Raw genomic sequence first — 223669 nt, 5'->3', positions numbered from 1 at the left:
GCCGTCAGGACCCCGGCAAGACCTTCAAGAACAAGAAGATGCCCGGTCACATGGGCGTCGACCGCATCACCACGCTCAATCTGCGCGTGGTTTCGACCGACGTCGAGCGCGGCCTGATCCTCGTCGAAGGCGCCGTTCCCGGCTCCAAGGGCGGCTGGATCTCGGTGCGCGACGCGGTCAAGAAGCCGCTGCCGAAGGACGCCCCGAAGCCCGGCAAGTTCAAGGTTGCAGGTGGCGAAGCTGCCGAGGCTGTGGCCGAGCAGGAGGGCGTGTGAGATGGAATTGAAAGTCACGACCCTTGAAGGCAAGGACGCCGGATCCGTCGAGCTCTCGGACGCGATCTTCGGTCTCGAGCCGCGCGCCGACATCATCCAGCGCTGCGTGCAGTGGCAGCTGAACAAGCGTCAGGCCGGCACCCACAAGGCCAAGGGCCGCGCCGAGATCTGGCGCACCGGCAAGAAGATGTACAAGCAGAAGGGCACCGGCGGCGCCCGTCACGGCTCGGCCCGCGTGCCGCAGTTCCGCGGCGGTGGCCGTGCGTTCGGTCCGGTCGTTCGCTCCCATGCGACCGACCTTCCGAAGAAGGTGCGCGCGCTCGCGCTCAAGCATGCGCTCTCGGCCAAGGCCAAGGACGGCGGGCTGATCGTGATCGACAATGCGCAGCTCGAGGCCGCCAAGACCAAGGCGCTGCTCGGCCACTTCTCCGGCCTCGGACTGACCAACGCGCTGATCATCGACGGCGCCGAGCTGAACGCCGGTTTCGCGACCGCGGCCCGGAACATTCCGAACATCGACGTGCTGCCGATCCAGGGCATCAACGTCTACGACATTCTCCGCCGCCAGAAGCTGGTGCTGACCAAGGCTGCGGTTGATGCGCTGGAGGCGCGCTTCAAATGAAGAACATCGATCCGCGCCACTACGACGTCATCATCTCTCCCGTCGTGACGGAAAAGGCGACGCTCGCCTCCGAGCACAACAAGGTGATGTTCAAGGTCGCCGGCAAGGCGACCAAGCCGCAGATCAAGGAAGCGGTCGAGAAGCTGTTCGACGTCAAGGTGAAGAGCGTCAACACTCTCGTTCGCAAGGGCAAGACCAAGGTGTTCCGCGGCAATCTCGGCTCGCAGTCGGACACCAAGCGCGCGATCGTGACCCTGGAAGAGGGCCACCGCATCGACGTGACTACCGGACTATAAGGCGCAACGACGATGGCATTGAAAACCTACAATCCCACGACGCCGGGCCAGCGCCAGCTGGTCATGGTCGATCGTTCGGCGCTCTACAAGGGCAAGCCGGTGAAGACCCTGACCGAGGGCAAGCTCGGCAACGGCGGTCGCAACAACACCGGTCGCATCACCGTGCGTTTCCGCGGCGGCGGCCACAAGAAGGCCTACCGCACCGTCGACTTCCGCCGCGACAAGGTGGACATGCCGGCGGTCGTGGAGCGGCTCGAGTATGATCCGAACCGCACCGCGTTCATCGCGCTGATCAAGTATCAGGACGGTGAGCTGGCCTACATCCTGGCGCCGCAGCGTCTGGCGGCGGGCGACACCGTCGTCGCCGGCAACTATGTCGACGTCAAGCCGGGCAACGTCATGCCGCTCGGCAACATGCCGGTCGGCACGATCGTGCACAACATCGAGCTGAAGATCGGCAAGGGCGGTCAGCTGGCGCGCTCCGCCGGCACCTACGCCCAGATCGTCGGCCGCGACCAGGACTACGTGATCGTCCGCCTGAACTCGGGCGAGCAGCGTCTGGTGCACGGCCGTTGCCGCGGCACGATCGGCGCGGTCTCCAACCCGGATCACATGAACATCTCGATCGGCAAGGCCGGTCGTACCCGCTGGCTCGGCTGGCGTCCGCACAACCGCGGCGTTGTCATGAACCCGATCGATCACCCGCACGGCGGTGGTGAAGGTCGTACCTCGGGCGGTCGCCACCCGGTTACTCCGTGGGGCAAACCGACCAAGGGCAAGAAGACCCGCACCAACAAGTCGACCAACAAATTCATTCTCCTCAGCCGCCACAAGCGGAAGAAGTAAGGAACGCCGGACATGGTTCGTTCAGTCTGGAAAGGCCCGTTCGTCGAGGGTTCTCTGCTCAAGAAGGCAGATGCCGCGCGCTCGTCCGGCCGTCACGACGTCATCAAGATCTGGAGCCGCCGCTCGACCATCCTGCCGCAGTTCGTCGGCCTGACGTTCGGCGTCTATAACGGCCACAAGCACGTGCCGGTGGCAATCAACGAGGAAATGGTGGGTCACAAGTTCGGCGAGTTCTCGCCGACCCGGACCTTCCACGGCCATTCGGGCGACAAGAAAGCCAAGAAGGCTTGAGGATTAACCGATGAGCAAACCAAAGCGCGAACGTAGCCTCGCGGACAATGAGGCTAAGGCCGTCGCCCGCATGCTGCGCGTCAGCCCGCAGAAGCTCAACCTGGTGGCGCAGCTGATCCGCGGCCGCAAGGCGTCCGCTGCGCTCGCCGACCTGCAGTTCTCGCGTAAGCGGATCGCGGTCGATGTCAAGAAGTGCCTGGAATCGGCGATCGCGAACGCCGAGAACAACCATGACCTCGAGGTTGACGATCTGGTCGTCGCCGAGGCGCATGTCGGCAATGGCATCGTGATGAAGCGTTTTGCTCCGCGCGGCCGTGGCCGTTCGGGCCGTGTGTTCAAACCGTTCTCGCACCTGACCATCGTGGTTCGTCAGGTCGAGGCCGAGGCAAGCGCCTAAGAAGGGCGCAGGAGAAGACGATGGGTCAAAAGATCAATCCAATCGGGCTGCGTCTCGGCATCAACCGGACCTGGGACTCCCGTTGGTTCGCCGGCAAGCAGGAATACGGCAAGCTGCTGCACGAGGACGTCAAGATCCGCGAGATCCTGCACAAGGAGCTCAAGCAGGCGGCCGTCGCCCGCATCGTGATCGAGCGTCCGCACAAGAAGTGCCGCGTGACGATCCACTCGGCCCGTCCGGGCGTCGTGATCGGCAAGAAGGGCGCCGACATCGACAAGCTGCGCAAGAAGGTTGCCGACATCACCTCGTCGGACGTCGTGATCAACATCGTCGAAATCCGCAAGCCTGAGCTCGACGCGACCCTGGTCGCTGAATCGATCGCCCAGCAGCTCGAGCGCCGCGTCGCGTTCCGCCGCGCCATGAAGCGCGCCGTGCAGTCGGCGATGCGTCTCGGTGCCGGTGGCATCCGCATCAACTGCTCGGGCCGTCTCGGCGGCGCCGAAATCGCGCGCATGGAGTGGTACCGCGAAGGTCGCGTGCCGCTGCACACGCTGCGCGCCGACGTCGACTACGGCGTTGCCACCGCGTTCACGACCTTCGGCACCTGCGGCGTCAAGGTCTGGATCTTCAAGGGCGAGATCCTCGAGCACGATCCGATGGCCCAGGACAAGAAGATGGCCGAAGGCGACAGCACGCCGCGTTCGCGCCGCGACGCCGCTTGAGGCAAAGCAGGAATTTGAGGGCTTAAAGCCATGATGCAACCTAAGAAAACGAAGTTCCGGAAGGCGCATAAGGGCCGTATCCACGGCGTTGCGACCTCTGGCGCGACGTTGGCGTTCGGCCAGTTCGGCCTGAAGGCGATGGAGCCTGAGCGCGTCACCGCCCGTCAGATCGAAGCCGCCCGCCGCGCGCTGACCCGTCACATGAAGCGCGCCGGCCGCGTCTGGATCCGCGTGTTCCCGGACGTGCCGGTGTCGAAGAAGCCCGCCGAAGTCCGCATGGGCTCCGGCAAGGGTGCCCCGGAATTGTGGGTGGTCCGGATCAAGCCGGGCCGCGTGATGTTCGAGATCGACGGCGTGCCGGTGCAGACCGCGAAGGAAGCGCTGTCGCTCGCCGCCGCCAAGCTGCCGATCAAGACGCGCTTCGTTGCGCGCATTGCGGAGTAATCGCCATGGCCGAGATGAAAGTTGAAGACATTCGCGCGATGAGCGACGACCAGCGGGAAGACGCGATCCTGAATCTGAAGAAGGAACGCTTCAACCTGCGTTTCCAGCGCGCCACCGGGCAGCTGGAGAACACCTCGCGGATGCGGGAAGCCCGCCGCGATATCGCTCGTATCAAGACCATCGCTGCCCAGCAGCGCGCGAAGAAGAAGTAAGGGGCCAGCTATGCCGAAACGTACTCTGCAGGGCGTGGTCGTCAGCGACAAGCAAGCCAAGACCATCGTGGTGCGCGTCGATCGCCGCTTCACCCACCCGATCTACAAGAAGACGATCCGCCGTTCCAAGAACTACCACGCGCACGACGAGAACAACCAGTTCAAGCCGGGCGACATGGTCTGGATCGAGGAATCGAAGCCGATCTCGAAGCTGAAGCGCTGGACCGTGGTCCGGGGCGAACACAAGAAAACGGCCTGATTACTTCGGCTTGGCCGAGGAAATTCAGGGAAATTTTGAGCGCGCTAAAGCGCAGAAAGAGGACGAGGTGCATCAATGATTCAGATGCAGACCAACCTCGACGTGGCCGATAATTCAGGCGCACGCCGTGTCATGTGCATCAAGGTTCTTGGAGGTTCCAAGCGCCGCTATGCCACCGTGGGCGACGTTATCGTTGTGTCGATCAAGGAAGCCATTCCGCGTGGCAAGGTGAAGAAGGGCGACGTGATGAAGGCCGTCGTGGTCCGGGTCCGCAAGGACATCCGCCGCGCCGACGGTTCGGTCATCCGCTTCGACCGCAACGCCGCCGTGCTGATCAACAATCAGTCCGAGCCGGTCGGCACCCGTATCTTCGGGCCGGTGCCGCGCGAGCTGCGCGCCAAGAACCACATGAAGATCATTTCGCTCGCGCCGGAGGTGCTGTGATGGCTGCCAAGATCCGCAAGGGCGACAAGGTGATGGTGCTCACCGGCCGCGACAAGGGTCGCACCGGCGAGGTGTTCGAGGTGCGTCCGGACGAGAACAAGGCGCTCGTTCGCGGCATCAACATGGTGAAGCGTCACCAGAAGCAGACCCAGACCCAGGAAGGCGGCATCATCTCCAAGGAGATGCCGATCGACCTTTCGAACATTGCGTATGTCGGCAAGGACGGAAAGCCGACCCGCATCGGGTTCAAGATTCAGGCCGATGGCAAGAAGGTTCGTGTTGCCAAGAGCTCGGGAGCAGAGATCGATGGCTGATACAGCTTACACGCCGCGTCTGCGCGCGGAGTATGACAAGAAGATCCGCGGCATGATGACCGAGAAGTTCGGTTATGCCAACGTGATGCAGGTGCCGCGCCTCGACAAGGTCGTGCTCAACATGGGCGTCGGCGATTCGGTCAACGACCGCAAGAAGGCCGAGACCGCCGCTGCCGAGCTGACCCAGATCGCCGGCCAGAAGGCGATCGTGACCTATTCGCGGATCGCGATCGCGACCTTCAAGCTGCGTGAGAACCAGCCGATCGGCTGCAAGGTCACGCTGCGCAAGACCCACATGTACGAGTTCATCGACCGCCTGGTGAACGTGGCGCTGCCCCGCGTCCGTGACTTCCGCGGCCTGAACCCGAAGAGCTTCGACGGCCGCGGCAACTATTCGCTCGGCATCAAGGAGCACATCATTTTCCCCGAGATCGACTTCGACAAGGTCTCGGAAGCGCGTGGCATGGACATCACGGTCTGCACCACCGCCAAGACCGACGACGAGGCGCGCGCCTTGTTGACCGCTTTCAATTTCCCGTTCCGGCAGTGAGTAGCTGAACCAAAGCCACTCAAACGCGGATACCCAGGAGCCAAGCATGGCAAAGAAGAGTTCAGTCGAGAAGAACAACCGGCGCAAGCGGATGGCGAAGAACGCTGCTCCGCAGCGCGCGAAGCTGAAGGCGATCATCGCCGACAAGACCAAGCCGATGGAAGAGCGCTTCGCCGCGACGCTGAAGCTCGCCGAGATGCCGCGCAACTCGTCGCCGACGCGCATCCGCAACCGTTGCGAGCTGACCGGGCGCCCGCGCTCGAACTATCGCAAGAACAAGCTCTCGCGCATCGCGCTGCGTGAACTCGGCTCCAAGGGCCTGGTTCCCGGCCTAGTGAAGTCGAGCTGGTAAGGAGGGTCGGAACCATGTCTACGCACGATCCGATCAGCGATCTCATCACCCGCATCCGCAACGCGCAGATGCGCTCCAAGTCCAAGGTCTCGACCCCCGGCTCGAAGATGCGCGCCAACGTGCTCGAGGTGCTGAAGTCCGAGGGTTACATCCGCGGCTACGCCAGCGTCGAGCATGCCTCGGGCCGCAGCGAGCTCGAGATCGAACTGAAGTATTTCGACGGCGAGCCCGTCATCCGCGAGATCGAGCGGGTGTCGAAGCCGGGCCGCCGCGTTTACGCCTCGGTGAAGAACCTGCCGCGCGTGAACAACGGTCTCGGCATTTCGGTGTTGTCGACGCCGAAGGGAATCATGGCTGACCACCAGGCGCGCGACGCCAACGTGGGCGGCGAAGTTCTCTTCACGGTGTTCTGAGGAAGGATTTTACGATGTCACGTATCGGCAAAAGGCCGGTGGCGATCCCGTCGGGTGTGACGGCGACCGTCGAGGGCCAGACCGTCAAGGTGAAGGGGCCGAAGGGCCAGCTTCAGTTCGTCGTGCATGACGACGTCGAGGTGAAGTTCGAGAACGGCCAGGTCAAGGTCGCTCCGCGGATCAAGACCAACCGCGCGCAGGCGATGTACGGCACCGCGCGCGCGCAGGTCGCCAACCTCGTCGAGGGCGTCACCAAGGGCTTCGAGAAGAAGCTCGAGATCACCGGCGTCGGCTACCGCGCCGCGATGCAGGGCAAGAACCTGCAGCTCGCGCTCGGCTACAGCCACGACGTGGTGTACGCGATCCCGGAAGGCATCACCATCGCGGTGCCGAAGCCGACCGAGATCACGATCACCGGCAACGATCCGCAGCGCGTCGGCCAGGTCGCCGCCGAGATCCGCGCCTACCGTCCGCCGGAGCCCTACAAGGGCAAGGGCGTGAAGTACGCCAACGAATTCATCTTCCGCAAGGAAGGCAAGAAGAAGTAACGGAGCCGGTCATGTCACTCAAGGTTACGAATGCCCGGCGCAAGCAGCGCGTGCGCCTTGCGCTTCGCCGCTCGGCAGGCGGCCGTCCGCGGCTGTCGGTGTTCCGCTCGTCCAAGCACATCTACGCCCAGGTCATCGACGACCAGAAGGGCGAGACGCTCGCTTCCGCCTCGTCGCTGGAGAAGACCATGCGCGACGCCGGCAAGACCGGCGCCGACATCGATGCGGCAAAGGCGGTCGGCAAGCTGCTCGCCGAGCGCGCGGCGCAGAAGGGTGTCAAGGAAGTCGTGTTCGATCGCGGCGCCTACATCTATCACGGGCGCGTCAAGGCGCTCGCGGATGCGGCGCGCGAAGGCGGATTGAGCTTCTAAACTTTACGAACGATGACGAGGAAAGAGGCGCAAGGCCTCCTAGAGATTGGAAAACACCATGGCAGGTGAACGCGAACGCGGCGGACGCGAACGGAGCAGGGAGCGCGAGGAGCGCGACAGCGAGTTCGTCGACAAGCTCGTCCACATCAATCGCGTGGCGAAGGTCGTCAAGGGCGGCAAGCGCTTCGGCTTTGCGGCGCTGGTCGTGATCGGCGACCAGAAGGGCCGGGTCGGTTTCGGCCACGGCAAGGCGCGCGAAGTTCCGGAAGCGATCCGCAAGGCGACCGAATCGGCGAAGCGCAACCTGACGCGCGTCGCGCTTCGCGAAGGCCGCACGCTGCATCACGACATCGCCGGCCGTCACGGCGCCGGCCGCGTCTACCTGCGTGCCGCTCCGGCCGGTACCGGCATCATCGCCGGCGGCCCGATGCGCGCGGTGTTCGAGACGCTCGGCATCCAGGACGTGGTGGCGAAGTCGATCGGCTCGTCGAATCCCTACAACATGGTTCGCGCGACGTTCGACGCGCTGAAGCATCAGGACTCGCCGCGCTCGGTGGCGGCACGCCGCAACATCAAGGTCTCCACCCTGCAGTCGCGCCGCGTCGGCGGCGACGCCGAAGTGGTGGCGGAATAACAACGCGCGCTTCTCGAAGCGCTATTCGGAGTTACTGTCATGGCCAAGGCCAGCAAGACCATCAAGGTCGAGCAGATCGGCAGCGCAATCCGCCGCCATCACTCGCAGCGTTCGACGCTGATCGGCCTCAAGCTCAACAAGATCGGCCGGGTTGCCGAGCTGCAGGATACCCCTGAAGTTCGCGGCATGATCAGCAAGGTTCAGCATCTCGTCCGCGTCGTCGGCGAGTAAGCAGAGATAAGGAGAAGGGCGATGAAGCTCAGCGATATCGCCGACAACGCCGGCTCGCGCAAGAAGCGCATGCGTGTCGGCCGTGGCATCGGTTCCGGCAAGGGCAAGACCTCGGGTCGCGGCGGCAAGGGCCAGACCGCGCGTTCGGGCGTCCGCATCAAGGGTTTCGAAGGCGGCCAGATGCCGATGCATCGCCGTCTGCCGAAGCGCGGCTTCAACAACATCTTCCGGCTCGACTTCGCCGAGATCAATCTCGACCGTCTGCAGGAAGCGATCGACAACAAGCTGGTCGATGCGAGCGCGACGGTGAACGCCGAATCGCTGGTCAAGGCCGGCGTGCTGCGCCGCGCCAAGGACGGCCTGCGGCTGCTCGGCCGCGGCGAGATCAAGACCAAGCTGACCATCGAGGTGCACGGCGCTTCCAAGTCGGCCATTGCCGCGGTCGAGAAGGCCGGCGGCTCGGTCAAGATCCTGGCCCCCGCCAAGGAAGAAGGCGAGGCGGCGTAACATCTGCGTCATTGCCCGCGACGCGCGGGCAATCCGCAGATCGAATGATGGACTTATCGAGGCCGAGCACCAGATAATGTCCGGTGTCTGCCGGCGCCCAGGGAATTGATCTCTTTGGGGGCGCCGGCGAATGGGGCTCCGGGAGAAAGCCGAAACATGGTCTCAGCAGCCGAACAACTTGCCGCCAACCTCAATTTCGGACAGCTGGCGAAAGCCGACGAGCTGAAGAAGCGCATCTGGTTCACCCTGGGTGCGCTGCTTGTTTATCGGCTCGGCACCTACATCCCGCTGCCCGGCATCGATCCCAACATCTGGGAGCAGGTGTTCCGCAGCCAGTCCGGCGGCATCCTCGGCATGTTCAACATGTTCGCCGGCGGCGGCATCCACCGCATGGCGATCTTCGCGCTCAACATCATGCCGTACATCTCGGCATCGATCATCGTGCAGCTGCTGACCACCGTGTCGCCGCAGCTCGAGGCGCTCAAGAAGGAAGGCGAGGCGGGCCGCAAGACGCTGAACCAGTACACCCGCTATCTGACCGTGATCCTGGCGCTGTTCCAGTCCTATGGCATCGCGATCGGCCTCGAAGGCGCCGGTAATGTCGTCAGCGACCCCGGCATGTTCTTCCGGATCTCGACCGCGATCACGCTGACCGGCGGCACCATGTTCCTGATGTGGCTCGGCGAGCAGATCACCTCGCGCGGCATCGGCAACGGTATCTCGCTGATCATCCTGTCCGGCATCGTCGCCGAGCTGCCGTCGGCGCTCGCCAACATGCTGGAACTGGGCCGCCAGGGCGCGATGTCGACCGGCCTGATCCTGATCGTCATCGTGATGGCGGTCGCCGTGATCGCCTTCATCGTGTTCATGGAGCGCGCGCAGCGCCGGCTTTTGATCCAGTATCCGAAGCGCCAGGTCGGCAACAAGATGTTCGAGGGCCAGTCCTCGCATCTGCCGCTCAAGCTCAACACCTCGGGCGTGATTCCGCCGATCTTCGCCTCGTCGCTGCTGCTGCTGCCGACCACGGTCGCGAACTTCAACGCCGGCAAGGGGCCGGAATGGTTCCAGTGGATCACGACCCAGCTCAGCCACGGCCGGCCGCTGTTCCTGTTCATGTATCTCGCGCTGATCGTGTTCTTCGCGTTCTTCTACACCGCGATCGTGTTCAATCCGACCGAGACTGCGGACAACCTGAAGAAGCATGGCGGCTTCATCCCGGGCATCCGGCCCGGCGAGCGCACCGCCGAGTACATCGACTATGTGCTGTCGCGCATCACGGTGCTCGGCGCGGTCTATCTCGCGATCGTCTGCCTGATTCCTGAAATTCTGATTTCCTACGCATCGGTCCCGTTCTACTTTGGCGGCACCTCGCTGTTGATCGTCGTCAGCGTGACGATGGATACGGTGTCGCAGGTGCAGGGCTATCTGCTCGCTCATCAGTATGAGGGGTTGATCAGGAAGTCGAAGCTCAGGGGAGGCCGCCGCCGCTGATCGCGGCTTGGCTTCGAACTCAAAACACAGGTGTGCGGACGTCGCCCACCTAGCCGGGGGGCGAAACAGATATGAGATTGATCCTTTTGGGGCCGCCGGGCTCGGGCAAGGGAACCCAGGCGCAGCGGCTGGTGCACAAGCACGGCATCGTCCAGCTCTCGACCGGTGAGATGCTGCGCGCTGCGGTCGCCGCGGGCACGCCGGTCGGCCTACAGGCCAAGGAGATCATGGCCAATGGCGGCCTGGTTCCAGACGAGGTCGTGGTGGGAATCATCGCCGACCGGATCGAGGAGCCCGATGCCAAGAAGGGGTTCATTCTCGACGGCTTCCCGCGCACTGTGCCGCAGGCCGAGGCGCTCGACGATCTGCTCCGGAAAAAGCACCTCAAGCTCGACGCGGTGGTTGAGCTCCGCGTCAACGAGAGCGCGCTGCTCGCCCGCGTTGAGAAGCGTGCCGAGGAAACCCGCACGCGCGGCGAGGAAGTCCGCCTCGACGACACGCCGGAAGTGCTGACCAAGCGCCTGGCGCAGTACCGTTCGCTGACGGAGCCGCTGATTCACTATTATTCGGAGCGGCGGAAGCTCCTGACGGTCGATGGCATGATGACCATCGAGCACGTCACCCGCGAGATCAACCGGATCCTGACCGCGCTCGGCGCGCTGGAACCCAGGGAACACGAGGATCGCGTCCCCAAGACGGCTAAAAAGGCCGCCAAGGCGGCCATGAAGGCCAGCAAGAAGGCAGCTAAACCAGCCCAAAAGGCCGCTAAATCGGCCCGGAAGGCTGCCAAGGCGCCCTCCAAGGCCAAAGCGGCCAAGAAAACCGTGAAGAAAGCCGCGAAGAAGGCGGTAAAGAAGGCCGCCCGCGCCGCGAAAGCCCGCAAGGGAGCAAAGACCGCCAAAAAGGCGGCAAAAAAGCTCACGAAAAAGCGAGCTAAACGCTAGGAGCGGTTGACGAAACCGACATGAATCCTTTAATAAGCCCCGCATCCAAGTTGGATAGTTTGATGACGATGCCGGGCCCCGAAGGACATGAGGGGAGGGCGTCGTGTTCGCGTTTGTGGACACAAGCCCGAGAGAGCAAGCACTTGAGAAGCCCGTATCCGTGATGGATCGGCGACAGGAGAGAAGTCCGTGGCCCGTATTGCCGGCGTCAACATTCCTACCAACAAGCGCGTCCTGATCGCGCTTCAGTACATCCATGGCATCGGCCAGAAGAACGCGGCCGACATCATCGAGAAGGTCAAGATCCCGCTGGACCGTCGCGTCAACCAGTTGACCGACCAGGAAGTCCTGCAGATCCGCGAAGTGATCGACCGCGACTATCTGGTCGAGGGCGACCTCCGTCGTGAGGTCGGCATCAACATCAAGCGGCTGATGGACCTCGGCTGCTACCGCGGCCTGCGTCATCGCCGCGGTCTGCCGGTGCGCGGCCAGCGCACCCACACCAATGCGCGCACGCGCAAGGGGCCGGCCAAGGCGATCGCCGGCAAGAAGAAGTAAGTTTTGCGAATTGCAGGTGGGGAGTAGCGAATGGAAATTCGCTACTCGCCATTTGCGTTTTGAGGTGTAGCCGCTGGCACTACGGCGGCGTCGAGATCACAGGAAAGGTTTGAAATGGGCAAGGAAGCCACCCGCGTACGCCGCCGCGAACGCAAGAACATCGCCTCCGGCATCGCGCACGTGAATTCGTCGTTCAACAACACGACCATCACCATCACCGACGCGCAGGGCAACACCATTGCCTGGTCGTCGGCCGGCACCATGGGCTTCAAGGGCTCGCGCAAGTCGACCCCCTATGCCGCGCAGGTCGCGGCGGAAGACGTCTCCAAGAAGGCGCAGGAACACGGCATGCGCACGCTGGAGGTTGAAGTGGCCGGCCCGGGTTCGGGCCGTGAGTCGGCGCTCCGTGCGCTGCAGGCTGCGGGCTTCACCGTCACCTCGATCCGCGACGTGACCACCATCCCGCACAATGGCTGCCGTCCGCGCAAGCGTCGGCGCGTTTGATCTGTAAGTCGTGGGCGGCCTCTGGCCGCCCTGCGATGGTTTTTGGAATTGACCGCGCGGACTGATCCGCGATCTCCAACGCCGGGTTCGGCCATTCGATTTGGCCCTGTGACCGGCAAATGGGTGAAACAGTGACGATCCAGAAAAATTGGCAAGAACTCATTCGACCGAACAAGCTGCAGGTGACGCCGGGCTCGGACGCGAGCCGGTTCGCCACCGTGGTCGCCGAACCGCTCGAGCGTGGCTTCGGCCAGACGCTCGGCAACGCGCTGCGCCGCATCCTGTTGTCCTCGCTGCAGGGCGCGGCGGTGCAGTCGGTGCATATCGACGGCGTGTTGCACGAGTTCTCCTCGATCGCCGGTGTCCGTGAAGACGTCACCGACATCGTCCTCAACATCAAGGACATCTCGATCAAGATGCAGGGCGAAGGCCCGAAGCGCATGGTCGTGAAGAAGCAGGGCCCGGGCGCCGTCACCGCCGGCGATATCCAGACCGTCGGCGATGTCACGGTGCTCAACCCCGACCTGCAGCTCTGCACGCTGGACGACGGCGCCGAGATCCGCATGGAGTTCACGGTCACGACCGGCAAGGGCTATGTCGCCGCCGAGCGCAACCGTCCCGAGGATGCTCCGATCGGCCTGATCCCGGTCGACAGCTTGTTCTCGCCGGTCCGCAAGGTCTCCTACAAGGTCGAGAACACCCGCGAGGGCCAGATCCTCGACTACGACAAGCTGACCATGACGATCGAGACCAACGGCGCGATCACGCCGGAGGACGCGGTGGCCTACGCCGCGCGCATCCTGCAGGATCAGCTCAACGTGTTCGTCAACTTCGAAGAGCCGCGCAAGGAAGTCACGCAGGAGATCATCCCCGATCTCGCGTTCAACCCGGCGTTCCTCAAGAAGGTCGACGAGCTCGAGCTGTCGGTGCGTTCGGCAAACTGCCTGAAGAACGACAACATCGTCTACATCGGCGACCTCGTGCAGAAGTCGGAAGCGGAAATGCTCCGTACTCCGAACTTCGGCCGCAAGTCGCTGAACGAAATCAAGGAAGTGCTGGCCCAGATGGGTCTGCACCTCGGCATGGAAGTGCCGGGCTGGCCGCCGGAGAACATCGACGAGCTCGCCAAGCGCTTCGAGGATCACTACTAAGCTTTGGTCATTCCGGACGTCGCGAAGCGGCGATCCGGAATCTCGAGATTCCGGGTTCGGCTCTGCGAGTCGCCCCGGAATGACGTCCGGGCGAACGCAGGATGCCCACCTGCAAAACTTGTCGCTGAACCACCGCGGCAGAATTGAAGAAGGAAGAAGTCAATGCGTCACGGCAAGGTTCATCGGAAGCTCAACCGCACCGCCGAACACCGGCGTGCGATGTTCGCCAACATGGCGGCCGCGCTGATCAAGCACGAGCAGATCGTCACCACGCTGCCGAAGGCCAAGGAGCTGCGGCCGATCGTCGAGAAGCTCGTCACCCTCGGCAAGAAGGGCGGCCTTGCCCTGCGCCGTCAGGCGATCTCGGAGCTGCGCGACGTCGACCAGGTCAAGAAGCTGTTCGACACGCTGGCGACCCGCTACAAGGACCGCCAGGGCGGCTACACCCGCATCATCAAGGCCGGCTTCCGCTACGGCGACAACGCGGCGATGGCCGTGATCGAGTTCGTCGACCGCGACGTCGACGCCAAGGGCCAGGACTCCGGTCCGGCGCAGGACAAGGAAGCCGAGGCGGCGTAAGCCCCGCTTCGCGCCAGGATTTGAAAGCGGCGCCTTCGGGCGCCGTTTTTATTTGGTGGCCACGCTCCATCCCCGTCGTCCTGGCGAAAGCCAGGAGGTGGATTCACATTCGAAGTGCAACACTTGAGCAAAGGACGCGGCAGGCGTGCGGTAGTCAAGGCATTTGCGCGGGGTGTTGTTGTAGGCGGCGATGAACTGGCGGAACCTGGCGGTCGAGAGGGTTAGAAGATCCGTCTTGCGGGGAATAAAGCGGCGCATCCTGCCGATGGCGTTCTCGATGCCACCCTTCTGCCAGGGGGCATGGGGATCGCAGAAGAAGGTCGCGATCGAGAGGCGGTGCAGCGCCAGGTGACCGGCGAACTCGGTGCCGTTGTCGAAGGTAACGCTCTGGCGCAGCTCTTGTGGAAGGGGCGCGAAGAAGCCCACGAGATGGCGGGCGACACCGCGCGCGACCTTGCTGGCAAGGCGGATGCCGAGCAGCAGCCGCGAGGTGCGCTCGTGCACGGTCAGCACGGCCTGACCGTATTTCGAGAACATCATCAGGTCGGCCTCCCAGTGTCCGGGCACGCTGCGGTCGGCCGCTTCGAGCGGCCGATTTGCCAAGGGTACACGGCCTTCGATGAAGCTTGCGGGGCTGCCGCCCCGCTTGCCGCGGCAGCCGCGCTTGCTCTTGGCGCGCGGCAGATAGCGCCGCCAGTTGAAGTCCGTGGTGCGCCTGAGTTGGCCATAGATGAAGCGGTAGATGGTCTCGTGGGAGATCACCTTGCGCCCGTGCTCGCGGGCCAGCCGGCCAGCGACCTGCTCGGGCGACCAGCCGCGGCGAAGGCGTTGCAACACCGCGCGGCGCAGGCCGGGCTCCCGTTCGAGGCGTCCGCCCGTCCAGCGCCGCGCTCGCATCTGGTGCTGGGCATAGCTCGGCTTGTAGCCGACCTGGCTCCCCCGATTGCGCCTCAGTTCCCGAGAGATCGTTGATGGCGAGCGATCCAGAGCTGCCGCGATTTGCCGGACCGAGCTGCCATTGGCCGATAGGCAGGCAATCTCGCATCGGTCGTCCAGAGAGAGCTGCTTGTAAGTCCGCCCCATGGCAACACCTCCTCAAGGAAGTGTTGCACTTCGTTTGTGAACTCAGGGGACCCATTACCCCAAATCTAAATTGTTGCGCGACGCTGGGGCTCAAATCCTTCTCATAATCACCTGCGGTGGTAATGGGTCCTGGCTTTCGCCAGGACGACGAGGTGTGTTCTATTTCCTCACGCATCGGTGAGATGCAATTGCGGCGCTGCATGCCGCGCCCGATATGTCCGTCGACATCAATGGAGATGACAGATGAAAATCGACCTTTCCGGAAAGACTGCGCTGGTGACCGGCTCGACCGCGGGCATTGGCAATGCCATCGCAAGGGGGCTGGCCGAGACCGGCGCCGAGGTCGTCGTCAACGGCCGCGGTCAGGCCAAGGTCGATGCCGCGATTGCCGCGATCACGAAGGCAGTACCGGACGCAAAGCTCCGCGGCATTGCCGCCGACGTCTCGACCGCGGCGGGCTGCAAGGCGCTGCTCGCGGCGCTGCCGGACGTCGACATCCTCGTCAACAATGCCGGCATCTTCGAGCCGAAGCCGTTCTTCGACATTCCCGACGAGGACTGGAGCCGCTTCTACGAGGTCAATGTGATGTCGGGCGTCCGGCTGTCGCGCGGCTACATGCAGGGCATGCTGAAGCGCAACTGGGGCCGCATCGTCTTCATCTCCTCGGAGTCCGGCCTCAACATTCCGACCGAGATGATCCATTACGGCATGACCAAGACCGCGCAGCTTGCGATCGCGCGCGGGCTCGCCGAGCTGACCAAAGGCACCGCCGTGACCGTCAACTCGGTGCTGCCCGGACCGACCATGTCCGAAGGCGTCGAGACCTTCGTCAAGGATCTCGCCAAGCAGAACGGCCAATCGGTCGAGGAGGCGGCCTCCAACTTCGTCAAGCAGCACCGGCCGACCTCGCTGCTGCAGCGCTTTGCCAGCACCGAGGAGATCGCCAATCTCGTGGTCTATGTCTGCTCCAGGCAGGCATCCGCGACCAACGGCGCCGCGCTGCGCGCCGAAGGCGGCATCGTCAACACCATCGCATGAGGCCGCATGCCGGCCTATGTGATCTCCGAGGTCGAGATGCGGGACGCCGCGGCGTTCGAGGCCTATCGCACGCTGGCGGCGAACACCATCGCAAAATATGGCGGGCGCTACGTCGTGCGCGGCGGCACAGTCGAGGTGGTGGAGGGCGGTCCACCACCGAACGCGATCGTCATCGTCGAATTTCCGACCATGGCGCGCCTGCGCGAATGGTATGCGTCACCGGAATATGCCGAAGCGTTGAAGCTTCGCGCAACCGCGCTGGAGCGACGCCTGCTGTTCGTCGAGGGCGTGCCGCCGACCTAGCTATCCCTTCGCGCCGTCGAGAAACTCGCTGAAGCCTGCGGGACGGTAGGGACCGAAGCAAATCTGCTCCAGAACGCCGATCCCCGTCCGGCTGCCCTGGCGGGCGCGGACCACCTGCTGGACGTGCACATTCTCGCGGGCCAGCGGATCCAGCGTCGATGGATCGAGCGACTCGCCGCCGATCTCGAGCTCGCCCTTCCACATGCCCTGGCCCCATTGCGGATGGCCGTAGCCGAGGCCCTTCATCTGGAATTTGAGGATCGGGTCGAGCGCGATGGTCGTGGTGTGGCCGTCGATATCGACGAGGTCGATTTCAGCCGACTGCGCCAGCCGGGTGTGCGGCACGTATTTGACGCGATGCCGCGCGGTCGCCATGCGGCGGTCGAGGCCGTCGACCACGCCGGGAATCTCGGCCTCGCATCGGTAGAGCGGCGCGGTGATGCCCTCGCGGACCAGCGCCTCGCCCTGCGTCCCGTCGAAGAAGATCGCGTGCGAAATGTGGTCGTCCCAGACCAGCGGCGCCCAGAGGAAGAACACGCTCGGCGGCGGCATCGGCGCGCCTCCGACGTCGCGTTCGCCGACATTGCGCACGCCCCAGGAGCGATCCTTGGTGCCGTAGCAGGTGCGATCGTCGACCTTGATCCCGCCGTCGGGGTGGCTGATGACACCGCTCCAGCGGCCGAACTGGTCGAACCGGGTCGAATCCATCGCGCGGCGGCCGCCCGACCAAAGCGTCTGGCGCGCTTCCTGGATCGCGGCGGTGCGCGCGGAGAAGGTCAGGTCGCAGGCGAGGCCCGTCGCATTGTCGTCGAGCACGACCCGGGTCCGCAGCATCGGCTCGAGCACTTCGAGCCTGAACGGACCGACCTGCATCTCGGTGCGCTCGAGCGGGGCGCGCCGCGAGCCGTAAAAGCAGTGCTGCCGTCCGCCGCGTTCCACGACGCTGAAGGCGCAATCGAGGATCTTGCGGTGCGGGTAGATCGCAATGCCGATCCCGAAATAATACGCGCCGTCGGCGGTGTAGCCGTTGAACCAGGTCCGGTCATAGACATTGCGGTCGCTGGTCGAGGGAACCGCGATCGGCTCCGGCGTCTGGTGGATGGGGAAATCGTCCAGTTTGTTGAGCACGCCGATCCCTTTCGCTGTCAGTCCTTCCAGTATGAAAAGCTGTCGTGGTCCAGGGCTTGCGCGCAGGCGCCGCGGGTCATTTTCAGGAACAGCGCGTCGCCGCGCTCGGAGCGCTGGACGCTGAGCGCGGAGACCACGCCCATCATGATGCCGTGCAGCGTGTAGCGCCGGTAATCCTGCCAGCAACGATCCCAGTCGTAGTCCCGCACGCCGCGCCGGATCAGTTCCGAATGATAGAACCGCACCAGGTCGGCTTCATGAAGCCGCCGTTCGATCGGGTCGATGCCGGCCGAGAGGAAATAGGCGACGTCGACGATTCCTGGGCCCACTGTCAGCGTCTGCCAGTCCAGCGTCGCCATCGGATGGGTATTGCCGCGGACGTCGAACAGCATGTTGTCGAGCCGGAAATCCGCATGCTGGAGGGTTCGCGGCGCCGATCGATCGGACTGGTAGCGCAATAGCGCGTCCGGAAGCCGGTCGATCAGATCAAGGAATTCAGGCTCGATCACGCCGCGATATCGCTCCTTGTAGTGACCGATGATGCCGGGCAGCACCGAGCGAAGGTCTCTGCGCCGGCTTGCGGCCATCACGAAGCATTGCACCGCATCGAGGCTCGGGTCATTCCATCGCGGCGCATGCAACGCCGCGGCCTCGGTCATGGCGATCTGGCAGTCGGCGATCGAGCATCCGGCGAGCTGATCGCCCGGACGTGCGGGCGCGAGGTCCTCCAGGATCAGGGTGAAGTCGTCGGTCGCCGGATCAATCTCGGCAAGAATCGGCCGGGGGGTGTGAATGGCGACGGTGGCGGCCAGCTCGCGATAGAATGCGACCTCGCGGACGTAAAGCGTGTGCGCGGAACCGGAGCGGCGGCTGTCGGGATCTGCGGCCGGGAATTTGCCGACGACGCTCAAAGGAGCGTTCGGCTCGTCACCGTCATAGGTCACACGAAATCGATAGCTGTCGCCGACGAGGCCATTGCCGACCGGCTTGCAGGCGAGATCGACGACCCTGACCTGGTCGATCACACCGGCTTCGCGCAGCGCCCGCGTCATCCACTCCGGATCGATCCGCGACGGATCGGCCGTGAGCAAACTCATCGGTTTCCTCCCATCCCCGTGGGCGTCACCACCGCTCCGGCCGCGTCCTGCGCGGCCGGATTGAGGACGGGGTGATCGTTGCGCAAATCATACAGGCGCTGGCGGCTTTGGCAAAAGCCACCCGCCGGCCTGTGGGGATATCATGCCCGGGATGTTGCCTGGGCATGAGGAAGCGGACGTTAGGAGCCTTACCAGCCCTCGAGCACGATCTTGCCGCGTGACTTGCCGCTTTCCAGCAGAGCGTGGGCGCGCTTGAGGTTGGCGGCGTTGATGGTACCGAAGGTCTGGTCGAGCGTGGTGCGCAGCACGCCCTTGTCGATCAGGTCGGCGACATCGTTGAGCAGATGATGCTGCGCGATCATGTCGGGTGTCTGGAACGAGGAGCGCGTGAACATCGATTCCCAGTGCACCGAGACCGCCTTGCCCTTGAACGCGGCGACGTTGAATTCCGGCGGATCGTCGATCAGGCCGAACTTGCCCTGCGGCGCGATGAAGTCGGCGATCGACTTGTAGTGCTGGTCGGTGAAGGTGAGGCTGGCGACGAGGCCGACCGGCGGCAGCCTCAAGCTCTCGATCTGCTCCTTCATCGGCTGCGAGTGGTCGATCACCGCATGGGCGCCGAGATCGCGGCACCACTTTTGCGACTCCGGCCGCGTTGCTGTCGCAACCACGGTCAGTCCGGTCAGGCGGCGCGCAAGCTGGATCAGGATCGAGCCGACACCGCCGGCGCCGCCGATGATCAGAAGCGTGCGCGGATCGAGGCTCTTGCCCGGCACCGCGCCGAGCCGGTCGAACAGCAGCTCCCACGCGGTGATCGAGGTCAGGGGCAGGGCGGCGGCCTGCGCGAATGACAGCGACGCCGGCTTGTTGCCGACGATGCGTTCATCGACCAGATGAAATTCCGAATTGGTGCCCTGGCGCAGGATCGAGCCCGCGTAAAACACCTCGTCGCCGGGCTTGAAGAGCGAGACGTCGGGCCCGACCGCGTCGACCACGCCGGCCGCATCGAAGCCGAGGATCTTGTATCCGCCGTCGGTCGGCGCCGCGCGCTTGCGCACCTTGTAGTCGACCGGATTGGCCGAGATGGCCTTTACCGCGACGCGGATGTCGCGCCCCTTCGGCTCGGGCTTGGCGATCTCGAAATCGACGAGCGAATCCGCCGCCTCGATCGGCAGCGATTTTTGGTATCCGACGGCCTTCATGCCTGGTCTCCGTGGTGGGCGATTGCCTGCCGATTAACTGTCGCGCTGGCTTCCATTTGGCAAGTACTGTAAAAACAGGGAACTAGTCCCTGTTTGTATACTATTGGGAAAATACTGGATGAAACGGAAGAATTTCGCGCGCCGGCCGGGCTGCGCGGTCGAGGCGGCGCTCGACCTGATCGACGGCAAGTGGAAGGGCGTGATCCTGTACCACTTGCAGGCCGGCACCCAGCGCTTCGGCGAGTTGCGGCGGCGGATGCCCGGCATCACCCAGCGCATGCTGACCAAGCAGCTGCGCGCGCTCGAGGACGACGGCCTCGTGATCCGCAAGGTCTATGCCGAGGTGCCGCCACGGGTCGAGTACACGCTTTCCGAACTCGGCGAGAGCCTGCGCCCGGTGATCGATATTCTGAAAGCCTGGGGCGAGGGCCATCAGGAGCGGCTGTCCTGCGCGCCGGCGCCGGAGGTTGTTGTGAAGAAGTCGAAGCGCGCGGCCTGAAAGCATGTTCGCGCGACGCGCTCCGCTTCACCTCGCCCCGCGTGCGGGGAGAGGCATAGGCCGCCTACGGCGGCCGTTCTCAAGAACGCCGAAGCGGTGCTTCGGCTATGACGCATCGTCAGATGCGTTCCGGGTGAGGGGGAGCCTCAGCAAGCGCAGCTGCTGCCGAATACGCGGAGAGGGCCCCTCACCCCAACCCTCTCCCCGTAAGAACGGGGAGAGGGAGCGCGGCGCCGTCCTGTCAATATTCGACCGATCTCATTCAGCTAGAAACGCGTGAACCAAACGCTCGATGAAAACGGCCGGAGCGATGCCCCGGCCGTCTATGAGTTGGTCTCAGCTCCGATCAGCTCAGAACGCAACCTGCGTACGCAGCGCGACCGCGTCGAACTTCGAGCCGACGTCCGCAGCCGAGGTCGCCGAGGCCTGCTTGGCGATATCGCCGTGCAGGTAGTTCAGCATGAAGCGGACGTTGTTGTTGACGTACCAGTTCAGCGCGGCGGTGTAGACGGTCTGCCGTCCGCCCGCGATGCCGACCGCCTGCGCGATCTGATCGTTGAGGTCCATCGTGCTGACGCGGCCGGCGATTTCCCAGGCGCCCCAGCCGCCGCCGGCGAGCGAGAATGGATCGTGCGGCTTGATCCCGCTATAGGAGGCCGTCGCCGGATTGTAGGCGTGATTCTCGCCGGTCAGCACGTAGCCGACCTGCGCGTAACCGCCGTCGAACTTCAGGCTCGGCGCGCCGAACGGCGGCAGTCCGGTGTTCGCGGAGCGATCGACATTGAACCAGTAATATTCGCCCTGCGCGATGAACGGGCCATAGGTCGCTGCCGCCTCGACGCCGTACACCTGCGCGCCGGAGACGTTGGCGATCGCACCGGTCGAGATCAGTGTTGTCGGATCGATGCGCAGCTCGGGCCGGTCGCTGAGCGTGAGCGTCTGCGCCTGCGTGAGCTGGTTGCGCGGCGGCTGCACCAGCCATTCCGCATCGGCGCCGATGTGCACCGAATAGTTCTTGCCGCTGATCGGATTGCCGGCGACGCGGATGACGCCGCCATACTGCTCGGACGTGCCGGCCGGCGAGGCGGAGGACGCGGAGTGGATGGCGCCCGACGTCGGTCCGGTGACATAGCCGCCGATCCAGAACTGGTCGTTCCACCAGCGGGTGCCGGCGGCCGAACGGAAGTCACCGGCGGCGATGTTCTGGGCGATGATGCCGACCGAGGCGCGCTCCATGAACAGGATGTCGTTGGAGCTGGTCGCTTCGTCGAGCGTCCACGGCACGTCCATGATGCCGCCTTCGATCGCCATCTTGCCGCCGAACGGCTTGAAGCCGGTGTAGCTCAGATACGCATTCTCGATGCCCGAGGTGCCGCCGCCGGGCAGTGATCCCGGAGCCGCGCCGCCGAAGCCGTCGGACGAGCCGCCGAAATCGTAGATCAGCGAGTAATTCCAGTCGCCGAAGAATTTGCCGACGATGCCGATGCGTGCGCGGCGGACGTTCTCGCCGCTGTCGAGCTTTTGCGGCGAGGTGCCTGCGGTGTTCGGACGATAGTCATAGCCGCCGACATCCCAGTGCACGCGACTCGTGATCGCAACGCAGTTCTGTTCGTCCGCGGTGCAGATCGTCGGCCGGTTGTTCGGCATCGTCACCACGACGCCGGACGGCGCGACCGGGCCCTTCACCGGGATCGCGGCGTTGGCGGTCGCCACCCGCGCGGCCTTGGCATCCGCCGCCTTCGCATTGGCGTTTGCGCTGGCTGCGCTTGCGGTATTGGCGTTGGTCTGCTTCTGCAGTTTGTCGAGCTTCTGCTCGAGCATCTTCAGCTGCTGCTTCAGCAGCGCGATCTCCGCATCGCTGCCGCCTCCGGCCGATTGCGAATAGGCCGGCGAGGCGGCAAGCGCCCCTGCCAGGCCTATGGCGATTGCACTGACTTTTGTTGCACCCATTGTGCACCCCTGTTGTGTTTGAATTCCCCACTCACTCACTGAACGGTCCTAGGAGCGTATCGTGACTGACGCACGACAGTGCTTCCGGGCATCGCAGTTCCGCTTGTGGTCCGCAGGCAACAAGCGGAGCGGCGCAGTGAGATGACAGCCATCATAGAAGCTTGGCGGCGCGCTTCAACGCGGCCGCTGCGGGTTGTGCACCGGTACGGCGGGGGGCCAGTTATCCGGCCGGGCGCCCTTCAATTGCCCGGCGAACACGCCTATATTCCGGCGTTTCCACGAGAGGTGAGAATGCTCCGACCTGTCCGCTTTGCTGCCGTATCCGCTCTGTGCACGTTGGCCTTCATGGGGAATCTTTCCGCAGCCGCGGCCCAGGACCGCCGCGTGCCGTCCTCGCAGGCCGAGCTGCAATTGTCCTATGCGCCGATCGTGCAGCGGGTGCAGCCGGCGGTGGTCAATGTTTACGCCGCCAAGACCGTGCAAAACCGCAATCCATTTCTGGATGACCCGATTTTTCGCCGCTTCTTCGGCGTGCCGGGACAGCAGCCCGAGCAGATGCAGCGCTCGCTCGGCTCCGGCGTGATGGTCGACGGCTCCGGCCTCGTAGTCACAAACAATCACGTGATCGAGGGCGCCGATCAGGTGAAGGTCTCGCTCGCCGACAAGCGCGAATACGAGGCCGAGATCGTGCTGAAGGACAGCCGTACCGACCTCGCGGTGCTGCGCCTGAAGGACACCAACAAGGAGAAGTTCGCGACCCTCGACTTCGCCAATTCCGACCAACTGCAGGTCGGTGACGTCGTGCTCGCGATCGGCAATCCGTTCGGCGTCGGCCAGACCGTGACGCACGGCATCATCTCGGCCCTGGCGCGCACTCAAGTCGGGATCACGGATTATCAATTCTTCATTCAGACCGACGCCGCGATCAATCCCGGCAATTCCGGCGGCGCGCTGGTCGACATGACGGGCCGGCTCGCCGGCATCAACACTGCGATCTTCTCGCGCTCCGGCGGCTCGCAGGGCATCGGCTTTGCGATCCCCGCCAACATGGTGCGCGTCGTGGTGGCCTCCGCCAAGAGCGGCGGCAAGAATGTGAAGCGGCCATGGCTCGGCGCGCGGCTGCAGGCGGTGACGCCGGAGATTGCCGAGACGCTCGGGCTGAAGCTGCCGTCTGGCGCGCTGGTCGCCAACGTCGCGCCGAACAGCCCGGCGGCGAAGGCGGGCCTGAAGCTCTCCGACCTGATCGTCGGGATCGACGGCACGCCGATCGACGATCCCAACGCGTTCGACTACCGCTTCGCGACCCGTCCGCTCGGCGGCAACGCGGAGATCGAGGTGCAGCGCGCCGGCAAGCCGGTGAAGCTCACCATACCGCTGGAGACCGCGCCCGACACCAACCGCGACGAGATCGTGCTGACCGCGCGCTCGCCGTTCCAGGGCGCGAGGGTCGCCAACATCTCGCCGGCGCTGGCCGACGAACTGCATCTCGACGCCGGTGCCGAGGGCGTGGTGGTGACTGATCTCGCCGGTGACGGCACCGCGGCCAATGTCGGCTTCCAGAAGGGCGACATCATCCTCGCGGTCAACAACGAGAAGATCGTGCGGACCAGCGACCTCGAGAAGGCATCGAAGACGGGGACGCGGGTCTGGCGCATCACGCTGGTGCGCGGCGGCCAGCAGATCAACGTGACGCTCGGCGGATGAGCCCCAAGCAACCGCGAGAGGCCGGCAACCTCTTTGCTGCGGCGGGGATGGAGCAGGACGCGCCGCACCCGCTGCCGGACCGGCTGCGTCCGCGCACGCTGGCCGATGTCGTCGGCCAGGATCACATCCTCGGCCCTGACGGCGCGCTGACGCGGATGCTGGAGACGCGCACGCTGGGCTCGCTGGTGTTCTGGGGACCGCCCGGCACCGGCAAGACCACGGTGGCGCGGCTTCTGGCCGACGCCACCGAGCTGCATTTCGAGCAGATCTCCGCGGTGTTCTCCGGCGTCGCCGATCTCAAGAAGGCGTTCGATGCCGCGCGTGCCCGCCGCGAGACCGGCAAGGGCACGCTGCTGTTCGTCGACGAGGTGCATCGTTTCAATCGCGCGCAGCAGGATTCCTTCCTGCCCGTGATGGAGGACGGCACGGTGGTGCTGGTCGGCGCCACCACGGAGAACCCGTCCTTCGAGCTCAACGCGGCGCTTCTGTCGCGCGCCCGCGTGCTGGTGTTTCACTCGCTCGATACGGCGGCGATCGAGAAACTGTTCGCCAATGCCGAGAAGATCGAGGGCAAGCCGCTGCCGCTCGATGCCGAAGCCCGCGCCGTGCTGGTGCGGATGGCCGATGGCGATGGCCGCGCCTCGCTGACATTGGCCGAAGAGGTCTGGCGCGCCGCCCGCAAGGGCGAGGTGTTCAACGCCGAGCAGTTGCAGGCCATCCTGCAACGCCGGGCGCCGATCTACGACAAATCGGCCGACGGCCATTACAATCTGATCTCGGCGCTGCACAAGTCAGTGCGCGGCTCCGATCCGGATGCGGCGCTGTATTATCTCGCGCGCATGTTCGATGCCGGCGAGGATCCGCTGTTCCTGGCGCGGCGCGTGGTGCGCATGGCGGTCGAAGATATCGGCCTTGCCGATCCGCAGGCACTGGCGGTGTGCAACGCCGCCAAGGATGCTTACGATTTCCTCGGCTCGCCGGAGGGTGAGCTCGCGATCGCGCAGGCCGTGGTCTATCTCGCCACCGCGCCGAAATCGAACGCGGTCTACACCGCGTTTGGTGCTGCGATGCAGACCGCAAAGCAGGGCGGCTCGCTGCTGCCGCCGAAGCACATTTTGAATTCGCCGACCAAGCTGATGAAGTCGGAGGGCTACGGCTCCGGCTATCAATATGATCACGACATGCCGGACGCATTCTCCGGCCAGGACTATTTCCCGGAAGCGCTGGGCCGCCAGACCTTCTACGATCCGCCCGACCGCGGCTTCGAACGCGAGATCCGCAAGCGGCTGGATTACTGGCAGCGGCTGCGCAAGGAACGGGGCGGGAGCTAGGGCAAGACGAGATTGGGCCGTGGCCGCGAATAACGCACGTTCCCGTTTCCACCTGCGGCGTGAAAGCGTCAGTTGCGGAGGCTCGCCAATGCCATATGCAACACCTTCAGGCGAGGAATACTTACGTAACTTCGGAATATTAGAAATATATTCCTGATTTGCCCGACGTGTCAAGTTGCTTGGTGCCACGCCGATCGCCGCCGGCTCCTTTGCATGGGGTTGTTCTCGATATTTTGCCAGCGCCCGCTGCAACGGCCCATAACCTCATATTGCGCTGGCGCGTCACTTGACGCTCTTCACGAACTCCAAAATCTCGTCCGTCAGCCGCGTGTCCGGCGTGTTGATCGCATAGACCTCCGACATGTGGCTGTGCTGCGGCAGCATGAAGCTGCGGGCGCAGCCGCTCGGCCGCTTGCAGCTGGCCTGCTTCATGAGCTCGAACTGCTCGACGAAGCGCGGCGGATCGAGCTCGGCCGCGGTGATTAGGAACGGGATCGGGCTCGCGACCAGCCCTTGCAGCGAGGAGCGTTCGGCATAGCGCGAGGGATCGGAGCCGTAATAGGCGAGCTCTGCGTCACCGGCCGGCGAGGCCGTCAGATCATAGATGCCCGACACCATGATCGCGCCGGCAAGCCCGCCGCCCTTCACCTTGTGGAATTCGCCATGGGAGACATAGCTCGCGACATGGATCGCGCCGGCCGATTGGCCCATCAGGAAGATGCGCCTGGGCTCGCCGCCGCGGGAGGCGATGTTTTCCGCAACCCACTGCACGATCGCACCGATGTCCTCCGGGCCTGCCGGCCACGGAAAGGCCGGCGCCAGGCGATAGGTGGCATTGACGCCGACGAAGCCGTTCTTCACCGCCCACAGCATGATGTTGTCGTAGAACGGGCTGCCGGGCGCGCGCTTGTTGCCGGCAATGAGTCCGCCGCCATGGATGTAGATCAGCACGGGCCGTGCCGGCGCCGCCGTCTCCGGCGTGAACACGTCGAGCAGATGGCGGTCGGCGGAGCCGTATTTGAGGTCGCGCTCGACCTTGACGCCCTGATAGGGCTCCTTCTGTTGCAGCGGCGCGTAGAGTGCAGCGGTCTTGGGTGGGTCGATGACGCGGCCGAGTTCCAGGAGCTTCCAGGCCAGATCTTCCGGCATCGCGGCTTCGGGCATCGGGCTTTGCTGGGCGAGCGCAGGGTCCGTGAGCATCAGGGCCGCCGCCAAAGCCGATATCGCCAGTCTCATTCCAGGGCCCCCGTCGATTGCCGTATGCGGCCGAACATGGCCGATGTTGCACCGGATTCACACCGATTTCGCCGTGACGATTCGCGGCATTTGCGCTAGGCACAATGCAGGTCTGGAGCCGAAAAATCACCATGAGCCGCCGCATCAAGAGAACTACATCGCCGGGCGACCGCGCCAAAGGGCGCGACAAGGGCCGCGACCGGGACCGCGCCGGCGATCGCGGCAAGGATCGTGGTAAGGATCGTGGCAAGAGCGGATCGGCGGAGCGCACCCGCAAGCCGGACGATCGCAAGTTCGGTGAGCGCAAGTCTGGAGAGCGTCCGTTCGCGCATCGTGCGGCCGGAAAGCCGCCGCGCTTTGCCGAGTCGCGTCGCGACCGGCAGGAGCGGGCTGAGCCCGCCGCTACGAAGCCCGCGGCCGAGCAGCCGCTGCCGACCAAGGTGCAGACCGTCGTCGTCACCGCCGACGAGAACGGCATGCGCGTCGACCGTTTCCTCGAGGCACGCTTTCCCGGCCTGTCGTTCTCCCACATCCAGCGCATCGTCCGGAAGGGCGAACTCAGGGTCAACGGCAAGCGCGCCGATTCCAAGGACCGGCTGGAGGAGGGCCAGAGCGTGCGCATCCCGCCGCTGCGGCTCGATACGCCGAAGACATCAGGCACGCTCTCCGAGGCCGAGGCGAAGACGCTGCAGGCGCTGAAGGACATGACGCTGTACGAGGACGACGACGTGCTGGTGCTGAACAAGCCGGCCGGTCTCGCCGTGCAGGGCGGCTCCGGCATGACGCGCCATGTCGACCAGATGCTCGAGGTGATGCGCGACGCCAAGGGGCAGAAGCCGCGGCTGGTGCATCGGCTCGACCGGGAGACCTCGGGCTGCCTTCTGGTCGCCAAGACGCGTTTCGCCGCCACGCATCTCACCGGCGCATTCCGCCATCGCTCCGCGCGCAAGATCTACTGGGCGCTGGTCGCCGGCGTGCCGAAGCCGAAGCAGGGCCGCATCTCGACCTATCTCGCCAAGGAGGAGAGCGAGGAGGACAGCATCATGCGGATCGCGGAGCATGGTGACGAGGGCGCGAGCCACGCCGTGACCTATTATGCCGTGGTCGAGACCTCGGCGACCAAGCTCGCCTGGGTCTCGCTCAAGCCGGTGACCGGCCGCACCCATCAATTGCGCGCCCACATGGCGCATATCGATCACGCGATCGTCGGTGATCCCAAATATTTCAACAAGGAGAACTGGCAGCTGCCCGGTGGCCTGCAGAACCGGTTGCATCTGCTTGCCCGCCGCATCGTGATTCCGCACCCGAGGGGCGGCGTGATCGATGCCACCGCGCCGCTGCCGCCGCACATGCTGCAATCCTGGAATCTGCTCGGGCTCGAGGCCGACCGCTTCGACCCGATCGAGAACGCGCCCGAGGAGTGACGGACGGGCGCCGATATCCGGCGCGGACAGCAACAACGATCAAACGGCTCCGCGCTTTGCGGCTATCTTCGCGCGCCGGCCTTTGCCGGCCTGCAACGGAGACTCTCCATGATCGGCACCTGGCTGCGCGTCACGCTTTTCCTGATCGGCTCGGCTGTCGCCTCGATGACGGCGCAGGCCGAGACCATCGTGCTCCGCGGCGGCACGCTCTACGCATCGGCCGATGCGCAGGCGCTGCCGGATGCGGTGATCGTGATGAGCGACGGCGTCATCAGCGCGGTCGGCAAGTCCGGCGACATCCAGGCGCCGCCGGATGCCCGCGTGATCGATTGCAGCGGCAAGACCATCGTCGCCGGCTTCTGGAACAGCCATGTCCATTTCACGCAAAAAGTCTGGCGCAATTGCGGCGCAGCGCCGGCCGCGGCGCTGACGCAGCACATGCAGGAGATGCTGACGCGCTGGGGTTTTACCACGGTCTGGGATCTCGGCTCCGATCCGAGCGACACGTTGCCGCTGCGCAAGCGCATCGTCGCGGGCGAAGTCGCCGGCCCCAACATCCTGCTCGCCGGCAACATCTTCCCGAAGGGCGGGCACCCCGTCTACATCCCGCGCGAAGTGCAGCTTCCCGAAGTTGCAACGCCGGAGGAGGCAACGAAATGGGCGCGCGACTGGCTCGGCATGGGTGAGGACGGTATCAAACTGTTCACCGGCGCGTTCATGGGGGACAAGCCCGTCGTCAACATGGACCCTGCAATCGCCAAGGCGGCTGTCGACGTCGCGCATGCGCAGGGCAGGCCGGTGTTCGCACATCCGCAGAACAAGGTCGGCGTCGAGACGGTGATCGAGTCCGGCGTCGACGTGCTCGCGCACACCACGCCCGGCGAACCCAGCTACACCGCGGATCAGCTGGCGCGGTTCAAGGCACAGGGGACTGCGCTCGTTCCCACACTGTCGCTGTTCACCACGGTGGTGCTCGATCAGAATGTCACCAACCGTCTGGTGGCTTCGACCGTCAACCAGCTCAAGCAATTTTCGGAGAATGGCGGCACGGTGCTGTTCGGCACCGATGTCGGTTTCACCACGCTGTACGACACCACGCAGGAATTTCAGCTGATGCACCGCGTGTTGTCGGAGCGGCAGGTGCTGGCCTCGCTGACGACCAATCCGGCGCGGTTCTTCAAGGCCGCGAAGAAGGGACGGGTCGAGCAGGGCTTCGACGCCGATCTCGTGGTGCTCGACGGCGATCCGCTCGGCGACGTCGGCAATCTTGCGAAAGTGAGCAGCACGATCCGTGCCGGTCACGTGATCTACCAGAAGCCGTAACGATGGCGGGGAACTCGCATTTCGGGGGCAGCATTGACGCTTGGTGCGTTCACTTGAACCGTTGCTGCCGCGTCACGACATATAGGCTATGAAGCGATCCCTGATTGTTGCCGGCATTCTGCTCTGGGCCATCGGCGCGGCAAGCGCGCAAATTCTTGCGCCCGGCCGCTCGACGTGGGATCCGCCGGTCCCTCAGCCTCCGCCTCCGCCGCGGATCGAGGTGCCGGCGATCCCCAGGATGGACGCGCCGACGCAGCCGAGCCTGCGTTCGCGGCCGCGCAGCTCGTTCGGCGACCGCGTCAGCCGGTGCCTCGACGAGGCCGCCGCCGCCGGCCTGAACCAGGCCGAGCGTGCAGCCTATTCGCGATCCTGCGCCAACCACCGCGATTAGAACCTCGACAGCGGAATAGGGCGGCACCCGATGCCGCTTGGACCGATATCGGTCCTGATCCGAACATCTGACATCCTGCTTGGCGCAAAATGAAATCCGCCGGCCTTTGGGCCGGCGGATTGTTGTGTGGCGAGGTACGTCTTCAGTGGTTCCAGTTGCCGCCCTGATCGTTGCCGTCACCATGATGATGGCCGCCACCGTCGAAGTCGAAGAAGTCGAACAGGTCGCTGATCGCCGGGCTGTTGACCGGAACATAGGGATTGCCGGGTGTCGCAACCGGGTTCGGGAAGTTGTCGCGGCTGCGATGCGTGATCGGCTGCAGGTCCCAGTTCCGCTCGATGAATTTGATGATCGAGACGTGATCGGAATATTCATGCGAGATATGGCCCTGCCGCGCGAACGGCGACACCACGATCAGCGGAATACGCGTGCCGTCGCCGAAGTAATCGAGCGGCTGCACATAGCCTGAGTCGAAGTAGCCGCCGCCTTCGTCGAAGGTGATGAAGATCGCGGTGTCCTTGGCGTAGTCGGAGCCCTCGACCTGGTCGACGATCTTCTTCACGAAGCCCTCAAACAGGTTGAGCTTGGACGACGCCGGGTGGCCGTCGGTGAAGCCGCTCGGCTTGACGATGGAGACCGCCGGCAGCGCGTGCTTGGAGAGGTCGGAGTACAGATCAACCGAGTCCTTGATATGGGCTGCGACCTGCTCCGGGTGCGTCATGATCGAGGTGTCGTACTGGAACGGATTGCAGATGTTGCAGTACTCGTCGGCGTTCGGTCCGGCTACGCCCCAGTTGAGCTGGTAGGGGTCGTTGACGTAGTTGTTCCACTGGTCGCCGTAATACTTCCAGGAGATGTTGCGCTCGTTCAGGCTGTCGCCGATGCTCTTGCGGGTCGACGGCGGGATCGTGAACGGCGTGTTGGAGGGATTGGTGTCGGTGTAGGCGTTCTTGCCGTTGCCGAAATAGCCCGGGTTGTAGTTGTTCAAGAGATAATAGTGGCCAGGTTCGCAATTCGGATTGATCCGGAGTCCCTTCAGATAGTCGAGGATCGGCTTGACGCCGGGCTGGCCCGGATCCGAGCAGTCGCTGTAGGAGCCGCCGCCGGACACCGGATTGGTCTGGTAGGGCGGCGCGAAGCCGCCATTGCCGCCAGCGCCGTAACCGTCCTCGGTGTACCAGTTGTTGGTACCCATGGCCGGATTCGGGTTCTCGATCTGATGCACGATGCCGGCGTCGGGCGTGCCGCCGAACACCTGCACGCCGTTCGGCGGCACGGCGGCGTTGCCGTAGGTGTCGCTGAAGTAAAGCATGTCGGCATGGCCGAACATGATGTGATTGGCACCGGTGCCGCCGTTGACGGACTGGTGGAAGTTGTCGCTCATCGCATATTTCTGCGCGAGCGAGGTGAAGTAGGGCGCGTCACCCTTCTGCACATTGTAGAAGCCGAGCGCGGTCGAACCCTCGCCCGTGGTCGTTGCCGTCGGCGAATAGTCGGTGGAGAAGTTGGAGGGCTGTGCCGCGCCGTTGGCGCCGGCGCCGACGGTGACTTCAACCCAGGCGAACAGATTGTTGCCGCAGCCCGACGGATTGTCGCGGCTGGCCGCCGAGTGGTTGCAGTTCAGCTGCTGCCACATCTGGTAGAAGCGATGCACCGGGCTCGCCGCATAGGCGTCGTAGGGCATGGCATCGTTGTTGGTGAGCTGGAACGGACCGGCCGGCAGCGCGCTGACATTGGTGATGCGCTGGTCGGGGGTCTGCGAGGTTTGGCCGGTGCCGCCGGTCAGCAGATACTGGTAGTATTCGGACGGCAGGCCGGATTCCGACTGCTGCGCCAGCGCCAGCGATGCCTCGCACGTGGTGATCGGCGAGCTGCCGCATTGGTTCGGGATGTAGGAGACCTTGGGGCCGCCGACCAGCGGAGCCGGCAATTGATCCCTGGGGAAGTCCTGCTTCGGCGGGCTCAGCAGGAACGCATCGTTCAGGCCGGTATCGGTCGCGGCCTGCTGATGCGCCTTTTCGAAGTTGGGCCCGGGGATCGCGTTCTTGTTGGCATCGAGCTTGACGATGCCCTGCGACAGCAGGTTGAACACGCTTTCGCCGCGCCGTTCAGGCACGTAGGTCGCGAACACGTGGTCGAAGCTGCGGTTCTCGCCGATGATGACGATCACGTGCTTGATCGGCGACCGCGCCTCGTGTCCACCGTGATGATTCCAATCCTCCGCAAGCACCGGGCCGGCGGTGAACTGGCCTAGCGCAAGCGCGCTGAGGGTAAGGCGGCAACCTTGCAGCCAACGTGACTTGTGCCTGTCGCGCATTAGAGCTCTCCTTTTTGCTGATTGGGCGGCTTGATGGAACTTGCGGCGTCTCGCGGCACGACCTTGATCCGTCCCATCATGCCGCCGTCCTCATGCTCGAGGACGTGGCAGTGGTAGACGAAGGTGCCGACGATGTTGGGATCGCGGAAATCCATGCGCAGGCGCACGCTCGGATATTTCAGCATCCGGCTGTTGTAGTAGGGCACATTGACGGTATCGCGCAGGAACGGCTCGTTGACGGCGACGCCGGACCAGTCGAGCAGCTGGAAGTGAAGCTGATGGATATGGAAATCGTGCAGCTCCATCGAGCGGTTCTCGATGATCCAATCCTCGACGTCGCCCTGCTGCACGGTGATGTCGGGCACGTCAGAATGCGGATCGAACGGCTTCGGCGTCTCGCCGTCGAGGGTCATGAAGAACCTGGTCGGGCTGTTCGGATCGTTCGGGTTCTCCGGCTGCTCGGAGAAGAACAGTTTCCTGACGCGCACCGGGGCGACGTTTCCGAGCCACGGCCGCTCGGAGCGGGGCAGCGGCTCAGCGTGCGCGGCCAGTGCGGCCTGCGGTTCGCTTGCATCGGCTGATGCCGTGATCGCCACCAGCGCGCGGTTGGGGTCGTTTTCGCCGGCGGGCCCGGTGTCGACCGCGCGCGTCACCAGCAAGGCCTGTGCGCCGGCCGGCGGTCCTTCGACGATGAACTCGGCGCGCGAGCCCGGCGGCAGGCCGATATGGTTGACCCATTGCACCGACGGCGATGGGCTGCCGTCGAACTGCAACGGCACGCCATCGAGCCCGACGATGCCGATTTGCTGCGGCGCGCGGCCGACCAGCAGCACGAGGTTGAGATAGGTGATCGCGGACGCGTTCAGCACGCGCCAGAGCTGCCGCTCGCCGGGCTTCATCGTGAGCCTGGCCGGCGGATAGTTCGGATAGGGCACCGGCACGAAATTGACGGAGAGATCCTTCGACGGCTTGCCGAAGCCGGTGCCGGAATTGGCGACGTCGCCATCATTGTCGAGCTGGCTCTTGGTCATAACCGGCTCGAATTTTGACGGCGGCGCGTCGGGACTGACCAGATCCTGGTCGCGGATCACGAGCACGCGCTCGGGCAGGCCGGCGAGCTGTGGATCGGCGCGCTCGATGCCTTCGACGATGATGGCGCCGGAAGCGCCGCCGAGCACCTGCGTCTTGCTGTGGCCGTGCAGATGCGGGTGATACCAATAGAGGCCGGGCGGCGCGTCGCCCGGAATGCGCAGGCGATAGTCGAACGGCGCATCATCAGGCTGGATCGAGGTGTTCAGCACCTCATCCTGGTGGCAGACCGGCGGCACGGTCAGCCCGTGGAAGTGCAGATTGGTCGAGACTGGCGTCATCGCGCCGCTCTCGCAAATGTCTGCCGGCTTTTTCGCCGTGCAGATCGGCGCGCCGGCGAGCGGGCGGTCGATCGCAGGCGTTGCCGTGTCGAGGTCGACGAGGTCGTTCTTGAGATGAATGACCAGCTGATCGCCGGGCCTCACGCGCAGCGTCGGCGACGGTTTGCCGTCCGGCGTCAAATAGCAGTAGCGGCTCGTGCCATCCGGCAGTTTCTGATCGTGGATCGTGAGGCCGGTTTCGAGAACGCCGTCGCGGCTGCGCAATTCCGCCGGCTCCGCGATCGCGCTTCCGGGTTCGGGCCGCGCACACACGTCCTGCTGCATGCGCGGCGCATCCTGCAAGCCCGTCGCGCCGAGCCATGCCGTCATGCCGCTCGCGGCGAGCCCGAGGCAGGCCGCGACGATGACACAACAAACGGTCGAAAGTCGTCGTGCCACGCCGCCCCGCCAATACGCCGCCACAGGCGCGCAAGCGCGCTACCGGCGCCACGCGTGACGTCGGTCCACGTCTTGCGACCGCAAGGGTCGGCAAATGCTTCTGTTTGGTGCCGTGAGGCTAGCGGTGCGTTGTTGCCGGAATCTGGCAGGTTTTTAACACGCAGATGACAGAAACTTGCGGCACTTCGACGCAGAAATGGGCGCGACGTTCAAACCTGCTGAGCGATCAATCGGATGGGCATTCACCGACTGAATTGCGGAGATACGGCGACGCGCAGGCAATCGACGAAAATTTTTTCGGTGTGCCGATCCTGCCACCTGTTCGCGGTCCTGCGCCAACCGTCGGACGACGGCGGGGCATGGTCTGATCGACGCACCGTGTCGATGCACGAGACGTGCGGGCCACGGCAACCGGCGGAACTCGCGTCGTCATTCACGACGGCAGGGCCTCACGTAGTGACGGTCCTGCATTCCCCTCACGAAGGCGAGCAGTCCTCCGAACAAAACGGAGGAAATTGTTATCGCGCCGGTGCGAGTTCGAACGGGCAAGCGGCATCGGCCGGCGAAGGCGCGGCGATCCGGTTCAGGGCTGTCGAAATTGCGAATCTGTCTGGCTATCCAAACGGACCGCTTTGATTTCGTCTCATGATCTTGAGCGTGAGCAGGGCCGCTCCGAGCACAAGAAGCAGGACACCGACGACAATTGTGCTTGTCGATTCGAATGTCACACCGACTGCTGTCAGCAAGCAGCCAACAAGGATAGCAATAAGCCCACCAAGCTTCTTTACCAACAGAAGCTGTCCGTCGCTTGCGCGCGCCACCATGATCAACCTCACTCTGCAAGTGATGCGGTCATTCCACCGTCGCCGCGGGCCGGTGTTGCTTGGACAAGCGGCGGGCTCACATCCGCACACGATGATCGTACTCTCGCGTGCCAATGATGGAAATCGCTCGTTGCTGCCATGATGACTTCTCTTTTGATTCAATTGCGCCGCGGGCGATTGGACAATCTTGCTTACCTAGCCGCGCCGAAACGTCGCATGACTGTATCGAATGTGCATCGCGCAACGGCGCTGCGATTCCGCGATACGCAATGCGTTCAGCGCATTTGTCGTAAAGTGTTCTGGACCAACGCAAGCATTGCAAAGGCTGCGGGAGCGGATCGTTGACTCCGTGGATTTTTGGGCGCCTACTTCTGGTTGCCGACTAGAAGACCTGAAGCAATAAGGTCGAAATCCGGAAGGACAGCCAATGCGGCCGCCTTCGATCGCGGAACAAGCGGAGCGGCCCTACATCTCGACCGGGCACTTGCCCGAACCCGAGATGGTGCAGGAGCTCGTGTCTCAAGCGCATCAGCGCTTCAAGTCGAACAGCGAAGGGACCAATTCGCAGGTTTATCCGGCCCTGGCCAGGGTGCCGAGTGAACTGTTCGGCGTCTGCGTGGCCGGTACCAGCGGACGTGTCTACGGCGCGGGCGATACCGAATACGAATTCTCGATCATGAGTGTATCGAAGCCATTCGTATTCGCATTGGTGTGCGAGGCCATCGGCCCTGAAGAGGCTCGTGCAAAACTGGGCGCGAACGCGACCGGGCTGCCGTTCAATTCACTGGCGGCGATCGAGCATGGAGCCGGGCGCACCAACCCCATGGTGAACGCAGGCGCGATCGCGACCACAAGCCTTGTGCCGGGCTCGAGCGCTGACGAGCAATGGCGGTTCATCCATGACGGTCTCTCGCGCTTCGCGGGCCGCAAGCTTTCGCTCAACGAGGAAGTCTACGCATCGGCATCCAAGACCAATTTTCGCAATCGAAGCATCGCGCGGTTGCTGGAGAGCTACGACCGGATCTACTGCGACGCCAGGCAGGCGACCGATCTCTACACCCGGCAGTGTTCGCTGAATGTGAGCGCCAGGGATCTCGCCGTGATGGGTGCGACGCTGGCCGATGGTGGCGTGAATCCGGTGACCCGGCAGCGGGTGGTCGATGCGGCCGTGTGCCACTATGCATTGGCGGTCATGGTCACTGCCGGACTGTACGAGACGTCGGGCGACTGGCTGTACGACATCGGTCTGCCCGGCAAAAGCGGCATTGGTGGAGGCATCGTCGCGGTGTCTCCGGGAAAGGGTGGTTTCGGCACTTTCGGGCCGCCACTGGATGCGGCCGGCAACAGCGTGCGAGGGCAGCTCGCCGCGAAGTTCCTGTCGCAAAGACTGGGCATGGATCTGTTCGTGTCCCAACCGGACGAGTGAACAAGAGGCACTGAAGATCGGTCGAGCCGTGGCCCGATCGATCGCAACGTCGGGCAGGTTGGAGGACGCGATGGCAACGCAAGCAATCTCGATCGGCGACATTCATCAGGAAGAGCGCGCATCATGGGTGCCCATGGTCGCGATTGCGTTCGGCCAGATGATCATGTCGTTCAACGTCGCGTCGTTGCCGGTTGCGATGGGGGGAATGGTGGCCAGCTTCGGCGTGCCGCCGACCACCGTCGCGACTGGAATCGTGGCTTACTCGATGCTTGTCGCCGGGTTCGTGATGCTTGGCGCCAAGCTCGCCCAAAGGTTCGGGGCGGTGCAGGTATTTCGTGCCGCCGTCGTGCTTTTCCTGATAGCGCAGATTGCGATGACGTTCAGCCCCACGGCCTCCGTCATGATTTCCGCTCAGGCGCTTTGCGGCGCTGCGGGCGCGGTGATCGTGCCCTCGCTCGTCGCGCTGATTGCCGAGAATTATGCCGGACGCCAGCAGGCGACGGCCCTTGGCGCGCTTGGCTCGGCGCGGGCTGCCGCCGGCGTGCTGGCATTTGTCGTCGGCGGGTTGCTCGGCACCTATATCGGCTGGCGCCCCGCGTTTGGAGTTCTCATCGTTGCCTCGGCGATCGCTTTCGCTCTGAGTTTCCGCCTGCGGCCGGACCGCGGTCGCGCGGATGTCCAGATCGACCTGATCGGGGTCGCTCTTGCCGCGAGCGCGATCATCTTCATCAGCTTCGGATTCAATAATCTGAACAGTTGGGGCGTGATCCTGGCGACCGCTAACGCGCCATTCGAATTGCTGGGCGTCTCGCCGGCGCCGGTCCTGATCGTGCTTGGCATTGTGCTCGGGCAGGCATTCCTGATGTGGACCCATCGCCAGCAGGCCGCGGGGAGGACGCCTTTGCTGGCGTTGGAGGTGATCGATTCACCGGAGGAGAGGAGCGCCGTCTACGCGCTATTCGCGGTCGTGGCGCTCGAGGCCGCGCTGAACTTCACGGTGCCGCTCTACATCCAGATCGTGCAGGGACGTTCACCAATCGCGACGGCGATCGCGATGATGCCCTTCAATCTGACCGTTTTCCTCTCGGCGATGATGATCGTCAATCTCTACGACAAGCTGACGCCTCGCCAGATCGGACGCTTCGGCTTTGGCCTCTGTACCGTCGCGTTGCTGTGGCTCGCGTTCGTCGTGCGCAACGACTGGAGCGAGATTCCCGTTCTGCTCGGACTGGTGCTGTTCGGCATCGGCCAGGGCTCGCTGGTGACATTGCTGTTCAACGTTCTGGTCACGGCCTCACCCAAGGCATTGGCCGGGGACGTCGGGTCGTTGCGCGGAACCACACAGAATCTGGCGGCCGCAGTCGGCACCGCGGTCGCCGGAGCTCTTCTGGTCGGTCTTTTGAGCACGATCGCGCTCGGCAGGATTGCGGCCAGTCCGGTGCTGACCAAGGAGCTTCAGAGCCAGGTTGATCTCGGCAACATCACTTTCGTCAGCAATGACCGGCTGCGCAGCGTACTCGAAGGCACGAGCGGTACGCCACAGCAGGTCGAGGAAGCCGTCCGGGTCAACACCGAAGCGCGCCTGCGCGCTTTGAAGATCGGGTTGCTGATCATGGCCGGCCTCGCACTGCTTGCGGTCATTCCCGCGGGACGGCTGCCGAATTATCGGCCAGGCGAAATACCGGACGACGGAGCGACCGGCGAGCGCGAGCGATCGACCTGATCGGATGTCGGGCGCCGCGGGGCAAGAAGGTCTCTGCAAGAACGAGGTGCCAGATATGGATGAACTCGATCGTCGCATCGTGCTCAGGAAAATGCTCGGCGGCGTCGCAGCCGTTGGTCTCGGAACCGGCTTGCTGACGCAGGCGGCCAAGGCGCTGCCACTCGTCCCTGAAGATGCCCTCGTCGCGAAGACGGGTGGTCCCGTGCGGCCGCTTCATATGGTCGTCGCCCGACCACCACCGCGCCCGCGTCCTCCGCCACCGCGCCGCCGCTGGCATCGCCGGCGCCGCTGGGTCTGTTGGTGGCACAGAGGTCGCCGCCGCTGTGGATGGCGCTGGTGAGGGCAGGCACAAGCTCCGGCAGCTCGAGTGGCCCGGTTGCGCGCGACCGGGCCATGGCTGCCTGGGATCAAGGAGGACGACATGGCTACCTATGAGAACAGTTCCACGATGCTCCGCGGCCTGCCTGGCCCGCCCTTATGGGTCTGCGTGCTGCTGGGCCTCGTTATGATCGCCGCGGGCCTTCTGGTCCTGGGAGATGTCGTGCTTTTCACCGTGATCAGCGCCATCTTTATCGGCTGGACGGCCATTGTTGCCGGCGGGTTCGAAATCCTGCACGCCTTCTGGACCAAGGGCTGGGGTGGATTCGTGTGGCAGCTTGTGCTGGGGGTGCTCTACCTTGCCTGCGGAATCGTTCTGCTCAGTCAACCGGTGGCGAGCGCGCTGCTCCTGACCTATGCCCTCGGTCTCATGCTTTTAGTCTCCGGGATTGTGCGCATGCTGGTCGGCATCGGCCATTGGCAGCAGTCCGGCTGGATCATGCTCGCATCCGGGCTGTTTGGCGTTCTGGCCGGCCTCGTCATTCTGACGGGATTTCCGGCGACCGGGCTGTGGGTGCTCGGGCTGCTGCTGGGGATCGATCTGCTGTCTCATGGCATCGGATGGCTGACTTACGCTTTACAGCCTGCCGCCAGAGCGGCTCAATAGGCCGTCGATCCTCCAGGGAGCAGCAGAACTCTCATTAATCGTCTGAAATCAAGTCGGCTCCTCGCGAGATCAATGACGGTCTCGCGCGATGAGCCATCGGCGGAGAGTGGACATGTCAGGTTTGAGGAAGGGCGTGAGAGTTTCGGCGCTGGTTGCGTCGATTGTGATGAGCCTCATCGCCTTGCTGCCAGCGCAAGCTCAGCAGGATGGTGGCGTACTGTTTCAGAACGTGCGCATTTTCGACGGCAGGAATGGCGCGCTGTCCGGGCCGTCCAATGTGCTGATCCGGAACAACAAGATCGAGAAAATTTCGACTGGGCCGATTGCGGCCGACGCTCAGGTGATTGCCGGCGACGGACGGGTGCTGATGCCCGGGCTGATCGACGCGCACTGGCATGCATTGCTGGTACGCCCGACGCCGGCGGCCGTGATGGCCAGCGACATCGGTTACATCAATCTTCTTGCGGCCGCCGAGGCAACGGCCACCCTCATGCGTGGCTTCACCACCATTCGCGACATGGGCGGGCCGGCCTTTTCCCTCAAGCGGGCGATCGACGAAGGTCTCGTCGTCGGTCCCCGCATCTACCCATCCGGTGCCATGATCACCATCACCGGCGGCCATGGCGACTTCCGGCCGCTGTCCGATCTGCCCAGAACAATCGGCGGCATGCTCAGCCGCATGGAGAGGATAGGCGGCGCCATGGTCGCGGACAGCCCGGATGAAGTTCGCGTGCGCGCGCGCGAGCAGCTCATGCAAGGGGCTACGCAGGTCAAGCTCACGGCGGGCGGTGGGGTGGCGTCGCCGTTCAGCCCGCTCGATGTGTCCACGTTCACTGAACCGGAGTTGCGCGCCGCGGTCGAGGCTGCGGAGAACTGGGGTACTTATGCCGTCGTACACGCCTACACGCCGGTCGCGATCCAGCGATCGATCGCAGCGGGGGTCAAGTGTATCGAGCATGGTCATTTGATGGACGACGCGTCGGCCCGCCTGATGGCCGAGAAGGGAATTTGGCTGAGCACCCAGCCCTTCCTCGATATGTCGGGCGCCAGCGCCCTTGGACCTGCGGAGCAGGACAAGATGCGGCAGGTTGTTGCCGGCACCGACCGGGTCTACGGCTTTGCCAAGAAGTACAAGTTGAAGACGGCCTTCGGTACCGACGTTTTGTTCTCGAAGGCACTCGCCGACCGGCAAGGCGCCATGCTGTCAGCCCTCACGCGATGGTACACGCCGGCTGAGGCGCTCATCATGGCGACATCGACGAATGCAGAATTGCTCGGTCTGTCCGGGCTTCGAAATCCATATCCAGGCAAGCTGGGCGTGGTGGAGGAAGGCGCGTTCGCCGACCTTCTGCTGGTCGATGGCAATCCAATCGACAACATCAAGCTGATCGAGGATCCGGCGAAGAACTTCTTGGTCATCATGAAAGATGGGAAGGTCTACAAGAATCTTCTTGGTGGTGACCGGAACAGGTAGGCGGACATGATCACGAGGCGGGCCAAGCGGCAGCGTCCAAGCATAAGCTTGTAGCCGATATGGCTGCCGACTTTTGGCCGGTGGAGCAGCGATCGCCGGAAGGGCAAGGGCAGTCTCCTACCGCCGAAACTGCGTCAGAAACGTCCGCAAGGAATCGTGCGGGCTCTCGACATCCGAAATCACCCAGCCGTCGGGACCGTTGACGACGATGAAGTTGAGCGTGACGGCGCGGCCTTCATTGTCGAATGTCACCGTCACGTCGGTCTTGTCGAACTGCCGGCGCGGGATTGCGATCGAGATCGGGCCGAGCCGCCAGGTCGGGCTCTGCACCAGAAAATCGTAGGGCGCATCGTGCAGCGCGGTCCAGGCACCGCGCAGGGTGGGATCGAAGAATCGGCGAGCCGTTTCCTCGTCGCGCGGCAGGCCGTTGGAATATTCGGCGCTGCCTCGCCCATAATGGGCGTAGACGTTGCGGATCAGGGATTCCGGCGAACGGAACCCGGCACAGGCTGTGGCGGCGGCGAAAACCGCCGCAACCAGCGAAAAACCCGCAAGGAATTTGCCGCGTCCCATCAGCTTTATTTGCCGTTGCCCCTGACATATCTTGCAGGGAAATCCCTTTGAACGAAAGCTACCCGGCGCGATGCGCGAACTTTTCGACGATGTCCCAGAACAATCTCCGTTCGATCCGCAGGAGGCGGTGCGGCGCCACATCCGCACGCCCCAGCGCAAGCGGTTCTACACCAGCGCCGGCGTCGCCGAGGCCGATGGCGGATTTTCGATCACCCTCGACGGCAAGCCGATCCGCACGCCGTCCGGCAAGCCGATCGCGGTGCCGACGCGGGCCATTGCGGACGCGGTTGCGGCGGAATGGAATGCGCAGGGCGAGACCATCGATCCCATGACCATGCCGCTGACGCGGCTTGCCAACAGCGTGATCGAGGGGGTGATCGATCGCGTCGACGAGGTCGCCGACGATGCGGCCAAGTTCCTCGGCAGCGACCTCTTGTTCTATCGCGCCGGCCATCCCGAGACGCTGGTGGCGCGCGAGGCCCAACACTGGGATCCGATCCTGTTCTGGGCCGCCGACGCGCTCGGCGCCCATTTCGTGATGGCCGAGGGGGTGATGCATGTCGGCCAGCCCGAGCCTGCGATCAAGGCGGCGCGGGCGGCGTTCCCGACCGACCCATGGTCGGTCGCGGCGCTCCATGTGGTGACGACGCTGACCGGCTCGGCGCTGCTGGCGCTGGCGCTGGCGCATGGCGTCCGCGACGAGGACCAGGTCTGGGCCGCCGCCCATGTCGACGAGGACTGGAACATCGAGAAATGGGGCGTCGACGAGGAGGTCGCCGCCCGCCGCGCCGCCCGCCAGCTCGATTTCAAGGCCGCCGCCGGCGTGCTCAGGGAGCTCAAGCCGGCCGCCGGTTAACGAGGGGTTTACGGCGCCGGGCTAGCCTGCGGCACGTTCCTCGCGCAGGGCCGAGACCTCCGACATGGCACTCGCCATCAATCCCGTGCTGCCGGTGCTCGCCTCGAAGGAGGCGGACAGCGTTGCGCCGGACCTCACGCTTGAGGCCGGCAGCGTCGTCAATGCGCGGGTGCTGAAGGTGCTGTCCGCCGATCTGGTGCGGATCGCGATCGCGAGCCTGTCGATCGACGTCCAGACCGAAGTGCCGCTGCAGCAGGGCCAGAACCTGCAGCTCGCGGTGTCGCAGACCAATGACGGCATCCGCCTGCAGCTGGTCGGGCAGGGCCCTGACACCGGCGATGCCGTACGGCTGTCGCCGGCAGCGGCCAACACCATCGATGCCGCCCAGCCGATCGCCACGGCACCGAAGGCTGTATTGACGCCGCTGGAGCGCGTCACCATCACCGCGACGGCCCAGACCGCGGCTGCGGCGCAGGGCAGCCAGGCGCCGCTGTTTGCGAATCTCGCCGCGGTCGCCTCCGCCAATCTGCCGCCGAAGCTGCAAGCTGCGATCGCGCAGGTACTGGCGCAGCAGACCGGCCTCGACGACGGTCTGAGCGGTGATGCCGTGAAAGCCGGCTTCCAGAAATCCGGCCTGATGTTCGAGGCGACGCTCGCGGCGGGCATTGCACCCGCGAGCGGCAGCGCGCCCGATCTGAAGGCCGCGCTGATCGTGCTGCGCCAGGCGCTGACCTCGCTTGGCGCCGGTGATGCCGGCAGACCGGCGTCCACCACATCGCTCCAGCAACCGGCGCAGGCCAGCGCCGCCACGGCGCCGAGCCTCGTGCCATCCGGCACGCCAGACCTCGACGTTCAGGAGATCCTGCTGCCGCAGGCTCGCCTGCCGGTCGCCGAGGATGTCGGCCGCGGCACCACAGGGCTCGCAGGGGCGCTCGCCGATGCGCTCGATGCCGGCCCGTCCTCCGGCGGCGCGCTCAATCTCATTCAGGAAGCGCTGCACGAGCTCGGCAACCCCGCACGGCAGGGCGCTGTGCCGAGGGAGCTGCTGCCGGGCGAGGTGTCCGTACGCGGCAACACACCGCCACCGCCGTTTCACGGCGCGTTGCCGTCGGCGCAGGCCGTCGCCGGGCCGTCGATCGCGCCAAACACGCCGCTCGCGACCGCCGCGCATCGCCTGCTGGAAAACACCGACGCCGCGCTGGCGCGGCAGACGCTGCTGCAGGTCGCCTCGCTGCCGGACCGCGGCGACGGGTCGCGCCCGCAGCTCGACGCCATGCTGCCGCGCTGGAATTTCGAGATCCCGTTCCTGACCCCGCAGGGCACGGCGATGGCGCAGTTCGAGATTTCCCGCGATGGCGGCGGCAATGAGGTCGAAGCCGCCAAGCGGGTGTGGCGCGCGCGCTTCACGCTCGATGTCGAGCCGGCCGGCCCGGTGCACGCGTTGGTCTCGCTGAACGGCGAGCGCACCTCGGTGCGGATGTGGGCCGAGCGTCCCTCGACCGCCGCGCAACTGCGCGCCGGCGTCTCCGAGCTGAGCCAGGCGCTGACCAGGGCCGAGCTCGCGCCCGGCGATATCGAGATCCGCGACGGCACTCCGCCGCAACCTGCGCCCGCGCGCGCCGGCCATTTCCTGGACCGCGCATCGTGAGCGACGCCAACAACCAGCTCGCGGTCGCGCTGCATTACGACCACGCCGGCGCGCCCCGCGTGGTGGCAAAAGGCAAGGGCGCGATCGGCGCCAAGATCATCGAGGTTGCCAAGGCCAACGACATCCCGATCGAGGAGAACGAGGTGCTCGCCGGCGCGCTCTCCAATGTCGAGCTCGGCGACGAGATTCCGGCCGAGCTCTACAAGGCCGTCGCCGAGGTGCTGGTGTTCGTGCTGCGGATGTCGGGCCGGGCGCGCTAGCGGGCGCGTTTTCGAGCGAAGCGGGCACCGGTTCGCGTGAAGAAAACGCGACAGACAAGTGAGTCTTCTTGCCATCCTTTCACCACGATGGCATCCACCATCGTCGTCAACGCGAACCTGCCCAGGACTTGTCGTGATCCATCGCCGTCATGCGCTCGGTCTGCTTGCTGCCGCCACGATCCTGCCGTCGCGCAGCTTCGCCAACGTGTCCTATCAGCGCAGCGAGTTTCGCGAGGAGCTGCAAAAGCGCTTCTTCGAGCTCGGAACCGAGGGCACCTTCGTCGGCTACAAGGTCGAGGACTATCTGATCATCGCCAGCGACAAGGTCCGCTCGGGCGAGGGCAAATTGCCGGCCTCGACCTTCAAGATCGCGAACGCGCTGATTGCGCTCGATACCGGCGTGGTGCAGGACCCCGACAAGGACGTCTTCAAGTGGGACGGCACAACCCGCAGCATCGAGGCCTGGAACAAGGACCACACGCTGCGCTCCGCGCTCGCGGTGTCGGCGTTTCCGGTGTTCCAGGAGATCGCCCGCCGCATCGGCGAGGAGCGGATGAAGAAATATCTCGAGATCATCGACTACGGCAACCGCGACATCGGCGGCGGCATCGACCAGTTCTGGGTGACCGGCAATTTGCGGATCGATCCGGTGCAGCAGATCGATTTCCTCGACCGGCTGCGCCGCGGCGTGCTGCCGGTCGGCAAGCGCAGCCAGCAGCTGGTGTGCGACATTCTCCCGGTGACGAAAGTCGGCGAGACCGTCATCCGCGCCAAGACCGGCCTCACCGACAAGGAGCACGGCTCGCTCGGCTGGCTGGTCGGCTGGGCCGAGAAGGGCACCGACATCACCGTGTTCGCGATGAACATGGACTGCAAGACGCAGGCGCAGACCGACGCGCGGATGAGCGTCACGCAGCAATGCCTCACCGATATCGTCGCGCTGTGACGGGCTGACCTCCGCGCAAACGCTTTGCGTTTGTCGCGCGCGACGCCATGCTCTAGCATCCTCCGATAAATCAAAGCGGAGGAATCATGCATTCAGCAACAGTCTGGCTCTCGTCGCTCACGCTGGCCGCGGCCGGCGGCTGGCTTGCGGCAACGGTGTTTTCAGCGCCGGCCACCAGCAAGGAGCCGCGCTTCCCGCAGCTCACGATGGAGCAGCTCAGCGACCTGCAAAAACCGCTCGGCGAGCAGATCATGAAGGTGTCGAGCGTCGGCATCGGTGGTCCCTACAATCCGATGATCCGGAGCCCGGTGCTCGGCCAGCGCCTCTACGATCTGTTCTATTATCTGCGCTGGCAGACCTCGGTACCGACCAGGCTGAACGAGTTCGCGATCCTGATCATCGGCCGGCAGTGGCGCTCGCAGGTCGAGTGGTTCGCGCACGCGCCGCTCGCTGCCAAGGCCGGCCTGCCGCCCGACGTCATCGCCGAGCTCAAGGCCGGCAACCGGCCGTCGAAGATGGCCGACGACGAGGCGGTCGTGTACGACTTCGTCACCGAGCTCACCACGACCAAGAAGGTCTCCGACGAGACCTATGCGCGGGCCAGGAAGATTTTCAACGATCAGCAGATCGTCGACCTCACCGCGGTCGCCGGCAATTACGTGATGGTGGCGATGATCCTGGCGATGGCCGAAGAGACGGTGCCGCCGGGCAAGGAGGAGCCGTTCAAGGTGGGAGAGAAGTAGGGGCGGCGCGGACTCCGTTCACCTCGCCCCGCGTGCGGCAGGGGTGTCCGGGGAAATTCAGGCATAGCGGAGCTCCATCTGGTCAGGTGAGATGGTTGATTTCCGACGGCTGGGGTTGATGGGCGGAGGTTTGTCGATGGCAGCGAGGGATCGACGCGTGAGCAGGAGCTGGCCGACGAGTTCGGCGAACCTGAGCGGGAGCATTTTGATGCAGTTGGTGTGAGCGGCGATGCGCAGCAGCAGGTAGGCAATCATCGCAGCGAGCACCTGAAGGCGGATCGCGTTGTCGTTGGCGCCGAGGAACTTGCGAATATCGAGATGCTGCTTGATCCAGCGGAACAGCAGCTCGATTTGCCATCGGCTCTTGTAGAGGGCGGCGATCTCGACGGCGCTACGGACAAGGTCGTTGGTCAGGAGTGTGATCTTGCCGCCTTTCTCGCGTCTGATCTTGATGCGGCGGAGCGGGATTGGAAGGCGCGAATCGCCCTTGCTGGTGAGCTTCACCTCGTCATCGGCAAGGATTTCGAAGCCATCCCCGTTACGCTTGCGGATGGCGCGATGCCTGAGCGAGCGAAGACGGATGCTCGTCTTCGCCCGGGTAACGAAGAAAGCCTTGCTATCATTGATCTTCTGCCACCAGTCGAAACGGCAATAGCCCTTGTCAAACACATAGGTGGTGGCGGGCTGGATTGGGGTCTGTCGGCCGATCTCGATGTCATTGACGTTCGCGGCCGTCATCTCGACGCAGGTCGGGACATCGCTCCTTGGGTCGTAGACGACATGCCGCTTCATGCCGCGGATGCGGCCGTTCCACGTCGCCCAACTGCAGACCTTGCCGAGCGGGATCGGACTGGCGTCGATCAGACGCACCATCTCCATGCCTTCACTCCGCAGCTGGCGACGCGCCATCGCCGACAGCGCCGCAAAGGTTTGCGCGAAAATGCCGATCGGACGGCGGGCATTGGCATCGGACAACGTCGAGCGCGACAGCTTGCCGGTTCCCAAGTGATAGTGATGCTGCGAATTGGCGTTGAAGCCAGTCACCACCCCGCGCAGACTGCTGTTGCCGCTAAGCTGGGCATAGATCAGCGCCACCAGATGATCCCAGCTCCTGAACGACTTGTCGTAGGCATCCCCGTCCAGACGATCCACAACCGTCTGAAACTGCCGTCGATTGATCGGTTCAAGCAGCCTTCCAAAAATGCTACCGCGATATCGCATGCTCGGCCCTCTGTGTCTCGACAACCAGAAAAGACCGATTTGCCTCGGTCCTGCCGAGCATGCACCGCGACACAGTGAATCATTCCCCGGACACCCCTGCGCGTGCGGGGAGAGGTCGGAACGCATCGCAGATGCGTTCCGGGTGAGGGGACTCTCCTCAGGCACAGCTATCACCGTGCAAGAGGAAGCAGCCCCTCACCCCAACCCTCTCCCCGTAAGAACGGGGAGAGGGAGTAGGGCGCCGTCGCTATTGGCGCCCGATCGCCCGCTGCAAGGTCGACATCAGTTTCGGGTCGCGGCATTGCGCGACGTTGAAGCGCATGAAGGCGGCGGCCGTCTGCGAGGCGCTGAACACGTTGCCCGGCGCCAGCACGACATTGTCCGCGAGCGCCAGCCGCGCCACATCGGCGGAGTCGCACCCGTCGGGCAGATGGCACCACAGATAGAAGCCGCCGCGCGGCATCAGCCAGGGTGTAACGCCGATGCGCTGCAGTTTGTCGCCGACGTCGCGGCGGGCGCGGGCAAGGCGCCGGCGCAACTCCTCGACATGCTTGCGATAGAAACCGCTCGACAGCACGCCGGCGATGATCTCGGTGGCGACCGCGCTGGGGCCGCCGAAACCGGTCGCGACCTGGAGATCGACGAGATCCTCGATCCAGTCCGCTCGCGCCGCGATGAAGCCGGAGCGCACCGATGCCGACAGCGTCTTGGAGAAGCTGCCGATCCGGATCACGCGGCTCAGGCCATCGAGCGCGGCGAGCCGCGCCGAAGGCCCCGGCTCGAAGTCCGCAAAGATGTCGTCCTCGACGATGGTGAGATCGTAGGCTGTCGCAGCATTCAGCACGCGGTGCGCGGTCTGCGGCGACAGCGTCGCACCGGTCGGATTATGCAGCGCCGAGTTGGTGACATAGAGCCGCGGCCGCTCGGCGGCGAGTGTCGCCTCGAAGCTGGCGACATCGGGGCCCGATGCCGTGTAGGGCACGCTGACGATGCGAACCTGATGCGCGCGCAGCAGCGCCCGGAAATTGAAATAGCAGGGATCGTCGACCAGCACAGTGTCGCCCGGCCGCAGCAGGAAGCGGCAGACGAGATCAATCGCCTGCGTGCCGGACGCGGTCAGCAAGAGTTGCTCGGGCGGCACCTCGAGGCCCTCGTCGGCAAACCGCGCCATCAGGATCCGGCGCAGCGTGAGCGAGCCGCGCGTCGCGCCATAGTCGGAGAGCACGGCGTCGTCGGCCCGCGCGAGGCCGCGCAGCGCGCGCCGCAGCGCCTCGGTCGGCATCCACTCGGCGGGCAGCCAGCCGCAGCCGGGTTTGAGCGCGCCGGTCTCGGCATCGAGCGATTGCCGCGACACCCAGAACGGATCCACCGCGCGGTCGCGCTGCGGCTGGTCCTTTGCGAGCGCGAGCGGCGGCAGCGCCGCGGACGAGACATAGAAGCCGGAGCCGGGCCGGGCCCGGATCAGGCCCTCGGCGACGAGGCGGTCATAGGCCTCGACGACGGTGGAGGGCGAGACGCCCATGGTCGCGGCGAGGCCGCGGATCGAGGGCAGGCGGTCGTCGGCGACCAGCGCGCGGCTCGCCACCTTGGCGCGGATCGCGTTCATCACCTCGGTGGTCCGCATCGCCTTTGGCGCATCGGATTGCTGTTGCAAGTGTATGCCTACCTTTGCCCATACAGTTTTACGATATTGTACCGATCTGTAGCTGCCTTGGCGAGCCTCCGCCGGCTATGGTCGGTGCGAGGTCGGACTCGGCTTCACCTCGCCCCGCCTGCGGGGAGAGGTCGGAACGCATCGCCAGATGCGTTCCGGGTGAGGGGGAGTCTCCACGAGTTCGGCCGTTACCGAGTATGCGGAGCCGCCCCTCACCCTAACCCTCTAAGAGCGAGCTTCGCTCGTCTCGGCCCCGCAAGAGCGGGGTGAGGGGGCGCAGTTACGTTTTGGGAAGCAAAGTACGATGGACAAGGCTTCGATCGACGGCTGGGGCAGTGGCCTGCTCGGCGTGATTATCTTCAGCGGCTCGCTGCCGGCGACCCGCGTGGCCGTGGCAGGGTTCTCGCCGCTGTTCTTGACTTCGGCGCGGGCGGCGATCGCGGCGCTGCTCGGCGCCGCGCTGCTGGCGGTGCTGCGCCAGCCCTGGCCGCAGCGCAAGGATCTGGTGTCGCTGACCATCGTCGCACTCGGCGTCGTGATCGGCTTTCCGCTGCTCACCGCGCTCGCGCTCCAGCACATCACCTCGGCGCATTCGATCGTGTTCATCGGGCTGCTGCCGCTGTCGACCGCCGTGTTCGGCGTGCTGCGCGGCGGCGAGCGGCCGCAGCCGCTGTTCTGGCTGTTCTCCTGCATCGGCAGCGCGACGGTCGGCGCGTTCGCCTTGTCGAGCGACGGATCGGCGTCGCTGACCGGCGACCTCCTGATGGTCGCCGCCATCATCGTCTGCGGCCTCGGCTATGCCGAAGGCGCGGCGCTGTCGCGGCGGCTCGGCGGCTGGCAGGTGATCTCCTGGGCACTGGTGCTGTCGGCGCCGGTGGTGCTCTTGATGACGATCATGACGCTGCCGCCGAGCTGGCAGGGCATCGGTGCGCCGGCCTGGCTCGGGCTCGCTTATGTCTCGATCTTCAGCATGCTGGTCGGCTTCGTGTTCTGGTATCGCGGCCTTGCGATCGGCGGCATCGCCAGCGTCGGCCAATTGCAGCTGCTGCAACCGTTCTTCGGCCTCGCGCTGGCCGGCCTGTTGCTGCACGAGCAGGTGCCGTGGTCGATGATCGTGGCGACCATGCTCGTCGTCGTCTGCGTGGTGTTCGCGCGCCGCTTTGCTTGACGTCTGTCTCTCCTCACGGAGAGGAGCGCGGAACGCGCGTCTCGAACCATGAGGCCACAGGCGGGCCTGCATCCTTCGAGACGCCAGCAATCGACGCGCACGCTGTCAATTTGACCGGCCGTGCGTGACGTCAGGAAGCGGGTGCTAGGCGGGCTCCTGCGCTTTCCCGATCCGCCCGAGATGGGTGAAGCCAAAGCCTTTCGAATACTTCAGCCCGTAGCCGAGCGCGCGGTCGATCCCGATATGGGCGAGCCAGATCATCGCGATCGACAGCACCAGCGGCGCCGCGGCGGCAAAGCCCAGCGTCATCAGCGCGACCGGCGCCAGATAGCTGTGGGCGGCGTTGTAGACGATGGCGCCGACCCGCGGGCCGGCGAGATAGGCCGCGAAACTCAAATCCGGCACCAGGAACAGCAGGACATAGACCAGCCACGAGCCCTCCCATTGGGCATAGAGCACGGTCATGCCGAGGAACAGCACGAGGCCCTCCAGCCGGAGCAGGGTGCGCACCCCGCCGGTCGGTGCGCCGGTCTCGACCGTGGCCGTGCTCGTGTCGGTCATCGCCATCTCCCCAGATATCGGAAAATCCTACCGTTTTTGCGCCCGAACCCGTCCACAACCGCCTTTCCGGTTCCGAAATGGCCGTGCTAAGCCATTTCCGAACGAAGCGGACCTCGGCTCGCGCCGGGACGCGGACTGTAGCTAACACGGGCGGAAACAAATGAAAGATATCCTCGATACCCTCGAAGAGCGGCGCGCCGGCGCCAAGCTGGGCGGCGGCGAAAAGCGCATCGAGGCGCAGCACGCCCGCGGCAAGCTGACCGCCCGCGAGCGGATCGAGCTCCTGCTGGACAAGGGCTCGTTCGAGGAGTTCGACATGTTCGTCGAGCACCGCTCGATCGAATTCGGCATGGAGAAGACCAGGATCCCCGGCGACGGTGTCGTCACCGGTTGGGGCACGGTCAACGGCCGCAAGACGTTCGTCTTTGCCAAGGATTTTACGGTGTTCGGCGGCTCGCTTTCCGAAACCCACGCGCTGAAAATCACGAAACTTCAGGACATGGCGATGAAGGCGAGGGCGCCGATCATCGGTCTCTATGACGCCGGCGGCGCGCGTATCCAGGAGGGCGTCGCTGCTCTGGCGGGCTATTCCTACGTGTTCCGCCGCAACGTGCAGGCCTCGGGCGTGATCCCGCAGATCTCTGTCATCATGGGCCCCTGTGCCGGCGGCGACGTCTATTCGCCCGCGATGACCGACTTCATCTTCATGGTGAAGAACACCAGCTACATGTTCGTCACCGGCCCCGACGTGGTGAAGACCGTCACCAACGAGGTGGTGACCGCGGAAGAACTCGGCGGCGCCTCGGTGCACGCCACGCGCTCCTCGATCGCCGACGGCGCGTTCGAGAACGACGTCGACGCGCTGCTGCAGATGCGCCGCCTGATCGACTTCCTGCCCTCGAACAACACCGACGGCGTGCCGGAATGGCCGAGCTTCGACGATATCGGCCGGGTCGACATGTCGCTCGACACGCTGATCCCCGACAATCCGAACAAGCCCTACGACATGAAGGAATTGATCCTGAAGGTCGTCGACGAGGGCGACTTCTTCGAGATCTCGGAGACCTTTGCGAAAAACATCGTCACCGGCTTCGGCCGCATCGCCGGCCGCACCGTCGGCTTCGTCGCCAACCAGCCGATGGTGCTGGCGGGCGTGCTCGACAGCGACGCCTCACGCAAGGCCGCGCGCTTCGTCCGGTTCTGCGATGCCTTCAACATCCCGATCGTCACCTTCGTCGACGTGCCGGGCTTCCTGCCGGGCACCGCGCAGGAATATGGCGGCCTGATCAAGCACGGCGCAAAGCTGCTGTTCGCCTATTCGCAGTGCACGGTGCCGCTCGTCACCATCATCACCCGCAAGGCCTATGGCGGCGCCTTCGACGTCATGGCCTCGAAGGAAATCGGCGCCGACATGAACTACGCCTGGCCGACCGCCCAGATCGCCGTGATGGGCGCCAAGGGCGCGGTGGAGATCATCTTCCGCTCTGACATCGGCGACCCCGACAAGATCGCCGCGCGCACCAAGGAATACGAAGACCGCTTCCTGTCCCCCTTCATCGCCGCCGAACGCGGCTACATTGACGACGTCATCATGCCGCATTCGACCAGGCGGCGGATCGCGCGGGCACTGGCGATGCTGAAGGACAAGAAGGTCGAGATCCCCGCGAAGAAGCACGACAATCTGCCGTTGTGAGGAGAGCGTAGGGTGGGTTAGCGCAAGCGTGACCCGCCGCGTTCGCTCCGCACGATCCGTGGCGGGCCTGACCCGCCCGACAGGTCCGAACCTGATGACCGAAGACGAGCCGACCGACGAGATCTCCGAGATCGAGGCGCAGATCGAGGAGCTTGCCGAGAGCGCCGAGCGATCGCGGCGGATCATTCTCGGCTCGAAGATCGCGATCGCAGGCGGGTTCGGATTGTTACTCATTGCGCTGCTCGGCCTGTTCGGGGCCGGTCAGACCGCGGCACTCGGATCGATCGCGCTGGTGCTCGGCGGTATCGTGTCGCTCGGATCGAATGTCAGCACGTTGCGGCAGACCGAGGCTGCGATCAGCACCGCCGAGGCGCGGCGCGCGCGTTTGATCGGCAATATCGACCTGCGGCTGGTTCACGACGCGCCGCTGAAGCTGATGTGACGGAGTATCGATCTCTCCTAATTGTCGACGGGATCGCGCGCCCGTTTAGATGCCCTGCGAGCCTGGGCAGCGACGCCGGCCCTGCTTGTTCGATACAACGGGCCAATTGTTGCAGTTGTGCAACGGCTCGCTGAATAACCGGCTTCCCGTTCATGCCATATCTTTACTTAGGCTGCGTGGTTTGATCTGCTCAACCTGGGGTGGATATAATCAATGAATTTTCATCGTGGTTTGCTGATTTTGTCAGCCTGCATTTTCGCGTCGGCGTGCGCGTATCCGACCATCAATCGGGAGCGTGTCGTCGAAGTTAGGCACTTTGTAGAGATAGTCGAATGCGAATTGCGAGCAGTTCGCCGTTTCCTTCCAGCGGAGGTGAACCCGAAAATTCCGGACGTGTGGGACATTGGCTCGACGCTCGACTTGACGTTAGTCAGTCGGGTCGATGCTGACGGCAAGGTCTCCTGGGCTATTCCAGTCGACTATTCGCTGACGCCGAGCGTTGGCGGGCATGCTCAGGATACGATCACGGCGCACCTTGCGTTCTCGACGGACCTCGCAGCGGTCTTGTCGACGCCGCCGCCCGCTTGGTGCCAGCCCAAGGATATCGATCCATCGGGTACTGGGCTTGGTCTGGCCGCTTGGATTGAAACGGTGTTTACGGCGATTCCCAGAGACAGCAATGGCGGTCTTACTTATACAAAAATTCTGGAATTGCAGGCGAACGCAGGAGCGCGATTTGGCTGGGTGTTCGCTCCGATCAATTTGGATGTCGGCGCCTCTGTTCAAGGCACGAAAACCAACCAGCTCGTAGTAGGGCTGTCTCCTCATGTGGGTCCTCAAAAAGTAATCATTGTTGGTGACACAACGCACAAGGTCGGAGCCGCATCTCGAATAAGTTCATCGGCGACGCGTACTTTCAGTAATCCCAACTTGAACACTCTGCTGCAACGCCAAGCACCGGTCAGGTTACTTCCTGGCCAGACGCTGCGATAGGAATTAGATCGCGCGGCGCCCGAGACTTGATCCGCGCGACACAACTCGGTATCGCGACGTCTATCATCGGGGCGCACATTTATTGAACGATCCGCTGGCGCGGACCATGTTTTGATTTGGCCGGGGCGCAAATCAAATCCGGACGAATGCAAACTCGGACAAATCATGTCGCGAGAAAGCGGGCGCGCATATCCTCATGCTGTTTGATATGTGAATCGGCTTCTATCCTTGGGTCGTCCCGGCCAAGCGCAGCGCGACCCGGGACCCATAACCACAGCTCGATCTTGTTGCACGACGTTGGGGCCACAGCTTGCTTCAACAACGCAACGCGGTGGTTATGGGTCCCTGCTTCCGCACTAGGGCATGCACACATTTCTGAGGCTCCATCCGAGAGCGACGGCGCGGAAGTAATCGAGACCGTTTTTGAAGGTGATGGGGCCTGGTGGCTTGGAGGACGGATAGCCGTCCCATCCTCCAATGCGGCCGATAATCCAGGCCGCCCAGGCAAGACGATCGGACGGATGCGGGTTCTTCAGTCGTCTGTTCCTGGCTTCAAGCTGCTGATTGAGGGCGGTCAACGCATCGATCTCGCTGGGATTGAAGGCAACGTGAAGCGACTGCTGGCTCCCGTTGCGCGCTTGCAGGAGCTGGATGGTGATGATCGCGGCCTTGGCAGCGATGGCAACCAATTTGAGAAGCCGGCCGGCGGTGCCGATCTGGCTATCCTCGAGCTTGAAGCCCTGCGTCTTGAGGACGCGGAAGAACTGCTCGATGATCCAGCGCTGCTTGTACCAGGCGACGATGCGCCAGGCATCGTCTGAACTGGTGACCTCGTGAGAGGTGAGAAGACGCCAGTGCAACGGCTCGACGTTGGGATCGGCATTGATCTCGCGGACGTCAACGATGGCCAGATGCAGGCTTTTCGGCAAATGGCGCAGGAACTTGCTTTGCGGCCGGGCCAGCTCGATTGCGCCGAAGCGAAGTTCGAGGTCCATCGGACGTGCAGGCCGCCCCGCACGCGCAGGCAACTCGATGATGCGACGCTCTACCGCCGTCATGGCGTCGATCGCCGCATACAAACCCGTCGTGTCGGCCAGCTTGCGATCATGCATGCTGCGGGCGATCACGCGGTAGTCTTGCTCGGCTGCGCTGGCATAAAGAGCAAAGATGTCGCTCTCGCGGTCACCAAGCAGGGTCACCATTGCAGCACCGGTAAGCAGCGGCTTGGCCGCAAGGGCGGTGGCAATCCAGCGCTGCGATTCCTTGTCCGACAGGTCGCGGCTGTCATGCGAGACGCTCCGAGGGCCTTCACGCGTCCACACCTCGCCGCTCAAAAGTCCCAGGCAGGTGCCATTGTCCGCATCCACCGCCAGCATCGGGTGCAGCAGCACGCCGTGGTGATTGCCCTTGCCGATCTCCCCGAGCCCGCGCCGGCGTTGCGGCGTGGTGTTGAAGTGGATCTCGCTGGTGTCCTGGATCGCCAAAACATGGCGGCCTGTAACCGCCGCAGCCGTGCTTTCGCTCCAGCTTTCGATGATGCGCTCCTTCGTCACCTTGGAGTTACCGAGAAAGCGGTTGAACCGCACCTCCAGCGCGCGGTCTCCCTTGGAAAGCCGCCGAAGGCATACATCCTTGCCCGCGACCATGCGTCCGATGAGCGCCGCCCCCCTTTATCGAGACGACCATCCTCGAACCGGCCCAACGTCCAGTCAATCCGCGACAACATGCTGGCACCTCCGCCCAAGCCGAAGTGCCGTAATAGAAGTCACCGAGACCCCCGATTCTGGAATCCCCAATCTCTGACCCGAGTCAATCCGTCGCACCAGATGTGTGCATCCCCTAGTGCTTCCGCAGGGACGACGGCGGAGCAAGCGACGCGTGTCCTCAGCCTGCCGCCAGCGGCACGTAGTCGTATTCGCCGACGCCTTGCAGGATCAAAAAGGTCAGCGACGTCGTGCCGGCATTGGTGACGAGGTGAGGGCGGGTCGGGCGGACGGCGTAGACTTCGCCGACCTTCAGGTTCACTTCCTCCTTGGGCTCCTGCAGGAACAGCCGCATCTGGCCCTCCAGCACATAGAAGGTGTCGGAGATGTTGCTGTGGGTGTGCCACGGCACCTTCTGGGTCGGCGAGAGTTGCAGCTCCATGATGCGGAAGCCGGGTCGGGCGGCGTGCTGGGCGCGGCGCTCGACTTCGTAGAGATGGCTGGCGTCCTTGACCGGTTGTCCTGGCTTCATGGCGGCCTCCCTGTGGTGTTGTCCCGTCGGGCGGGAAGGCGATGATGCTAGTCCTGTTCTGCCGCGCGCGGAACGGCCGGAATGGTTATGGCGGGCGCGCACGGTGCGTAGGGCGGGACAGCCGTAACGCGCCGCCCGGCAAGACCTCACTTCATCCCCATGCAGTTCGCATAGAATGTGGTCGTCGCCGGCCAGTCGGAGAACATCGCGCGGACGCCGACCTGTCTTGCCAGCACGTCGAGCACGGTCAGCGTGTCGCCGTCGCGGTCGATCGCAGCCTTCACCGACTTGTGGTAGAACGCACCGCCTCGGTTGAGCGGCCCGTCGCGCTCCAGCGACCAGCCGATCAGATCGAGGCCGGCGGCCTTTGCCGCCCTGGCGTAAGCCGACGGGACGATCTCGCCCTTGTCGTTCAGCGCCAGCATCGCGAAGATCGGCGGCCCCAGGATCGCGACGCCGGAGGCCTTCAATTCCTGCATCGACGGCTTCCAGGTCTCCGGCCGGTTCGGATCGAGGCCTGCTTTCTCGTAGCGGTCCTCGAGATAGAGCGCCTGGCCGGCAAAGTCGGGTTCGGTCTTCACCCAATAGAGGATGTCCTTGAGGCTGAAGCTCTGCGGGAACACGTCGCTCGGCGGAATGCCGGCGGCCTTGTAGGCGGCGAGCATCTGGCTCGCATATGTTTCCTGGGTGTAGTCGCCGTCGAACGGCATCGCCACCTCCGGCGCCTTCAGCTCGGGCGTGAATTTTGCGCCGAGACTTTTGATCAAGGCGATGCTCTCGTCATGGCTCATCAGCGTGCCGGAATTGGCGTAGAGGTCGGTGCGCCAGCGCGGCGTGCCGTTCTGGTACCCCTCGGGCGTCCTCGCATCCGGATTGAAGCCGTCCATTTTCGCGGTGAGCCGCTTGAATTCGGCGAGCGTGATGTCGCTGGTGCAGCATTTCGCCGAGGCCTTCCTGCCGGCGGCCGGATCGGCCGGGCTGAAGGGTTGCGTGCATTTTGCGGCGAGATCCGGCACCGTCAGGATGTTGGTCGTGGTGTGCAGGTCGCATTGCGAGTGCCGGCACACCAGCTGGCGATCCCGCGTGAAGGTGACGTCGCATTCGATCACGCCGGCGCCCATCCGCGCGGCGGCGAGATAGGATTCCCGGCTATGCTCGGGGAATTGCAGCGCGGCGCCGCGGTGGCCGATCGAAAAGTCGGTCTTGTGGAACGGCCCGGTGCATTGGCTGAGCTGCTGCTTCAGGGGCCCGTCCTTCATCCTGTCGACCAGATAGAACGGGCGCGGCCCGAGCTGTGCGTCGCGCGGTAGCGCGATCTCCCCGGCGGCAGCCGGCAGCGCGGCGCCGAGGGCGAGCAGGAACGAGAGCAGCGCGGTGCGGTGACGGGCAAGCATGGGTGATCCCGCTGATTGGGCATTGTCAGCAGGCCGACATATCACGGAGCATGTGCCGGCCGCCTGTGCGAAATGAAACCATGGAGAGGAAAACCAATGCCGGCAGCCTATTTCGTCGTCCGCGCCACCGTCACGGACGCCGCCCGGCGTGCCGCCTTCGACGCCTGGTATTCGCGCGCGCATCTGCCGGACGCGATGAAATCGTTCGGCGCCGAGCGCGCCTGGCGATGCTGGAGCCTGAGCGATCCCTCGCTGCACCAGGCGACCAGTCAGTTCGCCGACGAGAAGGCGCTCGAGCGCGCGGTGAGCAGTGAGGACATGAAGCGGCTGGTCGCCGACTTCAACCGTGACTGGCCGGAGGTGACGCGCACGCGCGATCTCCTGGTGCTGGCGGAGGAGGCGACGGCGGCATGATGGTTGCGTGACGTCACGACGTCGACAACCCTCGAGTTCCATGAAACGTGAACGCGCGGTTCAGCGAGCGTTCAGCTCGCGAGGCAAAAACTCGCTGCTGCAGTTGGTCCAACTCAGCAACAAAGGGAACGCTCATGGAACGCCGGGATTTTCTGAAGATGGCCTTCGGTGTCGCCGCCGGAGCCGTCACCTTCGCAGCGCCGGCGCAGGCGGCGCCGCTCGCGCCGCTTCCTCTCAACCAGGATGCACGCGCGCCGGCGGCTGGCGACGCGCATCCGGCCGTCACCACGGGTGACGAGGTCGGCCGCATGAAGCCCGAGGAGGTACGCTGGCATCATCGCCATTGGGGTTGGCGTCACCGGCACTGGCACCGCAGGCATTGGGGCTGGCGTCGCCACCATTGGCGCCGTCATCACTGGCGCCGCTGGTGATGTCGACTCCATGACGAAAAGAAAAACCCCGCGCCAGGCGGGGTTTTGTTAGTTCGGAATCTGCCGCGATCAGATCGGGCGGCAACGGCCGTAGCGCCAGACAAAGCCGTACGGGCAGGCGCGGACACGCGGCGCCACCACGACGGGGCGCTCGACCACGACCGGCGGGCGCACGACAACGGCCCCCGGCGCGACGACGACGCCGCGATTCCTGACGCAGCCGCCATAGGGGCCACGGTGCCAGCCGGGGCCGCAGCCACCGGCCGCATCAGCGGCGCTGATGCCGGCGAATGCGGTCGTCACCAGAACTGCTGCAGCAAAAAGATACTTCATGTCTTCTCCTTTTTTATTTTGGGCCGCGCTGCGGCACCGCAACAAACTTTCGTCTACCGATTCGCCCGGCCGGATCATTGCAGAAGGCGTGCCCGATGTCGCCGACCATAATGTTGCGGCCTGAATGCGACATGAATGTTGCAGCTCACAGCTGCGTCAGCACGCCGCAAGCCGGCTCAGCATCACTTCGAAATATTTCGCGGACGCGGGCAGCCGCGCGCTCATGGCGAGCGTACGAAAATACATCGGAAGGCGAGGCAAGCGAGACCGGCGGTTCATCGACGCTTGCCCGAAGGCGCGCCGCTATTGGTCCGGGCCGAACAGCGCAGCGAATCGCTTCTCGCCGTTGCGCGAAAAATTGACCACGCGGCTGCCCGGCGCAGGGTCGCGTGCGGCCCATTTCAGTTCGGTGAAGCGGTCCATCATGGCAGCACCGAGCGTGCCGGCGAGATGATGCCGTCGCTCGCTCCAGTCGAGGCAGGCCTTGCACACCGGCCGGCGCGGATGCGTCAGCGCATCGGCGTCGATCTGCAGCTCCTCGGCCATGAAGCGCTTGCCTTCGCCGGTGAGCTCGATCGCTTGCTTGCTCTGGCGGACCAGCTTCTGCCGCTTCATGCTGTCGAGCATCTGCACGCCGAGATCGCCGGCGAGATGGTCGTAGCAGATGCGGGCGCGGCGCAGCGCCGGATCCTTCGGCCCGGTGCGCACCCGCATATGGCCGGCGCGAGCGGCAATGCCCTGCAGGCCTTCCAGCACGTCGGCGACGTCGGGGTCGGAGAGGCGGTAGTAGCGGTGGCGGCCCTGCTTCTCGGGCTCGATCAGCCCGCCGACCTCGAGCTTGGAGAGATGCGAGCTCGCCGTCTGCGGCGTGATGCCGGCCTCCTGCGCCAGCTCGCTCGCGGTCAGCGCGCGGCCGGTCATCAGCGCGGTCAGCATGTTGCAGCGTGCGGGATCGCCGACCAGAGCGGCGATCCGGGAGATATCGGGTCCTGCTTTCATAGTTCGATGATAGACGAAGCATCGAGGTCGGACAAGCCGCTATTGTTCACCGTGCCGTCATTGCGAGGATTGCTTCGCTGACGCTCGCAACAACGGAAACATGACCGGAGGCCATCAATGACCGTCACCGTTTTCATCCGCTACCAGCTCGATCCATTCAAGCGCGCGATGTTCGAGGAGTATTCGAGAAACTGGCTCTCGATCATCCCGCGCTGCGGCGGCGACCTCATCGGCTACTGGATGCCGCATGAGGGAACCAACAACATCGCCTTCGCGCTGATCTCGTTCGACAGCCTTGCCGCCTATGAGGCCTATCGCGCACGGCTGCGCCAGGACAAGGAGGGCGTGGCGAACTTCAACTTCGCGGAAGAAAACCGCTTCATCCTCGCCGAGGAACGGACATTTCTCCGCAAGGTCGAGGTATAGTAGGGCCACAACAGCAATGTGCGGGAGGCGCCCATGATCGCAGTGATCTTCGAAGTCTGGCCCAAGCCTGAGCAACGGGATCTCTATTTCGACCTCGCCGCCGAGCTGAAGCCGATCCTGCAGGAGATCGACGGCTTCATCTCGGTCGAGCGGTTCGAGAGCATTACCGAGAAGGGCAAGTTCGTGTCGCTGTCATTCTTTCGCGACGAGGCTGCGGTGGACGCCTGGCGCAACACGATCGAACATCGCCGGACCCAGGCCAAGGGCCGCGCGCGGATTTTCGAGAACTACCGGCTGCGGGTGGCAAGCGTGATCCGTGATTACGGCCTGAACGAACGCGATCAGGCGCCGAAGGACAGCCGCGCGGCGCATGAGCCGCACTAGCGAGCGGATGCGTGGGTGCCTATCTGTGCGCGGCCAATGACTCTAGGGAGCGACCAATGCCACTGCCAACTGCTGACAAACGCGCCGCCTTCAGGAAGCTGCATGAGAGCGGCTGCTTCATCATTCCGAATCCGTTCGATGTCGGCAGCGCCCGCGCCTTGCAGCATCTCGGCTTCAAGGCGCTGGCGTCGACCAGCGCGGGCTTTGCATGGACCATCGCCAAGGCCGACAACCGCGTCACCGTCGATGACGTCTGCGACCACCTGACCGCACTGTGCGCGGCGGTCGATATTCCCGTCAATGCGGATTTCGAGGGCGGCTTCGCGGTCGAGCCCGACAGGGTTGCCGCCAATGTCGCGCGCGGCGTCAAGACCGGCGTCGCCGGGCTTTCCATTGAGGATTCCACCGGAGACGCCGCCAACCCGCTGTTCGAGCACAAGCTTGCGGTGGAGCGCATCAAGGCGGCGCGCAAGGCCATCGATGCCGACAACAGCGGTGTGTTGCTCACCGGCCGCTGTGAGGCATTCCTGTGGGGCAAGAAGGACCTCAATCTGGTGATCGAACGGCTGCAGGCCTATTCGGAAGCAGGAGCGGACGTCCTTTATTCGCCGGGCATCGCGACCAAGGAGGAGATTTCCGCGGTTGTGAAGGCGGTGGCGCCAAAGCCGGTCAATCTGTTGATCGGCGGCGCGTCGGAGCTGACGCTGCAATCGGTCGCCGATCTCGGCGTGCGCCGGATCAGCGTCGGCGGAGCGCTTGCTCGGATGGCCTGGACCGGCGTGATGAAGGCGGCCAAGGAGATGGCCGAGAAGGGCACCTTCACGGAATTCGCCAACGGCTATCCCGGCGGCGAGCTCAACAAGATGTTCAAGTAGACTCACACGCAAAAAAGCAGCGGGCCGCCGGGGCCCGCTGCTTCGTCGCTCACGATAGCGAGCGGATTACTTGTTCTTGTCGCCGGTCGAGTCGGACGGCGCCGCCGAGCGGTCGATGTCCTGTCCGGTCGGCTTGTTGGCCGACGGAGAGGCCGGCTGCGCAGGTGCCGCGCCCGTGGTCGTGCCGGGCTGGCTGTTCGGCTTCGGCGTCACGTCGCGCATGCCCGGAGGCGGCGCGGCCGGATTGGCCGGCTGCTGCTGCGCGGTCTGCGCTGACGGCGTGGTACCCGCCTCATGCACCGAGGTATTGTTCAAGCCGTAGAACAACGCACCGAGCACCACGGCCACCGCGACTGCGAACATCGCGATCTTGGTGGTGCTGGCCGGTCCCTCCTGGAGTTCCGGGTCCGGCTGCAGCTCGTTGTCCAGGCTGTTGAAGCGCGCCTGACGGCGCATTTCGTCCTCGGTCAGGTTGGCGCGATACGGATCGTCAGGTTGATGGGTCATTGCAAAGTTCCTCCGTTAGCACCTGAAAGCTAAACGCAGAGGACAATGGCTGGCGCGCGAGGATGTTCCGCGCCAATGTTGCAACCTGTTCATGCAGGAACCGCCGATTCCTCGGGTTCCAACCTGTTTCATGAGGCCTTTTCAATGTGGACCATGCCGCCCACCGATTCGGTGCTGCACTTGCTCTCGTTCATTGCGGTTGCGGCGCAGTCGATGACGGCGGCGCTGGCGGCAGGCAGGCGCAGCATGGACTGGGCCGGCGTCTGCATGCTCGGCGCGATCACCGCGCTCGGCGGCGGCACCATCCGCGACGTGCTGCTCGGACATTATCCGCTGCTCTGGGTCGCGCACCCGATCTACCTTGCGGTCGCCGCGGCGGGCGCCTTCGCCACCATCCTCCTGGCGCGGCTGGTGCACCGGCTCAACCTCGCATTCCTGGTGCTCGATGCGATCGGACTTGTGGTGTTCACCATGGCCGGTTGCGACGTGGCCTCGCAAATCGACGTCCCGCTGCCGATCGTGATCGTCGCCGGCATGATCACCGGCTGCGCCGGCGGCGTGCTGCGCGACATCCTCTGCAACGAGGTGCCGCTGTTGTTTCGCAGCGAGCTCTACGCCAGCGTCTCCGTGGTGACCGGACTGTTTTATGTGACCGGCTCCGGGCTGCAGGTGAACGCCCAGCTCTGGACCGCGCTGACCTTCGCACTCGGGCTGACGTTCCGCATGCTCGCGATCCGCTACCGATGGGAGATGCCGAAATTCGTGTTCAGCGACGAGGAGCGCTGAACGGCTATTTCGCCGTCCGCGCCTTGGCGACCTCGTCCGCGGTGACGGCCGGCGCCGCGTTGCCCCAGGCATTGCGGATGTAGGTCGCAACGTCCGCGACCTCCTGGTCGGTGAGCTTGGGATAGGCCGGCATCGAGCCGCCGTTCGGGGCGCGCAGCGTGGTCACGGTCTGTGCGCCGTCGAGGATGATGCGCAGCGTGCTTGCCGGATTGGCCGATTGCAGATTGGCGTTGCCGGGCAGCGGCGGATAGATCCGCGGCGCGCCGGAGCCGTCGAGCTCATGGCAGGCGATGCAGGCCCCGCGGTAGATGCGTTCGCCATTGCTCATCTGCGCCGGCGAGGGCGGGGTGACCTCCGGCTCCGGCGCGCCGGCGGGCAGGTCCTTCAGATAGACCGCAATGGCGCGCACGTCGGCGTCGCTCATCTTCGAGGTCGAATTGAGCACCACCTCGGACATCAGGGGGCCGGCATGGCTGTGCACGTTGCGGCCGCTCTGCAGATATTCGGCGATGTCAGCGACGCTCCATGATTTCAGCCCGCTGCGCGCTGCGCCATCGAGCCTTGGCGCGAACATGCCTTGCACCGTGCTGCCACTGAGCGCCTGGTCACGCCTGTCGGCGCCGAAGGCGTTCTTGGGCGTGTGGCAGGCGCCGCAATGGGCGAGGGCCTCGACGAGATAGCGTCCGCGATTCCATTCCGTACCCTTGCCCTGGTCCGGCTGGATGATGCCCGGCGTGAAGAACAGTGCGTTCCACGCCCGCATCAGCACGCGGTAGTTCAATGGCCAGCACAGCTCCGGCGGCGGCGCCTTGTTGCTGACCGGCGCCAGCGTCGCGAGATAGGCACGGATCGCCAGGATGTCGTCGCGGATCAGCTTCGTGAAATAGGGGTAGGGGAAGGCGGGATAATAATGCGCGCCGCTCGGCGCGACGCCGATCCGCAGCGCGCGCAGGAAATCGTCGTCGCTCCAGCCGCCGATGCCGGTATCGCGGTCGGGGGTGAGGTTCGGCGAGAACACCGCACCGAACGGCGTGTCGATCCGCTTCCCCCCGGCAAAAGGCTTTGCCGGATCGGCCGTGTGGCAGCTGGCGCAGTCGCCGGCGATCGTGAGCGCCTTGCCGCGGGCGATGACGTCGTCGGTCGGCGCGGCGGCACATTCGCGGGTCGCGAGCGCGCCGCACAACAGCGCTGCAACCAGAATCGCACCCGTCGTTCGAAATCGTCGCCGCATCCGATCACCTTCCGGTCCACAAGACGCGTCACGCCATTTCGCCACGGGCCTGTCCTGCGACAGAAACCGAAACGGCCCTGCAATATTCCCGGCACGAAATTGCGATTTTTGAGCGATGGGCCTGGTCGCCCAGAATTGTGCTGCGCGGGCCGGAAAATCCGACATAGACTGGTTCTAACAAGCTCGGATGACTAGCTAAAAGCAGTCGTCGCGACCAGCGAAAAGAGGGCTAAATGGGAATCAACCAAGGGCCTATCAGCCTCGACCAGAAATACACCCAGGACACCGGCCACGTTTTCATGACCGGCATCCAGGCGCTGGTCCGCCTGCCGATGGCGCAGATCAGGCGCGACCGCGCCGCGGGCCTCAACACGGCAGGCTTCATCTCCGGCTATCGCGGTTCCCCCCTCGGCGGCTACGACCAGCAGCTGTTCGCCGCCCGCAAGCATCTCGAGCAGTACAACATTAAATTCCAGCCCGGCGTGAACGAGGACCTCGCGGCCACCGCGATCTGGGGCTCGCAGCAGCTCGCCCTGTCGCCGGGCGCCAAATATGATGGCGCGGTCGGCATTTGGTACGGCAAGGGCCCCGGCGTCGACCGCTGCGGCGACGTGTTCCGCCACGGCAATGCGGCCGGCTCCGCCAAGCATGGCGGCGTGCTCTGCCTTGCCGGCGATGACCATGGCGCGAAATCCTCCACCGTCCCGCATCAGTCCGACCACGCCTTCATCTCCGCGCTGATGCCCTACCTCTACCCCTCCAGCATCCATGAAATGATCGAGATGGGCCTCCTGGGTATCGCGATGTCGCGCTACTCCGGCTGCTGGGTCGGCATGAAGGTGATCACCGAGACGGTCGAGACGACCGCCGAGATCGACCTCACCGACGAGATGACGCCGTTCATCATTCCGACCGATTTCGAATTGCCGCCGGGCGGCCTCAACATCCGCTGGCCCGACGACCGCTTCGAGCAGGACCGGCGGTTGCAGGACTACAAGGGCTTTGCCGCGATCGCCTTCGCCCGCGCCAACAAGGTCAACCGCGTCACGATGGATTCGCCGAACGCGCGCTACGGCATCATGGCCTCGGGCAAGAGCTACGAGGACATCCGCCAGGCGTTGCGCGAGCTCGGCATCACGCCCGAGATCGCCGCCAAGATCGGCATCCGCCTCTACAAGATCGGCATGCCCTGGCCGCTGGAGCCGGAAGGCGTGCGCAACTTCGCGGTCGGCCTCGAGGAGATCTTCATTGTCGAGGAACGCCGCGAGATCGTCGAGAACCAGGTCAAGCAGGAGCTGTTCAACTGGCGCGACGACGTGCGTCCGCGCATCGTCGGCAAGATGGACGATCACGACAAGCGCTTCCTGACCTTCGCCGCCGAGCTCAGCGTGGCCTCGCTTGCGAGCTCGCTCACCGAACGGCTGCTTCGACTTAATCTCAATCCTGAAATCGCCGAGATGCTGCGCGCCAAGGCCGACTGGTTCAACGGCCGTCAGTCGACGCAGATGCAGGCGACCGCGCCTGTCAGCCGCACGCCGTATTTCTGCTCGGGCTGCCCGCACAACACCTCGACCAAGGTGCCGGAAGGCAGCCGCGCGCTGGCAGGCATCGGCTGCCACTTCATGGCACTGTGGATGAACCGGTCAACCGAGACCTTCACCCATATGGGCGGCGAGGGCGTGCCGTGGGTCGGCATCGCGCCGTTCACCAACGAGAACCACATCTTCGCCAATCTCGGCGACGGCACCTATTTCCACTCCGGCATTCTCGCGATCCGCCAGTCGATCGCTTCCAAGGCCAACATCACCTACAAGATCCTGTACAACGACGCGGTCGCCATGACCGGCGGCCAGCGCCACGACGGCGATCTCTCGCCGCAGCAGATCACCTTCCAGCTCCATGCCGAAGGCATCCGCGAGATCTATCTGGTCTCGGAGAATCCGGACGCCTATCCGGCCGATACGATCGCGCCCGGCGTCAAGCTGTATCACCGCGACGAGCTCGAGAACGTCCAGAAGATGTGCCGCGACACCAAGGGCACGTCGGCGATCGTGTTCGTGCAGACCTGCGCCGCCGAAAAGCGCCGTCGCCGCAAGCGCGGCCTGATGGAGGATCCGCGGCGCCGCGTGCTGATCAATCCCGCGGTCTGCGAAGGCTGCGGCGACTGCTCGGTGCAGTCGAACTGCATCTCGGTCGAGCCGCTGGAGACGGAGCTCGGGCGCAAGCGCACCATCAACCAGTCGACCTGCAACAAGGACTATTCCTGCCTGAAGGGTTTTTGCCCGTCCTTCGTCACGGTCGACGGCGGCAAGCTCAGGCGGCGCGCGCCGCCCGAGCTCGGCAGCATCGATAATCTGCCCGAGCCGGCCTCCAAGCCCGCGCTCGACCGGCCCTACAACATCGCGGTCGGCGGCGTCGGCGGCACCGGCGTGCTGACGATCGGCGCGCTGCTCGGCATGGCGGCCCATATCGAGGGCAAGGCCTCGATGATCCTCGACATGTCAGGTCTCGCGCAAAAGGGCGGCGCGGTGCTGAGCCACGTCCGGCTCTCCGAGCACACCGCCGACGTGACCTGCTCGCGCATCGTGACCGGAACGGCCGATCTGGTGCTTGCGGCCGACGAGGTCGTGGCGGCGTCGAAGGACACCATCACGCTGTGCGATGCGAGCCGCACCGTCGGCATCATCAACAGCCACGTGATCCCGACCGCGGACTTCATCCTGAACCGCGACTTCAACTTCCAGAGCCGCAAGGTCAACACCGTGCTGGAGACCGAGCTGCGCAAGGACTCCGCCTTCTTCGACTTCACCAAGCCGGCCGAGGCGCTGCTCGGTGACTCCATCGCCACCAACATCATGATGATGGGCTTTGCCTATCAGCGCGGGTTGCTGCCGCTGTCGGCGGAGGCGATTCTGCAGGCGATCGAGGTTAACGGCGTCTCGATCAAGATGAACACGCAGGCGTTCCAGCTCGGTCGCCTGGCCGCGGCCGATCCGGCGCGCCTCGCCGCGATGATGAAGGGGCAGGATGACGACGTAGCCCCGGTCAAGTCGCTGGATGCGATGTCGCTCGACGAGATCATTACTCACCGTATCGCGCTTCTGACGGACTATCAGAGCGCGCGTTTGGCAAAACGCTACCGCAAGCTGGTCGACCAGGTGCGCGATGCCGCCACCAAGGGCGGCTATGGCGAGGCGCTGCCGCGCGCGGTCGCGATCAACTACGCAAAGCTGCTCGCCTACAAGGACGAGTATGAGGTGGCGCGCCTGTTCACCGACGGCCGCTTCGAGAAGCAGCTGCGCGATCAGTTCGAGGGCGAGTTCAAGTTCAACTTCAATCTGGCGCCGCCGATCCTCGGCGGCGGCCTCGACGCGCAGGGCCGGCCGAAGAAGCGCGCCTTCGGTTCGTGGATGATGTCGGCCTTCAGGGTGCTGGCAAGATTCCGCTTCCTGCGCGGCACGCCGCTCGACATCTTCGGCTACAACGCCGACCGCAAGCTGGAGCGCGATCTGATCGCGGGCTACGAGAAGGATGTCGCGACCGTGCTGAACCTGCTGTCGCCACTCAACCACGATATTGCGGTCGAATTGCTGGCGCTGCCCGATCGCATCCGCGGCTACGGTCCGGTGAAGGACATGGCGATCAAGGAAGCGAAGGTTCGCTACGCGCAACTCGCCGCCGACCTCGCCAACCCGCCGCCCGCGCCGCGGCAGATGGCGGCGGAGTAGGGGGTGTTCACAGCGCTCGATGCTGCTCCGGAGCGGCTCGACAAACACGAGCAGAACTTCGTCGAGCGGATCCGACGACATGGTTGGTTCGGTACGCATGTCGCATCGGACGACGTAGGCCCGGGCTTCTCGTACACCACCGGATTTTGGCTGAAATTCAAGCTTCCGGAATTGATCCTGTTCTCAATGTCGATGGAGAACGCCCAGGATACATTCTGGCACATCTATCGCGAACTCGAGGCTGGACGACGGTTTCCCGTTGGCGAGCTAACGGAAGAGATATTCGAGAATGCCTCCGCGGTGCTGCTCCCGGTCGCTGTCGAGCATTATCGATCCCATCTCGGGTGGAGCAGATGGTTTTACGGAAACGACAACTTTGAATGCCACCAGATCATATTCCCGGATCGAGGCGGAGAGTTTCCGTGGGCGCCGGGGTCATCGGACGAGTTTAGGTCGGCGCAGCCGGACTTGACCGCTGGCAATCGGTCCGGGCTGCGCGATCGATAGCGTGCCACAAATTCGGTGTCGTCCCGGCGAAGGCCGGGACCCATAACCACCGTCGTTCGCTGTTGCGCGACGATGGGGCCACAGCGCACTCTCACCACACAATCCTGTGGTTATGGGTCCCGGCCTTCGCCGGGACGACAACTGTGTTTTTGGCGCGCGCACTGTGCACATGCTGCAGTCTCGCCTGACGGAATATTTCCGCGCTTGCCAAGGTCGCGTCGTCGGTTCAGAAAAACGCTCGAGCGAAGAAACGCCAGCGGAGAGCGATTTGACCATCAAGGGCAAGGCCTACATTGCCGGGATCTACGAACATCCCACCCGGCACGCACCCGATAAATCAACAGCACAGCTGCACGCCGAGGTCGCCAAGGGCGCGATCGAGGATGCCGGGCTCACCAAGGACGATATCGACGGCTATTTCTGCGCCGGCGACGCGCCGGGCGGGCTGTGGCCGATGGTCGATTATCTCGGCCTCAACACCAAGAAGCTGCGTCATGTCGACTCCACCGAGACCGGTGGCTGTTCCTATCTGATCCATCTCGGCCACGCCGCCGAGGCGATCGCCGCGGGCAAATGCTCGGTCGCGCTGGTCACGCTGGCGGGCAAACCGCGCACCGGCCCGATGCCGCCGCGCGCGTCGGGCGCCGAGGCCGATTTCGAATCCGCCTACGGGGCTACCACGCACAATGCCTATGGCATGTGTGCCATGCGCCATATGCACGACTACGGCACCACCTCCGAACAGCTCGCCTGGATCAAGGTCGCCGCCTCGCATCACGCGCAATACAATCCGCATGCGATGCTGAAGGAGGTCGTCACCGTCGAGGACGTGCTGAACTCGCCGATGATCTCCGATCCGCTGCATCGCATGGATTGCTGCGTCGTCACCGACGGCGGCGGCGCGATGATCGTCACGACGCCCGAGATCGCCAAGAGCCTGAAGAAGCCGCTGGTGCGCCTGATCGGCCATGGCGAGGCGATGAAGGGCCCGCGTGGCGGCAAGGATCTCGACCTGACTTATTCCGCCGGCGTGTGGTCCGGTCCGCGCGCCTTCGAGGAAGCGGGCGTGACGCCGAAGGACATCAAATACGCCTCGATCTATGACAGCTTCACCATCACGGTGCTGATGCAGCTCGAGGATCTCGGCTTCTGCAAGAAGGGCGAGGGCGGCAAGTTCGTCGCCGACGGCAATCTGATCTCGGGCGTCGGCAAGCTGCCGTTCAACACCGATGGCGGCGGCCTGTGCAGCAACCATCCCGTCAATCGCGGCGGCATGACGAAGATCCTCGAGGCTGTGCGCCAGTTGCGCGGCGAGGCGCATCCGAAGGTGCAGGTGAAGAACTGCGACCTCGCGATCGCCCACGGCACCGGCGGTCTGCTCGGCGTTCGCCACGCCGCCTCAACCTGCATTCTGGAGCGTGCGTGATGTCTGAAGCGAAGAAGTACAATGCCCCGGTGACCAATCCGGAGACCGCGCCGTTCTGGGAAGCGGCGAAGGCGGGCAAGTTCATGATCAAGCGCTGCAACACCTGCGGCGAGGCGCACTACTTCCCGCGCGCGATCTGCCCGTTCTGTTTCTCCGACAAGACGGTGTGGGAAGAGTCGAGCGGCGAGGCCACGGTCTACACCTACAGCCTGATGCGCAAATCGCCGACCGGTCCCTATGCGATCGCCTATGTGACGCTGAAGGAAGGTCCGTCGCTGCAGACCAACATCGTCGATTGCGATCTGGAGAAGGTGAAGATCGGCCAGAAGGTGAAGGTGGTGTGGAAGCCGACCGACGGCGCCCCGCTGCCGTTCTTCACGCCGGCCTGATTTTACCCTCTCCCTTGTGGGAGAGGGTGCCTTCGCTGAAAGCGAAGGCGGGTGAGGGGTCTCTCTCCGCGTAGAGAATCTCTCTGTGGCGCGAACCCCTCACCGAAACGAGTTTGAGACGACTGCCGGTGCTGCCCTCTCCCACAAGGGGAGAGGGCGCAGCAATGGGCACCGTGCCGTTAAGAATACATTCGGGGAGAAGACAACAATGCCGATCGTGTACGAACAGCTGATGACCCTGAAGAATCTCGGCCAGAAATACAGCTACAGCGACCGCGACGTGATGCTCTATGCCTATGGCATCGGCTTGGGGGCCGATCCGATGGACGAGAACGAGCTCGCCTTCGTCAATGAGGGCGTGCTGACGCCGCGCCCGCTCAAGGTGGTGCCGACGTTTGCCTCGGTCGCGGCCTGGGGCGCCGGTCCCGGCGAGATGAATCTCAACCGCGTCATGGTGGTCGACGGCGAGCGCGACATCACCTTCCACAAGCCGTTCGCGACCGCCGCGCACATCACGGCCGACTCGACCGTGCTCGACGTGTTCGACAAGGGCAAGGACAAGGGCGCGGTGATCCGCCACCAGACCGTGCTGAAGGACGAAAAGGGCGAGAAGCTCGCGACGCTGGTCGCCTCGCGCTTCGCCCGCGGCGATGGCGGCTTCGGCGGCCCGTCCGACGGCCAGCCCGAGCCGCACAAGGTGCCGGAGCGCGCGCCGGACAAGGTCGTCGACATCACGACGCGGCCCGACCAGGCGCTGGTCTATCGGTTGTGCGGCGACCGCAACCCGCTGCATTCCGATCCGGAGTTCGCCAAGAAGGCCGGCTTCCCGCGGCCGATCCTGCACGGCATGTGCACCTACGGCATCACCTGCCGCGGCGTGCTGCAGACCTATGCCGACTACGATCCGTCCGCCTTCAAGCAGCACGTGGCGCGGTTCTCCTCGCCGGTGTTCCCCGGTGAGACCGTGACCATGGAGCTGTGGAAGGACGGCAATGTGGTGTCGTTCGAGGCCAAGGTGAAGTCGCGCGGCGTCACCGTGATCAAGAGCGGCAAGACGGTGCTGGCGTAGTTTTCCGTCATTCCGGGGCGATGCGAAGCATCGAACCCGGAATCTCGCGCCACAACTTCTGGGTTCCGGGTTCGCGCTGCGCGCGCCCCGGAATGACGGCAATCAAGAACAAAACGGAGAAAACAACCATGGGATTACTCGACGGCAAGGTTGCGCTGATCACGGGCGCCGGCGGCGGGCTTGGTGAAGCCTATGCGAAGCTGTTTGCGCGCGAGGGCGCGGCCGTGGTGGTCAACGATCTCGGCGGCCCGCGCGACGGCTCGGGCTCCGACAAGTCGATGGCCGACAAGGTGGTCGACGCGATCAAGGCCGAGGGCGGCCGCGCCGTCGCCAACGGCGCCGACATCTCGACGCTCGCCGGCGGCCAGTCGGTGTTCGACGACGCCATCAAGCATTTCGGCCGCGCCGACATCTTGGTCAACAATGCCGGCATCCTGCTCGACGAGACCTTCCACAAGGCCAAGGAAGCGAACTGGGACAAGGTGATGAAGGTGCACCTCAAGGGCACCTTCTGCTGCACCCAGCCGGTGTTCAAATGGATGCGTGACAATGGCGGCGGCGTCATCGTCAACACGTCCTCGACCTCGGGCCTGATCGGCAATTTCGGCCAGACCAATTACGGCGCCGCCAAGGGCGGCATCTGGGGCCTCTCCAACGTGCTGGCGATCGAGGGCCGCAAGTACAACATCCGGATCTGGACCCTGGCGCCGGGCGCGCTGACCCGCATGACCGCGGACCTGCCGCGCTACAAGGAGAACCCGGGTGCGGCGCTCGGGCCCGATGGCATCGCGCCGGCCGTGCTCTACATGGTCAGCGATCTCTCGGGCGACCAGACCGGCAAGGTGCTTGGCGTCTCCGGCCCGCGCGGCGTCCGCGAGATGCGGATGATGGAAATGGAGGGCTGGACGCCGCCATTCACGGGATGGAAGGCGGAGGACATCGTCACCCACGCCAAGGAGATCTTCTTCTCCGAGGAAGAGATCAAGAAGTCGGCGCGGCGGTTCAAGTAAGGATTGGCACCCGCGACTGCGGGGACGGCTTCCCGATGCGCAATGGCGCATCGGGAAATGACGCTGTATAGAGGGCGGAAACAGACGAGGCACCCATGACCAAACTCACCGCCCAGGCCGCCGGAACCTTTGCGATCGCGCCGACCCCGTTCCACGACGACGGCCGCATCGACGAGGCATCGATCGACCGGCTGACCGATTTCTATACCGATGTCGGCTGCGACGGCGTCACCGTGCTCGGCATCCTGGGCGAGGCGCCGAAGCTCGACGCCGCGGAGGCCGAGCAGGTCGCGCTGCGCTTCGTCAAGCGCGCCAAGAAGCTCCAGGTCATCGTCGGTGTCTCGGCGCCGGGCTTTGCCACGATGCGCTCGCTGGCGAAGAAGTCGATGGATGCGGGCGCCGCCGGCGTCATGATCGCGCCGCCGCCGCATCTGCGTACCGACGACCAGATCATCGGCTATTTCAAGCAGGCGCAGGAAGCGATCGGCGACGATATTCCCTGGGTGCTGCAGGACTATCCGCTGACGCTGACCGTCGTGTTCACGCCGGCCGTGATCCGCAAGATCGTGATGGATTCGCCGTCCTGCGTGATGCTCAAGCACGAGGACTGGCCGGGCCTGGAGAAGATTTCGACCTTGCGCAACTTCCAGAAGGACGGCTCGCTGCGGCCGCTGTCGATCCTGGTCGGCAATGGCGGCCTTTTCCTCGATTTCGAGATGGAGCGCGGCGCCGATGGTGCGATGACCGGCTATGCCTTCCCCGAACTGCTGATCGACGTCGTCAACCTGTCCAAGGCGGGAAAACGCGATGCGGCGCATGATCTGTTCGACGCGCATCTGCCGCTGATCCGCTACGAGCAGCAGCCCGGCGTCGGTCTCACCGTGCGCAAATACGTGCTGCAGAAGCGCGGCATCATCTCCTCCAGCGCGCAGCGCAAGCCCGGAGCTGTCATCACGCCGCAGGCAAGGGCGGAGGTCGACTATCTCTTGTCCCGTGTGGCGCGCGTCGACCGCCGCGCCAATCTGCAACCGCAATCCAGTGCAGCAGGCTAATCATGACCGAGATCGTTGCCCCGCGCCTTGCGTCGACCGTGCTGCTGCTGCGTGACGGCAGCTCATCGGGCGAAATCGAAGTCTTCATGATGGTCCGCCATCACCAGATCGAGTTCAACTCGGGTGCGCTGGTGTTTCCGGGCGGCAGCGTCGACAAGAACGACAAGGAGATCGCCGCCGATCCCGCGCTCTATTCCGGCGGCGAAGGGCTCGACGGCGACGCGCTCGGCTTCCGCATCGCGGCGATCCGCGAGACCTTCGAGGAGAGCGGCATCCTGCTGGCGCGGCCGGTAGGCTCGAAAGACCTGGTCGATGCGAAGCGCGCGAACGAGATCGCGACCGCGCATCGCACGGCGCTGAACGAAGGCAAGATCAGCTTCCTCAAGGTGCTGACCGACAACGGCATGGTGCTCGCGCTCGATGAACTCGTGCCGTATGCGCACTGGATCACGCCGGAGGGCATGCCGAAGCGCTTCGACACCTGGTTCTTCCTGGCCGCCGCGCCGCCCGAGCAGCTCGGCGCCCATGACGGCAAGGAATCGACCGACTCGATCTGGGTGTCGACGCGCGAGGCGCTGGAGGGCGGCGAGAGCGGCCGCTTCAAGCTGCCGTTCCCGACCACGCGCAATTTGATCAGGCTCGGCAAGCAGCCGAACGTCAGCGCCGCGCTCGCCGACAGCAAGGGCAAGTCGATTGTCGCCGTAATGCCCATGATGACCAAGACCGCCACCGGCCGCCAGCTCCGCATCCCCAAGGAAGCGGGGTACGATGGCGAGGTGTTCGACGTCGGGACGCTGGGGTAGGTCCGTCGTCCTGAGAGACGGCGAGTGCGTGACTCACAGGCAGCGCTATGTCGTCCCGGCGAAGGCCGGGACCCATAACCACCGAACTGCATTGCTGCGCGACGCCGAGGCTGCAGCTTTTTCCAACAACACAACCCTGTGGTAATGGGTCCCGGCCTTCGCCGGGACGACGGGGGAAGGAGAGTCGCTTCTCCACATTTCGGCTTATATCGAAATATCATCACCTCGCAGCGATGTAGCTTCCGTCTCAACCATCGAGACGGAATCCCGCCAATGACCACCGCCCCACGACAGCCGAGCATGGCCTTCGAGCTCGCCTTGCTGCTCGCGCTCGCCACCCTGTGGGGCGGCTCCTATACCTTCATCAAGCTTGGCGTCGCGACCATCCCGCCGATCACGCTGATCGCGGCGCGCACCACGATCGCGGGGCTGCTGCTGCTCGTCATCATGCGGATGCGCGGCGTATCGATGCCGGCCGATCGCGCGACCTGGCGCCGCTTCATCTTTCAGGCCTGCCTCAACAGCGTGATCCCGTGGACGCTGATCGCCTGGGGCGAGCGCTTCGTCGATGCCGGGCTCGCCACCATCCTCAATTCGGCCTCGCCGATCTTCACCTTCCTGTTCACCGCCGCGATCACCCGCCATGAGGGGGCGAGCCCGCGCAAGCTGTTCGGGGTGATATCAGGCATGGCCGGCATCTGCCTGATCGTCGGCGTCGATGCGTTCCGCGATCTCGGGCAGGGGATCGTGGCCGAGGTCGCGATCGTCGCCGCCACCATCTGCTACGCCTGTGCCGCGATCTTCAGCCGCGGCTTCAAGGAGCTCGATCCGATGGCGCCGGCGGCGGGTTCGCTGCTCGCGGGCGCCGCGATCCTCGTTCCGCTCAGCCTTGTCGTCGAGCGGCCCTGGACGCTTTCGCCGTCGACGACATCGCTCACCGCATTGCTGGCGCTTGCCGTGTTCTCGACCGCGATCGCGTTCGTGATCTACTTCCGCCTGATCCAGACCCTCGGCTCGGTCGGCACCACCGCGCAAGCTTACTTGCGGGTGCCGATCGGGGTGGCGCTCAGCGTCATGGTGCTGGGCGAACGGCTGAGCCCGACGGCGTGGATCGGCCTCGCCTGCGTCGTGATCGGCGTCGCCGCGATGACGATTCCTGCACGAAGGATCGCCACAGCCTGACGTCATCGCCGCGATGACGATTCCTGCGCGTAAGATCGCTACAGCCTGAAGTTTCGCCCGCTGAAACCGGCGCCTTGCTGCCGCCGGCCAATGCCTGCATGCTGCCCGCAACGAGATCACTGGGCGGGAAACGGACGATGTTGCGGCGGGTCAGCCTCATTGCCGGTGCGTGCATGGCGTTGCTGGCGATGGCCGGCACGGTGCGCGCACAGGACTTCCCGAGCCGGCCGATCCGCATCGTCATTCCCTACGCGCCGGGCAGCGTCGCCGACGTGTTCGCGCGCATCATGGCGCAGGACATGCAGGAGCAGTGGAAGGGGACGATCGTCGTCGAGGCCAAATCCGGCGCCAATGGCTCGATCGCGGCCGAGGAGGTCGCACGCGCCGCTCCCGATGGTTACACATGGCTGTTGGTGACGACCTTCTTTACCGCAAGCCCGGCGCTGAACACGCAGCTGCGCTGGGATCCCGTGAAGGATTTCGTGCCGGTCGGGCAGATCTGTCTCGCCCCGAACTTCTTCATCGTGCCGACCTCGCTGCCGGTGAAGACCGTCGCCGACTATGTCGCGCTGGCCAAGGCCAAGCCGGGGACGCTGAACTACAGCCATCCCGGCAAGGGCTCGACCGGCCATCTCGGCTTCGAGCTGTTCAAGCGGCTCGCCGGCATCGACGTCACCGCGATCGGCTATCGCGGCTATCCGCAGATGGTGCCCGATATCGCGAGCGGCCTGATCACCTCGAGCTTCCTGTCGGCCAACCAGGCGCTGGCCCAGGTGCAGTCCGGCAGCATCCGGATCATCGGGGCGATCAGCGACGGCCGCTCGAAGTATTTCCCCGACGTGCCGACCATGGCCGAGCAAGGCTTTGCCGAAGCGCAGGTGACGCCATGGTTCGGCTTCGTGGTGCCGGCAGGCACGCCGCAGCCGGTGGTCGAACGCATCAGCGCCGCGCTGGAGACGGCGCTGGCCTCCGCTGAGGTGCGGAAGAAGCTAGATGTCGCCGGTTGCGACGCCCGTAGCGCGCCGCTGAGGCAGTTCGCCGATATCATCAAGGCGGACGTTGCGCTCTGGGCCAGGGTGGTCAAGGAGGCCGGCATCCCGCCGGACTGAGCCCCGCCGCCCTGTGCCGGAATCGGCCACCGGCACCCGCCCGGGGTGACGCCGGTCACACCTCCGGCGGGTTGGGCCGTGCAGCATGTTTCCCCAAAGCCCGTAATTTCCCGTATATTAGGGCGCATTGGACCCCGGCCCTTGATGACATGACCGCTGAATTGCCGCCGAATTCGCAAGCGCCGCGTGCGTTCTCCCTCTCCATTGGCCAGCTCACGTTCGGCAGCTTCCTGCTGGTCCTGGCTGTGATCATCATCACATCCACCGCCAGCGTGATCGCGATCCGTCACATCGATACGACCTTCGCCGAGCTGCAGCGGCTGCAGAGCGTCGGCGACATCGCCGAGGATATCGACCGCCGCATGAACGAGCTGCGGCTGGCGGCGCGCGATTTCGTCACCGAGCCGGGCAGCCAGTCGGTCCAGGTCGCGGAGGCGGCCCAGTCGCTGAGCGAGATCCTGAAAAAGACCCGCATCAAGCTGGCGCCCGAGCAGCAGGACATGATCGACGGCGTCACCCAGCGGCTGGCGACCTATCGCAACGGTATCGAGCGCATCTCGGCGCTGCTCAGCCGCCGCGCCGAGCTGGTCGCCGGGCTGCCGCCGCTGCGCGACGCCTTCGACAAGGCGGTCGCCGCGAGCAACGATGCGGCGTTGGCCAATGCGCTGTCGCAATCCCAGAGCCGGATTGCCACCGCGTTGCTGGCGCACAACACGTCCGCCGCCGAGCAGGCCGCGCAGAGCATGCGGGCGATGACCATCTCCGATCCCGCGCTGCGCGGCGCCGTCGACAATTATGCCGAGGCGATCATCGCGGTCTCGGTGCGTGAGGGCCAGATCGCCGACATCGACAAGGAGGTGCTCGGCGCCGAAGGCCGGCTGATCCAGAAGGTCACCGAGCTGCTGCGCGAGCTCAGCTCGCGCCGCGGCCATGTGCTGTCGCGCGATTTTGCCCGGACGCTGGCTGAAGCAAAATGGCAGAGCATCGTGCTCGGCACGGCGGGCGTGCTGATCGGCCTGTTCGCGTCGGTGCTGGTGGTTCGCCGCACCGTCCGCCCGCTGGCCAGGATCGCGGGCTCGATCCGCAAGGTCGCCGGCGGCGAGAAGAGCGCGTTCATTCCCGGCGCCGACCTCGACAACGAGATCGGCGACATCGCACGCGCCGCCGAAGTGTTCCGCCAGACCCTGGTCGACGCCGACAGCGCGCGCGAGGCTGCGCTGCGCGCGCTCGCCGAGCAGCGGCTTGCCGAGGAGAGCTACCACAAGCTGTTCGAGGCGTCGGTCGAGGGCATCTACGTCACGACGCCGGGCGGCGCGCTGCTCAACGCCAATCCGGCGCTGGCGCGGATGATGGGCTATGCCGCGCCGCAGGACCTGATCAAGGGCATCGACGACATCGCCACCACCGTCTACGTGGATCCGGCGGCGCGCGAGCAGTACCAGCAGCTGATGCAGCGCGACGGCACGGTGCGCGACTACGAGTACCAGGTGCGCGCGAGCGACGGCACCGTGCTATGGCTGTCCGATTCGGCGACCGTCGTCCGCAACGACGAGGGCGAAGTGATCCGCTACGAGGGCACGGTGCGCGACATCACCGACCAGAAGCGCGCCGAAGACGCGATCGCCGAAGGCCGTCGGCTGTTGCAGATGGTCATCGACACCGTGCCCGCCGTCATCAACGTCAAGGACCGCGACCTGCGCTACGTGCTGATGAACCGCTACATGGCGGGAATCTTCGGCATCGAGCCGCAGGACGCGATCGGCCAGACCACCGGCGAGCTGATGTCGCGCTATGGCGCGGCGAAGACCGATGAGAACGACAAGCGCGTCCTGTCGGCGCGGCGCGAGCTCGGCTTCTATGAAGAGGAGTACAAGGACGTCGCCGGCAACATGCGGCAATGGCTGGTCAACAAGCTGCCGATCCTCGACGCGCAAGGCGAGATCGAGAACATCGTCACGGTCGCGCTCGACATTGGCGAGCGCAAGCGCTCCGAGCAGGAGATGCGCAAGGCGAGGGATTCCGCGGAGGCCGCGTTGCGCAATCTGCGGGAAACCCAGAATTCGCTGATCGAGGCCGAAAAGCTCGCCGCGCTCGGCCGCCTGGTGGCCGGCGTCGCCCATGAGGTCAACAATCCCGTCGGCATCAGCCTGACGGTGGCGTCCGCGCTGGAGCGCAAGACCGCGAATTTCGCCACCCAGGTCGAGCGCGGCGACTTGCGCCGCTCCAGCCTCAACGATTTCCTGAACACGGCGCGCGATGCCTCCTCGCAACTCGTCGCCAATCTCAACCGCGCCGCGGAGCTGATCCAGTCGTTCAAGCAGGTCGCCGCCGACCGCAACTATTCGGACCAGCGCACCTTCGACCTCGGCGATCTCACCGAGCAGGTGGTGATGAGTCTGAGGCCCGGCCTGCGCAAGCACAATCTGACGCTCAATGTCGATTGCGAGCCGAACCTGATCATGAATTCCTATCCGGGACCGTATGGCCAGGTGCTGACCAATCTGTTTCTCAACGCGGTCGCGCATGCGTTCCCGGACGGCAAGGCCGGCGAGGTCGAGATCCAGGTCCATGCCGCCGGCGGCGACAATGTCGAGGTGATCTTCGCCGACAATGGCTGCGGCATGAGCCTCGACGTGCGCCGCCGCGCCTTCGATCCGTTCTTCACGACGCGGCGCGATCAGGGCGGCACCGGGCTCGGCCTGCACATCGTCTACAGCATCGTCACCACGCGGCTCGGCGGCCGGCTCTCGCTGGATTCCGCGCCGGGCAACGGCACACGCATCCAGATGATCCTGCCGCGCGTCGCGCCGCTGGAGCAGGCCGCGGAGTAGCGCGAAGCGTAGTGGCCAACCACGCGTTTGCTCTCGATCCGTCATCCCCGCGCAAAGGCGAAGCCCTTGCGCGGGGGTGACGGATCTAGCAGCGAGTTTCAAACCGCTAATTGATATCCGCGAGCTTGTGCAGCGTGGCGCCGAAGATCAGGCTCGCCTTGCCGACCAGCGCGGTCCCGCTCATGGTGCCGCGGGTGTCGGTGAAGGTGCCGGAGACGCCGATGCCGACGGGCGCGGGCCCGCCGAACAGCGGGTTTGTCGGTGTCGCGCGGCGTCGTGTGGCGTTGCACAAGGATTTCGCCCTTGAAGGCATCGCCCTTCACCGAGTAGCTGCCGGTGTAGTAAAGATAGGCGTCGCCGCCCAGTATCTGGCCGTCGCGGAAGAGAATGACGCCGCTGCCCTTGCCGACGCGACCGTCCAGCAGGGTGACGTGAATTGAGTAAAGTCCGTTCTTCATGACGTCCCGATTGCTGGCCGCCACGCCCACGGCAAGCCAGTTGGTTTTTTATGCCAAAGCGAGCAACCTCGTGCAATGCGGCAGGTTGATTCCCGGGTGTCCCGCGTTCGGGTGACCCTCGGTTCCTGCCAGGCAGTGTGACGGCGCAATGACAGCGGACCGTACGCGCGAATCAAAGTGGCCCGCGAAATGCATGGCTCTGGTTGCACTGGCCGGTGAGTGCTGGAGCAAACACATGTCTGACTGGATTGAATCCGGCGGCCATTGGGCACGCCCTCGCAGGCTCAATGGAACTCCGGCCCGCTATACGGGCCACATGATCGTATCCCTCGTGCTGATAACGCTGGTGTTGGTCGCGGCCATGCGAATCGCGCAGGCGCGCGATCCCGACGGCCGCTACGCCAATTCGCCGCTGAAGGAATGGTTCGACGGCCTGCGCAGCGGCAAAGGGCCGTGCTGTTCGGATGCCGACGGCACAGCGGTCAGCGATGTCGACTGGGAATCCAAGGACGGGCACTATCGTGTGCGCCTCGACGGGGCGTGGATCGATGTCCCCGACGAGGCCGTGGTCACCGAGCCCAACCGGGTCGGCCGCGCTATGGTCTGGCCGATTCCCAGCTACATGGGCGTGACGATCCGCTGCTTCATGCCTGGCAGCATGACTTAGCGCCGCACGCGTGGCTCAGACGTATTTCTGGTCGCGCTCGAGCAGTTCGATCGAGATGCCCTGCGGGCCGCGGATGAAGCAGATCCGCACGCCCGGACGGATCGTGGTCGGCTCCTTGGTGAATTCGACGCCCTTGGCCTTGATCTCGGCGGCGACCGCGTCGATGTCCTTCACCGTGAGCCCGAAATGATCGAGCCCCTGATAGGGCGTCACCGGCGCGGCGTTGACGCCGTCGCCCTGGGCCACCTCCGCAATGAACACCTTGGCGCCGCCGAGCTGGACGTCGATGCGGCCGGGGCCGCGGATGATCTCGCCGCCGAGAATGTCGCGCAGCCAGGTCGCGGTAGCCTCGGGATCGGGACTGCGCAGGTGGACGTGGTCCCAGGTGACGACAGGCATTGCGATCTCCTTGTTGTTGTCGTGCTGCTGTTCGGTGCGCGGCACTCGCTCCCGGGCGGCGCAAATCTAGCGAGCGGTCTGCTGGGATACCATCCCTCCGTTATGCCTGCCCAAGATTGTCGTCCCGGAATGAAACCATTGCGGCCGTCAGCGATTGTCTTCGCGTGGCCGCTCGACCTGCGGCCGTCCCGGAAGCCGCGCGGTGCGGCTTCCTCTCTGTGTGGGGGGCGGCCCGATCAGGCCGCCAGGGTGAGGGCACGACGATGCGGATCGGCTTGGCGTCGTTTCGGAGGTTGGCCGCCGGACGTCTCGGTGAAGGGGGCTTCTACGCCAGCCTGCTGCTGCCGCTGATTGCGCTCGCCGGGATCGCCGCATGGTTCATGCTCCCCGAGCCGAGCGACGCCGGAGACCAGGATGCCTGGCCGGTGTCGTCCATGATCCGCACCGCGCAGAATGCCCCGACCGGCGCGCAACCAGCCCAAATCACAAATCAGACCGCGAGGGATGCGCTAGCCGCACCGGCGGACGAGCCGACCACCGTCGGCGTGGCCATCGCCCCACAGGGGGCAGAGGAGGCCAAGCCGTTCGGGCCCGGCGCTGAAAGGCCGCCGCTGGACAAGCTGCGGATCGCCTCGCAATCGTGGCGGCGCGGCGGGTTGGGTTCGAAGGCGCTGGTCACCCTGACGCTGCGCAATGCCAATGATTTCGCCGTCAAGGATATCGAGATCGCCTGCGCCTTCATCCGCCGCGACGGTCGGCCGCTGACCGAGCGCAAGCGGCTGATCTCCGACACTATCGCCATGAAAAGCCGCAAGACCTACTCGCAAATGTTGGTCGGGTTCGTCAACGTTAACGCAAACAAGGCGAAATGTTCGGTCGTGACGGCGAGCCGCCTCTAATTCCCGGCATCTCGAAAAAGTGACCGCGAATTGACCTGCCGGGTGAACCGTAACGGCCGGACAGGAACTAACTAATAAACCAGCCGTTGATGAACGACCCGGGAGCGCGGATAGCGTCCGGGTGATCATGCGCAGACGATGAAATCGCCCGCGCGATGACTGATGTCGTCGCGCCGAGATGAGCCGCGCCCTGCTGCGCGGGGGGAGCTACCAAAATGCCTGTGGCGCGTTATTTCCTGTTCGTTGGTGGAGTGCTGCTCGCGCTGCTCTTCGTCGTCAATGCCATCGTGCCGCAGGAGGCCGTGGTCGCCGGCCAGAACCAGGGACTGTCGTCGCCGGGCGTCGACAAGACCATGGTGCGCATCAAGTCGACCCAGAAATTGCCCGAGCGGGTGGTCTACGACACCAATTTGCCGACCATTGTTCCGGCGCAGGTCAACGCGGTCGCCGCGGCCATCCCGTCGGCTACGGGCGATGCGTCGGCGCAAGCCCGCGTCCGCAATACGTTCGCCCAGTTCATTCCGCCGGAGAAGGCTGACGCGCAGAAGGTCGCGGCTGAGGCAAAATCGGCTGAACAACCGGCGCAGGCCCAGCCTCAGCAGCCGAAGAAGCGCAAGGTCGCGCGCTACCATGCCCATCCCCAGCAGCCGATGCGGCTGGCGCAGCCCGGCATGTATCAGCCTTACCGCGTCGCGCAGCAGCAGCCGCGCATGGGCTTCTTCGGCGGCTTCGGGACCTGGTAAGAAAAGGCTGCCGCAGCCGGCAATCGATCCGCCGCCGCAAACACTTGCGGCGGCATTTTCATGTCCGCGATCAGGCACGTCGCCGGATGCGGGAAGGCGTCCGAGCGCCGCCCGCTACCTTTAGCGCGGCAGGCGCGGGATCTTGTCCGCGAAGCCGTTGTAGCAGGTCAGCCGCTCGTCCTCTTCCTTCACGAAGCGGCAATCGTTGACGCCCTTGGCCGGGGCGGCCTTCGGCTTCGGCTGCGGCTTGAAGATCTCGTCGTAGCAGATCAGCCGTTCCTTGGTGGCATCGTCGATGTCCTGACAGGCCTGAAGCTTCTGGGCGACCGATTGCGGCTTGCCGGGCGCGGCAGGCTTCTCGCCCTTCTTGGCGGCCGACTTCTTGCCGACCTGGACCAGCGGCTTGTCGCCGACCATCGGCTGCGAGGTCGCTGCCGGCTTGTCGGCGTCGGCGGGGGCCGGCGTGGTGCCCTGGGCGAGCGCGGCAGCCGGGCAGAAGAGCGCCAGCGCGAGGATGATATGTCTCATGTCGAAAATGTCCGAAATGGCGTGATGACCGGAAGGGATGGCGCCGGGGATCGGAAAAGCCCGGCAAGCGCCGAGACTTAACGCAAGTCTTGCCCGAATCCTACCCCCAGAGGTGACCCGCCCGGCACCGATCCACCGGCAAAAGTGAGGGCAATTCGTCGCCGTTCGACCCGCGGGGAGAGCGTGAATTGCCTTTGCCCGGCGGGGCGGCTATGACCACGCCATCTGCGCGACTGGCGCTTGGATGGACCACCATCGGGGAGCGTAGAGACTGAACGCCGCGCGCCTGGGCACCGCTTCGAAACGGAGGTGCCATGACGGCGAACATTCTCGATGGGCATGCACATGCCCAAATTGTCATCGACAAGATTGCTGGCGAACTCGACCGGCTGCCCCGCGCGCCGGGGCTTGCGGTCGTGCTGGTCGGCTGCGACCCGGCGAGCCAGATCTATGTGCAGAGCAAGGTCAGGATGGCCGAGCGGCTCGGCCTGCGCGGCGAGGTCGCACGCCTGCCGGATGATGCCAGCGAGTCCGATCTGCTTGCCGGAGTAGAGGCGCTCAATGCGCGCGACGATATCGACGGCATCCTGGTGCAGCTGCCGTTGCCGGCGCATATCGACGCCTTGCGCGTGATGGCGGCGGTCGATCCCGCCAAGGATGTCGACGGCCTGCACGCCCTGAACGCCGGCCGGCTGTTTCACGGCGATGACGCGCTGGTGCCGTGCACGCCGCTCGGCTGTCTCCGGCTGATCAAGTCGGTCCGATCAGACCTCACCGGCGCCCATGCCGTGGTGATCGGCAGCTCCAACATCGTCGGCAAGCCGATGGCCGCGTTGCTGCTGCAGGAGCACGCGACCGTGACGCAGACCCATATCCACACCCGCGGCATCAGCAGGATCTGCCGCGAGGCCGACATCCTGGTGAGTGCGGTGGGCAAGGCCGGCCTCGTGCGCGGCGACTGGATCAAGCCCCAGGCCATCGTCATCGACGTCGGCACCACGCGCGTCGAGAGGCCGGACGGCGGCTATGCGGTGTGCGGCGACGTCTCGTTCGACGAGGCGGTGCAGGTCGCCGGCGCCATCACGCCGGTGCCGCGCGGCGTCGGCCCGATGACGATCGCCTGCCTGATGGAGAACACGCTGAAGGCGGCAAAGGCGAGGGCGGCGCGGCTGCATTAGCGCGGGATACCTGCGGCGATATGCGAGCGGTGGGTGTCGCTCGCGCATCACGCGCGAAGTTCATGACGTCCGGGGTAATGGAAAGCCCGCACCATTCGTCTATCGTCGCGCGACAGATGGAGGCGCGCGATGCTGTATGCGGAAGATCTCACCGAGGGCCAGACGTTCAGGCTTGGCAGCTACACGATCGGCGAGGCCGAGATCCTGGAGTTCGCCGGCAAATACGATCCGGTGCCAATCCATGCCGATCCCGTCGCGGCTGCGGCAGGCCCGTTCGGCGGACTGATCGCAAGCGGCTTCAACACCATTGCGATCTATCAGCGGCTCGTCGTGGAGGCGATCTGGACCAAGGTGGCGGGGATCGTCGGGCGGAGCTTCGAGATCCGCCTGCCGAGCCCGGTTCGGCCCGGCGCCACGCTCACCGGCCAATCCCAGATCCAGAAGATCACCATCAGGCCGGAGCGGCGCGACGCTGTTGTGATCTTCAAGACGGAGCTGGTCAACGACGAGCAGCGCCCGGTTCTTGTCCTCGTGCTCGACGCGCTGATCCGCATGCGGCCGGCGGAGCAGGGGCCGGTATAGGCGCGGCCTGAGGGGCATCCCGAAGTCATCCGCCTCGGACGGCCGTCAGCGCCTCTACGTGCTCCCCGCACGGGACCTTGTCGTCGCGCAATGTTGCGGCAATTATGACAAGCCGGCGGCAGAACGGCAGCGCATCAATGACGTCATCATCGACGAGGTCGTGCTGCCCGGTATTTACTTCGTCGATGCGCCGAAGGCATTCGACCCAGACGGATGTGCCGCCGTGAAACGCAGCAAGCAGACGAACGGAGAGATCGAAGCCAGGCGGCGCAAGGCCGAGGAATGGCGCCGCATCCAGGCGCAACGCGCCGCTGAACGGCAACGTCTCCGCGACTACAAGATTGCGCTGGCGCGCGACGAGGTTGCCGTGGATACGACGCGGCTCGCGCCATCGAACAGCTATTCGACTCCCGATTTCGTGCTGCGCGGAACCTATCGACCGGAGCCCTTTATCTGCAAGGACTGCGGCGTTGCCGAGGTCTGGACGCCGTTGCAGCAGAAATGGTGGTACGAGACCGCCAAGGGCGATGTATTTACCGCGGCAGTGCGCTGCCGGGCCTGCCGCACCAGGGAGCGCGCGCGCAAATCCGCCGCGCGCCGCGTGCACCTGGAAGGGCTCGCAAGGAAGAAGCCTCCCGTCTCGTAGCGATGGGCGTGACATCAGAGTCGCACTTCACATCTGATACGCGGGGAACCGCTGCGCAGGCGGTCAATGCGTCGCGCGTGCGGAACGTTTCGTTGCCTGATTGGTTCGAGACCTTGAAGCCCCCGATGTGGGGTGCGGGCGGGGAGGAACCAGCCAAGGAAACTTGTCAAGGAAACCTGTCAAGGAAACCATCGCGGCCGGAACCAACGAGAAGGAGCAGCGGATGAAACTCAATTCCACGCAAGTCAAGCAGACCATGACGCAACTGAATGCCCAGGTGCTTCCGGACGATCACCCGGCCGTGGCGCAACTGAACAGCGTGTTCGGTGAGCACACGTTCTTCGTCGACACCAGCGGGCTCAAGGTGCTTGAACCGGCCCAGACCTCCGACATGCCGGGGCAGACCGGCGAAGTCGTCAGTCTCGCCGAGTGGAGCGATCCGGAGCTGACCTCGCTTCGGCCGCACGAGCCCGAGCCGACCGGCGTGCTCATCGCGCTTGAACCCAGCAAGCACTGAAGCGTTCCAGCGCGAAGTGAATACCGGTTCGCGCAACCAAAACGCCACCAAGCAAGGGGATTGAGAGCATGATCCGATTCAATCGGATCGTGCTCTTTGTGCTGCATCGTGCGACACCGCGATCGGCCGTCCTGATGGCGACAGCCCCGACGTCGCATCAAGAGGTGCCGAAAGTCACATGGCAAATCAGCGCCGCCTGCGTATGCATCGGTTTGAGATGGGTATCCAGGCGGTGAGGGGCAGATGGGGATCGTGCGGCGCTGGAGCCCTGACGAGGACGAGAAGCTCAGAGAACTCGCCAGGGCCGGCAAGAACGCTCTCGAGATCAGCAACGAACTGACCCGCAGCGCTTCGGCGGTGCGCCGGCGCGCCGAGGTCCTGTCGGTCCTGATCATGGCAAAGGCGTTTCGCGCGCGCCCCTCGCATGTCGCCACCCATCTCGAGCGGGTCGCGATCGACGCGATCCGCAACCGCCGTCCGTTTCCCGCGGGCGTCGGCCCGAGCACCATTGCCGGAATGATCGAGAAGGGCTGGATCGTCCCGGAGATGGGGCGCAGATACAACGTGACCGATGCCGGCGTGGAGGCCGTGCGTCGGAAGATTCCGAGTGGCTGAAAGGAATGCCGGCTGCACGCCGGGCGCGCCATGCCGAAGCGGCTCGCTCTTCCGGTGGGGGAAGGCGGACTATTCGCGACCGAACGCAAGATTTCGCGCCCGAGACGGATGTCCCATCCGTTCAATCATCGGGGCGCGACGACCTGCGGCCTCTCTGTGTCCTCTTCAGCCCACCGATCTGATTGCGCCGATGCTCAACGCCCAGCCAGCCCAAACCGACCGATACCAAGCCGACCGATACCAGCGTTTCGCCGATCTCGCTGTCACCGTCGGTGACGCGATCAATGCGATCGCCGGGTTGAATCCGGCTCAGCGTACAGACGTGGACTTCCTCGAACGCGAATTCATCCCGGCGCTGGGGCTCAATGACGAACTGCTTCATGAGCAGCCGCCGGAGCTGGCGCCGAACTTCGGCAAGGGCCTCCACCTTTGGCAATACCCGAACCAGCTTGCGCCATACCTCGCCTGGCTTGCGCGCAATTCGTCCGGCGTTTCCTCGTACATGGAAATCGGCTGCCGCTGGGGCGGCATGTTCGTCCTGGTTACGGAGTGGCTCAGGAACAGCGGCGCCGACCTCAAGACCGTGATTGCACTCGATCCGATCGCGCCGACGCCCTTTATCTCGACCTATTTCGATCTGCTGCAGCAGCAGGCCGCTATCGAGCCGATCTACATCCAGGATTTTTCGACCTCGCCGCTGGTCGGTGCGCATGTCGACCGGCTGAAGCCGGACTTCGTCTTTATCGATGGCGATCACAGCCTGCGCGGTGCGCTACAGGATCATCTGCTGGTGCGTTCCCACGCCCGCATCATCGTGCATCATGACATCCATTCCCAAGCCTGTCCGGATACCACGCTGCTCTGGAAGGCGCTGAAGCAGTTCGAGGCGCCGAGCTTCGATACGTTCGAATTCACCAGCCAGTATCTGTCGATCAATGGCTCATTCCTCGGCATCGGCGCCATGAAGCGGCGCTCGGCCCAGATGTAGGACCGGGAGCCGGGCAATCGCCGCGATCACGAGCTCGCGGGCCGATCGCGGAGGTTCAGCTTGCTCTTGTCGCCGCCGGCCCAGGCCAGGGTCTTCGGGTCCATCACGCGGAACCAGAGCGGCGGGATCGCCGCCAGCCCGAACATGCCGGTGTAGCCGTTCGGCAGCCGCGGGATGTCGTCGAAATCGCGCAGCGACTGGTAGGGGCGCATCGGGTTGGCGTGGTGGTCGGAGTGACGTTGCAGGTGGAACGTCATCAGGTTCGAGACGATGTGGTTGGTATTCCATGAGTGGCGCGGCTCGACCGCCTGGTAGCGGCCGTTCGGCAGCTTCTCGCGCAGCAGCCCGTAATGCTCGACATAGTTGGCCTGGGTCAGCGCGTACCAGCCGAGGAAATGGTGCGCGACGATGAACGGCGCGACCTTCCAGCCGAACAGCGCAATCAGCACGGCCGCGACGACGAGCGTCAGCGCAAAGCCCTGCAGGATCTCGTTGTTGACCGACCAGACCGGCTCGCCGCGCCTGGTCAGCCGTTCGGCTTCATTGCGCCAGCCGCGCTTGAACGCGCCGGGCAGCTCGCGCGTTGCGAACGCATAGATCGATTCACCGAAGCGCGCGCTGGCGGGGTCCTCGGGGGTTGCGACCCAAGTGTGATGGCCGCGATTGTGCTCGACGCGGAAATGCGCGTAGCCCACCGCGCAGTTGGCGAGCATGCCGAACAGGATGTTGAGCCTGTCCGGCTTGTGGCCGAGCTCGTGCCCGATCAGGAGCGCGCCGCCATTGATGGTGCCGACGCCGAGCAGCAAGGCGACATAGGACCACCACGGCAGATCCTGGGTGCCGAAGAAGGCGATCAGCGCGACGTAGTTGATCCAGGGAAACACCACGGTGACGCGTGCGAGCCGCAGGTAATAGGGATCGGCCTCCATCGCGGCGACCACTTCCGCCGGCGGATTGTGGGTGTCTTCGCCGAACACGACGTCGAGCAGCGGGATCAGGATGAAGATGAAGACGAACGGGATCAGCGTCACCAGCGGATTGTGCGTCCGCAGGAAGAGCCAGTAGGACAACAGCGGGATCAGCGGCGGAATGAACGAGAGCATCCAGAGATAGCGTTTGCCGTCCCGGTAGGTGATCGTTTCGCCAGCAGCATTGGTGCCCGTGAAGATCATCGCATTCCCTCCAGCATCTCTTGCGAGGCGGCGTTCGCCATTGTTGGGCCGAGCATGCCGCGAGGCGGGCCTGCGCCGCCAGTTCACAACAGGCCAATTTTGTGGCATTTTGCGCCAAGCTTGTTCGGCCGGACGTTCACGAGGGGGAGGTCGCCGACGCCATGCACGGATCGGAATCCGATGCCCTTCGCTCGCCGGTCTCCGCGGCCTATGCGCGGGCCCTGGTGCGGGCGTTTGGCCAGACGCGAAGCGATCGCGACGAGCTGCTGAAGGGCACCGGAATTCGGCTCGAGGCGCTCGACCAGCCCGGCGCTCACATGCCGGTATCCTCGCTGGTGGTGCTGGCGGCCAACATCACGCGCCGGCATGGCGAGCTGTGGCCGTTGTCGGCCGCGGCGGTGTGGTCGACATCGCTGCAAGGCGCGCTCGACGTCGCGACCAGGACGGCGCCGACCATCGCGGACGCGCTGGCGACCGGCGCGCGCTTCGGGTCGACCCGCGCGCCCTTCGTCCGTAACCGGCTGCGCAAGACCGCGCGAGCGATCCAGATTGAAATCTCTCCCGCCGTCGCGATGGATGAAGCGCTGTGGCACGCCGTGGCGCTGGCGGTCAGCCTCAATGTGCACGCCGTGTACGTCCAGCTGCTCGAGGATTCGATCGGGCAGGCGACGCTGCAATTTCCCTGGCCGCCGCCTGCGGGCGCGGCGCGGCTGCTCGAGCATTATTCCTGCGCGGTGAAGTTCAACGCTGCCGCTTTCATCTTCGAGGTGCCGAAAGCGCTTGGCGCGCGGCCGTCGCCGTTTGCCGATCCGCAATTGCACGCCAAGGCCATCGAAGCGCTCGAGGCGATCGAGAATCCGCAGCCCGACACCACGGCGCTGGCGGGGATCGTCGAGCGCCTGATCGCGGCGCGCCTGCCGCAGCGTCTTGGTGAGGAGGAGGCCGCGCGCCTCATCGGCACCTCGCGGCGAACGCTGGTGCGGCGGCTCGCCGAGACCGGCAGCGCCTTCCGCCCGCTGCTCGACGGCGTGCTGCGCGAGCGCGCGAGGATCATGCTCGCGGCCGGCACCCAATCGCGCGACGAAATGGCGGCCGCGCTCGGCTACACCGATGCGACGAGCTTCAGCCGGGCGTGCCGGCGGTGGTTCGGCGAGAAGAACGGGCGGGGTTAGGGCGCGATTGTTGGCTCGCGCAAGTCCACAGACCCTGGTGGACGGTACGCAGACCTAAACGATGCCGATCCCGTCAATGCGTATGCAGGGCGTCGTAGGCGTGGGCAAAAAACACAGCGGCGCTGAGGAGCAGCAGCGCGACAATGGTCGCTTCCATCATGACACTTCCCCATTATTGTTTGGGACAAGTGGTACCGGTCAATTGTTTCCGCCCGGTTTCGTCCGCTGATGAAAATGGTTTCGCGGCAGGATCGCTGCAACGATCGGCTGCCGGATCGAGCTCGCGCGGTGCTCGGATCGCTCGGCATCGATACTGTGACGCCGACCTAAAAGCTACGCCGCCGGGCCCGAAATGGTTTGTCCCGGCGGCGCCCTGTCATTCCCAGCGCTAGGGCCCTGAAATTCCCAGTGTCATTTCCTTAGCAGATCCGCGGAGAGACGGCTGTTGCCGAACTCACACAAGCTTCTAAGAGAGGAGCCGACGCCAGGGCCTACACGTCAGCTCCTCCGAAACGTGACCGTGCTGCGTCCCCAACGGTCCCGTCCCTCAGAGAAGCCTGCGCCGATCTAGTTGCCGATTTGCTAACCGTCCCTCTCGTCGGCAGGGCGGCCGATACCATCACTCGAGTTCCGATATCGTTTTTCGGCGAGCCTGGCCGGGAGGTAATCCCTATTGGTGCTATTGGCGGCAGGAACGAGCGGTGGTTTTGGAAGTAGTGTCTTCCGGCTCCCGGCTCTATACCCCCAACCCGGCTGGGAGCCACAGGGGCGGCCTCGGCGCGTGGCGTCGGGGTCGTTCTCATCTTGCAGCGTCGCTTCAGAACAGACGCTAAACCGCCGTATTGCGCCCGTGTTGCGCGGAGTGATTTGTAGCGGCTGGTAGCGCGTTGATTTTACTTGCAGCGAGTTGAGCTGGCTCGCAACGCGAAAACGCTCACTCAGAACGAAATGAGCGCGGCTTAAATTATTGATCTATCGGTAAAATCGCTGGCGCGCTCGGAGAGGTTCGAATTTTCCCTCTAAGTCGTTCAGGCACCAATGAATTTTTGCTTCGATTTTGTTCGAGGGGCAAGTCGAGGGGCTGGCAGTGAGGTCAGTCAATCAAATTTGTCGCCTTGATCTTGCGAGCTGTCGTTCGGGAGATCGGCGGCGCGGTGAAGAGCTTTGGAGACAAAAAAATCGCCGCTCGCTTGAAATAAATCGCGAGCGGCGGCTTCCCAGCCCCCGGGAGGGTCACGCAAAACCCGGTGCCGATCATTCAGCACAAAACGTGCCAAGGTTTTATGTCACGTAGCGTAGGCGGTCGGGGCTCGCTCCCGATTCGGCATAGGAACAACTGGCCCCGGCCCCATCGCCAGGGCCTTTTTGGGCCTGCTGCTCAGCACAATGCCGCCCTGGGGGCTCCGACGATCATTAGCCGGTGCGCTGAATATTTGAGCTTGTCCAATCACGTCCGTGGTCCCGTCTCCGGGGCACCAATGTTGAGGGATGTAGGGCTGGTTCTAAGCACCCTAAGGCTCGGTGCAGCCAAACCATTCACACTGCGTCCACCTACTGCGTGCTGAGCGATACCCCGAGGATATGCGCTTTCGCGGCTGTGGCGGCGGGAGTTCGCTTCAGCGTCTTTGCAATTTTTTTGACGCCAGCTTTTTGCTTGGCAAGCGACTTCAGCGTCTTAACATCATCCTTCGTCCACTCACGACGAGCACTCTTTTTCTTTTTGACCAAGGCATCGATCCTTCATCCACTTTCGTGGCGGCGTTCTAGCACGGGAGGTAGTTGGTGCAAGCGATCAGCCGTTGTGGGCACGGCCCTGTGGCACTCACCTCGAGGAATGTTGCAACGGGGAATACAAAAAAATGGAAGCCGACAGACGAAAGTTTTAAGCGCCACCTGCGTCCCAAACGATGCGAGCCGGCTCAGGTCATCGCATCAGCCTGAACAGCTCAAGCACGTCGGCAAGCCGCAGCTTCGCGCCCTTGGGCATCTGCTCGAGGAGGAGATGACTGGTATCAGCTGCGATCTCGTCCCGCTTGAGCGGATCGTGCTCGACATGAAACGCCCGCATGTTGGCGGCGAACTGCCGGGCTACCGCAGGCGGGATTTCCAGCGGTCTCCGGATGGGCATGTCTGGACAGATAATTATCGGACCCTGGATTTGCGAACCCTAGGCAAATATTCGATTGCGGCAACTGGAAAACAGGCAGAGAATTTGATGGTCCCCGCGGCTTTAGAAGTTGCGCATGCGCCCTAGCGGTACGCAGGGCGCACGCTATCAACCCACAACAAGCCCCACGGCTATCACCGAAGGAGGAGGGAATGACCGCTCATAATTCCGGATGGAGGCCGCCTACTGCCGCCCAACGTGAGGCGCAAAAGGTCTTCAAGGAAACCGATGCCAAGCCGGCGATGTCCGAGTATCAACGCACCCAAGCGGCGTTTCATGCAAACCGCGAGCGCTTAAAGGCTGAACGACTGGCCCGTGAGGCCGAAGCGGCGGCCCGGAAGCACCGCAAAAACTTGGTCACGGCCCACTCTCAGAATGTGCACGGCGGTCTGCGTCACCGCTGATATGAGAATCCAGATTAACCGTCTCAGTTGGCGGAGATTAGACACCAGCGCTGACTGACATGCGTTAATGCGATTAATCGTGCTTTTTGTCGCGCTTCATGTCCATGCGGTCGATGCGTTCGTCGATCAGCCGACGTATTTCCTCGTCCCGCCGCGCTCTTCTTCTCCTGAGGCTGCCACACAGGCCATAGACGAGGATGATCAGGACGAGCGCAAAGCCCACGAGATAGAAGGACCGGTCCATTTCCATTATTCGAGCTGTCGATACATGGCCGGGTGAATTCGGTTCTTGACCTTGATCCAGTGCGCACACCGGCCGCCGCGGTAGGGGCGACTTGGAAACGCCTCACGTCGGTCTTAGTTGCTGGCCCCTCCAACACCACGACGAAGGCTCCCTGACGCACCCATCAACTCAGCGGGGGCCTCCGCGGCTTACGTCACAGCGATGGACGCTTGGAGTTCATATCCATCCTGCACCGGTCGCAATGGAGCCGCCGGCAACAGGAGGGAGAGCAGATGAAGATGACGAGCATTCGTGAACTGTCAGCCGACGAGCCGGGAGCAGTTTCGGGAGGTAAGCCGTCCAGCCCGGTCAGAGTTCCTGCAAATGCGTTACGACAAGCTGCTGGCGGCGATCGACAAGAATCTTGCGATGGTGAAGCAGCTGCAGCCCGGCGGTTACCTTCCGCCCGGCTGAGGCAATCAGCCGCCGATCGGCAACATGCGGATTCACTCAAACAACAACGCCGCCCGCTTGAAATGATCGCGAGCGGCGTTGGTCCAGCCCCGGGAAGGTTCTGCAAAATCCCGGCAGCTAAGGCTGCAACATGTAGAACTAGCAGTCTGTTCGGTGTCCGATACTATTCCGCAGCCCTGACACATGGGCCCATGCGTTGCCTTTGTCATAAGAGGGTCAAATAGCTTTGCTCATACTTTTGTCGGCCGGCTATGGCCGCTGCCAGGATAATTGATGTGGCCGGTAGGGGCCGCCTGAATTTTAAAGCAAGGCAGGCGGTCCCGCTAAACCCTCAAGGTGCGCACGGAAGGCTGTCCGACAATTGTAATCGCCGTGACGTATTAAGCTGAAATATGCTCGAAGGTCTCAGCGAGGAGTGTGGCAATGGAGAATATTCGGAGCTACCGCGCACTCAGCACGTTGTGCCGCCAGAAAGCGGCATTGCGTCCTACCGAAAGATCGATGTGGCTCTGCCAAGCTGAGCGTTGGGAGCAGATCGCCGAGGCCGAAATTGCAGCGCATTTCAGGGCCTGCAACACCGATTATTCGGAGAATAATCAATCGGCGGCTTGAGTTCACACCGATCTTAAGCCGCTTGGAAAGCCCAATCGATCCGCGTGGTTCAAACTCCGAACCAATGCCTCATCTGCCTCAGCATCGCTAGCACGGCATCGGTATAAAAACCGTGGGTCAAATACTGGTCTACTTGCGATGTGCCTAACACCGCGATTGCTGCAATTGCGAAGCCTTTGATCATAGTGGGCCCCATTGAGAGACCGCCAACTGGGCTAGTCGGTTAAGCCTTTCCGAATTCGCTGTCGTCTGCAGTGAGCCTAGCCTGACACCAATTGGTACCAAATCGTTAATGCGTTGCGTGTTGAAGGGCGGGATAAGTCGCTCACTGCCGGGAGCGTACATGGGCCGTTCCGGTTCGCGCGTCACTTTTTTCCAAAAGAAACGGCCCGAGCACCCTTGGAGCTTAATGCTGGGGCCGTCTCACCGCGCCGGCTGAATCGAGAGGGGGCCGTTCGCGTCTTACGGCCCCCAGCCAAGGAAATTCTCGAAAATCTCACGCACTGAAATGCTCTCACCTCGGCAAGAACCTACTTTACTCTTATCCACAGGCTTGAGGATTCCGGGAGAGCACGGTGTTCCGAGGAGCGGAACCGATCAGCATGTCAGCCAAACAGAAGCCACGCCATACTGGCAAGAAGCGCAATGAATGACACTGCTACAGTGCTGGCGAGGGCGATCTCCACGCTGTCTATCCGATCAGATCAGAGTACAGCCGCATTGAAATTCCCCAGCGATAAAATGACCGCTGTGGCCATTAACAACCGAAGGGTGTCCTAGTTCCGATCTGCGGGTGTCCTAACTAGGACGGTACCCCGAGTTTGCGTGACCCGCGGGCGCGCGCCTCATTTGGCCTTCCCCAGACTGATCTCGACCAGCCGGCGGATCACCTCAGAACGGCTGGGCGTGTCTTTGCGCCCTGCGTCACTGCCTGAGCTCATCTTGCGCTCTATGACCAACACCAGCAAAAGCGCGATCAGTGGGGAGATGATTAACGCAAGGATGAACCATCCTGCTCCATTGCGACCGCGCGCATTCGCGGCGACGCCGACAACGATCGATAGACCTCTTGGTCGAGCGCAAGGGAGTGCGATGCCGTGGTTTTACGGGGGACGATTTGTGAACTGGTTCACAAACGGCCGGCGAGCGAGCTGACGCGCATCTACGCGGACATGCGGGCTCTCAAGACAAAGCGAAACTACCTCGTCCATGGGGAGACTTATGAGGCGTCTTTCAAGCGGCGTCCTCGTGCACCGTATCGCAGTACCCTTTGATAACCATCCGAATTGTACGCAAATGCGTCCGAAACTGCGCCGTTTTGTATCGGTTCGTTGTCGAGCGCTCGCCTTGAATCTATGGCTGTTCCGCTTCTCTTGAAGAGACCGCAGTGAAGGTCTCATGCATCGGTAAGGCGAACACACGCGACCGACGAGCCGCTTTCAAAGCAAAGATCGATGACGATAGCAAAACGCGACGCACCCGTCCGGCCTACCTTGGAAAGACTCGGTCTTACTGTTGCAGAAGCTGCAGTGCTTTCCTCACTCGGCCAGACGTCGGTCTATAAGGCGATTAGGGAAGGGCGCTTGCGAATTCGCAAGTACGGCACACGAACCATCATCACGCGTGCCGACCTGGCGTCCTTCTTGGAGAACCTACCCGATGGTCGCGATGGCTTCGAAGCCTGATACCTAGCGGCGGGCGGAGACAGCCAGTTAGGCGGCCCTTATCGATTTGACGTTGTTTTTTGGTGGTCGCGTCGCGAAGTCAGCAAACGCCTGCATCACGACACGACGCTTCTTGAGCGCCTCACCGCGCTTATAGGCTTTTTCAGCATCATCGCCGGTGATGTGATGTAGGCAATGCTCGACGATCTCCTCCTCGAAGTCGGTTTCCTCCTGTGCCCAGGTCCGGAACGTGGTCCGGAAGCCGTGGACCGTCAGTGTTTCGTCTCCGGTGATCTCCTTCAGATGTTTGAGCATGGTCATATTTGAGATCGGCTGCTTTAGGCTGCGACCTGGAAATACGAACTCGTCACTAACGCGGCTCTGATAGGCCTCGCGCAGATAGGCTAAGGTCTGTCGGGGCATCGGCGTCCGTTTGGGCCGTTCGTTTTTGGTATCAAGCGTGTTCAGATCCCAAAGCCCGCCTTCGAGATCGAGTTGCGGCCAGCGCATGTTCTGCACTTCATTGGTTCGAGCCAGCGTGAGGATTGCGACCTCGAGGGCCCGCGCGCTTTGATCGGGATCAGCGTTGAGCTTCTGCATGAATGCCGGCAGATCATGGTAGTCCATGGCCTTATGACTGCCGCGGATCGTGCCCCGCTTTCGCTGCTTCGGCATAATCGGCTTCAGTCGGCTGTCCCAGTCCGCCGGGTTGTGTTTCGGCCGTGGATTCAGCGCTATCGCCGCGTCCAGAATCTTTTTGATCCGCTGGCGTGCATCGCGAGAGATCTCGCGCTGATGCCAGACCTTCCGCAGGACTCCGCTAACATGTTCGGTTTCAATCTGGTCGAGTTGCAACTTGTGCAGCGGTTGGCAGGTAACCTGTACGATGCGCCGAAGCTTGTTGCGCGCAGCTTTGTGTTTCAGGCCGGTCTCATAAGTCTGCCGCCATTCCTCGGCGAATTCACCAAACAGACGCGATCCTTGCTCGCGGCGTCTGTCCTCGTCGCGCTGATCTCGCGGATCGGTCCCTTTGGCAAGAAGCCGCAGGGCGTCGATCGCCTTGTCCTTGGCCTCTGAGGGCTTGAGGCCTGCAGCTTTGGCCGAGCCGAAACCCATCTTTCTGACGATGCCATTGCGCTGGTAACGGAACGCCCAGCGCCGGCCGCCGCTGGGGGTGACGATCAGATAGAGGTTGTTGCCGCACGGGTACTCGCCGGGACCGACGGAAAGGTAGTTCTTTGCGGTGATCTCCGGTTTTTCAGTTGGAATCTGCATGGGAGATTCGAACTCCTGTCCCTCGCAAAATAATGCGGCTCTCGGCGATGGGAGATTCTAACTCAGATCGAGGGACAGCAAAAGGGGCGTTCCGGCGCGGGATCGCCGGCGACGACGAGCGACGGACGACGACGCTCGGCGACGCGAAAATGAGATGTAAAACAGGCGCTTAGTTGGTTGGTGGAGGCCGCGGGCGACGATGAGCGAAGGGCGGCAAAAGCGGGCTTGGCGCGCTCGGAGAGATTCGAACTCCCGACCCTCGGAATCGAAATCCGATGCTCTATCCAGCTGAGCTACGAGCGCGTCGCGGGTCGATTATCAGACTTGGGCGGGGAGGGCCAGCAGGCACGGAGCGCGGCACCCGGCGGTGCCGGCACGTCCCGCCGTCTCCCCTACAGCCGTCAGAAGCAGGGATGCCGGCGGTGGTCCTGGCCGATATAGGCGGCCGCACTCTGGTAGCACTTGTTGCGCGGGGAGCCGTCGTAATAGGCGAAGCTGCCGGCAGTCGGGCCCGGGCCGTAATTGTGCAGATAGCTGATGTGGTAGGGCAGGCCCCAATGGGCGTGGTGGTGATGCCTGTGGTGGCGCGGATGGGCCGTGAGATCGGCCGCGACCGCCGGGGTCAGGGCCATCACGGCAACAGCGAGGGCGGCGAAAAGCTTGGTCTTGGTCATGGGCGGCCTCCGGGCATTTACGGGAATCGGCATTGTGGGCCGCCCCGGGGGCCCATCTAACCCGGAATCGGGGCCAAAAGCTGCGGGAAATCAGTCACAGCGCGCCAAATTTTGCCTTTTTGCGGATGCTTAACGGATTGCCAACACAGTCCGGCCAGAGTCTTGCGGTCAGGTCCGCCCGGGCCCGGCCTTTCCCGCGGTTTCGAACGATCCATGCGCATCACGCCCCTTGTCGCCTTGCTGCTCTCGGTTCTGGCCGCGACGCCTGCGCGGGCGGTGCTGCACATCACGCGCGACCATGGCGGCTATGTCGAGGAGTACAAGGCCAAGTACAAGCAGATCCGCGAGCGCCGCGAGCGCGTCGTGATCGACGGCATCTGCAACTCGGCCTGCACGCTGGTGTTCGGCATCGTGCCGCTGAACAAGATCTGCGTCACGCCGCGGGCCAGCATCGGCTTCCACCAGGCCTATTACGACAAGGCCTTCACCTTCGGCATCAAGGTCACCAGCCTCGAGGGCACCTCCGATCTGATGTCCTACTACCCCGATACGGTGAAGGACTGGATCCGCCGCAATGGCGGGCTCACCACCGAGATGAAGAAGATCAAGAACGGGGTCGATCTCTGGAAGATCGTCGATCCCTGTCCGGAAGAGTGGTAGGCGCGGACGCGCTCGCGCTTCGAACCTCCTTGCTCAGGTCTTTGTTTCAAGTCTTGGGAGATTCAGGTGTGGGGTTTCAGGTCTTGGGCCTGACGTCGCCATCCGACACCAGCAGCACGGACGCCTTCGACTTGCCGAGCACGGCCGCGGCGACGCTGCCGAAATTCAGGCTGTCGCCCTGGATGCGGTCGACACCGATCACGACGAGGTCGGCCCGGCTTGACGCGATCTCCTGCAGGATCGCGACCTCTGGTGCGGTGTTGGCACGTAGCCGCGTCGTCACGTTGATGTCGTAGCGCGCCGCGGTCGCCGCGATGTCCTTCAGGATGGCTTCCTCATGCGCCAGCGACATGCTGGGGCTGGTGCGGCGGGCGCCCTTGTCGCGCGTGGTCGAGACGTAGACCACCTGCAGCGGCTCGCTCGAGAGGCGCGCCAGCGCGATCGCGACCTCGGCTCCGCGCCGCGAGACGTTGCTGCCCGAGACCGGCACCAGGATCTTCCGCGCATTCGCCGTCGGCTCCTTCTCGTGCACGCCCTTGGCGGCCGCGATCGCCAGCGGACCGTCGAAGCCGGAGGTCAGGTCGTCGAGCCGCCGGTCGAAGCCGCCATCGGGGCCGGCGACCGCGTCCATGCCGACCACCAGCAGGTCGAAACCTTTTTTGGCTTCCTCGGCGATCGCCTCCGCCGCCGTCTCCTCGCGGGCGCGGCTGATGACGTCGACATTGCCGCCGCCGTCGGCATCGGCTTCGGCGCTCGCCTTGGCCGCGTTGATGACCGCCGCCTCGGGGCTCTCCTCATCCGCACGGTTCTTCTCCTGCAGCTTGGCGTTGGCGCCGACATGCAGCACCGTGATCGGCAGACCGCGCCCGCCGGCGAGCTGGCCGGCGAGATGCGCGGCGAATGTCGCGTTGCTGCTCTCGTCGACCGCGACCAGCAGCCGCTCGAGATTGGCGACGAAGCCGCGCTGCTCGTATTCCTCGCGCTCCAGCCGATCCTTCTCGTCCTGGCCGAGCGGCAGCCGCGCCAGCGCGCTGCGCAGCATCGGCGGCATCGCCATCGTGGTCAGGATCGCCATGGTCACGATCATCGAGAACATGGTCTGGCTCAGTACCCCCATCGAAAGGCCGATGGTGGCGATGATCACCTCGGTCGAGCCGCGCGCATTCATGCCGCTCGCCAGCGCATAGGACTCCTGCCGGGTCAGCCCGCCGAGCGCACCGCCGGCAAAGGCGCCGCCGAATTTGCCGATGCTCGCAATCAGCACCAGCGCCGCGGTCAGCCCCAGCACCGACGGATCCTTCAACACCGTGAGGTCGGCGCTGAGGCCGGCGAGCCCGAAGAATACCGGCATGAACAGGCTCGAGATCAGCCCGCGCAGCCGTTCGTCGATCTGCCGGGTCAGGATCGGGGATTCCCCGACCAGCACGCCGGCGATGAAAGCGCCGAGCACGGTGTGCACGCCGATCAGATGCGTGATCATCGCCATCCCGCACATCAGCAGCAGGATCACGGTGATCACCGCCGCCGAAGAGACCAGATTGTCGTTGGCCCAGCGGATCAGCCGGAACACCAGCCGCCGGCCGATCGTGAAGCTGACCGCGAGGAAGGCGAGCGTGCCGAACAGCGCCTGCGCGACCGAGAGGATGTCGAGGCTGCCGCGCGAGGCGAGGCTGAAGATGACAGCGATGATGATCCAGCCGAGGGTGTCGTCGATGATCGCGCTGGCGACGATGATCTGGCCGACATTGCGGCGCATGAAGTTCATTTCGCGCACCACGACGGCGACGATCTTCACCGAGGAGATCGACAGCGCCGTGCCGAGAAACAGCGAGGCGATCAGCCGTGCTTCGGGATGCGGCAGCAGGCCGTCGGGGAGGAATTCGGCGAGCACGAAGCCGCACACGAATGGCACCGCGATGCCCGCGACCGAGATCGTGGTCGCGGCGCGGCCGACCTTCCGCACCAGCTTGAGGTCGGTGTCCATGCCCGTTAGCAGCAACAGGAGCAGGATGCCGAACTGCGCAATGCCGTCGATCAGCGCCTTCTGCTCGCCGGATGGCGGAAAGATCACGCCGTGCGCCGATGGCCACAGCCAGCCGAACAGCGATGGTCCGAGCAACAGGCCGCCCAGCAGTTCGCCGACCACGGAGGGCTGGCCGATCCGCTGCATCAATTCGCCGAGACCGCGCCCGACCGCGATCAGGAGCGCGATCTGGACGAGCAGGATGAACTCGGATGGCTTGCTCGCCTTGTCGCCCGCAGCGTCGGCTGCCGTGATGCTCACGAGCAGGATGACGGTCGCCCAAATCGCCGGTTGAAGCCGCCCCCAGCGGATCACCATGGCATCTCCGATTTCCAATTCCAGCGCGGCTCGGCCGGCTTGCCGCATGCGGTCAACGCCCGGGTTCCGAAAGCGATCCACTGGGTCAGATTTTGGAACGGACGCACCGGCGGTTCGTTTCGCTCATGATGCGTTCATCCTGGTGATGCGAATGTCTCCATGAGCGAGCCTGACCGCCGGAGCGGCTATGGCTCAGCTCGCGCGAACGGGAGGCTGCAATGGCAACCAGATCCAATCTTTCGAAGGCTGAACTCGCGCGTAGCGTTGCCGGCGCCACATCGGCATTGGTGCTTAGCGCGCTCGTCCTATTCGTCGCCGCGCATCACCTGAGCGGCGGGTAGGAAGGCGGCGCGTGCTGCGCCGATTCATCAAAGCAGGAAGGTCCCGATCAGGAGGCCGGCCGCAAATGCCCAAAGCCCGAGGGTGCAGGCCGATATGACCCGGACGAGATTGCGCAGATCCACGTCCTGCCAGCTGCTATGGGACCGATACGTCAATTGCAGGCACCCCCTGCGGCGGCCGCCTTTGCTTCGCTTTTGCTTCTTTGCTTCTTTGCTTCGCTTTTGCTTCCTGGGCCGACAGCCTGTTCCCGATAGGTGCCGAAATGAAGGCAACCGGTGGTGGCGCCCGATCACGCATTTGCGAGCCGTCGCCTAACGCGCGATGAGATCGTGTGCCGTCGTCATCGCGCTCTAGCTCATTGTTTGAGCATGATTTTTTCGGAAAACCGCCGCGCATTTCCCGGATCATGCTCCGGCTTGCGGTATTGTCTTCCTGTCTGTGGGGCCACGTCCGTGCCGGTCAGGCGGCCCGGCGCCTGCGTGCCGCCTTTTTCGCCGAACGCGACCGCTCCGCCGCGGGGCGGCTCGCGGCTGCCTTGCCGCCGAGCTTGCCGCCCTTGCGCGACGGGGAATGATCCTCGCGCGTGCCGCGGCCGGAGCCGCTCTTCTTGCCGCCGTGGGTCTCCTTGTTGACGGTCGCCCATGCGCGCCGCTCGGCCTCGCGATCCGGAACACCACGCGTCTCGTAGCCTTCCTCGATGTGCTCGGCCTGCCGCTTCTGCTTGTCGGTATAGCTCGACTTGTCGCCTCTGGGCATCGCGCTCTCCTGTCTATTTTGATCGAGACGTCTGCCGGACTTCGGCCGTGTCGTCGCTCGTCTCGACAACCTCGAATCTGGATCGGCTGAAGCGGCCCAATCCGCTGAGCTCGTAATAGCCGTCACGTTCGATATCCCTTGTCACCTCGTAGACGCGCCCGAGCGAGAGCGTATCCCGCTGCAACGTGTTGTCGACGCAGCGAACGTGAAAAATCTTGCCGGTTTCGGCCATGCGCTCATCCTGAATTGTTGGTCTGGTTCGGCGTTACTTATCGCGCAACGTCACGATCGCAACCGGCAACCCTGCCGCGGGCCGATCACGAAATTTCGTTCGGTAACTTCCATTCGGGCGCCGGTTCGAACACTTCGCTATCGGCGGGAATTCGCTTCATGTGATAGCCGGTCGGCAGCACCTGGCCCGGCGCTTCATCCGCGACCGGAACGTCGAAGACCAGCCCGCAGATCAGTGCATGTTCCCACGCTTGCTTCTCCGTCGGAAAAGCCTTGTCGATCTGTCTGTCGCGATCGAACAGCGCGTAGGGCATCTGGCATCCTCGCTGCATTGGCTTGGCGCAGGCGGCTCGCTTGTCGTTCGCCCGATATGTCGAAAACGTCCGTTGCCGACCGGTGTTCCTAAATTCGCCCGCCGGCCGCGAACGCCGAGCCGCTCCCTTGCATGATATCGCTGAGATATTTCGCCGGTGGCTTGCCGAGCGCCTTCTTGAACATGGTGATGAAGGCTGTGACGGATCCATAACCGAGTTCGGACGAGACCTGCTGAACGCTCGCGCCGGCGGAGAGTTCGCGCAACGCGACGATCAAATGCAGTTGCTGACGCCAGCGTCCGAATGTCAGGCCGGTTTCCCTCAGGATGAGCCGCGCGAGACTGCTCTCGCTCAGCGCCACGCGTTCGGCCCATTCGGCCATCGTGCGGCGATCGGCCGGATCGTCGGCGAGCGCTGCCGCGATCCGTCGCAAGCGTGGCTCGGGCGAGATCGGCAGATGCAGCTGCTGCAGCGGCATGTGCGGCAATTCGCTCAGCAGCAATTGCGCAACGAGGGTTTCAGTGCCGTGGTCCTGCTGCATACGGTCGGAAAGCGCGATGATCAGCTCTCGCAGCAAGGGTGAGATCGACAATGTGGAGCAGCGGTCGGGCAGGTCGGCCGCACCGGGCTCGATGAAGACGAAGAAGATTCGTGCATTGGCGGTTGCGATATTGGTGTGGCGCGTGCCGCCGGGAAGCCAGACGCCGCAATGCGGCGGCACCATCCACAACCCGTTCGGAACGCGGCACATCACGCCGCCGCCGAGCGCGAAGACGAGCTGTCCCTTCCGGTGCGCATGCTCGGCCGCCTCGACCTTGTTTTCGGTGACGTCGAGGCGCACGGCGATGGCCGCCGCCGCGACGTCATCCGGATCAAGGTCCGGCCAGGGATAGCGAAGTTGAAAGCCCATAAGGGAGCCGGAAACCCGTCGAGTGACCGAATTTAGCGATCGATAGAAGAGATATGTAAATTCTTCCGACAGCCAAGTCGATAGCCTGGCGATGCAGATGGGCAGGAGCATGCGATGACGATGATAGCGCCGATGCGCACGCTGGGCGGGCAGGGGCTGTTGTTGACGGGGATCCTGCTGATCGCCTCGACGCTCCGCGCGCCCATTACCGGCGTCGCGCCGATGCTCGGCATGATCGGTGAGACCAGCGGGGTCAGCGCGGCCGAGGCCGGAATCCTGACGACGCTGCCCTTGCTGGCGTTCGCCGCGATCTCACCTGTTGCAGCTGTGCTCGGGCGCAAATGGGGCATCGAGCGGTCGCTGTTCGGTGCGCTGCTTGTCATCGCGGCCGGGATCGCGCTGCGCTCGTCCGGTCCGGTCTGGGCGCTGTTCGCGGGCACCGCCACCATTGGTGCCGGAATCGCCGTTGGAAATGTGCTGCTGCCGAGCCTGCTCAAGCGGGACTTTCCGACCCGTATCGCCAGCCTGACCGGCGCTTACGCGATCACGTCCGCATTGGCCCAGGCGCTCGCGTCGGTCGTGGCCATCCCGCTCGCGCAATTGCTGGGATCGAACTGGCATCTCTCGCTTGCCAGCACGCTGATCTTTCCGTTGGTGGCGCTGATGGCCTGGGCACCCCAGCTGGGGGCGCACTCGGCCCCGACAGTCGAGCCGGCCTCCTCGCCGCATCGCGGGCGCATCTGGCACTCGCTGCTCGCCTGGCAGGTGACCGGCTTCCTCGGCCTGACCTCGCTGGTGTTCTACATCATCGTCGGATGGCTGCCCGCCATCCTCGTTCAGGCAGGCTACGCGGCGGCGACGGCGGGTACGCTGCACGGTGTGCTGCAATTGGCGACCGCGGTCCCCGGCCTGATCCTCGGGCCGATGGTCCGGCGCATGAAGGACCAGCGCGGGATTGCGATCACCGTGTCGCTTGCGACCTGCCTCTCGCTGCTGGGATTGTGGCAGTGTCCGTCGCTCGCAATGCTGTGGGTCGCGCTGTTCGGCTTCGGGGCGGGTGCAGCCTTCATCCTCGGCTTGACATTCGTCAGCCTGCGAACCTCGCACAGCCAGCAGGCGGCCGTGCTGTCGGGCATGGCGCAGTGCCTCGGCTACTCGCTCGCCGCCGCGGGCCCGCCGCTCGCCGGACTTGCCCATGATGCGACCGGAGGCTGGGAGGTTGCGCTCGCGTGCTGCGCCGTCGCGACGGTGTTGATGGCAGTCCTGGGCCGATCAGCCGGCCGCGCGGCGACAATCTGATTGTCCTTCGATGCGGAAATATCGCGAGCCAGATCCGGCTCGCAACAAGGCGTGGCGGCGGGCGGTCGGTTGTCTGCGCCGCAGGCGCGCGCTACAGAAGGCGGGAAGCCTCGCAAGCAAGAGCCAAGGGAAAAGTATCGTTGAGGACATCTGCCAGCACGCGCATCGCGATCGGATCGACGCTCTTTGCCTTGGCGTCGAGCGCATTCCTTTTTCTGGTTCCTCCGAGTCCGATCGACAGGAACCTGTTGCGTGGCGCCTTCCGTCTTTACAAGGGATATGCGTATCTCATCCCCGTCAAATACGTGGACGGCACGCTCGAGACTGCCCGATTGTACGAAGACGACCGGCTTCTCGGCCCCGCGAACACCACCCAGCAAGAGATCATCGACAAGGGTGCCGGCCGCTTCGCATTTTACCGGGACACCTGGAATTACTTCGGCCCGGCCTTGATGTTCTCGACAAGCGACAACACCGACCCGAACACCAACGGCAGGAAGTATCACCTGAGATGACGAGCTGACCTGCGCTGTGTCCGGCTGTCGTCACGTCGTGCGTATCACGCCCAGTTCCTTCGACCGTTGGAGCAGAGCCGGCCGGTAAGGCGGGGAGGGATCGTCGTCGTCAGGGATGGCGCAATGGCCGAACTCCTGCTGGATGCGCTGGATCTCCATGACCCGATCGTTCAACCGCTGCAGATGCTCAAGCGATGTTGCCTTCCAGTAGCGGAAGGTGTCGAGCGAAATCGGCACGAAGGCGGTGCCGAACAGGGTTGGATCGGGCACGATGGTCCGCCCGAGCAGCAGGTAGCGATCCTGACCGACGATGACGAGGGTGGCATACGGCCGCCCTTCACTTACCCTGAGGCCCTTCAACGAAAGTTAGCACAGCTTGCTGAAATAGGGTTCCTCGCGCCAGCGGTCGGGATCATCGAGGTCGACCTGCACATTCAGCGCGTCGAGCCCGAAATGCGGCACCATGCCCGTGGTCTCGGGAAACCAATCATCATCGAGGTGGCCTTGCAGCCAGGCACAGCTGAATGAGCGGCACTGCCGGGGACGCTCGTGGTAGATCTCGCATCCGCCGCCCGCCAGGATGTGGCTGCAGACCGTATTCACCGGCTTGCCGAGATCGGTCACCTCAAGCACCTTGCAGCAGAGGGTGCATGATCCACATTGCCTGACCGTCGGAGCCACGGGAAAGCCGAGGGCCCACGAGCCCTGCCGTTCGCGGAGGAGCAGCTTCTGCTTCTCCAGCGTGCTCAGTGCACGCTCGACCTTGAGACGCGACAATCTGGTCACGCCGATAATATCTTTCGTCGTCGTCGCGCCGCTCTCGACCGCCCGAACGACGACCAACGCCACTTGATCCATTGTTTTTCTTCTTGTCCGGCTCGTGGCCGGTTCTTCTTGTGCAGTGTTTTTGGCCGCCGGTATTCGGCGACGGTATATTCCAGTGCAATCCGGAACGTGCCGCGACCGACGGCTGCGAGATTCTACCGAAGCGTATCGGCGAGGGCGGCATGTCGCATCCGACAAACGCGCATGGCATCCCTGAGGACAAATCGTCGTGATTGGCAGCGCGTGCGGCCGGCGCTTCGCATCGCATGAGAGGGCTGACGAGCCGGCGAGCTCGCGAGCCGCTGTTACCGCGGCAAGTCGACCCGACGGGCAACCCCTCGCGCACACCACTGACCGCGCAACACACTCAGTGTCGTCCCTGCCTAGTGCGCAATTGCGCACGGGAGCAGGGACCCGTAACCACGAATGCTGATTATTGCGCGATGCTGATACGACGGGTCCCGTTCACAACAACCGCCGCGGAGTATGGGTCCCTGCTTGCGCCGGGACGAAAGTGTGCTTGCGGAAACGGGCGCGGCACCCCGCCAAAATTCGCGATTGCTGGCTGCCTCATCTTCGGGCAATGACAGCCTGCAATGAACAAGAGCTTCGAGGAAACTGCCGCTCGTCTGGCGCCGGCGATCTTTGTGGTGCTGTGGAGCACCGGATTCATCGGCACCAAATACGTCATCAACAATGCGGAGCCGCTGACCTATCTGGCAATCCGGATGGCGTTCGTGGTGGTGGTGATGGCGGTCATCGCCGCGATCGCGCGGCCGAACTGGCCGGACCGGACTGGTATTTTCCACAGCGCGGTCGCCGGCATCCTGGTGCACGGCTTCTATCTCGGCGGCACCGCGATTGCGATCGCGCATTCGGTTCCGGCGGGGCTCTCGGCCTTGATCCCGGGCCTGCAGCCGATCCTGACCTCGACCATTGCCAACCGCTGGCTGGGCGAGCGCGTCACGCCGCTGCAATGGGGCGGACTGGTGCTCGGCCTCGCCGGCGTCGTCTTGATCCTGCACAACCGGCCGATGACGAGCGAGGCGGGGTGGGGCTGGCTCGCCTCCGGCGTCTCGCTGATCAGCATCACCTTGGGCACGCTCTACCAACGGCGCTATTGCAACCGGATCGACTGGCGCGCCGGCAATCTGGTGCAGTACATCGCGGTGACGATCTTCTTCGGTATCGGCGCCTTCGTGTTCGAGACCAATGTGGTGCATTGGACCGGCGAGTTCGTGCTGGCGCTGGCCTGGCTCGTGTTCGCGCTGTCGATCGGTTCGATCGGGCTGTTGTACTGGCTGATCCGTCACCATGCCGCGACCTCGGTCGCGAGCCTGTTCTATCTGGTGCCGGCGGTGACCGCGCTGATGGCCTACGTCCTGTTCGACGAGCGGCTGGATCATGTCGCCATTGCCGGCATGGCCGCCTGCGCCGCGGCGGTGCTGCTGGTCAATCGCCGCGCTTAGTCTTTGCGACGGATCTTCGCGTAAGCTGCAAGCGCGCGTTCGCGCCCCTGCTTGTGATCAACGATCGGCGGCGGGTACGTCTTGCCGAGTTCGATGCCGGCGCTCGCCAGCTCGATCGGTGTCGCTGTCCAGGGCTGATGGATCAGCTCGTTGGAGAGCTGCGCGAGCTCCGGCACCCAGCGCCTGACATAGCCGCCGTCGGGATCGAATTTCTCGCCCTGCAGGACCGGATTGAAGACGCGGAAATAGGGCGCGGCGTCAGCGCCGCAGCCCGCGACCCATTGCCAGTTGGCGGGGTTGGAGCCGGCATCGGCATCGACCAGCGTATCCCAGAACCATTGTTCGCCTGTGCGCCAGTCGATCAAGAGGTGCTTGACCAGGAACGAGGCCGCCACCATTCGCACCCGGTTGTGCATCACGCCGCTGTGCCAGAGCTCGCGCATGCCGGCATCGACGATCGGATAGCCGGTGAGTCCGCGTTGCCACGCCTCCAGGGCGAGAGCGTTGCGCCTCCACCGAAAGGCATCGAACAGCTCCTGCAAGTTCCGATCCGCCATATCGGGGACGTCGAACAGCAGATGGCGGCAGAATTCGCGCCAGCCGAGCTCGCTGAGGAACTTGTCGATGTCGCCGGCAAGGCGCGAGTCTTCCGCGGCGGCGAAGCGGGCCGCGTGAAAGACCTGCCGCGGGCTGATCTCGCCGAAGCGCAGATGCGGCGACAGGCGCGAGGTGCCGTCGCGGTCGGGCCGATCGCGGTCGTCGGCGTAACCGCTGATCCCCTCATCGAGGAATCGCTTCAGCCGCGCCTGCGCCGCGGCTTCACCCGGTGTCCAGGTCTCGCGCAGGCCGCCGGCCCAATCCGGCCGTGTCGGTTCGAGACCCCAGTCATCGAGGGCGTCGCTCGCGATGCCGCCGATGGATGTGAGTCTCTTCGGCGCCGGCAACGGCCTTGGCGGATCGCCGAGGCCTTGGACGCGCCGCCAGAACGGCGTGAACACGCGCAAGGCCCGGTTGTCCTTGTTGCGGATCGCCTTCGGTTCGACGAGCAGATCGCCGCGGAAAATTTGCGAGTCGATGCTGTCACTTGCGAGCGCGGCTTCGACTTCTCTGGCAACGGCCTGATGCGGTGCCTGCGCGATGTCGTTCCAGAATACGGCGCGTGCGCCGATTTCGCGCGCCACCGTGGCGATCACCGACGCGGCCGGTCCGGTGCGCAGCACCAGCGATCCGCCTGCCATGGTGAGGCTCTTGCCGAGTGCGCGCAACGACTGCGCCAGCCACCAGCGCGTCGCACCCCCGAGCCGACGTACGGCCGGCGGCATCAATGCACAGCTCTCTTCGTCACGCACATAGAGGCCGACGACCGGCGCGCCGCTTGCCGCCGCCTCATGCAACGCCGGGTGATCCGACAGCCGCAGATCGTCGCGAAACCAGACGATGATCGGCTGTGCGCGGGTCACCCGGACGCAGTGAGCCTGCCGTTACTTCGGCTGCGGCACGATGCGGATGTAAGGCTTCGGCGCCTTCCAGCCCTGCGGGTAGATCGTCTTGGCCTCGTCGTCGCTGACCGAGCCCGCGATGATCACGTCCTCGCCCTGCTTCCAGTCGGCAGGGGTGGCGACGCGATGCTTGGCGGTCATCTGCAGCGAGTCGATCGAGCGCAGGATCTCCTGGAAATTCCGGCCGGTGGTCATCGGATAGACCATCACCAGCTTGATCTTCTTGTCCGGTCCGATCACGAACACGTTGCGGACGGTCTGGTTGTCGGCAGGGGTGCGGGTGAGGGGATCGCCCGAGGTCGAGGCCGGCAGCATGTCGTAGAGCTTCGACACGTTGAAATCGGTGTCGCCGATCATCGGATAGTTCGGCGCCGCGCCCTGGGTTTCCTTGATGTCGTCGGACCATTTGGCGTGGCGGTCCACCGGGTCGACCGACAAGCCCATCAGCTTGACGCCGCGCTTGTCGAACTCAGGCTTCAGGCGGGCGAGCGCACCGAGCTCGGTGGTGCAGACCGGGGTGAAGTCCTTGGGATGGGAGAACAAAAGCGCCCAGCTGTTGCCGATCCAGTCATGGAACTTGATCTTTCCTTCGGTGGTCTCGGCTTCGAAGTCGGGGGCGACGGCGCCAATCTGAAGTGCCATGATTTTACCTCATCTCTTTGAAGTTGCGATTGAATTTGTATTTGAGGCTGTCTGTTCCAGTATAGGACGGGATAAGGCTTAAGTGAACGGGTTCTGAAAAAAGGTGAAACATTTCTCCTTGAGGGTGGAATTCCAAGCAACTTGTTTTGATCCGGATCCCTACGGCGAAATATCAGCTGCGGCACAAAGGCTTGGAAATGCCCAGATAATGCCGCTTATCGCAGTCATCACGCCGGCCCTGGCTGCTATAGGACTGAACCGTGACGACGTTTAAAGCGACCAAATAGCAACCATCTAAAAATCTCGGAACGCAAGTTCCGAATCATTAACCACTCGTTTACGCCCGCATGGAAAAGCTGGCCTGAGATAGGAATTGAAAGCTCCCACAATGTCTACCCCAAGTACCAAGACCGCTGAGCCTCTCAGCGGTGCGTTGCATCCGTCCTGCCGCAAGACTGCCGCCCATGCGCTCACCATCGTGCGCGACGGCGTGATCACCGGCGAAGGCCCGACCACCAAGGGCCGCATCCATTTCTCCCGGTCGCTCGATGCCGATGACGCTGCCTGGTGCGCGCGCATCCTGACGGCGGCCGCGGTTGAGCATCAGCCGGTCAGCCGGGCCGAGATCGAGGCGCTGTTCGCGATCAACGAGGCCGCCGCCGAGCGCAGCGATGGCGGCCGGTTCGACGATCTGCTCGCCAAGGCGATCGCCCATCATGCCGCCTCCGAGTCCGGCCTGCCGGTGCCGCCGCGCACGGTGGCGCTGTCGCCCGACACCGAGATCGATCGCTGGGCGCCGAGGCAGGGCGCCAAGATGGACACCAAGGTTCTGGAGTGGATCGCGGGCCAGATGCGCGGTCAGCGCCGCACCGGCCGCGCGCTGGCGGCGATGGTGGCGACGCTGGTCGGCGCGACTGCGCTGCCGCTCGCGGCGCAGCTCCCCAACGTGTTCGACATCGGAATGATGTAAACCATCATCCCGCGTGACTGGAATTCGAGCAGAGCGGCGGGGATTACTTCCCCGCCGTTTTCTGTTTGCCACCGGTTTCCTCGAGCCCGAGCGTCCGCCCCGGAAACCCGGCGACGTCGAAATAGCGGGTCGAAAGCACGCGTTGGAATTTCAGCACGGTGCGCAGGCCGTTGGCCGACGGCTTCTTCGACATGATGGTGCCCTCGGCCATCTTCGGCACGATGCCGTTCGGCAGCGCCTCCGACATCACCCGGCCGATCAAGCCGCCATTGTTCGGCGCGCGCAGGCCGAGCAGCTGGGCCGCGGTCATGCCGACATCGGCGTTGCTGACCGGCAGCGGATCGACATAGCCCGCCTTGAAGTCGGGGCCGATCGCCGCGGTGAAGTTGAAGGTGTCGCCGCGGCTGAAGCTGCCATGCATGCCCTGGCCCTGGCGCAGCACGGTGTCGGCGACCTGCACCGAGCAGTTGGTCGGGATCTCGCAACCGCTCGACCAGGAGCGGAAATTGACCACGATCGACGGGTTCGGCGTCACCGCCTTGCCCTTCAGATTGAGGTTCGAATTCGGCAGCGTGCCGGGGAAGGTGCCGAGCTTGTCGTCGACAAACAGGCCGCTGACATAGTCCTGCTCGAGCAGCGCCTTGATGACGCGGTCGGCGAGCTTCTTGTCGCGGTTCGGCAGATAGATCAGATCCGAGCCGCCATTGGTCGCGATCACGACGTCAGGCTTGGCCGGATCCTGGCCGAGCACGCCGTTGCCGGCCTTCGGGTGGGCATTGTCGGCGACCTTCGCGTTCTTGTCGTTGGGGTCGAACAGCGGCAGGTCCAGCGCCTTGGCGAGGTCGATCGCCAGAAAGCCCATCGGCAGGAAATCCTTCGGCGTGTCGCCATAGACGATCTTGGCCGAGGGGCTGGTCTTGCTCTCCTTCGAGATCGTCGAGAAGCCGTGGTCGGAGGAGACCATGATGTTGGTGTCGGCGGAAAGCCCGAGCTCGTCGAGCGCCTTGCGCAGCTGCGCGAGGTTGTTGTCGGCATTCTTGATGCCGGCCATCGAGGTCGGGCCGTTGATGCCGGGGGTGATGGTGTTGAGGCTGTCGCCGGTGTTGTGCTGGCTGCCGTCCGGATCGCGCGACCAGAACACCAGCACGAACGGCTTGTTGCGCGCCTTGAACATCGGCAGCACGACCTTGGTCGCGACGTCGGCCATGTAGGCCTGCTGCGCCACGTTGGCGACCGTGGTGCCGGGTGTCTTGGCGTCGCCCGCCTTGGCGTTGTCGCCGCGGCTCGGGGTGGCGAGCGGCAGGCCCGCTTTGGTCAGCGCCTCCTTCATCTCGTCGGAGAGCGGCACGCCGGTCTTGCCGCCGGTGGAATCGTCGATCACAATCGTGTTCTTGCCGCGATCGGTGTGGTCGAACAGCAGGGTCGGGCCGACCTTGCCGATGGCGGCGGTGCTGAAACCCTGGCCGCGGGCCATCTTCAGCAGCGTCTCCTCGTTGAGGTAGTCGCCGTTGAAGTGATCGTCGACATCGGCGAGCACCGCGTCGTTCTCGATGAAGGGGACCACGGTGTCGCCGGCGGGCACCGAGGTGTAGCCGGTATAGATCGTGTTGGAGAAGGTGCCGGTGTCGCCGAGATAATGGCCGGTCGACAGCGCCGAGCTGTTAGCCATCGTGAAGGTCGGGAACAGCGAGTGCGAATTCTTGAAATTGACGCCCTTGTCGCGGATCTCGGCCATGGCCGGTGCCGTCTCCGGCGTCACGATGCCGCCGCGCAGACCGTCGGGGACGAACAGGATGAGGTTGCGGGGGTTAGCGTTCTGCGCCGAGGCGGCGCCCGCCGAAAGCGCGATCATGCTCGCGGACAGTAAGGTAATGGCACGACGCATATTGTTATTCCCCCTGATGAAGCCCCGCGGCAGCCCGCCGCAGTCTTCGTTTAGTTTTGCCATATGACAGAAATGTTACAGCGCTTGTTCGGCGCTGTAACGGCCGGATTTCTCCCGCGGACGGTCGGTCAACACACCGTCATTCGGCAGGCTGAATCGCGGTTCTCCCATTGCGCGCAGCACTGCCGGCATGCCCGTACCGGGCATAGAGCGCCGGCAGCACGGCAAGCGTCAGCAGGGTCGCGCTGATCAGCCCGCCGATCACGACCGTAGCGAGCGGCTTCTGCACCTCGGCGCCGGTGCCGGTGGCGAACGCCATCGGCACGAAGCCGAGCGAGGCCACCAATGCGGTCATCACCACGGGGCGGAAGCGGGTGAGGGCGCCTTGCTCGATGGCTTCCCGCATCGGCACGCCGCGCTCGCGCAATTGCCTGATAAAGCTCAGCATCACGAGCCCGTTCAGCACCGCAACGCCCGACAGTGCGATGAAGCCGACCGCCGCCGAGATCGAGAACGGCATGCCGCGCAGCCAAAGTGCGGCGATGCCGCCGGTGAGCGCTAGCGGCACCGCGCTGAACACCAGCAGCGCATCGCGGGCCGAGCCCATCGCCGCCAGCAGCAACAGGAAGATCATCGCAAAACACGCCGGCACCACCACGGCCAGGCGCTGTCGCGCCGCGGCAAGATTCTCGGATTGGCCGCCCCAGGTCATCCAATAGCCCGGCGGCAGCTGCACCGATTGCGCGACTTTTGCCTGGGCTTCCTCGACCACCGAGCCGAGATCGCGGCCGCGAACATTGGCTGTCACCACGATGCGGCGCTTGCCGTTCTCGCGGCTGATCTGGTTCGGCCCTTCGGTGAAGGAGAACTGGGCGACGCGGTTGAGCGGCAGGCTCTGCACCGGCGAACTCGGCGTTGCCTTCGGCAACGCGACCGGCAAATTGCTCAGCGCCTCGAGATCGGAGCGCACGCTCTCCGGCAATCGCACCACGATGTCGAAGCTGCGGTCGCCTTCGTACACAACGCCGGCATCCTGGCCGCCGACCGCGGCACCGATCACGTCCTGCACGGCAGAGACGCTGAGGCCGCGCCGGGCGATCGCCCCCTTGTCGACCTTGATCTCGAGCACGGGCAGGCCGCCGGCCTGTTCGACCTTGACGTCGGTCGCGCCGCGCACGCTGCGCAGCGCTGATGCAATCTGGTTGGCGGCTTTCTGCATCGGCCCGAACTCGTCACCGAACACCTTGACCGCGATGTCGCCGCGAACGCCGGCGAGCAGCTCGTTGAAGCGCATCTGGATCGGCTGGGTGAATTCATAGACGTTGCCGGGCAGCCGGCCAACCGCCTTCGAGATGTCCTCGATCAGTTGCTCCTTGGTCAGCGATGGATCCGGCCACTGTTCGCGCGGCTTCAGGATGATGAAGGTGTCGGACGCGTTCGGCGGCATCGGATCGCTCGCCACCTCCGCGGTGCCGGTCTTGGAGAAGACGAACGACACCTGCGGAAAGCGGCTGACGGCCTTCTCGACCGACAGCTGCATCGCCTGCGACTGCGACAGTGCTGTGCTCGGAATCCTGAGCGCGTGCATGGCGATGTTCTTCTCGTCGAGCGAGGGGATGAACTCCTGGCCGAGGCGGAAGAACCCGAACAGGGCGGTCGCGAACAGCACGACCGCCACCGCGATGACCGGGATCGGCGTTGCAACCGCGCGCCGGAGCAGCGGGCTGTAGCAGCGCTTCAGGGCGGCAACGAGCCGGTTTTCCTGCTCCTGCACGCGGCCGGTGATGCCGATCGCGATCAGCGCCGGAACCAGTGTCAGCGACAGCACGAAGGCGGCCGCGAGCGCAAGGATCACGGTCAGCGCCATCGGCTCGAACATCTTGCCTTCGACGCCGGTGAAGGTCAGCAGTGGCACATAGACCAGGAGGATGATGGCCTGGCCGTAGAGGCTCGGCTGCACCATTTCCACCGCGGAGGCCTGCACCGTCGCCAGCCGTTCATCGCGCGTCAGCACGCGGCCGAGCGCATGCTGCTTCTCGGCGAGGTGACGCAGGCTGTTTTCGGTGATGATCACGGCGCCGTCGACGATCAGGCCGAAATCCAGCGCGCCGAGGCTCATCAGATTGGCGCTGATCCGGCCTTGCCACATGCCGATCGCGGTCATCAGCATCGCGACCGGGATCACCAGCGCCGTGATCAATGCCGCGCGGAAATTGCCGAGCAGCACGAACAGCACGGCGATCACGAGCAATGCGCCTTCGCTGAGGTTGCGCGCCACCGTGCCGATCGTTGCATCAACCAGCTGGGTCCGATCCAGCACCGTCTTGACCTCGATGCCGGCCGGCAAGGACGGCATGATTGTCAGCAGTTTGGCGTCGACCGCGGCCGACACGGTGCGGCTGTTGGCGCCGATCAGCATCAGCGCGGTGCCGACCACGACCTCGCGGCCGTTCTCGCTGGCGCTGCCGGTGCGCGTCTCGCCGCCGATCGAAAGCGTGGCGAGGTCGCGGATCCGGACCGGGACGCCGCCGCGGGTGGTGACGACGACGGCGCCGAGCTCGTCGATGTTCTCGAGCCGGCCGCCGGAGCGCACGACGAAGCCTTCGCCGTTGCGCTCGATATAGCGCGCACCGCGGCTGACATTGTTGGTCTCGATCGCCTTGGCGACGTCGGCAAAGGTGAGGCCGAGCGCGATCAGCTTCGCCGCATCGGGATGGACCTGATACTGCTTGAGGTATCCGCCGATCGTATCGACGCCGGCGACACCAGGCACCATCTTGATCTGCGGCTTGATGATCCAGTCCTGCACGGTACGCAGATAGGCGTCCTTCTCGACCTCGCTTTGCAGCATCTGGCCGTCCGCCGTCAGGAAGCGGCCGTCGCTTTGCAGGCCCGGCGCGCCGTCGGCCTGCACTTTCTGCCCGGAATAATGGACGGTCCACATGTAGATTTCGCCGAGGCCGGTCGAGGTCGGGCCGATCCGCGGCTCGATGCCTTGCGGCAGCCGCGCGCGGACCTCGGTCAGGCGCTCGCCAACCTGCTGGCGGGCAAAATAGATGTCGGTGGCCTCGCTGAACACCGCCGTGATCTGCGAGAAGCCGTTGCGGGAGAGCGAGCGCGTGCTCTCGAGCCCCGGCGCGCCGGCCAGGGCCGTCTCGATCGGGAAGGTGATCTGCTTCTCGATTTCGGCCGGCGACAGCGCCGGGGCCACGGTGTTGATCTGGACTTGCTTGTTGGTGATGTCGGGCACCGCGTCGATCGGCAGCCTGGTCAGCGCAAGGCCGCCGAGGAACATCGCGATCGCCGCCAATGTGACGACCACCCAGCGCCGTTGGATCGCAAGACCGATGATGCGCTCAATCATGGTCGTGCTCCGCCTCGTCCTTCTCGAACTCCGCCTTCAGCGTGAAGGTGTTCTGTACCGCGATGGTCTCGCCGGCTGTGAGGCCGGCAACGATCTCGATATCGTCGTCGTCCTCGCGGCCGGTCCGCACCGATCTCGCCTCGAAGCCGTCGGCATCGCGCACGAACACGGTCGGCGTTCCCTTGATGGTTTGAAGCGCCTTCTTCGAGACGATCACGGTCGACGGCGCGCCTGACAGCGGGACCTCGGCGGTGACAAAGGTACCCGGCTTCCAGCGGTGGTCCTTGTTGGGCATGGTCGCGATCACGCGCGCGTTGCGGGTCTCGCGGTCGAGCAGGGGGCTGACAAAGATCACACCGGCATTGGCTTCATCTTCGGTGCCGATGGCCCGGATTCTTACCGAAACGCCTTCGCGGACCGCGCCGATGTCTTCGGGTGAGACCGCGAGGTCGACCCAGATGTCATCGAGATTGACGATGACATAGAGCTCGCTCTCCTGGCCCTCGCGCCCGATCAATCCGCCGAGATCGACGCGCCGCTCGGACACCCGGCCGCTGATCGGCGCGCGCAAGAACTGCGTCCGCAGGCTCTCCGGGGGCTGGTTCGGCAGGTCGGCGATCTCGGCCTCCGAGAGACCAAGCGCAAACAGCTTCTGCCGAGCGCCGTCGAGCTTGATCTGGGCATCGTTCGCGGTCAGCCGCGTGCGCAGGAACTCGTTTTCCGACACGATGCGGGTCTCGACCAGCGTCTTCTGCCGCGCGTAGAGGGTCTGCTGCAGATCGTTGGTGAGCCGTGCGGCGAGGTATTCGCTCTTGGCGTCGGCCACCTCGCGGCTTTCGATCGCGGCGACGATCTCGCCCTTCTCGACGACATCGCCGAGGCGCTTGCGCAGTTCCGTGACCGTCGCGAGCACGCGCACCGATACCCGGCCGATGTGATCCGCATCGGGGATCAGCGATCCCGGCGCGAGGAAATGCCGCTTCAGCATGCCGCCGCTGGCTTGCGCGAACGTGATGCCGGCTTCGCGAACCTGGTCTTCGCTCAGCTCGATATGTCCGGGGGCCTCGTGCCGGGCCTCGGCCTTTGTGTCTGTCGTCGCAGTCTCCTGCATCGCGGCCGGGAACCTGACCGGCCAACCGATCCATCCGGCCGCCACAACGACCAGTGCAATGCCGGCGGCCACGCCGGCGAAAAATAGAACAACCCGTTTCATATGCGCCTCTCCGCAGCGCAGGCCGATGGCCCTGCGCTGTCGCGACATCGATCTGTGCGGAAGGGTGCGCGCTGCCGAATGGCAGCAGCGCACGGCCGGTCATGTCGACCGGATCAGGCGCGGGGTGGCTTGAAGGGCGAGCGGCGATCGGCCGAAGCCGGCAGCCCGATGTTGGTGTCGCCGTAGCTGTGCGGTGCATAGGCGATCGGGAACGCGGCCTCCTGCGGAGCCACGGAGGCGACGTGCGTCAGGCAATGGTCGCTGTGAGGCGAGGCGGGATGCGCCGGAGCCTTGCCGCCGGCGTCGTTGATCGGCTGCGCGATCGAGAAACCGGGAGCCGCGTCGGCATCGCCGTCGGAGGTCCAGCCGTGGAAGAACGACAGCACCAGCGCAAGCGAAATCAGTCCCGCAAGCAGGCTGCGCCAGCGGCGCGATCCCGTCGCGTGAGGGGAAGACTGAATCATGGTGCGCGAAGCGTCCATGAGGCCTACTTAGCGCCGTGCTAGCGCGCATTCAAGTTCGCGTCCGCGACAGATTGGCCGTGGATACTATAACGTTACGCGCTGTCTGCGGTTCGGCGCAGCAGCCATCGGCGCGCCGCGACGACCGCCCAGATCGCTTCGACGAGGCCGAACGGCCAGGCGCCCTGCAGGAAACCGTAGGCCGAGCCGAGCGCGCAGGAGACAGCGAAGGCCAGGATGAACCAGGGGCTGCGATCTTCGGCCGCATAGCAGACGAGCATCATGGTCACGGCGAATAACCCGAACAGCGTCAGCGCATCCATTCCGCAGCAGAACTCCTGTTGTAACGCTGTTGATATCTGAGCATGCTTGGGATGGAATATCCATCCAGCGTCGCCGCCCTGAAAGGACTGCCCCATGAAGCGCATGCATGTTCACGTCGCGGTCAAGGATATCCCGCAATCGGTCGGCTTCTACTCGGCGCTGTTCGGGGCCGAGCCGACGGTCGTGAAATCCGACTATGCCAAATGGATGCTCGACGATCCCCGCGTCAACTTCGCGATCTCGAGCCGCGGCCGCGAACCGGGCCTCGACCATCTCGGCATTCAGGTCGAGAGCGCTGAAGAGCTCGGCGAGGTGTACGGACGGCTGCGCAAGGCCGGCGGCGAGGTCATCGAGCAGGGCCAGACGGTGTGCTGCTATGCCAAGTCCGAGAAGTCGTGGATCGACGATCCCGCGGGGATCGCCTGGGAGACGTTCCATACGACCTGTGAGAGCATCGTCTATGGCGACGGCACCGGCGAGCGGACCGCGCGAGTGGCGCACGAGAAGCAGGAAGACAAACAGAGCGCGTGTTGCGCCCCACAGCCCAAGGCCGCGCCGCCGGAGGCTTCGGCTTGCTGCAGCTCGTGAGTATGGAGCGGCCGAGGGGCCGGCTCTGCGCGAGTCCACGTTGGCCTTAACCGTCCGATAACTGATTTTCCTAACCACCCCTTGGGTTGTGTTCCCGTACAAGGGCATCCACAGGGGCAGGAAAATGTCGGTTGTCTCAACGAGCAGCGTGCCGGAATACCGGCGGCTGTCGATCAAGGGTGTGTTGCGCGCCAGCAGGATGGGCGCGATCCAGTGGCTCGTCTTGAGCGCCGCGCTGTTGGTGCTCGCCATCACGCTCGGCACCGGCTATCTCGCGCTGCAGTTTCGCGAGCGCGCGCTGGAGATGTCCGAGCGCGAGCTCAACAACACTGCGCTGCTGCTGTCGCGGCATTTCGACCAGCAGCTTACAGATCTCCAGCATGTCCACGACGACATCGTGAATTACCTGCGGGCCGAGCAGGTCGAGACCGCCGATCAATTCGAAAAGAATATGTCGCTCTTGAGCGCGCACGAGATGCTGCGCACGCGGCTGGCGGCGCTGCCGCATGTCGGCGGGCTCAATCTGTTCAACGCCAAGGGATGGCTGATCAACTCATCCGAGATGTGGCCGGTGCCCGACATCAGCGTTGCGGACCGGCGCTATTTCCACGAGTTCACTTCGGGGCGTCCGACCTCACCCGTGATCGTCGAGCCCGCAATGAGCAAGGTGACCGGCAACTGGACCACGATCTTTGCGCGCAAGATCACCGGGCGCAACGGCGAGATCATCGGCTTCGCGAGCCGCGGTGTCGAGCCGAGCCATTTCGAGGATTTCGTCGCCTCGCTGGCACTGAGCGGCGACACCGTGATTTCGATGATCCACCGCGACGGCACCATCATCGCGCGCTATCCGCAGGATGCCAGCGTGATCGGTCGCAACATCATCAACCTGCCGGTGTTCCAGAAGGTCATCAGCTTTGGCGGCAACACCTCGGGACGGTTCGTTGGCGCTTCGGGCGAGGAGAGCGTCGGCGCGGTCAGATCGCTGTCGCATTTTCCGATCCTGATCCTCGCTACCACGAAGACATCGAGCGCGCTGGAGGACTGGCGCACCCAGACCAAACTGCAATTCTGCGCGGCCGTGTTGGCGGTACTGATCATCAGCTTCGCGGTCTTCCTGATCGTCCGCCAATTGCAGCGGCAGCACGATGCGGCAAGCCGCCGGCTGTCCGAGAAGAGCCAGCACCTCGACACCGCCATCAACACCATGACGCAGGGGCTGCTGCTGTTCGACGCCTCGGCGCGGCTCGTGATCTGCAACCAGCAATACATCGACATGTTCGGCCTCTCGCCTGATGTCGCGAGGCCGGGCTGCCATCTGCGCGAGCTGATCCTGCATCGCCAGGCGATCGGCTCGTTTGTCGGCGACGTCGACGAGTACTGCGCCCGCTTCACCAACCCGAGGGGCGATGAGGTTCGGGACTCCGTGATCATGACGCCTGACGGTCGCAGCATCCGCCTGATCTATAAGCGTGCGCCCGACGGCGGCTGGGCCACCACTCTCGAGGACGTCACCGACGGGCGGCGTGCGCAGGCGCGGATCGAGTATCTCGCGCATTACGACGCGCTGACCAATCTGCCAAAACCGGACGCTGTTCCAGCGCCACGCGGAAGGGCTGCTGCTCGAGGCCGCCACGCGCGAGTTCGCCATCCATTACATCGATATCGACGAGTTCAAGCGGATCAACGACACGCTAGGCCATCTGATCGGCGATGAGTTTCTCCGGCGCGTGGCCGAGAAGTTGCGCCAGTCGGTCGGGTCGAACGACTTCATCGCGCGGCTCGGCGGCGACGAGTTCGCGATCGTCCAGCACGACATCACCTCGAACGACGACGTCGGCGACCTGGTCGCACGCATCTATCAGTCGCTGCGCACGCCGTTCGACTGCCTCGGCCACCATTTGTCGAGCGACGCCAGCATCGGCATTGCGATCGCCCCGCGCCACGGCTCCGATCTGTTCCGCCTGCTCAAATGTGCCGACCTTGCGATGTACGCCGCCAAGGCGGCGGGCCGCAGGACCCATCGCTTCTTCGATCCGGCGATGGAGGCGCAGGCCAATCTGCGCCGCGTGCTGGAGGCCGATTTGCGTATCGCGCTGGCCGAGGGCGGCTTCGAGCTGCACTACCAGCCGCTGGTCGACCTGCGCAGCGACGAGGTGACCGGCTGCGAGGCGTTGCTGCGCTGGCGGCATCCCGTGCGCGGCATGATCTCGCCGGCGGAGTTCATACCGGTTGCCGAAGAGACCGGGCTGATCGAGGAGATCGGGCAGTGGGTGCTGCGCACCGCCTGCACCGAGGCGGCAGCCTGGCCGGCGCATGTGTGCGTCGCGGTCAACGTCTCGCCGATCCAGTTCAAGTCGGAGACGCTGGCGCTGAAGGTTGCGAATGCGCTTGCCGACAGCGGGCTCGACCCGCGCCGGCTCGAGCTCGAGATCACCGAGGCGGTGCTGATCGCCGACGACGATGCGGCGCTGGTCACGCTCGGCCAGCTCCGCGCGCTCGGTCTCCACATCGCGCTCGACGATTTCGGCACCGGATACTCGTCGCTGCAATATCTGCAACGCTTCCCGTTCGACAAGATCAAGATCGACCGCAGCTTCGTCAAGGAAGTGACCCGCAACAGCGGCTCGGCCTCGATCATCCGCGCCGTGGTTTCGATCGCAGCCGACCGCAACATGATCACCACTGCCGAGGGCGTCGAGACCGATCAGCAGCGCGACACCGTGCAGATGCTCGGCTGCACGCAGATGCAGGGCTACCTGTTCAGCAGGCCGGTTCCTGCGCGGGACCTGCGGACGCTGCTCGCGGCCGATTGCGTCGCCGCCTGAGCGCCTGCCGATCCGGTCCGTCAGGAACAATCGTCGCCGTCTCCGATTGAGAGTGGAAGCTCTTGAGAGGCGAGGCGGTCCATGAAGAGCAAGCTCGTGTCCGATGCGCCGAGCGCGCAGGTTCACGTCGTCGTGCTCGACAGCGGCGAGGAAGCGTTCGGCGCGCTGACGAAGTTCGCCAATGATGCGAAGGTGACGGCGGCGTCGCTCACTGCGATCGGCGCGTTCGAGCGGGCAACCGTCGGCTGGTTCGATTTCGCATCCAAGAGCTACCGGAAGATCGAGATCAACGAGCAATGCGAATTGCTGTGCGCGATCGGCGATATCGCGACCGGCGACGACGGCAAGGCCAGCCTGCATATTCACATCGTGCTCGGACTGTCGGATGGATCGACACGCGGCGGCCATCTGCTTGCCGGCATCGTTCGGCCGACGCTGGAGGTTGTGGTCACGGAAGCCCCCGCCAGGCTTCGCCGGCGGAAGCGATCCGAGCTCGGCATCGCCCTGATCGATCCAGCCGCGACCGCCTGACGCTTTCCGCCGAAAAGTTCCTAAAAATCGACCTGCCGACGCTGAGGCGCGGAACCGAACCCGTGGAACCGCGTTCCCTTGCGGGGCTCGACCGGCAGGCGATCAATGAAAACCGCAGCAACGTCCGCGGCCATGCTGCTGTTTGCCTCGTGCATGGCAAACGCAGAGAGTGGCCTTGCGTCCTATTATCGTGGCATCGGCAGGAGTGGCGAGATGACCTGCGCGCATCGCAAGCGGCCATTCGGCAGCATGATCACCGTCTCGTATCTGGGAAAATCGATCCGGTGCCGCGTCAACGACCGGGGCCCGTTCCTTCGTGGACGGATCATCGATGTGTCGACCACGGCGGCCCGCGCGCTCGGCATCCTTCAGCTCGGCGTCGCGCATGTCGTGATCCAGTAGAGCGCGGCCGGCGGCAGGATCAGGGCCTGGAAGCAGTCGCCCGCTGTTCGGCGATCGCCTTGCGGAGCGTCCGTGACAGCGCCTCGACCGAATAGGGTTTCTGGATCAGCTCGAAGCCGCTGTGCGCGTTCTCGGCGAGCACGTTGCTGTAGCCGCTGGTCAGCACCACCGGCAGTCCAGGAAAGCGATCGCGGATGATTCCGGCGAGCTCGACGCCGTTCATGCCCGGCATGATCACGTCGGAGAACACCAAGTCGGCGGAGAACTCGTTCTCCGAGAGGATCGAGAGCGCGGCATTGGCATTGGCCGCGCGCTTGACCGAATAGCCGAGATCCTCGAGCAGCTCGGTGGAGAACTGGCCGACATCGTCGTTGTCCTCCACCACGAGGACGCGATAGCCGCGGCCGATCGAAGCCTGCTCGGTGCCCGCGCGGGCTGCGACCTTGGCGTCCGCCGGGCGCATCGCGTGCGGCAGATAGATGGTGAAGGTCGCACCGTGCCCGGGCGTAGAGGTGACCTCGATGTCTCCATCGGATTGCTTGACGAAGCCGAAGGCCTGGCTCAATCCGAGACCCGTTCCCTTGCCGACCTCCTTGGTCGTGAAGAACGGCTCGAAGATCGCGTCGAGGTTTTCCGGCGAGATGCCGGTGCCGGTGTCCTGGATCGAGACCGTGACGAAATCGCCGCTGCGCGAGGCCTGGGCGCGCAGGGCAGGGATATTCTTGACCTTCCGGACGCCGATCGTCAGCTGGCCTTCGCCGCTCATGGCATCGCGGGCGTTGACCGCGAGATTGAGTAGCGCGGTCTCGAACTGGCCGATGTCGGCGATCGCAAAGCAGTCGGGATCCTCGATCCTGACCTCGATGTGGATCCGCGCGCCGACCAGCGGGCGGATCAGCTGCGTCACGCTGTCGACCTGCGTGCCGACATTGAACACTTCCGGATTGAGCGGTTGCCTGCGCGCAAATGCCAATAGCTGGGCGGTGAGCTTGGAGGCCCGCTCCACGGTCTCGGAGATCGCATCGATATAGCGGCGGCGCCGGTCATCCGGCAGATCGCGGCGGCGCAGGAAGTCGGTCGCGGAGCGGATGATGGTGAGCAGGTTGTTGAAATCGTGCGCGACGCCGCCGGTGAGTTGGCCGACGGCTTCCATCTTCTGCGATTGCCGCAGGGCTTCCTCGCCGCGGCGCCGTTCGGTGATATCGACGGCCTCCGGAACGGCGCCGACGATGGTGCCGTGCTGGTCCTGCAGCGGCCGCATCGCGAAATCGAAATAGCGCTCGCCGATCGGCAGGCGCAGCTGCATCTCGATCTTGACTTCCTCGCCGCGCATCACGGTCGCGAAGGCATTCTGGATCACGCGCGGCATGCCCTCGGTCGCGGCGAACCACGGCGTGTCCCAGAACGGCTTGCCGACGACGTCGGCGGCATCGGTACAGATACCGGCCAGCGCCGTCTGGTTGCTGTAGAGCAGGCCGCCATTGCGGTTGAGCAGCATCTGGTATTGATGGCTGGTTTCCAGGATCGCGCGCGTCTGCGCTTCGCGGGATTCGAGTTGCGCGGTGCGCTCCAGGATGCGCCGCTCCAGCGACTCGTTGAGCTTGCGAAGCTCGATCTCGGCTTCCTTGGCCGCCGTGATGTCGTGGGCGACGCCGATGAAGCCGATGTGCTTGCCGTTCGGGTCCCAGCGCGGCTGCGATTCCGAGCGCAGCCAGCGCCAATCGCCTGCGGCGTTCCGATAGCGGGCCTCGAGCACGAATGGCTTCAGCGAGAGCTCGCCGGTGATCTGCTCCTGCAGGATTTGCGGCAGGTCATCCGGATGCAGCGCCTTGCGCCAGTCGAACACGATCGCTTCCTCAAACGGCAGTCCAAGGAAGTCGAGATAGGCCTGGTTGGCAAAGGAGCGGGTGCGGTCGAGCTTGGTCACCCAGATCGGCACCGGCGCGCTGTCGGCGATCAGGCGGAAGCGCTCTTCGCTCTCGCGCAGGGTCTCCTGTGCCAGCATCTGATCGGTGACGTCGAGATCGGCGCCGACCAGCCGCAGCGCACGGCCGCTGCGGTCGCGCTCGATCTTGGCGACGACGCGGATCCAGCGGCTCTCGCCGTCGTTCGGGCGGATGATGCGGTATTCGGCCGTGTAGTCTTCGCCGCCGGCCTTGAGCACGCCGAACAGGTGCCGGATCGTGCGCTCGCGATCCTCGGGGTGGATGCGCGCGACCCAGTTCTCATAGGTCTCGTTGACCTCTTCGGGTGGCAACCCATGCACCAGGAGATATTCGGGAGAGCGGCGGTTGCGCACGCCGTCGCGGAAATCGATCTCGAGTCCGCCGACCCGCGCGATGCGCTGGATCCGCGCCAGCTCCGCCTCGCGCTCCTGGAGCTCGCGATGGGCGCGATCGCGTTCGCGCGCGATCTCCTCAAGATGCTGCCGCAGCCGTTCGGCTGCCGCAGCTTCGGGAAGCACATCAGCGGGATCGGATGGGGTCATACGCGCCGGCAACCTCTCGGTGCAGTCTCACACAGGACGCGGCGGCTTTGCCAGCTTGATTTATCGCGATCACTTGCCCTTCACTTGGCTTTGGGCGGCCGGCAATTATAGGCCCGGCGGAACCCGGCGGCCTGTGCATCCTCCTCGGAGCAGAACCAGCGATCCGGATTGCCGAGGCCTGGATAACTGCGGCACGCCTGCAGGTGGTAGATGCCGACATTGCCGGTGACGCGGGCCCGCACGGCGTACTTGCCCTTGATGTTGCAGCTGGCCGGCATCGGCAGGTCGTCGGGGAAGAGCGCGTTGCGGATCTGCTGGTCGCGGTCGGCGGGGCAGGCGTTGCCGAGCAGGGCGCCGTCCTTCCTGGCCGTACGAAAATCGCGTGGCGCCACGAAGCAGCCCTTCCAGAGCCCGGCACGATTGTCCTTGGCGGTGGCTTCATCCGGCTTGAATCGGCCAGTGGCCGAGTTTTCGACATTGAGAGCGTAGCCCTTCTGGACCAGCACCTGGCTGAGGCTGGTCGGGTCGCCCTCGATCTTGCAGACGCCGAGGCGGCGCTTCTTGAAGGTCGGATCGACGCCGATATCGTCGCAGTGAATTGGCTTGCCGCCGATCAGCCTGGTCAGCTGGTCGCGCGCCTCGATCCCGCAGGTCCAGGCGTCGGCGTGCTCGTCGATGCAGAGCTGATCGACCGCCGGCGCGTCGATGCCGTCGAGCCGATAGGTCGTGTTGCCGAGCTGAATGGTGCCGGCGTCCTTGATGACCGCAGTGGCCGTGGGGCCTGCGGTTGCAGTCAGGCTGGTAGTTGCAGACAGGAAGGCCAGGAGAAGCGTCGTGGCGACCGGATTTCGAAACCGCATTTTCTCAACTTCAGATCTTTGGCGGGCAGCCGAACTTCTAGCACAAGCCGGTACGATCCAACCAAGGACTGTTCGCGAGTGGGGGCGTGCGCACCGTCACGTCCCGATCGGCATTCCGCGACGTAGAACGGCCGGACAATTGCCATTGAAGCGGTGCGCATGGGCAAGTTTCGTTATCAACGTCCTCCGCCGAAATCATCACCGGCATTTGGAGCCTGCAATGCTTCGCGCGCTGGCGGCGGAAGAGAAAGACGGCCCAGGAGGCCGCGCCCGATCAAAGATCCAATTGACTTGATGGGAACAAAATAGGAACATGATGCGCCACCTGAATCCCGGATACCCCATGATGTCTGCACGGCCCGAATCTGACGACGATGACGGGCTGGAAGCCGCTGTCGATCAGGCCATTTCCGCCTGCGGGGGGAATCTGCGTGCCACTATCCGGGCGCTGATCGTGGCCAATGAATTCCTGGAGAACGAGGTCAGCGAGCTGATGAAGGCCGTCGCGAAGGCTCATTCGCGTGGCCGCTTCAAGACCTATTCGGGCTGAAATACCGATCGGGCTACTGCCGAGGACTGACCTTGGACTGGCCGGGCAGTAGGCAGGGTCTGCATTAGACCGTTGCCTCCGGGGCAATTTGCTGTACCAACGGAGTGGTTACGCCCAATCGCCCGTGCCAGATTGCGCGGGGAGGAATCCTGCCAAATGGACAATTCGAAGTCCGAAAAAGCCCAAGCAAGAAGAGCATGTTCAAACGAATCCTGATCGCCAACCGCGGCGAGATCGCCTGCCGGGTCATCAAGACTGCGCGCCGTATGGGGGTTGAGACGGTCGCCGTCTATTCCGAGGCCGACCGCGACGCGCTGCATGTCGAGATGGCCGATGAGGCCGTGCTGATCGGACCGCCCGCCGCGGCCGAGAGCTATCTTTTGATCGACAAGATCGTCGAGGCCTGCCGCAAGACCGGCGCGCAGGCGGTGCATCCCGGCTACGGCTTCCTGTCCGAGCGCGAGGCGTTTCCGCGCGCGCTGGAAGCCGCCGGCATCGTCTTCATCGGTCCGAACCCCGGCGCCATCGCCGCGATGGGCGACAAGATCGAATCCAAGAAGGCCGCGGCGAAGGCGAAAGTCTCGACCGTGCCGGGTCATCTCGGCGTCATCGAGGACGACAAGCACGCCGTCCAGATCGCCGACGAGATCGGCTACCCCGTGATGATCAAGGCCTCCGCCGGCGGCGGCGGCAAGGGCATGCGCATCGCGCATTCGAAGGCGGAGGTCGCCGAAGGCTTCAACCTCGCCAAGGCCGAGGCGAAGTCGTCGTTCGGCGACGACCGCGTCTTCATCGAGAAATTCATCGTCGATCCCCGGCACATCGAGATCCAGGTGCTCGGCGACAAGCATGGCAATGTGATCTATCTCGGCGAGCGCGAGTGCTCGATCCAGCGCCGCAACCAGAAGGTCATCGAGGAGGCGCCGTCGCCGCTGCTCGATGAGACCACCCGCCGCAAGATGGGCGAGCAGGCCGTCGCGCTGGCGAAGGCCGTGAACTACGATTCGGCCGGCACCGTGGAATTCGTCGCAGGCCAGGACAAGAGCTTCTACTTCCTGGAGATGAACACCCGCCTGCAGGTCGAGCATCCCGTCACCGAATTGATCACCGGCATCGATCTCGTCGAGCAGATGATCCGCGTCGCCGCCGGCGAGAAGCTCGCGATCGCGCAGAAGGACGTGACGCTGACCGGCTGGGCGGTGGAATCCCGCGTCTATGCCGAGGATCCGTTCCGCAACTTCCTGCCGTCGATCGGGCGCCTGGTGAAATACCGTCCGCCGGCCGAGGCCAGCCATGACGGCATCACGATCCGCAACGACACCGGCGTGCAGGAAGGCGGCGAGATTTCGATCCATTACGATCCGATGATCGCCAAGCTCGTCACCCACGCCCCGTCGCGCGCCGCGGCGATCGAGGCGCAGGCGACCGCGCTCGACGCCTTCTATGTCGACGGCATCCGGCACAACATTCCGTTCCTGTCGGCCTTGATGAACCATCCGCGCTGGCGCGAGGGCCGGCTGTCGACCGGCTTCATTGCGGAGGAATTCCCGAAAGGGTTTTCGGCGCGCGCGCCCGAGGGCGAGATCGCGCGGCGGCTGGCCGCGGTCGGTGCCGCCATCGATCACGTGCTGGGCGAGCGCAAGCGGCAGATCTCCGGCCAGATGGGCGGCCGCGTGGTGCTGCGCGAGCGCCGCCGCGCGGTGTGGCTCGACCGTGCCGAGATCGCGCTCGACGTGGCGCGCGAGGGTGACGCGATTGCAGTGCGCTTCATCGGCGCCGACGGGCTGCCGGGCAACCCTCATAACCTCGTATCGAGCTGGGTCCCGGGCGATCCGGTTTGGCAGGGCACCATCGACGGCAACTTTGTTGCCGTGCAGGTGCGGGCGATCAACAGCGGCTTCCGCCTCGCGCATCAGGGTTTTGAGGTGCCGGTCTATGTCTTCACCGAGACCGAAGCGACCTCGGCGCGGCTGATGCCGGTGGTCTCGGCCGCCGACACCGGCAAGAAGTTGCTGTGCCCGATGCCGGGCCTCGTCGTGTCGATCGCGGTGACCGAGGGGCAGGAGATCAAGGCCGGCGAGACCCTGGCGGTGGTCGAAGCCATGAAGATGCAGAACGTGCTGCGCGCCGAGCGCGACGGCACGGTCAAGAAGATCCACGCCGCCGCCGGCGCCACGCTCGCGGTCGACGCGCTGATCCTGGAGTTCGCGTAACCCTGTCATATTGGGGCGCGCGGTACGCGCGAACCCGGAATCTCGAGATTGAGAGCGAGATGAGATTCCGGGTTCGATGCTTCGCACCGCCCCGGAATGACGGAGAATAGGACATAGCAAATGGCCTTCCGCAAACGCCGCGAAGCCCTGCGATCGATTCTCACCGGATCGACCTGCATCCGCCCGGGCTCGGTCTATGACGCGACCTCGATCCGGATTGCGGAGGATCTCGGCTTCGAGCTCGGCATGTTCGGCGGCTCGGTGGCGTCGCTCGCCGTGCTCGGCGATCCCGATATTGCGCTGATCACGCTGACCGAATTCGCCGAGCAGATACGCCGCATGTCGCGTGCGTCGACGCTGCCAGTGCTCGTCGATGCCGACCACGGTTACGGCAACGCGCTCAATGTCCGCCGCACGGTTCAGGAGGTGGAGGCCGCCGGCGCGGCCGGCCTCACCATCGAGGACACGCTGCTGCCGCAGGCGTTCGGCCAGGCCAAGACCCAGCTGATCTCGCTGGAGGAAGGCGTCGGCAAGATGAAGGCGGCGCTTGACGGCCGCAGCGATCCGTCGCTCGTCATCCTGGGCCGGACCGGTGCCGTCTCGATCACCGGTCTCGACGATGCGATCGCACGCGCCAGGGCCTATGAGGCGGTCGGCGTCGATGGCTTGTTCTTCACCGGCATCAAATCGCGTGGCGAGTTGGAGGCGCTCTCGGCCGCGACGACGCTGCCGATCGTGCTCGGCGGCGCGCCGGAGGAGATGACCGCGCTCGACTATCTGGCAAGCCGGCGCGTCAGGATCGCGCTGCAAGGCCACGCGCCATTCGCGGCCGCAACCCAGGCCGTCTACGAGACGCTGAAGGCGCTGCGCGAAGGCACCTCGCCGAAGAACCTCAAGGGTATCGCCTCGTCCGAACTGACCGGCCGCGTCATGCGCGAGGCGGAGACCAAGGCGCGCAGCGGCGAGTTTCTCGGTCTGAAGAAATGAGCGGTGTGATCCGCCACGTCACCATCAGCGGCCGCGTCCAGGGCGTCGGCTATCGCGCCTGGGTCGACGAGCAGGCAAACGCGCGCGGCCTCGAAGGCTGGGTCCGCAACCGCCGTGACGGCAGCGTCGAGGCGGTGTTCGCCGGCCCCGACGACGTCGTCACTGAAATGATCACGGCATGTGGCCGCGGTCCGTTCTCGGCGCGCGTCGCTGCCGTGCACGCCGCATCTGGCAGTTCCGATCTTTTGAACCAGCGCCGGGCAGGGGAGCGGTTCTCGGTCCTGCCCACGATCTGAAGCGCGTCGTTACGCGACCGCTGAGATCACCAGCGCCTGAATCCGGCCTTCGATCGCGCCGTTGCCGAAGCGGCGCGCGATCGCCGACGCGGCGTGCTCGGTCGCGGCATCAAGGCCGATACCGCCGCGCGCCTCGATCTCGCCGCGTAACGGTGATCCCTGGCAAAAGCCGATCGCAGGATCATGCGGCGCATTCGCCCGGCTTTGCAGCCGAACGTCGTCGATCTCGATCTTGCTGAAGCCCGCGGCTGCAAGATCGGCCCGGATCGGGTCGGCCGCGTAGTGGCCATAAGGCGTGCGCGCCAGGAAGCGCGGCGGGTCGGCCGGAAAGACCTCCGCCAATGCCTGGGTCACCACGTCGGCAAACTCGTTGTCTTCGATGCGACCCCACATGCTGAACAGGAAACGGCCGCCTGGCTTCAGCACACGGGCGCGCCTCCGAATAACCCTTGGGCTTGTCGGGGAAGAACATCGCGCCGAATTGGCAGGCGACGACGTCGAAGCTCGCGTTGTCGAACGGCAGGTTCAGCGCATCGGCCTGCCGCCAGGTGATTGCGGTCCGGCCCGGCATCTGTGACTTCGCTCGTTCGAGCATCGGTTCATTCAGGTCGGTCGCCACGATCCTGGCGTCGCTGCCGAGCGCGGACGCCAGCGCGCGGGTGACGGCGCCGGTGCCGGTTGCCGTCTCAAGCAGGTCGCGCGGGCCAAGCACCTTGGCGCGTTGCGCCAGATCGCGTGCGTAGGGTTCGAAAATCATCGGCACGAGGAGCCGGTCGTAAAGCTCTGGAATGGACCCAACGAACTCCTTGTCGGACGCTGGCATGCGCAATCTCCCTTGCGGCCGTGACGCGGGCGACCCGGTGCACGGCCCAAAAACATCCACCCGGATCAACTTGGACGAAGAGCTCGGGGGCCACAAAGGAAAACTCCTCACCTCCGATGCACGGCATTCGCCGAGGCGCCGGATAGGTCAGGAGACCTGCCATGTCTCGTGCGCCGTCGTGGACAGCATGGCCAGCCTTGACTTCTGCTCCGAACCGTCTGATATTTCTGTCATGACAGAAATAACCGCCAAGAAAAAACTTCCCGCCGTCGTCGAGCGCTTCATCCTGCATTGGGGCGACATGGGCGACGAATGGGGCGTCAACCGTTCGGTCAGCCAGATCCACGGGTTGCTCTACCTTGCCGAAGCGCCGATGACGGCGGAAGACATCGCCGACACCCTCGGCATGGCGCGCTCCAACGTTTCCAACTCGATCAAGGAGCTGTTGTCCTGGGGATTGATCCGGCGGGTGCCGATCCTTGGCGATCGCCGCGACCACTTCGAGGCCGAGACCGACATCTGGGAGGTCGCGGCCAAGATCGCGGCGGGACGCAAGGAGCGCGAGATCGATCCCGCGCTCGCAGCGCTGCGCGCCTGTGTCTCCGACGCGGCCGACGATCCCGCGATCAGCCCGCTCGCCAGCAAGCGGCTGAAGGAGATGCTGACATTCACCGAGCTGGTCGATCGCTGGTACACGCAGATGCTGAACGTGCCGCGGCCGCGCCTGGTCGCGCTGATCAAGCTCGGCGAGAAGATCGTGAGTTTCCTGCCCACGAGCAGGGCCAAATAAAGGCGGCGGCGTAACGGGAGCGTGCGATGGCGTCAGCAAGGATATCCACCTTAAAGACAGCACCGGCTTCCGATACAAAGCTGCTCGACGACCATCGCTTCCGCGCATTGCTGTCGGACGAGGATTGGGGCCGCCTGCCGGTTGCGATCTGGCGGCGCTTCTCGAAACGGTTCGAGGACGGCAACACCGTCGTCTATGTCGGCGAGGTCGAGGAGGCGGCGTGCAGCCGCATCGGCTGGTGGCTGGCGCAGGCCGCACGGCTGATCGGCGGACCGTTCCCGACCGGCACCGAAACGCGCGTGGCGATGATCGTCACCGTCACCGAGGACGCGGCAAGCGGCGGCCAGGTCTGGACCCGCATCTGCGCGCGCCGCGACGGCTTCCCGCAGGTGATTCATTCCGCCAAGCGCTTTGCCGGTTCGACCGGGCTCGAGGAATATGTCGGCTTCGGCGTCAGCATGGCGCTGCGGATCGCGGTCGAGCACGAGGCGCTGGTGTTTCGCAGCGTCGGCTATTCGCTGCAACTCGGTCCGTTTCGCCTGCCGCTGCCCGAATGGCTTACGCCGGGCGATCTCACCGTGACCCATTCCGATCTCGGCTGCGGTGACTTCCGCTTCACGCTGGAGATCATCCACCCGCGTTTCGGCAGGCTGATCCGTCAGTCCGCCGTGTTCAGGGAGGCCACTCCATGACGCCGCTGCTTTGGACACTTGTCGCCATCCAGATTGCGATGGGCGCATTCGATACGTTCTATCACCACGAATTCACCGAGCGGCTGGCCTGGCGTCCCTCGCAGCGCCACGAGCTGCAGCTGCACAGCGTGCGCAACATGCTCTATGCGCTGCTGTTCCTCGTGCTCGGCTGGCTGCAAGTGCACGGCATCCTTGCGATCGCGATCATGGCCGTCCTCGTCGTCGAGGTCGTCATCACCTTGATGGATTTCGTCGAGGAGGATCTGAGCCGAAAGCTGCCGCCGAGCGAGCGGATCAATCACACGCTGCTGGCGATCAATTACGGCGCCATCCTCGTGCTGCTGGTGCCGGTCCTGATCGGCTGGGCGATGCTGCCGACCGCCGTCGCGCCGGCCTATGCGGGTCCGTTAAGTCTGTTCGCGACGGCTGCGGCCTTCGGCGTCGCGCTGTTCGGCGCGCGCGACTTTGCCGCGACGAGGCGCCTCGGACGGATGGCCAGCGTGCCGGCCGCGACTCTGGTCGAGAAATTGCCGGCGCGGCAGACCGTGCTCGTCACCGGCGCCACCGGCTTCATCGGCAGCCGCCTGGTCGCGAGCCTCACCGCATCCGGCCATCAGGTGATTGCGTTGATCCGCAATCCGGCAAAGGCCGACATGCTGCTGCCGCCGGTGACGCTGATCACGAGCCTCGACCAATTGCCCGCCGACTCCGGGATCGACGCCATCGTCAACCTCGCGGGCGAGCCGATCGGCAACGGCCTGTGGACCGAGGCCAAGCGCCGCAAGATCGTCGCCTCACGCATCGAGATGACGTCTGATGTGGTCAAGCTGATCGCGCGCCTCGAACGCAAGCCGTCGGTACTCGTGAGCGGCTCCGCGATCGGCTGGTACGGGCTCTGGCAGGACCAGGTGCTGACGGAGTCGGCGAAATCCCACGCCTGCTTCAGTCACGAATTGTGCGAGGCCTGGGAGAATGCGGCGAAGCCGGCCGCGGATCACGGCGTGCGGGTGGTATATTTGCGCATCGGTCTCGTGGTCGGCACCGATGGCGGCTTCATCACGCGGATGCTGACGCCGTTCGAGTTCGGCCTCGGCGGCCCGCTCGGCTCGGGCAAGCAGTGGATGTCGTGGATCGAGCGCGACGACCTCGTGCGTCTGATCGCGCATGTGATCGCGAGACCTGAGCTGTCCGGTCCTGTCAACGCGACCGCGCCGATCCCGGTGACCAACACGAAATTCACCGAGGAGCTCGGACGCCGTCTGCACCGGCCGGCGATCTTCCGCGTGCCGGCGGCGCTGCTCCGCGCCGTTGGCGGCGACTTCGCCGACGAGCTCTTGCTCGGCGGCCAGCGCGTGCTGCCGAACAAGGCGCTGAGCAACGGCTTTGTGTTCCGTCACGAAACCTTGCGCAGCGCGTTCGATGCGATCCTGTGAGGAGGCCTCGATGTGCAGCACCTGTTCCCGTGCATTCGGAGGCTGGCTTGCGGGCTGTGGCGCCGCGACCGCGGTGATTTCCGCAGTCGGTCAGACCGTTCTGATGATGACGTCGCACGGCGATGTCGCGCGGCTGCTCTACGGCATCGTCATGATGCTGCTTCCGTCGGCCGCGGTCTTCATCATCACCTGTCTGCTCACAGCAATTCCCACTGCGATCGTCGTCTGGTTCACTGAGGAGTTCCATATCAGGGCCGCGGGATTTTTCGCCTGCGCAGGCGCGGCGATCGGTGCGTTGAGCATCACTGTCCTTCTACGATCCCCGGCTGTCTGGACATCCGGACTGGTTTGCCTGTTCGTCGTGGCCGGGTTTGTCGCCGGCCTGACCTACTGGTTCGTCATGTGCGAACTGGCGGCAAGCGAAGACTCGATGTGAACCGCTACGATGTTCAACCTATGCCGCAGACGCCACGCTCCGAAACGTCGCAGCCAGCGTCCTGAGTGCCGCGAGCTTGGCGGGATCGCTGACTTTCGAATGCAGCATCACCTTCGACGTGCCGAGCCGCGGCAGCTTGTGGGCAGGGCCGATATCGACCAGGCCCGGCGGCGCGATGCGGCGGACGAGGGGCGCGACGGCAAGCCCTGCAAGCGCGGCCGCCACCACCGCGGTGACGCCGCCGCCGACGAAGCTTTCGGTCCAGGCGATGCCGGCCTTGTCAAGCGCGCGCACGGCGAGGGCGCGCACGCCGCAGGGCGGCGCCAGGGTCGCGAGCGGCAGCGCATCGCCGCGCGGCCAGACGAAGCGTTTGGCGGCGAACCAGCCGAATTCGTCCTCGGTCAGCTTCTCGCCGCCGCGCCGGCTGCCTTCCTGGCGCACGATCACGGCGTCGAGCTCGCCGCCATCATAAGCGTCGAGCATTTCGCGCGAGAAGCCGATGGTCACGGATAGGGCAAGCTGGGAGGCCATCGCGTGCAGCCGCTCCAGCAGCGGCACCAGCTCCGGGCCCGCGGCGTGATCGCTGATCCCGAGCGTGAGCTGCTGCCGCGCGGGTTTCTCGCCGGCCAGCGCGCGATCATGCACCTCGATCAGCGCGCGGGCGTGCTGCAGGAAGGTCGCGCCGTCGGCGGTCAGCCGCACCGCGCGCGGCGAGCGCTCGACCAGCCGCTTGCCCAGCACCGTTTCGAGCCGCTGCAACTTCATGCTGATCGCCGCTTGCGTGGTGCCAAGCGCCTCGGCGGCGCGGGTGAAGCCTTGCAGCTCGGCGACCAGGAGGAAGGCCTGCACGGTGTCGATATCGAGCGTGGCGGTCATGATCAATGATCGCTATCATTGCTATCAATATAGATAAGATACCAAGATGATGAGCGAAGGTCTAGCTAGAGGAGGCGCGATTGACCCGCGCCAACCGGATTCAAGGAGACCGATCATGCCGCTCATCACCGTCACCTACGCGACCTCGCGCGAGAGGCCGTCGCTGAAATCCGACATCGCCGCCGCCGTGTCGGACCTGACCGCCGGGATTCTGCACAAGGATCCCAAGGTCACCGCGATCATTGTGAAGTCCGCCGATGCGGCCGACTGGTTCGCGGGCGGCAAGTCGCTCGCCGAGCAGGGGCTCGCGAGCTACTGGCTCGACATCCACGTCACCGAGGGCACCAACACCAAGGACGAGAAGGCGGCCTATCTCGCGGCGCTGTTCAAGCGGATGGGCGAATTGCTCGGGCCGCTCCACACCGAGAGCTACGCCCATGTCGACGAGGTGAAGGGCGACGCCTACGGCTTCGGCGGCCTCACCCAGGAGCGCCGCTACATCGCCAGCAAGCTCGAGGTCGCGCCGCAGAAGGCGGCGTGAAGCCTATGACGTCGCTTCCGGCAGGCGCGCTGCGGTGTCGCCGAACACCTCGGAAAAGGCCTGCCGGAGCGCGACGTCGACATCGGCCATCGTGACCGGCAATCCGAGATCGACCAGCGAGGTGACGCCATAGCGCGGATCGACCACGCCGCAGGGCACGATGGCCTGGAAGTGCGCAAGATCAGGCTCGACATTGATCGCGATGCCGTGGAACGAGACCCAGCGGCGCAGCCGCACGCCGATCGCGGCGATCTTGTCCTCATGGTCCGGTCCCTTGTCCGGGCGCCGCACCCAGACCCCGACGCGGTCCTCGCGGCGCTCGCCGCGGACGTTGAAGGCGGCGAGGGTGCGGATGATCCATTCTTCCAGCGAGGCGACATAGGCGCGCACATCGGGCCGGCGCCGCTTGAGATCGAGCATCACATAGGCGACGCGCTGGCCCGGGCCGTGATAGGTGACCTGGCCGCCGCGTCCGCTCTGGAAGGTCGGAAAGCGCGGCGCGAGCAAATCGTCGGCCTTGCCGCTGGTGCCGGAGGTATACAGTGGCGGGTGCTCCAGCAGCCATACCAGTTCGGGGGCCGAGCCCGCCGCGATCTTCGCCACCCGGTCGTCCATTGCGGCGAGCGAATCGGGGTAGGGCACCGCGCGGTCGGAAATCCGCCATTCGACCGCTTCGCCGCCCGGAGGGCGCGCAAAGGTCGTCAAATCGAGGCTTTGGCGGTCGTTAACCATTAGCTAACCCTAACGTGGTCAGGTGAACCTACAATCTAGTTCCCGTTCGGCGGCTCAGAAGTGCCCACCCTCGATAAAGTCAGCGTTGATCTCATGGTGGTCCTCGGTACCACGACGATGCCGATTCACCAGGTCATGCGGCTGTCCCGCGGCGCCATCATCGAACTGGATGCCACCGAGGCCGACGAGGTCAAGATCCTCGCCAACAACCTGCCGGTGGCCAGCGGCGTGGTCCTGGTCGACCGCAACCGGATTGCGGTCGAGGTCAAGCAGATGCTGCCGAAATCTCCCGGGGTTCGCGGCTAATTCCCGCATTAATCGCCTTGTCCCTGCATCCGTGATTTGTTACATGGCCCCGTCGATCCGGCGGGGCCTTCGGGGTTCCATCCGGTATCCCAAGCGCTCGTGGCGGAATTGGTAGACGCGCTGCCTTGAGGTGGCAGTGGGTAACACCGTGGGGGTTCGAGTCCCTCCGAGCGCACCATAAACCCACGTTTAGCATTGAAATCGCTAAACTTTTTTCCGGGAGTTACCCGGGAATGTTACCACTCCGTTCTGGCGCGGCGTTCGCGCTCTGTTTGCCTCAGGCCCTCGCAGGCGGTCGTCTAGCAACTGGTTCTGATCGTAAGTCACGATCTTCTCCATTCCGCTCATTCCGAGCCTCTCCCGATTCGCCTGGGCGATGTAGTGCGCGGGCATCTTCGGATCGGTCCAGCCGAACATCGCCATCATCTGGCTTTCGGTGCAGTCGGCGTAGGCGGCGACTTCGGCGCGCGCCTTGCGGACTCCATGGCAGCTCTTCTTCGGCTCTTTGACGCCGGCCAGGACCGCGTACTTCTTGAACTTGGCCGCCCAGGCCTTCTTGTTCATCGGCTGAATGCGACCACGCACGGTCTTGCCGGTAAATACCTCCGCGCCGACGATGCCCGCAGCGCGAGCCGCCCGCAGGCTTTCGGCGAACTCTGGATGCACGGGTACTGTGACGGTGGTGTTGCCCTGGCTTTTCTCCGTCGCAATCTGCACCGCCATCTTCCGGACGATCTGGCGCAGGTGAGGTGGTCCGAAACGGTGCGCATCGCCGAGCCGCAGGAACGTGTAGTGCAGGATATCGAACATCAGGCGTGCCTCGGTGCCGAGCGGCCACTTCTTTCGATACTTGGCCATGTCATCTTCGGTCCAAGGCAGAAAGCCGCCGGTCTCACGGCTTGCTTTCGCTTTGCCGGATTTCAGTCCAATGGTTGGATCGTCGTCTTCATCGAGATGGTTCTCGTCGATCAACCAGCGGATCATGCCGCGCACTGCCGACAGCAAGTTGCCCGCTTGTGACGGCGTGCGCGCCTTCATCTCTGCCTTGATCACTTTGCGCGTCAGCACCGCAAACGGCTTCTCGCCATTCTCGGGGAGTAGCGACTCGATCAGGCCAGTCCGCTGGAGCCGGGTCGATTCCGCTAAACCCTCATGGCCGACACTGAGATCGCCGAGCCAGTGATCGCTTTGCTTGTAGCCGTTCCAGTACCAGCGGAGCGTGCCGGGGGCGGCCGGCGTCGCTGGCAGAGCGGGGTGCTCTTCGTTGCGCTGCTTCTGCGCATGGATGTAGTCGCCCTCGTTGCCAAATAGCGCTATCTGGGCAGCGATCGCGGCATCGACTTCGCCGTCAAAGTCGGCTGTGCCGAATTCGGCCTTGATCCGGATCTTCGGCAGCTTGTTTCGTAGCTGCACATAGTACCGCAGTTGCCCGCGCTGGCTAACGTCGACATGCAGGTAGCGGCGCTCGGGTTGGCACGGCTTCGTGGTCGCCTTGACGCGGCGCATGCGCATCACTCCCCCAAGCGCCACAACACCCGCGTCATAGGCTGCGTCGAACGCTGGCGTCCCGTATTCCTCACTGATCCCAATCCTGCGGCCCTTGCGGCTAACCTTCACGTACCAGCGCAGCGAGCCTGACTGGGAGTAATTGAAGTAAAGGTACATTCGCCGATCCCCGGGCGCGCGGGGGTCGAGTCTTTCCGTTCCAGGCATTGGCTCTCTCCGTGGACCAATGCTTGGAGTCTAGCGATGCGGTGACTCCGCATCAATTGCATAAGGTGCGTTTCACCCGCTTTCGGTGCGTTTCAAGTAACGCTGCAACGCCTCGGACGGCGTCCATGTTTCGGCAGCATCGTGGATTTGTATTGCGACCGGAGCGAGCACAATCTGAATAGTGCCGTCGCCGTCGATAGCAATTGCGCTAGCCCCGGTCGCCCTCGCTGCTCGGATGGCGCGGGTTATATCTGCTTGCGTGACCTTGGCGGCGCGTCGGGGCATTACTTTCCTGAGAGAGTTGGCGAGAGGAACGACCGCTGGAGTGTGAATGGGATGACCTAGAACGTCGAATAGCCGTCGTGACGGTGAAAGTCTGGCATCGAACGTTGGAATGGCGAAAGGCCAGTTATCTACGCATGGAGTATTTGGCTAGGCCAGCGTAGCAATCGGCGGTGCCGGCTCGCGCGGTATTATGGCGCAAATGCGTTTTCGTTAGGTCCCGAATTCGTTAGGTTCAAGGAGGTAGGTGGTATTGCGCCCCTGAAACTCGAAAAGGTAGTATTGCTGCATATTGGGAAAAGGTATTGCCGTGGTTGTGCCGCGTTGGCTGGTTGGGCCGATAGTTGCTTTCACTCTTGGTTTCGCGCTCGGGGGTAGCGTGTTTTGGGGGCTATATGGACCGAACACGACGATAGAGCGGGTAAGCCAAGCCTCCGAGCATTCCTCCACTGATCACGAGCCCAAGTCCAAAAAAGAGGAAACTGACGAAGCCCTCGCTCGTTACACGCTTTGGCTGATGATCTTTACCGGCATTTTGGCGGTTGCCACAATCGGACTCGGAGGGGCCACGCTTGGTCTGTATTTCACTGGCGAGAAGCAAATAGCTGTCAGCAGGCGATCTGCCGAAGCGGCGATAAAATCCGCCAAGGTCGCTGACGAAGCCCTCTTCATGGGGAATAGGCCATACATCTTCGTTACGAAGGCCGAACTGAATCACACCCTCGATCCTGCCACGTTCGATTTTGCAGGGGCACCACTGTGGCCAACCGTCGACTACATGGTTGAAAACCATGGGAGCACACCGGCAACCATCATGCTTGTTTGCGCGGATTCGGCCTGTGTTGCTGCGTTGCCTGGAAAGCCAGAGTATCGCCCGGAGACTGCTTACCGTTCGAATCGAATGATCCTCCCCGGGAAGAAAGGCATCCGTCTTACCTATCCCCTCAAGACCCCAATCGACGGGCAAGTATTGAATGACATTCGCGTCGGAACTGTCATGGGCGGACGAAGCCTTTACGCCTATGGATTCATCAAGTTCGAGGACATTTTCGGCAACATCAATGAGATAGGGTTTTGTTGGCGTTACATGCCGGGGCGGAACTTCTACCCCGAAGACAATGACGCCTATAACTACCACTACGTATATCGGCCGGCGCCATCCGGCACCGATGTGCCGCCCCAATCTGCATAAAGTGGCCCAAGCTACGCGCCGCCGCCCGACTCTTCTCCTAGTCACGGATGCCTCCCGTGATCTAGGAATCGGCCCCGAGTGACCCTTGTGGCGTTTGCGCCATAATACCGGACTCGCGTGCGTAGCACGTAGCACGCTCCACATCTGGACTCGAAAACGCTCAGGGCTCCGCCCTCGGCGCGCTTCGTCGCGCCTTCCGCCCAGCTTCCTCCGCGCTAACGCGCTCCGTGCAGCCGGTTCCCCGCGAAGGCGCCCACTCTGCTTGCACACCCGCTGCTCGCCGCGAGGCAAGGGTTGCAGCGCAGCGCTGCGAACCCTCGCCCAAAGGCAGGATTGGAAGCGAAATAGCAATGAGCGATATGAGGGTAAATAACGCTTGAAAGAGGTGGGGAGTCCCCTCCGCTCGGGTCGCCCTGGCCGTCGAACCGGAATTGGACGGTGAGGGGACCGCTACGGAGTTTTATTTTGTGACTATCTGCGAGAGTAGGCGGCGCTGTTAGAGAGCTGAACCGAGGCTTCCATGCGGCTCAAAAGCTCAAAAGTCTCCGAAGACTGCTCACAAAATGCCGCATCTGCAGGTGGAAGTCCGGCCGCGTCAGACCGAGGCGGCTTTTCGCCTTCGAGAAGGTTTGGGAGTTGGCTTAAGGAAGTCTGCCGGTTCGACTGCTAGGACCTTCGATAGCTTTTCGATGATTTCCAGTCCAACGTAATGACTGCCTTTCTCCAGCGCACTCATGTAGGTCCGATTGATGTTGGCTTCGTAAGCCAAGTCTTCCTGGGAATAGCCTCTTTCATGCCGAAGCCGGCGCAAGTTGGCTGCGAAGACATGGCGAATATCCATGTCTTTAACCCAAGCCTTATGTCTGATATAACCCCACCGGATTAAACCGACATTCGTCCCACGATGACCAGATAATGGGCTGGCGTCAGGCTTGAGCGCTAAGTTCAGCTCGACCTAGGGCAAACGGAAGGAGAAACAGCAATGTCAAACGAGATGTGGCCGTCATCGCTCCGCATCCACGCCATCCTGTCCGATTGGCAGGGTTAGTTGCGGCCCGAACCTTCAATCAGGCACGATACCGACAAGCGCCATGCCAAAACTTCCGATCAATCCTCGAGGTTGCCGACGTCGCGCCGGCCGACGTAGCGATGACGGCTTATGATGAGCTGCATGTGGTGACCTACATGCGCCTTCTGCAGGCCGAGGGCGAGGGAGCGGATTGGCGGGAAGCGTCTCGAATAATCCTGCACATCGATCCGGAGCGTGAACAAGACCGCGCGCGGAACGCATACCAGAGTCATCTCGCTCGCGCTAAGTGGATGACCGAACAGGGGCGTCTCTTGCGCGGCAAGGGGGCCAACTAGAAGAAATCCCTCGATCAGGGCGTCGATTTAGAATCGTCTTCATGAGCCAATACGTGGTCACCTGGGGGTACCACGTGGTGCTAAACTAGGACTTCCTGCAATCCCATCGTTCACAATTATTGCACCGCAATCATTGTTAGCTGCGTGCGTACGGGGTGGAAGCAATGCCTGAGTTCGACTGGCGGTCGAACCTTGCACGAGTCTTCGCGGCGTAGAGATCACCGACATCGCCTGGGAATGTCTTCGTCATAACGCGGACTACCGGCGCGACTATGAAGCAATGATCGCCAACAGTCCGAATGGCCAAGTGACCGCCGAATTTCGGAGGAGGTGGGGCATCTACTTTCGCCCTTGACCCACTGAGGTCCTTAAAGGAACAGGCGATCTTTTGGGCGCCCGAGGTTCTCTCGACCGCTGTGCCGGTCGCAGTGACCGCGTCGCCCCTTAGCACTGGCGCTGCAGCTCAGCCGTTGCTCGATCTCGCGGCTGACGAGGTCCGCCGCGCCGCTGAGGGGTAGCACGCTGTGCTGCGCATCTGCCCCCTGGACCACCGATCTGGTCCAATGAGCCGCCAGCCGTCGGCGCTCGCTACACCGCCGAGCTGCCGCTTGACGGTGATTTCGAAGAACGCGCATTTGCATCGTGGCGGCGTTGGTGGGCGATGAACGGCGCGCGGCAGGCTCGGCCTTTCGTGATCTGGTGTTGCCGGCCGGAGCAGAGACACGCCGTCCATCGGCCAGCTCGATCGCTATCGTGCCGTCCGGTGGCTGCACCAGATCGTGCAAGGCCGCGAGCGCCGGAACCTCATTGGCCGCGCCGTCGGCGAGCGTCACCGTCGCAAGTCGCGGTACCTTGCGAGCGGTCAGGCCGAACACGGTCCGTCTGCGGAACACCATGCTGGTGGCGACGCCATGGCGGCGGCAAACCTGCGCGACGCTGACGCCGGGCTTCTCCGTCTGCTGCACGATCGCCAGCTTCTGCTTGTTGTTAAACCGACGCCGGTTCGACCGGTCGTCCACCGCTTCCGGTGTCAAGCGGTGTGTGCGTCGCGCGCAATTAGCAGCGCTGCTTGATTGAGCCGGGTACTCGGATGATGCAGCAATCGCCAGTCCATCTCGCCGCCGGATTCTTCGAGACGATCGCGGCAGATCCGCAACGAATCGCGCGAAAGACCGAGGCTCGCGGCATACCTGGCATGCCCGATGCCGTCCAGCTCATCGCCTCGACATGCATGTTCCAGAACACTCGAAGCGCGATCGGACTGGAGTTCGTGCGCACGCAGTGGCGATAGCGCGTGGGCCCCTTGCGTCGCTTCGGCTGCCCCTTCTTGCGCTGACGTTCTGCCATCGCTCGGCGCAAATTCCGCAGCTCTTCCGCACGTTTGCGTAAGCCTTCCGGACTCACCCGATGGCGAACCAACGCTCAAACGTCGCCATCGAAAGCTTGCGCCGGCCGCAACATTCCTCCGCATCCTGGTTGCTCCGGTACCAGCTCTCAACGTGCGACGACCAGTAGGGGTTGTTGGCCTTTGCCCACGAACGACGAGGCAGCCATCAGAGATCCTCCACTGCAGCAGAGAACCCGAAATGGAACGAGAACACACTATGGAAGAGTCGTGCAGGGACCGGATGCTTAAAGACGACCGAGTGATGGCGAGATAAAAGGGCGCAATGTGCGCCGCGGTCGGTCGGTTGTACCGTTTTGAGTTTTCCGCCTACCGCGCAAGGTGCTTGCCTAGGCAACAATGTGCGCGCTGCACGCAACCCACTGACATTCCGCGATCTATCACACATTACCGAGGCTGGCGATGGCTGAGGATCGTGAGTTTTCGCGTACGGCCCGACGACAACTGCTCATCCACTTCACGGCGGGCGCGGCCTCGCGGGCGGGACAATGTCACCTGTTGGCCCGAAGGCGGGGTCATTAGTTATCCCGGATGCGCGCCTTCGGGGAGTCGTGAAGCAAGCGCAAGTCGCGATCCGGCTCGCCTGGACTGTCAATATCGGAAGCGGCCCTGGGTCGCTGGGGCATTCGTCGCCGGACGCGGCCGCGGCGCCGCCGTCGACCGGGAAGCAGACGCCGTATTTTTGAGGAACCGCAATGGCGCGTGACGGTCAGTCGAGCGATCCCGACTTGAACGATGCGGCGATGCTCAATCGCGCGACGCGATCGCAAATCCTCGCTTGATCGCGGTCTGAAAAATAGTCTTCAGAGTGGGGTCTTTCAGCACCTCGTTGCCAGCGTTGAAGCTGGTGACCGGCCGCCAATCGAGGCCAGCCGTTGGCTCGGGCAGCATCGTTGCTTTGAAAGCGTAGGCCGTACGGCCAGGCCGCTCTGAACCGGCGCCTTGCTCAACGAATTTCAGCGGCGGTCGCGCCTGCTGAACATGCTCCGAAATCCGCGTGGCAGCCGCGGAAACTCATCATCCGGTTTCGTCCTATTGCACTTCGGGCAGGGCGCACCGGCGCCGCCACACCGGCAAGCAGATTGCCGGTCCACGGCTGGTTCGGGTGGTTCACACGGACCCAGCCAGTATCGTCGCAAAGGATGCATGCCGGCTCGGTCATCGCATCAGCCTGAACAGTTCGAGCACGTCGGCAAGCCACAACTTGGCACCCTTCGGCATGTGCTGAAGAAGCAGATGCCCGGTATCCGCGGCAATCTCGTCTCGCTTGAGGGGGCTGTTCTCAGCGTGGAACAGCCCCATTTTCTCGGCGAACTGCCGGGCGACCTCTGGCGGGATTTCTAGCGGTTTCCGGGTGATCGGCATCTCCGGAACATAGGGTACCAGAATCCGGTTTTGCGAGTTCCTAGTAGACCAATGACGCATTGCCTTGCGTCGACGAGTTTGCGGTAACTCACCGCACGGGACGAGCACGCTACACGTCTCGGAAACTGCAACACCAGCGCAGAGGCGCTGGTGTTTTTTCAAGCGAACAGATCTTTTCCAGCCGGCGTCATTCTGACGAACGTTCCACTCTCGTGGTAATCGAGCCACTTCATTTGTTCGGACGCGTACTGTAGCCCAGCCCAGTATTCGGCCGGCGTCGCCTTGTCCTCATCAAGCATTGGGCGGTTGATCTTCTCGATGTAGATTCGGCCATCCTGGATTGGCTCAAACGCTCGAGCGTGCTCCATGAGTCTGCGTGCAGCTTTCTCCGGGTCACCGGGTCGGAGTAGGGGCGGTCGCCAATGTATTTCATCGCTCGTTATTTACGGAATTGGCGAGTGCCCCCGGCAATCGTTGGGGGGCCAAGGAGGCAATTGCCGGGGCTCTCTATGCGGCTGGTCCAATGCCAGCCGACTCGCAACTGAGATGCTGCCAGCTTTACAGGAGCATCGCAATCGCAGCGATTGCATCGCAGCGATTGCGATAGGGCAAAGACCCAAGAGGATGATGCCTGTGCGGACGAATGTTTCGGCCATGGCATACCCCGACAGTGCTTCTCATCCTAAGTTAGGTCGGGAAGCCTTCAGGGTGGGACTGCGTGGGATGCCCGGCGGGGGTTATATAATACCAGGTACACCAAGCTTGTTTTTTAAGGAGGCGAGTAGTGATCTGCGTACTGCGCTTAACAAGTTGGGACCTATAGAGGGGCGGATCGCTCAACGGATCTCGGTGGCGGTGTGGCTGGCCGCCCAGATTCGTGATTATAGCGCAAGTAAGACGGTCGGCCCGTCAGAACAGCCGGCGGATACGTTCTTGGAGAGTGTGCGCGGCGTCGAACTGGCACGACACCGCATGCGCTGCAAGATCAAGTAATGCCTGTCGCGCCGTTTCGTCCTTCACCAACTCGGCCGCGTGCTCCGATACCAGGACATCAAGAAAAGACATGAAGGCATTCGAAGTGCGCTCCCGATACCACTTTCTGGCCTCAGGCTTAATCTTCATCGCGTCGGCAATCCAACTCACACCGTCCAATCGAAGGGGCCGACCGGCCGCCGTGGCAAGGAACCCGCAAAATCCCGCAAGGTTGTCTTCATCGCCAGTAAGGCGCCGCTTGGCCCAAGCCTCACAACAGTCACGCATATGAAGGACGAGCGCTGCAGCATGTTTTGGCTTGCTAAGGCTATTCGTTGCACCAAACCCGAGCGCATGCCGCTCGATCTGCTCCGCATGAAACCATAAGCCCTGATTGGCCCAGGCGTCGTTCAGAACGAGCGCCTCGACCATTGGTCGCCAGCGTTTCCCAAATTCGTTGACATCGGTCGTCTCGGAAAGTTGCGAGAAATAAGTCGTGAAAAAGTGCCCGAGCGAGTAATGTCCCTTGGGGCCAAGCGCAAAGATCGGCTGCCATAGTCCCGGTGCGGTTTCCACCGGGCTCTCGAGGGCCAGTCTCGCCAGTTCGTCAATAATGGCGTAGCCATATTGCTGCATCGGCTGGTAATCGTCCCGGTCAGTTTCTCCGCTGCCTAACAACCACCACACTTGATGCTCCCATAATGACGAGACAAGTTGCCGGTGTGTCTCCCATTCCTCGGCGGAAATGGCAGCATCGCCGTCGCGAAATAGCCAAGCAAAAACCAACCCGAGAAAATGCGTCTCAAGACTGCCGGTGAGCCGCCGCCCTTTCTCCTTCGTAAAGCGACGGCCGTCGCTTGCGTATCGGCGTTGCCACCGTATGACCTCCAAACGCTCGACGCGCTTTGCCACCGCCAGCGGATTGATAATTGATGCGGAACCATTTTCAGCCGAAAGGCGGCGTGACCGTAGCCATCGCCGCCACTTGATCCACCGGATTTCGGCGCGATCATCGTCGCCGTACCGTGGTGCAAGCATCTTAAGACCTGACCACAGCAAGGCGACGTAAAGAAGCTGCCACCACCGCGCACCAAGGTGCTCACGGTTGGCGTATCCAGCCCATGCAATGGCGCGCACCGCCACCTCATCGCCGCCCGTCAGCACGCACAACAGCCGTCTATCATTCTCCTGCGATGATGCAGCGGCCCACCGTTCAAAAGCGTAATAGCCTGCAAACTCGATATGACTCGGTGCCGTCAGGAAGTGTGGACCACGTCTCACTTTGTCGTCGGCCACTTCCGCCAACGCCGCATCGACGATGGATTCGGCTTCTTGCGCAACGGCAGCATGTTCTCCCAGCCATGATTTTGCGCGCAGCAAAAGCACCACCGCCGCGGCGACCAGAGGGGCCCTCTTCATATCGTCCGGAAGATCGACGTCCTCGGCGCCGTTCAGCGCCGACATGAGCCCTGCTACACCAGCGGCTTCCTGCTCGGTCAATTGATAGGCGCTGGTGAGCACCTTTCTGCACCGGTCGGGGAACAGCAGGGCTTGATTGCCTCGCGCGTTGCCCTGTCCAAACGATGCAATCGCGACTGCAATGTCTTTGGGATACGATAATTCAACGACGGGCTTGCCTGTCGCGGGATCGGGCTCGACCGTATAGTTGCGGTAGTCGAGCTCCGCGACCAATATCCTGAATTCCAGGGCTCCCTTGTCCGATTCCGGCGACACCCATTGACCGGTCGCGGCAAGGACGAACTCGGCCAAAGGCCGATCCGAAACAATCATCTCCGGTACAAGCGCGCGCAGCCTCATTTGCCGGTAAGGCGCCGTAGCCCAGCGTCTTGCCATCTCGAATACGGCCTCACCGCTTCGCACCCACGCCATGGCATTGAAGCCGGACGCGTTCACCTTGGCGCGATGAAGATCCCACTCGTACATCTTTTGCAGGCCGAGCAAAGGACGTAGCGGGCCCTTGAAGAGGTCAGAATGATGTTTTCCCACACTGACAAGGACGCCAAGTACCGCCACCGAGGAGGTCGCACGCAGGATTGCGTCGACACGGGCCGTGATATCGTGGCCGGCATCGATCAGATCACAAAGCCAGCGCTCCAAGGCTGCGAGGGCGCTGTGGAGTTGCCCAATGAAATTCGAATCTTCGCTAGACCAGGCGAAGACCCAATAGTTGCCAAAATAGGAACGCTCGCTGCCGTCGCTGAAGTGCAGCGTGATAGCGCGAGGCTTCGCTTCCTCATGCCGCTCAACTTCCTGCACCCACCGCTCCGTGCAGAAATCAACGAACTGGTGAAGAAAACCGAGGGCCACATCGGGGTTAATCTGCAGGAAAATGTAGAATGGGCTCTTCCAAGGTGCAGTCGGATAGCCCTCGTTGTCGAATTCACCCCCGAGTTGGCGATCCATATCGCCGCGGCTTCCGTAATCACGCCCCGGTTCGTCTTCGATAAGGCATGCAAACAGCACCTCCCCAGCAACGGCAGGGACGGAGCGCATCAGAGCCTGGAAACCCACGGATCGCAAGACCGCTTCACGAAACCGTCCTTCGATGCGTCTTTGTGCGCCGAGCGGCCACGGCGGAAGCTTCTCTCTGTAGGAGCCGATAGATACCGGTATGTGTTCACGACGCTCTTGCCGTTTGCGGTATTGCGGATCACTGGCAAGGCGTTCCTTATGCGCCTTGGCCTGTTCAAGGTGGTAGGCGCGCACTTGTTGCCGGATATCAGCGCTGACCGGCCGTCGCCCCGCCATCTCAAGGGCCCATTCGGATATCTCGGCCGGCAGATCGGGAGCGCCCGCGAAGGTCGCCTGGTAAATCCGTATCTCTCCTTCGCCGAGGACGGGAATGCCTTTGGCGTGAATGAGTTGCGCTTCCCGGGCGCTCGCCAAAGCAATCGAGGCGAACTCCTCGCGGTAAGGAATTGCGACGCCATTGGCAAACGCCGTCGGCATATTGGTCAGCCAGCGCTCGCATAACCCTGCGATGGCGGGCGAAGTCATCTTGGCCACGCGGTCGCGGTGTTTGACCAGGAAACGCGCCATGGCAGGCCATCGCCCCGGGATCGGCATGCGCATTCGCGTCTCAAGGTAGAGGCTAAGATCACGATAGCGCTCCAACATCTCTGCACTGACGCCGGGAACGGTCGCGATGTACTCAAAGCGGTTGACAAGGCGCAATAAGCGCTCACCGCCGTGCGCAAAAAGCATATCGGCGCGGTCGTTCAGGAAAGTCTCGGCGTTCGGGTCGAGAAAGAGTGCATCAAGCAGCACGTCATCGGCCAGCGGCACGGCTTCGCGGTTCTTCTCGGCTTCTTCAAAGGCGGCATCCCAAGCCGTGCGTGATCCTACCGGCTGGCGTAGAAGAAGCTGCCCCAGCATGCGGAGGGCGCCGTGCCAAAAGGGATTGCCCGCAAAGGGTGTCCATTGCGCTGTATCGCCAGCAATCTCCTTTAATCGCTGAAATCGCGCCCAATCCGCCGCGAGATCGTGCTGAAACTGAATACGCCCACTCGCGTCGTTCCGACGTAACGGACAGGCATCCGGCAAGGTATCGAGCACCGCGACATCGCCGCTCTCAAGCGTGCTGATGGCGAAGCTGTGCTCGAATGCGGCCTCGCGCATGGCAAGCTGAACGAGAAGCCGATGAACGCTTGGCTTCCTGTCTGTCCAGTGAGCCCATAGCCGGTCCGCAATGGCCGTAAGCGACAATGCGCCCCCGCTGCCATCCTTAAAGCTGGCAGCCGCCTCGATCACCCAGGCCAAGGTACGAAGGTTGGCCAGCGCTGAAACCGCATCATCGTGCGTTGCAAGCCATTGTAGCTCTTTCACCGAACGCAAAACCTGCCTTACTGTGGCATCAGGCAGCGCCTTCACTTCATGATTTTTCGGCGTCGCGCCGGTGGCCAAGGCTTGAATCGTGCCACCGATCCACGCCTCGGTCTGACCGATGATCACCACTCGCCACGTCGCTTTGGCGTCCGGGGCATTCTTGCTGATCAATGCCGCGATCAGAGCCTTAGCCTTGCGTGCTCCAGTCTCGCTGATGTGTTCGGCCGCATCGATAACAAAAACGTTCTCCGCGCGCGCGGAGGCATGAAGTATCTCCACAAGCGGGTGTGCAAGTCCCATACCTACGCGCGCAGCTTCACTCAGCGCGGGTTCCAACGTATCAGGGCCGAACCACACCTGCTCGGCATCCGGAAATCGTTCGTCCAGCATCGCCTTGACGAGAGCCGATTTGCCGACGCCCGACTCCCCGAAGACAACACATTCGGCTTCCGTCCCCATTGCGGCAACGGCGGCACTCACCTCGTCACCGCGATCGATCGATATCCCCGACGGTAATGATGTCTCGACTATCGCTCGATAGTCCAAGGTCAATGCGCGAAGCCGGGTCCAAGAGCCGCTGTAGTCGGGATGATCCTTAAGAACGAAAGCGACACGGAGTTGGCGCCACATCTCGGACAGATCCAGTGTCCCGCCGCCCAGACGCGTGTTTCTGGCTAGAGCGATCAGCGTCTCCCATAGTTTCTTGCCGTCGGTCTGGCTGCCGCTGACGAGCAGCGAGCGTGCCTGACGAATGGCGCTGGCCTCGTCTTTTGAAAGCGCAATGTGAAAATCGAGGGGCACGACATCGATAATGCGGATCATCGCAACAACATCGCTGTCGCTTACGTTCACGCCCGCACCCGTGGCCGGCTTCTTGACGCTGTCGAAAACCGCGCGATGCTTGGCACTGGCGCGCATCCGCCCGAGGGCCAGCGCATCATCGGCGCCACCGGCTGCACTCTTAAGTTCGCTCCATGTCGCCATGAAGGCGTTGTTCTGTCCGCGCGTTACCAGGAGCAGACGATCGTTGCCTCGCTGCATTGGGTTCGGATCGGGTTTGCCCCATTGTTCCCAGCACCGTCCGACAAAATCGGCAGGCAGAGCCGATGCCGTGACCTGCACATTACCCTTGCATGAGATGGCAAGATACCGCCGATCATCCTGCGGTACCTGTGTGGTCAGCAGAATGTCGTCGATCGTCCAATGCAGCGCTTCGACCTGCATTTGAAGCCGCGTCGCCGTACCCTCAACGGAGGGCAACACTTCCCCTGTGAGCGCTTTCAGAAGCAGCCATGCCGCGACCCTATCCTCAAAGTCAAAGCCGGGCCCAGCCGTCGACCGCGTCGTGCTTGGCCGCGTCTGCTTCTTGGCTTTCTTCGCTGGCCGTTTCTTCGCGGCCTTAGTGGCTTTTGGTGTCGGCTTTTTGGTCACGGCAAATGAGCTTGGGTTATGATTCGGTATCTTGCGTGCAACTCTAATTCACAACAATGCATCTCTGAGGCCGTAAGTATTGTTCTTGATATGTTCAGAACGTAACGGCTAGTTTGGCAGCGATGCGGCCGCTGACCGTTTGTGCCATGGTGGATGCCCCCCTTGTTGGAATGCAATGACCAGGATCGCCGATGCCGAAGAACTTTGGAAGCGTAGCCGCTCGGGCGCCCGCGCTGGGCGGGGCTTCCGCTTTCAGGATGCCGCCGCGGCCACTGCGGCAGTTCTATGCTGGGCGGGACGCATTCGGGGCAACGCGGTGGTGCCCGAGGGGTTCGACGACTTCGTCATCGAGTCCGGCGACGGCGAACTCTATGTCCAGACGAAGTCGAAGACGAGCGATGATCGAGAATTCTCGACCGCCGACATCGCCGCGGTTCTTGCGAACCCACCGCTCCCTTTTTTGGAGGCCGAACCGGGTAAGGCGATCAGGGCTGTCCTGATCGACAGGAGATTTGGCGGTCAATCCTTCGAGGACTGGGATTGCCGAATTGCGGGTGACCCAGCGCTGGCCGCAAGGTTTCAGCCGTCGATCGCCGCAAACATAGTCGATACGGGCATAGTCAGTCAGATTTTATCCCACGGCACATTCATTACGTGGATCGCACCGGTAGACCTGGCCACGCGCGTAATTGCCGAGAAAAAGAAGGTGCCGCTGGCAGCCGCCCGAAGCTGCGCGCACAGCCTTATCGCACTCATGGGCAGCAGAGCCGATTTCAACGCATCGGCGACTTTTGAGAAGCGCGCCCGCGTTACGGCCGGTGAGGTGGATAAAGAGATCGATAGCGTCCTGTCCCTCATCGACTGGAGCGCCATCGAACCCGCATTCCGTAGCGGCGTCGCTGAGCACATAGATTTCGGCACGCCCACCCTTGAGTCTGCTTACTACCTCGGCGTATCAACCCAGGCTGGCCACGTTGCCGCCGGTCTTACGTTTCCTCGCAATGCCGAGGTTAACGCCGTCATAGAAGCCGTCTTTAGCAACCGGCGTGTGCTGATCACGGGCCCATCCGGCACCGGCAAAAGCGCTGTTGCCCTGATGGCCGCGTTTGAGACCCGCCATGCGTTTCGATGGATACAACTCCGAGGATCGACAACAGACGTTTATGAAAGCTTGCGACGGAGCCTGTTTGCGCAGGCGCCGACCGCGTCCAGCCCGGTCGTTCTCTTTCTGGATGACGCAGGTGGGGCGAGCGCTCCGCCGTGGAAATCTGCGGTCGATATCAGCCTTTCTATGCCGCACGTGTTTGTTGTCGTCACGGCGCGCGAGGAAAATCTAGCGATCCTGCCCGGGATCGAGCACTTCACCAAAATCCGACCCGAGCTAGACGCCGCGTTTGCCGAGGCAATGTGGCGCCAGCTTAAGGAGGAAAATGCGACGGGCTGGTTGTCATGGCAGGAGCCGCTTGAACAATCGCAGGGCTTGTTGCTCGAATTTGCCCATATTCTGACGCAAGGCCGACGCCTCAGTGAGGTGGTCTCTGATCAAGTGCGGCAACGGCTCAACGAAAAGCGTGATCACGAGTTCGAAGTGCTGAGGCTCACAAGCGCAGCCGCTTCATTAGGAGCCAGTATCAGCACAAAGCTCCTTGCGGATCATTTGAAGCTAACGCCGGCTGAATGCGCGCGCGCCTTGCAGCGGCTGATCGACGAGCACCTCATTCGCCGCACCGGAGAGAACGATATCCTTGGCCTGCATGAACTCCGATCGCAATGCATTTTCGAATCATGCCTTGCCCTGGCGCCGGGGAGTGCCGCCGATGCACGCCAGGAAGCTCTTTCTGTGGTCAGCGCAGGAGGGCTCCGGATACTGACGGCTGCAGCCATGCGGTTAGGGCAGCTTACGGAGGTCGAAATCGTTTCGGCAGCCGTCAAACGGTTGCAGGCTAATCAAGAGCCGCCTGTCCTTATCGGCGCGCTTGAGGGGCTTAAGTTATGCGCACTTGATCGGGACGCTGATACATTCAAGAGAATTGCCGACAAGAGTGGGATTGAACCGCGCTTTTATTTCCTGATCGCCGTCGTGATGGTGATGGGCGATGAGAAGTATGAAGAAGGTCCGCTCGGCAGGCTCGCGAACGTGCGAGACGAATTTCAAGCCAATCGTGGCAAGGATTTTCGCCGTGACCTTCTGTCGGCGATTGATGATACCCTCTTTCAGAACATTCTTGCCCGTATTGATTCCTATGATCTGACATTTGCGCTGTTGCGGTCTTTGGCTGGCCTGGATCTGGGCAGCAAGCTTGCCCTATTACGTGTGCTGTCGGCAACGCTAGAGAGCGTCGATCTTTCCGAAGCCGCTGCGGCGCTCATGATTGCCGAAGACATCTCGATAGACCTTGTGCAGCTGATGGTCGCCGAGCTTGGGGGCGGTGACGCGTTGATCGACAAGCTGTGGCGGTCTACGCCATGGGCGATCCGTCCCATATTGCGTCAGGTGGATGATGGTGCTCAGGAGCTAGAAGCCGATCTTCTGGCTGTTGAAGGTGAATTAGCGCAAAAGCCCGACCCGATCGTATTCGAATATGCTTCCCGCATACTGGCGCTGTGTCCGGACGCCCAGCGCGTAACGTCGCGCCCTGTTCAGATGACCGGGCTGCCAGTCACAATCAACGGCTTCTCTCACGGGGTGAAGAGCTTTCCTCGCCGGAACAGTTCAAGCCAGGCGACCATTACATGGAATCGCCTCCTGCTCTATGCCGTGGCGCTTCGGTACGAGGCTGGCTCGACGACCGATGGCATGCATCGCCTCAAGGAAAGTGTCGCTATCGCGGCCGGCCAGTTGGCGCTCCACGCCGATCGGAGATGCCGAGGACGTAAGCTTACCTCGCGTAAGGAGGCCGAATTGAAAGCCTTGGACCTACTCCAAGACTTTTTCCCACGTCTTCCAACGGACAAGCCAGAAGTGGCGCTTGGCCTGAACACGAATCCCGAACTATCCAATCCGACGGGCGAGCTTATCCGCGATGTCGTGGCCGCGTGCCGGAAGATGTATGACCCGAAGGTTGATGGTTATCTCCTCGCATCCGATATGGAATCTCTCGCAAAGGGTGCAAGGAAAAGTCGGGAGGATCGCCGTTGGTCTTACGTTGGCGGTGCACCGGATGACGCTCTAACCCAGATCGAGGAAACCGCAGATAAGCTCTGTATGATTTTTAGTGCCCTCAGTAAGCAGGGAGGAGTCCCGGCGTCTTTGATACTCATGCCGTCGCACCAGACTTGGCCGAAGGGTGTGGGACTTAGCAGAGCTTTCGAGAGGACCAACGCGCAGCGCACGCGCAAGTTTTCAGAAACCAAGGAGCGGCTTGACCGGGAACTGTCCACCGGGAACATGAAGGTGCTTACCACGGTGGGGGTCTCGTCTCCGGGTAAGAACGCGTGGCCTGATTGTGAGGCGGCCATGCTTGTAGAATGCGAAACTTATCTTGAGTTTCTAGGATGGATTGCATCGCACGTAGCCGCGCTTCAAGCCGAAAGTCAGCACTTGAGTTCCTTGATGATTGCCCCCCTGATAAACGGAAGAGCGATTGTTTCCTGTGCGATGCAGGTGCTGTCTTCGGTAGGCCTGCTTCCGGCGCGTGAATTTGAATCGAGGTGGTGCGGGAAGCTGGACGCTGCTTGCTTCAAAGGAGTAGCACTACAGGCGTTTGAAGACGCGTTTGGCAACATGCTTTCCTTTTACGCCGCGCGGGAATTGTTGAGCGGAAAGGAGTTGCACGACGTGGAGCTCCAATATATCCAGCGCGCCGGTCAAACATCGCAGAGCGCTTTCGACCGGTTTCGGTCCATCGTTTCCGAGAAGCCATCCAAAATGAGCGCTCTAAGCGTTAGTTTTCTTGCTGAGTTGAATACTATATTTACCGCCGAAGATAGGTCCGCAGATGCAAGGCCGGCTGTCGATCTTGCACGGCGACTGCTGTCAGGATTTGCCGACGGACAACAACCGACCAGCCTGACAGATATTCAGAACGCCATCCTCGGTGTTCGCGTTACCCTTGTCGACTTCGACATGAATGAACTTCCAGGTGATGCCTAGTGGTGCTGGATATGCCGAAAGACAACGCGTGGACCTAGAGCGCGTCACCGATGGTTTGAGATAGCAATGCCGACGATGGAGTCCGCGTCAGGTACGACGGGGAGATGCCTGGTATGTTCGAGAATAAGTCTGCCGATAGCCCGCTTCACGTGCACAAGAAGCGCGTGCATCTGGTCGTGATTGAACGTTAGCGGCTTTTCCGGCTGAGCCATGTCAGTCATGACCTTGAGCTTTGCATGTTCGGACGCCGTGACAACGCCACCGTTGTGAATGATCGCCTGCGCAGGGTGCGGAGATCGCCCATTTCGTCGATCCTGATAGCATTCGGTTCAACACCGCGAATGCGCGCTATGCGAGGCCTCGTCTCTTCGTCCCATGTCGCAAAGATGAATACCACGATCGCCCAGCAGACCTGCTGCTCGTTGAAGCCAGCCTCGGAATTGACCTTCATGAATTCATCCGCCCGAATGATGCGATGATGCAGCACGTCGGGACTGCTGGGATCATCTTCTACACTCGCCCAGGTAATGACGGGTTGGCCATCGACAATGCGGCGGTTGGTAGGCCGTTGCACCCGGGGCATCTGCCGCTCGATACGCGCCTTGTTTCCCTGAAATCCGACCAAGCAATCGCAATAGACACCGACCTGCCGGTTCACGAAGTCTATGAATTCGCGCAGGACATCGAGTTCAGCCTTTATCTTCCCGAGATCCATCCTCCATTCTGTCAGCAGCACGCGATTCCTGCGACCCATAACAACTATTGGGGGCATCCGGCTTCGCCGGAAACGGGCTCTATTCGCTTCGCTCACCGAGCCTCTGTTTCGCACAAGGCTACGCAGGGTCTCGGCCCTTCGGGTATCTAAGGTGACTGAGCTGGATGTGGCCATGGAGGCCGCCCGCAGGCACTAAGACGACGAGCGTATGTGGCGGACGCGAGTGATCCAGTCACGGATTCTGCTCCGCGCAAAGCCCTGAGGCGCGACAGCCTCTGCGACCTGTCTGACGAGGTCAGATGCCCGGTGCGTAACTGCGAACGCCCCGGTGTCCTTCATCTCCGACGCAAACTGCTCCGAGTCGTTTGAGCTGTAGATGATCACAGGCGTTTCGCTGCCGCGTTCTCGCAGCCGTCTTACGAGGGTCTTGGCTGCGTCGGGATCACCTGGGCGAGACGAGTCAGAGATGATTGCGTCGTACTGCACTTTCGAAATGTCGTTCAAAGCCTCGTCAGTATCCACGACCATGTCAATCGTGAAGCCAAGTCCTTCAAGTGCCCTCATCTCGAGGACATTGTTTGTCGGTTGATCGTCTACCCAGAGGAGGCGTCGTCGATCGGTCGAATGATGAGGGGTCAGAAGCAGACGCGCAGCAAAATCCGCGGCGCTCAGCGACTTTCCGACTGATTGTGGGAGATGCCGGATTTGGGAAGGCTCATTGGCTTGTTTTGTCAGGTCGGCGCTCACGACCGCTTCCTGGACGCTGCGCTTTGCCGTTCCCTCGAAGCCAAAGGCCTTGAACGACCCCTCAGATATATTGGAAAGAAACTGTTTGAAGGCGTCGGCAAACCACCAGACAATAACCAAGACGACAGCCGGCCATGCAAATGCTCCTACGAGCTTGGCGACCGCCTCAATAAGGCGAATGAAAGCGTCCATAGAAACCCCCCGGGAGCCGCAGATTACCAAGGGTTGTGCGAAAGACAATCTCGCGGCAAAGCCCCCATTGAAGGGGCTTGGCGCTAGTAGGCTATCGCATCGTCCATCTCGGGCTCGCTGCGCTGCCGATCGGTCTCCGTCTCCTGCTCGGGGAAAGCCGCCGTTGTGAATGCGGCGAAGCTATCTGATCCACCTCGGAGATCCCGTCGCATCGGGCGGCGGCGCCGCCGCGGGAAAGGTTGATCCCATCGGCGTACGGCGTCGGCAGCATAGTAAGCTTGTCGTTAGTGGAAGCGCAGTATCGATCTCATTTGCGTTAGCTTTCGACGGACACGGGCACGATTGCTCTTTCGGACAGCGGCTGGCCAATCACTAGGAAGACGTGTCGTCATCTAGGCGTCGCAGGGCGAATTCGATAGAGCCAAACCTGGGGTAGGTGGTCCTTCACGGTAGCTGCTCAGTTCTGGGAGATGTAACCAAAAATTTCCGGAGTACGTTTGCTAGCTAATCCTGTCTTGGCGCATGCTGTGTGGAGCGTTGGTCGTTGATATTTCAACGTGCCCTGCCTGATTTTGATTCCTGAAATGAGGTCCAATCTCGCCGGTCCGCGAACCGGTCCGCAGGCGAACACGCCATCCTGGTAAGCTATTGATCTCATTGGTGGGGCCGGCAGGACTCGAACCTGCAACCAGACCGTTATGAGCGGCCATTCTCGCGCAGGTTTAAAAAGATCAATAAAATTAACTAATTACAGATTTGCATTTTCTGGCCAAAATGCAAATCGTGGTGTTTTGTCTCGTTTCGTTTGCATTCGTGCATTTTCATTTCGTGATCATCTTGCGTGTCAGCAATATCGCTTGCGTTCTAGTGGTGTCCCATCGCCCTCGTCTTTTCTAGGGCCCGAGCCCAGTTCGGGCCAAGCTCGCCTCCCGCGATAAGCCGTTCAAAGTCGGATTGCGTCTTAGGCCAAGCTTCATGCTGCGTCCGCACTGTCCAGGCGTTGTGAATGGATCGCTTCTCAAAGCTCTGACGGAGAGCCCTTAGTCGCAGCCGAATTGAGCCGCGATCGTTGCAAGCTGGACACACGCAACTTGCAAGCCAATTTCGATCTGCATCATTTAGCAATTTTCTAGGTGGGCTACTCGCTTTCCTCCAAGTGATGACTCGTTGGCTCTTCAGGGGAAGGAAAATCGAGCCATATCCAGCTGCCTGTCGCCAGCCAATAGAATCCGCCGAGTCGGCTCCGAAGTGCGCAACTGCCGGAAATGTCCTAGTGCCGCCAGCACCGAATGCGTGGATCTTCGCTTTTGGAAAGGCTCGCTTGATTTTCAAAAGAGCAGTGGCAATGAAAATCTCTGCCCCGATCCTCAAGACATCCCCACTAAGAAATCTATGCTGAAGCAACGGGACTATCCCGCCAAGCCCGATCCACGAGGGCTGTCGGTTCGTTCTGGCAATTAACTCAATCGAGTATTCAATTTCGCGGTCAGTCCGCCCATGAACGACGGGCATAATGATCTTTTGCCGAAATCTATCTTCCAAAAACCTGTAGCTTCGGAATGATCGTACAATTTTGTGGCGCCGATCATTTTCGGTATCGGACGCTACAGGAGGAAAATCGAGGCTCACATAAACGTCGGCACTGACCTCGTCGATCAGCTGCGCCACAGTGGAGGCAGTCCATTTCGCCTGTGGATTATTCAACAGGGCGAAGCCTCCGGAATCCAGCATTAGTGGGCCTGTCACTCCGAGTTTCCGGCGTAAACCTCCATTGAAGTGGGTCTTCACCAAAGAAGGACGTCTGATCGCGCACCCGAGGCTTGTAAGAAAATTGCTGTCTCGAAGTTCTGGGTACGAAGAACAGAGGCTGCTCGTGTCTACACTTTGTCCGAGCCAGACAACGGGCTTTTCTTGAGTGCGTCGCATTATGGACCAGCGCTTAGTCTGTTGTCCTCAGATCACCGATCCGAGACTCGAATGCAATTTGCGTGCGAGCGTGCGTTTCAGGGGGCTGGCCGAAATCGGCAATCGAATAGAGAACCTTCTTCTCTCGCGTGGTACGCTCGATCTTGTCCAATCGCTCCGGATCCATCAGCAACGAATTGCTCACCGTGCCTGCAAGTGGCAGCAGGGTTTTGTGTTCATATTCAGGAGACGCCAGATGGTAGACGGATGACTCTGGGGGAAGGTCGCGCCACCTTATCGAGTCGACGTAGTGCGTGTCACACAGACAATTGACGATTTGTACTTTCCTGCCCGCGCGGTGGGCGCCCTTGACATAGCCAACCAGCAACTCCGTGAAAAAGTCTCGCCAAAGTCCGGTGAGCGGCATTCCCGTATCGCGCACGCGGTCGGTCAAATGGATATCGTATTCCTGTATCCATTCGGATGCCTCTAAGAGCCCATACAGCCCGGACATGATCAGTACGCAAAGTTTATGTTGGTTATTCGCGTAGTAATGATCCCACGCGCGGTTGTCGATTTGAGTATAGCTCTTTCCAGAGTACCGCTGGTATGCAGGAAGGTAGGAAGCCCCGTTGGCCTCTTCTACTCCTCCGAAGTCAGGTCCTCGTTGAAGACCTCTATTTGCGCTCTCGTGAAGCCGGTTCTCGGCAGTTTCGAAGCCGTTATCGATGCCGGCATCTTTCAGAAGTCTAAAAACCTGCGTTCTGTTCGAAAGCAGCTTGTCCCGCACTGATTTATCGGAAATCCAATTGGCCGCTCCGGGGCCGCCATACGCCTTATCACCACCCGTCCGCTTCGCATGCGAACACGCGATCAGCAAAAGACGGTCAGGCAACTTGCTGTCGGAATCCGACTTAAACGCTGCTATCGCTGGCCCCAGGGCGCTGTGAAGGGATCTAACTATTTCAATGATTATGTTGGCGAGCCGCGACTCGTCGTCCTTCGTGGGAATGAAGTCTGTGTGAGTGCCTGGTATTACTCCGTGCCTACGGTCGTCAGAGCTGTACAGCTTGACATCATGCGGAGCGCACACCCCATCATTTTCGATCTCGATGTGAATTTGTTTGGGACCGTTTATCCCTTGTTCTTTCGCAGCCTCGATCGCCTTTTTATAGCGACCGAAGACAAACTCACCATCCTTGACCTGCTGGACCTTCTCCGACAACAGAGCGCTGAACGGCTTGCTCCCGTAGTGAAGCACGCCTTGAAGGCCGCAAAGGGGGGAACCTACCGTGATTACCCCCCGCGTTTTTTGGAGCCACTTCTTCTCTGCAGGGTCCTCCAATAGCCGTAAGCAAATTTCGCGAGCTACGAGCCCGCCCATACTATAGCCAACGAGAAAGACGGGGTCTGAGCTTGCGTGCTCAGCCTTGATTGTAGTGAGAATTTGGTCGGCGCTGCGTGTTATGTCCGCGAAGCTATTGTATTCGGCACTGTAGGTGAGACTTTTGACCTCGAAGCTCCCGAATGCGGGAGCGACTATTTGAGGAACATACTTCCAATGCTCTTCTCCGCCTCGGAAGCCGTGGATGAATACGATTAGTCCAGTCATTGTTTACCGCACGTGGTTTGCGCCAAATTGCGCTCGATGTATCTGGTTGGCGAAGCAGGGCCGTCAAGGAGGAGCCTGTCCTAGCAGGGGAAGATATCCGTCACTCTGGCAAATGGCTGTCGCTTCTCGCTGTGATGTCGCGCCTTCGCAGCGATGATCCGCCCCAAATCGAGCCGTCGATTAAGGGCGAAATAGATGTCGGTCCCGTCCATCATGATGAGACGACGTGCCGTGAATGCGTCGAAGCTTTCCACTGAGAAGCCACCGTAGCTGACATAAAGCCCTCGCGTCCAATCGGGGCGCTCGAACAACTTACCCTGGAAACCGTGAAGCATGTTCGCGTCAGCCGGCTTATTGTGCCACTTGGCTTCGACGAGATAGGTTGCACCGTCGTGCTGGAAAGAGCCGTCGATCTGTTCACCGTTGGTTCGGAACGATGCGCGTGCGTCAAGACCCCACGTATCGAACCAGCTTTTTAGAAATCGCTCGAACGCAAAGCCACGTTGCTGGGGAGCCTCTTGCATCTGGGTTAGCGCCATGAACTCGGTCTCCAATGCGCCCAGTCTGTTCTCGCTCGGGAGGATCAGTTTCGCCGGCGATACCGGGGGGGCAATTATCGGATCGGCAGCAAGCGGTCGTCCGCCTAATCTCACGATCAGCGCGCTGAGCCTGGCTCTGCCTTGCGGTACTTTCTCCTCGTCGCCGCGCTCCATGCGCTCCGTCTCACGAATCTCCCACAGAGCATGCATTGCCTTAATAATCGCATTGGTCTGACCGACCTCCAAAAAGGCCCACAATCGCTTGCCTTTCGAATTGCCGTGTATGGCGTAAGCCTCGTCGTAGATGTCGATGCCGATATCCTGCGAGAAGAACGATGCGAAGGTCTTGTTGCTAAAATTGAGTACGTAGCCACCATACATCCCAAACAGGCTGTCGATGAGCTTCAATTCGACTGTAGAAAGTTTTGCCATCGCAGGGACCTCAATTTCGCGATGTGGACGCCAATTAGCCCGAACTAATGTCAGCTTCTAATTGCTTTATGATTCTGCTTGGAGTTGTATCAAGCGCTCGCGCTAACCGAAAGAGCATGACGATGGTCGGCGATTTCAGTCCTCGTTCGATCTGACTCACGTAGGTCCGGTGAATAGCCGCGCGTTCCGCTAGCTCCTCCTGCGAGAGCCGAGCAGATTTCCTTAGCGACGCAATGTTTCTTCCGAATGCTACGTTGGGGTTTTTCACACCCCGATAGTCTTGGCTTGAATACTAAAGAGCTACAGACTATAGTATTCAAGCATTCTCAGAATGCCGGGGCCATCAGGTGGATCAATCAGCGAGCGACTTTTCAGACAGTACGCCATTGAGGTTAGAGGCCGCGGTGAGGCTTGCCTTTCCTGCAGGTGGGATCACCGTCGCAGGCCTTAGGAGAGAGATCGCGAAGGGACGACTCGAAGTCGAACTTATTGCCGGAAAGCTATTCACTACACTCGGTGCCATCGCTCAAATGCGCGAGCGATGCCGCGTGATCCCAAAGAAGCTGTCGGGCAGGGATGTTGAACGGTCGAGTAATGTGAGCGCGACGGATGCTGGCGAAATTGCTCTGGCCAACTTGTTAGCGCTCGTCTCGAATAGAACTGAGTCACCGAGGAGCCGAAGCCGTCGCGGTAAAGTACATGAATAAGTAAAACACAACTAAAGAATGCTGCGCCGTTTCCGAATAAGTTGGCGGAACGAACGATGAACCAATCTGGTCCCCAAACTGGTCCCCTGAAAACTGGAAATTCCTAAGTCATTGATTTTATTGGTGGGCCCGGCAGGACTCGACCCTGCAACCAGACCGTTATGAGCGGCGGGGCCAACCTGATCTCGTAAAGGGCAGGGCTCTTATTCAGCGGTTGGGCCAAAAGGCACCTTTATCCACGAAATGCACCTCAATTCGTTCTTGGCCTCAGTAACCCATTGAAATCGCATCAAATGCGAACGCCCTCCGAGCGCACCACACCTCAGCTGATCCTTGAAATCGCTGGACTTTTCGGAGCATGGCCGCTCGCCGGCTATGCCGGCCCGTGCCTCCGGAGGCAGGTCCGACGAGTGCAGGCGGGTGACGTGGAGGTGCAGGTCGATGCGGTCATGTAACACCGGTCAGGTAGATTCGCGGATGCATGGCCTTACCGGTTTGGTGTTGCCGACCGAAGCCGACCGCTTTCCCCCAATCGCGCGGCTGCAAGCTTGCCTTACCGGAGCGCCTGATGATCTTTGCGAGCTACGCCTACCGTGTGGTCTCCAACTTCGTGTTCCTGGGGCTGGTCTATTTCACGCTGAACCTTCTGGAGAAGTACGAGCAGCGCGCGACGGTCGCAATTCTGGTCCTGGTCTATGCGGCGATGCACGCCTTTTCCGGGCTGCGCTCGTTCTATTTCTTCCAGCGCATCGAGCGCCTGGAGGGCGAGACGCGACGGCTCGCCGCGGCGGCCGGCGAGGGGCCCAATGCTGTCGCCTCGCGCAGGCAGATCGTCGCCAATGTCACCGCGCTCAGGCATGCCGGCGAGATCAAATCCTATATCGATATCTTCTTCCTGGCGCTGGTGATCCTGCTCTGCGTCGCCAAGATCGTGGCCAGCTAGGACCAATCCACATTCAGGATTCCCATAGCTGAATGATGCTGAATCAATGCGTTCCGGACGTTTTGATTCGGAGCGTGCTGATGGGTGTGAAGCGCTATGAGCTAAGTGATGCGCAATGGGCTCGGATTGCGCCTCTGCTGCCAGGCAAGGTGGGCGATCCCGGCCGCAGCGGTGTCGACAATCGCCTGTTCGTGAACGGGGTTTTGTGGGTTCTGCGGTCCGGCGCCTACTGGCAGCACCTGCCGGAGCGCTACGGCAAGTGGAAGAGCGTACACGCGCGTTTCACCCGCTGGGCCAAGGCTGGCGTTTGGGAGAAGGTGTTTGCCGAGCTGATCAAGGATCGCGACAACAAATACCTGATGCTCGACACCACTCTGGTTCGTGTCCACCAGCAGGCTGCGAGCGGAAAAGGGGGGCCAAAACTCAGGAACTGGGGCGTTCCCGAGGTGGTTTGACCACCAAGATCCACATGCTCTGCGACAGCCTCGGTCGGCCGCTGCGCTTCATGCTCACCGCCGGACAACGACACGACAACCTCACCGCAAAAGCCCTGCTCGAAGGCTTCAAGGCCGAGGCCGTGTTGGCCGATAAGGCCTACGACAACAATGATCTACGCACGACCATCGCGGACATGAACGCCGAAGCGGTAATCCCCTCAACCCGCTCTCGTAAGATCCCCATCCCGCATGACGAGACGATCTACAAGCTACGCAACCGCATCGAGCGTTGCTTCAACAAGCTCAAACACTTCCGCCGCTTTGCCACGCGATATGACCGACGAGCAGACTACTTCCTCGCATTCGTCCACCTCGCCGCAATCTGCATTTGGCTCCGCTGAATGTGGATTCGTCCTAGATCACGTCAATCAGGCACGCGCCTGCCGGTCGCCGCCGCCTCGGCGCGCGGCGTACGCTTCTTCACATTATTGGCGACGTGGACTGACGCGTTGTCGGCAGCCGGCGGCGCGACATGCAAGGGCGCGCCGTGGCCTCGGCCGTGCGCCGGGGCGGGCCCCTGATGCGCAGCCTGCTTCGGATGCCTGGCCTGGCGCGCGGAGAACGCCTGCGCGCGCGATACGCCAACGCCAATTGTCGTACGCTGCACGAGGCGGCGATTGGCCGCCGATCGAGCTGCGAGCAGGGTCAGGTCGAGCGCTTCGGGAACGCGGAACACGTCGGGCGCCGGGACCGGCAATGTCGGGACGGATGCGAACGGCGCAAGCTGGGGCTGCGGCCACAGCGTGCGGACGGGCATCGCGACCCGGGTGCGCTGTGCGTGGTCGAGGATGTCGGCATCGCGCCAATCCATGTCGGCAAACACCGGGGCAGGCAGCGCCCGCGTCGCGGTGAACACGAAGTTCGGAATTTTGGGCCAGCGCGTGGTCGCCACCGTCTCGGTCGGTGGATGCAGGTACCATTGCTGCGGCTGGGTCGGCGTCGCCGGGCGATCGGGCGTTGCAGGCACGACATGAACGATCCGGTAGCCGCGCTCCTTCAGCGTGTTGAGGATGCGCGGTAGCGCCGCAACGGTGCGCGGCTGGATGTCGTGCAGCAGCAGGATGCCCTTGCGCTTGGCTTCGATCCGCTGGATCGCGAGGTCATAGACCCGCTGCGGCGAGATGTGGCGCCAGTCGTCCGCCGGGAAGTCGGCGCTCCAGACCTGGATGCCCTGGGACGCCAGATAGGCCTCCGGGATCTCGGCGCGCATCAGGCCGGGGATCCGGAAGAACGGCGCGAGCTTGCTCTTGTCGCCGTTGAGGGCGGCGAGCGTCGAGGCGATGCCGTCGTCAACCTCCTGCCGTACCTTCTCGAGCGGCATCTTGTTCATCGTCAGCGGATGGTTCTGGCTGTGCGTGCCGACGGTATGTCCGGCCGCGATCAGCTTGCGCACGCCCTCCGGATTGAACCGGGCCTGGGAGCCGATGGTGAAGAAGGTCGCCTTGACGCACTGGCTGGCGAGAATGGCGAGCACCTGGTTGCTGTATTTAGGCAGCGGTCCGTCGTCGAAGGTCAGCACCACTTCGTGATCGGCGAGCGGCAAGGTCTCCGGATACTGCATGGTGCCGATCCGGGGATGCTCCTTGGGATCGACGACGAGGGTCCGCGAGGTGCCGAGTGCGTTGGGGTTAGGGCAGTCTGCGGCGAGGGCGGCGTACGGAGTCATCAAGCCGCAGCCCAGCAGCGCCGCGCGGACCACGGTCCGCGACCGCTTCCGGATCATCACCAGGACGTTTGCAATCATCGAATCTCGGCCGCATTCCAAACGCACTGACGAATCCTTAGGTGCGGCGCCATGAATGCCGCCTTAACGGTCTGTAATCCACCTAGCGTCCCGGGTTCAATGTGTCCGGTCGGACACGGTTTTCAGCGCCGCCGGGACGACGTGGACGACGTGGTATTTATGCTCCTGCAGGTACCTCAAGAAGGCGGGCAGCATCTCGGCTGTCCGCATTTGCGGGTCATGCAGCAGGACAATTCCCTTGCGGTGGCCTTCGAGCCGCCCGGTGAGCAGCTTCAGTTCCTCCTCGGGGGTCATCTTGTTCCAATCGCTGGCCCAGAAATCGGCTCCGAACACCGCGATACCGCGCTTTTCCAGGTGGTCCAGCAGGGCGGGTGTCGATTCGAAATAGGGGAACCGGAAGAACGGCGTGCTCGGAATCTTGCTCTCGGTGCCGCGCAGGGCCTTCTGGACCGCTTCGATCCCCCGGTTGATGTTCGCCTCGGCCTGATCCGGCGGGAGTTTGTTGAGATGCGGATGGTCCCAGCTGTGATAGCCGATGGTGTGGCCGAGGCGCGCGATCTTGCGGACCATATCGGGATGATCGGCCGCGTTGCGGCCGACCATGAAGAAGGTTGCCTGCACGCATTCAGCCGCCAGCGCCGTCAGCACCTTGTCGGTGACCCCCGGCGTCGGTCCGTCGTCGAAGGTCAGCACGACCTCGCCATCCCTGAGCGGCAGGGTCTGCGGAAAGCTCTTCAGCCCGACGCGCGGATAGGTCGCGGGGTCGACCTCGAGTACACGTGAGGTGCCGAGCGCGTCCTTGCGCTGGCATTCGGCGGCGTGCGCCGAGCCGAACAGTGCAATAGGCGCGAGCGCGACCAGCGCCGCGAAAGCCTTCCGGAGCGGTCGCGGTGCGCTCGACATCTTTCTCATTGCACTGGGCCCCACCGATTAGGTAATCCGTTCCGCACTCATCCAACCAGTTTTTCCCCTCCTGTCAAACCGGCGAAACACGGCATGGCCGAGAATTTCGACGTTGCCGAACCCGCCGAGGCCGATCCGCTGGCCCGGATGCCGATGCGGGACGAGGAGGGCGAGCTCCGCGGCGAATTCGTCGCGGCGATCACCCGGGCCATCCACGCCGCCGACCGGCCGTTGCTGTGCGAGGTGGTGGCGGAACTGCACGAGGCCGATCTCGGCGACCTGATCGCGGCGCTGGAGCCGGACGACCGCGTCACCCTGGTCGAGATCACCGGCACCGATTTCGACTTCTCGGCGCTCAACGAAGTCGACGAGACCGTCCGCGAGGAGATCCTCGAGGAACTCGAGCCGGAGACGGTTGCCGAGGGCGTCCGCGAGCTCGAATCTGACGACGCCGTCGAGCTCCTGGAGAGTCTCGACGAGGAGGACCAGGAAGAGATCCTGGAGAAGCTGCCGGCGGCCGAGCGCGAGGACATCGAGCGCAGTCTGCTGTACCCGGAGAATTCCGCCGGCCGGCGGATGCAGACCGAGTTCATCGCGGTGCCGCCAGATTGGAATGTCGGGCAGGCGATCGACTACATGCGCGACACGCCGGACCTGCCGGATCGCTTCTACGAAATCTATGTGGTCGATGCCGACAAGCACCTGCTCGGCGCCGTGCCGCTCGACGTGCTGCTGCGCGCGCGCCGCCCGGTCCCGATCAAGGATCTGATCGACGAGGACCGTCGCCGGGTTTCCGCGCTGGAAGACCAGGAAGAGGTCGCGCGGATGTTCGGCAAGTACAACCTGGTCGCAGCTCCCGTGGTTGACACCATCGACCGGCTGGTCGGCGTGATCACCATCGACGACGTCGTCGACGTGATCGAGGAGGAGGCAGACGAAGACTTGAAGGCGCTCGGCGGCGTCACCAGCGACGAAGAGCTGTCCGACACGGTGTGGACCATCGCCCGCGGCCGCTTCAACTGGCTCCTGGTCAATCTCGCTACCGCGTTCCTGGCCTCGTCGGTGCTCGGTCTGTTCGAGGGCCAGCTCGAGAAGATGGTGGCGCTCGCGGTGCTGGCGCCGATCGTGGCGAGCCAGGGCGGCAATGCCGCGACCCAGACCATGACGGTCGCGGTGCGCGCGCTCGCCACCCGCGAGCTCGGCCCGTACAACGCGATGCGGGTGGTGCTGCGCGAGACCATGGTCGGGCTCGTCAACGGCATCGCCTTTGCCGTCATCACCGGCGTTGCCGCGGTGGCGTGGTTCAAGATCCCCGGCCTCGGCATCGTGATCGGGCTTGCGATCATCTGCAATCTGGTCGCCGGCGCGCTCGGCGGCATCCTGATCCCGATGGTGCTGGAACGGGTGCGGGCCGACCCCGCGGTCGCCTCCGGCACCTTCGTCACCACCGTCACCGACGTGGTCGGCTTCTTCTCGTTCCTCGGCATCGCCACGCTGTGGTTCGGCCTCAAGTAACGCGCTCGCGGGTAGGGCGGCGCATGGTTCGGGCGCGAGCCGCGCCGGGCCGCTTATCGTTAATCCGAACTTAACGCGCTTCATCGATGATGCCGCTATCTCCAAGGGGCCATCACGGGGGCCATCATGCAGCGGTTGCGGCTCAAGGCGGACGGACGGATCGTCGAATTGCGCGACGGGCAGGAAATCCCGCTCGTGCCCGCACATCCCGACCGGGCGGCGATGCAGCCTGCGGCCGCGCAGCCGGCCGTACGCGATCTGCGCCGCCGGGCCCAGCTCACCCAGCTGGAATTCGCCGCCAAGCTCGGCGTGCCCGTGGAAACCATCCGCAACTGGGAGCAGGGCAAGCGCGCGCCACGCGGACCTGCCCGCGCGCTGCTCGCCGTGATCGCCCATTCGCCGGAGACGGTGTTCGCCGCGCTGTCGAGCGAGCCGACGGCGGCTTGAGCGGGTAGGGCGCGCTCCATCATCGCTGCAATCTCGGTGTCGTCCCTGCCTAGTGCGCAATTGCGCACGGGAGCAGGGACCCATACTCCGCGGCCTGTGTTGTGAACGGGACTCGTCGTTCAACCATCCCGCGACAATGCCGATCTGTGGTGGTCCCTGCTTTCGCAGGGACGACAGCGAGTGTGTTGCACGACCGGGAGTCAAACTTTCGCATTCTCGCGACATGATCTGCCCGAGCTTTGCTTTTTGTTCCGCCCTCTCTTGAACAGAGGGCGCAGGGAAAGCCGGGTGCCGATCGCACCCATGGGCCCCGAGCAAAAGGTAGAAAGCTCGGGGGTAGGACCACAGGTGTAACCGGAAACAACCCGGCTTTCCCTGCGCGATGGGTTACGGCTTATACGTGCTCTCCCCGGCGAGACTGGGCTTTTTTGTCGCCGCCCTCGCAAACGCTTGCGCACTTTGCGAGAGGACACCTGCCGCTAGGGCGTCAGGCCTGCACGATTTCGCCGTCCGCATCATGCGCACTCGTCAGTTGCGCTTGCCGCGTCCTCCGCATCTCACCGCAACACCCGTGACGATGCGCAGCGCCCCTCGATCGGGTGAGACGCGTTATTCATACACTGAGTTGCGCTTCGGATAAAGCGAAATATTTTTGCTTCGGAGGCTTGACCTGTCGGGCAACTCAGTGATCGGCAATTTCCGGGCAGCCTTGCCGCGAGCGCCAATCCGCGTGACACGTCTGGCCATATCAGGCGTTCAAGCATCCATCACCCGCAGCACGGCTGTTTGGCTTTCGGTGCGCAGCAGGATTGTTGTTCCTGGAGCCATCGGTCGCGCGGCTTGCAGCTCGACGGACGCGCCGAGAGATAGACGCGGATCGCCGCGTCGCCGGCATCCATGCGTTCGGCGCGATAGATCTGCATCGGCCGAACACCGTCGCTCACCTCGAACGTCAGCCGGGCTTGCGGGTCGAAGCCGACGGCCTCGTCGACCTTGCGGATGATCGCAAGAAATTTTCCGGCCGGCATGTGACCGCGGTTTTCCTCCTCGATGTCCCAGAGCTGAATGAAGGTCTCGCTCCAGCTCTCCGGGTTCGCGCCGCAATCGAGCGCCCTGAACGAACCGGTCTTGACTTCGGTCACGTGGTAGCTGGGGCGGACGTCCCGGCCGTCGTAGCTGAAGATCAGCGGTTTCTCCTTGTGCGCCTCAAGGCCGGAAAGGAGGGCCGCGGATGACAGCTCTTCCACCGGAAGCAGGGCGCCGACGATCGAACGGGTATTGGCAAGCGTGTCCATGGCTGCTATCCTCATTTCAACGATTGTTGAATTGTAGGATTATCGAAAGATGGAGGAGCGTCAAGCCCGAACCGCCTTCGCCGCGTTGTCGCAGGAAACGCGGCTGCGGATCGTGCGGCTGCTGGTCCAGGCGGGTCCCGAGGGGATGGCCGCGGGGGCGATTGCGGAGGCGGTCGAGGTGTCGCCATCCAACGTGTCGTTCCATCTGAAGGACCTCGAGCACGCCGGCATGATCGTGCCGCGCCGCGAGGCGCGCTCGATCATCTACTCGGCGGATTTCACCGGTTTGCGTGACCTCATCGCCTTCCTGATGAAGGATTGCTGCGCGGGCCACCCGGAGATCTGCGCGCCGGCGCTCGCCGCCGCCCAGTGCAAGCCTTCCACCAGCAAGAAGAAGGCGCGTGCGTGATGCGCGATTTCGATCTGCCACGGCGCCTTGTGGCGGAATGTCTCGGCACGTTGCTTCTGGTCGCGACCGTCGTCGGCTCCGGCATCATGGCAGAAACCCTGACCAAGGACGTGGCCCTGGCGCTGCTCGGCAATACGCTGCCGACCGGTGCCATCCTGGTGGTGCTGATCACGATCCTTGGACCGATATCCGGCGCGCATTTCAATCCGGCGGTGACGCTGGTGTTCACGCTCAAGGGCGAGCTCCGCCCGCCGCACGCCGCGCAGTACGTCGCGGCGCAGGTGCTCGGGGGAGTCCTGGGTGCGATGATCGCGCATGCCATGTTCGGCCTGCCGCTCCTGGAGTTCTCCGCCAAGGCGAGGACCGGGTTCCCGCAGTGGTTTGCGGAATTCGTTGCCGCGTTCGGACTGGTTGCAACGATCATCGGTGGCGTGCGGTTTCGCGAGGCCGCTATCCCATGGCTGGTCGGGCTCTACATCACCGCCGCCTACTGGTTCACCGCCTCCACGTCTTTCGCCAACCCAGCCGTTGCCATCGCGCGATCATTCACCGATACGTTTTCCGGTATCCGCGCGCAGGACCTGCCGGGATTCATCGTCGCCGAGATTCTGGGGGCGATGGCCGCGCTGGCGCTGATGACGTGGCTCCTGCGGCAGAGCGAAACGAAGATGGAAGCAATCCGATGACGATCACGATTTACCACAATCCCGCTTGCGGGACGTCGCGCAACGCGCTGGCCATGATCCGCCAAAGCGGGGAGGAGCCGGAGATCGTCGAGTATCTCAAGACGCCGCCCGCGCGCGACACGCTGATCTCCCTGATCAAGGCCATGGGCATGACGCCCCGCGCGCTGCTCCGCGAGAAAGGCACGCCTTATGCAGCGCTCGACCTTGCCAATCCGAAATGGAGCGACGACGAGTTGATCGATTTCATGATCGCGCATCCGATCCTGATCAATCGGCCGATCGTGGTCTCGCCGAACGGCGTGAAACTGTGCCGGCCGTCCGAGGTCGTGCTTGACCTTCTCGCCACGGACATTGGCCAGTTCGTCAAGGAAGACGGAGAAGTGGTTCCGTCCAGGACGCCGGGTGCGCGCGCCGGATGAGCCGCCGTGCAGACAACGTCCTGATTGTTGCGCTCGGGACCACGCAAACCCTTGCCTGGGCGTCGAGCTATTATCTGCCTGCCATCCTCGCGGACTCGATCGCGCGGGACCTCGGCATCTCGACGAACTGGCTGTTCGCCGCGTTCTCGATGGCGCTCGTGATCTCCGGGCTGCTCGGTCCGCGCGTCGGCCGCCAGATCGACCGGATGGGCGGACGCGAAGTGCTCTGCGCGTCCAACCTCATCCTGGCGTCCGGTCTGATCCTGCTCGGGCTGTCGCAGGGCGGCGTGCTGATGGCGGTGAGCTGGCTGTTGCTCGGCGTCGGCATGGGTCTTGGCCTGTATGATGCAGCCTTCGCGGCGCTCGGGCGCATCTACGGCAACGCCGCCCGTCGCTCCATCACCGGCATTACCCTGATCGCGGGCTTTGCCAGCACGATCGGCTGGCCGCTGAGTGCGTGGGGGCTCGCAACCATCGGCTGGCGCTGGACCTGCTTCGGCTGGGCCGCTGCGCACATCCTGATCTGCTTGCCGCTCAACGGCCTCCTGATCCCCGGGCTAAAGCGGGAGCATCGGATCGCGGCCGACACGCCGAAGCCGCACATTGCCATCGATCGCGCGATGGTGTTGCTCGCCTTTGCCTTCGCCGCCGCCTGGAGCGTGACGTCGGCGATGGCGGTTCATCTGCCGCGAATTCTGGAGTCGCTCGGTGCGACGCCGGCGCAGGCGATCGCGGCGGGCGCACTGATCGGCCCGGCGCAGGTGGCGGCACGCATTGTCGAAGCGAGCCTGCTGAAGCGCTTCCATCCGCTCTGGTCAGCGCGCCTGGCCTGCATCACACATCCCTTGGGCGCCTGCGTCATCGGTCTGTTCGGCGGTGGCTTCGCGGGGGTGTTCGCGCTGTTGCACGGTGCCGGAAACGGCATCCTGACCATCGCGCGCGGCACGCTGCCGCTGGCGATATTCGGTCCGAAGGATTACGGCTACCGCCTGGGACTGCTCGGCGCGCCGTCGCGACTGTCTCAAGCCCTCGCGCCCCTCATATTCGGATTCCTGATCTCGCCGCTCGGTGGCTACACGCTTGCGGTCACATCGGCTCTGAGCTTGGCCGCGCTTCTGGCGCTGTTCGCACTCAAGGCCGGGCCGAAGACCCCCTCGCGGTAGCATCACGCCCCTTCATCCGCCGAACCGTGTCGATGAACGCCTTGATGATCGGGGAATGACCGCGCCCGCTGTGATGGGCGATGCTGTACTGGGTCTTGATGGTGCGGTCGCTGATCTCCAGCGCGCGCAGGTTGGGATGCGGCACGAATTCGAAGTCGGCGACGACGCTGATGCCGAGGCCGCGCTCGACCGCCTTCCACACGCCCTCGCGGCTCTCGATCTCGAACACCGGCTCGATCCTGATGCCCTCGGCCTGCATCGTCGCCTCGAACGCGCGCCGCGTGGTCGAGCCGCGCTCGCGCAGCACGATAGGCTGGTCGGCCAGCTCGCGCAGCCTGACCGATTTGCGTTTGAACCAGGGATGGTCGCGGTTGACGAACACGATCACGCGGTGCGTGCGGTAGGGGATCATGGTGACGCGCGGATCCTCCGGCACCTCCGCCAGGATCGCGACGTCGGCCTCGAAGTCGACGATGTGGCGGAAGGTGCGTTCGGAATTGCCGAGCAGGGTCGAGATCTGCACCTCCGGATGATCGCGCTTGAACGCCGCGATGATTTCGGTGGCATGAAACGGTCCGACGGTCGCGACCCGCAGATGGCCCTTGGTCGCCTTGCCGTGCGCGGCCAGGAGGTCGTGGGCCTCGTCGCAGAACGTCATGATGCCGCGGGTGATCTCGAACAGCGCGGCGCCGGCCTCGGTGAGTTCGGTATGCCGCGGCTTCCGGATCAAAAGCTCGACGCCGTAGCTCTCCTCCAGCTCCTTGACCTGGATGGTCAATGTCGGCTGGCCGACGTTGAGCACGCGCGAGGCCGCGGTGAAGCCACCATGGGCGGCGACCGCATGGAAGGCGCGCAGCTGGCTGAACACTATTGACATAATCAATAGAACGCATCCGTAGAATGAATTTGTCAATAGCAGCCGGCGCCGTACCTTCGCGCCAAACGGAGGACGCGCTGATGGACTGGACTTATTCCAACCCGGTGAGGATCGAATTCGGAGCCGGCAGCTTCGACAAGCTGCCGGGACTGATCGGCAAGCGCGCCTACGCGCTCGTGACCTATGGCGAGCCGGTCTTCGACGAGCTGGAGCGGCGGCTACGCGCCGCGGCGGGACCGTCGGTCCTGACCATCCGCGACGTCGCGCCCAATCCGGACTACCGCCTGCTCACCGAACAGACCGCGCGCTTTGCCGGGCTCGCGAGGCAGCCCGAGGTGATCGTCGCGCTCGGCGGCGGCTCGGTGATCGACTCCGCCAAGGTGTTCGCGGCCGCCGGCGGTGACTTCGCGACCGTCAAAACCTATCTGGAGACACAGCAGGGCGCCGAGCGCCTCGCGGCGATCCCGATCATCGCGGTGCCGACCACTGCCGGCACCGGCAGCGAGGTGACCTGCTGGGGCACCGTTTGGGACGGGGCCAACGGCAAGAAATACTCGTTGGCGCGTCCGTCGCTTTATCCGACCCACGCGGTGATCGATCCGTGCCTGATGCTCGGCAAGCCGCAACTCCTCACCATCAGCACCGGGCTCGACGCGCTGTCGCATGCGCTGGAGAGCATCTGGAACGTCAACAACAACCCGGTGTCGGCCAACCACGCCGTGGCCGCGGCGCGCAGCATCCTCGACGTGCTGCCGAAGCTCGCCAATGACCTCGGCAATCTCGAGCTGCGCAGCCGCATGGCGCAGGCGGCATTGTTCGCAGGCCTTGCGTTCTCCAACACCAAGACTGCGATCGCGCATTCGCTGTCCTATCCGATCACGCTGCGGCACGGCGTGCAGCACGGCATCGCCTGCTCGTTCTCGCTGCCGATGGTGCTGCGCAGCGTCAAAGGGGCAGGCGGGCTCTGCGAGGACAGCTTGAGGCAGATCTTCGGCGCCGACCTCTCGCGCGCGGCCGACGATCTCGAGGACTTCATGGCGCGGCTCGGCATCTCCTGCAATCCGGCCGCCTACAGGATCGAGCGCGCCGAATGGCACGCGCTGATCGCGGACTCGCTGGAGGGCGAGCGCGGCCGCAACTTCTTAGGGTCGAAGGAACGGCTGATCGAGGCAGCGCAGACGCAGCGGATGCCGAGCGCGGTGAACGCGTGACGGCGGCGCAGTGACAAGGAGAGGTATCATGCAAGACAATCGCAAGACAATCACCGTCAACGGGCGCCGTTACGACGCGCCGACGCGGCCGACGGTCGTGATCTGCCTCGACGGCTCGGAGCCTGGCTATATCGAGCGGGCGATCGAGGCCGGCGTCGCGCCGACCTTCGCGCGCTTCATGAAGGAGGGCGCGCATGTCCATGCCGCCAGCGTGATCCCGAGCTTCACCAATCCGAACAACCTCTCGATCATCACCGGACGGCCGCCCGCGGTGCATGGCATCGCCGGCAACTACTTCTATGACACGGCGAACAACGCCGAAGTCATGATGAACGATCCGAAGTTCCTGCGCGCACCGACCATCCTCGCCGGTGTCCACGACGCCGGCTACAAGGTCGCCGCCGTCACCGCCAAGGACAAGCTGCGCACCTTGCTTGCGTACGGTCTGGACTATTCCAGCGGCCGCGCCATCGCGTTCTCGTCGGAGAAGGCCGACCAGGCCACCAAGGCCGCCAACGGCATCGATGATGTGCTCGATTTCGTCGGCCTGCCGCTGCCCGAGGTCTACTCCGCCGATCTGTCGCGCTTCGTGTTCGCGGCCGGCGTCAAGCTGGTCGAGCGCTACCGTCCCGATCTGATGTACCTGTCGACCACCGACTACATCCAGCACAAGGTCGGGCTCGGCACCAAGATCGCCAACGACTTCTACGCGATGATCGACGGCTATCTCGCGAAGCTCGATGCGCTCGGCTGCAACATCGTGGCGACCGCCGACCACGGCATGAACGACAAGTTCCTGCCCGACGGCAAGCCCGACGTGATCTACCTCCAGGACGTCATGGACGACTGGACGGGTACGGGTGCCGCACGCGTGATCCTGCCGATCACCGATCCCTATGTCGCCCATCACGGCTCGCTCGGCTCGTTCGCGACGATCTACACGCCGGAGGGCGCCAACGTCGACACGCTGCTGTCGCGGCTGCGTGCGACGGGAGGCATCGAGGTCGCGCTGACGCGCAACGAGGCCTGCGCCAGGTTCGAGCTGCCGCCGGACCGGATCGGCGACATCGTCGTGATCTCGACCAGGCACAAGGTGCTCGGCACCAGCGAGGCGCGTCACGATCTGTCGGGCCTGACCGAGCCGCTGCGCTCGCATGGCGGACTGACCGAGGAGCGGGTGCCGCTGATCGCCAACCGCAAGATCGCGCTGCCCGCCGGCCACGCCCTGCGCAACTTCGACGCCTTCGACGTCGCGCTCAACCGCATCCAGTGACGCATTCGGACCCCAAGGACAGTGCCATGAACATCCAGAGCCCGGCCGTTCGCCATGAGCAGATGCGCATCGCGGGCATCCTCGTCGACACCGACGAGCATGTCGAGGTTTTCAGTCCCTACACCAACAAGGTGGTGGGCACGGTGCCGGCGGCGCGGCCGGAGCATGTGCGCAGCGCCTTCGCCAAGGCGGCCGCGTTCAAGCCGAAGCTGACGCGCTACGAGCGCCAGCGCATCCTGCTGCGCACCGCCGAGATCCTGGCCGGGCGCAAGGAGGAATTCGCGCGGTTGATCACCGCCGAGTCCGGCCTGTGCTGGAAGGATTCGCTCTACGAGGCCGGGCGCGCCTATGACGTCTATTCGTTTGCCGGCCAGCTCGCGATCAAGGACGACGGCGAGACGTTCTCCTGCGACATCAGCCCGCAGGGCAAGGCGCGCAAGATCTTCACGACGCGCACCCCGCTGCTCGGCGCGATCTCGGCGATCACACCGTTCAACCATCCGCTCAACATGGTGAGCCACAAGATCGCGCCGGCGATCGCGACCAACAACCGCGTGGTGCTGAAGCCGACCGAGCTGACGCCGCTGACCGCGCTCGCGCTCGCCGACGTGCTCTACGAAGCCGGGCTGCCGCCGGAGATGCTGTCGGTGGTGACCGGCAATCCGCATTCGATGGGCGATGCGATGATCACCGATCCGGACGCCGATCTCGTGACCTTCACCGGCTCGGTCAGGGTCGGCAAGCACATCGCCGCCAAGGCGGGCTACAAGCGCCTGGTGCTCGAGCTCGGCGGCAACGATCCCCTGATCGTGATGGAGGACGCCGACCTCGACAAGGCGGCCGAGCTCGCGGTCACCGGCGCCACCAAGAATTCCGGCCAGCGTTGCACGGCGGTGAAGCGCATCCTCTGCGTCGAGGCGGTCGCCGACGATTTCGCCGCGCTGGTGCTGAAGAAGGCGCGCAAGCTGAAATGCGGCGACCCGATGGACCCGATGGTCGACGTCGGCACCGTGATCCATGAGGGCGCGGCGAAGGAATTCGAGCGCCGCGTCAACGCCGCCGTCGCTGACGGCGCCGAGCTGCTGCACGGCAACGCTCGTGACGGCGCGCTCTATCCGCCGACCGTGGTGGACCGGATTCCTTACACCAGCGAGCTGGTGATGCAGGAGACCTTCGGACCTGTGATCCCGATCATCCGCGTGCCCAACGACATCGACAGCGTGATCCGGATCTCGAACGCGACCGCGTTCGGCCTGTCGTCTGGCGTCTGCACCAACCGGCTCGACTACATCACGCGGTTCGTCAATGAGCTCGACGTCGGCACCGTCAACGTCTGGGAAGTGCCGGGCTACCGGATCGAGATGTCACCGTTCGGCGGGATCAAGGATTCCGGCCTTGGCTACAAGGAAGGCGTGCAGGAGGCGATCAAGAGCTTCACCAACGTCAAGACCTACTCGCTGCCCTGGCCGGTCTAGAGCAGCGCGTTCGACGAGGACCGCACGCGGACAACAAGAACAACGCGGCGGCCGACTGCAATCACCAATCAATCAGGGGAGGCCTTAATGTCGATCACGTTCAGTCCGTCGGGCGTCGGCTCGGTCGGAGTCCAGAATCCGGAGCTTGCGACATCGTTCCGCCGCGCGCAGTGGCGGATGCTGTTCGCGGCGATGTTCTGCTATCTGTTCTTCTACACCGGGCGGCAAACCTTCGGCTTCGCCATTCCCGGCATCCAGGCCGAGTTCGGCGTCACCAAGGAGGCGCTGGGCTGGGCCAGCGCGGCGCTGCTCTGGTGCTACGCGGTCGGGCAGGCGATCAACGGCAATCTCGGCGACAAGTTCGGCGGCCGGCGCGTGATGAGCGCCGGCGCGATCCTCTCCTTCATCATGAACTGGGCCACCAGCCTCTCGACCGGGATCGTCAGCCTCACCGCGTTCTGGGGCATCAACGGCTATTTCCAGTCGATGGGATGGGCGCCGGGCAGCCGGCTGCTGTCGAACTGGTGGGGCCGCCACGAGCGCGGCACGGTCTACGGACTCTATACATTCGCGGCCGGTCTCGCCTCGGTGCTGTCGTTCGTCACCTCGCTGGTCGTGGTCGGCTACTTCCAGCTCGACTGGCGCTGGATCTTCCGTATCCCGGTCGTGCTGCTGCTGCTCGGCGGCATCGCGTTCTATCTGATCGCGCGCGAGAAGCCCGAGGACATGGGCTTTGCCTCGCCGCATGACGAGGCCGACGATGTCACCTCTGCGGAAACTGCGGTCAGCGCCAATGAGGGCTCGCTGGCGCGCTACAAGGCGGTGCTGTCGAACTGGCGCCTTTTGGTCGCCGGCGTCGCGATCGGCTTCCAGAACGCGGCGCGTTACGGCCTCTTGGTGTGGGTGCCCGTCCACTTCCTCGGCGGCAACTGGGCCAAGGCCGGCGCCGCCTCGGTGATCGATCCGCGCTGGATCAGCATCGCGCTGCCGGTCGGCATGCGCGTTCAGCAATGGCTGGGTCTCGGACAAGGTGTTCGGCTCGCGCCGCTACCTCGCCATCGTGCTCTACATGGCGCTCGCCGCGGTCACCTCGCTGTGCATGTACGCGATCCCGACCTCGGACATCGTTCTCGGGATGACCGTGCTGTTCCTGTGCGGGTTCTTCACCTACGGCCCGCAATCCTCGTTCTGGGCGCTATGCCCGGATCTGGTCGGCCACAAGCGGGCAGGGACCGCGACCGGGGTGATGAACTTCTTCGCCTATCTGTTCGCAGGTCTCGGCGAGCCGATGATCGGCCACTTCATGGACAAGCATAACCAGACGTCGCTGGTGTTCCTGGTGGTCGCCGTCTGCGCGACCTCCAGCGCGGTGGTGGCGGCCTTCATCCGTCGCTAGCTCACTCACTGCGTCCCGGGCAACGGCCCCGGGGCGCCGCTGTCCGTGCCTTCGTAGCCCGGATGAGCGAAGCGATATCCGGGGCTGGTTTTGTCCCCGCATGTCGCTTCGCTCATGCGGGCTAGGCTCGTTTTTGCAGTGAGCAGAGCACCGAGGCGGGCGATTGTTGCAGCGGCGACGCCGGGCCAATTCCCTGCAATCGCCTGCCTCGTGCGGCTGACCTGACGCCCAATTCCTGATCATCGGCTGCTCAATTGAAGCGCAAGATTGATAAAATATCGACTTATATCAATAAGATAAACTAAATTGTATGCAGAATACAAAATGTGCTTTTCCCGTTTGCCGCCTTGAAGCAGACTTCACGCAGGGCAGGAGAGGCCAGCGACCGTCAAGGACGAGGGGCGCGGCAGGGCAAAACAATCTGTCGGGAGGAGCAAGCAATGAGCGATCAGGTGTCCACCATCGCAATGGCAGATACGGCAAAGCCTTCAGGCGTGCGCTGGAAGATTTTCCTGCTGATGCTGTTCCTGATCTCGATCAACTATATCGATCGCGCCTCGCTCTCGGTCGCGATGCCGGTCATCGCCAAGGAGTTCGATATCGATCCGGCGATGCAGGGCCTGATCCTGAGCTCGTTCTTCTGGACCTATGCGCTGATGCAGGTGCCGGGCGGCATGCTCGCCGATCGCTTCAAGCCGCGTATCGTGATCGCGCTCGCGACGCTGTTCTGGGGCTTCTTCCAGGCGCTGGCGGCGCTGTCCACCAGCTGGATGCTGCTGCTGCTGACCCGGCTCGGGCTCGGCGCGTCGGAAGCGCCGATCTATCCGGCCGGCGGCAAGCTCAACGCGATCTGGATGACGCAGACCGAGCGCGGCCGCGGCGCCACCTTGCTGGACGGCGGCGCGCCGCTTGGTGCGGCGCTCGGCTCGATCGTGATCGCCTGGTTGATGGCGGCGTTCAGCTCCTGGCGCGTCGCCTTCGTCATCGCCGGCGTCGGCACCATGCTGTGCGGGCTGTGGGCCTGGTACTACATCCGCAACGTGCCGCGCGAGCATCCGTCGGTCAATGAAGCCGAGGCGCGCTATCTCGAGGAGGCGCACGCGATCGAGGATGCGGCGACGCCGCCGTCTTCGGGCGCAAGCTGGATGGCGTATTTCCGGTTTCGCTCGGTGTGGTGCATGTGCCTCGGCTGGATGTTCTTCAACACCACGTTCTACGGGCTGCTGACCTGGATGCCGACCTACCTGTTCAAGGTGCACGGCTTCGACATCAAGGCGCTGGGCGGCGCGTCCTTCATCATCTTCTTCGCAGGCTTCGTCGGCGAACTGGTCGGCGGCTGGATCGGCGATAACTGGCGGGAGCGGGGCGGGTCGCCCAACACCGTGTTCCGCACGCTGTTCGGCATCGCGGCGATCATGGCGACGGTGTCGATCTTCCTCGTCGCCTACGTCACCAACGCGGTTGCGGTCGTGGTGCTGCTGTCGACGACGCTGTTCTTCTTGCGCTGGTGCGGCATGTACTGGGCGATTCCGTCGGCGCTGGCGGGCCGCGGCAAGTCCGGCTTCCTCGGCGGCTGCATGAATCTCGGCGGCAACATCGCCGGCATCACGACGCCGCTGATCGTCGGCTTCATCGTGCAGGCCACCGGCTCCTATTTCCTGGCCCTGATGTATTTCGCCGCCGCGGGCATTGCGCTGTTGATCTGCTCGACCCTGATCGATTACAGCCGCAAGCTCCCGGTCTAAAACGGATGCGGCCGAATCCGCCAAGGATTCGCCCGCTTGATGAGGCTCACCAATGACACGTCCCGTCCGGCTCGGCATGCTGACGCCGTCGTCGAATACCGCGCTCGAGCCGATCACCTGCGCGATGCTATCGGGCGTCGACGACGTCTCGGCGCATTTCTCGCGCTTCAAGGTGACCGAGATCGCGCTGTCGGAGCAGGCGCTGCGCCAGTTCGACGCCAGCGAGATTCTTCGCGCGGCCGAGCTGCTGGCGCATGCCAAGGTCGACGTCATCGCCTGGAATGGCACCTCGGCAAGCTGGCTCGGTTTCGACCGCGACGAGAGCCTGTGCGAAGAGATCACGGCGGCAACGGGTATCAAGGCCTGTACCACGGTGCTGGCCTATCGCGACGTGTTGCGGCGGATCGGCGCCAGCCGCATCGGGCTGGTGACGCCGTATCGCAAGGACGTGCAGGAGCGGATCGTCGCCAACTGGAATTCGCAAGGGCTGCACTGTTTTGCCGAGCGGCATCTGTCGCTGCAGGACAATTTCTCCTTTGCCGAGGTCAGCGAGGCCGAGGTCGCGCGGCTGATCGAGGAGGTGGTGCGCGAGGGCTGCGATGCCGCCGTCGTGCTCTGTACCAACATGCGCGGCGCCGGCGCGGCCGAGCGGCTGGAGCGCGGATTTGGCGTCCCGGTGCTGGATTCGATTGCGGTGACGCTGTGGGCATGCCTTGCCGCGGCCGGCTGCGATCCGTCGCGCGTGCAGGGCTGGGGCAGCCTGTTCTCGAACCCCGATCTGCGCGCGGCCGCCGCGATCCACGTGGGAGGGCGCGATCTCCAATCATGACAGTGAAGGCAAGCGGTGACTGAACCCAAGGCGACCAGACGTAACAAGGAACCCAAGCGCGCGATGACCGCGCTGCAACGGCGCCGCCTGCGTGTGCCGCGGGTCGGGCTACACGAGCAGGCTGCGGCGCGGCTGCGCACCATGATCGTGCGCGGCGAGCTGGCGCCGGGGCAATCGCTGGGGGAGGCGGACCTGTCCGACGCGCTCGGCGTCTCGCGCACGCCGCTGCGCGAGGCGCTGAAGCAATTGGCGAGCGAGGGCCTGGTCGAGCTGCGGCTCAACCACAGCGCCGTGGTGGCGCCGTTCCGCCGTGCCGAACTCGCCGAACTGTTCGAGGCCGTCAGCGGCATCGAACGCTGCGCCGCCGAGCTCGCCGCGCTGCGCATGGAGCCGGACGACTTCGAACGGCTCGCGGCGCTGCAGGACAAGATCGAATGGCATCACGGCCGCGGCGAGCTGCGCGATTATTTTCAAGTTAATCAGCAGATCCATTCGGCGATCGTCGGCTTCGCCCGCAATGCCGTGTTGAAGGCGACGCACGAGGCGCTGCTGGCGCGGGCCGAGCGGGCGCGCTTCTTCGCGCTGTCGGTGCTCGGCCGCTGGGATGAATCGGTGCAAGAGCATCAGGAGATTTTGTCGGCGCTGAAGGCGCGTGATGCGGCCCGGGCCGGACAGATACTGGCCCACCACGTGCGCCGCACTGGCGAGATCGTCGCCGAGACGCTGGATGCCAAGGCAATGAACGACAAGGCGGACGACGCCGCGGCACCGGAGGCACCGGCAAGGCCGCGCGGCCGCAAGACGAGGAACGTTGCGCCATGAAGATCCTGCTGCTCAATCCCAACACGACGGCTGATGTGACGGATCTGCTCCATGCCGCCGGCAGCAAGGCGGCATCCGCCGGCACCGAGCTCGTGCCGCTCACCGCCGCGCGCGGCGTGCCTTATATCGCGACCCGCGCCGAGGCCCAGATCGGTGGTGCGATCGCGCTGGAGATGCTGGCCGAAGCCGGCCCCGGCGTCGATGCCGCTGTCATCGCGGCGTTCGGCGATCCCGGCCTGTTCGGCGCGCGTGAGCTGTTCGCCTTCCCCGTCGTGGGATTGGCCGAAGCTGCGATGCTCACGGCCTGCATGCTCGGCCGCCGGTTTGGTATCGTCACCTTCGCCGGCGCGCTGGCGCCCTGGTACGAGGAATGCGTCGCCATGCACGGGCTGAGCTCGCGCTGCGCCGGCATTCGCACGCTTGACGGTCATTTCCAGTCGATCTCGCAGGTGCAGGCCGAGAAGGAGGAGCTGCTGGTCGCGCTCGCCAACCGTGCGGTCGATCAGGACAACGCCGACGTCGTCATTCTGTCGGGCGCACCGCTTGCCGGACTCGCGGCAAAAGTCCGCGACCGCATTCCGGTGCCGGTGGTCGATCCGGTCGCGGCGGCGGTGCGGCAGGCGGAGACGCTCGCCGTGCTCAAGCCGCGCAAGGCGGTGGCCGGCACCTTCCGCCGTCCCGATCCGAAGCCGACGCGCGGGCTGGCCGAGCCACTCGCCGCAATCATCGAACACCGCTCACCGAAGGAGGGAACAAACTGATGTCCTTCGACACCATTATCCGCGGCGGCACCGTGGTGACCGCGGCCGACACCTTCGCCTGCGACGTCGGTATCCGTGGCGGCAAGATCACGGCGCTCGGCCATGATCTCGGCGATGCAGCCACGATCATCGACGCCACCGACCGCCTGGTGCTGCCCGGCGGCATCGACAGCCATGTCCACTTCGCCCAGCCGTCCGGTGACGGCATCGTAATGGCCGACGGTTTTGCCAGCGGCACGCGATCGGCGGCCTTCGGCGGCAACACCACCGTGCTGCCGTTCTGTCTGCAGGAGAAGGGCCAGACCCTGCGCGAGGCGCTGAAGCATTACCATTCGCTGGCCGAAGGCGAGTGCCATGTCGACGTCGCCTTCCATCTCATCCTCACCGATCCGACCGAGCATGTGCTGGGCCAGGAGCTGCCGGCCCTGGTCGAGGACGGCTACACCTCGCTCAAGGTCTTCATGACCTATGAGGGCCTCGCGCTGTCGGACCGCGAGCTGCTCGAGACCATGTCGGTCGCGCGCGAGACCGGCGCCATGCTGATGGTGCATGCGGAGAATTTCGACGCCATCCGCTTCCTGACCGACCGGCTCGAACGGACCGGTAACACCGCGCCGCGCTTCCATGCGACCTCGCGGCCGATCCCGGTCGAGCGCGAGGCCACCCATCGCGCGATCTCGCTGTCCGAGCTCGTCGACGTGCCGATCATGATCGTGCATGTCTCGAACCGCGAGGCGATGGACGAAATCCGGCGCGCGCAGCAAAGGGGCTTGCGGGTCATGGGCGAGACCTGTCCGCAATACCTCATGCTGACCGAAAAGGATCTCGATCAGCTCAACATGGAAGGCGCAAAATACGTCTGCTCGCCGCCGCCGCGCGACGTCGCCAGCCAGCAGGCCTGTTGGGAAGGGCTGCAGCAGAAGGTGTTTTCGGTGTTCTCGTCGGACCATTGTCCGTTCCGTTACGACGACCCGCAGGGCAAGCTTGCGCCGAAGGGACGTACCAGCTTCCGCTGGGTGCCGAACGGAATCCCGGGTGTGGCGACGCGGCTGCCGATCCTGTTCTCCGAAGGCGTGGTGAAGGGACGGATCGACCTCAACAGCTTTGTCACCTTCAGCGCCACCAACCACGCCAAGATCTACGGCCTCTATCCGCGCAAGGGCACCATCGCGGTCGGCTCGGATGCCGACATCGCGCTGTGGGACCCGAAGCGCAAGGTCACGATTCGCCACGAGTTGATCCACGACGGCGCGGACTACACGCCCTATGAGGGGCTCGAGGTCACGGGCTGGCCGGTGCTGACCATGGTGCGCGGTAAGGTCGTCGTCGATAACGGTACGCTCATCGGCGGCAAGGAGCACGGCACCTATCTGCCGCGCGCCAAGCCGCTGAAGGCCGCGACCATTCCGTAACGCGACCAATCCGTAACAAGCAAAGAGAGAAGGCAGGAGATCAACATGCCCTATGCTGTGACAGACGACGGAGTGCGGCTCTATTTCGAGGAGACCGGATCGGGGCATCCGGTGATCCTGGTTCACGAGTTCGCCGGCGACCTGCGCAGCTACGAGCCGCAGATGCGGCACTTCGGCAAGCGCTTCCGGACCATCGCCTACAATGCGCGCGGCTTTCCGCCGTCGGATGTACCGGAGCAGGTCTCGTCCTATTCGCAGGCGCGCGCCGCTGACGATATCCTGGCCGTGCTCGATCACATCGGCGCGCCGAAGGCGCATATCGTTGGTCTGTCGATGGGCGGCTTTGCGACGCTGCATTTCGGATTACGTCACCCTGATCGGGCGCTGTCGCTATGCATCGGTGGCTGCGGCTACGGCGCCGAGCTCGATAAGCGCGAGACGTTTCGCGCCGAGGCCGACGTGATCGCGGGCATGATCCGCAAGGAGGGCATTCCGACCTTCGCCGAGCGCTACGCCTACGGGCCGACCCGCGTGCAGTACGAGAACAAGGACCCGCGCGGCCATGCCGAGTTCAAGGCCATGCTGGCCGAGCATTCGGCGGTGGGATCGGCCAACACCCAGCAGGGCGTACAGAAGGAGCGCCCTTCGCTCTACACGCTGGTCGACGAGATGAAGCGGATCAAGGTGCCGACGCTGATCATCACCGGCGACGAGGATTGGCCTTGCCTGCTGCCGGGCATCCTGATGAAGCAGAGCATCCCGTCGGCCGCGCTCGCGGTGATGCCGAACTGCGGCCACGCCATCAACATCGAGGAGCCCGACGAATACAACCGGATCGTCGGCGAATTCCTGGCGCAGGTCGAGAGCGGCCGCTGGCCGCAGCGCGATCCGCGCGCGGTCAGTGCTTCGATCACGGGAATGAAGGGGTAGGCTTCACGCCGAGTTGAATCGCGGCCTTCATCCGCCACCAGACCAAGCATCCGCGCTTTTCGGGACACATCCCCGGAAGGCGCGGATTTTTTTCGGGCGTGAGCAAGTCGCGACAGCCGGCGGTGCACAACCTGTTCGCATGATTGCTGACTGCTGCAGTCATCTCCAACGCGATCCGTTCAATTCCATGTCTTGTGACCGAAACCGCGTCCACAGATAGCCGATCGCGTGAGACGGAAGAGGAGGGCGTCTGTCATGCGCGCAAAGATTGGTCCCCCGATATCTGCAACCGATGCGGACATGAGCGCGCATCATCGTTCGTCGCATTCATTCGACCGACACAGCGCTGTCATCGGTGGTGGATAACTTGTCGCAGGTCGACGTCATAAATCCTTAAAAATAAAAAGGGGCACTACGGTGAAAGCCAAATTTCTTTCGACGGTCGGAGTCTGTCTGGTTGCTGCCGCTGCGGTGATGTGCAGCGCCGCCGCTCAGGACGACAACAAGGGCAATAACGGCCACGATCATCATCCGCACGACATCCACACCCAAACGCCGATCAAGCATCTCGTCGTCATCTTCAACGAGAACCGCTCGTTCGATCACTACTTCGCAACCTACCCGGTTGCGACCAACCCGACCGGCTCCATTCCGTTCACGGCGAAGCCGCATACGCCGAAGGTCAACAATCTCGCCAGCGCCAATCTGTTGACCAATAACCCGAACACCAATCCGGCCAACGGCACCGGCGCAACCAATCCGTTCCGCCTCGACCGCACCCAGGCCAACACCAAGTCGCAGAACCACGCCTATACGCCCGAGCAGCAGGCGGTCGACAACGGCAAGGAAGACCTGTTTCCGAAATTCACCGGTCGCGGCAGCGCCGGCGGCGTCGGCGCGTTCGGCACCAACGGGCAGGTGATGGGCTATTTCGACGGCAACACCGTCACCGCGTTCTGGAATTACGCCCAGAACTTCGCGATGAGCGACAACAGCTGGACCGACACCTTTGGTCCGTCGACGCCCGGCGCGCTCGAGGTCGTGTCCGGCCAGACCAACGGCGCGCAGAACATCGTCGGCTCGTCATCGTCGATCGCCGACGGCCAGGGCGGCCTGACGCTCATCGGTGATACCGACCCTGCCTACGATGCCTGCTCGAGCACGACGAGCCAGGTCTTGATGACCAGCAAGAACATCGGCGACCTGCTCAATGCCGAGCAGATCAGCTGGGGCAGCTTCATGGGCGGCTTCGACCTGACGCTCAAGAACAGCAACGGCACCACCAACTGCGGCCGCAGCACGTTCTCGAGCAACGTCAACGGCACCGTCGTGGACTACATCCCGCACCACGCCTGGTTCCAGTACTACAAGTCGACCGCGAACCCGACCCATGCGCGACCGAGCTCGGTGAATGCGGTCGGACACTCCTATATGCCCGGCAGCAAGACGCTCGATCCGGCCAATCATGCCTACGATCTCGAGGACTTCTATGCTTCGGTGAAGGCCGGCAACTTCCCGGCCGTCTCCTACATCAAGATGCCGGCCTATCAGGACGGTCATCCTGGCAACTCCGATCCGCTCGATGAGCAGGCCGGCAATGTCGAGCTGATCAACTTCCTGCAGAAGCAGAAGGAGTGGGGCGAGACCGCCGTCATCATCACCTATGACGACTCCGACGGCTGGTACGACCACCAGTACCTTGCACCGATCAGCGCCTCGTATGATCCCACCGCCGACCAGGTCAACGGTCCCGGCCAGTGCGGTCGCGGTATCGGCAGGCAGACGCCGCCGAACGGCCTCAACGGCCAGCCGGTAAACGGCCGCTGCGGTCCCGGTACGCGTGTCCCGTTCCTGGTGATCTCGCCCTTCGCCAAGCGGAATTACGTCAGCCACACCCGCATCTCGCAGGCCTCCGTCGTTCGCTTCATCGAGGACAACTGGCTGCACGGCCAGCGTCTCGGCGGCGGCTCGTTCGACGACAACGTCGAATCGATCGCCGACATGTTCGACTTCGAGCGCGGCCACGGCCAGGACCACGAGTACCGGCAGGACACGCTGTTTCTCGATCCGACCGCCGGCACCGTCATCGTCAGCGCGCCGGACGATCACCATCACCACTAACGCCCTTCGGTTCTGATCCAATCAGAACCGAAGCTCTGCCCTGACGCGTTCTGCTCGCGCGAACTGGTCTCCAGTTCGCGCGAAAACGCTTAACGACACTGGATCTGATATGAATGGCCGCACCTTGTGGCTTCTCGGCGCCGGCCTGCTGTGCATGGCCGGCGCCGTTGCGGCCGTCGAGACGCAGGGACTTCCGGGGACCAATCCGAACCCGGTGCAGCTCAGGCGTCCGCCTGTTGCTCCGCTGTCCGCCATGGCGCAGCTCGGCCAGAAGATTTTTTTCGACGCGTCGCTGTCCTCGTCGGGCGCATTGTCATGCGCGTCCTGTCACAGTCCGGACCACGCCTACGGGCCACCCAATGATGGGCCGGTGATGCTCGGCGGGCCCGCGCAATCCCGGCAAGGGACACGCGCCGTGCCGGGCCTGACCTATCTCGAGCGGCAGCCGAATTTCAGCATCGGGCCGGAAAAGGACGAAGACGACAATGTCGTCGACTTCGCGCAACGGGCCGCGCTCGGCCAGCAGGCTCCGCGCGCCAAGAAGGTCGCGACCGGGACTGCCGCGTCGGCGGTCAACATCGTGCCGCAGGGCGGACTGTTCTGGGACGGCCGCGCCGATACGCTGCAGGACCAGGCGATCTTCCCGCTGCTCGATCCCAACGAGATGGACGGCGGCAGCATCGAAATCGTGGCGCAGAAGCTGCGCCAGGCGAGCTACGCGCCGCGCTTCGCCGAGCTGTTCGGCGCCGGTGTCTTCGACAATACGCGGCTGCTGGTCGCGGAGGCGATGTTTGCCGTCGCGCGCTATCAGGTGGAGGAGCCGAGCTTCCATCCCTACACCAGCAAGTTCGACTACTGGCTGGAGGGCAGGGCGCGATTGAACGAGAGCGAATTGCGCGGCCTGCAATTGTTCAATGATCCGGACAAGGCCAATTGCGGCGGCTGCCATACGTCGCAGCCGACCCGGGACGATCTGCCGCCGCTGTTCACCGATCACCAATATGAGGCGCTCGGTGCGCCGCGCAACGCCGCGCTCGCCGGCAACCGCGATCCCGATCATTTCGATCTCGGGGTCTGCGGTCCGTACCGCACCGACATTGCCGAGCAGACGCAATATTGCGGGATGTTTCTGACGCCGACCTTGCGCAACACGGCAACGCGTCGCGTGTTCTTCCACAACGGTGTCTTCACGAGCCTCGAGCAGGTGCTCGACTTCTATAACTTCCGCGATACCAATCCGGAGAAGGTCTTTCCGCGCAGCGCCGACGGCACGGTGCGCAAGTACGATGACCTGCCGGAGAAATATCACGGCAATGTCGACGTCAGCGATCCGCCGTTCGAGCGCCATCTCGGCGACACGCCCGCGATGACGGCGCAGGACGAGGCCGACATTGTCGCCTTCCTGAAGACGTTGACCGACGGCTACCAGCCGGAGCGGTGAACGTTCCATCGCGGAACCGAACTGCGAGTTGGCAGGGCCTCGTCATGCGCGCATAATGAGCGCATGAATGTCGTCGAAGGCAACGGTGCCAGGATCCCGGCAATCGGGCTCGGCACATGGGAGCTGCGCGGGCGGACCTGCGCCCGCATCGTCGAGCAGGCGTTGCGGCTCGGCTATCGCCACATCGACACCGCCCAGATCTATGACAATGAGCGCGAAGTCGGCGAGGGGCTGCGTGCCTCCGGCATCAAGCGCGACGACGTGTTCGTCACCACCAAGGTCTGGACCACGCATTTCATGGCGAAGGATCTCGAACGGTCGGCGAAGGAGAGCCTGGCGCGGCTGCGCCTAACCGAGGTCGATCTGTTGTTGCTGCACTGGCCCAATGCACAGGTGCCGCTTGCCGAGACGCTCGGCGCGCTGGCGCGGGTCAGGCAGGCGGGCCTGGCGCGGCATATCGGTGTCTCGAATTTCAACGTGGCGCTGATCGAGGAGGCGGTGGCGGCATGTCCCGAGCCGCTGGCGTGCGACCAGGTCGAGTACCATCCCTATCTCGACCAGGCCAATGTGATCGAGGCCTGTCGACGCCACGGCATGGCGTTCGTTGCCTACAGCCCGATCGCGAAGGGACGGGTCAAGGGCGACCGCGCGCTGGCGCGGATCGGCGACCGCTATCGCAAGACCGCTGCCCAGGTCAGCCTGCGCTGGCTGGTGCAGCAGAATGTCTCCGCGATCCCGCGTACCTCGAAGCTCGAACGTCTTCAGGAGAACATCGACATCTTCGATTTCGAACTGTCGGTTGACGACATGCGCGAGATCTCGGCGATCGGGAGCGCTGACGCGCGATGATGAGCCCCGCGATGCATGGGTCTTTGCCTGAGCATCAAGTCTTGGAAAGCATCAAGTTTTGGAAAAATGGCTGGGTCCTGATCCGGATCATGCTAATGCCCCGCTGGCCGATTGCGGCTTTGGACCGAATGGGGATTGAGGCAGGCGGGTTCCGGCCGGTATTGTAGCCCGGCGGGGAGAGACGTCACTGATGTGATCGAGTGGGATGAAGTTTCGGCCAAACGCGGATCTGATGGCGTCGGTGTTCGTGCACCTGATGCTGCTCGCGCTGATTTTCCTTTATTCGGAGGTCCATCAATTCGATCCCGTTGCCGCTGACACGGTGCCGGTCGAGATCGTGACGCCGCAGGAGGTCGCCAAGTCCGAGGTCGAGACCAAGCCCGAACCGGCACCGAGCCCGTCGCCGACGCCCGAGTTGCAGTTGCCGTCGCTCGATAAGCCGGTGGATTCGGCCAAGCCCGAACCATCGGCGCAGGCGCCCGCGCCGCAGAAGCAGCAGGCCGCGCCGCAGCCGCCGGAGAAGCAGGCGACGCCGCCGGCGCCCAAGCCCAGCCCGGCACCGCAACGTGCCGCGGCCGAGCCGCCGCCCACGCCGGCACAGCAAACGCCACCGATGCCCCAGCCAGCGGCGCAGCAACAGGCGGCAGCGTCGCCGCCTGCCTATGCGCAGCCCGAGCCTGATCTTTCGGTCAAATACAACGTCATGCTCGGCCTGCCGCCCGATATCTCCGTGAAACCGCCAGCCAGCGCGCCGTCCGGCCCCGGACCCGGCAAGGACAATTTCGACGCGGCCGCCACCGAGCAGGCCGATGTCGGCTCGAGCGTGGTTGCCGAATTCCGCCGTCACCTGAAGACCTGCCTGAAGCTCCCGCCGACGCTGAGCGCGGGCGACGACGTGAAGATCAAGCTCAGGGTGTTCATGAAGCCTGACGGCAAGCTCGCCGCGTCACCCTTGCTGATCGAAGCCACCGCCTCGGAAAAGGGGCCGCTGTTGCTGAAGAGCGCGACCGATGCGCTGCAGGCCTGCCAGCCCTATGCGATGCTGCCGCGGGATCGCTATGGCGAATGGAAGGTGCTCGACCTCGATTTCAGCCCGCGCGATTTCGCGTCGTAGACCAGGGACGAGCGGCGCACTCGGCCTCGCCCCGCGTGCGGGGAGAGGCCGGATTGCATCGCCAGATGCAATCCGGGTGAGGGGGAGTCTCCGCGAACGCGTCTCTCTCCGTCGATGCGGAAACAGCCCCTCACCCCAACCCTCTCCCCGTAAGAACGGGGAGAGGGAGCGCAGCACGGCCTCGACCGTCGCGTCAGCTTCCCATCGCCTGCCAGGCATTCGAGGCGAACTGCCGGCGCCAGATCACGATCACGACGGCGGCTGTCGTGACGAACAGCACCCAGGGGCTGACGAACCAGCCGAGATAACCGAGGGCGAAGAAAAACGCGCGCTGGCCGCGGTTGAAGTGCCGGCCCGCCGTCTCGAACAGCCGCGTGGTGCGGATCACATGGGCCTCGGCCTCCGGCGTATCGCGCTGGTCGGCCGGCGGCATCGCGCCGAACAGGATCGCCACATAGTTGAACAGGCGATAGGCCCAGGCGAATTTGAAGAAGGTGTAGATGAAGATCAGGATCAGCCCGATGCACTTGACCTCCCACAAAGCGGGCGAGGGCGTGAGGTTGACCGGCAGCGCGCCGAGCACGGCGAGCGCGTCATTGGTGGCACGCAAGAGCGCCAGCCCGCCGCCGATGGCGATCAGGCTGGTGGAGGCAAAGAACGCGGTGCCGTTCTGCAGGCTCGCCATGATCTGCATGTCGACCATCCGTGCGTCGCGGTTGAGCAGATTCCGCACCCAGATCTCGCGATAGACGTGCATCCGCGCCGACAGGCTGTCGCGTCCATACGCGGTGTGCTCCAGCGTGATGGCGTAGACCAGCCATTCCAGCGCAAAGAAGCCGACGGCCAGGATGTCGGTCCAATAGCCGGTCATGTTGCCTTCCTTCGTGAGCGCGCGGCTGACTGTCCGCGCCGGGCCGCATCCGCGTCATGTACAGGTTGAACGCGTGCAATGCACTATGGCAAACTACCGAGGCAACAGGATTCCCGGACATGCTCAAGCTCGTCATCGGCAACAAGAACTATTCGTCATGGTCGATGCGGCCCTGGCTGGCGTTGCGCGCCAACAACATCCCGTTCGAAGAGGTCTTCATTCCGCTCTACACGGACCAGGTCGACAAGGACCGCATCCTATCTTTCAGCAAGGCCGGCAAGGTGCCGACGCTGATCGATGGCGACGTCACGGTGTGGGATTCGCTGGCGATCATCGAATATCTCGCCGAGAGATTTCCCGAGGCGAAGCTCTGGCCTGCGGATCGCGCCGCGCGCGCGCATGCCCGCGCGATCTCGGCGGAGATGCATTCCGGCTTCATGCCGCTGCGCAACGAATGCGGCATGAACCTGCACCGGCCGATCCGCGCCGTTGCGCTCTCCGATGATGCGCGCGCCAACGTGGCGCGGATCCAGGAGATCTGGGCCGAGTGCCATGCGCGCTACGGCAAGCAGGGTCCGTTCCTGTTCGGCGCATTCTCCGCGGCCGATGCGATGTACGCGCCCGTGGTGCATCGCTTCCGCACCTACGCGATCCCGGTGAAGGCCGAAGTGCAGCACTATGTCGATGCCATGATGCAGCTTCCGGCGTTCCAGGAATGGACCCGCGACGGCGTTGCCGAGACGCTGCGGATCGCCCGATTCGAGGATGTCTGACGGTTGCTGCGCTTCCGAATTGTGACAGCGGTCGCAAAGATCGCGGCTTGACGCCGCGGGGCCGAAGGCGTCGAATCCCGGAAGGCTGGTTTTGCAAGTCGTGAAAGGACTTAGACCATGGGCATTCTCGATTCCCTGGAGAATTCGCCGGAGCTGAAAGGCATGCTTGGCCAGCTTGGCGCGGCGGTGATCCCCGTCGTGCTCGGCGAGGTCCTGGGCAATGGCGGGCAGGGCGGCTTGTCCGCGATCGTCGCCAAGCTCGAGCAGGCCGGGCTCGGCGAGCAGGTCAAATCCTGGATCGGTACCGGTAAGAACCTGCCGATCACCGCTGAGCAGCTCCAGCAGGTGCTCGGCAGCGACACGGTCAAGCAGCTCGCCGCCAGGTTCAACATTCCGGTGGACCAGCTGTCCAAGGTGCTCGCCCAACAACTTCCGGCTGCGGTCGACGGCGCGAGCCCGGGCGGCAAGCTGCCGCAGACCGCTTGAGCCGGTGGAATCAGGGTTCCAACCGGGCTCGGTGGGCAATTTCCGGCTGGCACGCAAATTGCTGCCTATCGCCCTGAAAAACCTGCAAAATCGCACCTTCGCTATGCCCCAATCTTGCTGGATTTGGGGAGGTGCGATGTGCTAGCTTGCCGCAGGGTTCTCAAAATGCCGGCCTGAGCTATCGGGACTGTCAGCTCAGCCAGCAATCTCTAAGAAAATGGAGAGGGCGTTGAAGCATAAGTACTCGATTGGCGAGACCGTCTATTTCACGGCCAGCAACGTGGCGCGCCCCGCCGCGAGCGGCACCTATCAAGTGATCCGTCTGCTGCCGACCGACGGTGATGATTGCCAATATCGCATCAAGAGCTCGACCGAAGCTTTCGAACGGGTGGCCAAGGAGAGTCAGCTCGCGCTGTCCTGAAGGAGTTGTGCGCAAGCCGGAGGCTGGAGCGGGTTCCGCGCCGCCGCCGTCAAAAGGCCCTGTTCGCAGAACCATTGTGCTGAAGGTTGGACGTCGGGGTGGCGGCGTTCGCCGTCGCCGATTGTGCTTACGCTGCGTTGAGGGACATCGCGCATGAACTGGGCTTCCTCGCTGGATCAGATCTGGCGCTCACCGACCTTCCCGATGTGGCTGACGCTGGCCGCTGCGGGGTTCTTTGGGATCGTCGTTCTGGTCACGCTGCTGCGTGCGGAAAAATCCGTCGCCAACGGCGCGCTGACCGTGATCACGCTGCTGTCGATCGCGGTTGCGGTCGCCGCGACGATCCGTGGCTTCGGCCCGGGCGGGCAGGCGGCGCCGGCCGAGACACGGACGGCGCAACTGGCCAGCCAGACGGTGCCGGCGCTGGCCTGCGTCGACGACCTCGCCGGAGACGCCGTTCTCAACGCCTGCGAGAAGGTGCTGTTCGGTTCATCGGATACGGCCGCGGCGGCGGTCAGCTATGCGGCGGCGCAGGTCTCGCGCCTGACCGCGCTGGGCGACCTCGCGACCGCCGAGCGCAATTCGACCACCGAGTTGCAGGCGCTGCGCCGCGCCATCGAGCATGACCGCTACGGCCTGGTCGCCTATGCGCTGATGGCGCGCGACCACTGCACGCCGACCGCGTGCCCCGCGTTCCGCTCGCTCGGCGACAACCATCAGATCATCGCCAACATGAACGAGCGGACCTACGAGAACCTGATCACGCGCTACGCAGGGTCGTGGAACGCGCCGGCCGGCGCCCAGGCATCGGCTGCCTCCGGCCTGGTCGCGGCGCTGCCGCAGTCGTTGCCCACCGGCAAGCCGACCAATGCGGAGTTTCCGAGCTCAGCGAACACGCCGCCGGTCAGCATCATGACGCCCGAGCCGGCAAAGCCGGCCGCCGCCGCACCAGCGCCGGCCGCGCGCGCCGCCGCGCCGCCCGTCGCAGCCCCGAAGCGTCCGCCGGCGGCGAAGCGCCCGGTCCAGATCGCGCCGGCCCCGGCCGCGCCGGCGTCGCCTCCTGCCGCCGCCAGCGCACCGGCGGCTGCGAACGAGCAATGAGCGTGATGACGGCGGCTTGAGCCGCCGTCGTTGCGCTGTTCCGGCTTCGTTTGGCTCGAAAAGCGCTCTAGTCCCGATATCCACCGCCGCGGAGAGCGCTCCCTTTTCAAAGCGCTCGCCGGCCGCTACATCCGGCGCATGCCGCTTCATCTCATCAAGCTCGCCGTCGGTTGCGACTCCGTCAAGGAACTCAAGGGCTGGGTTGCCGAACGGATGGCGACCGCGAAGAAAAAGGGCCTGCCGCTCCGTCACGTCCACATCACGCGGATGACGCCGAAGCGCGAGGAGGAGATCCTTGCCGGCGGCTCGCTCTATTGGGTGATCCGCGGCGAGATCGCCGCGCGCGAGAAGATCATCGCCATCGAGCCGTTCCGCGACAAGGACGGCATCGGACGCTGCCGGCTGGTGATGCAGCCCAAGGTGATCGCGGTCTCGCCGCGGCCGATGCGGCCGTTCCAGGGCTGGCGCTACCTGACCGCAGACTCCGCGCCGGCCGATCTCACCAAGTCGAGCGCCGCCAGCGTGGCATCGATGCCCGAGCCGATGCGCCGCGAGTTGCGCGACCTCGGCTTGCTGTAAGCAATCGGGTTGCTCTGAGCAATCGAACGGCAGTGATCCGGGATCACTGGGTCACGAGATGCAGCCGAGCCCATTCTGAGGCCGGGACCTCGACATAATGGCCACCCGCCCTGTCGGCGGTGACGTCGAACAGTTCATGGCCGATCCCCATCTCGCTGAGATATCTCCGGAACTGATCGGTGAAGATTGTGGTAAGGCTTTCGCGGTGCTCGGCAGAGACGTTGGGTGCAAGCCGGTCGTAGATCTGCATCCTTGCGGTCAGGATGACGCGGTTGCCGGGCGGCAGGTTACGATGCACGCCGCCCGCAAGCATCAATACACATGCAAGCTCGCAGGGCACACCGGAGAGCTTTTCCTTCGCATCCAGCGGGCCGCCAGGCCGCTTCAGTGCAAAGCATTCCTCCTCGGGTTTTCCGTTGCATGCCTCGACCTCGGTTGCCGCCACCGCCGCATCGATGCCGCGACCGCGCAGGATGCGACCGAGGCTGGCAGCGACGGTGAGGTCGGAGCCCGGTTTGACATTGATCACCACCGGCAGCTTGCGTCCGTTCTGCCGGTCGAGGATCGCTAGCAGGCGCTTGTAGGTGTCCCATTGCACCGCGCCTTCGGCCGCGATCCAGTCCGAGCAGCCGGGGCCGCAGGCATCAGGCGCACCATGCGCGACGTAGAAGATCATGGCGCCGGGCGCCGAATTGACGCCGCCGACCGGCGGCCGGGTCTGTGCCTGCGCCCCAGCCGCGGCCAGCAGCGCGATGCCAAGAACAATGCCTTGCCTGAAGTAATGGTTCATTCCGATCGCCCTTGAAAGGCGCGATCATCCATGCGTCGCGAGCGTGGCGCAAGCACCCGGCCGCACAGATGAGGCCGAGCCCTCATTACAGGCTCGCATCCTCTCTGCGCATGAACCGTTTCACACTTTTCCGGTCCGGTCTCAGACCGCGATATTGTCGATCAGGCGCGTGCTGCCGAGCTTTGCCGCCACCAGCATCCGCATCGGGCCGTCCTTCAGCGAGCCGATCGGCGCCAGGGAGGCGGCGTGGCGCACTTCGAGATAATCGAGCACGAAGCCGGCCCTGGTGATCGCCGCGGCGCCGTCAGCCATTGCGGTCGCGGTATCCTCGCCGGCGCGCAGGCGGCCGGCCGTTTGCTTCATCACCCGGTGAAGCTCAGGGGCGGCGCGCCGTTCCTCCGGCGAGAGGTAGACGTTGCGTGACGACATCGCGAGACCGTCGCGCTCGCGCACCGTTTTGGATCCGATCACCTTGACCCCGAGGTCGAGGTCCGCGGCCATCTGAGTGACGACCCGGAGCTGCTGAAAGTCCTTCTCGCCAAAGATCGCGACGTCGGGCCGGACCTGGGTGAACAGCTTGCCGACCACGGTGGCGACGCCGCCGAAGAAATGCGGCCGGAAGCGATCCTCGAGCCCGGCGGTGGCCGGCCCCTCCGGCACGATCCTGGTGGCGAAGCCGTCCGGGTACATCGCCTTCACCTCGGGATGCCAGATCAGGTCGACGCCCTCGGCGGCGAGCTTGGCGACGTCGGCTTTCCAGGTGCGCGGATAGGAGCCGAAATCTTCGGTCGGCGCGAACTGGGTCGGGTTGACGAAGATCGAGACGACGACCCGCTTGGCGCGGCGCTTGGCGAGCCGCACCAGCGACACATGGCCGTCATGGAGCGCTCCCATGGTTGGGACCAGCGCGACGGTTGCCTTCTTGGCGCGCAGCGTGTCGACGGCGCGACGAAGGGCGGGGACGGTACGGACGACGGTGGGATTTCTCGGCATCTGGTCTCGGCTCGTGGGGCAATCCGGGTGGGAACGAATCTGGGCGGGACGGGTTGGCGTTCGGCAGGTCACGCAGCTTACCAAGTCCGAACCACGATCGGCAAACCGGCCGATAAGCCTTACACGATCTCGAACGTGCGCGGATCAAAGCCGCCGATCGACGCAGCAGTCTTGCTTGATCGATTCATCAGCACGGCCGCAATCGATTTCCTGTCGCAGCGATGCATTTCACTTGACCGCAGCGGCGCTCGCTTTGAAGATCATTGCGGGGATTTGAATCATGTTGGTGCAGGCTCGTCAGGGTCAATCCGGCTCCGCACATGTCATCGTGCTGGGCAACGAGAAGGGTGGATCGGGAAAGTCGACCACCGCCCTGCATATCTCCGTCGCGCTGCTGAAGGCCGGGCAACGCGTCGCCAGCATCGATCTCGACTGCCGCCAGCAGAGCTTCACCCGCTACATCAGCAATCGCCAGGCCTGGGCGCGACGCACCGGGCTCGACCTCGAGCTCCCGGCACACCACTGCATCAAGTACGGCGAGACGATGCAGATCGAGGAGAACGAGAACGCGGAATTCCAGCAGTTCATGGCCGCTGTGAGCGCGGTGGAACGCGCCTGCGATTTCATCGTCATCGATACCCCGGGCGCGGACAGCTACCTGATGCGGCTCGCGCATTCGATGGCCGACACTTTGGTGACCCCGATCAACGACAGCTTCCTCGATTTCGACGTGCTCGGCACCGTCGATCCCGCGACCTATGCGGTGACCGGCGAGAGCCATTATGCGGAGATGGTGCGCGACACCAGACGCAAGCGCCGCCAGCTCGATGGCGCCTCGACCGACTGGATCGTGGTGCGCAACCGGCTCTCGATGCTCGGCTCGCGCAACAAGCAGCTGGTGGCCGACGGCTTGAAACAGCTCTCGCTGCGGCTCGGGTTCCGTGCGGTCGACGGCTTTGCCGAGCGGGTGGTCTATCGCGAATTCTTCCCGCGCGGGCTGACGGCGCTCGACGACATCGACGAGGCGACGCTCGGCACCCGCCCGAGCCTCGGTCACGTCACCGCCCGCGAGGAGGTGATGAGCCTGCTGCGCCAGCTCAAGCTGCCGCTCGACGAGCGCGGCCGCCGCAGGGCCGCCAACCGGGCCGAATGGTTCAGCCAGGTCGACAAGCCGCTGGAAGTCGACGACATCATCGGCAGCTAGACCGCCGGGCACTCCTTCTGGCAGGTTCCAGGGCGTCGGGCGTCCAGGAAGTGACTATCGTCACTTCCTGGCCCGTCCAGAAGTACGGTAGTCTTGCGGGGTTTTCGGCCACTCCGTCGCCAATATGCCGGAACAAAGCTGGCCAGATCCGGTTTTCCCAAGCCAGCCGCGTTTCCGCTCCCCGTCGGTTGGTCTTGAGGTATTATCGTGCCGCAGAGCCATGGCGCCAGAAGCGAATGCACAAAGGTTGTGTGCACCGCACAATGAACGTGCTGCGAAGTCCCAACTTTTAGACTTCCTGTCACAGCGCTGTGACATATATTCTCAAAAGGAGGCCGAAGAGTCTCCGGCCAAGAATAGCCCTGAAAAGGCGGGCACCTCGAGGACGTCATGAAGCGTGGAATTCTCGTTCTGCTTTCTCTCTCCGTGGTGATCACGGCGGCCTATTTCACCGCGAGCAAGTGGGCGATCCGTCACGAAACTCTCATGTTCAAGGACCCGACGCGCGATGAGCGGCCGGTCGCGGTCGACGTTGCCGTGCGCTTCGACAAGGAGATGCAGGCCGACGCTGGCATGATCACGCTGCCGGTTGCGATCCTCAATCATGGCAATACCGTCAAATTCACCGAATATTCCTTCCTCGCGAACGTGTTCGCGGCGCGCGGCTATCTGACCATCAGCATTCAGAACGACCTGCCGTCGGACGGACCGATGGTGACCAAGGTCGGTGAGCTCTATGTCGGCCGCCTGCCGCAGTACCAGCGCGGCATCACCAACATCAAGTTCGCGATCGAGGAGATGAAGAAGCGCCAGCCGAACGCGGACTACAGCAAGCTGACGATGGTCGGCCATTCCAATGGCGGCGACATCGCGATGTATTTCGCCAAGCAGTATCCGGACGAGATCAAGAAGGTGGTGACTCTGGACAATCTGCGCGTGCCGTTCATGACCGACGGCAAGTTCAAGATCCTGTCGTTCCGTTCGCATGACTCGCAGTTCAAGCCCGATCCGGGTGTCGTTCCCGATGCCGACGAATGCGAGAAGGCCGGCATCACCGTGGTGAACACCAACTTCCAGCACAACGACATGCGTGACACCGGGCCCGAGAAGGCCAAGGACTCGATCCAGGCCATGCTCGATAAATTCCTCGCCGACACCGACAGCGCTGTCGCGCCGGTCGACACCAGGAATGCGCCGCCGAAGATTCTGGAGCCCGGTCCCGTCTCGCTCTACGTGCCGGTCGAGAAACCTCAGACCTTGACCGATAAGCTCAAGAAGTCGCTCTCGCTGACCAAGACCGAGACGAAGAAGGATCCGTCGGTCACGAATTGACCGGGCGGCCCGCGGTCCAGGCTGGCCGGTCACGTTGACCAATCCACTGCCGCGGCCCACATAGTGTTTGCTGTACGAGGCAAGCGCTGATGGCCGGCAAGACGATCAAACCGACATCCGGAAGCGATGTACGCCCGGCCCATGCGCCTGGCGTGCCGGCATCCAGCGCGAACGACATCGCGGCATTCGTCGCCAAGGCGCGGGCGATGTCGCCGCATCGCGCCGGCGCCCACGGCAGGCTGGTGTTCGCGCTCGACGCCACGATGAGCCGGCAGCCGACATGGGACATGGCGTGCACGCTGCAGGCGGACATGTTCCGCGAGGCCGGCGCGCTCGGCAGTCTCGATATCCGCCTCGTCTATTATCGCGGCTTCAATGAATGCCGTGCGTCGGGCTGGATCTCCGACAGCGCGCAGCTCGCGCGGCTGATGAGCAAGATCGATTGCCAGGGCGGCAACACCCAGATCGGCAAGGTGCTGTCCGAGACGCGTCGCGAAGCGGTCGAGGCAGGGGTGCGCGCCTTGGTGTTCGTCGGCGACGCGATGGAGGAGAGCGCCGACGATCTCTGCGCCAAAGCCGGTGAGCTCGGCCTGCTCAAGGTGCCGGTCTTCATGTTCCAGGAGGGCAGGGATGCGACCGCCGAGCAAACGTTTCGCGAGATCGCGCGACTGACCGGCGGCGCCTGGTGCAGGTTCGATCCCGGCGCGGCCGCCCAGCTCCGCGAATTGCTGCGTGCCGCCGCAGCCTATGCCGCCGGCGGCCGCGAGGCGCTGCTGCAACTGGCGAAGACGACGAGCGGCGCGGCGAAGCTGATCGGCCAGATGAAATAGCGCCGCGTCGCGTCAGGCTCCGCCTGATGCCGGTGAGACGAAGCTTCGCATGCTTTTTGCCGCCGGGCCGCCTATATTCCCGACATGCCAACGCTGATCGCCGGCGTCATCGCCGTTGTCGTCCTTTATTCCGCGCTGCAGATGTTCCGTGCGGCCAATCCCGCCGTGCTTGCGCGCGCGATCAAGATCGGCGGCGGGGTGCTCGCGCTGGCGGTCGCGGCCTTTACCGGTGTGCGGGGCGAACTGGCGGTGGCAATTCCGCTCGGCATTTTCGGCGCCGGACTGCTCGGCTGGTCGCCGTTCGGAAGCACCGGATTTCCCAATCTCGGCGGCATGTTCGGCGGTTCGCGCAGCCAGGGACAAAGCTCGCGGGTGCGCTCGCAATATCTCGATATGACCCTCGATCACGGCAGCGGCGTGCTCAGGGGCCAGATCGTGGCCGGACCGCAGGCCGGCCGCATGCTCGATGAGTTCGACCTGTCGCAGCTATTGGCGATGGTCCCGAGCTTCGACGCCGAGAGCGTCGCGCTACTTGAAAGCTATCTGGACCGCCGCTTTCCCGCCTGGCGTCAGGACGCACAGGGCGACCGGGCACGGGGGCAGGGCCGTGCGGCGTCGGGCGGCAAAATGACGAACGAGGAGGCCTATCAGATCCTTGGCCTGCAGCCGGGAGCGTCGCGCGACGACATCAGCCGGGCTCACCGAACCCTGATGAAGAAACTCCATCCCGACCAGGGGGGCTCGACGTACCTCGCGGCCCGTGTGAACGAGGCCAAGGACACTCTGCTTCGCACGCATCTCTAACTCCGGCTACGCTACCAACGCCACAGCCGAGAGCTGCCTTCCGTTTCTGATTGATGCCCCGTCTGGCCCGCCGCTGTCCGGCGTGGCCGATCGCTCTTTCGGGAAAACTTAACCGTAAAAGCTTGACGAGAAGTTTCAAGGTTGCGCCGCGCTCTGACGGCCGGCCGTTTCCGCGGCGGCAAAAAACAAAACGGCCGGCGCTTGCGGCGCCGGCCCTTCGAAATCAGAAGATGCTGACGATCAGTTTCGAACGGTGATGCAGGAGATCTCGGCGCGCTTCAGCGTCTTGCAGGCCGCCTCGGCCTGATCGCGCTCGAGGCCGGCAAAGCGCGCGCGATAGAGCTTGCGATTGTCCTTGGCGACCACCTCGGTGAACGGATCCGCCTTGCTGAGCAGGCCGCGGGCCGAGCTGCGCGCCAGGTCGATACGCTTGTTGGCCTCGCCCTCGGACTCCAGCGCGCCAACCTGGATGATCCAGCCGGTATGCGCGGCGCCCGACCTTGCTGAGCTGGTCGGTGGAGCGGCCTGCACGCTGCGGGTTGCGGGTTCGATCGACGCCACGGCCTGTGGCGCCGGGGCAGCGGGTGCATGCACGGCCGAGGCCGGTAGCACGCCGAGGATGCCGTTGCCGGTGCCGAAATTGGCCGGCTGCGGCGGCATTTCCGGCCTCGAGGTCTCGGCGGCCCGCGCCATCATCGCATTGGAGGTCTCGGGGACTTCGCCGCGCGAGGGGATCGTGTTGGTGATCGGAGGCGCGGACTGCGCCGGGCCGGCCGCGGCGAGCTTGATCTGGCCGGCCTTGACCTGCACCGTCTTCACCTTGACCGGCTTCATCGGTTCAGCCGAGCCGGGGATCGCGGCGATCGGCTGGGTCTGGATCACGCCTGAGGTCAGCGGCGCCGGCTCGGGCTTGGCCTGCGGCTCCGGCTTGGCCGGAAGCGGCGGCAGCGCGGCGGCGGCCGCCGCCATCAGCGAGGGTTTGCTGGCCGGGCGCGGCGCCTGGATCGCGGCAGCTGCAGCGGCGGGCTCCGATGCCGCGACGGGCGAGGTGTCCGGCGCGCGCGCATTATCCGCGTCGGCGACCTCCACATTGGCATCGGCCGGATTGCGTTCGGTGATAGCGGCGGCAGTGCGGGTGGTCGCGGCCTTCCCGACGTTCTCGGCGAGCAGGTTGCGCATGATGGCGTCACGCGAGCCGCCGCTGCGGCCGCCTAGCACCACGCCGACCAGGAAGCGATTGCCGCGGCGCATCGAGGTCACGAGGTTGAAGCCGGAGGCGCGAGTGTAGCCGGTCTTGATACCGTCGACGCCCTCGACGTTGCCGAGCAGATGGTTGTGGTTGCGGATCGATTGGCCGCGGAAGTTAAACACCGAGGTCGAGAAGTAGCGGTAATAGCGCGGGAAGCGGTCCTGGATCGCGCGGCCGAGGGTCGATTGATCGCGCGCCGTCGTCACCTGCTCATCGTTGGGCAGGCCGGAGGCGTTGCGATAGACGGTCCGGCTCATGCCGAGCGCACGGGCCTTGCGGGTCATCATCCGGGCGAAATCGTCTTCGCTGCCGCCGATCGCCTCGGCGATCACGACCGCGGCGTCATTGGCGGAGCGGGTGACCAGGCCCTTGATGGCGTCTTCGACCTTGATGGTCGAGCCGGGCCGCAGGCCGAGCTTGGTCGGGTCCTGTTCGGAGGCGTGCTCGGACACCGGCATTTCGGTGTCGAGCTTCATCTTTCCGGAATCGAGGCGCTCGAACAGCAGATAGAGCGTCATGATCTTGGTCAGCGAGGCGGGGTGGCGCAGGCCGTCGGGACTGGTGGCGGTGAGCACCGAACCGGTGTTGCCGTCGACGATGATCGACGCGAATTGCGGGCTGTAGCTTTCGCGCGCTTCCTGGCTGTGGTGGTGACGGGCGTAGTGCCGCCGGTGACGGCGCGCCTCGGCGCTATCACTCGTGATCAGGATCGCCGTCGTGACGGTAACGAGCCCAAGAACGCCAACTCGCAGCGCCCGCGAGGAGGCCAAGGTTGTTCGAAGCATCTACTTCCCCGTCCCAATTTCTATCTAGATCACTGGCTCGTGAGGCGAAATTGTGCCCAGCGGCCATCGATCCTTGCCTGCGCAACAAACCACTTCGGGCAGAACCATCGGCCCACGTGGCGGCTCAGGTCGCTCTTCTAGCTAAGGTGTTGTTCATAAATAGCTTTCGAGGCTGTCTGTCGGAAGGCGAACAAAGTCCGGGAATCAGGTTAGGCGGACCGAGTTTCCAAAAGATTAAGCAACCGTTGCGTAGTCCCCCGGGGTTTATCGCAAATGCCGGAGATTCGGGTGTGTGTGTGTGATTGTGCGATGCACAATATTCATTGACTCTATTGTGCGATGCGATATGGCTATCGGCGTCAGGGGGCCGGGAGCTTCCCGGCAATGGGAATTTGCGCCTTCAAGTCTGGGAAAAGGAATTCCATCCATGGTCAAGATCGAAGACATTCAGAACTACGGCAAAGAGCATTTCGAGTCGGTCACCGCGTCGGCCAACAACCTGCAGAGCGGCGTTCAGGCCATCGCCACCGCCTATGGCGACTACGCCAAGAAGTCCTTTGAGGACACCAAGTCGTTCGTCGAGAAGCTGTCGGGCGTGAAGTCGCTCGACAAGGCGCTCGAGGCGCAGACCGAGTACCTGCGCTCGTCCTACGAGACCTTCGTTGCGGAATCGCAGAAGATCGCCGGCCTGTACAGCGACTGCGCCAAGCAGACCTTCAAGCCCTATGAGGGTCTGGTCTCCAAGTTTGCGCCCGCCGCTCAGTAAGCGTTGCCGACCAAGACAAACGAAAAGCCCGGCCGTTTGGCCGGGCTTTTTTGTTGTGCCTGAAGCGGGCGACTATTTGGCCAGCCGCAGCTTGCTGAGGGCGGTTCCGATCGTGTTGAACGTCGTCAGGATCTGGGTCGAGCTGGTCAGCATGAAGAATTTGTCGGGCGTGCTGGCGCAGTTCTTCAGGACGGTCGAGGTCGGATCGGCGGGCGAACTCGTGTTCACCTGGATCGTGTAGATCGTGTACAACGGCGCTCCGTTGGAATCCTTCGCGTTCTGCAGGTTTTGGCACATCAATGCCTGCCTTGCGTCGATCGGATTGCCTGAGGCTTGCGAGCTGCCGTCGCCGTAGTCGGGCCAGCGGTCCTCGGTATTCAGACCGTCGGACAAGAGGATGATGACCCGGTTGTAGGTCGTGTTGGTGTCCTCCGACGGCGCGTTCAGCGGACCACCCACCAGCAGGGACTGCCACGCCCACGCCAAGCCGACCGCCTGGTTGGTACCGCCGGTCGGCTGCATCGCGTTGACCGCCGTCTTGAGCGCGCTCCAGTTGTAGCTCAGCGGAATGATGGGCTCGAGCGGCGTCGAGGCGCTGCTGCTGCAATAGAATGTGCTGTTCTCATAGTACTCGTTGGCCGGGAACAGCGTGGTGACGTCGGACGACGCCGGCAGCACGCCGGTCGCATCGTTCGGCTGGGTGCGGTCCGTGATGCAGCCCGTCCAGTTGCCGATCGGATTGGTGGAGGCTTGCCGCCAGTCGTTCTTCACCGTCGGGGTCTGACTGGTCGAGGTCCACTGGTTGTTGGTCCACCCGACAACGGCGCTGACCCGGGGCTGGCTCGTATTGTCCACCGTGTCGTTGGGGCCCGGCTGCGTCCAGTCGTGGGTATACAGCTTGCCGGTGCACTGATAGACGCCGCCGGTCGTCTTGCAACTGCAGCCGGACACCGCGTTGCCCGTGGAGTCCGTCGGACATGCACACGAGTTCGAGCCGCTGCAGAACACGCCTGTGCCGGCCGCGGTGCTCACCCAGCAGCCATTGTAGCGCGTGTGCGAGTTCGCATCGACGCTGGGGCAAATGTAGCCGGAATAAGTCCCGCTCGAGGGGATATAGTTCGCGTTGGACGTGCTGGTCGGGTTCTTCGTGCAGGTGAAGCCGCCATTGTTGTTGGTCCAGGGGCATCGCGCACTGGGTCCGACCGCGTGCCAGTTCATCGGCAGGCTTGCTTGCATGGTGCCGTTGGCGGGCTGCGTGGTCGGCGGGTTGAGCCAGTCGGTCCAGTCGATCCAGCTCTGGCCGACATTGCTGGTGCCGACATTGACGACCTTGGCGAACGGAATGACGGAGATGTAGACGTCACCGTTGTTCTTGCTCAGCGCGCTGAGCTGGTCGATCAGTCCGCCGGTTCCGGCCACGGCGTTGCGCAGCGCGGTGATCTTGCCGTCCTGCGCCATCGATCCCGTGTTGTCGAGGGCGAGGGCGACGCGCATCTTGACGTTGCCCCAAGTGGTGGTCGTCGAACTCTTGAAACCCAGCGTCGGAAAGCCGGCCAGCTGCATGAAATCGGATTTGATGTGGCCGGATCCGCCGAGCAGGATGGTGGCCGCCGCGCTCGAGGTCGGGGTGGTATAGTTGGCCGTGACGGAAATGCCCTGGCCGTCCTTGTTGGTGTAAAGCGCGGTGAAATAGGTCTGCGCCTTGCTCGGGATCTCCGCAGCCGTGATGTTGCCCATGGTCAGATCCTTGGACAGCATCAGTGCGGTCGAATCGAGCGCCGCCTGCATCGCGGAGCGGGCGTTGTTGGCGCGGGTATAGTCGATCGCGGCTCCCACGAAAGCGAGGAGCGGCAGCATTGCGAAGGTGAAGATCACCGCGACATTGCCGTTATTTGCCCTGGAAAACCGGCGAGCAACCGCGCAGACGCGATCGGAAATGGCTGAACCAAGCATGGCACTCTCGTCGAAATGGATTGCGGTGGCATCTCGACCGGCGCCGCTAAACAGATGGTGAATCGGGCGCCGGAAACCCGGCAGGGCGGCGCGGGGGAGGCTCAAAAGCCGGGCAAAAGCGCTCGCTATCCTCAATGACGTCTAAATTGGTGGCCCGACTCCTTTGTCAAATCGGGCAGAAATGATTAACCTTCCGAAGGTTGCCGTGCCGGGAATCGGACCGGTGGGCCGCGCCGGGTCTGCGCTTGCGGCAGGACCTCGCGAGGCCCATATTCGGGAAGTCGATCCGGCCGCCGGATCGGACCGGGAGCGGCAATCTGGAAAGCATTGCTGGGGGTTCCGCGATCAGTCTTGCGGCAATCGCGACCACCGTCCAATTGCCATCCGGTTTCCCGCCATCCGGCTTCCCTTGGGGAATTCGAACGCCTGAGCCATGTTGCGATCCACGTTGACAGTCCCGATTTCCGAGCCGGTTTCGTCGATGCCGGCGGTGGCCGCCGCGCCGGCGCCGAAAATGAACAATGATGACAACCGCAATGGGACGGGCAACGGCCCGTCGACCTCGGTCATCACCAAGGTCAAGCCGAAGACCAAGCGGCCGAACCTGTACCGCGTCCTGATCCTGAACGACGACTACACGCCGATGGAGTTCGTCGTTCACGTGCTGGAACGATTCTTCAACAAGGACGCCGAGGCGGCGACCAAGATCATGCTGCACGTTCATCATCACGGGATCGGCGAGTGCGGCGTTTTTACCTACGAGATCGCCGAGACCAAGGTGACGCAAGTCATGGACTTCGCGCGCAAGCACCAGCATCCACTGCAGTGCGTGATGGAAAAGAAATAGGTCGCTGGAACGACTGACCCGCCGCGAGGCGCGGAACGGGTCTTGCATCGCGGTTTTTGATGGTGGTGAACGGCGTTCCCGTACGATCACGGGCGTCGCCGCGCGACGCCCCGATGCCCCGAATTTAGAAGAAAACCATCATCGCGGGACCGGTCTTTCGCCACGATCCGTCGTAACTATATCAAAGGCGATCACGAAGGTTGTTATTGCCTGACCCGGTAATGGCGATCATGATGGCAGGGGGCCATAGAGGACGCGAATGCCAACTTTTTCCCAAAGCCTTGAACAGTCGCTGCACCGTGCATTGGCGATCGCAAACGAGCGTCACCATCAATACGCGACGCTCGAACATCTGCTGCTGTCGCTGATCGATGACTCGGATGCGGCGGCTGTGATGCGGGCCTGCAGCGTCGATCTCGACAAGCTCAGGACCAGCCTCGTTAATTATCTCGAGACCGAATTCGAAAACCTGGTGACTGACGGCGCCGATGACGCGAAGCCGACCGCCGGGTTCCAGCGCGTGATCCAGCGCGCGGTGATTCACGTCCAGTCGTCCGGTCGCGAGGAAGTGACCGGCGCCAACGTCCTGATCGCGATCTTCGCCGAGCGCGAGAGCCATGCCGCGTACTTCCTGCAGGAGCAGGACATGACGCGCTACGACGCCGTCAACTACATCAGCCACGGCATCGCCAAGCGGCCCGGCGTGTCCGAGGCGCGGCCGGTGCGCGGCGTCGACGAGGAAACCGAGACCAAGGGCAACGAGGACGCCAAGAAGAAGGGCGAGGCGCTCGAGACCTATTGCGTCAACCTCAACAAGAAGGCGCGCGACGGCAAGATCGATCCGGTGATCGGCCGCAATGCCGAGATCAACCGTGCGATCCAGGTGCTGTGCCGCCGCCAGAAGAACAACCCACTGTTCGTCGGCGAAGCCGGCGTCGGCAAGACCGCGATCGCCGAAGGCCTCGCCAAGCGCATCGTCGACAGCGATGTGCCGGAAGTGCTGGCGGCCGCGACCGTGTTCTCGCTCGACATGGGTACGCTGCTTGCGGGCACCCGCTATCGCGGTGATTTCGAGGAGCGGCTCAAGCAGGTCCTGAAGGAGCTGGAGGCGCATCCGAACGCCATCCTGTTCATCGACGAGATCCACACCGTGATCGGCGCCGGCGCCACCTCCGGCGGCGCGATGGATGCGTCCAATCTGCTGAAGCCTGCGCTGGCTTCGGGCACGATCCGCTGCATGGGCTCGACCACCTACAAGGAATACCGTCAGCACTTCGAGAAGGACCGCGCGCTGGTGCGGCGCTTCCAGAAGATCGACGTCAACGAGCCGACGGTGGAAGACGCAATCGCGATCCTCAAGGGCCTGAAGCCCTATTTCGAGGATTACCATCGGCTGAAATACACCAATGAGGCGATCGAGGCGGCGGTGCAGCTGTCGTCGCGCTACATCCACGACCGCAAGCTGCCCGACAAGGCGATCGACGTGATCGACGAATCCGGCGCGGCGCAGATGCTGGTCGCCGAGAGCAAGCGCAAGAAGACGATCGGCATCAAGGAGATCGAGACCACGATCGCGACCATGGCGCGGATCCCGCCGAAGAGCGTGTCGAAGGACGATGCCGAGGTGCTGAAGCATCTCGAGCAGACCCTGAAGCGCACGGTGTTCGGCCAGGACAAGGCGATCGAGTCGCTGGCGGCGTCGATCAAGCTGGCGCGAGCCGGCCTGCGCGAGCCGGAGAAGCCGATCGGCAGCTATTTGTTCTCGGGTCCGACCGGCGTCGGCAAGACCGAGGTGGCCAAGCAACTGGCGGCGTCGCTCGGTGTCGAGCTGCTGCGCTTCGACATGTCCGAATACATGGAGCGGCACACCGTGTCGCGCCTGATCGGCGCACCTCCCGGCTATGTCGGTTTCGACCAGGGCGGCCTGCTCACCGATGGCGTGGACCAGCATCCGCATTGCGTCGTGCTGCTCGACGAAATCGAGAAGGCGCACCCGGATCTCTACAACGTGCTGCTGCAGATCATGGATCATGGCCGGCTCACCGACCACAACGGCAAGCAGGTCAACTTCCGCAACGTGATCCTGATCATGACCACGAATGCCGGCGCGGCCGATCTTGCGCGGCAGGCCTTCGGCTTCACCCGCTCGAAGCGGGAAGGCGACGATCACGAAGCGATCAATCGCCAGTTCGCGCCGGAGTTTCGCAACCGGCTGGATGCGATCGTCTCCTTCTCGCACCTCAATGCCGAGGTGATCGGCATGGTAGTCGAGAAGTTCGTGCTGCAGCTCGAGGCGCAACTCGCCGACCGCGACGTCACGATCGAGCTGTCCGAGCCTGCAAAGGCCTGGCTGATCGAGCACGGCTATGACGAGCAGATGGGCGCACGTCCGATGGCGCGCATCATCCAGGAGCACATCAAGAAGCCGCTCGCGGATGAGGTGCTGTTCGGTCAGCTCAAGGGCGGCGGACACGTCCGCGTCATCCTGGTCAAGGACGAGGCGACCGCCAAGGACAAGATCGGCTTCGAATATGTCGAGGGCCCGGTCACGCCGAAGCCCGAGAACCTGCCGCCGCGCAAGCGCAAGCCGCCGAAGGGCGGTCCCAACGGCGGCGGAGGCGGCACCAAGGGGCCGGCCTCAAAGGGACCGATGGTCAAGGTCTGAGGCGCGAGCGAACAACCAAACGAAAAGGCCGGCTGAACAGCCGGCCTTTTTGTTTCTGGCGGTGGGAGGCGCGTCTCCGCGCCGTCACTCGCCCTTCAGCCGCTGGCCCTCCTGGACCCGCACCCGGTCGGCGCCGCGGCTGCCGGCCGAAGACAGCCGGAGCGTGCTGAGCACAGCTCCCCCCACGGCAAAGCCGACGCCGACCATCAGCGAGATCCGGGTGCCGTCAGCCGGATAGCGCGCCAGCAGCAGCGCCACCAGAGCGGCGCCGATGGTCTGTCCGAGCAGGCGCGCGGTCCCTAACATGCCGCTGGCGCCGCCCGACCGCTCGCGCGGAGCGGCGGCGATCATGGTGCGGTTATTCGGGGTCTGGAACAGGCCGAAGCCGGCGCCGGCGAGCGCCATGCGCCAGATCACGTCGATTGGCGTCGCGTTGGCCGGCATCAAGGCCAGCGTGCCCAATCCCGTCGCGAACAGCAGCAGGCCGATGCCGCCAAGCAGGCCGGCCGGATAGCGTTCCACCAGCCAGCCCGCGAGCGGTGCGGCGAACGCGACCGCGATCGGCCACGGCGTGATCAACAGGCCGATCTGAACCGCCGAATATCCGAAATGGTTTTCCAGATAGAACGGCATCGCGACAAAGGCCAGCATCTGGCCGCAGAACGAGGCGATCGAGGTGCCGATCGAGAGTGCGAAGATCGGAATCCGCAGCAGGTCGACGGGCAGCAGTGGCGAGGGCAGATGCTGCTGCCGCCGGTACAGCAAATGCGAGGCGACCGCGGCGACCGCGAACTCCAATGCGCAGAGATACAGCGACCCGCCATGGCCGGCGCTGTCGATCGCGCTGATGCCGAACCCGAACGCGATGGCGCTCAGCGCGGCGCTCTGCCAGTCGAAGGCGTGAACCGCCGGCCTGGTGTGCGGCAGGAAGCGCCAGCCCAGCGCCAGCGTGACGATACCGAGCGGGACATTGATGGCGAACAGATACGGCCAGGTCCCGACCGCCAGGATGAACGAGGCGATGGTCGGGCCGACCGCGGCCGAGATCGCGACCACCAGCGCGTTGACGCCGATGCCGCGGCCGAGCAGCGAATGCGGATAGATGAAGCGGACCAGCGCGGTGTTGACGCTGAGGATGCCTGCAGCGCCAAACCCCTGCAGGATGCGGGCGACCGTCAGCAGCGGCAGGGTGTGCGACAGCGCGCAGAACAGCGAGGCCAGCGTGAACAGCAACAGCCCCGCCAGATAGACGCGGCGGTAGCCGATGATTTCGCCGAGAGAGGCCAGCGGCAGCAGCGAGATCGTGATCGCCAATTGATAGCCGTTGACGATCCAGATCGAGAACGCGGGGCTAGCGTTCAGATCCCGGGCAATGGTCGGCAACGCAACGTTGGCGATCGAGCCGTCGACGACGGCCATCACGAGGCCGAGCGCGATCGTGAGAATGGCCCAATTGCGCTGCGGCTGCGGCAGCCCGTCGGGATGCTCAATGATCGCGGACGACATGTCGTGGAGTGGCTCTCGGTTCCGGCGTTGCGGGGATTACCGCATGCTGGATTAGCCCGGCCTTTGCAACCCCGAATGCCGGATGCCGGCCGCGACCGAAACGAAGGCTCCGAGCCGAGGCGGCTCAGCCCTGGCCGAGCAATTCGTTGATGCGGCGCTGCAGCTGCCGCTTCTTGATCTCGCTGCGGCGGACCCGCTCGTCGAGATCGCTGACCGGCGTGTCGGAAGTCATGATCCGGAAGGCGAGGCCGACCTTGTTGGCCTGGCGCCAGATCAGACGGGCCAGGAACGAGCGGCCCTTGCGTGCGACGCTGAGATTCATCTCTTCGGGCAAGTGCGCGGCATGGCTAAATTCAACGCAGGCACCGCCTTCGCTGATGTTGCGGACGACGCAATCCATCGTCGAGCCGCGTTCATTGATCTCCGCAACCGCACCATAGAACACCTTCTCGCGTACGCTCTGGCGCCGGTCCTGCATGGGAAATCCTCCAAATGAACGGCACGACTGTACCGGTCCGCCCCAGCGAAAAGAAGGGCGCCGGGGAACCCGTTGCAGTTAGTGTAAATATTTGCATCCGTGAGGGCGTGGATTCCCGGCTATTTTGCGCCGCAAGAGACCTATGGCTTCCCTCGAAAAGCTTTAGTTCGGCAGCCGGCTTTGCCGCCAGTCGCGCGGCGACAGGCCGTAGTGGTCGCGGAACACGCGGCCGAAATGCGAGAGATCGTTAAAGCCCCAGGCGAATGCAATCTCGCCGATGTGGCGATGCGCGTGCGCTGGTGAGGCGAGGTCGCGCTTGCAGCGCTCCAGCCGCTGCGCCAGCACGAAGCGCTGGAACGAGGTGTCCTCGTCGGCCAAAAGGCTGTTGACGTAGCGCGGCGAGATGCCGAGCGCGGCGGCGGTCTCGGTGAGGTTGAGCTCGGGGTTCGGCAGATGCGCAAGCACATGCGCCTTCAGCCGGTAGAGCAGCGCGGAGCGGTGGGTCGAGGCGGGCAGCGCGGCGCCGCCGAGTCGCTCGCTCATCGCCATCGCCAGCAGGTCGGCGGCCTGGTCGGCAAGGCGGATCGCGTTGTCAGGATCGAGCTTGTCGGCGATCTCGGAGAGCCCCGCGATGAACTGCCAGGCGAGCCGCTGCACGGGACGATCCGATGTGAACGTGGCCGCAGTTAAGCCCTGGGTGCCGGCAAAGCGCCGGTGCAGCATGGCGCGCGGCACCTGGAAGATGGTCTGCGTGAAGTCGGCGTTGAAGCGCAATTCATAGGGCCGGGTGGTGTCGTAGAATGCGAACTCGCCGGGCTGGATCACGGTCTCGCGGCCGTCCTGCACTACGGCGCCCGCGCCACTCCGGCCGAGGGCGAACAGAACAAAATCCTCGCTGGCGCGAGCGATCCGCGACGGGGTACGCAGCACCCGTTGCCGGCTCGACGAGACGACCGAGCATTTCACCGCGCCCAGCTGCGCGCTGGTGATGGCGCCGTGGAAGGCGGTGCCGAGGTCGGACTTGCAGTCGAGCTGCACGAACACGTCGCAGACGATGTCCTGCCAGAGCGCAAGGCGCCGATGGGTGGGCGCGTCTTCCGTGGTGAACAGCGCCGGCATGATTTCCTCCCTTCACGAGTGCAAACGCTGGCCACGCAAACAAAGCAAGCTTCATACCGGGGACGGCCGGGGAATCTCCTCCGCAGTCGAATTTTCCTTCCGTCCTGGTCGAACGGCGTGCCCGGTCCCGGGGCAGCATGATGTCAGAGGCCGCCATGGCCGATCAAGCACGAACCGGCCGGAAGCGTCGGCCGCGAGGAGGACATCATGGGCATCGAACATCCGAAATACCGCGTTGCGGTGGTGCAGGCCGCACCAGCCTGGCTCGACCTCGACGCCTCCATCGCCAAGTCCATCGCGCTGATCGAGGAGGCCGCCGCCAAAGGGGCGAAGCTGATCGCGTTCCCCGAAGCCTTCATCCCTGGCTATCCCTGGTACATCTGGCTGGACTCGCCGGCTTGGGCGATCGGGCGCGGCTTCGTGCAGCGCTATTTCGACAACTCGCTGAGCTACGACAGCCCGCAGGCCGAGAAGCTGCGGCTCGCGGTGAAGAAGGCCGGCATGACCGCGGTGCTCGGCCTGTCCGAGCGCGACGGCGGCAGCCTCTACCTCGCGCAATGGCTGATCGGGCCCGACGGCGAGACCATCGCGAAGCGGCGCAAGCTGCGGCCGACCCATGCCGAGCGCACCGTCTATGGCGAGGGCGACGGCAGCGACCTTGCGGTGCATGACCGTCCCGGCATCGGCCGGCTCGGCGCGCTGTGCTGCTGGGAGCATCTGCAGCCGCTGTCGAAATACGCGATGTACGCCCAGAACGAGCAGGTCCATGTCGCGGCTTGGCCGAGCTTCTCGCTGTACGATCCGTTCGCGCCGGCGCTCGGCTGGGAGGTCAACAATGCGGCCTCGCGGGTCTATGCGGTCGAGGGCTCGTGCTTCGTGCTGGCGCCCTGCGCCACGGTCTCGCAGGCGATGGTCGACGAGATGTGCGACCGCGACGACAAGCACGCGCTGCTGCATGTCGGCGGCGGACATGCCGCGATCTACGGGCCGGACGGCAGCTCGATCGCCGAGAAGCTGCCGCCCGAGCAGGAGGGCCTGCTGCTCGCCGATATCGATCTCGGCGCGATCGGGATCGCCAAGAACGCCGCCGATCCGGCCGGGCACTATTCGCGGCCCGATGTCACGCGTCTGCTGCTGAACAAGAAGCCCTCGAAGCGCGTCGAGCATTTCGCGCTGCCGCTCGACGTCGAAGAGATCGACGCGGCCGCGAGCTGAACAGACTACGGGCATGATCTTTTCGGAAAACCGCTTCGCACTTTTCCGGATCATGCCTTGGGCGACATCGAACCAGAGGCGACTGCCATGGAATCCGCCATTCCTTCTCATCTGCAGACAGCCCGGTCGCGTCATCGGCGTGTGCCCGACGATTACGCGCCGCCTTATCCGTCCTTCGTTGCGCGCCACAAGCCCGCGATCACGCGCGTGATCATGGCCTATTTCGGCGTGCAATATCGCGGTGAGCGGAGCGCGGCGGCGAACGAGGCGCTGGCATCGATCGCAAAACGCTTTGCCGGCGAGAACGGCCCGACGCATTGGGACCGCGCACAATATGTCGACCAGGCTGGCTTCACCAACGTCGTCTCGGTCGCCTATTGGGACGATGCCGGGCGTTTCGACGCCTGGTTCGACGGCGCGCGCGAGGCCTGGACCGGCAGCGGCGCCAGCGACGGCGTCGGCCGCTTCATCGAGGTGCTGCGGCCGCATGTTGCGCGCTACGAGACGCTGTTCTCGTCGCTGGGCCGTCCGGAGGGTGTCGCGGTGCTCGCCGACGGCATGAGCGGAGAGGTGCAGGAGCATGCCTATTGGGGCGGCATGCGCGACCGTATCCCGCTGTCGCAGACCGACGCGATGACGCCGGGCGGCGAGCCGCGCGTGATCCGCGACGGCGCACGCATCCGTGTGGTCGCGCATGACAATCTCTGCCTGATCCGTTCCGGACAGGATTGGAGCGATACCGAGGCAGCGGAACGCAAGATGTATCTCGACGATGTCGAGCCGGTGCTGCGCGAGGGCATGGATTTCCTGCGCGACGACGGTGTGCCGATCGGCTGCTATGCCAACCGATATATGCGCGTTGTCGATGCGGAGGGCAGGCCGACCGAAAAGTCTTACGGCCAGAGCTGGTGGAAGAGCCTTGCGGCACTCGAGCGCTGGGCGGAATCGCACCCGACCCATGTCAGGATTTTTGGCGCGGCGATGAAGTATCTCTCGACCTTGGGGCCGAACGCCAAGCTCAGGCTGTATCACGAGGTCACGTTGGCAGGCGCCGACGAGCAGTTCTTCGAATATCTCGGCTGCCATGAACGGACCGGCATGCTCACCGCCGTACAGGTCGCCCGAGCGACGACACCTTGAGCTGGCAAAGTGCTCGTATCTAGCGCCGAGCCTTACGCAACGCGCTCGCGCAGGCCCTTGGCGACTTCCTTCTGCGCGTCGAACTCGCGGCGCAGGCGGGCCAGCTCCTCGGCGCTGAGCGCATCGGCGTTGCTGTAGTCGCGCTTCCAGGAAGCATCCTCGCTCCAGCGCAGCGGTGACTGCACGGTGGTCTGCGGACCGGGCGCCTGCTCAAGCACGCGCAGCGCCAGCTCCAGCGTGAACGCCTGCGAGGCGACGTCCTGCGGCTTGCCTGCGGAATTGCCGAGCGGGAAATCGGAGAACAGGAAACGCGGCACCGCGGCATGCTCGACGATATCCTTGGCGCAGCCCATCACGACCGTGGAAATCCCGTTGGCCTCGAGATGCCGCGCCACCAGGCTGACGGTCTGGTGGCAGACCGGGCAGTTCGGCACCAGCACCGCGGCGTCGACCTTGTCGTCACGGCAACGCTTGAGGATTTCGGGCGCGTCGGTCTCGATGGTGACGCGGTGGCTGCGGTTGGTCGGCGCGCCGAAGAAGCGCGGCGCGACGTCGCCGATCGTGCCGGCCGCGGCGAGGCGCTTGAGCTGTGCCAGCGGGAACCAGGTGCCGCTGTCGGTCGCCGTGGTGTGGGTGCGGTCATAGGCGATGTGCGAAATCCGCAGATCGTGCTGCTTTGACGTGTCGCCGTCATAGGCCGCATAGAACTTGGCCCCGCCGTTGTATTTCGCGCCGGGACCCTGGTCGCCCCGTGCCGGATCGAACGGCGCCGCGGTCGTGATGATGGCGACCCGGGACTGGTTCAGCGACCTCTTCAAGGGCTGGAACGGGGCGGAGGTGTAATGCGCCCACCGGTAGGGAGTGGTGTAGCCTATCGCCGCGTAATAATCGCGGGTCCGCTTCATATAGCCGATCGGGGCGTCGTCGTCGGGGGCAAAGCCGAGTTGATCGTCGGATGCTGCGGCCATTTTGCGCTCCCTTTTGCGCGCCATCATTTCAGTCCATAGCTAGACCACGAGCTTGCGGTGTCAAGCCGCGCCCGCACGGGAACAGAATTGCCATGCGAACCGGTCGTTGCGCCGCATTGGTCATGCTTGTGCCTGCTGGTGCCGCCGGCCCGCGTCGGCGCGGAGGACGCTCCGGCCGCGGCCGCGGCGCCGCCGCCTGGCGCCGAGCAGCCGGCAGCGCCGCCCCCGGATAAGCCCGCTGAGCAGCCCGCGGCCGCGCCGGCGGAGCCGCCTGCGCCACCGCCGGGAGAGCAGGCCGCACCATCGGCCGACAAACCTGCCGCGTCCCCGGCGGATACGCCCGCAGCGCCGGCCGAGAAGCCCGCGGCGGCGACCGACAAGCCCGCGGACGATGTGCGCGAGAGCGACACCCGCGAGGCGATGTGCCTGATGATCGAGTCGGCGGCGCGGGCCAACGATCTGCCGCTCGAATTCTTCGCGCGCGTGATCTGGCAGGAGAGCCGCTTCCAGGCCGATGCGGTTGGTCCGATGACGCGCAACGGCCAGCGCGCGCAGGGCATCGCGCAATTCATGCCGGGCACGGCAAACGAGCGCGGGCTGCTCGATCCGTTCAATCCGGTGCAGGCGCTGCCGAAGTCGGCCGAATTCCTCAGTGAGCTGCGCAACCAGTTCGGCAATCTGGGCCTCGCGGCGGCGGCCTACAATGCCGGCCCGCGCCGGATCCAGGACTGGCTCGCCGGCTCCGGATACATGCCGCAGGAGACGCGCAATTACGTCTCCGCGATCACCGGCTCCAGCGTCGACAACTGGGCCGCCGCCGGGCGCAACGGCAAGATGCCTCAGCGCGCGCCGACCAAGAGCTGCCGCGAACTGATGGCGTTGCTGAAGCGCGCGCCGAACCCGTTCGTCGCAGGGCTCGAGCAGCACGTCACGCTGTCGGCGGCCAAGGTGTGGGGGGTCCAGCTCGCCGCCGGCTTCAGCCGCGACAAGGCGCTGGCGATGTATGCCCGCGCCATCAAGCGGCTGTCGAATGTGATCGGCGATCAGGATCCGAGCCTGCTTTCTTCGCGGCTGCGCACCCGCGGCAGCGCGACCTTCTACCAGGTGCGCATCGGCGCCGACACGCGCCCCGAGGCCGACGGCCTGTGCAACCGCATCCGCAAGGCGGGCGGGGCGTGCTTCGTGCTGAAGAACAGGGCGTGATTGCGTGGATCGGTGGCCCGGATGAAGCGAAGCGCAATCCGGGACAGCTCTCGCCGGTTGCAAGAGCGGCCCCGGATTTCGCTGGCGCTTCATCCGGGCTACCAAGGCGCATACCCGCCCTGTGCCGTCTCTTGCTTGACCCTGCGTTGTCAGCGCCCTAAGCCGCCGCGATTGCAAAACCATCCGGTTCCCCGTGGCGCTTCCTCCGCTCGATTCTCCGCAATGGCACACCTCGTTCCGCGCCTTCCTGTGGGGCGCACGGTCGATCGGCGCGACCGTGCTGACCCTGGTGCTGTTTGCGACCTATCTCGGCATCGGCGCGCTGGCGCATGATTCCGGCTTCTCGCTGGGCTGGACCCTGGCGAGCACGGCGTTCGTCTGGGCCGGTCCCGCGCAGATCATCGTGATCACGACACTCGGCTCCGGCGCCACCGTGCTGCAATCGGCGATCGCGGTCACCGTCAGCGCGATCCGCCTGTTTCCGATGGTGGTGTCGGTGTTGCCGATGATGCGCACCGAACAGACCAAGCGCCGGCATCTGATCCTGGTGGCGCATCTCACCGCTGTGACGCTGTGGGTCGAATGCTTCCGCTTCCTGCCGCAGGTGCCGCGCAACCGGCGGATCGCCTTCATCCACGGGCTCGGCTGCGGCCTGGTCACGGTCTGCCTGATCGCCAACACGATCGGCTACATGCTCGCGGCCAACCTCACGCCGCTGTTCGCCGCCGGCATGCTGATGCTGACGCCGCTCGCCTTCCTGTTCTAGACCGCACGCAATTGCCGCGAGCTCGCCGATGTCATCGCGCTGGTGCTTGGCCTATTGCTGTTCCCGCTGGCGGCGATGCTGAACAGCGGCGTCGACATCCTGGTCAGCGGGGTCGTCGCGGGCACCATTGCCTATGCCGTGCACCGGGCGAGGACAGGCATCATCGGGGCGCGCGCATGAGCGGTTTAATCGGCGACTGGCACGCGCTCGCGATCCTGTTCGTCGCGGGCGTCATCCCCAACCAGATCTGGCGCATGCTCGGCCTGTGGTTCGGCGGCGGCATCGACGAGAACTCCGAGCTCTTGGTCTGGGTGAGGGCGGTCGCCACCGCGATCCTCGCCGGTATCATCGCGCAGATCGTGGTGCAGCCGCCGGGCGCGCTCGCCAGCGTGCCGGACTGGCTGCGCTACGGCGCCGTCGCCGCGGGCTTTGTCGTGTTCATGCTGGCGAGGAAATCGATCTTCGCGGGCGTGATCGCGGGCGAGATCGTCATGATCGCAGGCAAATACTGGCTCGGCTGATTGCGGCGTCCGCATTATCCGCTACTCTCGCTCCCCAAGAACAAGACAACGGGGAAACGGCATGCAGCGGCGCGCATCATCGCTATTCATTGTTGCTCTGACGGCGTTGCTGGCGGCGACGCTGCCGGCGCGCACCGGGGATTATCCGACGCGGCCGATCAAGCTCGTGGTGCCCTATGCCGCGGGCGGGCCGACCGACGTGCTCGGCCGCATCGTCGGCGAATATCTCGGGCGCGATCTCAAGCAGGTGGTCGTGGTCGAGAACAAGGCCGGTGCGCAGGGCGCGATCGGCGCCGAGGCCGTGGCGCGCTCCGATCCCGACGGCTACACGCTGTTCGTGACGGCCGCCTCGATCTTCGTGCTCAATCCGATGCTCTACAAGAAGCTGCCCTACGATCCGGCCAGGGATTTTCACCTGCTGTCCGTCATCACGGACGCGCCGATGATCATGGAGGTGCACCCGTCGGTGCCGGCGAGGACGATCGCGGAGTTCGTCGCTTACGCGAAGAAGAATCCCGGAAAACTCAATTTCGGATCGGCGGGCACCGGCGGCACGGTTCATCTCGCCGGCGAGATGTTCAAGCAGATGGCCGGCGTCGAGATGACCCACGTGCCGTACAAGGGCGCAGGACCCGCGCTGACCGATCTGCTGTCCGGCAACATCCAGCTGATGTTCGACACGCTCGGCACCGCGCTGCCGCCGGTCAAATCGGGCATGCTGCGGCCGCTCGGCGTCAGCTCGACGGAGCGCATCCCCGATTTGCCCGATCTGCCGACGATCGCCGAGAGCGGCTATCCCGATTATGCGGTCAGCGTCTGGTATGGTATCGCAGCGCCGTCGAGGGTGCCTGACGACATCGCCGACAAGATCAAGGCGAGCCTCGACCGGGCCTTGAACGACGAAGCGTTCCGCGCTTCGCTGCTCAAGATCGGTTTCCCGCCGCTGCGCGCGAAGAGCCAGGCCGAGATCGACAAGTTTGTGAATACCGATCGCGCGCGATGGGCGGGCGTGGTCAAGGCGCTGAACATATCGCTGGATTGACACATGGTACGTGAAATGGAACTGCGCCAGGGCGAGGTGGCCGTCGACATGCCGACGGCGCGCGATGCCGGGCTCGTCTTCATCGGCCGCATCCGCACGCCCTGGACCTCGCGGCTGGCGACGCCGCGGCAGGGGCGGCATGACGGCCCGGTGTGCCGGCTCGAGATTTTCGAGCCCTGGGTCGCCGCGATCAAGGGCGTCGATTTCTATTCAAATCTCGAGGTGCTGTACTGGCTGCATCAGTCGCGCCGCGACATCGTGCTGCAAAGCCCGAAGAACAACGGCAACACCCGCGGCACTTTCTCGCTGCGCTCGCCGGTGCGCCCCAATCCGATCGGCACCTCGGTCGTCAAGCTGGTCGGCGTCGAGGGCAACGTCATTTTGGTGCGCGGCCTCGACTGCCTCGACGAGACGCCGCTGATCGACGTCAAGCCCGACCGTTGCGAGTTCACCCCGCTCGCCCCGCCGCAGGCCGGGGACTTCGATACGGAGTAGAATCTCTCAACCGTCATTCCGGGGCGATGCGAAGCGCGAACCCGGAATCTCGAGATTCCGGGTTCGCGCTCCGCACGCCCCGGAATGACAGCGGTGGGATTACTTCAACGCTGCGCTCAGCTTTGCCGCGCTCGCCTCCAGCACCTTGCCATCTTCCTTGTGGCTCGCAGGCGGCAGCAGTGCGACACCGTCCTTGCGTGGCATGACGTGCATGTGCAGATGGAATACGACCTGGCCACCGGCGGGCTCGTTGAATTGCTGCACCGTGATGCCGTCGGCTTCGAACGCCTTCATCGCGGCGGCGGCGATCTTGTGCGAGGCGCGCGCGACATGGGCGTAGTCGTCGGGCTTGATGTCGAGGATGTTACGGGCAGGGGCCTTCGGAATGACGAGCGTATGCCCCGGCGAGCGCGGCATGATGTCGAGGAAGGCGAACACGTGCTCGTCTTCATAGACCTTGTAGCAGGGCAGCTCGCCGCGCAGGATCTTTGCGAAGATGTTGTTGCTGTCGTAGGCGGCGGGCATGGTGGCGGCTCCTCGATGATGCTGCTTTTATTGCCTAGGTGGCGGCGGAGACGTCAAGCGTCGTCGTCGACCGTCTTGCGGAACGGGCCGGCCTCGGCGAGCTCACGGCCGACCTCGGCGACATAGTCGCGCTCGCGCTTGAGGTAATCGGCGATCGCCCGGCGCAGTCCGGGGTCGGCGATGAAATGCGCCGAATAGGTGGTCTGCGGCAGGTAGCCGCGCGCCAGCTTGTGCTCGCCCTGCGCGCCGGCCTCGACCACCTTGAGGCCGCGCTGAACCGCGAAATCGATCGCCTGGTAGTAGCAGACCTCGAAATGCAGGAACGGGTGGTGCTCGATCGCGCCCCAGTTGCGGCCGAACAGCGTGTCGGAGCCGATGAAGTTGATCGCACCGGCGATCCAGCGGCCGTTGCGCTTGGCCATCACCAGCAGCACGTCCCGGCTCATCGTCTCGCCGATCAGCGAGAAGAATTCTCGGGTCAGATACGGCCGGCCCCATTTACGCGAGCCGGTCTCCATGTAGAACTCGAAGAACGCATCCCAGGCGTCCTCGGTGATGTCCGAGCCGGTCAGCCAGTGGATGGTGATCCCGGCGGCGACCGCCTCGCGGCGCTCGCGCTTGATGCCCTTGCGATGGCGGGAGTTCAGCGAACCGAGAAAGTCGTCGAAGGTCTTGTAGCCCTGATTGTGCCAGTGGAACTGCTGGTCGGTCCGCTGCAGGAAACCGTGGGCGCCGAGGAACCTGGCCTCGTCCTCGCGGGCGAACGTCACATGCACGGAGGACGCCTCGGTGGCGTTGCAGAGCGCCCGCAGGCCCCGCGCCAGCGCCGAGCCGATCACCTCGCGGTCGACGCCGTCGCGGATCAACAGCCGCGGCCCGGTCGCGGGCGTGAAGGGGACCGACACCTGAAGCTTCGGGTAATAGCTGCCGCCGGCGCGGTGGTAGGCCTCGGCCCAGCCGCGATCGAACACGTATTCGCCCTGCGAGTGCGATTTCAGATAGCAGGGCACGACGCCGACGATCCGGCCATCGAGCTTCGCGATCAGATGCCGCGGGCCCCAGCCGGTCCGCGGGCAGGCCGACTTGGAGGCTTCGGCGGCGGCAAAAAAGGCGTGGGAAACGAATGGGTTATAGCTCGAACTTGCGGTGGTCTGGCAATCCTTTGCGGAACCGGGCGAGGCCAGCGTGTCGAGGTGATGGATGCTGTCCGCATCCGCCTTGGGATTGGCGCAGGCGTCCCATTCGGCGGCCGGAATGCCGCCGATGTCGGCTACAGCCTCTAGGGTGATTTCAGAAGACGCCATCGAGAATGAAGACCGGTGCCTCGTTTGAGCGTGATCTTTCCGGAACAGCTGGCTCCACTTCCGGATCATGCCCCGCATTCCGCCATCGCCGATGACGGCCAACCCTCGCCAACATCGTGCGTCGCAGCGACGAGTTCAAGACTGCAAGGGCATGTCTCGGACATGTCAGGTTTCCGGCACGAACCCCTCGAAGATCATCTGGTCGGCGTAGCGCGCCGCGCGCTCGCGCTGTTCCACCGTCCGCACGGTCCAGGCCAGCAGCGGACAGCCGAACACGTTGCGGGCGATCCACGGCTCCGGCGCCGGCAGCTGGTTGACCCAATAGGCGACGAAATGCGGCTCGGTCGTAAAGCCGTGCCGCAGGTACAGCATGCTGTCGCGTTGCGCCGGCGTCAGCTTGTCCCAATGGCCGTCGTCATAGGTGCGCTGGGCGGTGATGCCGCGCGGCAGGTTCGGCATGATCTCGCGCAGCGCCAGCACCTGGTCGGGATCGAAGGACATGCCGACCACCGGGCCGGAATACGACGCCAGCACCTCGGCCATCCGCCGCACCAGCTTGCGGTCGCCGTCGAAATGGCTCTTCACCTCGACCACCAGCGGCACGCGGCCGGCGACCAGCGCGCAGAGATCGCCGAGCGTCATCATCTGCTCGGCGGTGTCCTTGAACTTGACGGCCTTCAGCTCGGCCGCGGTCCTGGTTGCCAGCAGGCCCGCCCCCTCGGTGAGGCGGCCGAGCGCATCGTCGTGGTGCACCATGGCCTCGCCGTCGGCGGTGAGCTGGATATCGCACTCGATGGCGAAGTTGCCGGCGACCGCGGCGGTGGCCGCGGCCGGCATGTTCTCGATGATACCGCGCGCTGCATCATGCAGGCCGCGATGGGCGACCGGCCGTTTCGTCAGCCAATCAGGAGCGCGCATCGATCAGGCGACTTCGAACACGCCTTCGACTTCGACCGCAGCGTCCGCGGGCAGCGAGGCGACGCCGACGGTGGTGCGGGCATGGCGGCCCTTGTCGCCGAATGCTTCGACCATCAGGTCGGAGGCGCCGTTCAGCACCTTCGGCCCGTCAAAGAAGTCGGGCGCCGAATTGATGAAGCCGCCGAGCCGCACCACGCGCACGACCTTATCGAGGTCGCCGAGCGCGGCCTTGATCTGGGCCAGCAGGTTGATTGCGCAGCCGCGCGCGGCAGCGGCGCCCTGTTCGAGCGTGACGCCGGCGCCGAGCTTGCCCTTGGCGATCAGCTTGCCCTCGGCGTTGAAGCAGACCTGGCCCGACACGAACAGCAGGTTTCCGCTGCGGACGAAGGGGACATAGTTTGCGACCGGGGAGGTCGGCTCGGGAAGTGTGATGCCCTGTGACGCCAGTTTTTGTTCGACGGTACCCGCCATCTTTTGGTCCCCCAATTGGATTGCACGAAGCCTGAAACGCGGTCAGGGCCAAGTTTGTTTCGATTGTTTCGCGCATCATGCCGCCGGTTGCAAGCGACGGTAAGGTGAGGACAACGCGGCCATGAGGTGCCGAATCGCACGGAAAGCTGCCGAAAATGACGGCATTTTCGCTGCGTACATTGCCATTTTGTCAGACTTGCCCCAGTTGCGGCGCAATACCACCGTCACTATTGTGGCGAATCCCTGCCTCCTTGAGGAAACCATATGACCCTGCCGTTCCGGACTCCGTCGCGTGCCCTGGTGTTTGCGATCGCCGTTGCCGCAGGATCCGGCCTGGTTCAGGGGTCCGCAGTCGCTGCGGCAAGCGGGCCGTTTCTCGCGCATCAGGCGCTCTACGACCTCAGCCTGGTGAAGTCGCGCGGCTCCAACTCGGTCAGCGATGCGCGCGGGCGCATCCTCTACAATTTCTCCGGCAACTCCTGCGAAGGCTATACCTCCGAATTCCGCCAGGTGTCCGAGCTCGACAGCGGCGAGGGCAAGGTGACGCTGTCCGATCTTCGCTCCACGTCCTGGGAGGACGCGTCGGGCAAAAGCTACCGCTTCAAGATCGATACGCGGATGAACGACAGCGAATCGTCGCCGGTCGACGGCATCGCCGAGCGGGTCGGCGATCATATCACCGTGAAGCTGACCCAGCCGGTCAAGAAGACGTTCAATATCGACGGCAAGATCGTGTTCCCGACGGAGCAGATCCAGCACATCATCGCTGCCGCCCGCGACGGCAAGTCGGTACTCGAGCAGACCGTCTATGACGGCTCCGACAACGGCGAGAAGATCTACAACACGCTGACCGTGATCGGCCGGCCGATCACAGGCGACCGCGCGCCGTCATCACCCGATCCGTCGACGGCGAGCAATGCGATGAAGACCATGACGCGCTGGCCGGTGACGGTGAGCTATTACGACAGCGACGCGCGCGCGAAGGACGGCGAGCAGACGCCGGTCTACGCGATGTCGTTCGAGCTGTACGAGAACGGCGTCTCCCGCGCGCTGGTACTGGACTACAACGATTTCGTGATCTCGGGCGCGCTGGACAAATTCGACGTCAGGGATTCCAAGCCCTGCAAGTGAGGGCTGGCTATCGCCACCCACACAGCGTCGTCCCGGGCAAGCGAAGCGCGACCCGGGACCCATAACCACAGGGTTGAATTGTTAAAGGGGCTGTGGCCCCAACGTCGCGCAACAATCACCTTCGGTGGTTATGGGTCCCGGCTTTCGCCGGGACGGCGGCGGAGCAAGCCCGAGCACTCCACGACACCGCACTGGCCTGAACCGTCCGACACGAGTACGCTTCCCTAAACACGCGTGTCAGGGAGGCACCTCATGAGCGAGCTCGACCATCTTCGCCCCAGCGGCCTGCATCACAATCCGGCTTACTCCCACGTCGTCGTCGCCTCCGGCGCGCGCACGATCTACATTTCGGGACAGGTCTCCGTCGACGAGGAGGGCCGCGTGGTCGGCGCCGGCGATCTCGCCGCGCAGACGACGCAGGTGATGCAGAACATCGGCATGGCGCTGAAGGCCGCCGGGGCCAGCTATTCCAATATCGTCAAGATCACGACCTTCGTCGTCGGCTACAAGCCGGAGCTCCGCCCGATCATCGGCAAGGCACGCTCGGCGTTCTTTGAGGGCATGGAGCCGCCGGCCTCTACGCTGGTCGGCGTCACCGCGCTCGCGGCGCCGGAATGGCTGATTGAGATCGAGGCGGTTGCGGTCGCGGATTGAGGGGGGCATCGTGACGCTGAGTACCGTCACCCTGAGGAGCGCGCATCGCGCGCGTCTCGAAGGGCGACGGCCCGAGTCTTTCCGGTCATCCTTCGAGGCTCGCCCCGCTCGCACCTCAGGATGACGTCAACGATGAATTACTCCTCCGCGCTCTTCTGCGGCCCCTCATAGGCAATGCCCCTGATCACGGCGGCATTGCCGAATTTCTTGCGCAGATTGTCCATCGCGCGTTCGGCGTGCGCCGAGCGGCGGTCGAGCATGTCGGAATCGTTGGCCTGCGCGCCCGGGCGCAGCGCGCTGACGCCGGTGCCCATCAGGCGGAAGGCGGTGCCGTCAATTTCCTTCGCGAGCATCTCGCGCGACACCGCAAAGATCTTGGCGGCAAGCTGGGTCGGGGTCTGGATCGATTGCGAACGGGTACGCTGGCGGAAGTCCGCGGTCTTCAGCTTCAGCGTGATGGTACAGCCCGAGAGCTCGCTGGTCTTCAGCCGCGCCGAGACTTTCTCGGACAGTTTCCAGAGCAGTCTTTCCAGCGTTGCGAAGTCGCGGATGTCGGTCTCGAAGGTGGTCTCGCTCGAGATCGTCTTGGCGCCGCGATCGGCCACCACGCTGCGGTCGTCGATGCCGCGCGCGAGCCGCCACAGCCGGCGGCCTTCGCTCGCGAACTGCTTCATCAATTCGTTCTCGTCGGCGCGCTGCAGGTCGGCGATGATGCGGAAGCCGCGCTGCACCAGCTTCTCCTGGGTCGCAGGGCCGACGCCGTAGATGAAGCCGACCGGTTTGCTGGCGAGCATCTCGCGCGCCTCGTCCTGGTCGAGCGCGGCAAAGCCCCTCGGCTTGTCGAGGTCGGAGGCGATCTTGGCGAGGAACTTGTTGCAGGACAGCCCGACCGACACCGTGATGCCGATGTCGCGCTCGACATCGCGGGCGAATTTGGCGAGCACCTTGGCCGGGATCATGCCGTGGACGCGCTGCGTGCCGGCGAGATCGAGGAAGGCTTCGTCGATCGACAGCGGCTCGACCAGCGGCGTCAGCGCCTGCATCGCCTGCCGCACCTCGCGTCCGACCCGAACATACTTCGCCATGTCCGGCGGGATCACGGTCGCGTCCGGGCAGAGTTCCAGCGCCTTGAACATAGGCATCGCGGAGCGGACGCCGTAGGTGCGGGCGATATAGCAGGCGGCCGACACCACGCCGCGCTTGCCGCCGCCGATGATGACCGGGCGATCGGCGATCTCGGGATTGTCGCGCTTCTCGACGGTGGCATAGAACGCGTCGCAGTCGATATGCGCCAGCGCCAGCGCGGGCAGGGCGCGATGACGCACCAGCCGCGGCGAGCCGCAATGGCTGCAGCGCTTCACCTTGATATCGAGATCGCCGAGGCAGTCTCGGCAGAAACTGAGGGGGCCGTCGGAAGCTGCCGCTGCCGTCGTCACGGCACGTCGCGCTCCCATTTCGGGTCGCCCAGCGCCTGATGGGCGGCGGCGATATTGGTCGGATGCAGTTCCGAGGCCTTGGCAAACGCCTTCACGGTGGCGTCGTCGCGCATCACGAAATCGAGCACGCTCGCAAGAAATTGAGGGTTGGACGCGGCGTTCCGCAGCGTCTCTGGACCGATTCCGGTTTCAGCCAGGAACAGGCCCAGCCGCTCGGGATCGCCGGCAATGAAGCCGAGCGCCTGAATCGCAACGATTTCAGCAACTTCCCGGGGGTTGTGAACAGGCTTTTTCAACGCGCCGGTTTGCCTTTCCGTTAACTTATGGTCTCTATTGAGAGGCCCATCATGCCCGAGTCTTCCTCATGTGTTCAAGCAACGGAAACCACGCTGCGGAAGTTGGACTTCGGGTTAACGGGTTAGAGCGATTCTGGCGCTAGTTTGAATTCACATTTTCGACGCGCCCCGAGCGCGGTGCGTGAGGTACCGCAGCCGGGCCCGTCTCCTGGGTTTGGGAGGGACGGGATGGCCAAAACCGTCCTGATCGTGGAGGACAACGAGCTCAACATGAAGCTCTTTCGCGATCTGTTGGAAGCGCACGGCTATCAGACTTCGGGCACCAGCAATGGCTTCGAAGCGCTCGACCTTGTCCGCAAGCTGCGCCCCGACCTGATCCTGATGGATATCCAGCTACCCCAGGTTTCCGGTCTCGAGGTCACGCGCTGGATCAAGGACGATCCCGATCTGCGCGCGATTCCGGTGGTCGCGGTCACCGCCTTCGCTATGAAGGGTGACGAAGAACGCATCCGCGAGGGCGGGTGCGAAGCCTATTTGTCCAAGCCGATCTCGGTCGGCAAATTTATTGAGACTGTCCGACGCTTTATCGGATAGGGGAGTTGTGGTGCAATGTCCGCGCGTATCCTCGTGGTCGATGACGTTCCGGCGAACGTCAAGTTGTTGGAAGCCCGTCTGTCAGCCGAATATTTCGAT

At 63.9% G+C, this 223669-nt stretch carries 220 protein-coding genes, 2 tRNA genes, 9 pseudogenes and 1 riboswitch (2 of these 232 only partly in view); of the genes and pseudogenes, 149 read left to right on the top strand and 82 right to left on the bottom strand.

Annotation, left to right across the window (positions count from 1 at the left end; genetic code table 11):
• The 26 genes from rplC to rplQ form a co-directional block, all read left to right on the top strand.
• Positions 1–275 carry the final stretch of a 50S ribosomal protein L3 gene (gene rplC / locus ACVW1B_RS17110; RefSeq protein ID WP_253608215.1) on the top strand. It extends 445 nt beyond the left edge of the window, so only the last 275 of its 720 coding nucleotides appear in the window; its start codon lies beyond the left edge, outside the window; it ends in the stop codon at positions 273–275.
• A 1-nt stretch (position 276) separates the two neighbouring features.
• Positions 277–897, top strand: a complete 621-nt coding sequence (rplD, locus tag ACVW1B_RS17105; protein ID WP_016843745.1) for a 50S ribosomal protein L4 — start codon at positions 277–279, stop codon at positions 895–897.
• On the top strand, positions 894–1193 hold the full coding sequence (locus tag ACVW1B_RS17100; protein WP_028339313.1) for a 50S ribosomal protein L23: 300 nt from the start codon (positions 894–896) through the stop codon (positions 1191–1193). Before rplD ends, ACVW1B_RS17100 begins: the two co-directional genes overlap by 4 nt.
• 12 nt (positions 1194–1205) lie before the next feature.
• Positions 1206–2039: a 50S ribosomal protein L2 gene (gene rplB, locus ACVW1B_RS17095; RefSeq protein WP_021081655.1), complete on the top strand. Its 834-nt coding sequence runs from the start codon at positions 1206–1208 to the stop codon at positions 2037–2039.
• 12 nt (positions 2040–2051) lie between these two features.
• The gene (gene rpsS, locus ACVW1B_RS17090; protein ID WP_028335459.1) at positions 2052–2330 is read left to right on the top strand and encodes a 30S ribosomal protein S19; all 279 of its coding nucleotides are present in this window, start codon (positions 2052–2054) and stop codon (positions 2328–2330) included.
• Positions 2331–2340: 10 nt separating this feature from the next.
• Positions 2341–2727, top strand: a complete 387-nt coding sequence (gene rplV, locus ACVW1B_RS17085) for a 50S ribosomal protein L22 (RefSeq protein WP_016843750.1) — start codon at positions 2341–2343, stop codon at positions 2725–2727.
• A gap of 20 nt (positions 2728–2747) precedes the next feature.
• Complete coding sequence (gene rpsC, locus ACVW1B_RS17080) at positions 2748–3449, top strand: 30S ribosomal protein S3 (RefSeq protein ID WP_016843751.1); 702 nt, start codon at positions 2748–2750, stop codon at positions 3447–3449.
• A gap of 30 nt (positions 3450–3479) precedes the next feature.
• The gene (rplP, locus tag ACVW1B_RS17075) at positions 3480–3893 is read left to right on the top strand and encodes a 50S ribosomal protein L16 (protein ID WP_016843752.1); all 414 of its coding nucleotides are present in this window, start codon (positions 3480–3482) and stop codon (positions 3891–3893) included.
• A 5-nt stretch (positions 3894–3898) separates the two neighbouring features.
• Complete coding sequence (rpmC, locus tag ACVW1B_RS17070) at positions 3899–4105, top strand: 50S ribosomal protein L29 (RefSeq protein ID WP_016843753.1); 207 nt, start codon at positions 3899–3901, stop codon at positions 4103–4105.
• A 10-nt stretch (positions 4106–4115) separates the two neighbouring features.
• Positions 4116–4364 (top strand): 30S ribosomal protein S17, encoded by a 249-nt coding sequence (rpsQ, locus tag ACVW1B_RS17065; RefSeq protein ID WP_016843754.1) that lies wholly within the window; start codon positions 4116–4118, stop codon positions 4362–4364.
• A gap of 75 nt (positions 4365–4439) precedes the next feature.
• Positions 4440–4808 carry a 50S ribosomal protein L14 gene (gene rplN, locus ACVW1B_RS17060; protein WP_011473865.1) on the top strand — a complete coding sequence of 123 codons (369 nt, stop codon included), beginning with the start codon at positions 4440–4442 and terminating at the stop codon, positions 4806–4808.
• Positions 4808–5122: a 50S ribosomal protein L24 gene (rplX, locus tag ACVW1B_RS17055; protein WP_016843755.1), complete on the top strand. Its 315-nt coding sequence runs from the start codon at positions 4808–4810 to the stop codon at positions 5120–5122. Before rplN ends, rplX begins: the two co-directional genes overlap by 1 nt.
• Positions 5115–5672: a 50S ribosomal protein L5 gene (gene rplE, locus ACVW1B_RS17050; RefSeq protein WP_016843756.1), complete on the top strand. Its 558-nt coding sequence runs from the start codon at positions 5115–5117 to the stop codon at positions 5670–5672. Before rplX ends, rplE begins: the two co-directional genes overlap by 8 nt.
• Positions 5673–5718: 46 nt before the next feature.
• Positions 5719–6024, top strand: a complete 306-nt coding sequence (rpsN, locus tag ACVW1B_RS17045; RefSeq protein WP_253608216.1) for a 30S ribosomal protein S14 — start codon at positions 5719–5721, stop codon at positions 6022–6024.
• 14 nt (positions 6025–6038) lie between these two features.
• A complete protein-coding gene (rpsH, locus tag ACVW1B_RS17040) occupies positions 6039–6437 on the top strand; it encodes a 30S ribosomal protein S8 (protein WP_024578580.1) in 399 nt (132 codons plus the stop codon).
• A gap of 14 nt (positions 6438–6451) precedes the next feature.
• Complete coding sequence (gene rplF, locus ACVW1B_RS17035) at positions 6452–6985, top strand: 50S ribosomal protein L6 (RefSeq protein WP_028339311.1); 534 nt, start codon at positions 6452–6454, stop codon at positions 6983–6985.
• Between the two features lie 11 nt (positions 6986–6996).
• On the top strand, positions 6997–7356 hold the full coding sequence (rplR, locus tag ACVW1B_RS17030; RefSeq protein ID WP_016843760.1) for a 50S ribosomal protein L18: 360 nt from the start codon (positions 6997–6999) through the stop codon (positions 7354–7356).
• Between the two features lie 58 nt (positions 7357–7414).
• Positions 7415–7990, top strand: a complete 576-nt coding sequence (gene rpsE, locus ACVW1B_RS17025; RefSeq protein WP_016843761.1) for a 30S ribosomal protein S5 — start codon at positions 7415–7417, stop codon at positions 7988–7990.
• 39 nt (positions 7991–8029) lie between these two features.
• A complete protein-coding gene (gene rpmD / locus ACVW1B_RS17020; RefSeq protein ID WP_028335461.1) occupies positions 8030–8221 on the top strand; it encodes a 50S ribosomal protein L30 in 192 nt (63 codons plus the stop codon).
• Positions 8222–8242: 21 nt separating this feature from the next.
• Entirely contained in the window at positions 8243–8728 is a 486-nt protein-coding gene (rplO, locus tag ACVW1B_RS17015) for a 50S ribosomal protein L15 (RefSeq protein ID WP_092082428.1), read from the top strand.
• Between the two features lie 156 nt (positions 8729–8884).
• Entirely contained in the window at positions 8885–10219 is a 1335-nt protein-coding gene (gene secY / locus ACVW1B_RS17010) for a preprotein translocase subunit SecY (RefSeq protein WP_057019546.1), read from the top strand.
• Positions 10220–10290: 71 nt separating this feature from the next.
• Positions 10291–11163 carry an adenylate kinase gene (locus ACVW1B_RS17005; RefSeq protein ID WP_253608217.1) on the top strand — a complete coding sequence of 291 codons (873 nt, stop codon included), beginning with the start codon at positions 10291–10293 and terminating at the stop codon, positions 11161–11163.
• A gap of 189 nt (positions 11164–11352) precedes the next feature.
• The gene (gene rpsM / locus ACVW1B_RS17000; RefSeq protein ID WP_057019544.1) at positions 11353–11721 is read left to right on the top strand and encodes a 30S ribosomal protein S13; all 369 of its coding nucleotides are present in this window, start codon (positions 11353–11355) and stop codon (positions 11719–11721) included.
• 114 nt (positions 11722–11835) lie between these two features.
• Positions 11836–12225, top strand: coding sequence for a 30S ribosomal protein S11 (gene rpsK / locus ACVW1B_RS16995; protein WP_006021048.1), 390 nt, complete (start codon positions 11836–11838; stop codon positions 12223–12225).
• A gap of 119 nt (positions 12226–12344) precedes the next feature.
• Positions 12345–13376 carry a DNA-directed RNA polymerase subunit alpha gene (locus ACVW1B_RS16990; protein ID WP_035631062.1) on the top strand — a complete coding sequence of 344 codons (1032 nt, stop codon included), beginning with the start codon at positions 12345–12347 and terminating at the stop codon, positions 13374–13376.
• A gap of 162 nt (positions 13377–13538) precedes the next feature.
• Positions 13539–13955 (top strand): 50S ribosomal protein L17, encoded by a 417-nt coding sequence (gene rplQ / locus ACVW1B_RS16985; RefSeq protein ID WP_016843769.1) that lies wholly within the window; start codon positions 13539–13541, stop codon positions 13953–13955.
• A gap of 48 nt (positions 13956–14003) precedes the next feature.
• Here rplQ and ACVW1B_RS16980 read toward each other — a convergent pair whose 3' ends face one another.
• Positions 14004–15038 carry an IS30 family transposase gene (locus tag ACVW1B_RS16980; RefSeq protein ID WP_253608218.1) on the bottom strand — a complete coding sequence of 345 codons (1035 nt, stop codon included), beginning with the start codon at positions 15036–15038 and terminating at the stop codon, positions 14004–14006.
• Between the two features lie 243 nt (positions 15039–15281).
• Here ACVW1B_RS16980 and ACVW1B_RS16975 point away from each other — a divergent pair, with 243 nt between their 5' ends.
• On the top strand, positions 15282–16076 hold the full coding sequence (locus ACVW1B_RS16975) for an SDR family NAD(P)-dependent oxidoreductase (RefSeq protein WP_076831371.1): 795 nt from the start codon (positions 15282–15284) through the stop codon (positions 16074–16076).
• A 6-nt stretch (positions 16077–16082) separates the two neighbouring features.
• A complete protein-coding gene (locus ACVW1B_RS16970) occupies positions 16083–16379 on the top strand; it encodes a DUF1330 domain-containing protein (protein WP_225646166.1) in 297 nt (98 codons plus the stop codon).
• Here ACVW1B_RS16970 and ACVW1B_RS16965 read toward each other — a convergent pair whose 3' ends face one another.
• From ACVW1B_RS16965 to ACVW1B_RS16955, 3 genes are all read right to left on the bottom strand, one after another.
• Entirely contained in the window at positions 16380–17507 is a 1128-nt protein-coding gene (locus ACVW1B_RS16965) for a hypothetical protein (protein ID WP_253608219.1), read from the bottom strand.
• 17 nt (positions 17508–17524) lie between these two features.
• Positions 17525–18604, bottom strand: coding sequence for an ecdysteroid 22-kinase family protein (locus ACVW1B_RS16960; RefSeq protein ID WP_253608220.1), 1080 nt, complete (start codon positions 18602–18604; stop codon positions 17525–17527).
• A gap of 188 nt (positions 18605–18792) precedes the next feature.
• On the bottom strand, positions 18793–19806 hold the full coding sequence (locus ACVW1B_RS16955; RefSeq protein WP_253608221.1) for a zinc-binding alcohol dehydrogenase family protein: 1014 nt from the start codon (positions 19804–19806) through the stop codon (positions 18793–18795).
• A 118-nt stretch (positions 19807–19924) separates the two neighbouring features.
• On the opposite strand from ACVW1B_RS16955, the gene ACVW1B_RS16950 reads away from it, so the two are divergent.
• Entirely contained in the window at positions 19925–20305 is a 381-nt protein-coding gene (locus tag ACVW1B_RS16950) for a winged helix-turn-helix transcriptional regulator (protein WP_166205903.1), read from the top strand.
• Positions 20306–20656: 351 nt separating this feature from the next.
• Here ACVW1B_RS16950 and ACVW1B_RS16945 read toward each other — a convergent pair whose 3' ends face one another.
• Complete coding sequence (locus ACVW1B_RS16945) at positions 20657–22255, bottom strand: OprO/OprP family phosphate-selective porin (protein ID WP_057015490.1); 1599 nt, start codon at positions 22253–22255, stop codon at positions 20657–20659.
• A 345-nt stretch (positions 22256–22600) separates the two neighbouring features.
• Here ACVW1B_RS16945 and ACVW1B_RS16940 point away from each other — a divergent pair, with 345 nt between their 5' ends.
• Positions 22601–23959 (top strand): DegQ family serine endoprotease, encoded by a 1359-nt coding sequence (locus ACVW1B_RS16940; RefSeq protein ID WP_092090135.1) that lies wholly within the window; start codon positions 22601–22603, stop codon positions 23957–23959.
• The gene (locus ACVW1B_RS16935; RefSeq protein WP_141343263.1) at positions 23956–25290 is read left to right on the top strand and encodes a replication-associated recombination protein A; all 1335 of its coding nucleotides are present in this window, start codon (positions 23956–23958) and stop codon (positions 25288–25290) included. The genes ACVW1B_RS16940 and ACVW1B_RS16935 overlap by 4 nt, the downstream gene beginning before the upstream one ends.
• Positions 25291–25572: 282 nt before the next feature.
• Here ACVW1B_RS16935 and ACVW1B_RS16930 read toward each other — a convergent pair whose 3' ends face one another.
• Entirely contained in the window at positions 25573–26490 is a 918-nt protein-coding gene (locus ACVW1B_RS16930; RefSeq protein ID WP_253608222.1) for an alpha/beta hydrolase, read from the bottom strand.
• 167 nt (positions 26491–26657) lie between these two features.
• On the opposite strand from ACVW1B_RS16930, the gene ACVW1B_RS16925 reads away from it, so the two are divergent.
• From ACVW1B_RS16925 to ACVW1B_RS16915, 3 genes are all read left to right on the top strand, one after another.
• A complete protein-coding gene (locus ACVW1B_RS16925; RefSeq protein ID WP_253608223.1) occupies positions 26658–27950 on the top strand; it encodes an RluA family pseudouridine synthase in 1293 nt (430 codons plus the stop codon).
• A gap of 108 nt (positions 27951–28058) precedes the next feature.
• Positions 28059–29273, top strand: coding sequence for an amidohydrolase family protein (locus ACVW1B_RS16920; RefSeq protein ID WP_456821809.1), 1215 nt, complete (start codon positions 28059–28061; stop codon positions 29271–29273).
• Positions 29274–29361: 88 nt separating this feature from the next.
• Positions 29362–29664, top strand: coding sequence for a hypothetical protein (locus ACVW1B_RS16915; RefSeq protein WP_225160323.1), 303 nt, complete (start codon positions 29362–29364; stop codon positions 29662–29664).
• Positions 29665–29806: 142 nt separating this feature from the next.
• On the opposite strand, the gene ACVW1B_RS16910 is transcribed toward ACVW1B_RS16915, so the two are convergent.
• From ACVW1B_RS16910 to ACVW1B_RS16900, 3 genes are all read right to left on the bottom strand, one after another.
• Positions 29807–31981, bottom strand: a complete 2175-nt coding sequence (locus tag ACVW1B_RS16910) for an alkaline phosphatase family protein (RefSeq protein WP_253608225.1) — start codon at positions 31979–31981, stop codon at positions 29807–29809.
• Positions 31981–33789, bottom strand: a complete 1809-nt coding sequence (locus ACVW1B_RS16905) for a multicopper oxidase family protein (protein WP_253608226.1) — start codon at positions 33787–33789, stop codon at positions 31981–31983. The genes ACVW1B_RS16910 and ACVW1B_RS16905 overlap by 1 nt, the downstream gene beginning before the upstream one ends.
• Positions 33790–34403: 614 nt before the next feature.
• On the bottom strand, positions 34404–34613 hold the full coding sequence (locus tag ACVW1B_RS16900) for a hypothetical protein (RefSeq protein ID WP_038375549.1): 210 nt from the start codon (positions 34611–34613) through the stop codon (positions 34404–34406).
• A 427-nt stretch (positions 34614–35040) separates the two neighbouring features.
• Between ACVW1B_RS16900 and glsA the strand changes: the two genes are divergently transcribed.
• The 4 genes from glsA to ACVW1B_RS16880 all read left to right on the top strand — a co-directional run bounded on the left by glsA (position 35041) and on the right by ACVW1B_RS16880 (position 40221).
• Positions 35041–36039, top strand: coding sequence for a glutaminase A (gene glsA / locus ACVW1B_RS16895; RefSeq protein WP_168857031.1), 999 nt, complete (start codon positions 35041–35043; stop codon positions 36037–36039).
• A gap of 70 nt (positions 36040–36109) precedes the next feature.
• Positions 36110–37762 (top strand): MFS transporter, encoded by a 1653-nt coding sequence (locus ACVW1B_RS16890; protein WP_229161319.1) that lies wholly within the window; start codon positions 36110–36112, stop codon positions 37760–37762.
• Positions 37763–38183: 421 nt separating this feature from the next.
• Positions 38184–38747, top strand: a complete 564-nt coding sequence (locus ACVW1B_RS16885; protein ID WP_253608227.1) for an HdeD family acid-resistance protein — start codon at positions 38184–38186, stop codon at positions 38745–38747.
• Positions 38748–38913: 166 nt separating this feature from the next.
• Complete coding sequence (locus tag ACVW1B_RS16880; RefSeq protein ID WP_309145050.1) at positions 38914–40221, top strand: metal-dependent hydrolase family protein; 1308 nt, start codon at positions 38914–38916, stop codon at positions 40219–40221.
• 117 nt (positions 40222–40338) lie between these two features.
• On the opposite strand, the gene ACVW1B_RS16875 is transcribed toward ACVW1B_RS16880, so the two are convergent.
• Positions 40339–40794, bottom strand: coding sequence for a hypothetical protein (locus ACVW1B_RS16875; RefSeq protein ID WP_092090144.1), 456 nt, complete (start codon positions 40792–40794; stop codon positions 40339–40341).
• A gap of 70 nt (positions 40795–40864) precedes the next feature.
• On the opposite strand from ACVW1B_RS16875, the gene ACVW1B_RS16870 reads away from it, so the two are divergent.
• From ACVW1B_RS16870 to ACVW1B_RS16850, 5 genes are all read left to right on the top strand, one after another.
• Positions 40865–41650, top strand: a complete 786-nt coding sequence (locus ACVW1B_RS16870) for an ATP12 family chaperone protein (RefSeq protein WP_253608229.1) — start codon at positions 40865–40867, stop codon at positions 41648–41650.
• A gap of 64 nt (positions 41651–41714) precedes the next feature.
• Entirely contained in the window at positions 41715–43298 is a 1584-nt protein-coding gene (gene fliK / locus ACVW1B_RS16865; protein WP_253608230.1) for a flagellar hook-length control protein FliK, read from the top strand.
• Positions 43295–43558 carry an EscU/YscU/HrcU family type III secretion system export apparatus switch protein gene (locus ACVW1B_RS16860; protein WP_253608231.1) on the top strand — a complete coding sequence of 88 codons (264 nt, stop codon included), beginning with the start codon at positions 43295–43297 and terminating at the stop codon, positions 43556–43558. Before fliK ends, ACVW1B_RS16860 begins: the two co-directional genes overlap by 4 nt.
• Positions 43559–43691: 133 nt before the next feature.
• A complete protein-coding gene (blaOXA, locus tag ACVW1B_RS16855; protein WP_253608232.1) occupies positions 43692–44504 on the top strand; it encodes a class D beta-lactamase in 813 nt (270 codons plus the stop codon).
• Between the two features lie 86 nt (positions 44505–44590).
• Positions 44591–45247 (top strand): carboxymuconolactone decarboxylase family protein, encoded by a 657-nt coding sequence (locus ACVW1B_RS16850; RefSeq protein ID WP_225646182.1) that lies wholly within the window; start codon positions 44591–44593, stop codon positions 45245–45247.
• A gap of 57 nt (positions 45248–45304) precedes the next feature.
• Here the strand turns inward: ACVW1B_RS16850 and ACVW1B_RS16845 are convergent, their stop codons facing one another.
• Positions 45305–46468, bottom strand: coding sequence for an IS4 family transposase (locus tag ACVW1B_RS16845; protein WP_456821808.1), 1164 nt, complete (start codon positions 46466–46468; stop codon positions 45305–45307).
• A 247-nt stretch (positions 46469–46715) separates the two neighbouring features.
• Positions 46716–48074 (bottom strand): aminotransferase-like domain-containing protein, encoded by a 1359-nt coding sequence (locus ACVW1B_RS16840; RefSeq protein ID WP_253609990.1) that lies wholly within the window; start codon positions 48072–48074, stop codon positions 46716–46718.
• Between the two features lie 352 nt (positions 48075–48426).
• On the opposite strand from ACVW1B_RS16840, the gene ACVW1B_RS16835 reads away from it, so the two are divergent.
• Positions 48427–49290, top strand: coding sequence for a DMT family transporter (locus tag ACVW1B_RS16835; RefSeq protein WP_253608233.1), 864 nt, complete (start codon positions 48427–48429; stop codon positions 49288–49290).
• 144 nt (positions 49291–49434) lie between these two features.
• Here ACVW1B_RS16835 and ACVW1B_RS16830 read toward each other — a convergent pair whose 3' ends face one another.
• Positions 49435–49851 carry a DUF4260 domain-containing protein gene (locus ACVW1B_RS16830; RefSeq protein ID WP_028335494.1) on the bottom strand — a complete coding sequence of 139 codons (417 nt, stop codon included), beginning with the start codon at positions 49849–49851 and terminating at the stop codon, positions 49435–49437.
• Positions 49852–50011: 160 nt separating this feature from the next.
• On the opposite strand from ACVW1B_RS16830, the gene ACVW1B_RS16825 reads away from it, so the two are divergent.
• The 3 genes from ACVW1B_RS16825 (at position 50012) to ACVW1B_RS16815 (ending at position 52979) form a co-directional block, all read left to right on the top strand.
• A complete protein-coding gene (locus ACVW1B_RS16825) occupies positions 50012–51544 on the top strand; it encodes an acyl-CoA carboxylase subunit beta (RefSeq protein WP_253608234.1) in 1533 nt (510 codons plus the stop codon).
• Between the two features lie 94 nt (positions 51545–51638).
• The gene (locus ACVW1B_RS16820) at positions 51639–51986 is read left to right on the top strand and encodes a hypothetical protein (protein WP_092090159.1); all 348 of its coding nucleotides are present in this window, start codon (positions 51639–51641) and stop codon (positions 51984–51986) included.
• Positions 51987–52199: 213 nt separating this feature from the next.
• Complete coding sequence (locus tag ACVW1B_RS16815; RefSeq protein ID WP_253608235.1) at positions 52200–52979, top strand: hypothetical protein; 780 nt, start codon at positions 52200–52202, stop codon at positions 52977–52979.
• 356 nt (positions 52980–53335) lie between these two features.
• On the opposite strand, the gene ACVW1B_RS16810 is transcribed toward ACVW1B_RS16815, so the two are convergent.
• From ACVW1B_RS16810 to ACVW1B_RS16800, 3 genes are all read right to left on the bottom strand, one after another.
• Complete coding sequence (locus ACVW1B_RS16810) at positions 53336–54625, bottom strand: IS4 family transposase (protein ID WP_225642830.1); 1290 nt, start codon at positions 54623–54625, stop codon at positions 53336–53338.
• A gap of 238 nt (positions 54626–54863) precedes the next feature.
• Positions 54864–55214 carry a cupin domain-containing protein gene (locus ACVW1B_RS16805; protein WP_253608236.1) on the bottom strand — a complete coding sequence of 117 codons (351 nt, stop codon included), beginning with the start codon at positions 55212–55214 and terminating at the stop codon, positions 54864–54866.
• A gap of 146 nt (positions 55215–55360) precedes the next feature.
• Positions 55361–56608: a glycerophosphodiester phosphodiesterase family protein gene (locus tag ACVW1B_RS16800; RefSeq protein ID WP_253608237.1), complete on the bottom strand. Its 1248-nt coding sequence runs from the start codon at positions 56606–56608 to the stop codon at positions 55361–55363.
• A gap of 96 nt (positions 56609–56704) precedes the next feature.
• Here ACVW1B_RS16800 and ACVW1B_RS16795 point away from each other — a divergent pair, with 96 nt between their 5' ends.
• Both ACVW1B_RS16795 and ACVW1B_RS16790 read left to right on the top strand, forming a co-directional pair.
• A complete protein-coding gene (locus ACVW1B_RS16795) occupies positions 56705–57022 on the top strand; it encodes a hypothetical protein (protein WP_253608238.1) in 318 nt (105 codons plus the stop codon).
• A 134-nt stretch (positions 57023–57156) separates the two neighbouring features.
• A complete protein-coding gene (locus ACVW1B_RS16790) occupies positions 57157–57453 on the top strand; it encodes a twin-arginine translocation signal domain-containing protein (protein WP_253608239.1) in 297 nt (98 codons plus the stop codon).
• 69 nt (positions 57454–57522) lie between these two features.
• Here ACVW1B_RS16790 and ACVW1B_RS16785 read toward each other — a convergent pair whose 3' ends face one another.
• Positions 57523–57786, bottom strand: coding sequence for a GCG_CRPN prefix-to-repeats domain-containing protein (locus tag ACVW1B_RS16785; RefSeq protein WP_028338226.1), 264 nt, complete (start codon positions 57784–57786; stop codon positions 57523–57525).
• Here ACVW1B_RS16785 and ACVW1B_RS16780 point away from each other — a divergent pair.
• On the top strand, positions 57785–57910 hold the full coding sequence (locus ACVW1B_RS16780; protein ID WP_256520351.1) for a hypothetical protein: 126 nt from the start codon (positions 57785–57787) through the stop codon (positions 57908–57910). The two genes, ACVW1B_RS16785 and ACVW1B_RS16780, sit on opposite strands and share 2 nt — an antisense overlap.
• 179 nt (positions 57911–58089) lie before the next feature.
• On the opposite strand, the gene ACVW1B_RS16775 is transcribed toward ACVW1B_RS16780, so the two are convergent.
• Positions 58090–58785: an ArsR/SmtB family transcription factor gene (locus ACVW1B_RS16775; protein WP_253608240.1), complete on the bottom strand. Its 696-nt coding sequence runs from the start codon at positions 58783–58785 to the stop codon at positions 58090–58092.
• Between the two features lie 117 nt (positions 58786–58902).
• Here ACVW1B_RS16775 and ACVW1B_RS16770 point away from each other — a divergent pair, with 117 nt between their 5' ends.
• Genes ACVW1B_RS16770 through ACVW1B_RS16760 form a run of 3 tightly spaced genes read left to right on the top strand, consistent with a single transcriptional unit; the run spans position 58903 to position 60470 of the window.
• Entirely contained in the window at positions 58903–59211 is a 309-nt protein-coding gene (locus ACVW1B_RS16770; RefSeq protein ID WP_050384507.1) for an NIPSNAP family protein, read from the top strand.
• 33 nt (positions 59212–59244) lie between these two features.
• On the top strand, positions 59245–59595 hold the full coding sequence (locus ACVW1B_RS16765; protein WP_253608241.1) for an antibiotic biosynthesis monooxygenase family protein: 351 nt from the start codon (positions 59245–59247) through the stop codon (positions 59593–59595).
• Between the two features lie 56 nt (positions 59596–59651).
• A complete protein-coding gene (locus ACVW1B_RS16760) occupies positions 59652–60470 on the top strand; it encodes an isocitrate lyase/PEP mutase family protein (RefSeq protein WP_253608242.1) in 819 nt (272 codons plus the stop codon).
• A gap of 66 nt (positions 60471–60536) precedes the next feature.
• Here the strand turns inward: ACVW1B_RS16760 and ACVW1B_RS16755 are convergent, their stop codons facing one another.
• Entirely contained in the window at positions 60537–60977 is a 441-nt protein-coding gene (locus ACVW1B_RS16755; protein ID WP_229158975.1) for a hypothetical protein, read from the bottom strand.
• 144 nt (positions 60978–61121) lie between these two features.
• Between ACVW1B_RS16755 and ACVW1B_RS16750 the strand changes: the two genes are divergently transcribed.
• Positions 61122–61763, top strand: a complete 642-nt coding sequence (locus ACVW1B_RS16750; RefSeq protein ID WP_225646193.1) for a trimeric intracellular cation channel family protein — start codon at positions 61122–61124, stop codon at positions 61761–61763.
• A gap of 4 nt (positions 61764–61767) precedes the next feature.
• On the opposite strand, the gene ACVW1B_RS16745 is transcribed toward ACVW1B_RS16750, so the two are convergent.
• Positions 61768–62994, bottom strand: coding sequence for a cytochrome c (locus ACVW1B_RS16745; protein WP_229158977.1), 1227 nt, complete (start codon positions 62992–62994; stop codon positions 61768–61770).
• Positions 62995–63227: 233 nt separating this feature from the next.
• Between ACVW1B_RS16745 and ACVW1B_RS16740 the strand changes: the two genes are divergently transcribed.
• From ACVW1B_RS16740 to ACVW1B_RS16720, 5 genes are all read left to right on the top strand, one after another.
• Positions 63228–66722, top strand: coding sequence for an indolepyruvate ferredoxin oxidoreductase family protein (locus tag ACVW1B_RS16740; protein WP_253608243.1), 3495 nt, complete (start codon positions 63228–63230; stop codon positions 66720–66722).
• A 3-nt stretch (positions 66723–66725) separates the two neighbouring features.
• Positions 66726–67229, top strand: a complete 504-nt coding sequence (locus ACVW1B_RS16735; protein ID WP_253608244.1) for a DUF4262 domain-containing protein — start codon at positions 66726–66728, stop codon at positions 67227–67229.
• A gap of 268 nt (positions 67230–67497) precedes the next feature.
• Complete coding sequence (locus ACVW1B_RS16730) at positions 67498–68655, top strand: thiolase domain-containing protein (protein WP_225646197.1); 1158 nt, start codon at positions 67498–67500, stop codon at positions 68653–68655.
• Complete coding sequence (locus tag ACVW1B_RS16725; RefSeq protein WP_076831312.1) at positions 68655–69044, top strand: Zn-ribbon domain-containing OB-fold protein; 390 nt, start codon at positions 68655–68657, stop codon at positions 69042–69044. Before ACVW1B_RS16730 ends, ACVW1B_RS16725 begins: the two co-directional genes overlap by 1 nt.
• Positions 69045–69252: 208 nt before the next feature.
• A complete protein-coding gene (locus ACVW1B_RS16720; RefSeq protein WP_229158984.1) occupies positions 69253–70113 on the top strand; it encodes a MaoC family dehydratase in 861 nt (286 codons plus the stop codon).
• A 7-nt stretch (positions 70114–70120) separates the two neighbouring features.
• On the opposite strand, the gene ACVW1B_RS16715 is transcribed toward ACVW1B_RS16720, so the two are convergent.
• Entirely contained in the window at positions 70121–70243 is a 123-nt protein-coding gene (locus ACVW1B_RS16715; RefSeq protein ID WP_256558704.1) for a hypothetical protein, read from the bottom strand.
• Between ACVW1B_RS16715 and ACVW1B_RS16710 the strand changes: the two genes are divergently transcribed.
• From ACVW1B_RS16710 to ACVW1B_RS16685, 6 genes are all read left to right on the top strand, one after another.
• Complete coding sequence (locus ACVW1B_RS16710; protein ID WP_076831307.1) at positions 70242–71123, top strand: SDR family oxidoreductase; 882 nt, start codon at positions 70242–70244, stop codon at positions 71121–71123. The two genes, ACVW1B_RS16715 and ACVW1B_RS16710, sit on opposite strands and share 2 nt — an antisense overlap.
• 95 nt (positions 71124–71218) lie before the next feature.
• Positions 71219–72175: a dihydrodipicolinate synthase family protein gene (locus ACVW1B_RS16705; protein ID WP_018272087.1), complete on the top strand. Its 957-nt coding sequence runs from the start codon at positions 71219–71221 to the stop codon at positions 72173–72175.
• Positions 72176–72177: 2 nt separating this feature from the next.
• Positions 72178–72978, top strand: coding sequence for an NUDIX hydrolase (locus ACVW1B_RS16700; protein ID WP_253608245.1), 801 nt, complete (start codon positions 72178–72180; stop codon positions 72976–72978).
• A gap of 273 nt (positions 72979–73251) precedes the next feature.
• Entirely contained in the window at positions 73252–74160 is a 909-nt protein-coding gene (locus ACVW1B_RS16695; protein ID WP_229158986.1) for a DMT family transporter, read from the top strand.
• A gap of 137 nt (positions 74161–74297) precedes the next feature.
• Entirely contained in the window at positions 74298–75269 is a 972-nt protein-coding gene (locus ACVW1B_RS16690) for a Bug family tripartite tricarboxylate transporter substrate binding protein (protein ID WP_229158987.1), read from the top strand.
• 149 nt (positions 75270–75418) lie between these two features.
• The gene (locus ACVW1B_RS16685; protein WP_057015976.1) at positions 75419–78100 is read left to right on the top strand and encodes a PAS domain S-box protein; all 2682 of its coding nucleotides are present in this window, start codon (positions 75419–75421) and stop codon (positions 78098–78100) included.
• A gap of 106 nt (positions 78101–78206) precedes the next feature.
• Here ACVW1B_RS16685 and ACVW1B_RS16680 read toward each other — a convergent pair.
• Positions 78207–78558 (bottom strand): annotated as a pseudogene (locus tag ACVW1B_RS16680) (GrlR family regulatory protein).
• A gap of 235 nt (positions 78559–78793) precedes the next feature.
• Between ACVW1B_RS16680 and ACVW1B_RS16675 the strand changes: the two are divergent.
• A complete protein-coding gene (locus tag ACVW1B_RS16675; RefSeq protein WP_375167080.1) occupies positions 78794–79225 on the top strand; it encodes a hypothetical protein in 432 nt (143 codons plus the stop codon).
• A gap of 15 nt (positions 79226–79240) precedes the next feature.
• Here ACVW1B_RS16675 and ACVW1B_RS16670 read toward each other — a convergent pair whose 3' ends face one another.
• Positions 79241–79624, bottom strand: coding sequence for a VOC family protein (locus tag ACVW1B_RS16670; RefSeq protein ID WP_028339253.1), 384 nt, complete (start codon positions 79622–79624; stop codon positions 79241–79243).
• A 164-nt stretch (positions 79625–79788) separates the two neighbouring features.
• Here ACVW1B_RS16670 and ACVW1B_RS16665 point away from each other — a divergent pair, with 164 nt between their 5' ends.
• Both ACVW1B_RS16665 and ACVW1B_RS16660 read left to right on the top strand, forming a co-directional pair.
• On the top strand, positions 79789–80523 hold the full coding sequence (locus ACVW1B_RS16665) for a hypothetical protein (RefSeq protein WP_456821807.1): 735 nt from the start codon (positions 79789–79791) through the stop codon (positions 80521–80523).
• Positions 80524–80738: 215 nt separating this feature from the next.
• The gene (locus tag ACVW1B_RS16660) at positions 80739–81266 is read left to right on the top strand and encodes a hypothetical protein (RefSeq protein WP_253608250.1); all 528 of its coding nucleotides are present in this window, start codon (positions 80739–80741) and stop codon (positions 81264–81266) included.
• Between the two features lie 120 nt (positions 81267–81386).
• Here ACVW1B_RS16660 and ACVW1B_RS16655 read toward each other — a convergent pair whose 3' ends face one another.
• The gene (locus ACVW1B_RS16655) at positions 81387–81794 is read right to left on the bottom strand and encodes a hypothetical protein (RefSeq protein WP_028337625.1); all 408 of its coding nucleotides are present in this window, start codon (positions 81792–81794) and stop codon (positions 81387–81389) included.
• Between the two features lie 219 nt (positions 81795–82013).
• A riboswitch (ZMP/ZTP riboswitch) is annotated at positions 82014–82093 on the top strand.
• A 15-nt stretch (positions 82094–82108) separates the two neighbouring features.
• On the opposite strand from ACVW1B_RS16655, the gene ACVW1B_RS16650 reads away from it, so the two are divergent.
• The 6 genes from ACVW1B_RS16650 to ACVW1B_RS16625 all read left to right on the top strand — a co-directional run bounded on the left by ACVW1B_RS16650 (position 82109) and on the right by ACVW1B_RS16625 (position 86320).
• Positions 82109–82972: a bifunctional 5,10-methylenetetrahydrofolate dehydrogenase/5,10-methenyltetrahydrofolate cyclohydrolase gene (locus ACVW1B_RS16650; protein WP_253608251.1), complete on the top strand. Its 864-nt coding sequence runs from the start codon at positions 82109–82111 to the stop codon at positions 82970–82972.
• A 129-nt stretch (positions 82973–83101) separates the two neighbouring features.
• Entirely contained in the window at positions 83102–83554 is a 453-nt protein-coding gene (locus ACVW1B_RS16645) for a MaoC/PaaZ C-terminal domain-containing protein (protein WP_253608252.1), read from the top strand.
• 58 nt (positions 83555–83612) lie between these two features.
• On the top strand, positions 83613–84200 hold the full coding sequence (locus tag ACVW1B_RS16640) for a zinc-ribbon domain containing protein (RefSeq protein WP_456821806.1): 588 nt from the start codon (positions 83613–83615) through the stop codon (positions 84198–84200).
• A 223-nt stretch (positions 84201–84423) separates the two neighbouring features.
• Positions 84424–84717, top strand: a complete 294-nt coding sequence (locus ACVW1B_RS16635) for a hypothetical protein (protein WP_016846480.1) — start codon at positions 84424–84426, stop codon at positions 84715–84717.
• A 243-nt stretch (positions 84718–84960) separates the two neighbouring features.
• A complete protein-coding gene (locus ACVW1B_RS16630; protein WP_016846479.1) occupies positions 84961–85332 on the top strand; it encodes an SANT/Myb-like DNA-binding domain-containing protein in 372 nt (123 codons plus the stop codon).
• Between the two features lie 190 nt (positions 85333–85522).
• Positions 85523–86320 (top strand): class I SAM-dependent methyltransferase, encoded by a 798-nt coding sequence (locus ACVW1B_RS16625; protein WP_253608254.1) that lies wholly within the window; start codon positions 85523–85525, stop codon positions 86318–86320.
• Positions 86321–86346: 26 nt separating this feature from the next.
• On the opposite strand, the gene ACVW1B_RS16620 is transcribed toward ACVW1B_RS16625, so the two are convergent.
• Entirely contained in the window at positions 86347–87492 is a 1146-nt protein-coding gene (locus ACVW1B_RS16620) for an alkane 1-monooxygenase (protein ID WP_253608255.1), read from the bottom strand.
• Positions 87493–87653: 161 nt separating this feature from the next.
• Here ACVW1B_RS16620 and ACVW1B_RS16615 point away from each other — a divergent pair, with 161 nt between their 5' ends.
• Positions 87654–88664 (top strand): helix-turn-helix domain-containing protein, encoded by a 1011-nt coding sequence (locus ACVW1B_RS16615; RefSeq protein ID WP_253608256.1) that lies wholly within the window; start codon positions 87654–87656, stop codon positions 88662–88664.
• 1097 nt (positions 88665–89761) lie between these two features.
• On the opposite strand, the gene ACVW1B_RS16610 is transcribed toward ACVW1B_RS16615, so the two are convergent.
• From ACVW1B_RS16610 to ACVW1B_RS16600, 3 genes are all read right to left on the bottom strand, one after another.
• The gene (locus tag ACVW1B_RS16610; protein ID WP_253608257.1) at positions 89762–89941 is read right to left on the bottom strand and encodes a hypothetical protein; all 180 of its coding nucleotides are present in this window, start codon (positions 89939–89941) and stop codon (positions 89762–89764) included.
• 274 nt (positions 89942–90215) lie between these two features.
• Positions 90216–90392 carry a hypothetical protein gene (locus ACVW1B_RS16605; protein WP_456792408.1) on the bottom strand — a complete coding sequence of 59 codons (177 nt, stop codon included), beginning with the start codon at positions 90390–90392 and terminating at the stop codon, positions 90216–90218.
• A gap of 196 nt (positions 90393–90588) precedes the next feature.
• Positions 90589–90792 carry a hypothetical protein gene (locus ACVW1B_RS16600; RefSeq protein WP_253608259.1) on the bottom strand — a complete coding sequence of 68 codons (204 nt, stop codon included), beginning with the start codon at positions 90790–90792 and terminating at the stop codon, positions 90589–90591.
• 191 nt (positions 90793–90983) lie between these two features.
• Here ACVW1B_RS16600 and ACVW1B_RS16595 point away from each other — a divergent pair, with 191 nt between their 5' ends.
• On the top strand, positions 90984–91235 hold the full coding sequence (locus tag ACVW1B_RS16595; protein ID WP_253608260.1) for a hypothetical protein: 252 nt from the start codon (positions 90984–90986) through the stop codon (positions 91233–91235).
• 73 nt (positions 91236–91308) lie between these two features.
• Here the strand turns inward: ACVW1B_RS16595 and ACVW1B_RS16590 are convergent, their stop codons facing one another.
• Positions 91309–91479, bottom strand: a complete 171-nt coding sequence (locus ACVW1B_RS16590) for a hypothetical protein (RefSeq protein WP_253608261.1) — start codon at positions 91477–91479, stop codon at positions 91309–91311.
• Positions 91480–92355: 876 nt separating this feature from the next.
• Between ACVW1B_RS16590 and ACVW1B_RS16585 the strand changes: the two genes are divergently transcribed.
• Entirely contained in the window at positions 92356–92544 is a 189-nt protein-coding gene (locus tag ACVW1B_RS16585) for a hypothetical protein (RefSeq protein ID WP_253608262.1), read from the top strand.
• Between the two features lie 1454 nt (positions 92545–93998).
• A complete protein-coding gene (locus ACVW1B_RS16580; protein ID WP_253608263.1) occupies positions 93999–94229 on the top strand; it encodes a helix-turn-helix domain-containing protein in 231 nt (76 codons plus the stop codon).
• A gap of 27 nt (positions 94230–94256) precedes the next feature.
• Here ACVW1B_RS16580 and ACVW1B_RS16575 read toward each other — a convergent pair whose 3' ends face one another.
• From ACVW1B_RS16575 to ACVW1B_RS16565, 3 genes are all read right to left on the bottom strand, one after another.
• Positions 94257–95483, bottom strand: coding sequence for a tyrosine-type recombinase/integrase (locus ACVW1B_RS16575; protein WP_253608264.1), 1227 nt, complete (start codon positions 95481–95483; stop codon positions 94257–94259).
• Between the two features lie 226 nt (positions 95484–95709).
• A tRNA-Arg gene (locus ACVW1B_RS16570) sits at positions 95710–95786 on the bottom strand.
• A 98-nt stretch (positions 95787–95884) separates the two neighbouring features.
• Positions 95885–96157: a hypothetical protein gene (locus ACVW1B_RS16565; RefSeq protein WP_253608265.1), complete on the bottom strand. Its 273-nt coding sequence runs from the start codon at positions 96155–96157 to the stop codon at positions 95885–95887.
• Between the two features lie 213 nt (positions 96158–96370).
• Here ACVW1B_RS16565 and ACVW1B_RS16560 point away from each other — a divergent pair, with 213 nt between their 5' ends.
• Positions 96371–96817, top strand: coding sequence for a hypothetical protein (locus ACVW1B_RS16560; RefSeq protein ID WP_018272072.1), 447 nt, complete (start codon positions 96371–96373; stop codon positions 96815–96817).
• A 76-nt stretch (positions 96818–96893) separates the two neighbouring features.
• On the opposite strand, the gene ACVW1B_RS16555 is transcribed toward ACVW1B_RS16560, so the two are convergent.
• The 5 genes from ACVW1B_RS16555 to ACVW1B_RS16535 form a co-directional block, all read right to left on the bottom strand.
• Positions 96894–99158, bottom strand: coding sequence for a cation:proton antiporter domain-containing protein (locus ACVW1B_RS16555; RefSeq protein ID WP_253608266.1), 2265 nt, complete (start codon positions 99156–99158; stop codon positions 96894–96896).
• A gap of 801 nt (positions 99159–99959) precedes the next feature.
• Complete coding sequence (locus ACVW1B_RS16550; RefSeq protein WP_253608267.1) at positions 99960–100256, bottom strand: plasmid stabilization protein; 297 nt, start codon at positions 100254–100256, stop codon at positions 99960–99962.
• Between the two features lie 13 nt (positions 100257–100269).
• Positions 100270–100488, bottom strand: a complete 219-nt coding sequence (locus tag ACVW1B_RS16545) for a hypothetical protein (RefSeq protein WP_028337636.1) — start codon at positions 100486–100488, stop codon at positions 100270–100272.
• A gap of 85 nt (positions 100489–100573) precedes the next feature.
• The gene (locus tag ACVW1B_RS16540; RefSeq protein WP_253608268.1) at positions 100574–100801 is read right to left on the bottom strand and encodes a hypothetical protein; all 228 of its coding nucleotides are present in this window, start codon (positions 100799–100801) and stop codon (positions 100574–100576) included.
• A gap of 88 nt (positions 100802–100889) precedes the next feature.
• Positions 100890–101711, bottom strand: a complete 822-nt coding sequence (locus ACVW1B_RS16535; RefSeq protein WP_253608269.1) for an AraC family transcriptional regulator — start codon at positions 101709–101711, stop codon at positions 100890–100892.
• A 114-nt stretch (positions 101712–101825) separates the two neighbouring features.
• Here ACVW1B_RS16535 and ACVW1B_RS16530 point away from each other — a divergent pair, with 114 nt between their 5' ends.
• Together ACVW1B_RS16530 and ACVW1B_RS16525 are read left to right on the top strand one after the other, a co-directional pair.
• The gene (locus ACVW1B_RS16530; protein WP_456821805.1) at positions 101826–103010 is read left to right on the top strand and encodes an MFS transporter; all 1185 of its coding nucleotides are present in this window, start codon (positions 101826–101828) and stop codon (positions 103008–103010) included.
• On the top strand, positions 102941–103525 hold the full coding sequence (locus ACVW1B_RS16525; protein ID WP_253641426.1) for a hypothetical protein: 585 nt from the start codon (positions 102941–102943) through the stop codon (positions 103523–103525). The genes ACVW1B_RS16530 and ACVW1B_RS16525 overlap by 70 nt, the downstream gene beginning before the upstream one ends.
• A 30-nt stretch (positions 103526–103555) precedes the next feature.
• Here ACVW1B_RS16525 and ACVW1B_RS16520 read toward each other — a convergent pair.
• Positions 103556–104383 (bottom strand): annotated as a pseudogene (locus ACVW1B_RS16520) (YkgJ family cysteine cluster protein).
• A gap of 563 nt (positions 104384–104946) precedes the next feature.
• On the opposite strand from ACVW1B_RS16520, the gene ACVW1B_RS16515 reads away from it, so the two are divergent.
• On the top strand, positions 104947–105819 hold the full coding sequence (locus ACVW1B_RS16515; RefSeq protein WP_253608273.1) for a DMT family transporter: 873 nt from the start codon (positions 104947–104949) through the stop codon (positions 105817–105819).
• Here ACVW1B_RS16515 and ACVW1B_RS16510 read toward each other — a convergent pair.
• Both ACVW1B_RS16510 and ACVW1B_RS16505 read right to left on the bottom strand, forming a co-directional pair.
• A complete protein-coding gene (locus tag ACVW1B_RS16510; protein WP_253608274.1) occupies positions 105816–107279 on the bottom strand; it encodes a cryptochrome/photolyase family protein in 1464 nt (487 codons plus the stop codon). The two genes, ACVW1B_RS16515 and ACVW1B_RS16510, sit on opposite strands and share 4 nt — an antisense overlap.
• Before the next feature lie 21 nt (positions 107280–107300).
• Complete coding sequence (locus ACVW1B_RS16505; protein WP_092088955.1) at positions 107301–107960, bottom strand: peroxiredoxin; 660 nt, start codon at positions 107958–107960, stop codon at positions 107301–107303.
• A gap of 388 nt (positions 107961–108348) precedes the next feature.
• On the opposite strand from ACVW1B_RS16505, the gene ACVW1B_RS16500 reads away from it, so the two are divergent.
• A complete protein-coding gene (locus ACVW1B_RS16500; protein ID WP_026192875.1) occupies positions 108349–108930 on the top strand; it encodes a hypothetical protein in 582 nt (193 codons plus the stop codon).
• 43 nt (positions 108931–108973) lie between these two features.
• Here ACVW1B_RS16500 and ACVW1B_RS16495 read toward each other — a convergent pair whose 3' ends face one another.
• The 5 genes from ACVW1B_RS16495 to ACVW1B_RS16475 all read right to left on the bottom strand — a co-directional run bounded on the left by ACVW1B_RS16495 (position 108974) and on the right by ACVW1B_RS16475 (position 116176).
• Positions 108974–110815, bottom strand: a complete 1842-nt coding sequence (locus tag ACVW1B_RS16495; RefSeq protein ID WP_253608275.1) for an alkaline phosphatase family protein — start codon at positions 110813–110815, stop codon at positions 108974–108976.
• A gap of 139 nt (positions 110816–110954) precedes the next feature.
• Complete coding sequence (locus ACVW1B_RS16490; protein ID WP_456780401.1) at positions 110955–114179, bottom strand: efflux RND transporter permease subunit; 3225 nt, start codon at positions 114177–114179, stop codon at positions 110955–110957.
• The gene (locus ACVW1B_RS16485; RefSeq protein WP_253608277.1) at positions 114172–115392 is read right to left on the bottom strand and encodes an efflux RND transporter periplasmic adaptor subunit; all 1221 of its coding nucleotides are present in this window, start codon (positions 115390–115392) and stop codon (positions 114172–114174) included. The genes ACVW1B_RS16490 and ACVW1B_RS16485 overlap by 8 nt, the downstream gene beginning before the upstream one ends.
• A 113-nt stretch (positions 115393–115505) precedes the next feature.
• Positions 115506–115856, bottom strand: a complete 351-nt coding sequence (locus tag ACVW1B_RS16480; protein ID WP_143029738.1) for a hypothetical protein — start codon at positions 115854–115856, stop codon at positions 115506–115508.
• 92 nt (positions 115857–115948) lie between these two features.
• The gene (locus ACVW1B_RS16475; protein ID WP_018272058.1) at positions 115949–116176 is read right to left on the bottom strand and encodes a hypothetical protein; all 228 of its coding nucleotides are present in this window, start codon (positions 116174–116176) and stop codon (positions 115949–115951) included.
• A gap of 94 nt (positions 116177–116270) precedes the next feature.
• On the opposite strand from ACVW1B_RS16475, the gene ACVW1B_RS16470 reads away from it, so the two are divergent.
• The 4 genes and pseudogenes from ACVW1B_RS16470 (at position 116271) to ACVW1B_RS16455 (ending at position 120526) form a co-directional block, all read left to right on the top strand.
• Positions 116271–116765 (top strand): ArsI/CadI family heavy metal resistance metalloenzyme, encoded by a 495-nt coding sequence (locus ACVW1B_RS16470; RefSeq protein ID WP_253608278.1) that lies wholly within the window; start codon positions 116271–116273, stop codon positions 116763–116765.
• Positions 116766–116889: 124 nt separating this feature from the next.
• Positions 116890–119593 (top strand): annotated as a pseudogene (locus tag ACVW1B_RS16465) (bifunctional diguanylate cyclase/phosphodiesterase).
• Positions 119594–119674: 81 nt separating this feature from the next.
• A complete protein-coding gene (locus ACVW1B_RS16460) occupies positions 119675–120124 on the top strand; it encodes a PPC domain-containing DNA-binding protein (RefSeq protein WP_253608280.1) in 450 nt (149 codons plus the stop codon).
• A gap of 105 nt (positions 120125–120229) precedes the next feature.
• Positions 120230–120526, top strand: coding sequence for a septal ring lytic transglycosylase RlpA family protein (locus ACVW1B_RS16455; RefSeq protein ID WP_456821804.1), 297 nt, complete (start codon positions 120230–120232; stop codon positions 120524–120526).
• A 19-nt stretch (positions 120527–120545) separates the two neighbouring features.
• Here ACVW1B_RS16455 and ACVW1B_RS16450 read toward each other — a convergent pair whose 3' ends face one another.
• On the bottom strand, positions 120546–123014 hold the full coding sequence (locus ACVW1B_RS16450) for a PAS domain-containing hybrid sensor histidine kinase/response regulator (protein ID WP_253608281.1): 2469 nt from the start codon (positions 123012–123014) through the stop codon (positions 120546–120548).
• 80 nt (positions 123015–123094) lie between these two features.
• Positions 123095–123874: a thermonuclease family protein gene (locus ACVW1B_RS16445; RefSeq protein ID WP_253608282.1), complete on the bottom strand. Its 780-nt coding sequence runs from the start codon at positions 123872–123874 to the stop codon at positions 123095–123097.
• A 343-nt stretch (positions 123875–124217) separates the two neighbouring features.
• Between ACVW1B_RS16445 and ACVW1B_RS16440 the strand changes: the two genes are divergently transcribed.
• The 4 genes from ACVW1B_RS16440 to ACVW1B_RS16425 all read left to right on the top strand — a co-directional run bounded on the left by ACVW1B_RS16440 (position 124218) and on the right by ACVW1B_RS16425 (position 127920).
• Positions 124218–124424, top strand: a complete 207-nt coding sequence (locus ACVW1B_RS16440) for a hypothetical protein (RefSeq protein ID WP_016840474.1) — start codon at positions 124218–124220, stop codon at positions 124422–124424.
• A gap of 197 nt (positions 124425–124621) precedes the next feature.
• Positions 124622–126637, top strand: a complete 2016-nt coding sequence (locus ACVW1B_RS16435) for an acetyl-CoA carboxylase biotin carboxylase subunit (RefSeq protein WP_253608283.1) — start codon at positions 124622–124624, stop codon at positions 126635–126637.
• 120 nt (positions 126638–126757) lie between these two features.
• Entirely contained in the window at positions 126758–127624 is an 867-nt protein-coding gene (locus ACVW1B_RS16430) for an isocitrate lyase/PEP mutase family protein (protein WP_253608284.1), read from the top strand.
• Positions 127621–127920, top strand: a complete 300-nt coding sequence (locus ACVW1B_RS16425; protein WP_253608285.1) for an acylphosphatase — start codon at positions 127621–127623, stop codon at positions 127918–127920. Before ACVW1B_RS16430 ends, ACVW1B_RS16425 begins: the two co-directional genes overlap by 4 nt.
• A gap of 9 nt (positions 127921–127929) precedes the next feature.
• On the opposite strand, the pseudogene ACVW1B_RS16420 reads toward ACVW1B_RS16425, so the two are convergent.
• Positions 127930–128743, bottom strand: a pseudogene (locus ACVW1B_RS16420) (class I SAM-dependent methyltransferase).
• A gap of 232 nt (positions 128744–128975) precedes the next feature.
• Between ACVW1B_RS16420 and ACVW1B_RS16415 the strand changes: the two are divergent.
• Genes ACVW1B_RS16415 through ACVW1B_RS16400 form a run of 4 tightly spaced genes read left to right on the top strand, consistent with a single transcriptional unit; the run spans position 128976 to position 132094 of the window.
• Positions 128976–129533: a GbsR/MarR family transcriptional regulator gene (locus tag ACVW1B_RS16415; protein WP_253608287.1), complete on the top strand. Its 558-nt coding sequence runs from the start codon at positions 128976–128978 to the stop codon at positions 129531–129533.
• Positions 129534–129559: 26 nt separating this feature from the next.
• Positions 129560–130225, top strand: a complete 666-nt coding sequence (locus tag ACVW1B_RS16410; RefSeq protein WP_253608288.1) for a DUF4166 domain-containing protein — start codon at positions 129560–129562, stop codon at positions 130223–130225.
• Positions 130222–131658: a TIGR01777 family oxidoreductase gene (locus ACVW1B_RS16405; RefSeq protein ID WP_253608289.1), complete on the top strand. Its 1437-nt coding sequence runs from the start codon at positions 130222–130224 to the stop codon at positions 131656–131658. The genes ACVW1B_RS16410 and ACVW1B_RS16405 overlap by 4 nt, the downstream gene beginning before the upstream one ends.
• 10 nt (positions 131659–131668) lie before the next feature.
• Entirely contained in the window at positions 131669–132094 is a 426-nt protein-coding gene (locus tag ACVW1B_RS16400; RefSeq protein ID WP_253608290.1) for a hypothetical protein, read from the top strand.
• Between the two features lie 18 nt (positions 132095–132112).
• Here ACVW1B_RS16400 and ACVW1B_RS16395 read toward each other — a convergent pair whose 3' ends face one another.
• A complete protein-coding gene (locus ACVW1B_RS16395) occupies positions 132113–132970 on the bottom strand; it encodes a LysR family transcriptional regulator (RefSeq protein WP_253608291.1) in 858 nt (285 codons plus the stop codon).
• 115 nt (positions 132971–133085) lie between these two features.
• Between ACVW1B_RS16395 and ACVW1B_RS16390 the strand changes: the two genes are divergently transcribed.
• Complete coding sequence (locus ACVW1B_RS16390) at positions 133086–133511, top strand: tautomerase family protein (protein ID WP_253608292.1); 426 nt, start codon at positions 133086–133088, stop codon at positions 133509–133511.
• A gap of 3 nt (positions 133512–133514) precedes the next feature.
• Here the strand turns inward: ACVW1B_RS16390 and lipB are convergent, their stop codons facing one another.
• On the bottom strand, positions 133515–134243 hold the full coding sequence (gene lipB, locus ACVW1B_RS16385) for a lipoyl(octanoyl) transferase LipB (protein ID WP_253608293.1): 729 nt from the start codon (positions 134241–134243) through the stop codon (positions 133515–133517).
• Between the two features lie 60 nt (positions 134244–134303).
• On the opposite strand from lipB, the gene ACVW1B_RS16380 reads away from it, so the two are divergent.
• Entirely contained in the window at positions 134304–134549 is a 246-nt protein-coding gene (locus ACVW1B_RS16380) for a FliM/FliN family flagellar motor switch protein (protein WP_076831216.1), read from the top strand.
• Positions 134550–134642: 93 nt separating this feature from the next.
• Positions 134643–134727, top strand: a tRNA-Leu gene (locus ACVW1B_RS16375).
• A gap of 26 nt (positions 134728–134753) precedes the next feature.
• On the opposite strand, the gene ACVW1B_RS16370 is transcribed toward ACVW1B_RS16375, so the two are convergent.
• Positions 134754–136214, bottom strand: a complete 1461-nt coding sequence (locus tag ACVW1B_RS16370) for a tyrosine-type recombinase/integrase (protein ID WP_456821803.1) — start codon at positions 136212–136214, stop codon at positions 134754–134756.
• A 640-nt stretch (positions 136215–136854) separates the two neighbouring features.
• Between ACVW1B_RS16370 and ACVW1B_RS16365 the strand changes: the two genes are divergently transcribed.
• Positions 136855–137736 carry a hypothetical protein gene (locus ACVW1B_RS16365; RefSeq protein WP_456821802.1) on the top strand — a complete coding sequence of 294 codons (882 nt, stop codon included), beginning with the start codon at positions 136855–136857 and terminating at the stop codon, positions 137734–137736.
• 595 nt (positions 137737–138331) lie between these two features.
• On the opposite strand, the gene ACVW1B_RS16360 is transcribed toward ACVW1B_RS16365, so the two are convergent.
• Entirely contained in the window at positions 138332–138577 is a 246-nt protein-coding gene (locus ACVW1B_RS16360; protein ID WP_456821801.1) for a helix-turn-helix domain-containing protein, read from the bottom strand.
• Between the two features lie 250 nt (positions 138578–138827).
• Here ACVW1B_RS16360 and ACVW1B_RS16355 point away from each other — a divergent pair.
• Positions 138828–139101, top strand: a pseudogene (locus tag ACVW1B_RS16355) (DUF2285 domain-containing protein).
• A gap of 178 nt (positions 139102–139279) precedes the next feature.
• Positions 139280–139456: a transcriptional regulator domain-containing protein gene (locus ACVW1B_RS16350; RefSeq protein WP_456823039.1), complete on the top strand. Its 177-nt coding sequence runs from the start codon at positions 139280–139282 to the stop codon at positions 139454–139456.
• A gap of 13 nt (positions 139457–139469) precedes the next feature.
• On the opposite strand, the gene ACVW1B_RS16345 is transcribed toward ACVW1B_RS16350, so the two are convergent.
• Positions 139470–140135: a transposase gene (locus ACVW1B_RS16345; RefSeq protein ID WP_456821800.1), complete on the bottom strand. Its 666-nt coding sequence runs from the start codon at positions 140133–140135 to the stop codon at positions 139470–139472.
• 56 nt (positions 140136–140191) lie between these two features.
• On the opposite strand from ACVW1B_RS16345, the gene ACVW1B_RS16340 reads away from it, so the two are divergent.
• On the top strand, positions 140192–140392 hold the full coding sequence (locus ACVW1B_RS16340; RefSeq protein WP_456821799.1) for a hypothetical protein: 201 nt from the start codon (positions 140192–140194) through the stop codon (positions 140390–140392).
• A 1272-nt stretch (positions 140393–141664) separates the two neighbouring features.
• Here ACVW1B_RS16340 and ACVW1B_RS16335 read toward each other — a convergent pair.
• Together ACVW1B_RS16335 and ACVW1B_RS16330 are read right to left on the bottom strand one after the other, a co-directional pair.
• Positions 141665–141871, bottom strand: coding sequence for a hypothetical protein (locus ACVW1B_RS16335; protein WP_456821798.1), 207 nt, complete (start codon positions 141869–141871; stop codon positions 141665–141667).
• A gap of 909 nt (positions 141872–142780) precedes the next feature.
• Entirely contained in the window at positions 142781–148120 is a 5340-nt protein-coding gene (locus ACVW1B_RS16330; RefSeq protein WP_456821797.1) for a hypothetical protein, read from the bottom strand.
• Positions 148121–148295: 175 nt separating this feature from the next.
• Here ACVW1B_RS16330 and ACVW1B_RS16325 point away from each other — a divergent pair, with 175 nt between their 5' ends.
• Complete coding sequence (locus ACVW1B_RS16325) at positions 148296–152213, top strand: AAA family ATPase (RefSeq protein ID WP_456821796.1); 3918 nt, start codon at positions 148296–148298, stop codon at positions 152211–152213.
• Between the two features lie 217 nt (positions 152214–152430).
• On the opposite strand, the gene ACVW1B_RS16320 is transcribed toward ACVW1B_RS16325, so the two are convergent.
• The 7 genes and pseudogenes from ACVW1B_RS16320 to ACVW1B_RS16290 all read right to left on the bottom strand — a co-directional run bounded on the left by ACVW1B_RS16320 (position 152431) and on the right by ACVW1B_RS16290 (position 158623).
• Complete coding sequence (locus ACVW1B_RS16320) at positions 152431–152949, bottom strand: hypothetical protein (protein ID WP_456821795.1); 519 nt, start codon at positions 152947–152949, stop codon at positions 152431–152433.
• A 171-nt stretch (positions 152950–153120) separates the two neighbouring features.
• Positions 153121–153867 carry a response regulator gene (locus ACVW1B_RS16315; RefSeq protein ID WP_456821794.1) on the bottom strand — a complete coding sequence of 249 codons (747 nt, stop codon included), beginning with the start codon at positions 153865–153867 and terminating at the stop codon, positions 153121–153123.
• Between the two features lie 864 nt (positions 153868–154731).
• Positions 154732–155793 carry a hypothetical protein gene (locus ACVW1B_RS16310; protein ID WP_456821793.1) on the bottom strand — a complete coding sequence of 354 codons (1062 nt, stop codon included), beginning with the start codon at positions 155791–155793 and terminating at the stop codon, positions 154732–154734.
• A gap of 13 nt (positions 155794–155806) precedes the next feature.
• The gene (yaaA, locus tag ACVW1B_RS16305; protein ID WP_456823038.1) at positions 155807–156997 is read right to left on the bottom strand and encodes a peroxide stress protein YaaA; all 1191 of its coding nucleotides are present in this window, start codon (positions 156995–156997) and stop codon (positions 155807–155809) included.
• 45 nt (positions 156998–157042) lie between these two features.
• Positions 157043–157384 (bottom strand): annotated as a pseudogene (locus ACVW1B_RS16300) (esterase/lipase family protein); the annotation flags it as partial.
• 80 nt (positions 157385–157464) lie between these two features.
• The gene (locus tag ACVW1B_RS16295) at positions 157465–158355 is read right to left on the bottom strand and encodes a restriction endonuclease (RefSeq protein WP_456821792.1); all 891 of its coding nucleotides are present in this window, start codon (positions 158353–158355) and stop codon (positions 157465–157467) included.
• A gap of 34 nt (positions 158356–158389) precedes the next feature.
• A complete protein-coding gene (locus tag ACVW1B_RS16290; RefSeq protein ID WP_456821791.1) occupies positions 158390–158623 on the bottom strand; it encodes a helix-turn-helix domain-containing protein in 234 nt (77 codons plus the stop codon).
• A 1007-nt stretch (positions 158624–159630) separates the two neighbouring features.
• Between ACVW1B_RS16290 and ACVW1B_RS16285 the strand changes: the two genes are divergently transcribed.
• Both ACVW1B_RS16285 and ACVW1B_RS16280 read left to right on the top strand, forming a co-directional pair.
• Entirely contained in the window at positions 159631–160005 is a 375-nt protein-coding gene (locus tag ACVW1B_RS16285) for a hypothetical protein (RefSeq protein ID WP_456821790.1), read from the top strand.
• An 80-nt stretch (positions 160006–160085) separates the two neighbouring features.
• A protein-coding gene (locus tag ACVW1B_RS16280; protein WP_256558577.1) for an IS5 family transposase occupies positions 160086–160843 on the top strand; the annotation gives its coding sequence in 2 pieces (ribosomal slippage) (positions 160086–160422 and positions 160422–160843; 759 coding nt in all).
• A gap of 23 nt (positions 160844–160866) precedes the next feature.
• Here ACVW1B_RS16280 and ACVW1B_RS16275 read toward each other — a convergent pair.
• Positions 160867–162246, bottom strand: coding sequence for a polysaccharide deacetylase family protein (locus tag ACVW1B_RS16275; RefSeq protein WP_456821789.1), 1380 nt, complete (start codon positions 162244–162246; stop codon positions 160867–160869).
• A gap of 96 nt (positions 162247–162342) precedes the next feature.
• Positions 162343–163158: a polysaccharide deacetylase family protein gene (locus tag ACVW1B_RS16270; RefSeq protein ID WP_456821788.1), complete on the bottom strand. Its 816-nt coding sequence runs from the start codon at positions 163156–163158 to the stop codon at positions 162343–162345.
• 84 nt (positions 163159–163242) lie between these two features.
• On the opposite strand from ACVW1B_RS16270, the gene mgtE reads away from it, so the two are divergent.
• Together mgtE and ACVW1B_RS16260 are read left to right on the top strand one after the other, a co-directional pair.
• The gene (mgtE, locus tag ACVW1B_RS16265) at positions 163243–164664 is read left to right on the top strand and encodes a magnesium transporter (protein ID WP_253608311.1); all 1422 of its coding nucleotides are present in this window, start codon (positions 163243–163245) and stop codon (positions 164662–164664) included.
• Between the two features lie 126 nt (positions 164665–164790).
• Positions 164791–165111: a helix-turn-helix domain-containing protein gene (locus ACVW1B_RS16260; RefSeq protein WP_253608312.1), complete on the top strand. Its 321-nt coding sequence runs from the start codon at positions 164791–164793 to the stop codon at positions 165109–165111.
• A gap of 767 nt (positions 165112–165878) precedes the next feature.
• On the opposite strand, the gene ACVW1B_RS16255 is transcribed toward ACVW1B_RS16260, so the two are convergent.
• Positions 165879–166406, bottom strand: a complete 528-nt coding sequence (locus ACVW1B_RS16255) for a DUF6428 family protein (protein ID WP_057020840.1) — start codon at positions 166404–166406, stop codon at positions 165879–165881.
• Between the two features lie 49 nt (positions 166407–166455).
• Between ACVW1B_RS16255 and ACVW1B_RS16250 the strand changes: the two genes are divergently transcribed.
• Genes ACVW1B_RS16250 through ACVW1B_RS16235 form a run of 4 tightly spaced genes read left to right on the top strand, consistent with a single transcriptional unit; the run spans position 166456 to position 169083 of the window.
• Positions 166456–166815 carry an ArsR/SmtB family transcription factor gene (locus ACVW1B_RS16250; protein ID WP_057020839.1) on the top strand — a complete coding sequence of 120 codons (360 nt, stop codon included), beginning with the start codon at positions 166456–166458 and terminating at the stop codon, positions 166813–166815.
• Positions 166815–167501 carry an aquaporin gene (locus ACVW1B_RS16245; RefSeq protein WP_456823037.1) on the top strand — a complete coding sequence of 229 codons (687 nt, stop codon included), beginning with the start codon at positions 166815–166817 and terminating at the stop codon, positions 167499–167501. The genes ACVW1B_RS16250 and ACVW1B_RS16245 overlap by 1 nt, the downstream gene beginning before the upstream one ends.
• Positions 167498–167920 (top strand): arsenate reductase (glutaredoxin), encoded by a 423-nt coding sequence (gene arsC, locus ACVW1B_RS16240; protein WP_253608315.1) that lies wholly within the window; start codon positions 167498–167500, stop codon positions 167918–167920. The genes ACVW1B_RS16245 and arsC overlap by 4 nt, the downstream gene beginning before the upstream one ends.
• Complete coding sequence (locus ACVW1B_RS16235; protein WP_253608316.1) at positions 167917–169083, top strand: MFS transporter; 1167 nt, start codon at positions 167917–167919, stop codon at positions 169081–169083. Before arsC ends, ACVW1B_RS16235 begins: the two co-directional genes overlap by 4 nt.
• Here ACVW1B_RS16235 and ACVW1B_RS16230 read toward each other — a convergent pair.
• Positions 169052–169960, bottom strand: a complete 909-nt coding sequence (locus tag ACVW1B_RS16230; RefSeq protein WP_253609994.1) for a LysR substrate-binding domain-containing protein — start codon at positions 169958–169960, stop codon at positions 169052–169054. The genes ACVW1B_RS16235 and ACVW1B_RS16230 overlap by 32 nt on opposite strands.
• A gap of 80 nt (positions 169961–170040) precedes the next feature.
• On the opposite strand from ACVW1B_RS16230, the gene psrA reads away from it, so the two are divergent.
• The 15 genes and pseudogenes from psrA to ACVW1B_RS16155 all read left to right on the top strand — a co-directional run bounded on the left by psrA (position 170041) and on the right by ACVW1B_RS16155 (position 187339).
• Entirely contained in the window at positions 170041–171171 is a 1131-nt protein-coding gene (gene psrA / locus ACVW1B_RS16225; protein ID WP_456821787.1) for an iron-containing alcohol dehydrogenase PsrA, read from the top strand.
• Positions 171172–171196: 25 nt separating this feature from the next.
• A complete protein-coding gene (gene phnA, locus ACVW1B_RS16220; RefSeq protein WP_375166701.1) occupies positions 171197–172444 on the top strand; it encodes a phosphonoacetate hydrolase in 1248 nt (415 codons plus the stop codon).
• 26 nt (positions 172445–172470) lie between these two features.
• Entirely contained in the window at positions 172471–173919 is a 1449-nt protein-coding gene (gene phnY, locus ACVW1B_RS16215) for a phosphonoacetaldehyde dehydrogenase (protein ID WP_456821786.1), read from the top strand.
• An 87-nt stretch (positions 173920–174006) separates the two neighbouring features.
• Positions 174007–174783, top strand: a pseudogene (locus ACVW1B_RS16210) (MFS transporter); the annotation flags it as partial.
• Positions 174784–174949: 166 nt separating this feature from the next.
• Positions 174950–175141, top strand: a pseudogene (locus tag ACVW1B_RS16205) (MFS transporter); the annotation flags it as partial.
• Positions 175142–175755: 614 nt separating this feature from the next.
• Positions 175756–177060, top strand: coding sequence for an MFS transporter (locus tag ACVW1B_RS16200; RefSeq protein ID WP_028336433.1), 1305 nt, complete (start codon positions 175756–175758; stop codon positions 177058–177060).
• A 52-nt stretch (positions 177061–177112) separates the two neighbouring features.
• A complete protein-coding gene (locus ACVW1B_RS16195; protein WP_076834556.1) occupies positions 177113–177889 on the top strand; it encodes a maleate cis-trans isomerase family protein in 777 nt (258 codons plus the stop codon).
• Between the two features lie 63 nt (positions 177890–177952).
• Positions 177953–178711 (top strand): GntR family transcriptional regulator, encoded by a 759-nt coding sequence (locus tag ACVW1B_RS16190; RefSeq protein WP_057020880.1) that lies wholly within the window; start codon positions 177953–177955, stop codon positions 178709–178711.
• On the top strand, positions 178708–179472 hold the full coding sequence (locus ACVW1B_RS16185; RefSeq protein WP_253608321.1) for an aspartate/glutamate racemase family protein: 765 nt from the start codon (positions 178708–178710) through the stop codon (positions 179470–179472). Before ACVW1B_RS16190 ends, ACVW1B_RS16185 begins: the two co-directional genes overlap by 4 nt.
• The gene (gene hydA, locus ACVW1B_RS16180) at positions 179472–180884 is read left to right on the top strand and encodes a dihydropyrimidinase (protein WP_253608322.1); all 1413 of its coding nucleotides are present in this window, start codon (positions 179472–179474) and stop codon (positions 180882–180884) included. The genes ACVW1B_RS16185 and hydA overlap by 1 nt, the downstream gene beginning before the upstream one ends.
• Before the next feature lie 45 nt (positions 180885–180929).
• The gene (locus ACVW1B_RS16175; protein ID WP_253608323.1) at positions 180930–181814 is read left to right on the top strand and encodes an alpha/beta fold hydrolase; all 885 of its coding nucleotides are present in this window, start codon (positions 180930–180932) and stop codon (positions 181812–181814) included.
• 474 nt (positions 181815–182288) lie between these two features.
• Positions 182289–183935, top strand: a complete 1647-nt coding sequence (locus tag ACVW1B_RS16170; RefSeq protein WP_456823036.1) for a phospholipase C — start codon at positions 182289–182291, stop codon at positions 183933–183935.
• Positions 183936–184044: 109 nt separating this feature from the next.
• On the top strand, positions 184045–185376 hold the full coding sequence (locus ACVW1B_RS16165) for a cytochrome-c peroxidase (RefSeq protein ID WP_456821785.1): 1332 nt from the start codon (positions 184045–184047) through the stop codon (positions 185374–185376).
• Positions 185377–185439: 63 nt separating this feature from the next.
• Positions 185440–186225 carry an aldo/keto reductase gene (locus tag ACVW1B_RS16160; RefSeq protein WP_310880562.1) on the top strand — a complete coding sequence of 262 codons (786 nt, stop codon included), beginning with the start codon at positions 185440–185442 and terminating at the stop codon, positions 186223–186225.
• Positions 186226–186430: 205 nt separating this feature from the next.
• A complete protein-coding gene (locus ACVW1B_RS16155) occupies positions 186431–187339 on the top strand; it encodes a hypothetical protein (RefSeq protein ID WP_253608327.1) in 909 nt (302 codons plus the stop codon).
• 193 nt (positions 187340–187532) lie between these two features.
• Here ACVW1B_RS16155 and ACVW1B_RS16150 read toward each other — a convergent pair whose 3' ends face one another.
• The gene (locus ACVW1B_RS16150; protein WP_076834541.1) at positions 187533–188210 is read right to left on the bottom strand and encodes a DUF599 domain-containing protein; all 678 of its coding nucleotides are present in this window, start codon (positions 188208–188210) and stop codon (positions 187533–187535) included.
• Between the two features lie 119 nt (positions 188211–188329).
• Between ACVW1B_RS16150 and ACVW1B_RS16145 the strand changes: the two genes are divergently transcribed.
• The 5 genes from ACVW1B_RS16145 (at position 188330) to ACVW1B_RS16125 (ending at position 191570) form a co-directional block, all read left to right on the top strand.
• Positions 188330–188983, top strand: a complete 654-nt coding sequence (locus ACVW1B_RS16145; RefSeq protein ID WP_456821784.1) for a glutathione S-transferase N-terminal domain-containing protein — start codon at positions 188330–188332, stop codon at positions 188981–188983.
• A 117-nt stretch (positions 188984–189100) separates the two neighbouring features.
• The gene (locus tag ACVW1B_RS16140) at positions 189101–189469 is read left to right on the top strand and encodes a YidB family protein (protein ID WP_253608329.1); all 369 of its coding nucleotides are present in this window, start codon (positions 189101–189103) and stop codon (positions 189467–189469) included.
• A gap of 217 nt (positions 189470–189686) precedes the next feature.
• Entirely contained in the window at positions 189687–189890 is a 204-nt protein-coding gene (locus tag ACVW1B_RS16135; protein ID WP_018272021.1) for a hypothetical protein, read from the top strand.
• A 153-nt stretch (positions 189891–190043) separates the two neighbouring features.
• Positions 190044–190991 (top strand): hypothetical protein, encoded by a 948-nt coding sequence (locus tag ACVW1B_RS16130; protein WP_456821783.1) that lies wholly within the window; start codon positions 190044–190046, stop codon positions 190989–190991.
• Positions 190992–191129: 138 nt separating this feature from the next.
• On the top strand, positions 191130–191570 hold the full coding sequence (locus tag ACVW1B_RS16125; RefSeq protein ID WP_028336418.1) for a DUF1489 family protein: 441 nt from the start codon (positions 191130–191132) through the stop codon (positions 191568–191570).
• A gap of 43 nt (positions 191571–191613) precedes the next feature.
• Here ACVW1B_RS16125 and ACVW1B_RS16120 read toward each other — a convergent pair whose 3' ends face one another.
• Both ACVW1B_RS16120 and panC read right to left on the bottom strand, forming a co-directional pair.
• The gene (locus ACVW1B_RS16120) at positions 191614–192360 is read right to left on the bottom strand and encodes a hypothetical protein (RefSeq protein ID WP_456821782.1); all 747 of its coding nucleotides are present in this window, start codon (positions 192358–192360) and stop codon (positions 191614–191616) included.
• Between the two features lie 141 nt (positions 192361–192501).
• Positions 192502–193353 carry a pantoate--beta-alanine ligase gene (gene panC / locus ACVW1B_RS16115; RefSeq protein WP_028336416.1) on the bottom strand — a complete coding sequence of 284 codons (852 nt, stop codon included), beginning with the start codon at positions 193351–193353 and terminating at the stop codon, positions 192502–192504.
• A 280-nt stretch (positions 193354–193633) separates the two neighbouring features.
• Here panC and ACVW1B_RS16110 point away from each other — a divergent pair, with 280 nt between their 5' ends.
• The 4 genes from ACVW1B_RS16110 to ACVW1B_RS16095 all read left to right on the top strand — a co-directional run bounded on the left by ACVW1B_RS16110 (position 193634) and on the right by ACVW1B_RS16095 (position 197523).
• The gene (locus tag ACVW1B_RS16110; protein ID WP_456821781.1) at positions 193634–194557 is read left to right on the top strand and encodes a division plane positioning ATPase MipZ; all 924 of its coding nucleotides are present in this window, start codon (positions 193634–193636) and stop codon (positions 194555–194557) included.
• A 390-nt stretch (positions 194558–194947) separates the two neighbouring features.
• Positions 194948–195889, top strand: coding sequence for an alpha/beta hydrolase (locus ACVW1B_RS16105; RefSeq protein WP_050999547.1), 942 nt, complete (start codon positions 194948–194950; stop codon positions 195887–195889).
• Positions 195890–195978: 89 nt separating this feature from the next.
• The gene (locus ACVW1B_RS16100; protein WP_168857453.1) at positions 195979–196719 is read left to right on the top strand and encodes a vWA domain-containing protein; all 741 of its coding nucleotides are present in this window, start codon (positions 195979–195981) and stop codon (positions 196717–196719) included.
• 84 nt (positions 196720–196803) lie between these two features.
• Positions 196804–197523, top strand: a complete 720-nt coding sequence (locus tag ACVW1B_RS16095) for a DnaJ domain-containing protein (protein ID WP_168857452.1) — start codon at positions 196804–196806, stop codon at positions 197521–197523.
• Positions 197524–197763: 240 nt separating this feature from the next.
• Here the strand turns inward: ACVW1B_RS16095 and ACVW1B_RS16090 are convergent, their stop codons facing one another.
• Positions 197764–199557, bottom strand: a complete 1794-nt coding sequence (locus ACVW1B_RS16090) for a serine hydrolase (RefSeq protein ID WP_456821780.1) — start codon at positions 199555–199557, stop codon at positions 197764–197766.
• A 427-nt stretch (positions 199558–199984) separates the two neighbouring features.
• Here ACVW1B_RS16090 and ACVW1B_RS16085 point away from each other — a divergent pair, with 427 nt between their 5' ends.
• Positions 199985–200323 (top strand): phasin family protein, encoded by a 339-nt coding sequence (locus tag ACVW1B_RS16085; protein ID WP_016844841.1) that lies wholly within the window; start codon positions 199985–199987, stop codon positions 200321–200323.
• Between the two features lie 72 nt (positions 200324–200395).
• Here ACVW1B_RS16085 and ACVW1B_RS16080 read toward each other — a convergent pair whose 3' ends face one another.
• Together ACVW1B_RS16080 and ACVW1B_RS16075 are read right to left on the bottom strand one after the other, a co-directional pair.
• Positions 200396–202276, bottom strand: coding sequence for a pilus assembly protein TadG-related protein (locus ACVW1B_RS16080; protein ID WP_456821779.1), 1881 nt, complete (start codon positions 202274–202276; stop codon positions 200396–200398).
• Positions 202277–202621: 345 nt separating this feature from the next.
• Positions 202622–202798 carry a hypothetical protein gene (locus ACVW1B_RS16075; RefSeq protein WP_456821778.1) on the bottom strand — a complete coding sequence of 59 codons (177 nt, stop codon included), beginning with the start codon at positions 202796–202798 and terminating at the stop codon, positions 202622–202624.
• Here ACVW1B_RS16075 and clpS point away from each other — a divergent pair.
• Entirely contained in the window at positions 202791–203123 is a 333-nt protein-coding gene (gene clpS, locus ACVW1B_RS16070; protein ID WP_038385792.1) for an ATP-dependent Clp protease adapter ClpS, read from the top strand. The two genes, ACVW1B_RS16075 and clpS, sit on opposite strands and share 8 nt — an antisense overlap.
• A 259-nt stretch (positions 203124–203382) precedes the next feature.
• The gene (gene clpA / locus ACVW1B_RS16065; RefSeq protein WP_076834521.1) at positions 203383–205788 is read left to right on the top strand and encodes an ATP-dependent Clp protease ATP-binding subunit ClpA; all 2406 of its coding nucleotides are present in this window, start codon (positions 203383–203385) and stop codon (positions 205786–205788) included.
• Positions 205789–205872: 84 nt separating this feature from the next.
• Here clpA and ACVW1B_RS16060 read toward each other — a convergent pair whose 3' ends face one another.
• The 3 genes from ACVW1B_RS16060 to ACVW1B_RS16050 form a co-directional block, all read right to left on the bottom strand.
• Positions 205873–207294: an MFS transporter gene (locus tag ACVW1B_RS16060; protein WP_456821777.1), complete on the bottom strand. Its 1422-nt coding sequence runs from the start codon at positions 207292–207294 to the stop codon at positions 205873–205875.
• 124 nt (positions 207295–207418) lie between these two features.
• The gene (locus tag ACVW1B_RS16055; RefSeq protein ID WP_092078248.1) at positions 207419–207772 is read right to left on the bottom strand and encodes a PilZ domain-containing protein; all 354 of its coding nucleotides are present in this window, start codon (positions 207770–207772) and stop codon (positions 207419–207421) included.
• Between the two features lie 162 nt (positions 207773–207934).
• Positions 207935–208891: an AraC-like ligand-binding domain-containing protein gene (locus ACVW1B_RS16050; protein WP_456821776.1), complete on the bottom strand. Its 957-nt coding sequence runs from the start codon at positions 208889–208891 to the stop codon at positions 207935–207937.
• 207 nt (positions 208892–209098) lie between these two features.
• Here ACVW1B_RS16050 and ACVW1B_RS16045 point away from each other — a divergent pair, with 207 nt between their 5' ends.
• Both ACVW1B_RS16045 and ACVW1B_RS16040 read left to right on the top strand, forming a co-directional pair.
• The gene (locus tag ACVW1B_RS16045) at positions 209099–210106 is read left to right on the top strand and encodes a carbon-nitrogen hydrolase family protein (RefSeq protein WP_456821775.1); all 1008 of its coding nucleotides are present in this window, start codon (positions 209099–209101) and stop codon (positions 210104–210106) included.
• Between the two features lie 87 nt (positions 210107–210193).
• The gene (locus ACVW1B_RS16040) at positions 210194–211246 is read left to right on the top strand and encodes a phenylacetaldoxime dehydratase family protein (protein ID WP_456821774.1); all 1053 of its coding nucleotides are present in this window, start codon (positions 210194–210196) and stop codon (positions 211244–211246) included.
• A gap of 32 nt (positions 211247–211278) precedes the next feature.
• Here ACVW1B_RS16040 and ACVW1B_RS16035 read toward each other — a convergent pair whose 3' ends face one another.
• The gene (locus ACVW1B_RS16035; RefSeq protein ID WP_456821773.1) at positions 211279–212214 is read right to left on the bottom strand and encodes a glycine/sarcosine/betaine reductase selenoprotein B family protein; all 936 of its coding nucleotides are present in this window, start codon (positions 212212–212214) and stop codon (positions 211279–211281) included.
• A 138-nt stretch (positions 212215–212352) separates the two neighbouring features.
• On the opposite strand from ACVW1B_RS16035, the gene ACVW1B_RS16030 reads away from it, so the two are divergent.
• The 5 genes and pseudogenes from ACVW1B_RS16030 to tsaA all read left to right on the top strand — a co-directional run bounded on the left by ACVW1B_RS16030 (position 212353) and on the right by tsaA (position 216241).
• Positions 212353–213417, top strand: coding sequence for a transglycosylase SLT domain-containing protein (locus ACVW1B_RS16030; protein ID WP_456821772.1), 1065 nt, complete (start codon positions 212353–212355; stop codon positions 213415–213417).
• Positions 213418–213610: 193 nt separating this feature from the next.
• A pseudogene (locus tag ACVW1B_RS16025) lies at positions 213611–214363 on the top strand (AzlC family ABC transporter permease).
• Entirely contained in the window at positions 214360–214704 is a 345-nt protein-coding gene (locus ACVW1B_RS16020) for an AzlD domain-containing protein (protein ID WP_456821771.1), read from the top strand. The pseudogene ACVW1B_RS16025 and the gene ACVW1B_RS16020 overlap by 4 nt, the downstream one beginning before the upstream one ends.
• A gap of 61 nt (positions 214705–214765) precedes the next feature.
• On the top strand, positions 214766–215746 hold the full coding sequence (locus ACVW1B_RS16015; protein WP_456821770.1) for a Bug family tripartite tricarboxylate transporter substrate binding protein: 981 nt from the start codon (positions 214766–214768) through the stop codon (positions 215744–215746).
• A 3-nt stretch (positions 215747–215749) separates the two neighbouring features.
• Positions 215750–216241, top strand: coding sequence for a tRNA (N6-threonylcarbamoyladenosine(37)-N6)-methyltransferase TrmO (tsaA, locus tag ACVW1B_RS16010; protein WP_253608344.1), 492 nt, complete (start codon positions 215750–215752; stop codon positions 216239–216241).
• Between the two features lie 99 nt (positions 216242–216340).
• Here tsaA and ACVW1B_RS16005 read toward each other — a convergent pair whose 3' ends face one another.
• The 4 genes from ACVW1B_RS16005 to ACVW1B_RS15990 all read right to left on the bottom strand — a co-directional run bounded on the left by ACVW1B_RS16005 (position 216341) and on the right by ACVW1B_RS15990 (position 219459).
• The gene (locus ACVW1B_RS16005) at positions 216341–216766 is read right to left on the bottom strand and encodes an HIT family protein (protein WP_168857445.1); all 426 of its coding nucleotides are present in this window, start codon (positions 216764–216766) and stop codon (positions 216341–216343) included.
• 53 nt (positions 216767–216819) lie between these two features.
• Positions 216820–218070, bottom strand: a complete 1251-nt coding sequence (locus ACVW1B_RS16000; RefSeq protein ID WP_141342746.1) for a GNAT family N-acetyltransferase — start codon at positions 218068–218070, stop codon at positions 216820–216822.
• Between the two features lie 165 nt (positions 218071–218235).
• On the bottom strand, positions 218236–218988 hold the full coding sequence (locus ACVW1B_RS15995) for a glycerophosphodiester phosphodiesterase (protein ID WP_456821769.1): 753 nt from the start codon (positions 218986–218988) through the stop codon (positions 218236–218238).
• Between the two features lie 3 nt (positions 218989–218991).
• Positions 218992–219459 (bottom strand): RidA family protein, encoded by a 468-nt coding sequence (locus ACVW1B_RS15990; protein ID WP_016845428.1) that lies wholly within the window; start codon positions 219457–219459, stop codon positions 218992–218994.
• A 264-nt stretch (positions 219460–219723) separates the two neighbouring features.
• Here ACVW1B_RS15990 and ACVW1B_RS15985 point away from each other — a divergent pair, with 264 nt between their 5' ends.
• Both ACVW1B_RS15985 and ACVW1B_RS15980 read left to right on the top strand, forming a co-directional pair.
• The gene (locus tag ACVW1B_RS15985) at positions 219724–220590 is read left to right on the top strand and encodes a cell envelope integrity EipB family protein (protein WP_456821768.1); all 867 of its coding nucleotides are present in this window, start codon (positions 219724–219726) and stop codon (positions 220588–220590) included.
• Between the two features lie 252 nt (positions 220591–220842).
• Positions 220843–221244, top strand: a complete 402-nt coding sequence (locus tag ACVW1B_RS15980) for a RidA family protein (RefSeq protein ID WP_456821767.1) — start codon at positions 220843–220845, stop codon at positions 221242–221244.
• Positions 221245–221381: 137 nt separating this feature from the next.
• On the opposite strand, the gene ACVW1B_RS15975 is transcribed toward ACVW1B_RS15980, so the two are convergent.
• Together ACVW1B_RS15975 and ACVW1B_RS15970 are read right to left on the bottom strand one after the other, a co-directional pair.
• The gene (locus ACVW1B_RS15975; RefSeq protein ID WP_141342744.1) at positions 221382–222698 is read right to left on the bottom strand and encodes a DNA polymerase IV; all 1317 of its coding nucleotides are present in this window, start codon (positions 222696–222698) and stop codon (positions 221382–221384) included.
• Positions 222677–222976 carry a DUF3572 domain-containing protein gene (locus tag ACVW1B_RS15970; protein ID WP_456821766.1) on the bottom strand — a complete coding sequence of 100 codons (300 nt, stop codon included), beginning with the start codon at positions 222974–222976 and terminating at the stop codon, positions 222677–222679. The genes ACVW1B_RS15975 and ACVW1B_RS15970 overlap by 22 nt, the downstream gene beginning before the upstream one ends.
• Positions 222977–223204: 228 nt before the next feature.
• On the opposite strand from ACVW1B_RS15970, the gene ACVW1B_RS15965 reads away from it, so the two are divergent.
• Positions 223205–223570 (top strand): response regulator, encoded by a 366-nt coding sequence (locus ACVW1B_RS15965; RefSeq protein ID WP_028336390.1) that lies wholly within the window; start codon positions 223205–223207, stop codon positions 223568–223570.
• A gap of 15 nt (positions 223571–223585) precedes the next feature.
• Positions 223586–223669, top strand: the 5' end (the start) of a protein-coding gene (locus ACVW1B_RS15960; RefSeq protein WP_028336389.1) for a PleD family two-component system response regulator. It continues 1290 nt past the right edge of the window; the window shows 84 of its 1374 coding nt (coding positions 1–84); its start codon is at positions 223586–223588; its stop codon lies beyond the right edge, outside the window.

It is taken from the genome of Bradyrhizobium sp. USDA 4502, from assembly GCF_054063355.1.
Note: the sequence above shows the minus strand (reverse complement) of the source record. Positions and strands in the feature narration are given on the sequence as shown.

Bases quoted from the DNA above. Each gene is read 5' to 3' on its own strand.
- ACVW1B_RS16505 (WP_092088955.1), bottom strand. From the start codon at position 107,960: ATGGCACTTCAGATTGGCGCCGTCGCCCCCGACTTCGAAGCCGAGACC.
- ACVW1B_RS16315 (WP_456821794.1), bottom strand. From the start codon at position 153,867: ATGGACGCTTTCATTCGCCTTATTGAGGCGGTCGCCAAGCTCGTAGGA.
- ACVW1B_RS16775 (WP_253608240.1), bottom strand. From the start codon at position 58,785: ATGAAAGCAGGACCCGATATCTCCCGGATCGCCGCTCTGGTCGGCGAT.
- arsC (WP_253608315.1), top strand. From the start codon at position 167,498: ATGACGATCACGATTTACCACAATCCCGCTTGCGGGACGTCGCGCAAC.
- ACVW1B_RS16100 (WP_168857453.1), top strand. From the start codon at position 195,979: ATGGCCGGCAAGACGATCAAACCGACATCCGGAAGCGATGTACGCCCG.
- ACVW1B_RS16975 (WP_076831371.1), top strand. From the start codon at position 15,282: ATGAAAATCGACCTTTCCGGAAAGACTGCGCTGGTGACCGGCTCGACC.
- ACVW1B_RS16550 (WP_253608267.1), bottom strand. From the start codon at position 100,256: ATGCCCAGAGGCGACAAGTCGAGCTATACCGACAAGCAGAAGCGGCAG.
- ACVW1B_RS16480 (WP_143029738.1), bottom strand. From the start codon at position 115,856: ATGATTCAGTCTTCCCCTCACGCGACGGGATCGCGCCGCTGGCGCAGC.
- ACVW1B_RS16490 (WP_456780401.1), bottom strand. From the start codon at position 114,179: ATGATTGAGCGCATCATCGGTCTTGCGATCCAACGGCGCTGGGTGGTC.
- ACVW1B_RS16720 (WP_229158984.1), top strand. From the start codon at position 69,253: ATGCCGATCGTGTACGAACAGCTGATGACCCTGAAGAATCTCGGCCAG.
- clpS (WP_038385792.1), top strand. From the start codon at position 202,791: ATGAACAATGATGACAACCGCAATGGGACGGGCAACGGCCCGTCGACC.
- ACVW1B_RS16615 (WP_253608256.1), top strand. From the start codon at position 87,654: ATGCACGGATCGGAATCCGATGCCCTTCGCTCGCCGGTCTCCGCGGCC.
- rpsS (WP_028335459.1), top strand. From the start codon at position 2,052: ATGGTTCGTTCAGTCTGGAAAGGCCCGTTCGTCGAGGGTTCTCTGCTC.
- ACVW1B_RS16915 (WP_225160323.1), top strand. From the start codon at position 29,362: ATGAAGCGATCCCTGATTGTTGCCGGCATTCTGCTCTGGGCCATCGGC.
- ACVW1B_RS16650 (WP_253608251.1), top strand. From the start codon at position 82,109: ATGACGGCGAACATTCTCGATGGGCATGCACATGCCCAAATTGTCATC.
- ACVW1B_RS16795 (WP_253608238.1), top strand. From the start codon at position 56,705: ATGCCGGCAGCCTATTTCGTCGTCCGCGCCACCGTCACGGACGCCGCC.
- phnY (WP_456821786.1), top strand. From the start codon at position 172,471: ATGAACATCCAGAGCCCGGCCGTTCGCCATGAGCAGATGCGCATCGCG.
- ACVW1B_RS16725 (WP_076831312.1), top strand. From the start codon at position 68,655: ATGTCTGAAGCGAAGAAGTACAATGCCCCGGTGACCAATCCGGAGACC.
- rpsQ (WP_016843754.1), top strand. From the start codon at position 4,116: ATGCCGAAACGTACTCTGCAGGGCGTGGTCGTCAGCGACAAGCAAGCC.
- ACVW1B_RS16630 (WP_016846479.1), top strand. From the start codon at position 84,961: ATGGGGATCGTGCGGCGCTGGAGCCCTGACGAGGACGAGAAGCTCAGA.
- ACVW1B_RS16700 (WP_253608245.1), top strand. From the start codon at position 72,178: ATGACCGAGATCGTTGCCCCGCGCCTTGCGTCGACCGTGCTGCTGCTG.
- ACVW1B_RS15980 (WP_456821767.1), top strand. From the start codon at position 220,843: ATGAGCGAGCTCGACCATCTTCGCCCCAGCGGCCTGCATCACAATCCG.
- ACVW1B_RS16360 (WP_456821801.1), bottom strand. From the start codon at position 138,577: ATGGATATTCGCCATGTCTTCGCAGCCAACTTGCGCCGGCTTCGGCAT.
- ACVW1B_RS16250 (WP_057020839.1), top strand. From the start codon at position 166,456: ATGGAGGAGCGTCAAGCCCGAACCGCCTTCGCCGCGTTGTCGCAGGAA.
- ACVW1B_RS16590 (WP_253608261.1), bottom strand. From the start codon at position 91,479: ATGGACCGGTCCTTCTATCTCGTGGGCTTTGCGCTCGTCCTGATCATC.
- ACVW1B_RS16890 (WP_229161319.1), top strand. From the start codon at position 36,110: ATGGCAACGCAAGCAATCTCGATCGGCGACATTCATCAGGAAGAGCGC.
- ACVW1B_RS16405 (WP_253608289.1), top strand. From the start codon at position 130,222: ATGACGCCGCTGCTTTGGACACTTGTCGCCATCCAGATTGCGATGGGC.
- rpsN (WP_253608216.1), top strand. From the start codon at position 5,719: ATGGCAAAGAAGAGTTCAGTCGAGAAGAACAACCGGCGCAAGCGGATG.
- ACVW1B_RS16445 (WP_253608282.1), bottom strand. From the start codon at position 123,874: ATGCGGTTTCGAAATCCGGTCGCCACGACGCTTCTCCTGGCCTTCCTG.
- ACVW1B_RS16110 (WP_456821781.1), top strand. From the start codon at position 193,634: ATGTTGGTGCAGGCTCGTCAGGGTCAATCCGGCTCCGCACATGTCATC.
- ACVW1B_RS16295 (WP_456821792.1), bottom strand. From the start codon at position 158,355: ATGGCAAAACTTTCTACAGTCGAATTGAAGCTCATCGACAGCCTGTTT.
- ACVW1B_RS16460 (WP_253608280.1), top strand. From the start codon at position 119,675: ATGAAGAGCAAGCTCGTGTCCGATGCGCCGAGCGCGCAGGTTCACGTC.
- ACVW1B_RS16645 (WP_253608252.1), top strand. From the start codon at position 83,102: ATGCTGTATGCGGAAGATCTCACCGAGGGCCAGACGTTCAGGCTTGGC.
- ACVW1B_RS16475 (WP_018272058.1), bottom strand. From the start codon at position 116,176: ATGGATGCGCTGACGCTGTTCGGGTTATTCGCCGTGACCATGATGCTC.
- ACVW1B_RS16545 (WP_028337636.1), bottom strand. From the start codon at position 100,488: ATGGCCGAAACCGGCAAGATTTTTCACGTTCGCTGCGTCGACAACACG.
- ACVW1B_RS16805 (WP_253608236.1), bottom strand. From the start codon at position 55,214: ATGAAGCCAGGACAACCGGTCAAGGACGCCAGCCATCTCTACGAAGTC.
- rplV (WP_016843750.1), top strand. From the start codon at position 2,341: ATGAGCAAACCAAAGCGCGAACGTAGCCTCGCGGACAATGAGGCTAAG.
- ACVW1B_RS16175 (WP_253608323.1), top strand. From the start codon at position 180,930: ATGCCCTATGCTGTGACAGACGACGGAGTGCGGCTCTATTTCGAGGAG.
- ACVW1B_RS16910 (WP_253608225.1), bottom strand. From the start codon at position 31,981: ATGCGCGACAGGCACAAGTCACGTTGGCTGCAAGGTTGCCGCCTTACC.
- rplF (WP_028339311.1), top strand. From the start codon at position 6,452: ATGTCACGTATCGGCAAAAGGCCGGTGGCGATCCCGTCGGGTGTGACG.
- ACVW1B_RS16820 (WP_092090159.1), top strand. From the start codon at position 51,639: ATGACCGAAGACGAGCCGACCGACGAGATCTCCGAGATCGAGGCGCAG.
- ACVW1B_RS16195 (WP_076834556.1), top strand. From the start codon at position 177,113: ATGACACGTCCCGTCCGGCTCGGCATGCTGACGCCGTCGTCGAATACC.
- ACVW1B_RS16880 (WP_309145050.1), top strand. From the start codon at position 38,914: ATGAGCCTCATCGCCTTGCTGCCAGCGCAAGCTCAGCAGGATGGTGGC.
- ACVW1B_RS16060 (WP_456821777.1), bottom strand. From the start codon at position 207,294: ATGTCGTCCGCGATCATTGAGCATCCCGACGGGCTGCCGCAGCCGCAG.
- ACVW1B_RS16810 (WP_225642830.1), bottom strand. From the start codon at position 54,625: ATGGTCGCGGGCAAGGATGTATGCCTTCGGCGGCTTTCCAAGGGAGAC.
- ACVW1B_RS16470 (WP_253608278.1), top strand. From the start codon at position 116,271: ATGAAGCGCATGCATGTTCACGTCGCGGTCAAGGATATCCCGCAATCG.
- ACVW1B_RS16415 (WP_253608287.1), top strand. From the start codon at position 128,976: ATGACAGAAATAACCGCCAAGAAAAAACTTCCCGCCGTCGTCGAGCGC.
- ACVW1B_RS16150 (WP_076834541.1), bottom strand. From the start codon at position 188,210: ATGACCGGCTATTGGACCGACATCCTGGCCGTCGGCTTCTTTGCGCTG.
- ACVW1B_RS16935 (WP_141343263.1), top strand. From the start codon at position 23,956: ATGAGCCCCAAGCAACCGCGAGAGGCCGGCAACCTCTTTGCTGCGGCG.
- ACVW1B_RS16340 (WP_456821799.1), top strand. From the start codon at position 140,192: ATGATGCAGCAATCGCCAGTCCATCTCGCCGCCGGATTCTTCGAGACG.
- ACVW1B_RS16495 (WP_253608275.1), bottom strand. From the start codon at position 110,815: ATGCGTCGTGCCATTACCTTACTGTCCGCGAGCATGATCGCGCTTTCG.
- ACVW1B_RS16980 (WP_253608218.1), bottom strand. From the start codon at position 15,038: ATGGGGCGGACTTACAAGCAGCTCTCTCTGGACGACCGATGCGAGATT.
- ACVW1B_RS16765 (WP_253608241.1), top strand. From the start codon at position 59,245: ATGATCGCAGTGATCTTCGAAGTCTGGCCCAAGCCTGAGCAACGGGAT.
- ACVW1B_RS16095 (WP_168857452.1), top strand. From the start codon at position 196,804: ATGCCAACGCTGATCGCCGGCGTCATCGCCGTTGTCGTCCTTTATTCC.
- ACVW1B_RS16230 (WP_253609994.1), bottom strand. From the start codon at position 169,960: ATGTCAATAGTGTTCAGCCAGCTGCGCGCCTTCCATGCGGTCGCCGCC.
- ACVW1B_RS16000 (WP_141342746.1), bottom strand. From the start codon at position 218,070: ATGGCGTCTTCTGAAATCACCCTAGAGGCTGTAGCCGACATCGGCGGC.
- ACVW1B_RS16130 (WP_456821783.1), top strand. From the start codon at position 190,044: ATGAACTGGGCTTCCTCGCTGGATCAGATCTGGCGCTCACCGACCTTC.
- secY (WP_057019546.1), top strand. From the start codon at position 8,885: ATGGTCTCAGCAGCCGAACAACTTGCCGCCAACCTCAATTTCGGACAG.
- ACVW1B_RS16930 (WP_253608222.1), bottom strand. From the start codon at position 26,490: ATGCTCACGGACCCTGCGCTCGCCCAGCAAAGCCCGATGCCCGAAGCC.
- fliK (WP_253608230.1), top strand. From the start codon at position 41,715: ATGGCACTCGCCATCAATCCCGTGCTGCCGGTGCTCGCCTCGAAGGAG.
- ACVW1B_RS16625 (WP_253608254.1), top strand. From the start codon at position 85,523: ATGCTCAACGCCCAGCCAGCCCAAACCGACCGATACCAAGCCGACCGA.
- ACVW1B_RS16120 (WP_456821782.1), bottom strand. From the start codon at position 192,360: ATGAACCATTACTTCAGGCAAGGCATTGTTCTTGGCATCGCGCTGCTG.
- ACVW1B_RS16395 (WP_253608291.1), bottom strand. From the start codon at position 132,970: ATGACCGCCACGCTCGATATCGACACCGTGCAGGCCTTCCTCCTGGTC.
- ACVW1B_RS15995 (WP_456821769.1), bottom strand. From the start codon at position 218,988: ATGCGCGCTCCTGATTGGCTGACGAAACGGCCGGTCGCCCATCGCGGC.
- ACVW1B_RS16035 (WP_456821773.1), bottom strand. From the start codon at position 212,214: ATGGCCGCAGCATCCGACGATCAACTCGGCTTTGCCCCCGACGACGAC.
- ACVW1B_RS16435 (WP_253608283.1), top strand. From the start codon at position 124,622: ATGTTCAAACGAATCCTGATCGCCAACCGCGGCGAGATCGCCTGCCGG.
- rpsH (WP_024578580.1), top strand. From the start codon at position 6,039: ATGTCTACGCACGATCCGATCAGCGATCTCATCACCCGCATCCGCAAC.
- ACVW1B_RS16560 (WP_018272072.1), top strand. From the start codon at position 96,371: ATGCGCATCACGCCCCTTGTCGCCTTGCTGCTCTCGGTTCTGGCCGCG.
- ACVW1B_RS16145 (WP_456821784.1), top strand. From the start codon at position 188,330: ATGCTCAAGCTCGTCATCGGCAACAAGAACTATTCGTCATGGTCGATG.
- ACVW1B_RS16670 (WP_028339253.1), bottom strand. From the start codon at position 79,624: ATGCCTGTCGTCACCTGGGACCACGTCCACCTGCGCAGTCCCGATCCC.
- ACVW1B_RS16660 (WP_253608250.1), top strand. From the start codon at position 80,739: ATGCCTGTGGCGCGTTATTTCCTGTTCGTTGGTGGAGTGCTGCTCGCG.
- ACVW1B_RS17100 (WP_028339313.1), top strand. From the start codon at position 894: ATGAAGAACATCGATCCGCGCCACTACGACGTCATCATCTCTCCCGTC.
- glsA (WP_168857031.1), top strand. From the start codon at position 35,041: ATGCGGCCGCCTTCGATCGCGGAACAAGCGGAGCGGCCCTACATCTCG.
- ACVW1B_RS16105 (WP_050999547.1), top strand. From the start codon at position 194,948: ATGAAGCGTGGAATTCTCGTTCTGCTTTCTCTCTCCGTGGTGATCACG.
- ACVW1B_RS16705 (WP_018272087.1), top strand. From the start codon at position 71,219: ATGACCAAACTCACCGCCCAGGCCGCCGGAACCTTTGCGATCGCGCCG.
- ACVW1B_RS16565 (WP_253608265.1), bottom strand. From the start codon at position 96,157: ATGACCAAGACCAAGCTTTTCGCCGCCCTCGCTGTTGCCGTGATGGCC.
- ACVW1B_RS16695 (WP_229158986.1), top strand. From the start codon at position 73,252: ATGACCACCGCCCCACGACAGCCGAGCATGGCCTTCGAGCTCGCCTTG.
- ACVW1B_RS16370 (WP_456821803.1), bottom strand. From the start codon at position 136,214: ATGTACCTTTACTTCAATTACTCCCAGTCAGGCTCGCTGCGCTGGTAC.
- lipB (WP_253608293.1), bottom strand. From the start codon at position 134,243: ATGGTTAACGACCGCCAAAGCCTCGATTTGACGACCTTTGCGCGCCCT.
- ACVW1B_RS16160 (WP_310880562.1), top strand. From the start codon at position 185,440: ATGAATGTCGTCGAAGGCAACGGTGCCAGGATCCCGGCAATCGGGCTC.
- ACVW1B_RS16655 (WP_028337625.1), bottom strand. From the start codon at position 81,794: ATGAGACATATCATCCTCGCGCTGGCGCTCTTCTGCCCGGCTGCCGCG.
- ACVW1B_RS16200 (WP_028336433.1), top strand. From the start codon at position 175,756: ATGAGCGATCAGGTGTCCACCATCGCAATGGCAGATACGGCAAAGCCT.
- ACVW1B_RS16760 (WP_253608242.1), top strand. From the start codon at position 59,652: ATGCCACTGCCAACTGCTGACAAACGCGCCGCCTTCAGGAAGCTGCAT.
- ACVW1B_RS16580 (WP_253608263.1), top strand. From the start codon at position 93,999: ATGACGATAGCAAAACGCGACGCACCCGTCCGGCCTACCTTGGAAAGA.
- ACVW1B_RS16740 (WP_253608243.1), top strand. From the start codon at position 63,228: ATGGGAATCAACCAAGGGCCTATCAGCCTCGACCAGAAATACACCCAG.
- ACVW1B_RS16745 (WP_229158977.1), bottom strand. From the start codon at position 62,994: ATGCGGCGACGATTTCGAACGACGGGTGCGATTCTGGTTGCAGCGCTG.
- ACVW1B_RS16165 (WP_456821785.1), top strand. From the start codon at position 184,045: ATGAATGGCCGCACCTTGTGGCTTCTCGGCGCCGGCCTGCTGTGCATG.
- ACVW1B_RS16675 (WP_375167080.1), top strand. From the start codon at position 78,794: ATGTCTGACTGGATTGAATCCGGCGGCCATTGGGCACGCCCTCGCAGG.
- ACVW1B_RS16815 (WP_253608235.1), top strand. From the start codon at position 52,200: ATGAATTTTCATCGTGGTTTGCTGATTTTGTCAGCCTGCATTTTCGCG.
- ACVW1B_RS16270 (WP_456821788.1), bottom strand. From the start codon at position 163,158: ATGAGAAAGATGTCGAGCGCACCGCGACCGCTCCGGAAGGCTTTCGCG.
- rplP (WP_016843752.1), top strand. From the start codon at position 3,480: ATGATGCAACCTAAGAAAACGAAGTTCCGGAAGGCGCATAAGGGCCGT.
- ACVW1B_RS16430 (WP_253608284.1), top strand. From the start codon at position 126,758: ATGGCCTTCCGCAAACGCCGCGAAGCCCTGCGATCGATTCTCACCGGA.
- ACVW1B_RS16080 (WP_456821779.1), bottom strand. From the start codon at position 202,276: ATGCTTGGTTCAGCCATTTCCGATCGCGTCTGCGCGGTTGCTCGCCGG.
- ACVW1B_RS16140 (WP_253608329.1), top strand. From the start codon at position 189,101: ATGGGCATTCTCGATTCCCTGGAGAATTCGCCGGAGCTGAAAGGCATG.
- ACVW1B_RS16155 (WP_253608327.1), top strand. From the start codon at position 186,431: ATGAAGTTTCGGCCAAACGCGGATCTGATGGCGTCGGTGTTCGTGCAC.
- hydA (WP_253608322.1), top strand. From the start codon at position 179,472: ATGTCCTTCGACACCATTATCCGCGGCGGCACCGTGGTGACCGCGGCC.
- ACVW1B_RS16835 (WP_253608233.1), top strand. From the start codon at position 48,427: ATGGACAAGGCTTCGATCGACGGCTGGGGCAGTGGCCTGCTCGGCGTG.
- ACVW1B_RS16710 (WP_076831307.1), top strand. From the start codon at position 70,242: ATGGGATTACTCGACGGCAAGGTTGCGCTGATCACGGGCGCCGGCGGC.
- ACVW1B_RS16255 (WP_057020840.1), bottom strand. From the start codon at position 166,406: ATGGACACGCTTGCCAATACCCGTTCGATCGTCGGCGCCCTGCTTCCG.
- ACVW1B_RS16970 (WP_225646166.1), top strand. From the start codon at position 16,083: ATGCCGGCCTATGTGATCTCCGAGGTCGAGATGCGGGACGCCGCGGCG.
- ACVW1B_RS16020 (WP_456821771.1), top strand. From the start codon at position 214,360: ATGAGCGGTTTAATCGGCGACTGGCACGCGCTCGCGATCCTGTTCGTC.
- ACVW1B_RS16275 (WP_456821789.1), bottom strand. From the start codon at position 162,246: ATGATTGCAAACGTCCTGGTGATGATCCGGAAGCGGTCGCGGACCGTG.
- ACVW1B_RS16750 (WP_225646193.1), top strand. From the start codon at position 61,122: ATGTGGACCATGCCGCCCACCGATTCGGTGCTGCACTTGCTCTCGTTC.
- ACVW1B_RS15990 (WP_016845428.1), bottom strand. From the start codon at position 219,459: ATGGCGGGTACCGTCGAACAAAAACTGGCGTCACAGGGCATCACACTT.
- ACVW1B_RS16990 (WP_035631062.1), top strand. From the start codon at position 12,345: ATGGGTGAAACAGTGACGATCCAGAAAAATTGGCAAGAACTCATTCGA.
- ACVW1B_RS16410 (WP_253608288.1), top strand. From the start codon at position 129,560: ATGGCGTCAGCAAGGATATCCACCTTAAAGACAGCACCGGCTTCCGAT.
- ACVW1B_RS16925 (WP_253608223.1), top strand. From the start codon at position 26,658: ATGAGCCGCCGCATCAAGAGAACTACATCGCCGGGCGACCGCGCCAAA.
- rpmD (WP_028335461.1), top strand. From the start codon at position 8,030: ATGGCCAAGGCCAGCAAGACCATCAAGGTCGAGCAGATCGGCAGCGCA.
- rpmC (WP_016843753.1), top strand. From the start codon at position 3,899: ATGGCCGAGATGAAAGTTGAAGACATTCGCGCGATGAGCGACGACCAG.
- tsaA (WP_253608344.1), top strand. From the start codon at position 215,750: ATGGTACGTGAAATGGAACTGCGCCAGGGCGAGGTGGCCGTCGACATG.
- ACVW1B_RS16485 (WP_253608277.1), bottom strand. From the start codon at position 115,392: ATGAAACGGGTTGTTCTATTTTTCGCCGGCGTGGCCGCCGGCATTGCA.
- rplR (WP_016843760.1), top strand. From the start codon at position 6,997: ATGTCACTCAAGGTTACGAATGCCCGGCGCAAGCAGCGCGTGCGCCTT.
- ACVW1B_RS16955 (WP_253608221.1), bottom strand. From the start codon at position 19,806: ATGAAGGCCGTCGGATACCAAAAATCGCTGCCGATCGAGGCGGCGGAT.
- ACVW1B_RS16135 (WP_018272021.1), top strand. From the start codon at position 189,687: ATGGAGAGGGCGTTGAAGCATAAGTACTCGATTGGCGAGACCGTCTAT.
- ACVW1B_RS16870 (WP_253608229.1), top strand. From the start codon at position 40,865: ATGCGCGAACTTTTCGACGATGTCCCAGAACAATCTCCGTTCGATCCG.
- ACVW1B_RS16500 (WP_026192875.1), top strand. From the start codon at position 108,349: ATGTCTACCCCAAGTACCAAGACCGCTGAGCCTCTCAGCGGTGCGTTG.
- ACVW1B_RS16780 (WP_256520351.1), top strand. From the start codon at position 57,785: ATGTCTTCTCCTTTTTTATTTTGGGCCGCGCTGCGGCACCGCAACAAA.
- rpsC (WP_016843751.1), top strand. From the start codon at position 2,748: ATGGGTCAAAAGATCAATCCAATCGGGCTGCGTCTCGGCATCAACCGG.
- ACVW1B_RS15985 (WP_456821768.1), top strand. From the start codon at position 219,724: ATGACCCTGCCGTTCCGGACTCCGTCGCGTGCCCTGGTGTTTGCGATC.
- ACVW1B_RS16450 (WP_253608281.1), bottom strand. From the start codon at position 123,014: ATGACCCCATCCGATCCCGCTGATGTGCTTCCCGAAGCTGCGGCAGCC.
- mgtE (WP_253608311.1), top strand. From the start codon at position 163,243: ATGGCCGAGAATTTCGACGTTGCCGAACCCGCCGAGGCCGATCCGCTG.
- ACVW1B_RS16555 (WP_253608266.1), bottom strand. From the start codon at position 99,158: ATGGTGATCCGCTGGGGGCGGCTTCAACCGGCGATTTGGGCGACCGTC.
- ACVW1B_RS16840 (WP_253609990.1), bottom strand. From the start codon at position 48,074: ATGAACGCGATCCGCGCCAAGGTGGCGAGCCGCGCGCTGGTCGCCGAC.
- rpsK (WP_006021048.1), top strand. From the start codon at position 11,836: ATGGGCAAGGAAGCCACCCGCGTACGCCGCCGCGAACGCAAGAACATC.
- ACVW1B_RS16900 (WP_038375549.1), bottom strand. From the start codon at position 34,613: ATGGTGGCGCGCGCAAGCGACGGACAGCTTCTGTTGGTAAAGAAGCTT.
- rplB (WP_021081655.1), top strand. From the start codon at position 1,206: ATGGCATTGAAAACCTACAATCCCACGACGCCGGGCCAGCGCCAGCTG.
- ACVW1B_RS16575 (WP_253608264.1), bottom strand. From the start codon at position 95,483: ATGCAGATTCCAACTGAAAAACCGGAGATCACCGCAAAGAACTACCTT.
- ACVW1B_RS16085 (WP_016844841.1), top strand. From the start codon at position 199,985: ATGGTCAAGATCGAAGACATTCAGAACTACGGCAAAGAGCATTTCGAG.
- ACVW1B_RS16585 (WP_253608262.1), top strand. From the start codon at position 92,356: ATGGAGAATATTCGGAGCTACCGCGCACTCAGCACGTTGTGCCGCCAG.
- ACVW1B_RS15965 (WP_028336390.1), top strand. From the start codon at position 223,205: ATGGCCAAAACCGTCCTGATCGTGGAGGACAACGAGCTCAACATGAAG.
- ACVW1B_RS16390 (WP_253608292.1), top strand. From the start codon at position 133,086: ATGCCGCTCATCACCGTCACCTACGCGACCTCGCGCGAGAGGCCGTCG.
- ACVW1B_RS17005 (WP_253608217.1), top strand. From the start codon at position 10,291: ATGAGATTGATCCTTTTGGGGCCGCCGGGCTCGGGCAAGGGAACCCAG.
- ACVW1B_RS16185 (WP_253608321.1), top strand. From the start codon at position 178,708: ATGAAGATCCTGCTGCTCAATCCCAACACGACGGCTGATGTGACGGAT.
- ACVW1B_RS16125 (WP_028336418.1), top strand. From the start codon at position 191,130: ATGCCGCTTCATCTCATCAAGCTCGCCGTCGGTTGCGACTCCGTCAAG.
- rplN (WP_011473865.1), top strand. From the start codon at position 4,440: ATGATTCAGATGCAGACCAACCTCGACGTGGCCGATAATTCAGGCGCA.
- rplE (WP_016843756.1), top strand. From the start codon at position 5,115: ATGGCTGATACAGCTTACACGCCGCGTCTGCGCGCGGAGTATGACAAG.
- ACVW1B_RS16245 (WP_456823037.1), top strand. From the start codon at position 166,815: ATGCGCGATTTCGATCTGCCACGGCGCCTTGTGGCGGAATGTCTCGGC.
- ACVW1B_RS16005 (WP_168857445.1), bottom strand. From the start codon at position 216,766: ATGCCCGCCGCCTACGACAGCAACAACATCTTCGCAAAGATCCTGCGC.
- ACVW1B_RS16635 (WP_016846480.1), top strand. From the start codon at position 84,424: ATGAAACTCAATTCCACGCAAGTCAAGCAGACCATGACGCAACTGAAT.
- ACVW1B_RS16850 (WP_225646182.1), top strand. From the start codon at position 44,591: ATGCATTCAGCAACAGTCTGGCTCTCGTCGCTCACGCTGGCCGCGGCC.
- ACVW1B_RS16600 (WP_253608259.1), bottom strand. From the start codon at position 90,792: ATGCCCATCCGGAGACCGCTGGAAATCCCGCCTGCGGTAGCCCGGCAG.
- ACVW1B_RS16260 (WP_253608312.1), top strand. From the start codon at position 164,791: ATGCAGCGGTTGCGGCTCAAGGCGGACGGACGGATCGTCGAATTGCGC.
- rplX (WP_016843755.1), top strand. From the start codon at position 4,808: ATGGCTGCCAAGATCCGCAAGGGCGACAAGGTGATGGTGCTCACCGGC.
- ACVW1B_RS16885 (WP_253608227.1), top strand. From the start codon at position 38,184: ATGGCTACCTATGAGAACAGTTCCACGATGCTCCGCGGCCTGCCTGGC.
- ACVW1B_RS16335 (WP_456821798.1), bottom strand. From the start codon at position 141,871: ATGCCGATCACCCGGAAACCGCTAGAAATCCCGCCAGAGGTCGCCCGG.
- ACVW1B_RS16425 (WP_253608285.1), top strand. From the start codon at position 127,621: ATGAGCGGTGTGATCCGCCACGTCACCATCAGCGGCCGCGTCCAGGGC.
- ACVW1B_RS16960 (WP_253608220.1), bottom strand. From the start codon at position 18,604: ATGAGTTTGCTCACGGCCGATCCGTCGCGGATCGATCCGGAGTGGATG.
- ACVW1B_RS16685 (WP_057015976.1), top strand. From the start codon at position 75,419: ATGACCGCTGAATTGCCGCCGAATTCGCAAGCGCCGCGTGCGTTCTCC.
- ACVW1B_RS16770 (WP_050384507.1), top strand. From the start codon at position 58,903: ATGACCGTCACCGTTTTCATCCGCTACCAGCTCGATCCATTCAAGCGC.
- ACVW1B_RS16050 (WP_456821776.1), bottom strand. From the start codon at position 208,891: ATGCCGGCGCTGTTCACCACGGAAGACGCGCCCACCCATCGGCGCCTT.
- ACVW1B_RS16940 (WP_092090135.1), top strand. From the start codon at position 22,601: ATGGGGAATCTTTCCGCAGCCGCGGCCCAGGACCGCCGCGTGCCGTCC.
- ACVW1B_RS16535 (WP_253608269.1), bottom strand. From the start codon at position 101,711: ATGGGCTTTCAACTTCGCTATCCCTGGCCGGACCTTGATCCGGATGAC.
- ACVW1B_RS16690 (WP_229158987.1), top strand. From the start codon at position 74,298: ATGTTGCGGCGGGTCAGCCTCATTGCCGGTGCGTGCATGGCGTTGCTG.
- ACVW1B_RS16715 (WP_256558704.1), bottom strand. From the start codon at position 70,243: ATGGTTGTTTTCTCCGTTTTGTTCTTGATTGCCGTCATTCCGGGGCGC.
- ACVW1B_RS16945 (WP_057015490.1), bottom strand. From the start codon at position 22,255: ATGGGTGCAACAAAAGTCAGTGCAATCGCCATAGGCCTGGCAGGGGCG.
- panC (WP_028336416.1), bottom strand. From the start codon at position 193,353: ATGCCGAGAAATCCCACCGTCGTCCGTACCGTCCCCGCCCTTCGTCGC.
- ACVW1B_RS16455 (WP_456821804.1), top strand. From the start codon at position 120,230: ATGAAAACCGCAGCAACGTCCGCGGCCATGCTGCTGTTTGCCTCGTGC.
- ACVW1B_RS16515 (WP_253608273.1), top strand. From the start codon at position 104,947: ATGAACAAGAGCTTCGAGGAAACTGCCGCTCGTCTGGCGCCGGCGATC.
- ACVW1B_RS16755 (WP_229158975.1), bottom strand. From the start codon at position 60,977: ATGACCCATCAACCTGACGATCCGTATCGCGCCAACCTGACCGAGGAC.
- rplQ (WP_016843769.1), top strand. From the start codon at position 13,539: ATGCGTCACGGCAAGGTTCATCGGAAGCTCAACCGCACCGCCGAACAC.
- ACVW1B_RS16190 (WP_057020880.1), top strand. From the start codon at position 177,953: ATGACCGCGCTGCAACGGCGCCGCCTGCGTGTGCCGCGGGTCGGGCTA.
- ACVW1B_RS16595 (WP_253608260.1), top strand. From the start codon at position 90,984: ATGACCGCTCATAATTCCGGATGGAGGCCGCCTACTGCCGCCCAACGT.
- ACVW1B_RS16845 (WP_456821808.1), bottom strand. From the start codon at position 46,468: ATGCGATATCGCGGTAGCATTTTTGGAAGGCTGCTTGAACCGATCAAT.
- ACVW1B_RS16950 (WP_166205903.1), top strand. From the start codon at position 19,925: ATGAAACGGAAGAATTTCGCGCGCCGGCCGGGCTGCGCGGTCGAGGCG.
- psrA (WP_456821787.1), top strand. From the start codon at position 170,041: ATGGACTGGACTTATTCCAACCCGGTGAGGATCGAATTCGGAGCCGGC.
- rpsE (WP_016843761.1), top strand. From the start codon at position 7,415: ATGGCAGGTGAACGCGAACGCGGCGGACGCGAACGGAGCAGGGAGCGC.
- ACVW1B_RS16920 (WP_456821809.1), top strand. From the start codon at position 28,059: ATGATCGGCACCTGGCTGCGCGTCACGCTTTTCCTGATCGGCTCGGCT.
- ACVW1B_RS16015 (WP_456821770.1), top strand. From the start codon at position 214,766: ATGCAGCGGCGCGCATCATCGCTATTCATTGTTGCTCTGACGGCGTTG.
- ACVW1B_RS16530 (WP_456821805.1), top strand. From the start codon at position 101,826: ATGACGATGATAGCGCCGATGCGCACGCTGGGCGGGCAGGGGCTGTTG.
- rplD (WP_016843745.1), top strand. From the start codon at position 277: ATGGAATTGAAAGTCACGACCCTTGAAGGCAAGGACGCCGGATCCGTC.
- ACVW1B_RS16620 (WP_253608255.1), bottom strand. From the start codon at position 87,492: ATGATCTTCACGGGCACCAATGCTGCTGGCGAAACGATCACCTACCGG.
- ACVW1B_RS16785 (WP_028338226.1), bottom strand. From the start codon at position 57,786: ATGAAGTATCTTTTTGCTGCAGCAGTTCTGGTGACGACCGCATTCGCC.
- ACVW1B_RS16800 (WP_253608237.1), bottom strand. From the start codon at position 56,608: ATGCTTGCCCGTCACCGCACCGCGCTGCTCTCGTTCCTGCTCGCCCTC.
- ACVW1B_RS16830 (WP_028335494.1), bottom strand. From the start codon at position 49,851: ATGACCGACACGAGCACGGCCACGGTCGAGACCGGCGCACCGACCGGC.
- ACVW1B_RS16045 (WP_456821775.1), top strand. From the start codon at position 209,099: ATGGGCATCGAACATCCGAAATACCGCGTTGCGGTGGTGCAGGCCGCA.
- ACVW1B_RS16090 (WP_456821780.1), bottom strand. From the start codon at position 199,557: ATGCTTCGAACAACCTTGGCCTCCTCGCGGGCGCTGCGAGTTGGCGTT.
- ACVW1B_RS16325 (WP_456821796.1), top strand. From the start codon at position 148,296: ATGACCAGGATCGCCGATGCCGAAGAACTTTGGAAGCGTAGCCGCTCG.
- rplO (WP_092082428.1), top strand. From the start codon at position 8,243: ATGAAGCTCAGCGATATCGCCGACAACGCCGGCTCGCGCAAGAAGCGC.
- ACVW1B_RS16400 (WP_253608290.1), top strand. From the start codon at position 131,669: ATGTGCAGCACCTGTTCCCGTGCATTCGGAGGCTGGCTTGCGGGCTGT.
- ACVW1B_RS16040 (WP_456821774.1), top strand. From the start codon at position 210,194: ATGGAATCCGCCATTCCTTCTCATCTGCAGACAGCCCGGTCGCGTCAT.
- ACVW1B_RS16235 (WP_253608316.1), top strand. From the start codon at position 167,917: ATGAGCCGCCGTGCAGACAACGTCCTGATTGTTGCGCTCGGGACCACG.
- ACVW1B_RS16170 (WP_456823036.1), top strand. From the start codon at position 182,289: ATGTGCAGCGCCGCCGCTCAGGACGACAACAAGGGCAATAACGGCCAC.
- ACVW1B_RS15975 (WP_141342744.1), bottom strand. From the start codon at position 222,698: ATGGGAGCGCGACGTGCCGTGACGACGGCAGCGGCAGCTTCCGACGGC.
- ACVW1B_RS16440 (WP_016840474.1), top strand. From the start codon at position 124,218: ATGATGTCTGCACGGCCCGAATCTGACGACGATGACGGGCTGGAAGCC.
- clpA (WP_076834521.1), top strand. From the start codon at position 203,383: ATGCCAACTTTTTCCCAAAGCCTTGAACAGTCGCTGCACCGTGCATTG.
- ACVW1B_RS16310 (WP_456821793.1), bottom strand. From the start codon at position 155,793: ATGCGACGCACTCAAGAAAAGCCCGTTGTCTGGCTCGGACAAAGTGTA.
- ACVW1B_RS16875 (WP_092090144.1), bottom strand. From the start codon at position 40,794: ATGGGACGCGGCAAATTCCTTGCGGGTTTTTCGCTGGTTGCGGCGGTT.
- ACVW1B_RS16055 (WP_092078248.1), bottom strand. From the start codon at position 207,772: ATGCAGGACCGGCGCCAGAGCGTACGCGAGAAGGTGTTCTATGGTGCG.
- ACVW1B_RS16790 (WP_253608239.1), top strand. From the start codon at position 57,157: ATGGAACGCCGGGATTTTCTGAAGATGGCCTTCGGTGTCGCCGCCGGA.
- ACVW1B_RS16825 (WP_253608234.1), top strand. From the start codon at position 50,012: ATGAAAGATATCCTCGATACCCTCGAAGAGCGGCGCGCCGGCGCCAAG.
- ACVW1B_RS16285 (WP_456821790.1), top strand. From the start codon at position 159,631: ATGATCTTTGCGAGCTACGCCTACCGTGTGGTCTCCAACTTCGTGTTC.
- ACVW1B_RS16540 (WP_253608268.1), bottom strand. From the start codon at position 100,801: ATGCCCTACGCGCTGTTCGATCGCGACAGACAGATCGACAAGGCTTTT.